Origin of the sequence: Sphingomonas sp. PvP055, assembly GCF_040546365.1 — a bacterium.
Taxonomy (GTDB): domain Bacteria; phylum Pseudomonadota; class Alphaproteobacteria; order Sphingomonadales; family Sphingomonadaceae; genus Sphingomonas; species Sphingomonas echinoides_A.
This window is the reverse complement of sequence record NZ_JBEPNS010000001.1, coordinates 346,068-570,818: the sequence shown is the minus strand read 5'-3', so window position 1 is coordinate 570,818 and position 224,751 is coordinate 346,068. Positions and strand designations below refer to the sequence as shown.

At 66.7% G+C, this 224,751-nt stretch carries 223 protein-coding genes, 1 tRNA gene, 8 pseudogenes and 1 riboswitch (2 of these 233 running past the window's edge); of the genes and pseudogenes, 114 read left to right on the top strand and 118 right to left on the bottom strand.

All coding sequences use genetic code 11. The features are described 5' to 3' along the window. The 16 genes from ABIC16_RS02885 to ABIC16_RS02810 form a co-directional block, all read right to left on the bottom strand. Positions 1-1,431: the 5' portion of a DUF2460 domain-containing protein gene (locus tag ABIC16_RS02885; RefSeq protein WP_354289977.1), read on the bottom strand. 876 nt of this gene lie to the left of the window's left edge; 1,431 of the gene's 2,307 nt are visible here — the first part of the coding sequence; the start codon lies at positions 1,429-1,431; its stop codon lies beyond the left edge, outside the window. A 273-nt stretch (positions 1,432-1,704) separates the two neighbouring features. Beyond that, complete coding sequence (locus ABIC16_RS02880; protein ID WP_354289976.1) at positions 1,705-2,355, bottom strand: tail tape measure protein; 651 nt, start codon at positions 2,353-2,355, stop codon at positions 1,705-1,707. After that, a complete protein-coding gene (locus ABIC16_RS02875; RefSeq protein WP_277971521.1) occupies positions 2,345-2,548 on the bottom strand; it encodes a phage tail assembly chaperone in 204 nt (67 codons plus the stop codon). Before ABIC16_RS02875 ends, ABIC16_RS02880 begins: the two co-directional genes overlap by 11 nt. Beyond that, positions 2,548-2,856, bottom strand: a complete 309-nt coding sequence (locus ABIC16_RS02870; protein ID WP_277971522.1) for a gene transfer agent family protein — start codon at positions 2,854-2,856, stop codon at positions 2,548-2,550. Before ABIC16_RS02870 ends, ABIC16_RS02875 begins: the two co-directional genes overlap by 1 nt. Next, on the bottom strand, positions 2,853-3,260 hold the full coding sequence (locus ABIC16_RS02865) for a phage tail tube protein (RefSeq protein ID WP_354289975.1): 408 nt from the start codon (positions 3,258-3,260) through the stop codon (positions 2,853-2,855). Before ABIC16_RS02865 ends, ABIC16_RS02870 begins: the two co-directional genes overlap by 4 nt. Next, a complete protein-coding gene (gene gp17, locus ABIC16_RS02860; protein ID WP_354289974.1) occupies positions 3,257-3,643 on the bottom strand; it encodes a tail completion protein gp17 in 387 nt (128 codons plus the stop codon). Before gp17 ends, ABIC16_RS02865 begins: the two co-directional genes overlap by 4 nt. Further along, positions 3,640-3,837, bottom strand: a complete 198-nt coding sequence (locus ABIC16_RS02855; RefSeq protein WP_354289973.1) for a hypothetical protein — start codon at positions 3,835-3,837, stop codon at positions 3,640-3,642. Before ABIC16_RS02855 ends, gp17 begins: the two co-directional genes overlap by 4 nt. Continuing rightward, positions 3,834-4,388: a head-tail connector protein gene (locus ABIC16_RS02850; protein ID WP_354289972.1), complete on the bottom strand. Its 555-nt coding sequence runs from the start codon at positions 4,386-4,388 to the stop codon at positions 3,834-3,836. Before ABIC16_RS02850 ends, ABIC16_RS02855 begins: the two co-directional genes overlap by 4 nt. Positions 4,389-4,477: 89 nt before the next feature. Further along, the gene (locus ABIC16_RS02845) at positions 4,478-5,530 is read right to left on the bottom strand and encodes a phage major capsid protein (protein ID WP_354289971.1); all 1,053 of its coding nucleotides are present in this window, start codon (positions 5,528-5,530) and stop codon (positions 4,478-4,480) included. 226 nt (positions 5,531-5,756) lie between these two features. Beyond that, a complete protein-coding gene (locus ABIC16_RS02840) occupies positions 5,757-6,134 on the bottom strand; it encodes an HK97 family phage prohead protease (protein WP_354289970.1) in 378 nt (125 codons plus the stop codon). Continuing rightward, positions 6,131-6,436 (bottom strand): DUF6127 family protein, encoded by a 306-nt coding sequence (locus ABIC16_RS02835; protein ID WP_354289969.1) that lies wholly within the window; start codon positions 6,434-6,436, stop codon positions 6,131-6,133. The genes ABIC16_RS02840 and ABIC16_RS02835 overlap by 4 nt, the downstream gene beginning before the upstream one ends. Then, positions 6,436-7,575, bottom strand: coding sequence for a phage portal protein (locus ABIC16_RS02830; RefSeq protein WP_354289968.1), 1,140 nt, complete (start codon positions 7,573-7,575; stop codon positions 6,436-6,438). Before ABIC16_RS02830 ends, ABIC16_RS02835 begins: the two co-directional genes overlap by 1 nt. Positions 7,576-7,807: 232 nt before the next feature. Beyond that, entirely contained in the window at positions 7,808-8,479 is a 672-nt protein-coding gene (locus tag ABIC16_RS02825; RefSeq protein WP_354289967.1) for a polyamine aminopropyltransferase, read from the bottom strand. A 103-nt stretch (positions 8,480-8,582) separates the two neighbouring features. After that, positions 8,583-8,897, bottom strand: coding sequence for a BTAD domain-containing putative transcriptional regulator (locus ABIC16_RS02820; protein WP_354289966.1), 315 nt, complete (start codon positions 8,895-8,897; stop codon positions 8,583-8,585). 124 nt (positions 8,898-9,021) lie between these two features. Then, positions 9,022-10,389, bottom strand: coding sequence for a DNA-packaging protein (locus tag ABIC16_RS02815; RefSeq protein ID WP_502958277.1), 1,368 nt, complete (start codon positions 10,387-10,389; stop codon positions 9,022-9,024). Next, positions 10,386-10,871: a hypothetical protein gene (locus ABIC16_RS02810; protein WP_354289965.1), complete on the bottom strand. Its 486-nt coding sequence runs from the start codon at positions 10,869-10,871 to the stop codon at positions 10,386-10,388. The genes ABIC16_RS02815 and ABIC16_RS02810 overlap by 4 nt, the downstream gene beginning before the upstream one ends. 270 nt (positions 10,872-11,141) lie before the next feature. Between ABIC16_RS02810 and ABIC16_RS02805 the strand changes: the two genes are divergently transcribed. The 3 genes and pseudogenes from ABIC16_RS02805 to ABIC16_RS21160 all read left to right on the top strand — a co-directional run. Next, positions 11,142-11,348 (top strand): hypothetical protein, encoded by a 207-nt coding sequence (locus tag ABIC16_RS02805; RefSeq protein WP_354289964.1) that lies wholly within the window; start codon positions 11,142-11,144, stop codon positions 11,346-11,348. A gap of 106 nt (positions 11,349-11,454) precedes the next feature. Continuing rightward, positions 11,455-12,831, top strand: a pseudogene (locus ABIC16_RS02800) (PQQ-dependent sugar dehydrogenase); the annotation flags it as partial. A 135-nt stretch (positions 12,832-12,966) separates the two neighbouring features. Then, a pseudogene (locus tag ABIC16_RS21160) lies at positions 12,967-13,074 on the top strand (PEPxxWA-CTERM sorting domain-containing protein); the annotation flags it as partial. 54 nt (positions 13,075-13,128) lie between these two features. Here the strand turns inward: ABIC16_RS21160 and ABIC16_RS02795 are convergent. The 3 genes from ABIC16_RS02795 to ABIC16_RS02785 all read right to left on the bottom strand — a co-directional run bounded on the left by ABIC16_RS02795 (position 13,129) and on the right by ABIC16_RS02785 (position 15,213). Continuing rightward, positions 13,129-13,644 (bottom strand): glycine zipper 2TM domain-containing protein, encoded by a 516-nt coding sequence (locus ABIC16_RS02795; protein ID WP_354292242.1) that lies wholly within the window; start codon positions 13,642-13,644, stop codon positions 13,129-13,131. A gap of 101 nt (positions 13,645-13,745) precedes the next feature. After that, complete coding sequence (dapF, locus tag ABIC16_RS02790; RefSeq protein WP_354289962.1) at positions 13,746-14,690, bottom strand: diaminopimelate epimerase; 945 nt, start codon at positions 14,688-14,690, stop codon at positions 13,746-13,748. A 49-nt stretch (positions 14,691-14,739) separates the two neighbouring features. Further along, the gene (locus tag ABIC16_RS02785; protein WP_354289961.1) at positions 14,740-15,213 is read right to left on the bottom strand and encodes a DUF6456 domain-containing protein; all 474 of its coding nucleotides are present in this window, start codon (positions 15,211-15,213) and stop codon (positions 14,740-14,742) included. Between the two features lie 100 nt (positions 15,214-15,313). Here ABIC16_RS02785 and ABIC16_RS02780 point away from each other — a divergent pair, with 100 nt between their 5' ends. Next, complete coding sequence (locus tag ABIC16_RS02780) at positions 15,314-15,877, top strand: helix-turn-helix domain-containing protein (RefSeq protein WP_354289960.1); 564 nt, start codon at positions 15,314-15,316, stop codon at positions 15,875-15,877. Beyond that, the gene (locus ABIC16_RS02775; RefSeq protein WP_277970510.1) at positions 15,874-16,638 is read left to right on the top strand and encodes a glutaminyl-peptide cyclotransferase; all 765 of its coding nucleotides are present in this window, start codon (positions 15,874-15,876) and stop codon (positions 16,636-16,638) included. The genes ABIC16_RS02780 and ABIC16_RS02775 overlap by 4 nt, the downstream gene beginning before the upstream one ends. A 166-nt stretch (positions 16,639-16,804) precedes the next feature. Here ABIC16_RS02775 and ABIC16_RS02770 read toward each other — a convergent pair whose 3' ends face one another. After that, complete coding sequence (locus ABIC16_RS02770; RefSeq protein WP_354289959.1) at positions 16,805-17,836, bottom strand: flagellin N-terminal helical domain-containing protein; 1,032 nt, start codon at positions 17,834-17,836, stop codon at positions 16,805-16,807. A gap of 236 nt (positions 17,837-18,072) precedes the next feature. Between ABIC16_RS02770 and ABIC16_RS02765 the strand changes: the two genes are divergently transcribed. The 19 genes and pseudogenes from ABIC16_RS02765 to ABIC16_RS02680 all read left to right on the top strand — a co-directional run bounded on the left by ABIC16_RS02765 (position 18,073) and on the right by ABIC16_RS02680 (position 34,250). After that, complete coding sequence (locus tag ABIC16_RS02765) at positions 18,073-19,350, top strand: sigma-54 interaction domain-containing protein (protein WP_354289958.1); 1,278 nt, start codon at positions 18,073-18,075, stop codon at positions 19,348-19,350. Further along, positions 19,347-19,703: a flagellar hook-basal body complex protein FliE gene (gene fliE / locus ABIC16_RS02760; RefSeq protein ID WP_277970513.1), complete on the top strand. Its 357-nt coding sequence runs from the start codon at positions 19,347-19,349 to the stop codon at positions 19,701-19,703. Before ABIC16_RS02765 ends, fliE begins: the two co-directional genes overlap by 4 nt. Position 19,704: 1 nt before the next feature. Beyond that, positions 19,705-21,447, top strand: a complete 1,743-nt coding sequence (fliF, locus tag ABIC16_RS02755) for a flagellar basal-body MS-ring/collar protein FliF (RefSeq protein ID WP_277970514.1) — start codon at positions 19,705-19,707, stop codon at positions 21,445-21,447. Then, entirely contained in the window at positions 21,444-22,451 is a 1,008-nt protein-coding gene (gene fliG / locus ABIC16_RS02750; protein ID WP_277970515.1) for a flagellar motor switch protein FliG, read from the top strand. Before fliF ends, fliG begins: the two co-directional genes overlap by 4 nt. After that, positions 22,444-23,178, top strand: a complete 735-nt coding sequence (locus ABIC16_RS02745; RefSeq protein ID WP_354289957.1) for a FliH/SctL family protein — start codon at positions 22,444-22,446, stop codon at positions 23,176-23,178. The genes fliG and ABIC16_RS02745 overlap by 8 nt, the downstream gene beginning before the upstream one ends. Positions 23,179-23,248: 70 nt before the next feature. Further along, positions 23,249-24,577, top strand: a complete 1,329-nt coding sequence (locus tag ABIC16_RS02740) for a FliI/YscN family ATPase (protein WP_354289956.1) — start codon at positions 23,249-23,251, stop codon at positions 24,575-24,577. Beyond that, positions 24,570-24,986 (top strand): hypothetical protein, encoded by a 417-nt coding sequence (locus ABIC16_RS02735; RefSeq protein WP_354289955.1) that lies wholly within the window; start codon positions 24,570-24,572, stop codon positions 24,984-24,986. Before ABIC16_RS02740 ends, ABIC16_RS02735 begins: the two co-directional genes overlap by 8 nt. 41 nt (positions 24,987-25,027) lie before the next feature. After that, positions 25,028-26,941, top strand: a complete 1,914-nt coding sequence (locus ABIC16_RS02730) for a flagellar hook-length control protein FliK (protein ID WP_354289954.1) — start codon at positions 25,028-25,030, stop codon at positions 26,939-26,941. Between the two features lie 18 nt (positions 26,942-26,959). Beyond that, positions 26,960-27,562 (top strand): flagellar basal body-associated FliL family protein, encoded by a 603-nt coding sequence (locus tag ABIC16_RS02725; protein WP_354289953.1) that lies wholly within the window; start codon positions 26,960-26,962, stop codon positions 27,560-27,562. A gap of 3 nt (positions 27,563-27,565) precedes the next feature. Further along, positions 27,566-28,546, top strand: a complete 981-nt coding sequence (locus ABIC16_RS02720) for a flagellar motor switch protein FliM (RefSeq protein ID WP_354289952.1) — start codon at positions 27,566-27,568, stop codon at positions 28,544-28,546. Beyond that, on the top strand, positions 28,543-28,845 hold the full coding sequence (gene fliN / locus ABIC16_RS02715; RefSeq protein ID WP_010161280.1) for a flagellar motor switch protein FliN: 303 nt from the start codon (positions 28,543-28,545) through the stop codon (positions 28,843-28,845). Before ABIC16_RS02720 ends, fliN begins: the two co-directional genes overlap by 4 nt. Positions 28,846-28,851: 6 nt before the next feature. Continuing rightward, positions 28,852-29,112 carry a FliO/MopB family protein gene (locus tag ABIC16_RS02710; RefSeq protein ID WP_277970522.1) on the top strand — a complete coding sequence of 87 codons (261 nt, stop codon included), beginning with the start codon at positions 28,852-28,854 and terminating at the stop codon, positions 29,110-29,112. Further along, positions 29,109-29,927 (top strand): flagellar type III secretion system pore protein FliP, encoded by an 819-nt coding sequence (fliP, locus tag ABIC16_RS02705; RefSeq protein ID WP_354289951.1) that lies wholly within the window; start codon positions 29,109-29,111, stop codon positions 29,925-29,927. Before ABIC16_RS02710 ends, fliP begins: the two co-directional genes overlap by 4 nt. A 4-nt stretch (positions 29,928-29,931) precedes the next feature. Then, positions 29,932-30,201: a flagellar biosynthetic protein FliQ gene (locus ABIC16_RS02700; protein ID WP_277970524.1), complete on the top strand. Its 270-nt coding sequence runs from the start codon at positions 29,932-29,934 to the stop codon at positions 30,199-30,201. Between the two features lie 171 nt (positions 30,202-30,372). Then, a complete protein-coding gene (gene fliR, locus ABIC16_RS02695) occupies positions 30,373-31,152 on the top strand; it encodes a flagellar biosynthetic protein FliR (protein WP_354289950.1) in 780 nt (259 codons plus the stop codon). Next, positions 31,152-32,279, top strand: coding sequence for an EscU/YscU/HrcU family type III secretion system export apparatus switch protein (locus ABIC16_RS02690; protein WP_354289949.1), 1,128 nt, complete (start codon positions 31,152-31,154; stop codon positions 32,277-32,279). The genes fliR and ABIC16_RS02690 overlap by 1 nt, the downstream gene beginning before the upstream one ends. 84 nt (positions 32,280-32,363) lie before the next feature. Continuing rightward, positions 32,364-33,254: pseudogene (gene fliD, locus ABIC16_RS21155) on the top strand (flagellar filament capping protein FliD); the annotation flags it as partial. A gap of 103 nt (positions 33,255-33,357) precedes the next feature. Further along, the gene (gene fliD / locus ABIC16_RS21150) at positions 33,358-33,849 is read left to right on the top strand and encodes a flagellar filament capping protein FliD (protein ID WP_502958337.1); all 492 of its coding nucleotides are present in this window, start codon (positions 33,358-33,360) and stop codon (positions 33,847-33,849) included. Beyond that, a complete protein-coding gene (locus tag ABIC16_RS02680) occupies positions 33,846-34,250 on the top strand; it encodes a flagellar export chaperone FliS (protein WP_354289948.1) in 405 nt (134 codons plus the stop codon). The genes fliD (ABIC16_RS21150) and ABIC16_RS02680 overlap by 4 nt, the downstream gene beginning before the upstream one ends. Positions 34,251-34,275: 25 nt before the next feature. Here ABIC16_RS02680 and ABIC16_RS02675 read toward each other — a convergent pair whose 3' ends face one another. From ABIC16_RS02675 to argH, 5 genes are read right to left on the bottom strand one after another with little or no spacing between them, the layout of a single operon-like run. Then, positions 34,276-35,226: a zinc transporter ZntB gene (locus ABIC16_RS02675; protein ID WP_277970529.1), complete on the bottom strand. Its 951-nt coding sequence runs from the start codon at positions 35,224-35,226 to the stop codon at positions 34,276-34,278. Next, the gene (locus tag ABIC16_RS02670) at positions 35,223-35,990 is read right to left on the bottom strand and encodes a precorrin-2 dehydrogenase/sirohydrochlorin ferrochelatase family protein (RefSeq protein ID WP_354289947.1); all 768 of its coding nucleotides are present in this window, start codon (positions 35,988-35,990) and stop codon (positions 35,223-35,225) included. The genes ABIC16_RS02675 and ABIC16_RS02670 overlap by 4 nt, the downstream gene beginning before the upstream one ends. Beyond that, a complete protein-coding gene (lysA, locus tag ABIC16_RS02665) occupies positions 35,987-37,255 on the bottom strand; it encodes a diaminopimelate decarboxylase (protein WP_354289946.1) in 1,269 nt (422 codons plus the stop codon). The genes ABIC16_RS02670 and lysA overlap by 4 nt, the downstream gene beginning before the upstream one ends. Before the next feature lie 12 nt (positions 37,256-37,267). After that, the gene (locus ABIC16_RS02660; protein ID WP_277970532.1) at positions 37,268-37,510 is read right to left on the bottom strand and encodes a hypothetical protein; all 243 of its coding nucleotides are present in this window, start codon (positions 37,508-37,510) and stop codon (positions 37,268-37,270) included. Continuing rightward, positions 37,507-38,877: an argininosuccinate lyase gene (gene argH, locus ABIC16_RS02655; protein ID WP_354292241.1), complete on the bottom strand. Its 1,371-nt coding sequence runs from the start codon at positions 38,875-38,877 to the stop codon at positions 37,507-37,509. Before argH ends, ABIC16_RS02660 begins: the two co-directional genes overlap by 4 nt. Before the next feature lie 19 nt (positions 38,878-38,896). Between argH and ABIC16_RS02650 the strand changes: the two genes are divergently transcribed. Next, a complete protein-coding gene (locus ABIC16_RS02650) occupies positions 38,897-39,472 on the top strand; it encodes a TlpA family protein disulfide reductase (RefSeq protein WP_277970533.1) in 576 nt (191 codons plus the stop codon). 139 nt (positions 39,473-39,611) lie between these two features. Here the strand turns inward: ABIC16_RS02650 and ABIC16_RS02645 are convergent, their stop codons facing one another. From ABIC16_RS02645 to ABIC16_RS02630, 4 genes are all read right to left on the bottom strand, one after another. Next, complete coding sequence (locus ABIC16_RS02645; RefSeq protein ID WP_354289945.1) at positions 39,612-39,986, bottom strand: YdbL family probable chaperone protein; 375 nt, start codon at positions 39,984-39,986, stop codon at positions 39,612-39,614. Further along, complete coding sequence (locus tag ABIC16_RS02640; protein ID WP_431358417.1) at positions 39,986-40,213, bottom strand: YnbE family lipoprotein; 228 nt, start codon at positions 40,211-40,213, stop codon at positions 39,986-39,988. The genes ABIC16_RS02645 and ABIC16_RS02640 overlap by 1 nt, the downstream gene beginning before the upstream one ends. Continuing rightward, positions 40,210-43,374, bottom strand: a complete 3,165-nt coding sequence (locus ABIC16_RS02635; RefSeq protein ID WP_354289944.1) for an intermembrane phospholipid transport YdbH family protein — start codon at positions 43,372-43,374, stop codon at positions 40,210-40,212. Before ABIC16_RS02635 ends, ABIC16_RS02640 begins: the two co-directional genes overlap by 4 nt. A gap of 211 nt (positions 43,375-43,585) precedes the next feature. Next, the gene (locus ABIC16_RS02630; RefSeq protein ID WP_354289943.1) at positions 43,586-43,792 is read right to left on the bottom strand and encodes a hypothetical protein; all 207 of its coding nucleotides are present in this window, start codon (positions 43,790-43,792) and stop codon (positions 43,586-43,588) included. Between the two features lie 368 nt (positions 43,793-44,160). On the opposite strand from ABIC16_RS02630, the gene ABIC16_RS02625 reads away from it, so the two are divergent. Further along, a complete protein-coding gene (locus tag ABIC16_RS02625; RefSeq protein ID WP_354289942.1) occupies positions 44,161-44,706 on the top strand; it encodes a hypothetical protein in 546 nt (181 codons plus the stop codon). A 305-nt stretch (positions 44,707-45,011) separates the two neighbouring features. After that, positions 45,012-45,491, top strand: a complete 480-nt coding sequence (locus tag ABIC16_RS02620) for a DUF1203 domain-containing protein (RefSeq protein ID WP_354289941.1) — start codon at positions 45,012-45,014, stop codon at positions 45,489-45,491. Between the two features lie 329 nt (positions 45,492-45,820). On the opposite strand, the gene ABIC16_RS02615 is transcribed toward ABIC16_RS02620, so the two are convergent. From ABIC16_RS02615 to coxB, 10 genes are all read right to left on the bottom strand, one after another. Further along, on the bottom strand, positions 45,821-46,684 hold the full coding sequence (locus tag ABIC16_RS02615; protein WP_354289940.1) for an RsmD family RNA methyltransferase: 864 nt from the start codon (positions 46,682-46,684) through the stop codon (positions 45,821-45,823). A 136-nt stretch (positions 46,685-46,820) separates the two neighbouring features. Further along, a complete protein-coding gene (gene thrC / locus ABIC16_RS02610; protein WP_354289939.1) occupies positions 46,821-48,221 on the bottom strand; it encodes a threonine synthase in 1,401 nt (466 codons plus the stop codon). An 11-nt stretch (positions 48,222-48,232) separates the two neighbouring features. Then, a complete protein-coding gene (locus tag ABIC16_RS02605; protein WP_354289938.1) occupies positions 48,233-48,868 on the bottom strand; it encodes an SURF1 family cytochrome oxidase biogenesis protein in 636 nt (211 codons plus the stop codon). Continuing rightward, complete coding sequence (locus ABIC16_RS02600) at positions 48,865-49,251, bottom strand: DUF983 domain-containing protein (RefSeq protein WP_354289937.1); 387 nt, start codon at positions 49,249-49,251, stop codon at positions 48,865-48,867. The genes ABIC16_RS02605 and ABIC16_RS02600 overlap by 4 nt, the downstream gene beginning before the upstream one ends. After that, positions 49,251-50,111 (bottom strand): cytochrome c oxidase subunit 3, encoded by an 861-nt coding sequence (locus tag ABIC16_RS02595; protein ID WP_354289936.1) that lies wholly within the window; start codon positions 50,109-50,111, stop codon positions 49,251-49,253. Before ABIC16_RS02595 ends, ABIC16_RS02600 begins: the two co-directional genes overlap by 1 nt. Positions 50,112-50,159: 48 nt before the next feature. Further along, positions 50,160-50,717, bottom strand: a complete 558-nt coding sequence (locus tag ABIC16_RS02590; protein WP_354289935.1) for a cytochrome c oxidase assembly protein — start codon at positions 50,715-50,717, stop codon at positions 50,160-50,162. Continuing rightward, on the bottom strand, positions 50,714-50,878 hold the full coding sequence (locus ABIC16_RS02585) for a cytochrome c oxidase system small membrane protein (protein ID WP_354289934.1): 165 nt from the start codon (positions 50,876-50,878) through the stop codon (positions 50,714-50,716). The genes ABIC16_RS02590 and ABIC16_RS02585 overlap by 4 nt, the downstream gene beginning before the upstream one ends. After that, on the bottom strand, positions 50,875-51,780 hold the full coding sequence (locus tag ABIC16_RS02580; RefSeq protein WP_354289933.1) for a heme o synthase: 906 nt from the start codon (positions 51,778-51,780) through the stop codon (positions 50,875-50,877). The genes ABIC16_RS02585 and ABIC16_RS02580 overlap by 4 nt, the downstream gene beginning before the upstream one ends. Before the next feature lie 131 nt (positions 51,781-51,911). Next, on the bottom strand, positions 51,912-53,573 hold the full coding sequence (gene ctaD, locus ABIC16_RS02575; protein WP_354289932.1) for a cytochrome c oxidase subunit I: 1,662 nt from the start codon (positions 53,571-53,573) through the stop codon (positions 51,912-51,914). Positions 53,574-53,576: 3 nt separating this feature from the next. Continuing rightward, a complete protein-coding gene (coxB, locus tag ABIC16_RS02570) occupies positions 53,577-54,692 on the bottom strand; it encodes a cytochrome c oxidase subunit II (protein WP_354289931.1) in 1,116 nt (371 codons plus the stop codon). A 220-nt stretch (positions 54,693-54,912) separates the two neighbouring features. On the opposite strand from coxB, the gene pyrE reads away from it, so the two are divergent. The 6 genes from pyrE to maiA are packed head-to-tail and all read left to right on the top strand — an operon-like array spanning position 54,913 to position 59,265. Further along, complete coding sequence (pyrE, locus tag ABIC16_RS02565; RefSeq protein ID WP_277970549.1) at positions 54,913-55,494, top strand: orotate phosphoribosyltransferase; 582 nt, start codon at positions 54,913-54,915, stop codon at positions 55,492-55,494. Next, positions 55,491-56,219, top strand: coding sequence for a pyridoxine 5'-phosphate synthase (locus tag ABIC16_RS02560; protein WP_354289930.1), 729 nt, complete (start codon positions 55,491-55,493; stop codon positions 56,217-56,219). Before pyrE ends, ABIC16_RS02560 begins: the two co-directional genes overlap by 4 nt. Positions 56,220-56,235: 16 nt before the next feature. Beyond that, complete coding sequence (gene acpS / locus ABIC16_RS02555) at positions 56,236-56,646, top strand: holo-ACP synthase (protein ID WP_354289929.1); 411 nt, start codon at positions 56,236-56,238, stop codon at positions 56,644-56,646. Next, the gene (lepB, locus tag ABIC16_RS02550) at positions 56,643-57,572 is read left to right on the top strand and encodes a signal peptidase I (RefSeq protein ID WP_354289928.1); all 930 of its coding nucleotides are present in this window, start codon (positions 56,643-56,645) and stop codon (positions 57,570-57,572) included. Before acpS ends, lepB begins: the two co-directional genes overlap by 4 nt. After that, entirely contained in the window at positions 57,569-58,630 is a 1,062-nt protein-coding gene (locus ABIC16_RS02545; RefSeq protein WP_277970553.1) for an AI-2E family transporter, read from the top strand. Before lepB ends, ABIC16_RS02545 begins: the two co-directional genes overlap by 4 nt. Continuing rightward, positions 58,627-59,265 (top strand): maleylacetoacetate isomerase, encoded by a 639-nt coding sequence (maiA, locus tag ABIC16_RS02540; RefSeq protein WP_354289927.1) that lies wholly within the window; start codon positions 58,627-58,629, stop codon positions 59,263-59,265. The genes ABIC16_RS02545 and maiA overlap by 4 nt, the downstream gene beginning before the upstream one ends. Here the strand turns inward: maiA and ABIC16_RS02535 are convergent. Next, positions 59,249-60,385 carry a glycosyltransferase gene (locus ABIC16_RS02535; protein WP_354289926.1) on the bottom strand — a complete coding sequence of 379 codons (1,137 nt, stop codon included), beginning with the start codon at positions 60,383-60,385 and terminating at the stop codon, positions 59,249-59,251. The genes maiA and ABIC16_RS02535 overlap by 17 nt on opposite strands. Before the next feature lie 170 nt (positions 60,386-60,555). On the opposite strand from ABIC16_RS02535, the gene ABIC16_RS02530 reads away from it, so the two are divergent. The 3 genes from ABIC16_RS02530 to ABIC16_RS02520 are packed head-to-tail and all read left to right on the top strand — an operon-like array spanning position 60,556 to position 63,258. After that, entirely contained in the window at positions 60,556-61,530 is a 975-nt protein-coding gene (locus tag ABIC16_RS02530) for a hypothetical protein (RefSeq protein ID WP_277970556.1), read from the top strand. Then, on the top strand, positions 61,527-62,063 hold the full coding sequence (locus ABIC16_RS02525) for a DUF2141 domain-containing protein (RefSeq protein WP_277970563.1): 537 nt from the start codon (positions 61,527-61,529) through the stop codon (positions 62,061-62,063). Before ABIC16_RS02530 ends, ABIC16_RS02525 begins: the two co-directional genes overlap by 4 nt. Before the next feature lie 4 nt (positions 62,064-62,067). Continuing rightward, positions 62,068-63,258, top strand: a complete 1,191-nt coding sequence (locus ABIC16_RS02520) for a glycosyltransferase (RefSeq protein WP_354289925.1) — start codon at positions 62,068-62,070, stop codon at positions 63,256-63,258. Here the strand turns inward: ABIC16_RS02520 and ABIC16_RS02515 are convergent. Then, a complete protein-coding gene (locus tag ABIC16_RS02515; RefSeq protein WP_354289924.1) occupies positions 63,245-64,723 on the bottom strand; it encodes a DUF2029 domain-containing protein in 1,479 nt (492 codons plus the stop codon). The genes ABIC16_RS02520 and ABIC16_RS02515 overlap by 14 nt on opposite strands. Before the next feature lie 108 nt (positions 64,724-64,831). Between ABIC16_RS02515 and ABIC16_RS02510 the strand changes: the two genes are divergently transcribed. Together ABIC16_RS02510 and ABIC16_RS02505 are read left to right on the top strand one after the other, a co-directional pair. Beyond that, a complete protein-coding gene (locus ABIC16_RS02510) occupies positions 64,832-66,457 on the top strand; it encodes an alkaline phosphatase D family protein (protein ID WP_354289923.1) in 1,626 nt (541 codons plus the stop codon). 68 nt (positions 66,458-66,525) lie between these two features. Next, positions 66,526-67,542 (top strand): LacI family DNA-binding transcriptional regulator, encoded by a 1,017-nt coding sequence (locus ABIC16_RS02505; protein WP_354289922.1) that lies wholly within the window; start codon positions 66,526-66,528, stop codon positions 67,540-67,542. Between the two features lie 133 nt (positions 67,543-67,675). Here the strand turns inward: ABIC16_RS02505 and ABIC16_RS02500 are convergent, their stop codons facing one another. Continuing rightward, positions 67,676-68,719 (bottom strand): YeiH family protein, encoded by a 1,044-nt coding sequence (locus tag ABIC16_RS02500; RefSeq protein WP_354292240.1) that lies wholly within the window; start codon positions 68,717-68,719, stop codon positions 67,676-67,678. A 222-nt stretch (positions 68,720-68,941) separates the two neighbouring features. On the opposite strand from ABIC16_RS02500, the gene ABIC16_RS02495 reads away from it, so the two are divergent. Next, a complete protein-coding gene (locus ABIC16_RS02495) occupies positions 68,942-70,183 on the top strand; it encodes an MFS transporter (protein WP_354289921.1) in 1,242 nt (413 codons plus the stop codon). A 241-nt stretch (positions 70,184-70,424) separates the two neighbouring features. On the opposite strand, the gene ABIC16_RS02490 is transcribed toward ABIC16_RS02495, so the two are convergent. Further along, positions 70,425-72,809, bottom strand: coding sequence for a TonB-dependent receptor (locus ABIC16_RS02490; protein WP_354289920.1), 2,385 nt, complete (start codon positions 72,807-72,809; stop codon positions 70,425-70,427). Positions 72,810-72,966: 157 nt separating this feature from the next. After that, a complete protein-coding gene (locus ABIC16_RS02485) occupies positions 72,967-74,043 on the bottom strand; it encodes a Gfo/Idh/MocA family protein (RefSeq protein ID WP_354292239.1) in 1,077 nt (358 codons plus the stop codon). Between the two features lie 36 nt (positions 74,044-74,079). On the opposite strand from ABIC16_RS02485, the gene ABIC16_RS02480 reads away from it, so the two are divergent. Together ABIC16_RS02480 and ABIC16_RS02475 are read left to right on the top strand one after the other, a co-directional pair. Next, positions 74,080-74,988, top strand: coding sequence for an aldo/keto reductase (locus ABIC16_RS02480; protein WP_354289919.1), 909 nt, complete (start codon positions 74,080-74,082; stop codon positions 74,986-74,988). Further along, positions 74,985-76,058, top strand: a complete 1,074-nt coding sequence (locus ABIC16_RS02475; RefSeq protein WP_354289918.1) for an LLM class flavin-dependent oxidoreductase — start codon at positions 74,985-74,987, stop codon at positions 76,056-76,058. Before ABIC16_RS02480 ends, ABIC16_RS02475 begins: the two co-directional genes overlap by 4 nt. Positions 76,059-76,079: 21 nt before the next feature. Here the strand turns inward: ABIC16_RS02475 and ABIC16_RS02470 are convergent, their stop codons facing one another. From ABIC16_RS02470 to uxaC, 4 genes are all read right to left on the bottom strand, one after another. Next, positions 76,080-76,262 carry a hypothetical protein gene (locus ABIC16_RS02470; protein WP_354289917.1) on the bottom strand — a complete coding sequence of 61 codons (183 nt, stop codon included), beginning with the start codon at positions 76,260-76,262 and terminating at the stop codon, positions 76,080-76,082. Positions 76,263-76,321: 59 nt separating this feature from the next. Then, positions 76,322-77,428 (bottom strand): oxidoreductase, encoded by a 1,107-nt coding sequence (locus ABIC16_RS02465; protein ID WP_354289916.1) that lies wholly within the window; start codon positions 77,426-77,428, stop codon positions 76,322-76,324. Further along, complete coding sequence (locus ABIC16_RS02460; protein ID WP_354289915.1) at positions 77,425-78,429, bottom strand: sugar kinase; 1,005 nt, start codon at positions 78,427-78,429, stop codon at positions 77,425-77,427. The genes ABIC16_RS02465 and ABIC16_RS02460 overlap by 4 nt, the downstream gene beginning before the upstream one ends. A 165-nt stretch (positions 78,430-78,594) precedes the next feature. Continuing rightward, the gene (gene uxaC, locus ABIC16_RS02455; RefSeq protein ID WP_354289914.1) at positions 78,595-80,013 is read right to left on the bottom strand and encodes a glucuronate isomerase; all 1,419 of its coding nucleotides are present in this window, start codon (positions 80,011-80,013) and stop codon (positions 78,595-78,597) included. Between the two features lie 148 nt (positions 80,014-80,161). Here uxaC and ABIC16_RS02450 point away from each other — a divergent pair, with 148 nt between their 5' ends. After that, positions 80,162-81,613: a mannitol dehydrogenase family protein gene (locus ABIC16_RS02450; protein WP_354289913.1), complete on the top strand. Its 1,452-nt coding sequence runs from the start codon at positions 80,162-80,164 to the stop codon at positions 81,611-81,613. Positions 81,614-81,626: 13 nt separating this feature from the next. On the opposite strand, the gene ABIC16_RS02445 is transcribed toward ABIC16_RS02450, so the two are convergent. From ABIC16_RS02445 to ABIC16_RS02420, 6 genes are all read right to left on the bottom strand, one after another. Next, positions 81,627-82,052: a cytochrome c-type biogenesis protein gene (locus ABIC16_RS02445; RefSeq protein ID WP_354289912.1), complete on the bottom strand. Its 426-nt coding sequence runs from the start codon at positions 82,050-82,052 to the stop codon at positions 81,627-81,629. Further along, entirely contained in the window at positions 82,049-82,576 is a 528-nt protein-coding gene (locus ABIC16_RS02440; protein WP_354289911.1) for a redoxin family protein, read from the bottom strand. Before ABIC16_RS02440 ends, ABIC16_RS02445 begins: the two co-directional genes overlap by 4 nt. After that, positions 82,573-84,531 (bottom strand): heme lyase CcmF/NrfE family subunit, encoded by a 1,959-nt coding sequence (locus ABIC16_RS02435; protein WP_354289910.1) that lies wholly within the window; start codon positions 84,529-84,531, stop codon positions 82,573-82,575. Before ABIC16_RS02435 ends, ABIC16_RS02440 begins: the two co-directional genes overlap by 4 nt. A 133-nt stretch (positions 84,532-84,664) precedes the next feature. Then, positions 84,665-85,099 carry a cytochrome c maturation protein CcmE gene (ccmE, locus tag ABIC16_RS02430; protein ID WP_277969996.1) on the bottom strand — a complete coding sequence of 145 codons (435 nt, stop codon included), beginning with the start codon at positions 85,097-85,099 and terminating at the stop codon, positions 84,665-84,667. A gap of 97 nt (positions 85,100-85,196) precedes the next feature. Then, entirely contained in the window at positions 85,197-85,982 is a 786-nt protein-coding gene (gene ccmC, locus ABIC16_RS02425; protein WP_354289909.1) for a heme ABC transporter permease CcmC, read from the bottom strand. Positions 85,983-86,019: 37 nt separating this feature from the next. Next, positions 86,020-86,559, bottom strand: a complete 540-nt coding sequence (locus ABIC16_RS02420; RefSeq protein ID WP_354289908.1) for a winged helix-turn-helix transcriptional regulator — start codon at positions 86,557-86,559, stop codon at positions 86,020-86,022. 127 nt (positions 86,560-86,686) lie between these two features. On the opposite strand from ABIC16_RS02420, the gene ABIC16_RS02415 reads away from it, so the two are divergent. From ABIC16_RS02415 to ABIC16_RS02405, 3 genes are all read left to right on the top strand, one after another. Beyond that, positions 86,687-87,004, top strand: coding sequence for a CC_3452 family protein (locus ABIC16_RS02415; protein ID WP_277969999.1), 318 nt, complete (start codon positions 86,687-86,689; stop codon positions 87,002-87,004). Between the two features lie 132 nt (positions 87,005-87,136). Beyond that, entirely contained in the window at positions 87,137-89,227 is a 2,091-nt protein-coding gene (locus ABIC16_RS02410) for a RelA/SpoT family protein (RefSeq protein WP_277970047.1), read from the top strand. Between the two features lie 112 nt (positions 89,228-89,339). Next, positions 89,340-90,338: an SDR family oxidoreductase gene (locus ABIC16_RS02405; protein WP_354289907.1), complete on the top strand. Its 999-nt coding sequence runs from the start codon at positions 89,340-89,342 to the stop codon at positions 90,336-90,338. A 25-nt stretch (positions 90,339-90,363) separates the two neighbouring features. On the opposite strand, the gene ABIC16_RS02400 is transcribed toward ABIC16_RS02405, so the two are convergent. Beyond that, positions 90,364-91,647, bottom strand: a complete 1,284-nt coding sequence (locus ABIC16_RS02400; RefSeq protein WP_354292238.1) for a DEAD/DEAH box helicase — start codon at positions 91,645-91,647, stop codon at positions 90,364-90,366. A gap of 261 nt (positions 91,648-91,908) precedes the next feature. Here ABIC16_RS02400 and ABIC16_RS02395 point away from each other — a divergent pair, with 261 nt between their 5' ends. Both ABIC16_RS02395 and ABIC16_RS02390 read left to right on the top strand, forming a co-directional pair. Further along, complete coding sequence (locus ABIC16_RS02395; RefSeq protein ID WP_354289906.1) at positions 91,909-93,729, top strand: DUF885 domain-containing protein; 1,821 nt, start codon at positions 91,909-91,911, stop codon at positions 93,727-93,729. Between the two features lie 146 nt (positions 93,730-93,875). Beyond that, complete coding sequence (locus tag ABIC16_RS02390) at positions 93,876-94,925, top strand: glycosyltransferase family 2 protein (RefSeq protein ID WP_277970002.1); 1,050 nt, start codon at positions 93,876-93,878, stop codon at positions 94,923-94,925. On the opposite strand, the gene ABIC16_RS02385 is transcribed toward ABIC16_RS02390, so the two are convergent. Beyond that, positions 94,844-95,587 (bottom strand): class I SAM-dependent methyltransferase, encoded by a 744-nt coding sequence (locus tag ABIC16_RS02385; protein ID WP_354289905.1) that lies wholly within the window; start codon positions 95,585-95,587, stop codon positions 94,844-94,846. The genes ABIC16_RS02390 and ABIC16_RS02385 overlap by 82 nt on opposite strands. Before the next feature lie 33 nt (positions 95,588-95,620). Continuing rightward, complete coding sequence (locus tag ABIC16_RS02380; protein WP_354289904.1) at positions 95,621-96,070, bottom strand: GtrA family protein; 450 nt, start codon at positions 96,068-96,070, stop codon at positions 95,621-95,623. Between the two features lie 41 nt (positions 96,071-96,111). Here ABIC16_RS02380 and ABIC16_RS02375 point away from each other — a divergent pair, with 41 nt between their 5' ends. Then, positions 96,112-97,929, top strand: coding sequence for an AcrB/AcrD/AcrF family protein (locus tag ABIC16_RS02375; RefSeq protein ID WP_354289903.1), 1,818 nt, complete (start codon positions 96,112-96,114; stop codon positions 97,927-97,929). Between the two features lie 65 nt (positions 97,930-97,994). Here ABIC16_RS02375 and ABIC16_RS02370 read toward each other — a convergent pair whose 3' ends face one another. From ABIC16_RS02370 to ABIC16_RS02330, 9 genes are all read right to left on the bottom strand, one after another. Further along, on the bottom strand, positions 97,995-98,426 hold the full coding sequence (locus tag ABIC16_RS02370; protein ID WP_354289902.1) for an ACT domain-containing protein: 432 nt from the start codon (positions 98,424-98,426) through the stop codon (positions 97,995-97,997). Between the two features lie 58 nt (positions 98,427-98,484). Beyond that, positions 98,485-99,105 carry a MarC family protein gene (locus ABIC16_RS02365; RefSeq protein WP_277970007.1) on the bottom strand — a complete coding sequence of 207 codons (621 nt, stop codon included), beginning with the start codon at positions 99,103-99,105 and terminating at the stop codon, positions 98,485-98,487. 25 nt (positions 99,106-99,130) lie between these two features. After that, positions 99,131-100,006: a bifunctional methylenetetrahydrofolate dehydrogenase/methenyltetrahydrofolate cyclohydrolase FolD gene (gene folD / locus ABIC16_RS02360; RefSeq protein WP_354289901.1), complete on the bottom strand. Its 876-nt coding sequence runs from the start codon at positions 100,004-100,006 to the stop codon at positions 99,131-99,133. 16 nt (positions 100,007-100,022) lie between these two features. Then, positions 100,023-100,325: a YggT family protein gene (locus ABIC16_RS02355; RefSeq protein ID WP_277970009.1), complete on the bottom strand. Its 303-nt coding sequence runs from the start codon at positions 100,323-100,325 to the stop codon at positions 100,023-100,025. 239 nt (positions 100,326-100,564) lie between these two features. Beyond that, complete coding sequence (gene argB / locus ABIC16_RS02350; RefSeq protein WP_354289900.1) at positions 100,565-101,464, bottom strand: acetylglutamate kinase; 900 nt, start codon at positions 101,462-101,464, stop codon at positions 100,565-100,567. A 21-nt stretch (positions 101,465-101,485) separates the two neighbouring features. Continuing rightward, the gene (locus ABIC16_RS02345) at positions 101,486-102,160 is read right to left on the bottom strand and encodes a queuosine precursor transporter (RefSeq protein ID WP_277970011.1); all 675 of its coding nucleotides are present in this window, start codon (positions 102,158-102,160) and stop codon (positions 101,486-101,488) included. Between the two features lie 132 nt (positions 102,161-102,292). Next, positions 102,293-102,532, bottom strand: a complete 240-nt coding sequence (locus ABIC16_RS02340; protein WP_354289899.1) for a hypothetical protein — start codon at positions 102,530-102,532, stop codon at positions 102,293-102,295. A gap of 14 nt (positions 102,533-102,546) precedes the next feature. Further along, positions 102,547-102,912 carry a DUF4440 domain-containing protein gene (locus ABIC16_RS02335; RefSeq protein ID WP_277970013.1) on the bottom strand — a complete coding sequence of 122 codons (366 nt, stop codon included), beginning with the start codon at positions 102,910-102,912 and terminating at the stop codon, positions 102,547-102,549. Positions 102,913-103,002: 90 nt separating this feature from the next. Beyond that, positions 103,003-104,127 (bottom strand): calcium:cation antiporter, encoded by a 1,125-nt coding sequence (locus tag ABIC16_RS02330; protein WP_354289898.1) that lies wholly within the window; start codon positions 104,125-104,127, stop codon positions 103,003-103,005. A 130-nt stretch (positions 104,128-104,257) separates the two neighbouring features. On the opposite strand from ABIC16_RS02330, the gene ABIC16_RS02325 reads away from it, so the two are divergent. Then, positions 104,258-105,268 (top strand): bile acid:sodium symporter family protein, encoded by a 1,011-nt coding sequence (locus ABIC16_RS02325; RefSeq protein WP_354289897.1) that lies wholly within the window; start codon positions 104,258-104,260, stop codon positions 105,266-105,268. Positions 105,269-105,467: 199 nt separating this feature from the next. After that, entirely contained in the window at positions 105,468-106,499 is a 1,032-nt protein-coding gene (locus ABIC16_RS02320) for a class I SAM-dependent methyltransferase (RefSeq protein ID WP_354289896.1), read from the top strand. Positions 106,500-106,522: 23 nt separating this feature from the next. On the opposite strand, the gene ABIC16_RS02315 is transcribed toward ABIC16_RS02320, so the two are convergent. The 9 genes from ABIC16_RS02315 to ABIC16_RS02275 form a co-directional block, all read right to left on the bottom strand. Further along, positions 106,523-107,788 carry a NupC/NupG family nucleoside CNT transporter gene (locus tag ABIC16_RS02315; RefSeq protein WP_354289895.1) on the bottom strand — a complete coding sequence of 422 codons (1,266 nt, stop codon included), beginning with the start codon at positions 107,786-107,788 and terminating at the stop codon, positions 106,523-106,525. A 188-nt stretch (positions 107,789-107,976) separates the two neighbouring features. After that, positions 107,977-108,717, bottom strand: a complete 741-nt coding sequence (locus ABIC16_RS02310) for a sigma-70 family RNA polymerase sigma factor (protein WP_354289894.1) — start codon at positions 108,715-108,717, stop codon at positions 107,977-107,979. Further along, positions 108,714-110,765: a flagellar biosynthesis protein FlhA gene (gene flhA, locus ABIC16_RS02305; RefSeq protein WP_354292237.1), complete on the bottom strand. Its 2,052-nt coding sequence runs from the start codon at positions 110,763-110,765 to the stop codon at positions 108,714-108,716. The genes ABIC16_RS02310 and flhA overlap by 4 nt, the downstream gene beginning before the upstream one ends. A gap of 34 nt (positions 110,766-110,799) precedes the next feature. Further along, positions 110,800-111,693 carry a lytic transglycosylase domain-containing protein gene (locus ABIC16_RS02300; RefSeq protein WP_354289893.1) on the bottom strand — a complete coding sequence of 298 codons (894 nt, stop codon included), beginning with the start codon at positions 111,691-111,693 and terminating at the stop codon, positions 110,800-110,802. 122 nt (positions 111,694-111,815) lie between these two features. Continuing rightward, positions 111,816-112,169, bottom strand: a complete 354-nt coding sequence (locus ABIC16_RS02295; protein WP_354289892.1) for a flagellar protein FlgN — start codon at positions 112,167-112,169, stop codon at positions 111,816-111,818. Beyond that, positions 112,166-112,462 carry a flagellar biosynthesis anti-sigma factor FlgM gene (locus ABIC16_RS02290; RefSeq protein WP_354289891.1) on the bottom strand — a complete coding sequence of 99 codons (297 nt, stop codon included), beginning with the start codon at positions 112,460-112,462 and terminating at the stop codon, positions 112,166-112,168. The genes ABIC16_RS02295 and ABIC16_RS02290 overlap by 4 nt, the downstream gene beginning before the upstream one ends. 62 nt (positions 112,463-112,524) lie before the next feature. After that, positions 112,525-113,064: a flagella basal body P-ring formation protein FlgA gene (locus tag ABIC16_RS02285; RefSeq protein ID WP_354289890.1), complete on the bottom strand. Its 540-nt coding sequence runs from the start codon at positions 113,062-113,064 to the stop codon at positions 112,525-112,527. A gap of 6 nt (positions 113,065-113,070) precedes the next feature. Beyond that, the gene (locus tag ABIC16_RS02280) at positions 113,071-113,652 is read right to left on the bottom strand and encodes an OmpA family protein (protein WP_354289889.1); all 582 of its coding nucleotides are present in this window, start codon (positions 113,650-113,652) and stop codon (positions 113,071-113,073) included. Beyond that, positions 113,649-114,308, bottom strand: coding sequence for a motility protein A (locus ABIC16_RS02275; protein ID WP_277970023.1), 660 nt, complete (start codon positions 114,306-114,308; stop codon positions 113,649-113,651). Before ABIC16_RS02275 ends, ABIC16_RS02280 begins: the two co-directional genes overlap by 4 nt. A gap of 234 nt (positions 114,309-114,542) precedes the next feature. Here ABIC16_RS02275 and flgB point away from each other — a divergent pair, with 234 nt between their 5' ends. From flgB to ABIC16_RS02195, 16 genes and pseudogenes are all read left to right on the top strand, one after another. Next, a complete protein-coding gene (gene flgB, locus ABIC16_RS02270; RefSeq protein ID WP_354289888.1) occupies positions 114,543-114,899 on the top strand; it encodes a flagellar basal body rod protein FlgB in 357 nt (118 codons plus the stop codon). 3 nt (positions 114,900-114,902) lie between these two features. Beyond that, positions 114,903-115,313, top strand: coding sequence for a flagellar basal body rod protein FlgC (flgC, locus tag ABIC16_RS02265; RefSeq protein ID WP_354289887.1), 411 nt, complete (start codon positions 114,903-114,905; stop codon positions 115,311-115,313). A gap of 2 nt (positions 115,314-115,315) precedes the next feature. Continuing rightward, positions 115,316-116,002 carry a flagellar hook assembly protein FlgD gene (locus tag ABIC16_RS02260; RefSeq protein WP_354289886.1) on the top strand — a complete coding sequence of 229 codons (687 nt, stop codon included), beginning with the start codon at positions 115,316-115,318 and terminating at the stop codon, positions 116,000-116,002. A 41-nt stretch (positions 116,003-116,043) separates the two neighbouring features. After that, complete coding sequence (locus ABIC16_RS02255) at positions 116,044-117,291, top strand: flagellar hook protein FlgE (protein WP_354289885.1); 1,248 nt, start codon at positions 116,044-116,046, stop codon at positions 117,289-117,291. A 23-nt stretch (positions 117,292-117,314) separates the two neighbouring features. Further along, positions 117,315-118,058: a flagellar basal-body rod protein FlgF gene (flgF, locus tag ABIC16_RS02250; protein WP_277970028.1), complete on the top strand. Its 744-nt coding sequence runs from the start codon at positions 117,315-117,317 to the stop codon at positions 118,056-118,058. Positions 118,059-118,069: 11 nt separating this feature from the next. Continuing rightward, a complete protein-coding gene (gene flgG, locus ABIC16_RS02245) occupies positions 118,070-118,858 on the top strand; it encodes a flagellar basal-body rod protein FlgG (protein ID WP_354289884.1) in 789 nt (262 codons plus the stop codon). An 11-nt stretch (positions 118,859-118,869) separates the two neighbouring features. Then, on the top strand, positions 118,870-119,547 hold the full coding sequence (locus ABIC16_RS02240; protein WP_277970030.1) for a flagellar basal body L-ring protein FlgH: 678 nt from the start codon (positions 118,870-118,872) through the stop codon (positions 119,545-119,547). An 11-nt stretch (positions 119,548-119,558) separates the two neighbouring features. Beyond that, positions 119,559-120,653, top strand: a complete 1,095-nt coding sequence (locus ABIC16_RS02235) for a flagellar basal body P-ring protein FlgI (RefSeq protein ID WP_354289883.1) — start codon at positions 119,559-119,561, stop codon at positions 120,651-120,653. Next, positions 120,650-121,024, top strand: a complete 375-nt coding sequence (locus ABIC16_RS02230) for a rod-binding protein (protein ID WP_277970032.1) — start codon at positions 120,650-120,652, stop codon at positions 121,022-121,024. Before ABIC16_RS02235 ends, ABIC16_RS02230 begins: the two co-directional genes overlap by 4 nt. After that, positions 121,021-122,361, top strand: coding sequence for a flagellar hook-associated protein FlgK (gene flgK, locus ABIC16_RS02225; RefSeq protein ID WP_354289882.1), 1,341 nt, complete (start codon positions 121,021-121,023; stop codon positions 122,359-122,361). Before ABIC16_RS02230 ends, flgK begins: the two co-directional genes overlap by 4 nt. 20 nt (positions 122,362-122,381) lie before the next feature. Continuing rightward, positions 122,382-123,296: a flagellar hook-associated protein FlgL gene (gene flgL / locus ABIC16_RS02220; RefSeq protein WP_277970034.1), complete on the top strand. Its 915-nt coding sequence runs from the start codon at positions 122,382-122,384 to the stop codon at positions 123,294-123,296. Between the two features lie 172 nt (positions 123,297-123,468). Further along, positions 123,469-124,332, top strand: coding sequence for a flagellar motor stator protein MotA (motA, locus tag ABIC16_RS02215; protein WP_242138179.1), 864 nt, complete (start codon positions 123,469-123,471; stop codon positions 124,330-124,332). Between the two features lies 1 nt (position 124,333). Further along, positions 124,334-124,690 (top strand): hypothetical protein, encoded by a 357-nt coding sequence (locus ABIC16_RS02210; protein ID WP_354289881.1) that lies wholly within the window; start codon positions 124,334-124,336, stop codon positions 124,688-124,690. Next, on the top strand, positions 124,690-125,595 hold the full coding sequence (locus tag ABIC16_RS02205; protein WP_354289880.1) for a flagellar motor protein MotB: 906 nt from the start codon (positions 124,690-124,692) through the stop codon (positions 125,593-125,595). Before ABIC16_RS02210 ends, ABIC16_RS02205 begins: the two co-directional genes overlap by 1 nt. After that, complete coding sequence (locus tag ABIC16_RS02200) at positions 125,595-126,974, top strand: glycosyltransferase (protein ID WP_354289879.1); 1,380 nt, start codon at positions 125,595-125,597, stop codon at positions 126,972-126,974. The genes ABIC16_RS02205 and ABIC16_RS02200 overlap by 1 nt, the downstream gene beginning before the upstream one ends. Positions 126,975-126,983: 9 nt before the next feature. Then, a pseudogene (locus tag ABIC16_RS02195) lies at positions 126,984-128,121 on the top strand (GNAT family N-acetyltransferase). Positions 128,122-128,136: 15 nt separating this feature from the next. Here the strand turns inward: ABIC16_RS02195 and ABIC16_RS02190 are convergent. The 5 genes from ABIC16_RS02190 to ABIC16_RS02170 all read right to left on the bottom strand — a co-directional run bounded on the left by ABIC16_RS02190 (position 128,137) and on the right by ABIC16_RS02170 (position 135,667). Further along, the gene (locus ABIC16_RS02190; RefSeq protein ID WP_354289878.1) at positions 128,137-129,753 is read right to left on the bottom strand and encodes a hypothetical protein; all 1,617 of its coding nucleotides are present in this window, start codon (positions 129,751-129,753) and stop codon (positions 128,137-128,139) included. An 89-nt stretch (positions 129,754-129,842) separates the two neighbouring features. Next, positions 129,843-130,565, bottom strand: a complete 723-nt coding sequence (gene phbB, locus ABIC16_RS02185) for an acetoacetyl-CoA reductase (protein WP_277970040.1) — start codon at positions 130,563-130,565, stop codon at positions 129,843-129,845. A 38-nt stretch (positions 130,566-130,603) separates the two neighbouring features. Next, positions 130,604-131,617, bottom strand: a complete 1,014-nt coding sequence (gene hemH / locus ABIC16_RS02180) for a ferrochelatase (protein ID WP_277970041.1) — start codon at positions 131,615-131,617, stop codon at positions 130,604-130,606. Beyond that, positions 131,617-133,869: a xanthine dehydrogenase family protein molybdopterin-binding subunit gene (locus tag ABIC16_RS02175; RefSeq protein ID WP_354289877.1), complete on the bottom strand. Its 2,253-nt coding sequence runs from the start codon at positions 133,867-133,869 to the stop codon at positions 131,617-131,619. Before ABIC16_RS02175 ends, hemH begins: the two co-directional genes overlap by 1 nt. Positions 133,870-133,960: 91 nt before the next feature. Then, a complete protein-coding gene (locus ABIC16_RS02170; RefSeq protein ID WP_354289876.1) occupies positions 133,961-135,667 on the bottom strand; it encodes a class I adenylate-forming enzyme family protein in 1,707 nt (568 codons plus the stop codon). A 78-nt stretch (positions 135,668-135,745) separates the two neighbouring features. Here ABIC16_RS02170 and lgt point away from each other — a divergent pair, with 78 nt between their 5' ends. From lgt to ABIC16_RS02140, 6 genes are all read left to right on the top strand, one after another. Next, a complete protein-coding gene (gene lgt, locus ABIC16_RS02165) occupies positions 135,746-136,642 on the top strand; it encodes a prolipoprotein diacylglyceryl transferase (protein ID WP_354289875.1) in 897 nt (298 codons plus the stop codon). A gap of 62 nt (positions 136,643-136,704) precedes the next feature. Continuing rightward, positions 136,705-137,769, top strand: coding sequence for a class I SAM-dependent methyltransferase (locus ABIC16_RS02160; protein WP_354289874.1), 1,065 nt, complete (start codon positions 136,705-136,707; stop codon positions 137,767-137,769). Next, positions 137,766-138,275 (top strand): GNAT family N-acetyltransferase, encoded by a 510-nt coding sequence (locus ABIC16_RS02155; RefSeq protein ID WP_354289873.1) that lies wholly within the window; start codon positions 137,766-137,768, stop codon positions 138,273-138,275. Before ABIC16_RS02160 ends, ABIC16_RS02155 begins: the two co-directional genes overlap by 4 nt. Further along, on the top strand, positions 138,272-139,051 hold the full coding sequence (gene pgeF, locus ABIC16_RS02150; protein ID WP_354289872.1) for a peptidoglycan editing factor PgeF: 780 nt from the start codon (positions 138,272-138,274) through the stop codon (positions 139,049-139,051). Before ABIC16_RS02155 ends, pgeF begins: the two co-directional genes overlap by 4 nt. Positions 139,052-139,128: 77 nt before the next feature. Then, on the top strand, positions 139,129-140,478 hold the full coding sequence (locus tag ABIC16_RS02145) for a cystathionine gamma-synthase family protein (protein WP_354289871.1): 1,350 nt from the start codon (positions 139,129-139,131) through the stop codon (positions 140,476-140,478). Positions 140,479-140,547: 69 nt separating this feature from the next. After that, positions 140,548-140,946, top strand: a complete 399-nt coding sequence (locus ABIC16_RS02140; RefSeq protein ID WP_354289870.1) for a DUF2147 domain-containing protein — start codon at positions 140,548-140,550, stop codon at positions 140,944-140,946. 19 nt (positions 140,947-140,965) lie between these two features. On the opposite strand, the gene nadB is transcribed toward ABIC16_RS02140, so the two are convergent. Further along, entirely contained in the window at positions 140,966-142,552 is a 1,587-nt protein-coding gene (gene nadB / locus ABIC16_RS02135) for an L-aspartate oxidase (protein ID WP_354289869.1), read from the bottom strand. 175 nt (positions 142,553-142,727) lie between these two features. Between nadB and ABIC16_RS02130 the strand changes: the two genes are divergently transcribed. Further along, positions 142,728-143,357, top strand: a complete 630-nt coding sequence (locus tag ABIC16_RS02130) for a LysE family translocator (protein ID WP_354289868.1) — start codon at positions 142,728-142,730, stop codon at positions 143,355-143,357. Between the two features lie 34 nt (positions 143,358-143,391). On the opposite strand, the gene ABIC16_RS02125 is transcribed toward ABIC16_RS02130, so the two are convergent. Beyond that, on the bottom strand, positions 143,392-144,315 hold the full coding sequence (locus tag ABIC16_RS02125; protein WP_354289867.1) for an ABC transporter ATP-binding protein: 924 nt from the start codon (positions 144,313-144,315) through the stop codon (positions 143,392-143,394). A gap of 289 nt (positions 144,316-144,604) precedes the next feature. Between ABIC16_RS02125 and ABIC16_RS02120 the strand changes: the two genes are divergently transcribed. The 7 genes from ABIC16_RS02120 (at position 144,605) to ABIC16_RS02090 (ending at position 150,904) form a co-directional block, all read left to right on the top strand. Further along, complete coding sequence (locus ABIC16_RS02120; RefSeq protein WP_277971431.1) at positions 144,605-144,838, top strand: zinc-finger domain-containing protein; 234 nt, start codon at positions 144,605-144,607, stop codon at positions 144,836-144,838. A gap of 18 nt (positions 144,839-144,856) precedes the next feature. After that, positions 144,857-146,287, top strand: a complete 1,431-nt coding sequence (tldD, locus tag ABIC16_RS02115; protein ID WP_277971430.1) for a metalloprotease TldD — start codon at positions 144,857-144,859, stop codon at positions 146,285-146,287. 67 nt (positions 146,288-146,354) lie between these two features. Further along, on the top strand, positions 146,355-147,296 hold the full coding sequence (locus tag ABIC16_RS02110) for a DUF5996 family protein (protein WP_354289866.1): 942 nt from the start codon (positions 146,355-146,357) through the stop codon (positions 147,294-147,296). Between the two features lie 58 nt (positions 147,297-147,354). After that, the gene (locus ABIC16_RS02105; protein WP_354289865.1) at positions 147,355-148,506 is read left to right on the top strand and encodes a M42 family metallopeptidase; all 1,152 of its coding nucleotides are present in this window, start codon (positions 147,355-147,357) and stop codon (positions 148,504-148,506) included. A 4-nt stretch (positions 148,507-148,510) separates the two neighbouring features. Then, positions 148,511-148,714 carry a putative signal transducing protein gene (locus tag ABIC16_RS02100; RefSeq protein ID WP_354289864.1) on the top strand — a complete coding sequence of 68 codons (204 nt, stop codon included), beginning with the start codon at positions 148,511-148,513 and terminating at the stop codon, positions 148,712-148,714. A gap of 403 nt (positions 148,715-149,117) precedes the next feature. Next, the gene (locus ABIC16_RS02095) at positions 149,118-149,456 is read left to right on the top strand and encodes a P-II family nitrogen regulator (RefSeq protein ID WP_277970564.1); all 339 of its coding nucleotides are present in this window, start codon (positions 149,118-149,120) and stop codon (positions 149,454-149,456) included. An 11-nt stretch (positions 149,457-149,467) separates the two neighbouring features. Continuing rightward, the gene (locus ABIC16_RS02090; RefSeq protein ID WP_354289863.1) at positions 149,468-150,904 is read left to right on the top strand and encodes an ammonium transporter; all 1,437 of its coding nucleotides are present in this window, start codon (positions 149,468-149,470) and stop codon (positions 150,902-150,904) included. A gap of 142 nt (positions 150,905-151,046) precedes the next feature. Here ABIC16_RS02090 and ABIC16_RS02085 read toward each other — a convergent pair whose 3' ends face one another. Continuing rightward, on the bottom strand, positions 151,047-152,696 hold the full coding sequence (locus ABIC16_RS02085; RefSeq protein ID WP_354289862.1) for a Y-family DNA polymerase: 1,650 nt from the start codon (positions 152,694-152,696) through the stop codon (positions 151,047-151,049). Between the two features lie 204 nt (positions 152,697-152,900). On the opposite strand from ABIC16_RS02085, the gene ABIC16_RS02080 reads away from it, so the two are divergent. Continuing rightward, positions 152,901-153,521, top strand: coding sequence for an outer membrane protein (locus ABIC16_RS02080; protein ID WP_277970567.1), 621 nt, complete (start codon positions 152,901-152,903; stop codon positions 153,519-153,521). A 63-nt stretch (positions 153,522-153,584) separates the two neighbouring features. Here ABIC16_RS02080 and manD read toward each other — a convergent pair whose 3' ends face one another. Next, positions 153,585-154,793: a D-mannonate dehydratase ManD gene (manD, locus tag ABIC16_RS02075; RefSeq protein ID WP_354289861.1), complete on the bottom strand. Its 1,209-nt coding sequence runs from the start codon at positions 154,791-154,793 to the stop codon at positions 153,585-153,587. Between the two features lie 86 nt (positions 154,794-154,879). Then, positions 154,880-155,365, bottom strand: coding sequence for a GFA family protein (locus ABIC16_RS02070; RefSeq protein ID WP_354289860.1), 486 nt, complete (start codon positions 155,363-155,365; stop codon positions 154,880-154,882). A gap of 94 nt (positions 155,366-155,459) precedes the next feature. Here ABIC16_RS02070 and ABIC16_RS02065 point away from each other — a divergent pair, with 94 nt between their 5' ends. From ABIC16_RS02065 to ABIC16_RS02055, 3 genes are all read left to right on the top strand, one after another. Continuing rightward, entirely contained in the window at positions 155,460-155,897 is a 438-nt protein-coding gene (locus ABIC16_RS02065; protein WP_354289859.1) for a DUF2946 family protein, read from the top strand. A 164-nt stretch (positions 155,898-156,061) separates the two neighbouring features. Further along, a complete protein-coding gene (locus ABIC16_RS02060) occupies positions 156,062-157,420 on the top strand; it encodes a PepSY-associated TM helix domain-containing protein (RefSeq protein WP_354289858.1) in 1,359 nt (452 codons plus the stop codon). 154 nt (positions 157,421-157,574) lie between these two features. Next, positions 157,575-158,369, top strand: coding sequence for a helix-turn-helix transcriptional regulator (locus ABIC16_RS02055; RefSeq protein WP_277970571.1), 795 nt, complete (start codon positions 157,575-157,577; stop codon positions 158,367-158,369). An 83-nt stretch (positions 158,370-158,452) separates the two neighbouring features. Here the strand turns inward: ABIC16_RS02055 and thiC are convergent, their stop codons facing one another. The 6 genes and pseudogenes from thiC to ABIC16_RS02025 form a co-directional block, all read right to left on the bottom strand. Then, positions 158,453-160,372: a phosphomethylpyrimidine synthase ThiC gene (gene thiC / locus ABIC16_RS02050; RefSeq protein ID WP_354289857.1), complete on the bottom strand. Its 1,920-nt coding sequence runs from the start codon at positions 160,370-160,372 to the stop codon at positions 158,453-158,455. A gap of 42 nt (positions 160,373-160,414) precedes the next feature. Further along, positions 160,415-160,523: riboswitch (TPP riboswitch) on the bottom strand. A gap of 37 nt (positions 160,524-160,560) precedes the next feature. Next, positions 160,561-161,574: a ferritin-like domain-containing protein gene (locus ABIC16_RS02045; RefSeq protein ID WP_277970573.1), complete on the bottom strand. Its 1,014-nt coding sequence runs from the start codon at positions 161,572-161,574 to the stop codon at positions 160,561-160,563. 51 nt (positions 161,575-161,625) lie between these two features. Continuing rightward, the gene (locus tag ABIC16_RS02040; protein ID WP_354289856.1) at positions 161,626-162,630 is read right to left on the bottom strand and encodes a ferritin-like domain-containing protein; all 1,005 of its coding nucleotides are present in this window, start codon (positions 162,628-162,630) and stop codon (positions 161,626-161,628) included. 138 nt (positions 162,631-162,768) lie between these two features. Beyond that, positions 162,769-163,645: pseudogene (locus ABIC16_RS02035) on the bottom strand (MipA/OmpV family protein). Between the two features lie 108 nt (positions 163,646-163,753). Beyond that, complete coding sequence (locus ABIC16_RS02030) at positions 163,754-164,158, bottom strand: DUF2141 domain-containing protein (RefSeq protein ID WP_277970576.1); 405 nt, start codon at positions 164,156-164,158, stop codon at positions 163,754-163,756. After that, a complete protein-coding gene (locus ABIC16_RS02025; protein WP_277970577.1) occupies positions 164,115-164,918 on the bottom strand; it encodes a sterol desaturase family protein in 804 nt (267 codons plus the stop codon). Before ABIC16_RS02025 ends, ABIC16_RS02030 begins: the two co-directional genes overlap by 44 nt. A gap of 164 nt (positions 164,919-165,082) precedes the next feature. Between ABIC16_RS02025 and crtY the strand changes: the two genes are divergently transcribed. The 4 genes from crtY to ABIC16_RS02005 all read left to right on the top strand — a co-directional run bounded on the left by crtY (position 165,083) and on the right by ABIC16_RS02005 (position 169,461). After that, positions 165,083-166,267, top strand: coding sequence for a lycopene beta-cyclase CrtY (gene crtY / locus ABIC16_RS02020; RefSeq protein WP_354289855.1), 1,185 nt, complete (start codon positions 165,083-165,085; stop codon positions 166,265-166,267). Next, positions 166,264-167,760 (top strand): phytoene desaturase, encoded by a 1,497-nt coding sequence (locus ABIC16_RS02015; RefSeq protein WP_354289854.1) that lies wholly within the window; start codon positions 166,264-166,266, stop codon positions 167,758-167,760. Before crtY ends, ABIC16_RS02015 begins: the two co-directional genes overlap by 4 nt. Before the next feature lie 178 nt (positions 167,761-167,938). Then, the gene (locus tag ABIC16_RS02010) at positions 167,939-168,520 is read left to right on the top strand and encodes an LOG family protein (RefSeq protein WP_354289853.1); all 582 of its coding nucleotides are present in this window, start codon (positions 167,939-167,941) and stop codon (positions 168,518-168,520) included. Then, entirely contained in the window at positions 168,517-169,461 is a 945-nt protein-coding gene (locus tag ABIC16_RS02005) for a phytoene/squalene synthase family protein (RefSeq protein ID WP_354289852.1), read from the top strand. Before ABIC16_RS02010 ends, ABIC16_RS02005 begins: the two co-directional genes overlap by 4 nt. Before the next feature lie 135 nt (positions 169,462-169,596). Here ABIC16_RS02005 and ABIC16_RS02000 read toward each other — a convergent pair whose 3' ends face one another. Together ABIC16_RS02000 and ABIC16_RS01995 are read right to left on the bottom strand one after the other, a co-directional pair. Next, positions 169,597-171,255, bottom strand: a complete 1,659-nt coding sequence (locus ABIC16_RS02000) for an ATP-binding protein (protein WP_354289851.1) — start codon at positions 171,253-171,255, stop codon at positions 169,597-169,599. Positions 171,256-171,355: 100 nt separating this feature from the next. After that, positions 171,356-171,649: a 4a-hydroxytetrahydrobiopterin dehydratase gene (locus tag ABIC16_RS01995; RefSeq protein ID WP_277970583.1), complete on the bottom strand. Its 294-nt coding sequence runs from the start codon at positions 171,647-171,649 to the stop codon at positions 171,356-171,358. A 50-nt stretch (positions 171,650-171,699) separates the two neighbouring features. Between ABIC16_RS01995 and ABIC16_RS01990 the strand changes: the two genes are divergently transcribed. From ABIC16_RS01990 to ABIC16_RS01980, 3 genes are read left to right on the top strand one after another with little or no spacing between them, the layout of a single operon-like run. Further along, positions 171,700-172,107 carry a metallopeptidase family protein gene (locus tag ABIC16_RS01990; RefSeq protein ID WP_354289850.1) on the top strand — a complete coding sequence of 136 codons (408 nt, stop codon included), beginning with the start codon at positions 171,700-171,702 and terminating at the stop codon, positions 172,105-172,107. Further along, positions 172,104-172,703: a heme ABC exporter ATP-binding protein CcmA gene (gene ccmA, locus ABIC16_RS01985; protein WP_354289849.1), complete on the top strand. Its 600-nt coding sequence runs from the start codon at positions 172,104-172,106 to the stop codon at positions 172,701-172,703. Before ABIC16_RS01990 ends, ccmA begins: the two co-directional genes overlap by 4 nt. Continuing rightward, positions 172,697-173,332: a heme exporter protein CcmB gene (locus ABIC16_RS01980; RefSeq protein WP_354289848.1), complete on the top strand. Its 636-nt coding sequence runs from the start codon at positions 172,697-172,699 to the stop codon at positions 173,330-173,332. The genes ccmA and ABIC16_RS01980 overlap by 7 nt, the downstream gene beginning before the upstream one ends. A gap of 15 nt (positions 173,333-173,347) precedes the next feature. On the opposite strand, the gene ABIC16_RS01975 is transcribed toward ABIC16_RS01980, so the two are convergent. Further along, positions 173,348-176,059, bottom strand: coding sequence for a glycoside hydrolase family 2 TIM barrel-domain containing protein (locus ABIC16_RS01975; RefSeq protein WP_354289847.1), 2,712 nt, complete (start codon positions 176,057-176,059; stop codon positions 173,348-173,350). Positions 176,060-176,417: 358 nt separating this feature from the next. Here ABIC16_RS01975 and ABIC16_RS01970 point away from each other — a divergent pair, with 358 nt between their 5' ends. Then, positions 176,418-178,076: a radical SAM/SPASM domain-containing protein gene (locus ABIC16_RS01970; RefSeq protein WP_354289846.1), complete on the top strand. Its 1,659-nt coding sequence runs from the start codon at positions 176,418-176,420 to the stop codon at positions 178,074-178,076. Between the two features lie 48 nt (positions 178,077-178,124). Here the strand turns inward: ABIC16_RS01970 and ABIC16_RS01965 are convergent, their stop codons facing one another. The 3 genes from ABIC16_RS01965 to ABIC16_RS01955 all read right to left on the bottom strand — a co-directional run bounded on the left by ABIC16_RS01965 (position 178,125) and on the right by ABIC16_RS01955 (position 179,876). Continuing rightward, the gene (locus ABIC16_RS01965; RefSeq protein ID WP_354289845.1) at positions 178,125-178,886 is read right to left on the bottom strand and encodes a UTRA domain-containing protein; all 762 of its coding nucleotides are present in this window, start codon (positions 178,884-178,886) and stop codon (positions 178,125-178,127) included. Between the two features lie 85 nt (positions 178,887-178,971). Continuing rightward, positions 178,972-179,526, bottom strand: coding sequence for an HD domain-containing protein (locus ABIC16_RS01960; protein WP_354289844.1), 555 nt, complete (start codon positions 179,524-179,526; stop codon positions 178,972-178,974). Positions 179,527-179,660: 134 nt separating this feature from the next. Next, positions 179,661-179,876, bottom strand: coding sequence for a hypothetical protein (locus tag ABIC16_RS01955; protein ID WP_354289843.1), 216 nt, complete (start codon positions 179,874-179,876; stop codon positions 179,661-179,663). Between ABIC16_RS01955 and ABIC16_RS01950 the strand changes: the two are divergent. From ABIC16_RS01950 to phnX, 6 genes and pseudogenes are all read left to right on the top strand, one after another. Beyond that, positions 179,850-180,770: pseudogene (locus ABIC16_RS01950) on the top strand (alkaline phosphatase family protein); the annotation flags it as partial. The gene ABIC16_RS01955 and the pseudogene ABIC16_RS01950 sit on opposite strands and share 27 nt — an antisense overlap. A gap of 22 nt (positions 180,771-180,792) precedes the next feature. Further along, a complete protein-coding gene (locus ABIC16_RS01945; protein WP_354289842.1) occupies positions 180,793-181,842 on the top strand; it encodes a phospholipase domain-containing protein in 1,050 nt (349 codons plus the stop codon). Further along, a complete protein-coding gene (locus tag ABIC16_RS01940) occupies positions 181,839-182,600 on the top strand; it encodes an acid phosphatase (RefSeq protein ID WP_354289841.1) in 762 nt (253 codons plus the stop codon). The genes ABIC16_RS01945 and ABIC16_RS01940 overlap by 4 nt, the downstream gene beginning before the upstream one ends. Beyond that, on the top strand, positions 182,597-183,874 hold the full coding sequence (locus tag ABIC16_RS01935) for a DUF5690 family protein (protein ID WP_354289840.1): 1,278 nt from the start codon (positions 182,597-182,599) through the stop codon (positions 183,872-183,874). Before ABIC16_RS01940 ends, ABIC16_RS01935 begins: the two co-directional genes overlap by 4 nt. Continuing rightward, the gene (locus tag ABIC16_RS01930; protein WP_354289839.1) at positions 183,861-184,973 is read left to right on the top strand and encodes a TIGR03364 family FAD-dependent oxidoreductase; all 1,113 of its coding nucleotides are present in this window, start codon (positions 183,861-183,863) and stop codon (positions 184,971-184,973) included. Before ABIC16_RS01935 ends, ABIC16_RS01930 begins: the two co-directional genes overlap by 14 nt. Further along, positions 184,973-185,758: a phosphonoacetaldehyde hydrolase gene (phnX, locus tag ABIC16_RS01925; protein WP_354289838.1), complete on the top strand. Its 786-nt coding sequence runs from the start codon at positions 184,973-184,975 to the stop codon at positions 185,756-185,758. Before ABIC16_RS01930 ends, phnX begins: the two co-directional genes overlap by 1 nt. A gap of 171 nt (positions 185,759-185,929) precedes the next feature. Here the strand turns inward: phnX and ABIC16_RS01920 are convergent, their stop codons facing one another. From ABIC16_RS01920 to ABIC16_RS01890, 7 genes are all read right to left on the bottom strand, one after another. Further along, positions 185,930-186,847 (bottom strand): aspartyl/asparaginyl beta-hydroxylase domain-containing protein, encoded by a 918-nt coding sequence (locus tag ABIC16_RS01920; RefSeq protein ID WP_354289837.1) that lies wholly within the window; start codon positions 186,845-186,847, stop codon positions 185,930-185,932. A 3-nt stretch (positions 186,848-186,850) separates the two neighbouring features. Further along, entirely contained in the window at positions 186,851-188,251 is a 1,401-nt protein-coding gene (locus ABIC16_RS01915; protein WP_354289836.1) for a sulfotransferase, read from the bottom strand. A 23-nt stretch (positions 188,252-188,274) separates the two neighbouring features. Continuing rightward, positions 188,275-188,844: an aspartyl/asparaginyl beta-hydroxylase domain-containing protein gene (locus ABIC16_RS01910; RefSeq protein ID WP_354289835.1), complete on the bottom strand. Its 570-nt coding sequence runs from the start codon at positions 188,842-188,844 to the stop codon at positions 188,275-188,277. Then, positions 188,841-189,479 carry a sulfotransferase family 2 domain-containing protein gene (locus tag ABIC16_RS01905; protein ID WP_354289834.1) on the bottom strand — a complete coding sequence of 213 codons (639 nt, stop codon included), beginning with the start codon at positions 189,477-189,479 and terminating at the stop codon, positions 188,841-188,843. The genes ABIC16_RS01910 and ABIC16_RS01905 overlap by 4 nt, the downstream gene beginning before the upstream one ends. A 60-nt stretch (positions 189,480-189,539) precedes the next feature. After that, on the bottom strand, positions 189,540-192,305 hold the full coding sequence (locus tag ABIC16_RS01900) for a TonB-dependent receptor (protein WP_354289833.1): 2,766 nt from the start codon (positions 192,303-192,305) through the stop codon (positions 189,540-189,542). 576 nt (positions 192,306-192,881) lie between these two features. Further along, complete coding sequence (locus tag ABIC16_RS01895) at positions 192,882-193,064, bottom strand: hypothetical protein (RefSeq protein WP_277970601.1); 183 nt, start codon at positions 193,062-193,064, stop codon at positions 192,882-192,884. Positions 193,065-193,260: 196 nt separating this feature from the next. Further along, positions 193,261-193,334 (bottom strand) — tRNA-Gln (locus ABIC16_RS01890). A 207-nt stretch (positions 193,335-193,541) separates the two neighbouring features. Here ABIC16_RS01890 and ABIC16_RS01885 point away from each other — a divergent pair. Next, on the top strand, positions 193,542-194,633 hold the full coding sequence (locus tag ABIC16_RS01885) for a Ppx/GppA phosphatase family protein (RefSeq protein ID WP_502958336.1): 1,092 nt from the start codon (positions 193,542-193,544) through the stop codon (positions 194,631-194,633). Beyond that, positions 194,630-195,304, top strand: coding sequence for an RlmE family RNA methyltransferase (locus tag ABIC16_RS01880; RefSeq protein ID WP_277970603.1), 675 nt, complete (start codon positions 194,630-194,632; stop codon positions 195,302-195,304). The genes ABIC16_RS01885 and ABIC16_RS01880 overlap by 4 nt, the downstream gene beginning before the upstream one ends. Before the next feature lie 175 nt (positions 195,305-195,479). Here ABIC16_RS01880 and rpoZ read toward each other — a convergent pair whose 3' ends face one another. Further along, positions 195,480-195,824 (bottom strand): DNA-directed RNA polymerase subunit omega, encoded by a 345-nt coding sequence (gene rpoZ, locus ABIC16_RS01875; RefSeq protein ID WP_010161409.1) that lies wholly within the window; start codon positions 195,822-195,824, stop codon positions 195,480-195,482. A gap of 138 nt (positions 195,825-195,962) precedes the next feature. On the opposite strand from rpoZ, the gene ABIC16_RS01870 reads away from it, so the two are divergent. Both ABIC16_RS01870 and ABIC16_RS01865 read left to right on the top strand, forming a co-directional pair. After that, positions 195,963-197,135, top strand: a complete 1,173-nt coding sequence (locus ABIC16_RS01870) for a phospholipase D-like domain-containing protein (protein WP_354289831.1) — start codon at positions 195,963-195,965, stop codon at positions 197,133-197,135. Then, a complete protein-coding gene (locus ABIC16_RS01865; RefSeq protein WP_354289830.1) occupies positions 197,132-198,442 on the top strand; it encodes an MFS transporter in 1,311 nt (436 codons plus the stop codon). The genes ABIC16_RS01870 and ABIC16_RS01865 overlap by 4 nt, the downstream gene beginning before the upstream one ends. Before the next feature lie 180 nt (positions 198,443-198,622). Here the strand turns inward: ABIC16_RS01865 and ABIC16_RS01860 are convergent, their stop codons facing one another. After that, entirely contained in the window at positions 198,623-200,905 is a 2,283-nt protein-coding gene (locus tag ABIC16_RS01860) for a CDC48 family AAA ATPase (protein WP_354289829.1), read from the bottom strand. 326 nt (positions 200,906-201,231) lie between these two features. On the opposite strand from ABIC16_RS01860, the gene ABIC16_RS01855 reads away from it, so the two are divergent. Next, positions 201,232-202,122 carry a LysR substrate-binding domain-containing protein gene (locus tag ABIC16_RS01855; RefSeq protein WP_277970607.1) on the top strand — a complete coding sequence of 297 codons (891 nt, stop codon included), beginning with the start codon at positions 201,232-201,234 and terminating at the stop codon, positions 202,120-202,122. Positions 202,123-202,244: 122 nt separating this feature from the next. Here the strand turns inward: ABIC16_RS01855 and ABIC16_RS01850 are convergent, their stop codons facing one another. Further along, entirely contained in the window at positions 202,245-202,700 is a 456-nt protein-coding gene (locus tag ABIC16_RS01850; protein WP_242138131.1) for a peptidylprolyl isomerase, read from the bottom strand. Positions 202,701-202,827: 127 nt separating this feature from the next. Here ABIC16_RS01850 and mgtE point away from each other — a divergent pair, with 127 nt between their 5' ends. Together mgtE and ABIC16_RS01840 are read left to right on the top strand one after the other, a co-directional pair. After that, positions 202,828-204,225: a magnesium transporter gene (gene mgtE, locus ABIC16_RS01845; RefSeq protein ID WP_354289828.1), complete on the top strand. Its 1,398-nt coding sequence runs from the start codon at positions 202,828-202,830 to the stop codon at positions 204,223-204,225. A 25-nt stretch (positions 204,226-204,250) separates the two neighbouring features. Further along, positions 204,251-204,664 carry a DUF1489 family protein gene (locus tag ABIC16_RS01840; protein ID WP_354289827.1) on the top strand — a complete coding sequence of 138 codons (414 nt, stop codon included), beginning with the start codon at positions 204,251-204,253 and terminating at the stop codon, positions 204,662-204,664. Between the two features lie 24 nt (positions 204,665-204,688). Here the strand turns inward: ABIC16_RS01840 and ABIC16_RS01835 are convergent, their stop codons facing one another. The 6 genes and pseudogenes from ABIC16_RS01835 to ABIC16_RS01810 form a co-directional block, all read right to left on the bottom strand. Continuing rightward, positions 204,689-205,405 (bottom strand): head GIN domain-containing protein, encoded by a 717-nt coding sequence (locus ABIC16_RS01835; protein ID WP_354289826.1) that lies wholly within the window; start codon positions 205,403-205,405, stop codon positions 204,689-204,691. 56 nt (positions 205,406-205,461) lie between these two features. Next, positions 205,462-206,175 carry a head GIN domain-containing protein gene (locus ABIC16_RS01830; RefSeq protein WP_354289825.1) on the bottom strand — a complete coding sequence of 238 codons (714 nt, stop codon included), beginning with the start codon at positions 206,173-206,175 and terminating at the stop codon, positions 205,462-205,464. A gap of 332 nt (positions 206,176-206,507) precedes the next feature. Beyond that, positions 206,508-207,041, bottom strand: a complete 534-nt coding sequence (locus ABIC16_RS01825; RefSeq protein ID WP_010161421.1) for a CarD family transcriptional regulator — start codon at positions 207,039-207,041, stop codon at positions 206,508-206,510. Between the two features lie 240 nt (positions 207,042-207,281). Continuing rightward, positions 207,282-207,624: pseudogene (fdxA, locus tag ABIC16_RS01820) on the bottom strand (ferredoxin FdxA). A 33-nt stretch (positions 207,625-207,657) separates the two neighbouring features. Next, entirely contained in the window at positions 207,658-207,990 is a 333-nt protein-coding gene (locus tag ABIC16_RS01815) for a S4 domain-containing protein (protein WP_354289824.1), read from the bottom strand. After that, positions 207,983-210,500 (bottom strand): annotated as a pseudogene (locus ABIC16_RS01810) (helicase-related protein). The gene ABIC16_RS01815 and the pseudogene ABIC16_RS01810 overlap by 8 nt, the downstream one beginning before the upstream one ends. 256 nt (positions 210,501-210,756) lie before the next feature. Between ABIC16_RS01810 and ABIC16_RS01805 the strand changes: the two are divergent. Beyond that, positions 210,757-212,223 carry a M23 family metallopeptidase gene (locus ABIC16_RS01805; protein ID WP_502958276.1) on the top strand — a complete coding sequence of 489 codons (1,467 nt, stop codon included), beginning with the start codon at positions 210,757-210,759 and terminating at the stop codon, positions 212,221-212,223. A 25-nt stretch (positions 212,224-212,248) separates the two neighbouring features. Here the strand turns inward: ABIC16_RS01805 and ABIC16_RS01800 are convergent, their stop codons facing one another. Further along, a complete protein-coding gene (locus ABIC16_RS01800) occupies positions 212,249-212,815 on the bottom strand; it encodes a Uma2 family endonuclease (protein ID WP_277969768.1) in 567 nt (188 codons plus the stop codon). 61 nt (positions 212,816-212,876) lie between these two features. Here ABIC16_RS01800 and ABIC16_RS01795 point away from each other — a divergent pair, with 61 nt between their 5' ends. Genes ABIC16_RS01795 through ABIC16_RS01780 form a run of 4 tightly spaced genes read left to right on the top strand, consistent with a single transcriptional unit; the run spans position 212,877 to position 217,542 of the window. Continuing rightward, positions 212,877-214,445 carry a lysine--tRNA ligase gene (locus ABIC16_RS01795; protein ID WP_354289822.1) on the top strand — a complete coding sequence of 523 codons (1,569 nt, stop codon included), beginning with the start codon at positions 212,877-212,879 and terminating at the stop codon, positions 214,443-214,445. 13 nt (positions 214,446-214,458) lie between these two features. Continuing rightward, on the top strand, positions 214,459-215,280 hold the full coding sequence (locus tag ABIC16_RS01790; RefSeq protein ID WP_277969770.1) for a shikimate 5-dehydrogenase: 822 nt from the start codon (positions 214,459-214,461) through the stop codon (positions 215,278-215,280). A gap of 46 nt (positions 215,281-215,326) precedes the next feature. Beyond that, on the top strand, positions 215,327-216,331 hold the full coding sequence (locus tag ABIC16_RS01785) for a histone deacetylase family protein (protein ID WP_354292236.1): 1,005 nt from the start codon (positions 215,327-215,329) through the stop codon (positions 216,329-216,331). Next, positions 216,331-217,542: an MFS transporter gene (locus ABIC16_RS01780; protein WP_354289821.1), complete on the top strand. Its 1,212-nt coding sequence runs from the start codon at positions 216,331-216,333 to the stop codon at positions 217,540-217,542. Before ABIC16_RS01785 ends, ABIC16_RS01780 begins: the two co-directional genes overlap by 1 nt. 262 nt (positions 217,543-217,804) lie before the next feature. Here the strand turns inward: ABIC16_RS01780 and ABIC16_RS01775 are convergent, their stop codons facing one another. From ABIC16_RS01775 to ABIC16_RS01760, 4 genes are all read right to left on the bottom strand, one after another. Next, complete coding sequence (locus ABIC16_RS01775; RefSeq protein ID WP_354289820.1) at positions 217,805-218,734, bottom strand: electron transfer flavoprotein subunit alpha/FixB family protein; 930 nt, start codon at positions 218,732-218,734, stop codon at positions 217,805-217,807. Then, positions 218,731-219,477, bottom strand: a complete 747-nt coding sequence (locus ABIC16_RS01770; RefSeq protein ID WP_354278790.1) for an electron transfer flavoprotein subunit beta/FixA family protein — start codon at positions 219,475-219,477, stop codon at positions 218,731-218,733. Before ABIC16_RS01770 ends, ABIC16_RS01775 begins: the two co-directional genes overlap by 4 nt. Before the next feature lie 221 nt (positions 219,478-219,698). Then, a complete protein-coding gene (gene sucC / locus ABIC16_RS01765) occupies positions 219,699-220,898 on the bottom strand; it encodes an ADP-forming succinate--CoA ligase subunit beta (protein WP_131531954.1) in 1,200 nt (399 codons plus the stop codon). A gap of 100 nt (positions 220,899-220,998) precedes the next feature. Beyond that, the gene (locus tag ABIC16_RS01760; protein ID WP_277969776.1) at positions 220,999-221,934 is read right to left on the bottom strand and encodes a ribose-phosphate pyrophosphokinase; all 936 of its coding nucleotides are present in this window, start codon (positions 221,932-221,934) and stop codon (positions 220,999-221,001) included. 141 nt (positions 221,935-222,075) lie between these two features. Between ABIC16_RS01760 and ABIC16_RS01755 the strand changes: the two genes are divergently transcribed. From ABIC16_RS01755 to ribD, 4 genes are all read left to right on the top strand, one after another. After that, on the top strand, positions 222,076-223,401 hold the full coding sequence (locus ABIC16_RS01755) for a glutamate--tRNA ligase (RefSeq protein WP_354289819.1): 1,326 nt from the start codon (positions 222,076-222,078) through the stop codon (positions 223,399-223,401). Between the two features lie 141 nt (positions 223,402-223,542). Next, positions 223,543-223,962 carry a host attachment family protein gene (locus ABIC16_RS01750; protein ID WP_354289818.1) on the top strand — a complete coding sequence of 140 codons (420 nt, stop codon included), beginning with the start codon at positions 223,543-223,545 and terminating at the stop codon, positions 223,960-223,962. A 226-nt stretch (positions 223,963-224,188) separates the two neighbouring features. Further along, on the top strand, positions 224,189-224,539 hold the full coding sequence (locus ABIC16_RS01745; RefSeq protein WP_354289817.1) for a hypothetical protein: 351 nt from the start codon (positions 224,189-224,191) through the stop codon (positions 224,537-224,539). A gap of 21 nt (positions 224,540-224,560) precedes the next feature. After that, on the top strand, positions 224,561-224,751 hold the beginning of the coding sequence (ribD, locus tag ABIC16_RS01740; protein ID WP_502958335.1) for a bifunctional diaminohydroxyphosphoribosylaminopyrimidine deaminase/5-amino-6-(5-phosphoribosylamino)uracil reductase RibD. It continues 811 nt past the right edge of the window; only the first 191 of its 1,002 coding nucleotides appear in the window; its start codon is at positions 224,561-224,563; the stop codon falls past the right edge of the window.

Here is a 224,751-nt window from a genome sequence, read left to right as displayed (position 1 = left end):
CTCGAGCTGCAGGACATCGAACGCGGGCCGCGCCCAGCCGAGCGGCACGTTGGCGCGCTTGGCCTCGGGCATTGCGGTCGCCAGCACCGTCGGCAGATAGACCAGCAGATGCGTCTGCACGCTGGGCGCGACCGCACGCACCGCCGCGACCAGCGCCGCGGTCGACGCGGCCAGCACGACGCCCGCGCTATCGAGCAGCGCGCGCTCGCCTGCGGTGGTCACGCTCGCGAGCGTGGCGATCTGCACCGGACTCCCGCCGAACGCCGCCCTCGCCGCGCCATCGTACAGGCAGGGGCGCCCGTCGGGCAGGACCCACCACCACGGCTCCCCGATCTGGAATTTCGGCGCCAGCCCCGCCGCCACCCCGATCCCGAGGAATGCCGCCGCCACCGCCCGCAGATATCCCATCGCCCCGCCATGCGCGGGGGACAGCAGCGTCGAAGGCGGCGACCAGCCGGTCTGCGCGGGCGTCCCATCCCACGCGCGCTGTTTCCAGTCGCCCCAGCAATAGGCGTCGAACAGTTCGTAGCTCAGCGACCAGATCACGTCGTAGCCGAGCCTGCGCGCGCCCTCCGCGAAATCGCGGTGCCATGCCGCCGCCGCCACGTTGAGCGCCCCGCCCGCGAGTCCGACGTAAAACCCACCCGAGTTCGCCTCGAGCCGCATATAGTGGCTCATCCCGACATAATGCGTGATGCTCCCGCGATACCCAAGCAACAGCGCGTTGCGGAGCAACCGCGCGGGCGTGAGATTGTAGCTGTCGTCATAGCCGCTCGCGATCGACAGGCCATGTTCGGGAACGATCGCATCCCCGATCGCGAGCACCGCGCCCGATCCGTCGCAGGTGATCCCGCTCAGTTCGACCCACGCCTCGACCGGGGCCGCCAGGGGCGTTGCCCCGCCCGCGACATATCCCGGCGGGACCAGCGAGACGAACATCCGGTCGACGTCCCCCGCCCACACCGGATCCGCCTCGCCCGGCAGCACGAATCCGCCCGCGAGATCCGCAAAATCCAGCGTCACGCGCGCGTCCTCCGGCGTGCCCGTGGCGTAATTCCACAGCCGGACATACCACGCCCGCGGCGCCCCGCCCGCATCGCGTCCCTCGATCGTCAGCACCGGGCCGTTGACCGCGTCGAGCGCCACAACCCCCGCGGACCGCCAGCGAAACGCGAGCCGACAGCTGCGGAAATCCCGCGACGTCGCATAGCGCAGCAACGGATGATCGTGCGTATCCTCCGCGTCCCAGATCACCCCGGCGAGATCGCCCGGCGTATAGAACACCGCATCGACCCGCAGCGCATCGGGCGCGGTGGTGGTCACGGCGGCCATCATCGGCCGCGGGAAGTCGACCGTCCAGAACCGCGGATCGAACCGCGAGATCACGCCTTCCGCCTGCACCGTCCGTTTGGTCGCGAGCCAATAGGCCATCGTGCTTTCTCCCACGCGCCGCCCTGTCGCCCCACCCGTTCGGGTCGGGGGCCGGGATTCTCTGTCATTCGCAAACGCGTCCGCCGTTCAGCATGACGGCAGGGCGGCGGCCGGGGGACGTGTGCCCACCCCACAGGCTGCGTCACCCTGAACTCGTTTCAGGGTCCACCGCGCCATGAGTCCGGTCCGCGCCCGTCGCGCGGTGGATGCTGAAACAAGTTCAGCATGACGCCCGCGCGGGGCGGGTGTCGGACTACCAACGAACGACCCCGCTCACTCCGCGCTCAGCGCCGCCTTCACCGCGCGCGCGACTTGCCGGCTGGACGCCGCCAGTGCCTGCGCCGCATCGCTCCCGCCCTGCACGGTGATCGAGACTCGAACGTCGCGCGCGCCCCCGCCCCCGCCACCGCCACCGCCTGCGGGAACGACACTCCCGCTCGCGGTCGGCACGAACAGTTCGGGCCCACGCTCGCCGACCCAATAGGGCCGTGCAGGCGACACCGGCCCGCCGGTCGCGCGCCCCGGCGCGCCGCCGAACACACCCTCGAGCAGCGAGAGCACCCCGCCACCGCCGGGCCAGCCCCCGCCCCCGCAACAGCACCCGCCCTGACCGGGTCGCGGCATCAGTTCCGCGCCGCCCCCACCACCGCCGCTCCCCCCGCCGAACAGCGCCTGAATCCCACCCCGCAACGCCGAAGACGCGATGTCGTCGAGCACCCCGAGCGCAACCTTGCGCAAATCCTCGAACCCCAGCGACCCGGTCCGCACCGCCTTGCCCAGCGCACCCTCGATCGTCCGCGCCGCGCGGTCCACTCCGTTCGCCAGCGGCCCCTCGAGCGATGCGCGCATCGCGTCCACGTCGCTCGCGAAGCCCACGGTATCCGCGCGCACACCGACCACCAGCCGTTCGATTTCATCCGCCATCGGGAAACGCCTCCTGCATCCGCGCGATCGTCGCGGCATCGGGCGGCGCGACCGCATCGCCCGCGCCCGTCAGCACCGCCACCACCGCGCCCAACTCCGCCGGGGTCGCGCGCCAGAACACCTCCGGCGCCCACCCCAGCACCGCCCCCGCCAGCCCGGCGAGCCGCACGCTCGCCTCGGCGAACCGCTCCATCACCGCCCCGCCAGGATCTGCCCGAGCAGCACGCGCAACACCGGCGTCGCCTCGGCAAGCCCCGCACGCACGACGCTCTCGCCCATCGCCTCGCGCGTCATCGCCTCGGGCGCATCGACACGGCAGTGCCAGAACAACGCGACCATCTCGCCGAGCGCGAGCGACCCCGCCGCCGCGCGCTCGACCAGCGCGAACAGCGGCCCCAGCTCGCGCTCCGCCGCGCACAACGCGGTGAAGCTCGGGCGCAACACCAGCCGCTCGCCCCCGACGCGCAATTCCGCCTCGCCGCGCTCCGGGTTCGCGCTCATGCCGCGACCGCCGGCCCGGAGCTTTCCAGGCTCAGCGTGTAACTGCGCTCGCCGTTATAATCCCCGGCATAGTCGAGCCGCGAAACGAGGAACTTCCCCGTCAGCGTCTCGCCGCTTTCGAAGCTCAGCCGATAATCGTCGAGCACCCCCGACAGCGCATTCGCCTTGATCCGCAGCTCCGCCGCCGACCCGACGAACACCCCCGCCGCCGACACGCTGACGCTGCGCACCCCCGCCCCCGACAACAGATCGCGCCACCCGCCCGAATCCTTCGACGTCACCGCCACCATCGCGCCGTTGATGCTGAGCTGCGTCGTCCGCAGCCCCGCGACCGTCTGATAGACGACCGGCGTCGCCCCGTTCCCGACCTTCAGCAAGAAGGCACTGCCCCGTTCCACGCTCATAAACCCTCCATCATGCGAATCCGGTAATCCATGCTCGCGCTCCACTGGCCGGGGCTCGTCCCCCAGCTGCGGCTGCGCACGAGCCCCACGCTCGCGACTCGCCACCCGGGCAGGTCGCGCGGCAAAGCTTCGATCGCCGCGCCGACGCTGGCGATCAGCGCCGCCAGCCGCACCGCCGTCTCGCCCGCGTCGCGCAGCGTCACCAGCAGCCGCAGCTCACGCCCGGCGCGATCCTTCGCCCCCCAGTCGAGCGCGATCAGCTCGCCCAGCTCGGCAAACGGCGGCGTCGCGCGGACCGGGGGACCGGCATAAACGCCGTTCAACCCCGCGACCGCGCGCAGCTTCGCCAGCACCGCCGCCTGGAGCACGCTCTCCGCGCTCATCGCAGCAAACTCCCGATCCAGCGCAGCCGAGGATCGTCAGCGGTCACCCGTCCGGTCAGGACTAGGTCGTCACCGACCTCCTCCACCGCCGCCTCGGGAAACGTTTCGCGTAGAGTCGTCGCAACCCGCCCCCGCACGCGCGCCGCCGCGGCTTCGCCGATCGCGCGACCGCGCTCTTTCAGCCCGTCCATCATGGATGCTCTCCCGCCAGCAACGCGATCCGCCGGAACGGTCGCCACAGCGCGGTCACCGCGAGCGGCGGCGGCGTGGCATGTTCGCGCGCATCGAACAGATGCGCCGCGAGCAATACGACCCCCTGCCGGATCGGCCCCGGCACCCCCGACCAGTCGTTCGCCATCCCGGCGTCGAACACCACCACGCGGGTGCCGCTCGCGCCATCGCTCACGCGAACCCAGCCCTCGCCCTGCGGATCAATGTCGATCGCATAGGTCATCGCCGCGAGCGCCACCCCCGCCACCGTTTCGACCTGCGTGATCGCGCGGACCGGCGCCGCGCCGATCCGCTTCCACGCGCCCGTCACGCCGAAGCTTTCGCGCATCGTCCGCCGGATCGTCACCTGCCCCAGGAAGCGTTCCGCGAGCCCCAGCGCGGTCTCGGCGAACGCGACGATCAGGTCGTCCTCGTCCGCACTCGCGACGCGCAGCACCGCCTTGACCGCCGCCACCGCGAGCGCACGATCCCCCGCCCCGAGCGTCACCACGCCCGGGCCATTATCCTCGATCATGTCGATTCCTTTGCACCACGATCGCGGCGGCCAGCGCGCGATCCATCCCCAAACCGCGCGCCGCCCGCCCTTTCTGGCCGCCGATCCGCTCAGGAAACCGCGAACTTCATCAGCTTGATCGCCTCGCTGTTCGACACGCACCCGCCGATCCGCTTGGTCGCGTAGAAATTGACGAACGGCTTGTTGGTATAGGGATCGCGCAGGATCACCGTCTCCCGCCGCTCCGCGATCAGATACCCCGCCTTGAAGTTGCCGAACGCGATCGACAGGCTGTTCGCGGCGATGTCGGGCATGTCCTCGCTCTCGATCACCGGATAGCCGAGCAACGTCCCCGGCGTCGCGCCGCTCAGGCTCGGGCTCCACAAGAACTGCCCGTCGCTGGTCTTGAACTTGCGGATCCGCGCGAGCGTCGTCGCGTTCATCAGGAACACCGCGCCCTGCCGATATGGTGCGCGCAAAGCCTGAACGAGGTCGATCAGCCGGTCCTGCGGCGTCGTCGGGAAATCCCCCGCCACCCCGCTCGCGAGATATTGCAGCGTCCCGAACGCGCGCGTCGCGTCGGTCGTGGCGGCGGTGGTCGCCTGGAGGAACCCCTTGGGGCGGCTGACCCCGCTCCCGGTGATGAACGCGCTCCCCTCCGCCTTGGCGAATTCGAGCGCAATTTCATTGGCGAGCCACGCCTCGACGTCGAACGCGGCGTCGTCGAGCATCGCCTGGCTCGCGCTCGGGTTGGCGTAGAGTTCGCCCATCGGCGGGGCGATTTCGGTGAACACCGGGGTCGCGGTGCCCGGCCGCGCATCGGTCTCCGCCGCCCAGCCCGACGGCGTGCCCCCGGTCGTCACCAGCTTGCGATACCCCGCCGACCCGACCTGCACGACATTGGCGATCGCCCGCATCGGCGACGCCGCCTTGAGCGTCGCGTCGATCACGCTGTCGATCTCCTTGGGGATCGCATAGCCACCCGCGTCGCCGGACACCCCGGTAAACGCCTTCATCTCCACGCTCGCCCCGCTGCGCAGGAACCCCTCGAACCCGCCGCCCGCCGAAGCGCCGCCCCCCGCGAGCATTGGCCGGCTTACCGGCCCGCCCAGCGCCTGCGTCTCGAAACTCGCTTCCAGTGCATCCATCGTGTGATCGGTCATGTCATTCTCCCACGCCAAAGCACCCGGACGACACCGCCGCCGGGCAAAGAAACCTGTGATTCTGGAATTTTGGAGAGCCGCCCCCGCCCCCCGGCGTCATCCTGAACTCGTTTCAGGATCCAGCCCTCAGCGAGTCCGGACCAAGCCCGCTGCACGGTGGATGCTGAAACAAGTTCAGCATGACGGCAGCTTTTGGGGCCAGGCGTCACGGCACGTCGGTCAACCCTCAGTCCGAAATCGCGTGCACCCGCGCCAGCGGCTGCATCGGCTGCGCGACCAGGCTCACCTCGATCAGATCGAGCGCGGTCAACTCCCGCACCGCCGCGCCCGTGCGCACGCCAGCCCGCACGCGATACCCGATCGAAAGCCCCGAAACGCCCCCGCCGCGCACCATCCCGGCGAGCGCCGGATCGTCGATCCGCCCGATCACGCGCAGCCCGCGCGCATCCGGCACGACCCGCTCGACCACCCCCACCGGCGCCCCCCGGTGATGCCACAGCAACGGCACGGAACCGGCAACATCGAACGCCCCCGCCCGGATCACGTCACCGCCGCGATCGACCCGGTCGAACACCGCGGCGTACCCCGCAAAGCGCAAGCTCACTTCACCCAGTCCCAGAAGCCGGTCTTCACCGCGATCCCGGTCAACAACAGCGCGCCCGCGATCCGCACGACCCACCCCAAAGCGGCCTTCCACACCCGCTTCTTAGCGTCGCGCCAGGCGCCCAGCAGCTCGCGCAGCTCCGCCATGTCCTTGGGCGCCGCGCCATCGTCGAGCCCCAGCCGCGCCAGCGCGCGCGTCGCCGCGACTTCGCCCGCTTCCTCCGCGATCGCGCGGAGCGTCGTCAGGTCCGCGCCCTCGCTCGACCCCTGCGCCATCAACTGCGCCAGCAATGCACCACTCATTACGCATCTCCCACACCAACTGGCGCGATGCCGAGCATCGCGCGTTTCTCCTCGGAACTCAGGAAATCGGCGGCGCTCACTTGCCCCCACAGCCGCTCGCGATCCTCCGCCAGCGCGGTGATCCGGTCGAGGTCGACGCCCAGCATCGGCGTATCGAACCACCCGCCGAGCGCCTGCCCCAGCGCCGCCAGGATCGACCCCGCCAACGGCAGGATCGCGAGCCGCCACAACGCGCGGTTCGCCTCGCGGTAATTGGCGTAGGTCGCGTCGCCCGGCAGCCCGAGCAGCATCGGCGGCACCCCGAAGGCGGTCGCGATCTCGCGCGCGGCGGTCGCCTTCATGCCGGCAAAGTCCATGTCGGCGGGGGTGAGACTCAGCGGTTGCCACTTGAGCCCGCCCTCGAGCAGCATCGGCCGACCCGCATTGCGCGCGCCCGCGAACCCCGCGTCCAGCTCGCCGCGCAACCGCTCGAACTGTTCGCGCGACAGGCTCGACCCGTCGCCGGGATCGTACACCAGCGCGCCCGAGGGCCGCGCGGCATTGTCGAGCAGCGCGGTGTTCCACGCCGCCGCGGCATTGTGCAGCGCCATCGCCCCCGCCGCGCTCGCCAGGCAGCCGAGCCCGTAATGGTCGTCGAGCGGATGGAACGCCTTGATATGCACCACCTGCGGCCGCCCCGCCGGATCCTCCGCAACCAACCGGACCGACCGCTCGCCGACGCCGTAGCGATAGGCGACCGGCCACCCCGCCGCGTCGGGCTCGACCGTCACCCGCTCGGGCCGCAGCGCGAACAGCTCGACCACGTCGCCGCGCGCGTCGGTCAGCAATTGCACATAGGCGTTGCCATGCAACAGCAGCTGCGCCGCCACGCTCGCGCACAACGCCTGCCCGCCCAATCGTGCCTGGACCAGCGCGACGATCTCGGGCGCGCCCAGCAACGGCGCATCCCCGATCCCCTCCGCGATCAGCCGCACCGCGCGCTGCGCGATCGCATTGCCGAGATACAGCGAGCGCACCTGCGCCTCATAAGAGCGCGGCACCTCCCCCACCCCGAACCCGCTCGCAAACCGCGAGCGCGCACGATCGAGCGCCGGTCGCGATTCCTCGCGACCGGCGGCTTTCCAGCCGAACCATTTCATGATGTTCTCCTGTGCGGGCGCGAGCCTATGCCCGTGCGCCATGATCGGCACGCGGCGATCCCCCCCGCCGATGCCTGTTCAATCCGTCATTCGGTACGCGCCCTGGTGAAACCAGGCCCGACATCCCCATCCGTTCGGGCTGAGCGCAGTCGAAGCCCCACGCGCAGCGCAGGCCCTTCGACTGCGCTCAGGGCGAACGGAGGGGGAAACGCACGCCGGAGGCGATGCCCCCTTACCCCCGCGTCGCGAACCAGATCACGTGGCGCGGCCCCTTGCCGTTCTGCCGCGCCTTGACCGCGACCTCGTCGACCAGGAACCCCGCCGCCTTCAGCCGCGTGACGAAGCGCGCATCGGGCGCCGCCGACCAGATCGCCAGCACGCCCCCCGGCCGCAACGCCGCCCGCGCCGCCGACAGCCCGCGCGGCGCGTACAAGCGGTTGTTCTCCGCGCGCACCAGCCCGTCCGGGCCGTTATCCACATCGAGCAGGATCGCATCATAGCCACCCTCAGGCGCCAGAATCGCCTCCGCGACGTCCCCCTCGAACACGCGAACGCGGGGATCGTCGAGGCACCCGTCCGCCACGTCCGCCATCGGCCCACGCGCCCACGCCAGGATCTGCGGCACCAGCTCGGCCACGACGACCTCCGCGCGCACCCCCACGACCCCCAGCACCGCGCGCAGCGTAAACCCCATGCCGTAGCCGCCGATCAGCACCCGCGGCGCCGCGACACCCGACACACGCGCGCACGCCATCGTGCCCAGCGCCTCTTCGGAGCCGTTCATCCGCGTGCTCATCAATTCGTTGCGATCGACCACGATCATGAAATCGGCCCCGCGCCGGTACAGCGTCATGGCGTCCCCACCGGGGATCTGCGCCGTGTCGATCAATTCGCGCGGTACCATCGGACGCTATTTCCCTGCCGTCATCCGCATACCGGGACGGCGGCGGAGGCTCGCGTCCCTACCGACCGGCGCGGCAAAAAGCCACGCCGGTCGGCGGTGGGGATCAGCGTGCGGCGAGCACCGTTGCGCTCGCCAGCATGTGCCGCGCGACCTGATGCGACCAGATCGAATCGCCGGTCCGCGTTTCGAGCATCACATTGTCGAGCGTCAGCGCGCGGCGATAGACCGTCGCCGCCTCGCCGCTCCGCCCGGCGCGCGCATAAGCGTTGGCGAGTTCGATCTGCGCGCCGCCATCGCGCGGATCGACCTGCGCGCTCGCCTCGACCGACCGAATCGCGTCGGCGGATCGGGGCGCGGCAACCGCCACGGTCGACAGGCTCGCCGCTGCAACCAAACCCAAAGCCAAGGTCCTGATCATCGCTCCGTCTCCCATATTGGTCTGTTGCAGTTTGATGACACATATGCTGCACTTTTGTGAAATGGTTTCTGCAGGGGGGTGCCCTCGGCAATTCGGGCTGCTTTGGTCTGGGGCGCACCGCCCCTCACGGCGCCCGGACGCTGGCCGTCCGGCGCTTCGCGATCATCAGTTCCCCCAGCGCCCACACCAAGGCATCCGCGCGGTCGGGCGAGCGCCCCGCCCCCTGATAGCCGCCGCCCACCACCATCCCGCACAGCTCGGTCTCGAGCTCGGCAAACACCCCGACGTGCGACACCCGCCCCCGCTCGTACAAAATCGACACCGGCTCCGCCCGCGCGACCTTCCCCGCGGCAGCATGGACCAGCCGGAGCGGCAGCCCCGCGTCCGCCGCGAGCAGCACGCTCTCGACCATCTTGCCGCCCTGGTTCTTCTCCGCGATCACCCGGTCCGCAGCGTGCCGCGCCGCACACGCCGCCACCGCCTGCGCCCACCCTTCCGGCGACAGCCCGGAAACGCTCGCATCCTCCAGCACATAGCCACGCCCGTCGCGCCCCAGCGCGACCGCGACGATCCCGCACGCATCCCCCCGCCCCGAATCGGTCCCGGCGGGCGGATCGACCGCGACGATCGTCCGCACCAGCGCCGGCGCCACCGCAACCCGGCACGCATCGAACTGCGCGCGCCGCCACAACGCGCCCTCGGCTTCCTCGATCAACTCCCCCGCAATCTCCTGCCGCGCGAGCCGCGTTCCCCCATACGCGTCCTCCAGCGCCGCGATGAACGCCTCGGGCAGATGCGGATTGTCCTGCGTCCGCCCGACCGTCTGGACGAGGTCGCGCAGCGCCATCACCCGGCGCATCAGCGGGATCGGCCGGGGCGTCGTCGTCACCAGCACGCGCGGATTGTCCCCCAGCCGCATCCCCAGCATCAGATTGTCCCACGCCGCGTCGCCGTAGCGCCACTTGGCGAGCTCGTCGCACCACGCCGCATGATGTTCCGGCCCGCGCAACGCCTCCGGGCTCGCCGCCGAGAAGATCGCCGCGCGCGCACCCGAGGCGAACACGATCTCGCCCGCACCGCGCCGGTAATCGACCGGCGCGTCGCCGCGCGCGACCGAGACCAGCCCGCTCTCGCCCTCGATCATCACGCGCCGCACGTCGTCGATCGTCGCGCCGACCAGCGCGATCCGCGCGCCCGGCATCGTCCGCGCGATCTCGCTGACCCATTCCGCCCCCGCGCGGGTCTTGCCGAACCCGCGCCCCGCGCGGATCAGCCACACGCGCCAGTCGCCAGGCGGGGCGAGTTGCCCCGGATGCGCCCACAGGAACCACGCGTCGTTGAGCGCACGCCGGTGCGGCGCGCTCAGCCCGCGGAGCAGCTCGACGCGCTCCTCCGCCGACAGCGCGAGCATCCGCTCGACCAGCGCCGCGGTCGCGCGCGTGCCGGTCTTCCGTGGCACCGCCTTGCGCGGGCGGCGGGTGCCGCCGCTCATGCCGCACCCCGGCGTTTCTCGATCGCGCTCAGCTTCCGCAGGATCGCCGTATCGGCATCGGCGATCGTGCTCCGTGCCTCGGTTGGCCCCGCCTTGTCGGCGCGTTTCGCGGCGCCACCGCGATACGCGGTGAGCAGGCGCAACGCGGCGTCCATGTCGAGGATCGTGCCGTGCGGAGTCTCGATCCCCGTCGCGCGCGCCGCGCCGGACAGGACGTGGCCTAGCACCAGCGTTTCGAGCAACTGATACCCGTGCTCGATCGCGATCTGCCAATCGCGGGCAAACGCCGCATCGTGCCGCCGCAAGGTATAGACTGCGCTGACCCGGACGCCTGCCACCGCGGCGGACGCGGTGACGTTGCCGCTGATCGCGAGGTGATCGAGGAACTTGCCCTTGCGCAGCGGTGTCCAGCGGACCCACCGCCGGCTTTGCGACGCGGTCGCTTCGGGCGCCGCCTGTAGAATGTCGGGTTGAAGGGCCATCGCTGTCTCCACCGGTTCGCGCCAACGCAAACGGGCCGGAAAGCGTCCCCGCCCCGGCCCGTCCTCACCGCCCTCTCACCCCACCCGTCTACTCGGCGGCGGCGGTGCGCAATTCTTCATCGTTCCTGTTATGTACCAAAGCAGCGTCGCGATGTCAAGCACAATGTACCAGATCGGTTAGATACGGTTTGCCTTTCGGTCGCGGCCTGAATCTCTGGACCGTTCTGCAGATCCGGGCGTTCGGCGGCTATCCTTTCAGGGAGACGGATCATGGCGAAGACATTGGCAGGGTTTACGGTCGGCAAGTCTGGCGAAGACTATACGATCACGATCGAGGAAGAGGGCGGCGCGACCGAGGAATATACCGCGACCTACGACCAGCTCGACCTGATCGTCGAGACGGTCGGCGAGACGCTCGACGAAGACGAGGAAGAAGCGCTCGCCGTCGACGGCGAGGGCGACGAAGACAAGGACTAAGCGACGCTCGCCCGGTTCGGGCGATGTCGGTGATAGAGCGCCGCGCGGCCCATGCCGTGCGGCGCTTTTTATTGCGGTTAACGGTCGCGCGGTGGCAAGCGTACCCATGCGTTACCTTCAACCCGATCCGTATAATTATGGCACACCGTCCCAAATCGGGAAATTGACTCGCTCACACCTGAACCTGATCGTCGCGGTCAGTATCCGGGGGGTCGAGTTCATGACACGTATTTCGAAAGTTTCGCTGTGGATCCTCGCGCTTGGCCTCGCCACGCAAGCCAGCGCGACCGCGATCGTCAATCCGCTTCCCCCGATCCCGCCGGGCCGTACCGTCGGCGTTCAGCGGTTCCTCACGGTCCCCCCGCTCGCACAAGCCGGGTCGAGCGTCCGGATCCAGCAGATCCAGCCCGTTCGCGACGGATCGAACCGGTTGATGATCAACGATACGCGCGGCCTGCTCTACGTCACCGACACGCGCGGCAGCGCGGCGCAGCCGTGGTTCGACATCCGGAGCCAGGGGGTCGGTTTCTCCAACAGCGCGAACACCACGCAGACCGGGCTGATGAGCTTCGCCTTCCATCCCAATTTCGGGCGGGACGCGACCAAACCGGGCTACGACACCTTTTATACGATGGACACCAGCGCCCCGACGGGTCGTGCGAGCTGGGCGGTCAGCGGCGCGCCCAACAATCACGAGAATATCGTCCACGAATGGACCGTCGCGGACCCGCACGCAGCCAGCGCGACGATCGTCTCGAACCGCGAAGTGCTGCGCGTGGCACAGCCCTATTCGGATCACGGCGCCGGGACGATCGCGTTCAACCCCGCTGCTGCCAGCGGCAGCACCGATTACGGCAAGCTCTACATCGGGTTCGGCGACGGTGGGGCGGCGAACGACCCGTTCGACAGCGCGCAGAGCCTGACCAGCCCGTTCGGCAAGATCCTGCGGATCGACCCGGTCGATCCCGACGGCGCGGGGCCGCGGACCTATGCGATCCCGGCGGGCAACCCGTTCGCCGACCAGCCCGATGCGCGCCCCGAAGTCTGGGCCTATGGCCTGCGCAACCCGCAGAATTTCTCGTTCGATCCGTCGACCGGATCGATGCTCATTTCGGACATCGGCCAGAATCAGATCGAGGAGGTCAACGTCGGGCTGGCCGGCGCCAATTACGGCTGGCCGCTGCGCGAGGGCACCTTCGCGCGCGGGACCAGCGGATCGGACTTCAACATCTACGCCACCCCCGCCAACGACGGGCGCTTCGCCGATCCGATCGCGCAATATGACCATGAGGAGATCTTCCGCGACGGTCACACGCTGGCCGGGGTCGGCGGCGCATTCCTTTACGCCGGCACTGCGATCCCGGAACTGATCGGCAAGGTCGTGCTGGGCGATCTGGTCACGGGACGGCTGTTCTATTTCTCGCCCGACGGCGCGGTGAACGGCGCGCCTGCGCCCCTGTCCGAACTGTTCCTGACGCTCGACGCCCTGCCGACCACGATGCTGGCGCTCGCCGGAACGAGCAATAGCGCGGGCGGCCGCGTCGATCTGCGCCTCGGGCGCGATGCCGATGGCGAACTCTATCTGCTCACCAAGACGAAGGGCGAAATCTTCCGGCTGGTCGGCAGCGTCCCCGAGCCCGCGACCTGGGCAATGCTGCTGCTCGGCTTCGCGATGATCGGCGGGATGGTCCGCCGCCGCGGCGCCGCGGCGACCGCGACGGCGTAACGCCGTTCCGCGGGGGCCGGGCGATCCGTCACCCGGCCCCCGCGGACGTCAGGCTCAGCGGCAGCGCACCTGCGCATTGTTCTGGTCGACCGACTTGCCGACCAGTCCGCCCGCGAGCGCCCCGAGGATCGTCCCCACGCCGCGCGAATGCCCGCCGTCGATCACGTTGCCAAGCACACCCCCGCCGACCGCGCCCGCGATCAGCCCGGTCGTCCCGTCGTTGCGCTTGCAATAATAGCGCCCGTCGTTCCCGGCATAGACCCGGTCGTCCGGACCAAGCACGCGCTCCTGATAGCGCGAGGGATCGTTGCGGTAATAGCGCGACGGATCGTAATTGCCTTCGTCGCGATTATCGAACTCCGGATCGGCGTACCGCGAGTCGTCATAGGCGGCCGGACGCGGGTTGCGATAGCCGCGCGCGCGCGCCTGCTGATACCGGTCGTATTCGGCGCGGAACGTGCGCCATTCGTTGTCGAACCGCTGCTGCGCCTGCTGGAAACGCGCCTCGTCCGCCTGGTTCTGCGCCAAAACGGGGGTCGCGACGGCGAGGCTCGAGCCGACCAGCAGCATCGCGACGCGAACGAAAGGATTCATCGGGGTCTTCTCCATTCCACCTGTGGAACCATCTATAGGCGCGCCGCCCGATGAACCGGACATTTCCGCCTTTCGCCTCACCGCAAGCCCGCGCGCACCGCATCCCATGCCGCGATTTCATCGTCATAGCGGCGCGTGATCGTCACCGGCCCGGCGGTCGCGCTGGCCAAGTCGACGTCGACCGTGCCGCGCCATTCGAACGTCGCATTGCCCGACAGCCGCACCATGCCCGCGGCACTCGCCTCGGCCCGCACCATGCCACCCCGATTTAACACCGTGATCTCCGTGTCATAGCCGCACCGCGCGGTCAGGCACGCGGCGAAGGTGGATGCCGCCATCGCGCTCCCGCAACTGTCGGTCAGCCCGATCCCGCGCTCGAAGGTCCGGACGAACAGCGTCGTCGTATCGCGCACCTCGACGAACGAGACGTTGGCGCGGTTGGGCAGCCAGTCGGGCGCCGCTTCGCACATCGTCCCCAAATCAACGAGTTCGGCCTCGTCGATCGTCCCGACGAAGGTCACCAGATGCGGATTGGGCATCGCCACCGCAGTGAACCGCCGGGCGCTGCCAAGCGGCGGCACCGGCGTATCGACGATTCGCGCCATCCCCGCCTGCAGCGGCCAACGCGTCACGTCGAGATCCGCCGGCCCCGCCACTTCGCGCACGGTAAAGACGCCAGGCGCAAGCGCCGGATCGCGCGAAACGTCCGCCGCGGATTGCTTGAGCCCGACCCGCGCCGCCGTGATCCCGAGCGCCTCGAACCCCGCGCGCGCCACGCACCGCAACCCGTTGAGGCACGTCTCGGACTCACTACCATCCGAATTGAACATCCGCATTTCAAATGGATAGCCATCCTGCCGGTTCGCCAGCAGCAGGATCCCGTCCCCGCCGACGCTTCCTGCCCGGTCCGCCAGCGCGATCGCGACCTGCGCCCAAGCGGTGTCGTCCAGGTCGATCGCGCGCGCGTCGATCAGCGGAAAATCATTGCCCGAACCGTGGCATTTGAGAATGTCGAACTGCATGCCCGCCGCCATAGCCGCTTCCGTGGCCCCATGCGAGCGGCACGCGCCGTCACGCCAGGCCATAATGATCCGCCAGCCGATCCAGCGCGAGCGTCAGCACCACGCGTCCGCTCCGCTGCGGCCAGCCGAGCGCCCGTTCAGCGTCCGGCACCCCCTCGCCCGCGCAGATCACGCGCCACAGCACGTCGCAAAGGCCCCGCCCGGCCCCATCGAGCGCCGCATCGAACCGGCGCTTCGCCGCGATTTGCGCGGTCGTCGGGTCGAGCGCACCGCCGCCGCCGCCATCGACTCGCGCCGCCCAGCGCATCGTCACCGACGGCGCGAGCGCGGCGCGTTCGTAATCCGCTCGCAACCGCTCCCCAGCCTCGAATTGCCGCGCATCGACCAGTCCGCGCGAGCGCAGCCAACCGAGCGGCGATTCCGCGAGGTTGACCGTAACGGTCCGCCCACGCCCCCCGCCCCGGCCCCGCTCACCGGAAACGATTCCCCGCGCATCGAAGCCGCGTTCCACCAAGTCTCGCATCGCCCTGGTCCCCTTCGAGTCGGCAACGGGATTGCCATGAGGGCGGGTCTGTAGGACAGAGACAAACCCATCTGGTTTTCTCGGGCAGGAAGAATCGCGTATGATCACCGCCATCCGCGAAGTCCGCCGTGCCAAGGGCATGACGCTCGACGACGTCGCGCGCGCCTGTGTGCCGCCAACCACCGCGCAGACGATCGGGCGGCTCGAAACCGGAACGCGGACGGTGTCGGTCGGCTGGCTCAACCGCATCGCCGATGCGCTGGGGGTGCGCGCCGCCGATCTCGTGCGCTTGCCCGACCAGCCCAACATTCCGGTTGCCGCGGTGCTCGACCCCGAGGGCGCCTATGCCCCGCGCCGCACCGCGACCGTCGCGCCGCCGGTCGCGACCCCGGAGCATATCGCGGTCACCGTCATCGCGAGCATCGGCGATTACCGCGCCGGGGACGAAATCTGGTGCGCGCGGCTGGCCCCCGACCAGTTCACCCGCGCGCTCAATCGCGACGTGCTGGTACCGCGCCCGGCCGGACGGTTCCTGTTCGGCCGGATGATCGGCCACGACGGCGCCCGGCTGCATCTGCTACCGATCGGTCCCGGCACCCGCCAGCAAGTCGTCACCGATCCACCGTGGATCGCAACCGCCGTCCGATTGGTTCGTAGCTTATGATCGCCTCCCTGCTCCTTGCCGCCGCCTGGTCGTGGCAAGCCGTCCCCGCGCCCGCACAACCTGCACCGCTCCCCGTCGCGCAAGCCGAGATCGTCGCGACTTACCCGCACGATCCGCGCGCCTTCACCGAAGGGCTGCTGATCGATCGCGGCACGCTGTACGAAAGCACGGGGCGCGAGGGCCAGTCCGACATCCGCCGCGTCGACCTCAAGACCGGGCGCGTGCTTGCAAGCGTGAAACTCGCGCCGCAGCTGTTCGGCGAGGGCATCGTCGCGTGGCGCAACCAGTTGCTCAGCGTGACCTGGCATGGCGGCCAGGGCTTCAAATGGAGCCTCCCGGGCCTCAAGCGCACCGGCGGCTTCCGCTACACCGGCGAAGGCTGGGCGATGACCGACGACGGTCGCAACATCATCCTGTCGGACGGGACGCCGGTGCTGCGCTTCCTCGACCCGTCGACGCAGAAGGTCGTGCGGCGCCTCACCGTCACCGCCAACGGCCGCCCGGTGCAGCAGCTCAACGAGCTCGAATATGTCGACGGACAGATCTACGCCAATATCTGGATGACGCCGTATATCGCGCGGATCGACCCCGCCAACGGGCGTGTGGTCGGGGTGATCGACGTATCCCCCCTGATCGCCAAGGTCGCGCTGGCCGACCGCGATTCGGTCCCCAACGGCATCGCCTACGACCGCGTCGCGCACCGACTGTACGTAACGGGCAAGAACTGGCCGAGCCTGTTCGAGATCAAGCGCCCGCGCTGATCTACGCGAAGTCGGCACACGCAAAAAACCCCGGCGGTCGCGCACGCGACCACCGGGGTACTTCGAGACCGCCCCCCGCACGGTGCTGCCCAATAAGGAAAGGCGGGGGGTGGCCCGGTCGGCCCCGTCACCCAGGATAGGGGGACGGGCGACGGGACCGGTCGGTTTAGCCGAGCAGCTTCAGCACGCCCTGCTGCGACTGGTTCGCCTGAGCGAGCAGCGCGGTCGACGCCTGGCTGAGGATCTGCGCCTTGGCGAGGCTGGTCGTCTCGGTCGAGAAATCGACGTCTTCGATCCGGCTCTTCGCGTCGGTCAGGTTGGCGACGCTCGAGGTCAGCGTGTTGACGACCGAAGCGAGACGGCTCTGGCCTGCACCGAGCGAGGCGCGAGTCGTATTGACCGCACTCAAGGCACTGTCGAGCGCCGTGAGGGCAGACGTTGCTGCCGAGACGGAGGAAACCGAAACACCACCGCTTACGGAGTCACCAGGTTGCGCCGGAACATAGAATTTATCGCCGGTTGCGAGGACTTTGGTAGTACCGATCTGCGCAGTTGTAACGACGGCTGCGCCACCGAAATTGGCTCCGTAAGCAACGTCTTCAGCCGTCACGACGTGATTCTGGCCCAACCGCGAGTCGTTGGTTGCTGCAACGATGGGGCCGAGACCCGCGGGTACGGCGCCACCCGGCGTACCACTGACTCCCGTCAGGTTGAGACCACCGATATTCAGGCTTACCTGATCGCCCGAACTGGAACCGGTCTGGATGCTGATGCTCGTGCCGCTGTTGCTGAAGAGTGGTACGTTATTGTAGTTGGTCGCAACAATTTTGGTAAGTTGCTTCTGTAATTCGGTGACTTCAGCCTGCAGATTGGTTCGGTCGCTGTCCTGATAGGTTCCGGAGGCAGACTGAACCGCCAGTTCGCGAACACGTTGCAAAATATTGGTTACTTCGCCAAGCGCGCTATCGGCGGTCTGCGCCAGCGCGATACCGTCGTTGGCGTTGCGGATCGCCTGGTTCTGGCCCTTGATCTGCGACGTGAACGACGAAGCGATCGCCAGACCGGCGGCATCGTCCTTGGCCGAGTTGATGCGCTTGCCGGTCGACAGACGCTCGATGCTGGTCTGCAGCGCGCTGTTTGCGGCGTTCGACGAGTTGCTCGCCTTGAGCGCCGCGACGTTGGTTCCGATAACGGTCATTGATGGTCTCCAGGAAGGTCCGGCAATCCCGCCGCCCCCTATCGGAGAGCCGAGCCGCCATCCCAGGTAACGACCGTTCCGTCCCGGCTTTAAGCGCCAACCGATATTTTTTCGACGCTGCGTTCCTGCCGCCAACTATCGGGCGGCAAAGCGGAAAAAAATTGCCGGGTTGATGCCCGATTTAACGCGGAATTTACTACGGAGGCCGCATTCCCCGAATCGACAAGGGGATTTCCATGCGATCCATCGTTCCATCGGCTGCCATTCTTCGCCAGCATTACGCGCTGGTCTCGTGCCTGCGCGCGCAGGGCTTCACGATCGGCTCGTATCAAGACGGCAAGCGCGCGCCGGGCGAGTTCTACCTCGTCGCGGCCGGGGAAACCCCGCCGGTCTCGGCGCGCACCGTCGTCCTCGGCAACGAAGGGCGGATGATCATGCCGTCGCGCGACGGCAGCCCGGCCTATGTCTCCTATGACGAAACCGACGCAGCGGTCGGCGCAGGCTTCGTCCGCGCATTGCTCGCCGATTCGGACATGCCGACCGCCGCCGACCCCGAGAGCCTCGCGCTCCACACGCTCGCCGACCGCGTCGCCGCCGCCGACATCACGGTGCTGATCAACGGCCCGACCGGCACCGGCAAGGAAGTGCTCGCGCGCTCGATCCACCTGAAGTCCAACCGCGCCGCCAAGCCGTTCATCGCGATCAACTGCGCCGCCCTCCCCGAGACAATGCTCGAGGCGTTGCTGTTCGGCCACCAGAAGGGCTCCTTCACCGGCGCCTCGTCGGGGGGCGACGGCTTCTTCCGTGCGGCCGACGGCGGCACGCTGCTGCTCGACGAAATCGCCGAGATGCCGCTGCTGCTCCAGTCCAAGCTGCTCCGCGCACTGCAAGAGCGCGAGATCGTTCCGATCGGCGCGACCACGCCGCAGCCGATCGACGTCCGCATCATCGCAAGCGCCAACCGCGACTTGCAGGACGAAGTCGCCGCGGGCCGCTTCCGCGCCGATCTCTATTATCGCCTGTCGGTCTTCCCGCTCACCACCAAGCCGCTCGCCGACCGCGTGCAGGACATTCCCGCGCTCGTCGCGACGCTGATCCTCCGCCATGCCGGCAACCGCACGACGATCCCCTGGCCATGCGCCGAGGCGATCGAGTTGCTGTCGCAGCACGACTGGCCCGGCAACGTCCGCGAGCTCGAGAACGTCCTCCAGCGTGCGCTGCTGTTCGCGGGCGGCGACACGATCCTGCCCGAGCACATCGTGTTCGATCGCCCCAGCGCACGCGCGACGATCGCGGTCAACGCGTCGGAAGCGCCAGCGACACTCGGCAACATCGTCCAGATGCACGAATTCCAGGCGATCCGCGAAACGCTCGCCGCGTGCAACGGCAGCCGGATCGAGACCGCCAAGCGGCTCGGCATTTCGGAGCGCACCTTGCGTTACCGATTGGCCAAGGCGCGAGAACAAGGCGACGACATCATCCGCGCGCATGACCGCACCGCGGTGTCGGCATGAGCGTCGGTGGCATCGGCGGCGCGGGCGGGATCGACCGCGTCATGGCGCTCCGCGCGCAGATTCTCGAACGCAACCAAGCGCTTGCCCGCGCCAGCGCGACGCCGGCCGCGGCACCGGTCACCGAAACAAAGCCCGCCAGCTTTGCCCAGTCGATGCAAACCGCGCTGGAGAACGTCAACCAAGGCCAGTCGCAGGCCGCCAAGCTCAGCGAAAGTTATGAGCGCGGCGAGACCGTCGACATCGCCAAGGTGATGCTCGCGCGCCAGCAGGCGTCCGTCGGGTTCGAGGCGACGCTGCAGGTCCGCAACAAACTCCTGTCCGCCTACAAGGACATCATGAGCATGCCGGTCTGACATGAGCAACGCCCTCACCCCTTCGCCGCAGCCGCAACTGCCCGCCACCGTCGCCTCGCTCGTGCCCGAGCGCTTTGCCAATCCGCTCGCACAGATGCAGGGCCTGCTAGCGCAGCCTGCGGTCCGCCGCAGCCTGCCGATGGTGCTGCTCGTCGGCCTGCTCGCCACCGCGGCTGCCGCGTGGATGATGCTCGCGACGCCGACGCAAAAGACCCTGTTCTCGGGGCTGTCCGACGCCGACAAGGGCTCGGTCACGACCGCACTGACCACCGCCAACATCAAGTCGCACATCGACGATTCGACCGGCGCAGTGACCGTCAACGAGGAAGACTTCTCCCGCGCGCGTATCCTCCTCGCGGGCCAGGGCCTCCCCAAGGCGGCCCCCGGTGGATACCAGATCCTCGACAACCTCCCGATGGGCGTGTCGCGCGCGGTCGAGGGCGAACGCCTACGGCAGGCCCGCGAAACCGAACTCGCGCGCTCGATCCAGGAAATCGACGCGATCGCCGAGGCGCGCGTCCATCTCGCGACGCCCGAAGCCTCGGTATTCGTGCGCGACAATGCCGCGCCGTCCGCCTCGGTGATCGTCAAGCTCCAGCCCGGACGCAGTCTGGGCGATGCGCAGGTCTCCTCGATCGTCAACCTCGTCGCCTCCTCGGTCCCGGGGATGAAGCCCGAGAACGTCACGATCGTCGACCAGATGGGCGGCTTGCTCACCAAGGGCGCGAACGAAAGCGCGATCAGCGCCGCGACCGACGAACGCATCGCGTTCCAGCGCCGCGTCGAGGAAAAGTACCGTGCGCAGATCGTCCAGTTGCTGACCCCGTTGGTCGGCGCGGGCAATTTCACCGCCGAAGTCCAGGCCGACGTCGACCTCAACGAGACGCAGGCGACCAAGGAAAGCTACGACAAAGCTGGCGCGCTGCGTGTCGAGCAGGGCCAGTGGACCAGCAACGGCAAGGACGGCGGGCAGGCCCCCGGCGGCATCCCCGGCGCGCTGTCGAACACCCCGCCGCCAGCTTCGACGCTGACGACACCACAACCCGCGCCGACGCCCGGTGCCCCGGGTGCGCCAGGCGCAACCGCGCCAGCTGCCGCTACGGGGCCCGCAGCCGCCGCAGCGGGTGCAGTCAGCGATGCCCTCAAGGCCAGCGACCAATATTCGCGCGCTTACGATCTCGGCAAGGAAGTGTCGGTCAGCCGCACCGCCCCCGGCGCGATCACGCATCTCTCGGTCGCGGTCCTGCTGCGCGACCCCGAAACCGGCAAGCCGCGCGGCACGGTGGAAATCCAGCAGATCACGCAGTTGGTGCAAAGCGCGGTCGGCTACAACCAGCCGCGTGGCGACGTCGTCACCGTCATCAGCCGCAAGTTTGCTGGTGCCTCGGCACTCGACGACAAGCAGCCGTGGTACGAAGCGGGCTGGCTCCCTGTGGTGGCGCGCAACCTCACCGCAATCGTCGTCGCGCTGCTGGTGCTGTTCCTCGGCGTCCGCCCGCTGGTCAAGGCGATCGGCAAGAAGAAGGGCGAGGATACCGCCGCAAGCCAGAACGGCCTCCCGCGCGACCTGCTCGGCGAAGCGCAGGGCGGTGGCCTCGCCGCACCGCAGACCGGCGCGCCCGTCACGATCGACGCGCTCGAAGGCGCGCGCAGCTATGACGAGCGGATCGGGATGGTCCGTGGCTTTACCCGCGACAACCCCGCGCGCGCTGCGCTCGCCGTGCGCGACATGATCAAGTCATGACCCCTGCTGTCCGCAGCTATACCGGGGTCGAGCGCGCCGCGGTGCTGATGATGCTCGTGGGCGAGGAAGAGGCTGCCGCAATCCTGCAGAAGCTCGATCCAGAGGAAGTCCGCCAGCTCGGCAAGGCGATGTTCGCGGTCGCGGACGTGAGCGAGGCCGAAGTCGCCGACGTGCTCGACGATTTCGTCGGCCATGCGCGCGAGCGCACCGCGATCGGCTTCGACCCGCGCCCGCGGATCGAGGCGGTGATGACCCGCGCGCTGGGCCAGGAAAAGGCCGACAGCGTGCTTGCGCGGATCGTCCCCGCCGAGGACGCCTGCCAGCTCGACCTGCTCGACTGGCTCGACGCTGGCGAGATCGCGTCGATGATCGAGAAGGAACATCCCCAGATCGCCGCAGTCCTGATCGCCAATCTCGACCCCGCGATCGGCGCGCAGGTGCTCGAACTGATGCCCGATGCGGTCCAGCCCGACATCCTCCACCGGCTCGCACGGCTTGGGCCGATCACGCCCGAGGCGGTCGAGACGCTCAAGACCATGCTCGCCAACCGCACCAGCACCGGCAAGGCGCAGGCGGGCGTCACGCTCGGCGGCACCAAGGACGCCGCGAAGATCCTGTCGAGCGGGCGCAAGGCGACCGAACTCCGCGTCATGCCCAAATTGTTCAAGATCGACCGCGACGTCGCCAAGGCGATCGAGGAAGCGATGTTCGTGTTCGACAATCTGCTCGAGCTCGACGACAAGAATCTGGGCACGCTGATCCGCAACATCGACAGCGACGTGCTGACGCGCGCCTTGAAGGGCGTCGACGAAAGCATTCGCGCGCGCTTCCTCGGCTGCATGTCGAGCCGCGCCGCCGACGGCATCCGCGACGAGATGGAATCGCGCGGGCCGATGAAGCTTTCCGAAGTGCTCGATGCACAGAAGATCATCATCCAGATCGCGCGCAATCTCGCCAAGGACGGCACGATCCAGATGGGTGGCGGGGAGGACGATTATGTCTGAGTTCGTCGCGGGCTTCTCGCCGCGCAGCCAAGGGATTGCGGATGCGCTCAAGGCCGCCTTCGCCCCACGCGTCGGGGGCTTCGCCGCCGCTGACCTGCGCGAACGCGCCGGCGGTCACGGCCCGGTCGCCTTCGCGGTCCGGCCCGAGGGACCACGCCACTTTTCCCCCGCCGACCGCGATGTGAACCCGACCGAGGGCTGGGATCCGTTCGACGCGGATGCAACGCCTACGACGCCGTTCGTCGACCCGGTCGTCGCCGCGCATGCTGCGGGTTATGCCGAGGGCATGGACGCGGCGCTCGCAGAGGTGGCCGCGAACGTCGAACGCGACCATCGGCTGCTGACGGAGCTCGCCGCCGCGCTCCAGGCGGGCGAACGCTTCGACCGCGAGGCAACCGCACGCCGGTTGCGCCAGACCGTGATGTTCCTCGTCACGCAAATCGTCGGCGACGTCGGGATTTCGCCCGAACTGCTGGCACGACGGATCGATTCGGCGGCAGAGCTGCTCAGTGACGGCGCGGAATCGGCGATGCTGCGCGTGAATCCGGCGGACGTCACGCTGCTGGAGGGCAAGTTGCCCAAGCAAGTCTTTGCGGTGGGCGATGCGGCGGTTGCGCGCGGGTCGTTCGTTCTGGAAAGCGCCTCGACGATCGTCGAGGACGGGCCGGAACTGTGGATCGAACAGCTCGGTGCGGCGATCGACCGCGTTGCGGTGCCGACGCACTGATGGTGCACGCCCCCCTCCATCCGTGCGAGCTGAGCGGAGGCGAAGCCTCGCCTGCCCAAGAGGCCACGCCATGCTGAACCGCTTCACCGGCGATTATCTCGAAGCCCTCGGCCTCCCGGATTTCGCGCCCCGCCCCAAGGTCTCGGGCCGTCTGGCTTCGTTCGACGGCCTGTTGATGGAGGCCGTCGGCCTCACTGTCCCGGTCGGGACCGTCTGCCAGGTCGGCGATTCCCGTGCCGCGGTCGAGGCCGAGGTGATCGGCTTCCGCAATGGCCGCACCCTCTTGATGAACTTAGGCGGCCCCGCCGCCTTGCTCCCGCAAGCCCCGGTCCGTCCGCGTGGCGCGCCGGGCGAGGCGGAGGTCGGCGCGGCGATGCTCGGGCGCGTGGTCGATGGCACCGGCAACCCGATCGACGGGCTTGGCCCGATCCGGGGTGCCGGGCGCTGGCCGCTCGCGGGGAAGATGCAGTCGCCGCTCGATCGCGGGCGCGTGCTCGAACCGCTCGATGTCGGCGTCCGCGCGATCAATGGGTTGCTTACCGTCGGCCAGGGCCAGCGGATCGGGATCATGGCGGGTTCGGGCGTCGGCAAGTCGGTGCTGCTCGGGATGATCGTCCGCGCAGCACAGGCAGACGTGATCGTCATCGGGCTGATCGGCGAGCGTAGCCGCGAAGTCGCCGACTTCCTCGAAACCAAAGTCGCGGGCGCGGCGCGCGCGCGCTCGGTCGTCGTCGCGGTACCGGCCAACCATTCGCCCGTTCTCCGCATCCGCGGCGCGTTGCGCACCCACGCGATCGCCGAGGCGTTTCGCGCCGAGGGCAAGAAGGTCCTGCTCATCATGGACTCGCTCACCCGCGTCGCGCACGCCGGGCGCGAGATCGGCTTGGCGCTGGGCGAGCCAGCCTCGGCGCGCGGCTATCCGCCGTCCGCGATCGCGATGCTCCCCAACCTCATCGAACGCGCGGGCGTCGACGTGCATAGCGGCGGGTCGATCACCGCGATCTATACCGTGCTCGCGGATGGCGACGACGGCAACGATCCGGTCGTCGACAGCGCGCGCTCGATCCTCGACGGGCACATCGTGCTGTCGCGGCAATTGGCCGAACGCGGGGTCTATCCCGCGATCGACATCGGTCCCTCGGTCAGCCGCGTGATGACCGACATCGTCGACAAGCCGCACCAGCGCGCCGCGCGCGTGCTGCGACGTCACCTCGCGACCTATGAGGAGAATCGCGATCTCGTGCTGATGGGCGCGTATCGCTCGGGCGCGGACCCAGCGATCGACGCCGCAATCGCGTGCCACCCGGCGGTGCTCGAATACATCAAGCAGGACCCCGACGAGACCGTCTCGCTCCCCGATGCTGCGCTCGAACTGATCGGCGTGTTCGGCGATGCCTAAGTCCAAGCTCGACCGGCTGCTCCGCGTCCGTACGCTGCAACTGGGGCTCGTCCAGGCCGACGAAGCCCGCGCGCGCGACAAGGCACACGCCGAGACGACGCTCCACGGCCGCATCGTCCAGCTGTCCGAGAATGTCGCACCCACGGTCGCCCCGATCGGCGCGTCCGCGCTTGGGGCCGCCGCGCATTTCCGCGAACGCCTTCACCGCTCTGCCGAAGCCGCCGAGGGGCGTTTGCGCGCGGCGAACGCCGTCGCCGCGCGTGCCGTCGAGGCGACCCGCGAGGCGCGCCGCGACCAAAGCGCGATCGAGAAACTGATTGCGCGCGCGGATGCCGAGGCCGCGCTCAAGGAATTGCGCGAGATGGAAGCAATGCCGCCGACCCGCGTGATCCGGCACGATCCTTGCTGAACCGCTGACGGGTGCCGCTTCCGGCCCCGCTGGATGCCTGCATGACCGACCTGACCACCCTGCTGTTCCCGACTGCCACGGCAGCATCATCGCTTGCACCCGCTGCACCGGTGTCGGTGACGGGCGCGCCCGGCATGGCGGGACAGTTCGCGCAGACGCTGGGGGACATGCTGGCAGGGACGACACCGGTCACCATGCCCGCCGCCGCACCCGCCACCGTCACCGTGCCGCCCGATCCCGCGCTGCCGCTCCCTGTTCTGGGCTTGGTAGGACCCTTGCCAACTGGCAAGCTGCTGGCAACCGGCATGATCGACCGGCAAGCGCTTGCCGACGACGGCAACGCGGTGCCTGCCGAACCCGCGCTCCAGCTTCTCGCCAACCCGGCATGGCGCGCGACCGTCGTCGCGCCGGCGTCCCCGCCCCGCCCCCCAATATCGTTGCGCACCGCGCTCGAGCGTGCCGCCGCACAGCTTGCGACGCCCGTCGCCGCCAAGGCCGCGCGCGACGCGAGCGCGATCCCGACCACGGATGCCCCCGCCGAGGAGACTGACTCGGGATCGGTGCTGTCCGACCCGGCGACTCCCGATCCCTTGCCCGCGCCGTCGGCGCTCGACCTGCTCGCCAGCGCACCTACGACACTGCCGATCGCTATGTCCCACCACGACCGCACCAGCGATGCGGACGGGAAGAAGGACTCGCCCGGTCCGGTCGTAGAAACGGCGATCGAGCATGTGGCTGGCGCCCCAGCTGCCATCGCCACGCGCGCCGTCGCGACGTCAGCGATGCCGACGCGCGCGCCCCTGCCAACGCACACCAGCGTCGACCCCGCCCCGGCGACGCCGCTGATCGACAGCCCGGTCCGTGATCTGGCGCCTTTCGCACCGGCCAGTGCACCGCCGCCAGTCCCGCAAGAACGGGCGACCGCCCTGCCAGGCCCGCAAGACACGGCGAGCCCGACGCTACCCGCTACGATGCGTGCATCACGCCCGCTGCCGCCGGACCGTGCCATCCTCACCGCGCTCGGGGCGCTCCCCAATCCAGTGCGCGACGCCAGCGCGGAGACGGCGTTGGCCCCTACCGTCGTAGGAGCGGTGCCCGAAGCCGCACCACAGGTGGCACCGACCGCGAACGCGCACGGCGCGTCCAACGCACCGCAACCGCCCGCCGCCAACGCAGCGTCGGCGCAATTCCCGGCGACATCCGCGCGCGCCACCGCGACGATCCTCACGCCGGTGGCCGGGCATGCCGCCCCCACGACGTCCGACGCTCCTGCACGCAATGACATCGCGCCGGTCCGGCTCGAGCGAAGCGTCGCGCCGCCGATCGCCGTCATGAACACGCCGCAACCCGCCGGGCAGGTCTTCGCCGCCGCGCTCGCAACCGCCGCGACGTGGCGAGACCGCCCCGCCGCCGAGCGGACCGATCCCGCAGCCCCCACGCCGCCGATCGGCCTCGCCACCGCGATCGGTCTTGGCGGCACGACGCCAGTCCAACCCACCGGCGACGCGCAGCGTGCCCCGCTCGACCTCACGCAGGACAGCGGCATGCAGCGGATGATCGACCATATCGAAGTGCTCCGCGACGACGTCGATTCGCGCGACACGCGGATCCGGCTGGTCCCCGATGCGCTCGGCAGCGTCGACGTCGCGGTGCGGCAGGTCGGCGAGCGAATCCATGTCAGCTTCACCGCCGAACATGAGGCGACACGCGCGCTGATCGCCGATGCGCAGCCGCGCCTGACCGAACTCGCCGCCGAACGCGGCGTGCGGATCGCAGGGTCCAGCGTCGCGACCGACGCCAACCCAAGCGCGTCGCAATCTGCGGCGCAGGGACAGGGCCAGCCCCAATCCCAGAACCAGTCCCAGTCGCGCCCCAACGCCCCGCACCAGCCGCCCCGCGCGGCTGCGCGGGCGCAGCGCGACGCCGAAACCCCCGAGGACCAGCGCCTCGCCTAACCCCCAAGGAAGCAGACCATGAGTGAGATCGTCGAAGAGAAGGCCAAGAAAAAGAAGAAGGGCGGAATGATGAAGATCATCCTGATCGTCGTCGGGCTGCTGGCGCTGGTCGGCGGCGGTGTCGGCGGCACGCTGTTCGCGGTTAACGCCGGGCTGATCGGCGGCGGCGGCAAGCATTCCGAACCCGAAGGCCCACGTCTCGTCCCCAAGAGCGAGCAGAAGCGCGTCGGTGAAGGTGGCGAGGGCGGTGAGGGCCATGCCACCGCGGGCAACAAGCCGCCGATCGGCACCGGCGGAGACAAATACGCGTCCAACTACTACGCGATGGAAAAGGAGTTCACCTCCAACCTGCAGGACAGCGTCCATTTCGTCCAGGTCGGGGTCGCGGTGTCGACGCCGTATGACGATTCGGTGATCGAGAACATCAAGACCAACGAGATCGCGGTGCGCTCGTCGATCCTGATGGCGCTTGGCGACACCACCGAGGAACAGGTCTTCACCAGCGAGGGCAAGCGCCAGCTGGAGCGTCGGGTCGCCAAGGCAATCAACGATACACTCAAAGAAAAAGAAGGATTTGGGGGAGTCGGTAACGTTTACTTTACCAGTTTTGTTGTTCAGTGACGCATGGTTAACGAGGCATCAGCAACGGCGGACGAACGCCGCGGACGGGCACGGGGTGCGGGTGCTGGCGGGAGCGCGCAGCACGTCGCGCTCGGGGCCACCAACCTCAATCCGTTCGGCGATCTGCACACCGTCCAGCATCTGTCGGCGCGGCTCGCGCGCGGGGTGCGCGGGGTGTTCGAGCCGTTGCTGCGCCGCGAATGCCGCACCTGGGCCGAGCCGCTCGTCGTCCAGCGGCTCGCCGATTACCGCGCGGAACGCCCCGACGGGCTGACCGCGTGGCTGCCGATGGCAATGGCGCTCGGCGGCGCACCCGCGGGCCAGGCGCTCGCGGTGCTCGACGGACGGTTCGTGCTCGAACTGCTCGACCTGTTCTTCGGCGGCACGGGGCACGCCCCGGCGCAACTCCCCGCCGAATTCACCCCCGCCGCCGAAGTGATGGTGACGCAACTCGGCAAGCTGCTCGCCGAGCCGATGCGCGCCGCGTGGGAACCGCTCGCCCGCCTGACGTTCACTGCGGGGCATCTCGAGCTCAACCCCGCGATGCTCGCGGATCTCGATGCGGACGATGCGCTGGTCATCACGCGCTTCGGCATCGCGGTCGATACCGCCAAGCCGGTGTTCCTCGACCTGCTCTACCCGGTCTCCGCGTTGAAGCCGCACGGCCCGTCGCTGACCGGAAAGGTCCACGGCAAGACCGCCGAGCCCGACCCGAGCTGGCGCAACGGCCTCACTCGCGCGGTGATGGACGTGCGCTTCCCGATCCGCTCGGTCCTTGCCGAACCGATGGTCTCGCTCAGCCTGCTGATGGGGCTGAAGGAAGGCGACGTCATCCCGATCAACGTCGGGTCGGACGTGCCCGTGATGGTCGGTGGCGACCGGCTCGCGCTTGGCACCGTTGGCACGTCGAACGGCAAGGCCGCGATCAAGCTCAACATGATTTGTTACGACATCGACAGCGACTTCAGGGGCAATCTGCAATGAGCGACATGAGTTCAACCCCGTCGAGCGGCTTCCCGCTCGATGCCAGCCTCGCGGCGAACTTCCGCCTGTTGCAGGATGTCGATGTCAAACTCACGGTCGAGATCGGCTCGACCTCGCTGACGCTGCGCGAACTGCTCGCGCTTGGCGAAACCAGCGTGATCGAGCTCGACCGTCAGGCAAACGAACTGCTCGACGTGCTCGTCAACGGCACGCTGATCGGTCGCGGCGAAGTCGTGATGGTCGGCGATCGCTTCGGCGTGCGCATGACCGAACTGGTTTCCCCTGAGAAGCGGGCCTGACGCGCGATGATGTGGTCCTATGTCCTGAAGCTCGTCATCCTGCTCCCGCTGGTCTGCGGGTTGATGATCGGTTGCCTGTATCTGTGGCGTCGGTTCGAGGCGCGGATGCCCGGGCAGCCTGCCAACCGTCTGCTCAAGGTCACCGAGACGATGATGATCTCGCCGACCGTGCGGCTCGCGGTGCTCGATTTCGAAGGGCGTCGGCTACTGGTCTCGGTCAGCCGCACCGGGATCACGCTGGTCGATCGCGGAGGGCCGTCGGCGTGATCACGAGCGTTCGTTTCGACTGGCGCAAGCTGCTGCTCGTGGCGCTCGCGATCCTGTTCGCGGTCGTCCTGGCGCATCCCGCGCTCGCCCAGACCGCCGCCGCAGCGGCCACACCCGTTGCCCCCGCGCCCGGCGTCGGTGACGCGGCGGATCGTGCGCTGAAGGATCTCGGCGGCGGCAATGCGCCGCTGTCGCTCAGCCTTCAGTTGCTCATCGTCATGGGGCTGCTGACGATCCTCCCCGGCATCCTGCTGATGATGACGAGCTTCACGCGGATCATCATCGTACTGTCGATCCTGCGCCAGGCATTGGGGCTTCAGCAGACCCCGCCCAACCAGGTGCTGGTCGGCCTGTCGCTGTTCCTGTCGTTCTTTATCATGGCGCCCGTCATCAGCCAGATCAACGCGGTCGCGATTCAGCCCTATTCCGAGAGCCGGATCGGCGCGACCGACATGATCAAGGCGGGCGGCGTTCCCTTGCACGCCTTCATGGCGAAGCAGACGCGCAAGAAGGACATCACGCTGTTCGCCGGGATCGCCAAGAGCGGACCGTACCAGAATGCCGCGGACATCCCCTTCTCGGTGCTGCTCCCCGCGTATGTGACCAGCGAGCTCAAGACCGCATTCCAGATCGGTTTCCTGGTCTTCCTCCCCTTCATCGTGATCGATCTCGTCGTCGCGACGGTGCTGATGTCGCTCGGCATGATGATGCTGTCGCCGACGATCATCTCGCTCCCGTTCAAGCTGCTGCTGTTCGTCCTCGTCGACGGCTGGGCGCTGACGATGGGGTCGCTCGCCAATTCGTTCGTGAGCTGATTCGATGGATGCGGAATATTTCCTCACGGTCGCGCATCAGACGATGTGGGTGCTCGCACTCGCCTCCGCGCCGATCCTGATCCCCGCGTTGCTCGCGGGGCTGCTGACCGGCATGATTCAGGCGGCGACGTCGATCAACGAGCAGACCTTGTCGTTTGTGCCGAAGCTGATCGTCGTCGGCATTTCGCTGCTGGTGTTCGGATCGCTGATCATTGGGCTGCTGAGCGATTTCACGATCGGCATCTTCGAGCGGATCCCGGATCTGGTGCGCTAAAATGCACGCATGCCCCTCGCCGTGTTCCTGCGAAGGCAGGAACCCAGAGCTGCGCGGACCAACCGCCGTTGGTTCGCGGGACTCTTGGACTCCTGCTTTCGCAGGAGAACGGCAAGGGTTGCGCAAGAGCCTGGCCACGTTCGGGATACCCGCTTTGGAAGGGCATCGCGCATGGGCCCGCTAGGCCTCGGCCTCTCGATCGAGCCCCAGATGTGGGCGTTGATCTTCGTGATGGTCCGGATCAGCGCGGCGTTCATCGCGGCCCCCGTATTCAGCGCGGTGTCGATCCCGCTGGTCGTGCGCGTCTCGCTGTCAGGGGCGATCGGCGTGCTCGTGCTCGGGTCGCGGACCATCACCCCGCCCGAGCACATCTTCGCGCTCGCAACGATCCTCGCGGTCGCAGCCGAGGCGCTCGTTGGCCTCGCGATCGGTTTCATCCTGCAAATCGCCTTCGCTGCGCCCGCACTCGCGAGCGAATTGATCGGTACGTCGATGGGGATCGGCTTCGCGTCCGCGATCGACCCGCAGAACGGCAAGTCCACCCCCGCGCTCGGCCAGTTCTTCACGATGATGCTGACGCTGCTGTTCCTGAGCGTCAACGGCCACCTCGTCCTCGTCGAGATGATCGTCAGATCCTATGACGCGCTGCCCCCCGGCGCAGCGTGGCTCAAGCCCGCGCAGCTCGAGAACATCGCCTTGTTCGGCGGCTATACCTTCCTCGCAGGACTCCTGCTCGCGCTGCCGGTCGGGTTCCTGCTGTTGTGCCTCAATCTGATCGTGGGGATGATCTCGCGCTCGGCCCCGTCGCTCAACCTGTTCGCGGTCGGCATGCCCGCCAGCCTCGCGGTCGGCGTCATCGCGCTCGCCATGGCGTTCCCGACGATGGGGGATTACATGCTGGTGATCGTCCAGGAAGGCCTCGCCGCCGCGCAGAAGCTGGTGCTCGGCTGATGTCGGAGGAAGGCGGCGAACGGACAGAAGCCCCAACCGCGAAGCGCAAGCGCGACGCAGTCGAAAAGGGCGACATCCTCAAATCCCGGGAGTTCGCCACCGCGCTCGTCATGCTCGCCGGCATGGCCTGGCTCGCGCTGATGGGGCCGTCGCTGGTCGGTGCGTGCAAGGAGATCATGGCGGCGAGCTTCTCGTTCGACCACCGCGACATCGAGGATTTCGACCCGTTCCGCCCGCTTGCGCAAAGCGGTTGGAAGATCGCGCCAGCGCTGATTTCCTTACTCGCGATCAGCTTCGTAGCGGCGATCCTCAGCCAGGCGGGGCTCGGCTATCTCGGCTTCAACGCCTCGCTGCTCGCGCCCAAGGCATCGCGGATCAACCCCGCATCCGGATTGAAGCGCATTTTCGGGCCGCAGGGGTGGATCGAACTCGGCAAGGCGCTGCTCAAGGTCGCGTTGCTCGGCAGCATCGGCTGGTATCTCCTGGGGCAGGTCGCGCACATGTCGATGGGCCTGTCGTCGAGCAGCTTCAGCACCGCGGTCGCCACGTTGACGGGGACGTTCCTCACCGTGTTGTTCACCATGGCGTTCGGCATGGTCGCGATCGCCGGGATCGACGTCCCGCTCCAGCTGTTCCAGCGCCTCAGCAAGCTGCGCATGTCAAAACAGGCGATCCGCGACGAAAACAAGGAAACCGAAGGCTCGCCCGAAGCCAAGGGCGCTCTCCGCCAGCGCCAGCGCGAGATGTCGATGCGCAGCATGCGCAGCAGCGTAGCGGAGGCGCACGTGATCCTCACCAACCCGACGCACTTCGCGGTCGCGCTGCGTTACGATCGCGAGAACGATCAGGTGCCGGTCGTCGTTGCCAAGGGCCGCGGCGTGGTGGCGCTCGCGATCCGCGAACTGGGTGCGGAAACGCGGATCCCAGTGCTCGAATATCCCGCACTCGCCCGCGCGGTCTATTACACCAGCCGCGAGGGGCAGGAAGTGCGCGACGACCTGTATGTCGCGCTGGCGACGGTGCTGGCGTTCGTGTTCGGCCTCAACGCCGAGGCGGGTGGCCTGCCGCCGCCGATCTTCGTCCCTGAAACCGCGCGCTTCGACGAGAATGGCGTGAAGACGGCGTAAGCCCACCTTCGGCTGCGAAAAACCCCTAAAGTTTCCCCCGCCCCAGCCGTTCTACCATTCAGACCAAGCGACGGGACCGACCGCATGACGACGACGACCGCCACGACCGGATCGACCACGATCGGCCAGTCGCTGCTCAACTCGCTCAACGCGGGGTCGGGCGTCGATACCGCCAGCCTCGTCGCCTCGCTCGTCCAGGCGCAGTTCGCGTCCAAGAACCTCCAGCTCACCAAGCAGGATACCACGCTCACCGCGCAGATCTCGTCGGTGGCTAAGGTGCAGAGCGCGATCACCAGTTTCTCCTCAGGGCTCAACACGCTGGTCAAGGGCGGCAGCCTCCAGACCCAGCCGACCAGCAGCGATACCAGCATCCTGACAGCCAGCGCGCTGTCGGGCGCCAAACTCTCGGGGCTGTCGGCGTTCGTCGAGGTGACGCAGCTCGCCACCGCGCAGACGACGACGAGCACGACCAAGTTCGACAGCCGCAGCGCGACCGTCGGCTCCGGCACGCTGACGCTGACGCTCGGCACCGCCAAGGACGCGGCGGTCTCCGGCTTCACCACCAGCGCCACGCCCATCAAAGTCACGATCGATTCGACCAACAACACGCTCGACGGCATCGCCAAGGCGATCAACGCGGCGAACAGCGGCGTTTCCGCGACGATCATCACCGATACCGACGGCAAGGCCCGTCTGTCGTTGAAAGGCCCCACCGGCACCGACAAGGCGTTCACGCTCAGCGGGGATTCGACCGGGCTTGCGCAGCTCAACGTCGGCGGCAGTGCCCCCGCAAGCACCATCACCGCCGCCGCGGGCAATGCCAAGCTCTCGCTCAACGGCACCCCGGTCGAACGCTCGAGCAACACGATCAGCGATCTGGTCGACGGCGTGAAGCTGACGCTTTCCAGCGTCACGACGGCGGGCAAACCGGTCGTGCTCGGCAGTTCGACCCCGACCGCGGGCCTCACCCAGGCGGTCACCGATTTCGTCGACACCTACAACCAAATGCTCGCGGAGTTGAAGACCGAGACCGACGTCGCCTTCCGGTCCGCTCAAGAACGATTACAACGCGACCAACCTGCTCCGTTCGCTGCGCGGGCTGACGCTCACCCCGCTCACCACCGGCGGCGCGGCGGGCGCGCCCGGCACGCTCGCGGCAATCGGAGTCAAGACCAACAAGGACGGCACGTTGAGCGTCGACCAGACCCAGCTCACCACCGCCCTCACCAAGACCCCCGACGCGGTCGAGGCGCTGTTTGCCGATGGCACCGGCGCATCCGGCGGCGGGATCGCGGCGGCGCTCAGCGCGATCTCGACCGCGGCGGTCAGCAACAAGGTCGTCATCAACGGCCGGACCGAAACGACCGGCCTCGTCGCCAGTACCGCGCTCTACACCGCCGCCAAGACCAAGGTCAGCGCCGCCGAGGAAAAGGTCACGTCCGACACCGCCGCCTATCAAGAGCGACTGACCAAGCAATATGCCGCCTCGGACGCGAAGGTCGCCGCGTACAAGGCGACCCAGACGCAGCTCCAGAACCAGATCGACCAGTGGAACAAGTCGGGCCAATGACCGTCGCCTACGCCTCCCCCTTCGGCCGCAACCCGGAAGCGACCTATCGCCAAATCGAAGTCGCCGGCCAGACCGCCGAGGCCGACGGTCCCGCGCTGGTCCAGTTGCTCTACGACCAGGCGATCCGCGCGTTGCGCGGCGCCGCCTGGGCCGCGGAGAACAACAATTACAAGATGAAGAGCGACAAGGTGACGCGCGCCACCGCGATCCTGTTCGCGCTGGAAGCCGGGCTCGATTTCGACAATGGCGGCACGGTCGCCCCTGCGCTCGCCCGGCTGTATGCGGGCACGCGGATGACGGTCGTCAACGCCGCGGTCGGCAACGATCCCGCCCCGTTCCGCGACGTCGCGGACACGCTCGACGAGATCGGCCAGGCCTGGCGCACCGTGCGCGCGGCGTAGGGCCGGCGCAGGAAGGGCAGCCCCGCTACCCGAACCACCGTTTCGCGCTGAAATAGCCGATGATCCCTACCGTGATCGCGATGCACACGCCGCCGATCACGTCGAACGCCCACGGCTCCTTGGCGAACGGCAACCCCTCGACGTTCATCCCGTACAGCCCGGTCAGGAACGTCAGCGGCAGAAAAATGAGCGCCACGATCGAAATCAGCAGCGAGCGCGAATCGATCTGTTCCGCGCGCAGATCGGTCAGCGCCTCGTGCATCAGCGCGGAGCGTTCGCGGATCGCCTCCAATTCTTCCGCCATCCGCGCGGCACGATCGGCGGCCGACGTCAGGTGCAGCCGGTCGTCGTCGTGCAACCAGTCGCACGGCAACGCCGCCAGCTTCTCGAGCGCGGCGCGCTGCGGCTGGACGAAGCGGCGATAGCCGATCGCGGTGCTCCGCACCTTGGTCACCTTGCGGCGCAGTTCGAACACCTTGTCCGCGTCGAGATCCGCCTCGCAATCGTCGAGCTGATCGCCCAGTTCGCCCACTTCGGGGTCGAGCTCCTCGGTGATCGCGCTGGCGAACTCCGCGATCAGGTCGCCTGGGTCGGCGATCGTCCCGCCCTCGACCGCCTTCACCACGTCGTCCACCGCGGTCAGCGTGCGTCGCGTCACCGAAAACACCCGCCCCGCCAGCGCGTAGATCCGCACCGACGCGAGCGGGTCCGACGTCGTCATCTCCTCGTTCGATCGTCCGCGCAGATTGAGGAACGCGCCCTCGCCCAACGCATCGCAGCGCGGGCGCGATTCGGTCGTGGTCAGGACGTCGACGACATAGTCGGGCAAGCCGGCGGTCTCGCTGAGCCAGCTTTGCGCCTGCTCGTTATTGCTCATCAGGTGGACCCAGATCAGCTCGCCGGTCGCGTCCATAGCCGCCTTGATGTCGAGCCGCTCGGCCTTCGCATTCGCGACCCGGTAGGCAAACCCGCTCACGGCAGCTGCATCCAAATCGTCAGCCCCGCGTCTTGCGCGATCGGCGGCACTTCGGACACGATCCGCACCGCATCCGCACGCGACCGGTCGAGGATCGCAGACGGCGTCGCGGCGGGCGCATAGATCCGGTCGGCGAGCGCCAGCGCGCGCGCCTGCCCCAGCGTCAGGTCATCCGGATCGGCCGACGTCAGCCGGATCGTCACCAGCCGGTCGGGCGAGGCGGTCGCATCGACCAGCCACCCCGGCACCGCCTCGGGCGCCGCCGTCAGCGGATCGAGCGGACCACCTTGCGCAAACGCGCGCCCCAGCGCGCGCCGACGATCATCCAGCGCGGGCAGCACCAGCCGGATCGCGCCGCGCATCGCGTTCAACCGGTCAGCGAGCGGCCCCAGCGTCGCGGGGAGCATCGCCTCGAGCCGTTGCCGAAGCGCCGCCGCCAGTCCGGCGGACGCGCCGCCCGTCCCGATCGCGATCAGCACCGGGCTGCGATCGATGATCGCGGGGAGCGTGAAGTCGCAATCGTAGGGCCGGTCGACCGCATTGACCAGCACGCCGCGCGCCTTCAGCCGGTCGATCGCGCCGCGCGCCTCGGCATCGTCCTCGATCGCGACGATCGCGAGCGACGCGGTCGCCGCCTCGCCGACGATCACCGCGCCCGCGCGCTCGAGCAACCGCCGCTTGGCATCCGCGGGTTCGCCCTCGCCGAGCAACATCACCGGCCGCCCCGCCAGCCGGACGAACAACGGGAGGCTGTGGAGCGTCATGCCTCGGGCTTGAGCCATTCGGGCAGGCGTTCGGCGGCAAGGATCGTCTCGGGGTTGATCCGGTCCGCGACCACCGCGAAGCGATCGCCATCCACGAGAACCTCGGGCACCAGCGCGCGACTGTTGTACGTGCTCGCCATCGTCGCGCCATAAGCGCCCGCGGTGCGGAACACCGCGAGGTCGCCGCTCACCACTTCGTCGATGTCACGCCCCATCGCGAAGGTGTCGCCGCTCTCGCACACCGGACCCGCGATATTGGCCATCATCCGCCGCCCGTTCGGGCGCACCGCCGCGAAATCATGCCACGCATCGTACAAGGCGGGCCGCGCGAGATCGTTCATTGCGGCGTCAACGATGACATAGGGGTTGGTGACGCCGGGCTTGACCCAGATGACCTTGGTCAGCAGCACGCCCGCATTGCCCGCGATCACGCGCCCGGGCTCGAACATCAGCGTGACGCCCCAGTCGCGCGTCACCCGTGCGACCATCGCACCGAAGTCGGCGGGGCTCGGGAACACATCCCCCTCGCGATACGGCACGCCGAGCCCGCCACCGAGATCGATCCGGTCGATCGTATGCCCAGCACCGCGCAATTCGGCCATCAACGCGCCGACCCGCCGATACGCCGCTTCCATCGGCGCAAGATCGCCCAGCTGGCTGCCGATATGCACCGCGATCCCGCGCAAATTGAGCCCCGGCAACCCCGCCAGCCGCCCGAAGATCGCGGGTGCCTGGTCGATCGGCACGCCGAACTTGTTCTCGCGCTTGCCGGTCGAGATCTTGGCGTGCGTACCCGCATCCACGTCCGGATTGACGCGGATCGTCGCATTCGCCGTCACGCCACGCTCGGTCGCGAACTGTGCGAGGACGACACCCTCTTCCTCCAGCTCGAGATTGAACTGGCCGAGCCCGCAATCGAGCGCGCGGACCAGCTCCTCGCTCGTCTTGCCAACGCCTGAGAACACCACGTCCGCCGCCGGAATCCCCGCCGCCAGCGCGCGCGCGAGTTCGCCGCCCGAGACGACGTCCGCGCCGTACCCCGCATTGGCGAGCAGGCGGAGCACCGCGAGATTGGGGTTGGCCTTGATCGCATAGGCGAGGTGGACGTCGCCCGCCGCCGCCAGCCCCTCGCGGAACACGCGCGCATGCCGCTGGAAGGTCGCGGACGAATAGACATAGACGGGCGAGCCCACGGCCTCGGCGATCGCCGGCAGCGGCACGCCCTCGCAGTGCATCACGCCGTTGACGAGAGCAAAATGATCCATGAAATCAGCCGATCAATTGGGCGGGGGCAAGTCGAATTCGTCGCCGCGCCGTTCCTGGGAATTCTTCAGCAGCTCATCGCTGCGTTCGGGTCGGGCCTGGTTGCTGGGGGTCAGCAACTGCGTGGGTGTCGGTGTCGCCTTGGCCCCATAAGGCGCGACCGGGAGCGGCTGCCCCTCCGCCGGTTTGAGCGCGGAGGACGCGCCACAGCCCGACAGCAGGAGCGCAGCCCCCAACCCAGTTACCAAGCGTTTCATCGATGCGATCCTTCCCGCGCCGCCGCCACCGCGGCGCGCACGTTGCTGGGGGCGGTGCCACCGAAGCTCGTCCGGCTCGCGACCGAGGCATCGACGCTCAGCACGTCGAACACGCGCGCGTCGATGCGCGAATCGATCGCCTGCAGATCCTCAAGCGACAGTGCATCGAGCATCACGCCCAGCGTTTCCGCGCGGCGCACCGCTTGGCCCGTGATGTGATGCGCCTCGCGGAACGGCACGCCCGCTTCGCGCACCAGCCAGTCGGCCAGATCGGTCGCGGTCGCGAAACCCGATTCCGCGACCTGCCGCATCCGCTCGGTCTTGAAGGTCGCGCTCGCCACCATCCCGGTCATCGCCGCGATCGATAGTTCGAGCAGGTCGTGCGCCTCGAACACCGGTGGCTTGTCGTCCTGCATGTCCTTGGAATAGGCGAGCGGCAGGCCCTTCATCGTCACCATCAGCGCGGTCATGCACCCGAGGATCCGCCCTGCGTGCCCGCGCACCAGTTCGGCGGCGTCCGGGTTGCGCTTCTGCGGCATGATCGAGCTGCCGGTCGACCATTGGTCCGACAGCGAGACGAAGCCGAACGGCTGCGACGCCCACAGCACGAATTCCTCGGCCAGCCGGCTGAGATGCAGCGAGCATTGCGTCGCGGCGGTGAGGTAATCGAGCGCGAAATCGCGGTCCGACACCCCATCGAGCGAATTGCGCGTCGGCCCGTCGAACCCGAGCGCCTGCGCGGTCATTTCGCGATCGATCGGGAAGCCCGTTCCGGCAAGCGCCGCCGAGCCGAGCGGGCACAGGTTCCCGCGCGCGCGCGCATCGGCGAAGCGGCTGCGGTCGCGCGCGATCATCTCGTGATACGCCATCAGGTGATGGCCGAGCGTCACCGGCTGCGCGCTTTGCAGATGCGTGAAGCCGGGCATCACGCTCGCGGCATGCTCCTCCGCGCGCGTCAGCAGCGCGTCCTGGAACTTCCCGAGCGCCGCGTCGACCTGGTCGATCGCATCCCGCACCCACAGTTTGAAATCGGTCGCAACCTGATCGTTGCGCGAGCGTGCGGTGTGGAGCCGTCCCGCCACCGGCCCGATCGCCTCGGCGAGCCGCGCCTCGGTCTGCATGTGGATGTCCTCGAGGACCATGTCCTCGGTCACGCCGTGTTGGGCATAATGCGCGGCGACCGTGTCGAGCCCCACCGAAATCGTCGCGGCATCCTCGCTCGAGACGATGCCCTGCTGCCCGAGCATCGCGACATGTGCCTTGGATCCTGCGACATCCTGCTGCCACAGGCGCTTGTCGAACGGGATCGAGGCATTTATCGATCGCATGACCGCAGCCGGACCCTCGGCAAAGCGCCCGCCCCACATCGCATTGGATGTTTCGTTCATGTCTGCATCGACCATCTCTTCGTTCCGCTTGGCGATCGTCCCGGTCCTGCTGCTAGGGCTCGTTGCGGGTTGCGATAAGCAAGTCTCGGGCAACCGGCAAGCGGAGGCGACGCCGACGGCATCCGCGCCGGTCGCGGCAGCCCCAAAAGCCGACAAGATCGACCGCACCCACAAGGGCGATCCCGCGCCGTCGGTCAGCTTCGAAGGCCCCGACGGCAAGCCGATGACGCTCGCGCGCTTCAAGGGCAAGCCGGTGCTGGTCAATCTGTGGGCGACGTGGTGCGGTCCGTGCGTCAAGGAAATGCCGACGCTGGACGCCGCCGCCGCCGACATCACCGTCGCCGCGATCAGCCAGGACAAGGACCGCCCGACGATCGACGCCTATTTCGCCAAGAACGGGTTCAAGCGGCTGAAACCCTATCTCGACAAGAACGTCGCGCTGAGTGTCACCTATGAGGCGAGCCTGCCGATGAGCATCCTGTTCGATTCGACCGGCCACGAAGTCTGGCGCTCGACCGGCGGGATGGACTGGACGAGTGCCGAAGCCAAGGCGCTGCTGGCGGAGGCGAAGTAACCTCCCCGCCCCCTCCCGGAAGCAATAGCGCGCTCCGCCCCCCCCGGTTCGCCCTGAGCGAAGTCGAAGGGCCTTGCACGACGCAGGGGGCTTCGACTTCGCTCAGCCCGAACGGGAGGAAGTGCGTGGTGCGGTTGCCTTACAGGCAGCGCGAATCCCGCTCCGGCGCACCCGCCCCACGCGTCTTCCACGCGCCACCCGGCGCGCGATACTTGTCCCCCGGCGCCGTCTTCGCGATCAGATTGCACCCCGACGTGAACGCAAAGTCCTCGACCGTCGCATTGTTCGCCGCCGCTTCGCGCGTATAGACCGACTTGCGCTGGATGTTGACGTGCGCGACCAGCGCCGCCAGCGCGGGCGTCGACGCGCCGACCACGCCCAGATACCCATCGGGCTGCTCGCCGATCTGCCCGGCGGCGCGCGCCGCCTTCCAGTCGTCCTGCGCCAGCGCGACGCCGGCGGTTCCAAGCAACACTGCCGCGGCGAGCATCGCCGCCATCTTCCACGTACGCATCAGAAAATCCCTGGGTTTGACTGGATCACCGTCTTGGCCTGATTGTCGAGCCGGTAGACGACCTCCTGCTTCACGTTGATGTTGAGGTTGATCTCGATCGGCTTGTCCGGCGCATTGATGCTGACACAACCCGTCAACGCCATCGTCAGGCCCGTGATCGCTATCGTCCATTTCATGCGTGTCGTGGTCGGTCGTCCCATGTCCGTCGTCAATCCTGTTTCGCTCATGGCACGATCCTGCTTTCCGGAGGCTGAATAACAGGCGCCCCCGCCGTGGGGGCTTTCGCCTGCTTGTCCTGTTCCAGCAGCAAGCTCGGGAGGTTGCGCTCGATCAGGCGTTTGGGGTCGTAGAAACTCTGTGCCGAATCAATCAGCTGGCGGAACGGCGCGCTGATCCGGATATTGAACACCAGCGGCAGCTTCTGGAGCCGGTCGAACAGGAAGTTGCGCTTCGCCCCCTTGCCCTGGCTGATCCCCGAGAATTTGACCTGAGTCAGCATCTCGCCCGCCAGCGGCCCGTTCATCACCAGCGACAGATTGCGATAGCGCAGCGCCTTGAGCGACTGGAACGCATAATTGCCCCAGAATCCAAGATCCTTCTGCGATAGCTCGCCGACATAGGCGATCGACCCGCCGCCGGGGCGCACCACCAGCCGCCCGTCGGTGATTCGCCCGCCGGTCGCATCGAACACCATCGGCAACACCCCGTCGAACACGCCGGTCGCATCAAGGTTCTTGAAGTCGAACTGCTGGAGGAATTGCGCCGCTTCCATCCCGCTCACGTGGAAGGTCATCCGCCGCTCCTGCGCCGATCCGAAATCGAGCACGGTCGGGTCGAGTCGCAACGATCCCCCCGCGAACGGCCAGCGCCCGTCCTCGATCGCGATTCGCGTCCCCGGCAACAACTGATAGCGGATCGTCCCGTCGGTCACCGCGACCCCCGGGTTGATGCTCTTGATCGTCACCACCTGCCCCGGCGCGGTCGCCAGCGCGAGCAGGTCGGTGAAGCGCAGCTCGCCCGCAACCCCCGTCACCGGACCGAAGGCGGCGGCGAGATCGGTGTTGGCGGTGCGGAACACGCCGTCGCTGGTCAAGTCCTTCGGGCTCCAGCGGATATGCCCTTCGCCCGTCACCGTCCCTACGACATCGGCCACCACGCCCAGCGTCAGCGGGGTGAGCAGCTCGGGCTGGAACTTCGGCCCGAATGTGAGTCCGGGCACGGTCAGATCGGCATGGCCGGTGCCGGGGGTGAGGTCGTGGACGATCGCGACATCGGCGACCCGCACATTCTGCGTCGGCTCGTACAGCGCGCCACCCGCGGTGATCCGGCCCGCCTTCAACGCCAGTGTCACGTCGCGCGCCGCCATCGGCCGGAACCGCGCGACCGCCGCCGCATCCGCCACCGCCATCGTGCCATCGAGCGACAGCACGCCGCCCCCGAACCGCCAGCCGCCCGCAGCCCCCGACAGCACCAGCGGCACCGCCCCGATCTGCCCGCCCGCCCCGGTAAAGCGCCCGCCAAGCCCGCCAGCCGCAAAGCTCCCGCTGAGGTCGGCGATATCGAGCCGTGTCACGCGCTCGGGCGTGCCCAACCGCAGCGCGACGCCGGTCACGCCGAACCGCCCGTCCGCAAGCATCCACCCGGCATGATCGAGCGCAAGCGACACCGGCGACGTGCCGAGCTTCCCGGCCAGCCGCGCGTTCCCGATCCGCCCTCCGCCGCCGAGTTTCCCACCGGCGAGGCGCACCAGCGCCCCGTCCTGCGGGCACACCGTCACCGCTGAGCGCGGCAGATCGAGCCCGTTCGTCCGCAGCCGCGCAAATCCTACGGCCGCACAGGCCGGATTGACCGTCACCGTGCCCCGACCGTCCCAGCGCGCATCGATCGGCAGCGCGAGCGCATCGACTCGCCCATCGCCGATCGGTCCGCTCAAAGCCACGCGCGTTTCGATATGGCTCGCACCATTGCCCCCAGCGGAAAACACCACCGGCGCCAGTTCCAGCAGCGCATTCCCCGCCGCATACGGCGCGACCACCGCGCGCCCGACGATCGGCGCGCCCGGTCCGGCTTGCGCGATCGTCGCGCGCACCGACGGAAGCCCGCCCCCGGAAACGACCGCATCGCCCTGAATCCGCAAGCCGCCCGGCCAGCGATAGACGACCCCGCTATCGCCCGACACCGTCGCCTGCACGCCGGACGCACTCGCCACATCGAGCCGCGACACGACGATCTGCCCGTGCTTGCCGTCGATGATCGCGGAGATCGCCGCGGTCGCGTCGATCGATCGTCCGGCGGCTTGCAGCGCATCCCCCAACCGCGCGGCCAGCGGCGCGATCGGCGTTCCCGCCCCCACAGCGCGCAACGGTGCAACGCGCGCGAGCAGCGCGGCGGGGACCGCGACCCGGTCCGCGCGCACCCGCCCGTCGAGCGCAAACCCGTCATCGGCATAGCGATACCGCCCCGTGACGCCCGCCCCGCCAGCACGGACGTCCGGCGTGACGATCGCGGCCGACGCCAGGTCGACCGATCCGGACACATCATCCATCGATCCGACGAATGCGACGGGTCCGGTCACGTGGCGTACCTGCACGCCGCTACCGCTCGCCGCGTCCACCGCCAGCCGCGCCTTGCCCTTGAAGTGATCGAGCGTCAGCCCGAGCGCGAGCGTCAGGTCGGCGCGCGCCTTGGCAATTTGCACGTCGCCGCACGTCCCACGCGCAATCGCGACGGGCCCCGCCACGCTCGGCCGCGCCGCATCGATCCGCAGCGCGAGCGCCGCATCGAGCCCGGCGATCGTGCACGGTCCAAAATCGAGCGCCGCCGCCCGCGCCCCGAGCGTGCCGCGGAACCCGTCGTTCAACTGCCCCTGCCCGGCAACCTGCAGCGCCACCGGACCGTAAGGCGTCGTCAGCGCAATCCGACCGTCGGCGATTGCCGCACGGACAGCGGGCAGCGCGAACGGCTTGCCCGATGGCGCTGGCAGTAGCCGATCGATTGCCCCGAACGACACTTTAGCGTCTTTCAACGTCGCGCGCAGTGCAACATGCCCGGCGCGAACCGCCCCGACCCCGACGCCCGTAAGCCCGAGCGTGGTATCGACCTCGACCCAGTCCGCGACCAGATCGGGTCGTGCGGGGTCGCCGATCCGCACGTTGGTCAGCCGCTGCGTATGCAGGCCGATCTGCGCGACCTCATACCGCGCGGGCACGTTGGCAGCGCGCAGCGCGTCATCGATGAAATGCTCGGCCACGCGCTTGCGCTCGACCCACAGCACCGCCAGCAGCACGATGACCAGCAGCAGCACGCCAAGCAGGACCCAGCGCCCCACAGGGCGACGCCGCTCCGTCACCACGGGCGAGACCGATTCCTCGGGGATATCGTCCGTCACGCCGTCATCATCACCCGCAATGCTTGCGCGGCGACCTTAGCCGCCCGCGCCGGTTGTTCAACCGCCGTTGCGCTCTGCTTCCCATTCGCAACCACAGCACCGGTAACGGTGTGCGCCGCAAAAGCGCCTCGCAGCAAGAACCAAGGCGCGACCCGATACCCGACCGTTTCGAAAGAACCGCCGAACGGCCGAGATTGATGGAAGGCGGGCCTTAACTCTTTAAGACCGACACAAGACTAGTGAAAGCATCGACATTCGCTTTCTGATGCGAAAGCACCCCGGCAGTAATATCCTGCGTAGTTCCATCCGGCATGACAAGCTGCGCCTTCACTCCACCATTACTGAAGAGATCGACCTGTCGCAGTGCTTCTTCACGCTGCTCGTTCGCCCATTCGATTACGTCCTCTGGTGATTTCATCGTCCGTAATCCCGCTCCGTCGTCGATATCGTAGCACGGCATTAAGTCATGCTTCCAGGGTCCGCTTGGGGGCGATTGCAGACTCCCCGATTTAGGTGAGTTGACGGTGGCGAACGTGAAATCCCTGGTTGCCGAATGTCTCGCACGGCACGTACCGCGGTTCGCGTAGGTCGGCCGTCAACGCCGGCCCGACGCTTCGATCACCCCCCTGTCATCGCCGTCGGCGCGGGACCGGTGCGCAACGCCCTCGTCATGGCAAAGCCGACAGGGGACTGCGTCAATCGTTCGGCATCCCCGAACCCTTACCCGGACACGATTTGCGATACAAAACATGGACAAATCGGGTACGAACCGGTTAGCGCGCACCGATGTCGGCGCTGATGTTTCTCCTGATTGCGGTCCTTCTGGCGTTTGAAACCGGGGGCGGTGACGGGGGCGGGCCGTGGTTCCTGATTGCGACAGTGGTCAGCGCTACGGCGGCGGGCATCAGACTCCCGGACCTGGATTCGCGCCTTCGGCTGGGGCATCGCAGCGCTTTGCTGCATGGGGTTTTGCCACCCTTCGTGGCGCTCCTCGATCATCGAACATGGGCGATCGCCGCAGGCCTGGGCTTCGGGATCGGATTCCATCTCGTGGCAGATCTGTTTCCCGGTCAAATGCGCGGCTTCGCGACGATCAAGCTGCCGCTGTGGGGCGCGATCGGCGCTGGCGCGTCGTATCTCTGGATCATCGCCAATGCCGCAGGAACGCTGCTGGGCGGCCTCGTGGTGCTGACGTCCATCGCCGACGGAAGCGTTCTGGCGATCGCGCTGGTGGCCGTCAGCCTTCTCGGCGTCGCTTATCTGCTGCGCGCGGAGGGTGGTTTGTGGGCGTTGATGCTGTTCGCCATTCTGGGGTGGCTTGCGACCCGGTAGCCAGAGGGACCAAAGGCGACGTGCCGTAATCGGGCGTTTCCGGTCCGTCCGCTCCGCCGCCCGAAAATCTGCCAGTCCGCTTTCAGGAACCGGGGTCGCATTCAGCGTGCCTGAAGGTCGCGACGTGGTGGAGAGCGGACGTTCGCTTTCGGGAAGGCGGTGGAGGCAACCGACGTTGCCGGTGGGGTGCCGCCCTTTCTCAAAATCGATGCTGAAACGGGAGAGGCGAGGTTTGATGGCAAGAAGCAGGACGCCCGCGAGCATGAGGCAGGCCATAGGATCATAAGACCTGCAGGAGTTCGTTCATGTCCTTTCGCGTTCTGGGGATCGACCCCGGCCAGTTCAGTCATCTTTACGGTCTTTCCGATGCCGATCTAGCCGCTGTAGGAGCAAAACGGTACGTCGTGGATACCGAACCAGGCTTTCCCGATCGCGTTGAAGTCCGCGATATGAACATCGGGGAGCACGCGATCTTGTTGAATTACGAGCATCAGCCGGCCGACACGCCGTACCGTTCGCGGCACGCTATCTTTGTACGCGAAGGTGCCCATCGCGCGCTCGATGCGATCGACGTCATTCCAGATGTGCTTCGCGTCCGTCCTATCTCGCTCCGCGGATTCAGCGAGAACGGTGAGATGGTGGATGCCGACCTTGTGGACGGGAATGCCCTTGCGCCGCTCATTGAGCGGTTCTTCGAGAATCCTGTTATCGCCTACTTACAGGCGCATTACGCGAAACGCGGCTGCTACGCCGCCCGGATCGTCCGCGCTGATTTTCCCCTTTAGGAACCCATTGCGGGACCGTCCCTTTGGCAGGGGTGCCGGTAGTCGTCCCGGCATCCCCTTTCCCAAAATCTGTTTCCGCTTGCTCATTCCCGAAATTGCCAGTCGGAGATGGGAAACCGGGAACGATCGCACTTTACGAATGACTGCTCTCAGATCATCAGGTTGGGAGTCCAAGATTGGGCGTTAGCAGCCAGGCTGCCCCATAAGTCTATGGCCGAAAGCGAGCCCCCTCCTCACCCCGTTCGCTTCGAGCGAAGTCGAGAAGCCCGGGCACACCGCCCGTTTCTCGACGACGCGCGAAACGACCGGTCGATGCGACGAAGCCGTCGCTATTTCGACCAGCGCACGAAGATCGCGGTCGGCAACAGCAACCCGCGCGCTTCCTCGCGCACCGCCATCTCGCCGACCTCGACCGTCCCGCCGAGATCGCCAAGCGCCTGCCGCACCAGCTCGCCGATCGCGAGCGCCGACATCCGCACCGCATAGGCCGTCAGCACCAGGAACTTGCTCTCCGCATCGAGCAAAGCGCGGCAATCCGCGATCAGCGCCGGGAGATTTTCCTCCAGCCGCCACACCTCGCCCTCCGGCCCGCGCCCGAACTTGGGCGGATCGAGGAAGATCCCGTCGTAGCGCCGCCCGCGCCGCACTTCGCGCGCGGCGAATTTGGCGGCATCGTCGACCATCCAGCGGATCGGGCGATCCGCCATGTCGGACAGGAACGCGTTGGACTTGCCCGCCTCGACCGATTTCTTCGACGCATCGACATGCGTCATCCGCGCGCCCTTCGCCGCGAGCGCGAGCGTCCCGACCCCGGTATAGCCGAACAGGTTGAGCACTTCGTCGCCCTCGGCCACGCGCCCGCGCATCCACGCCCATTGCGCGGCCATGTCGGGGAAGAAGGCGAGATGCCGGAACGGCGTGTTCTGCGCGAGGAACAGCAGTTCCTCCCAGCGCACATGCCAGCCCCCGCGCGGCACGTCCTTCGACAGATGCCACTTGCCGCCGCCATCCTCGTCGGACGCGCCGATGAAGTCGCCATCGGCTTCCCAGCGATCGGACGCAGGGGCCCACATCGCCTGCGGCTCGGGCCGGATGAAGCGGAAGCGGCCATAGCGTTCGAGCTTGCGGCCATGGCCCGAGTCGACCAGCCCGTAATCCGCCCAGGGTTCGGTGATGAGCGTAAGGAGCGTCATTCTTGGTTCCTCCCCGCCCTGGAAGGGAGGGGTTGGGGGTGGGTAGGTGTGAAGAGGGGGCGATCGCCGCCACGGGCCAACCCGCCCCCGGCCCCTCCCTTCCAGGGAGGGGAGGCGTAGGCGTTACGACCCGCCATCACCGCGCGACGGCCCGCTCGGCGATATAGGCGGTCACCGCCTCAAACGTACCCGGCATGCTGTCATACCGCTCCTCACGGTCGAACAGGTCGCCGATCCGCGCGGGCAAGCTCGGGCGCTGCCCGGTCGCGCGTTCCACCGCATCGCGGAACTTCGCGGGATGCGCGGTCGCGAGCGTCACCACCGGCACGTCCGCCGGAAGCCCCGACCGGTGCGCCGCGGCCAGCCCGATCGCAGTGTGCGGGTCGATCACCTGCCCGCTCCGCTCGCACGTCCGCCGCATCGCCAGCGCCATGTCGTCGAGATCGATACTGTCGCTGGCGAACAATGACGCCGCGCCGTTGCGCTGCGCATTGGTCAGCTGCATCGCGCGCGACGCCTCGAACCCCTGCATCTGCGCGGCGAGTGCATGCCCGTCGCGTCCGCCGAGATCGAACAGCAATCGCTCGAAATTGCTCGACACCTGAATGTCCATCGACGGGCTTGGGGTCGGGATGACGCTCCGGCTCGAATAATCCCCGGTCGACAGCGCCCGCGCGAGGATGTCGTTCACGTTGGTGGCGACGATCAGCTTGGCGACCGGCAGTCCCATCTTGGCGGCGACATAGCCAGCGAACACATCGCCGAAATTGCCCGTCGGGACCGAGAAAGCGACCGGCCGCTCGGGCGCACCCAGCCGGACCGCCGAGTAGAAATAATAGACCACCTGCGCCATCAGCCGCGCCCAGTTGATCGAATTGACCGCCGACAGCGCGAACTTGCCCGAAAAGGTGTCGTCGTTGAACATCGCCTTCACCAGCGCCTGCGCGTCGTCGAAACTGGCGTCTTCCAGCGCGATATTGTAGATGTTCGGCGCGATAACGGTGGTCATCTGACGTCTTTGGACGTCCGATACGCGTCCTTTGGGGTGGAGCATGAACACGTCGACCCCGGCGCGCCCGGCGAGCGCATCGATCGCCGCCGATCCGGTATCGCCCGAAGTTGCGCCAATCACGGTCAATTGCTGGCTCGTTCCGGTCAGGAAACGTTCGAAAAGCAACCCGAGCAGCTGCAAAGCGACGTCTTTGAACGCAAGCGTCGGCCCGTGGAACAGCTCGAGCAGCCAGTGCTGCGCATCCAGCTGCACCAGCGGCACGACCGCAGCGTGCGCAAACCGCCCATAGGCCTGCGTACAGAGCGCCCGCAGATCATCCTCGCTGATCGCGTCGCCGACGAACGGCAGCATCACCTGCACCGCCGTCTCGACGTAGGACAGCCCGCGCATGCCGGCAATCTGCTCGGGCGTGAAAGCGGGCCATGTCTCAGGGACATACAATCCGCCGTCGCTTGCCAGTCCGGCAAGCGTCACGTCACGGAAATCGAGGGTCGGCGCGGAGCCGCGCGTGCTGATATAGCGCATGGGAATTGCGGTTAGCGGGATGGATCCGAATCGGCAACCACACGTCGCCTCAACGCCAACGCATAGATTATTGCGGCGAGTGCGGCGAAGACGAACCATTGTACCGCATACGCGAGGTGATTGTTGGGAACCGCCGACAGATCGGGCTGGGGATTGGGATCGAGTCCGTCGACCGGGGGGGCCGCCACGAGCATCAACGTCTTGGGCGCCGCACGCCCGAACATCCCCGCGATCAGCGGCTGATGGTCCGGCGCATGGCTGATATAACCCGTGACCGGCCCGCCCTTCCAATCGGGCTTCGCGTGCGGATCCTTACCGAAGCCGAGCTGAACGGTGAACCCCGGTCCCTCCGCGCCGGTGCGGCACTTCGCGATCTGCCGCCACCCGGTGCCGCCGCGCGCGTTCCGCCCGCCCTCGACCGAGAAGCTGCCAGGCGTCAGGCATAACGCCTTAGAACGTCTGAACAAAAGGCTGTCATCGACCGGGATCGCCGGGAAAGCGACCGGTGGCAGGGTCACGTTGCGGGCATAGTGCACCAGCATCGCAGCCTTTTCCGACCGGCGCTGCAGCTGCCAGACGCCAAGGGCTATCATCGCCACGATAGCGAGCGCCACGAGAAGGGTCGCGACCACCGGCACGCGCTTCATGGCGGGGTGATCCGCCCTTCATGCGCCGCGTTGCGGTATTCCGCGCCGAGCAACGCCGCCTTGGCGACTCGTAGCGACCCGACCACGCCGAACACCGTGATCGGTAACCAGATAATCAATTGCAGCCAGATCGGCGGCCCCCAGGCGAGCTGGATCGCAATCGCGGCCCCGACGATCATTCCGCCAAGAACGAGCGTCAGGATCGCAGCAGGGCCGTCCCCGACATTGAAGGCGCGATAGTCGAGGCTGCACCGCGGACATTTCGCAGCGAAATCGAGCGGACCGGAAAACAGTCCCGGGGCGCCGCAGCGCGGGCAAAGACCCCTCATCGCAGCGCGCACGGGGTCCGGCGCGACGAAAGTCTCTGCCCGCTCCAGCGGCATCACCCGCTATGGACCGGCGCGCCCCAGCCGCCCCAGACATAGACGGTGACGAACAGGAACAACCATACGACGTCGACGAAGTGCCAGTACCAGGCGGCCGCTTCAAATCCGAAATGCTGCTTGGGGGTGAAGTCGCCGCGATACACGCGGACGAGGCAGACGATCAGGAAGATCGTCCCGATCATCACGTGGAAACCGTGGAACCCGGTCGACATGAAGAACGCCGCGCCATAGTTCAGCCCCTTGAACGGGAACGGCGCTTCCGAATATTCGAACGCCTGGATCGAGCTAAAGATCAGCCCCAGGATGATCGTTGCCCACAAGCCCTTCTTGAGCCCGTCACGATCGCCGTGGATCAGCGCATGGTGCGCCCAGGTGACGGTCGTGCCGCTGGTGAGCAGGATCAGCGTGTTGAGCAGCGGGAACTTGAACGCGTCGATCACCTCGAGGCCCTTGGGCGGCCATTGGCCGACGCCGTTGGCAACGTCCGCGATAAGACTGACCTTGCCGTCGAGCACCTGGATCCCTGCCGGGAACAACGAGAAATCGAAGAACGCCCAGAACCAGCCGACGAAGAACATCACTTCGGAGGCGATAAACAGGATCATCCCATAGCGGAGGTGAAGCTGCACCACCGGCGTATGGTCACCCGAGTTCGCCTCGATCACCACTTGCCGCCACCAGCCGTACATTACGGCCAGCACGCCCGCGAGTCCGGCATAGAAGATCAGTCCGCCAGCGGCCGCGGAATGCATCCACATGATTCCACCCGCTGCCATCACCAGCGCCGCCATCGATCCGGCCAGCGGCCAGATGCTCGGGGGCAGGATATGATAATCGTGGTTCTTGGCACCGGCCATGTTGCATCCCCGTCGTGTGATCGTTGGATCGATCGGATTTTTCGTACCCTAGCTTTTGGCTTTCGCCGAATCCACCGGGTAAAACGTGTAGCTTAGCGTAATCGTCTCGACGTCGCTTGCGTCCGGATCCTGCAGGATCTTGGGATCGACGAAGAAGATCACCGGCATCCGGGCGGTCTCGCCCGGATGCAGCGTCTGCTGCGTGAAGCAGAAGCATTGTATCTTGGTGAAGTACTTTCCGGCCTGCGCGGGTGTCACGTTGAACGTCGCGGTGCCCGTGATCGGCTTGTTCGACGTGTTGGTCGCGGTAAAGAACGCCATGTCGCGCGCGCCGACATCGACCGTGTCATACGGGTTTTCGGGCAGGAACTTCCACGGCATGTGCGGCGCGACGTTGGTGTCGAAGTCGACCCGGATCTGGTGGTTCGCGATCGCCCCCGGCGCGACCGTCCCGCGCTGCGTCGTGCCGTTCAGACCCGTTGCTTGGCAGAACATACGGTACAGGGGGATGCTAGCCCACCCGAGTCCGCTCATGAAACAGATCCCCAGCACCGCGAGCAGCGCTGTGCGCAGCTTACGATCCATCCGGGCGATCCGACTGATCATTGGTGCGGCATTCCCGGCATCCCCGCCTTGATCTTGGCGATGCTGATAGCGAACACGAGGATCACGAATGCAAACAGGATAATCGCCAGCGCCGTCGCGCGCGCACGCTGGCGCTTGCGAACAAGGGCCGCCTGGCTGGTAGGATCCGGAAGCTCGTTCATGCCAGGCACCGATCGGTTGCGAGGGTCGCGAAGATCGCGAGGATATAGCCGATCGAATAAACGAACAGCCAGCGTTCGGCCTTCATCGTCGCAGGCGTTTCGGCGCGCTGGACGACGACCCAGGTAGTCAGTCCAAGGAACACCGCCGACAACACCGCCGCGACGATGCCGTAAAGCGACCCCGCCAGCCCGAGCGGCCAGGGCGAGATTGCGGCGGCAGTCATCAGCACCGCGTAGAACAGCATCTGCGCGCGCGTCGTCTTTGCGCTCGCCACGACCGGGAGCATCGGCACGCCACCCTTCGCGTAGTCGTCGCGAATCAGCAGCGCGAGCGCCCAGCTGTGCGGCGGGGTCCACAGGAAGATGATCGCGAACATCAGCAGCGGCAGCGCGGACACCGATCCGGTCGCCGCAACCCAGCCGATCAGCGGTGGGAAGGCGCCAGCCGCGCCGCCGATCACGATGTTCTGGGGGGTCAGCCGTTTGAGACCGACGGTATAGACGAGCACGTAGAACAGGATCGACACCGCCAGCAGCACGGCAGCGGGGATGTTGATAGCGAGCCCCATCAGCAACACCGAGAACACTCCAAGCGCCACGCCGAACTGAAGTGCGGTTTCGCGCTCCATCTTGCCAGCGGGCAGCGGGCGCTTGGCAGTGCGCTTCATCAGTGCATCGATGTCGGATTCATACCACTGGTTGAGCGCGCCAGCCGCGCCTGCCGCGAGCGCGATCGCAAGGATCGCGGTGAACGCAAGAACGGGGGGCAGCGATACCGGCGCAGCGAGCATCCCGCAAAGCGCAGTGAACACGACCGAACGCATCACACGCGGCTTGGTCAGCGCGAAGAAGTCGCGCCAGTCGGCAGGAAGGCTTGGGTTCGAAACGGTCACAACAGTCATTTACAAAGATCCTCCCCTCCCGCTCGCGGGAGGGGCTGGGGGTGGGCTCGCGCTATCCCCTGGCGGAGTCGTTCGGAGTAGAGCGCGAGCCCACCCCTACCCCTCCCGAACACGGGAGGGGAGTTAAAACCTCAGTCGATCCGCGGCAGCGTTTCGAACTGGTGATATGGCGGCGGGCTCGACAGCGTCCATTCAAGCGTGGTGGCACCCTCGCCCCACGGGCTGTCGCCGGCCTTCTTGCCACCGATCAGCGACATGATGACGTTGACGAAGAACACCAGCATTGATGCCGCCATGATCATGTAGCCGATGCTCGCGACCCAGTTCCACTGCGCGAGCGCATCGGCATAGTCCGGTACGCGACGCTGCATGTTCTGCAGGCCCAGGAAGTGCATCGGGAAGAACATCACGTTCACGCCCAGGAAGAACACCCAATAGTGCACCTGGCCGAGGAACTCGTTGTACATCTTCCCCGACATCTTCGGGAACCAGTAATAGAAGCCGCAGAACAGCGAGAACACCGCACCCAGCGACAGCACGTAGTGAAAATGCGCCACCACATAGTAGCTGTCCTGCATGTAATCATCGATGCCGCCGTTGGCGAGCACCACGCCGGTCACGCCGCCAACAGTAAACATGAAGATGAACCCGATCGCCCACAGCATTGGCGTCTTGAAGGTGAGCGAGCCACCCCACATCGTCGCGATCCACGAGAAGATCTTGATGCCGGTCGGCACCGCGATCACCATCGTCGCCGCGGTGAAGTACATCTTGGTGTTGACGCTGAGACCGGTCGTGAACATGTGATGCGCCCACACGACGAAGCCGACCACGCCGATCGCGACCATGGCGTATGCCATGCCGAGATAGCCGAAGACGGGCTTCTTCGAGAAGGTCGAGATCACCTGGCTGACGATGCCGAAGCCCGGCAGAATCATGATGTAGACCTCGGGGTGGCCGAAGAACCAGAACAGATGCTGGTACAGCACCGGATCGCCGCCACCGGCCGGATCGAAGAAGGTCGTGCCAAAGTTGCGATCGGTCAGCAACATCGTGATCGCGGCGGCGAGCACCGGAAGCGCCAGCAGCAGCAGGAAGGCGGTGACCAGCACCGACCACACGAACAGCGGCATCTTGTGGAGCGTCATGCCCGGAGCGCGCATGTTGAAGATCGTCGTGATGAAGTTGATTGCACCGAGGATTGACGAGGCACCCGCCAGATGGAGCGCAAGGATCGCCATGTCGGTCGACGGCCCCGGCTCGCCATAGGTCGAGAGCGGCGCGTAGAGCGTCCAGCCATTGCCCGCGCCACCGAAGAACGGCGATGCCAGCAGCAGCGTGAAGGCGGGGATGAGCAGCCAGAACGACACGTTGTTCATCCGCGGGAACGCCATGTCGGGCGCGCCGATCATGATCGGCACGAACCAGTTGCCGAACCCACCGATCATCGCGGGCATCACCATGAAGAACACCATGATCAGCCCGTGTGCGGTAATCAGGACGTTCCACAGATGGAGCGAGTGATCGAGCCCCTGCTCGCCACCTGGCAGGAAGCTTGCCCAGTAACCGAGATACTGGATCCCGGGATGCGCCAACTCGGCGCGCATCAGGCCAGAGATACCACCACCGATGATCCCCGCGACGATCGCGAAAATCAGGTACAGCGTCCCGATGTCCTTGTGGTTGGTCGACATGAACCAGCGCGCGAAGAACGACATCTCGTGCGTATCATGCGCGTGGGCGTCGTCGTGATGCGCCTCGAAGGCGCTTGGGGTCAGGGCAGTATCGGTCATGATTCAGTTCCCTGCGGAAGCGTTGGCGGGGCTGGCACCGGCGACGGGGGCCTCGGCGGGCAAGGCCTCCGCCGCGGCGTTCCCGACCGCGGTTGGCTCGCCAGTAGCAACGGCTGCGGGTGTCGCGGCGACGGGGGCTGCGGCGGCGCCGTTACCCGGCATCGTACCACCCTTGGCCTTGACCCACTGCGCGAACACCGCTGGCGACACCGCCTGCACCGTGATCGGCATATAACCATGCCGCGCGCCGCACAGTTCGGAGCAGACGCCGAAATAGACGCCTTCCTTTTCGATCGTGAAGCTGGTCTCGTTCAGGCGACCCGGGATTGCATCGAGCTTGATCCAGAACGCCGGAATTTCCCAGCTATGGATCACGTCGTTCGATGTGGTGATCAGCCGGATCGGCACGCCGACCGGCAGCACGACGCGAGCATCGGTCGCGAGCAGACGGGGTCCGTCGATCGCGGTGCGGGCGCGCTCGCCCTTGCCGACTTCATTGGCTTCCTTGAGCATGTTCGACGTGATCGAGAAGCCGCCGTTGCCGGGATATTCGTACGACCAGTACCATTGGTTGCCGATCGCCTTGAGCACGACCGCATTCTTGGGCGCGGGCTTGTACTGCGCCTGGAGCAGACCGATCGACGGCAAAGCCAGCCCGAGCAGGATCAACACCGGAATGCCGGTCCATGCCACTTCGAGAATGGTGTTGTGCGACGTCCTGGAGGCGACCGGGTTCTTCGCCCGGCGGAACCGGACGATGACCAGACCCAGCAGCGCCAGCACGAACAGCGAGATCACCGTGATGACCGGCATCAGCAACGCGTTGTGGAACCACGCCGCCTGCCGTCCGGTCTTGGTGACCTGCGGCTGAAGCGAAATGTGTCCAGGCACCGGCTGGCCGATCGTCGGATCGATCGCCATCGCAGGGGCGCCGTCGACTGCGAGCATCGGGTCGGTCGCGGCAGTCACGGCGGGCGCAGCAGGCGCCGCGACGGGTGCAGCGGCAACCTCGGGTTTGGTCACGGTCACGACCGGAGCGGCTTGCGGTGCCGCCTGCACTGCGCCTGTACCAATCATCGCGAGGCCCGCCGCCATCACGATCGATTTCATCCCGATCATACGCATCCTCTGCATCTACCCTTTGCGACTCTGTCGGCTTTTCCGGACGACGACCAGGCGGGGATACGCCCTTTTCTTTTAGGGCTATAAGCGGAAGGGACGAAGGCCTCAACCCGCGTGTGTCCTTTTTATGGCGCGATCGTTGCGTCCGTCTGTCCGCGCCCGTAATCAGGCCCCAAATCCCGAGTATATCACGGGCGCAATCACTGGACCGCATCTCATGACCGAAGACGATGTTCTCGCCGAATTCCGTGCTGCCGAGGCGTTGCTGGAGGGACATTTCATCCTGTCGTCCGGGCTGCGGTCGTCGCGCTACCTGCAATGCGCGCGCGTTCTGATGGACCCGGCACGCGGCGCGCGGCTCGCGGAAGCGCTCGTCGCGCGACTGCCGGCGGACATCCGTGCCGACATCGCCGCCGTAGTTTCGCCTGCGATGGGCGGAGTGATCGCCGGGCACGAGATGGGTCGCGCGCTCGGCGTCCCCGCGATGTTCCTCGAACGCCCGGACGGCACGTTCGAACTGCGCCGCGGCTTCCGGCTGGAGCCGGGCACGAAGGTCTTCATGATGGAAGACGTCGTCACCACCGGCCTATCCTCGCGTGAAGCGATCGCCGCGATAACGCGCGCGGGCGGCGAGACGGTGGCGGCGGGCGCGCTGGTCGACCGCTCGAACGGCACCGCCGATCTCGGCGTTCCTTTCTATCCGCTGATCCGGCTCGACGTGCCGACCTACAGCGCCGACGCGCTCCCGCCCGAGCTTGCGGCGATCCCCGCAATCAAGCCCGGCAGCCGCGCGGCATGACCCCGCCGCTCCGCCTGGGAGTCAATATCGATCACGTCGCGACCGTGCGCAACGCGCGCGGGTCGGGCTATCCCGATCCGGTGCGCGCGGCGCTGCTCGCTGCCGAATCGGGGGCTGACGGCATCACTGCGCACTTGCGAGAAGACCGTCGGCACATCACCGACGACGACATCGCGCGCCTCTCATCCGAATTGACGATCCCGCTCAATCTCGAGATGGCGGCGACCGACGAGATGCTCGCGATTGCGCTGCGCCACCGGCCACATGCCGCGTGCATCGTCCCCGAAAAGCGCGAGGAACGCACCACCGAGGGCGGGCTCGACGCGGCAGGGCAGTTCGCCACGCTGGCGCCGTTGGTCGCGCAACTGACTGCGGCCGGGATCCGCGTCTCGCTGTTCGTCGAACCCAGCGCCGCCCAGATTGACGCGGCACTCCGGCTCGGCGCGCCGGTCGTCGAACTCCATACCGGGCGCTATTGCGAGCTGGAGGGCGAGGCGCAGGCCGAAGAACTCCGCCGTATCGCCGATGCCGCTGCGCTGGCGGTCAAGAACGAGATCGAAGTCCATGCCGGCCACGGCCTGACGCTCGCCAATGTCGCCCCGATCGCTGCGATTCCGCAAATCCGCGAGCTCAACATCGGCCACAGCCTGATCGCCGACGCGATCTTCGTCGGGTTGGACGATGCGGTCCGCGCGATGCGCGCGGCAATGGACGCGGCCCGATGATGCGCGCGGCTATGCGATGATCATCGGTCTAGGCTCGGACCTGTGCAACATCGAGCGGATCCAGGCATCGCTCGACCGCTTCGGCGACCGCTTCGAACACCGCGTCTTTACTGACGTCGAACGGGCCAAGGGCGCTGCCCGCCCGTTCACCAAGGCAGGCACGCTCGCCAAGCGTTTCGCCGCCAAGGAAGCCTTTTCAAAGGCGGTCGGAACCGGGTTCAAGCGCGGGGTGTTCATGAAGGATATTGGCGTCGTCAACGCACCTTCCGGCGCGCCCACCTTGCACTTGCAGGGCGGCGCAAAGGCGAGGCTTGACGCGTTGACGCCCGACGGCCACGTCGCGCGACTACATTTGACGATGACCGACGATCATCCCTGGGCGCAAGCGTTCGTGATCATCGAAGCGGTTCCGAGGGACGAGACATGAGCGAGGAGCTGGCCCTGAGCGCAGACGAGACCAAGGCGCGCGTCGACGCCGGGAATGCCCCCGCCACCCCCGGCGGCAAGCAAACCAAGAAACCCGGCACCGACTGGGCGTCGGAGATTCGCGGCATCTTCTGGTTGATCCTCGCGGTTCTCGGCTTCCACAGCTTCATCGCCAAGCCCTTTTACATTCCGTCGGAATCGATGCTCCCAGGGCTCCTGGTCGGCGACCAGCTGGTGGTGAGCAAATTCCCGTACGGTTTCTCGTTCGTCTCGCCGACGTTTCACCTCCTGCCATTCATTCCCGGCCGGTTGTTCGGCCATCTGCCCGAGCGTGGCGACGTCGTGATCGTCACGCCGCCGGGGACGAAGACCGACTATATCAAGCGACTGATCGGGCTTCCTGGCGACCGGCTCGAAGTCCGTGACGGCACCGTCATCCTGAACGGCGTGCCGGTAAAGCGTGGCCCGCTCCATTACGTCGACATTCGCAACTACGGCAACGCCCCTCTGCCCGCGCCCGAAACCGGCGTGACCTGCGATCCAAGCCAGTATGACGATGCGCTCGGCACCGCGCCCGACGGCAAGAGCGTGTGCCGTCTGCCGATCGTCACCGAAACGCTCCCCAACGGTCGGCATTACGACACGGTCGATCTCGGCACCTACCCGGGTGACAATTATCCCGCCATCACGATCCCAGCGAAGCACGTTTTCCTGATGGGTGACAATCGCGATCGCAGCGCGGACAGCCGGTTCCCCTTGTCTGAACAGGGCCTCGGCGGACCGGTGCCGTGGGAATATTTGGGTGGCCGCGCGGAATTCATCACTTTCTCGAAAACTGGGCTTGGTTCCTGGAATCCCCTGACTTGGGGTCAGTCGTTCCGTGGCGGACGCGCTGGCACCTCCTTGCATGCGAGCCGTAGTACATGAGTAAATCCGATATGGCGCAGGTCTCGGAGCCTGCGCCAAACGAACTGCGCGACCCGTTCGTTCGCAAGGAATTGACGCGCGCCACGGTGTGGCTCGGCCTTGCCTGCGCGATCGCACTGCTGGTCCTTTTGGTTCATCCGTTACTGATCATCTTCGGCGGGCTGGTCTTCGCCTCGATGCTGGACGGCGGCGTCCGGCTGCTCGGGCGCGTGTTGCCAATCGGTCGGTCATGGCGGCTGCTGATCGTCGTGTTGCTGACGGTCCTGTTCCTCATCGGCCTCGTCTGGCTGACCGGCGTCCAGGTCACCGCGCAGTTCGCGCAGCTCCAGCAGACGCTCATCACCCAGGCGACACGGCTGTCCAATTGGGCGACCGAGAAGGGGATCATGCCGCAACAGGCCGATATCAACGGCATGGTGCAACAGGCGCTCGGCTCGTTCGGAAAGCTCACCGGCTATCTTGGAATCGTCTTTGGCGCGCTGGCCAGCCTAGTGATGGTGCTGGTGATCGGGTTGTTCGTGGCGATCGAGCCACGTCTCTATGGTCGCGGGCTCGAATGGATGGTCCCGCGCGACATGCGCCCGCGCTTCGCCGGTACGATCGAGCAGATGGCGACGACGATGCGCCGGCTGCTCGCTGGCCGCCTGTTCGGCATGGCGCTGGAAGGCGCGATGACCGGCATCGCATTGGCGTTCGCCGGGGTCCCGATGGCGCTGGTGCTCGGGATCCTGACCGGCCTACTTGCCTTCATCCCCAACCTCGGCGCGATCGTCAGCGGCATCCTGATGGTCGCGGTCGGGTTCAGCGCGGGATCGGACACCGGCCTGTGGGCGATCTGTATCTACGTCTTCATCCAGACGCTCGACGGATATGTCATCATCCCGATGGTTGCCAAGAAGACGGTCGACTTGCCGCCCGCGCTCACGCTGTCTTCGCAGATCCTCGCTGGTACGTTGTTCGGGCTGCTCGGGCTGACGCTCGCCGACCCGCTGACCGCGATGATCAAGGTTGCGCTCGAGCGTAGCTCCGAAGCGGAAGAGGAAACCGACGCGGCATGATCCCGGTCCTGTACGATTACTGGCGCTCGTCGGCGGCGTATCGTGTCAGGATCGTACTGAATCTCAAACGTGTCGCCTATGATTCCGTCCCGATCGACCTCACGAGGGAAGCGCAGCGAACGCCGGACTATCTCTCGCGCAATCCGCAAGGGCTGGTTCCGGCGCTCGATCTCGGTGCGACGGTGTTGACGCAAAGCCTTGCGATCATCGAGTATCTCGACACTGCTTACCCGAACCCGGCCATGATACCGGTCGATCCGCTAGCGGGGGCGAATGTCCGCGCGCAGGCGCTGACGATCGTCGCGGATATCCACCCGATCGACAATTTGCGCGTGCTGAACCGGTTGACCGAACAGTTCGGGGCAGACCAGGCCGCGCGCGAAGATTGGTATCGGCATTGGGTGGTGACAGGCCTCGACGCCTTGGAGGTAATGACAACGAGTAGCCCGGGACCGTTCCTTGGTGGCATGGCACCCAACCTTGCCGACGCCTGCCTCGTCCCACAAATGTACAATGCGCGGCGTTTCGGCGTTCCGCTGGACCGTTTTCCCCGCCTGACCGCTGCAGACGCAGCTGCATCGGCCGTCCCGGAGATCGCCGCCGCCCACCCCGACCGGGTCAGACCGCCCGCCTGAGCCCCCGTTTGAAACGACGTTCCAGCACGGCCTGATCGAACAGATCGAGATAGGCGGCAGCGGCATTGCGCCCAGGCTGTGGGATCGGTTGTGGCCGCGACCGCCCCGGTTCCAGCCAATGATCCAGCGCCGCCACCAGACCGGCGGCATCGCCCGGCACCACGACGCTGCCCACCGCCGGGCTGGTCACGATCTCGCGGACCGCTACGCTCGAATCAGTAGCGATCACCGGCGTACCGACCGCGAGCGATTCGCGTAGAACCCCGGGTACGCCTTCGAAATCCGAAACCAATGCCAGCGCAGTCGCCTGGGTGATCGCGGGAAGGGGATCTTCGACATGGCCGGGCAAGACGACCCGACGGTCGAGTCCCTGCGCCGCGATCCTTGCCTCGATCGTCGCCCGCTCGCTGCCCTCGCCGAGGATCATCAGCGAGACGTCACGATGGTCGATATCGGCAAAGGCATCGATCAACCGGTCCCACCGCTTCTGCGGCGCCAGCCGTCCAACGCCAAGTACGAACCGTCCCGCCGGTAGGGTGTGGGGCGCACAGGGGGATCCGGCACGCGGCGGGGGATTGGGGATGACGCTGATCTGGTCGCGCGCGATGCCCATCATCACGCTCGCCTCGTCCGCCATGGCGGGGCTCATCGCAACGAGATGGTCCACGAAGCGCGGGTGCCATTTCAGCCATGCGCGATATCCCGCGGCAAGCGGCACGTTGTGATCGCGCCGGACGAGCGCGTTCGAGACCTTGGCGACGATCGGCGGGCAGTGCGCGCCCAAACGCAATCGTGTCCAGGCGGCCAGCGCGGTATAATGATTGCCGGGACAAAACAGCACGTCCGGGTCGATCTCCGCAGTCAGCCGCGCGATCGCGGACATGCCGACCATCGTCTTCGTACCAACTTTCAGAAGGTCGACGCCCTCGGGCACGTCCCGCATCAGCGGCCCTGCAACGTCCCCAACGATCACTGTCACGCGACGCCCAGTCGCGACCCATTCCCCTGCAAGACGCAGCAACGTCTTCTCGACGCCACCTCCATCGAGAGTCTGCGCAAAGGTCAGGATATGGGAGGCAGGTAAGGGGGGAAACAGCATGTCGCGACGTTTTAAACACATCGTTGTCGCAAATGTGTCCCGCCCGATCCGCATTAATTCAGGACAGGCATGCGTCGTACAAAGGAATGGGACCGTCGCACGTGATTTGCCGCGCCGCACGGTTAGGAGTATGGCGCGCCCTTAGATCGCCCTGATCCCCCGATCGGCGTACAAGCGGACAATTTCGCCACGTGAACAAATTTACGACCGGGCCGGGCTCAGGGACAACGACGGGAAACACCCCCGCCCCCCTCTCCATACCGACACTCCCGGGGATCGCGGGAGCGCCCGACCTCGCCGGTCTCGAACCGATGGTCCGGAAACAACGCCGCTGGCCGGCCTATCTCGGGGCTGCCGCGACCGTCTTCATGATCGTCTGGCTCGGCCTCAAGCTGCGTGCGATGGGGGTCGACGACCTCTGGTCGGCCATGCCGCGCAACCCGTTGTTCTACCTCTTCTTCGCGCTGGTGTACGTCGCCCCGGTTACGGGCGATTTCGTCATTTTCCGCCGTCTGTGGGGTATCCCCGCCGCCGGATACATCGCGCTCGCCAAGAAGCGGATCGCGAACGACGTGCTCAATTATTCGGGGGAGGCGTATTTCTATGCCTGGGCGCGACAGCGCTCCTCGATGGTTGCGGCCCCGTTCGGGGCAGTGAAGGACGTCAGCATTCTGTCTGCCATCGCGGGCAATATGGTGACCCTTGCGATCATCGCGCTCGCGATGCCGCTTGGCGTCGGACTGATGACCGAATCGCAGCTCCACACCGCGATCTGGTCGGTCGTCGGGGTGTTTGCGATGTCGCTCCCCTTCCTCATCTTCTCGAAACGCGTGTTTTCGTTGCCGCGGCGGACCTTGTGGTGGATCTTCGGGGTGCATTGCCTGCGACTTATCGCGGGATCGGTGCTGACCGCGTTCGCCTGGCATTATGGCTTGCCGACCGTGTCCGTGGGCATGTGGTTGTTGCTGTCGGCTGCGCGCATGATCGTGGGCCGCTTGCCGCTTGTGCCGAACAAGGACCTTCTTTTCGCCACCTTCGCCACCCTATTGATCGGGCAGGACGCGCAACTGTCCGTGTTGATTGCGGTGACGGCGGCACTGCCCCTGCTGGTTCACGTCGCGTTGGTCGCGCTGTTCGGGCTGGTCGATCTGATTAGGAAGTCCTGACGATGGTGCTGAGGCTGGTGTTGACGACGGTTCTCGCGGGCGGATTGTTCGCGGCAGCCCCGGCGTTTGCGGTGCAGGCGGCGATCGGCAGCGATGCAGCGGCGTGCGCCACCGGTGGCCCCGCGATCCGCGTGACGGTCGACGGGCTGAAGGATCGCACGGGCGAGCTCAAGCTCGAACTCTATCCTGCGACCGAGGCCGATTTCCTCAAGGACGATCGCGACCTGATCAAGGAAGGCAAGTTCTTCCGGCGCGTTCGCTTGCCGACGCCTGCAGCGGGACCGGTCGTGCTGTGCATCCGCGTGCCCACCCCCGGTCCCTATGCGCTGCTGTTCACGCACAATCGCGACGGCCGCAACAAGTTCAACTTCTGGTCGGACGGTGCGGGATTCCCCAGCAATGCCAAGCTCGGGCGGTCGCGACCGAAGGTGGAGCAAGGACGGATCGTCGTCCCCGAAGGTGTTGTATCGGTCGACATTCACGCTCAGTATCTGCGCGGCCTAGGTGGTTTTGGCCCTATTCAAGGCGATTGATCGCATGCGGATCGTCGACGTCAACGAATTCTACTCCCCAACCGGGGGAGGCGTGCGGACCTATATCGACCGCAAGATGGGGATCATGTCCGATCTCGGGCATGAGTTGATCGTCATCGCGCCGGGTCGAGTTCCCAGCATCGAGGAACGCCCCGGCGGCGGGCGCGTGATCACCGTGCAGACCGGGCATCTGCCGCTCGACGCCAATTACGGCATTTTCTGGGACGGTGCGCCGGTGCTCCGGCTGCTCGACCAGCTGCAGCCCGATGTGGTCGAGACGTCGTCGCCGTGGCGGCTGCCGTGGGTGGTCGGCCAGTGGCAGGGGAATGCGGTCAAGGCGTTCTTCATGCACAACGACAATATGGCGGCCTATGCGCTGCGCTGGTTCGAGGGGCTCGCGCCGCAGGACCGGATCGAACGCGCGTTCGACTGGTACAGCCGGTACATGGACAGCTTCCTCACGCATTTCGACGCGGTCGTCACCAACGGCCCCGCGCTCGAGAAGCGGCTCAAGAATCGCGGCGTACGGATCGACGTGTCGATGCCGCTGGGGATCGAGCGCGGGCATTTCTCTCCCGACCTGCGCGACGAGCGCCTGCGCGCGGCGTTGCTGGCGCAATGCGGCCTGCCGCCGACCGGGCATCTGCTGCTTGGGCTCGGGCGGCATCATCCCGAAAAACGCTGGCGGCTGGTGATCGACGCGGTCGAACGCGCCGGGTCGGACCTTCCGGTCGGGCTGATGCTGCTCGGCACCGGAGTCGAAAGCGCCAAGATCGAGGCGCGGATCGCCGGATCGCCGCACATCCGCATGTTCCGGCCGGTCTATGACCGCGAACGGCTCGCGCGGATCGTCGCGAGTTGCGACGCGCTGATCCACGGGTCGGAAGCGGAGCCGTTCGGGCTGGTCGCATCCGAGGCGATGGCGGGCGGGTTGCCGCTGATCGTCCCCGACACCGGCGGGTGCATGGAAGTCGCGGATTCGCGGTCGTCCGAATTCTACACCGCGCGCGACGCGCAAAGCGCGGCGAGCGCGATCCACCGGCTGTTCGCGAGAGACCAGCGCGTGCTGCGGCGCGCGGCGCTGGTCGCGGCGACCAAGGTGCGCAGCGACCGCGAGCATACGATCGAGCTGATGGACTATTACCAGGGGCTGGTCGACGCCAAGCGCGCGGGGAAGCTGCTCAGGGCAGCCTGACGTAGAGCCGAAAGCGCGGGGAGGCGACCGGGACCGCGCGATACTCATGCGCGATCGCCCAGTGTTCGAGACGGGCGTCGAGCGCGGGGTTGCCGCTGCTCCACTTGGCCTCGCCGCCGACGAGGATGGCGGCGGGCATCGGCATACTGCCCCCTTCTCCCTTTCCCGACGAAGGCGTCGCCAACGCATCCAACCGATCCCCCGAAACGAGGTGCAACCCCGCCTCCGCCCCCGGCGCGACCAGCGCATGGCTGCGAAAATAGAACGGCCCGGTGGCAAAGCGCGCGTCCGGCAACCGCCCGGTCGCGGCGAGGAACTGCGGCGACAGCGTCGCAACCGGTCCCGTAACCCCCGCCCGGTCGAGCGCGTCCCGCACCGCACGCCCGTCGCGCAGGGCGGCCAACATCGGCACCCGCCCCGTTCCACCGCCCCCGCCCGCGATCAGTCCGGCAAGCGTCGGCGCAATCCCGGCGCAGACGAACACCACCGCCGCAATCCGAACCCACCGCTCGGGCGGCCGCTGCTGCGATGCCAGCGCAAGCAGCACGAATAGCGGCGGCAGCATCGGGAGCAGATATTGCCGCCAGGTCGGAAACGGCAGCAGCGCCGCGACGAACCCCGCCACGGCGACCACGGCTACGACCGGCGACCGCCGCCATCCCCCACGCCCCGCAACCACCAGCGCGATCAACGCCGGCCCGAGTGCGAGGAACTTGAGCACATCGACGACCTTGGCCAACCACGACAGCTTCCACGGAGCAGCGCGGTAATATTCCGCAGGCGCACGCGCGGGAAAGGTGAGCGTGCCGAACACGAAACCAGCGGGCGCCTGCACCCAGGTCCAGCCGACCAATGCGACGATCGGCAGCGCCCCCGCCAAAACCGCAAGAGGCCGATGCCGCCGATCGACCAGCGCATACATCCCATAACCAACCGCCGGCAGGGCATAGGAAATCTTCGCCGCCGCCGCCCCCGCGAGCAGCGCCCCCACGATTGCAGCGCCAGTCGTGCTGCCCCGCCCGGCGCCCGCGCGGACGATCAGCACCAACGCGCCGCCGAGCAGCGCGGCGGGCAAGGCATCGTTGCGCGCGGTCGCGATGCTGAACAGGAAGGCGTCACACGTCGCGAACAACGCTGCGACCGATAGCGAGGCACGCGCCCCCGCCCCCGCCTCGCGGCTCGCGCGCCAGACGCACCCGACCAGCGCCACCCCCAGCATCACATTGGCCAGCCGCAACACTGGCCACGTCAGCGCCCCCGCGATCCACGCCACGGGTGCGAACAGCAACGGCTGGAGCGGTGTCTGGAGATAGGCGTAATCGCGGTACGGCAGATCGCCGTGCGCGCTCAGCAGCGCCGCCGCGACATATTGGCTCTCGTCATGGTCGATTCCGCGCAGCAGCGCGAGCACCGCGAACAGCACGATCGTAGAAGCCAGCAGCCGGACGGGCAGACCGATACGCACGGGAACGATGGGCTCCATCGCGCGAGCGCCTAGCATGCAGTTTCGGGACTGTCACGAACACGCCATATCCGCGCGGCAAGGGAGCGCGGTATCCGCAGGAGCCTCCCAATGACCGTTCAGATCGACCGCCGCTCGCTCCTTCTCACCGGCTCGCTCGGCCTTGGCGCGTTCGCGGTGCCGGGCTTCGCGCAGAGCCCCAATGTCACGCAGGCGCGCGGCTTCACCCATTCGGTCGCGAGCGGCGAGCCCGGCAGCGACACGATGCTGCTGTGGACACGCTACGTTCCCGCAACCGGCGACACCGCCGAACTCCGCGCCGAAATCGCCGAAACGCCGGACTTTGCACGCGTCATCTCGGGCGGTTCGCAGATCACGGGCGTGTGGCGCGATTTCACGGCGAAGATCACGGTCGACAACCTCAAGCCCAACACCCGCTATCACTACCGCTTCGTCGCGCCCGACGGCAGCTTCTCGCCCGTCGGCACGACCAAGACGCTCCCGGTCGGCCCGGTCGATCGCTTCCGCACCGTCACCTTCTCCTGCTCGAACATGCCGTACGGCTATTTCAACGCCTATGCCCACGCCGCCGCACGCGACGATGTCGATCTGGCGATCCACTTGGGCGACTATTTCTACGAATATGAGACCGGCGATTATCCCGCGGTGAAGGACCAGGTCGCGGGGCGTGTTCCGCTCCCCGCGGGCGAGCTGCTGCATCTCGCGGATTATCGGCTGCGGTACGGTAGCTATCGCAGCGATCCCGACCTGATGGCGCTCCACGCCAAGCATCCGATGATCGTCCAGTGGGACGATCATGAATCGGCCAACGACAGCTGGGAAGGCGGCGCGCAGAACCACCAGGCGGGCGAGGGCGACTGGAATGCCCGCCGCGCCGCGTCGATCCAGGCGTATCGCGAATGGATGCCGGTCTCGGACGAGCCGTGGAAATCCTATGAGATCGGCACGCTCGCCACGCTGTTCCGCACCGAGACGCGGCTGCTCGCGCGCACCAAGCAACCCGATGTCGCGCCGCTGTTCGCGTCGAGCGACGCGTCCACCGCGCTGAAAGCGTTCCGCGACGGCGTTTGGATGGACCCCGCCGTCACGATGATGGGGTCGCAGCAGGAAAGCTGGCTTAATCATGCGATGGCGCAATCGGTGCGGCAGGGGCAGCAATGGCAGATCGTCGGCTTCGGCACGATCATGGGCCAGACCGTGATGCCCGCCGAAGCGATGAGCTGGCTCTCCCCCGATTCCCCCGAGCGCGCGCGCGGCTATCTGCTCTCCGGCGTCGCGGCGGCCAAGGTCGGGCTGCCGTTCAATTACGACAATTGGGGCGGCTATCCCGCTGCGCGCGCACGCTTCCTGCGCAAGGCGCAGGGGCTCGGCGCGAACCTCGTCGTGCTGTCGGGCGACAGCCACAATGCCTGGGCGTATGATCTCAGGCAGGACGGCAAGCCTGCCGGGGTCGAGTTCGCGGGCCATGCGGTCACCTCGCCCGGCTATGAATCCGCAAGCAAGACCGACCCCAAGGTGATCGCGGCGGCGCTGGTCAAGGCCAACCCCGAGCTCAAATGGTGCGACACCAGCCGCCGCGGCTATATGGCGATGACCATGACGCCAGCCAGCGTCAGCAACGACTGGATCATGGTCGACACGATCAAGGCGAAGTCCCCCGCCGGCCGGGTTGGCCACACCGCGACCATCGCGCGCGGACGCAATATCATGGCGTGACGGTTGCCGTCACCGGCTCCCTGCGGCAAACCGATGGCGGCGCGAGGCAGCCGCAGGGGGCATGAAGGTTGCGCGTAACGATCAAGGATGTGTCGCGACTGTCGGGCGTGTCGATCAAGACCGTCTCGCGCGTGCTCAACAACGAACGCTATGTCGGCGCGGAAACCCGCGCGCGCGTCCAGGCGGCGGTGGCGGAGCTCAAGTTCCGCCCGAGCACCGCCGCACGCTCGCTCGCCGGGCGGCGCAGCTTCCAGATCGCGCTGATCTGCGACAACCCCAGCCCTTATTACGTCTATGAGATGCAATCAGGCATCCGCGACCGCTGCGTGCTCGACGGGGTGCGGATGATCGCGCAGCCGTATGACCGCAACGCGACCACCTTGCTCGACGAGCTCGAAAGCCTGGTCGATGCGACGCACGTCGACGGGCTGATCCTCACTCCCCCGGTGTCGGACAACCCTGCCGTGCTCGACTTGCTCGCCAGGCGCGGAGTGCGGTTCGTGCGGGTCTCCCCGGGGAGCGACCCCGCGCTCGGCCCTGCGACCTTCATCGATAATGCGGCCGCGGCGGCGGTGATGACCACGCATCTACTGTCGCTCGGGCATCGCCGGATCGGCTTCATCGCGGGGCACCCTAGCTATGCGACCAGCGCGCAGCGGCTGCGCGGCTACACCCGCGCGCTGGAAGCGGCGGGCGTGGCGTTCGATCCCGAAATAGTGCGCGAGGGCAGCTACGACTTCGCCTCAGGCGCGGCGGCGGCGGCGATGTTGCTCGACCTGCCCGATCCGCCGACCGCGATCTTCGCGTCGAGCGACGACATGGCGGCGGGCGCGCTGACCACCGCGCACCGTCGCGGGCTGAAGGTGCCAGAACAGCTGTCGGTCGCGGGGTTCGACGATACCGAGATGGCCGGGTTCGTCTGGCCCCCGCTCACCACGATCCGCCAGCCGACGCGGCAGATGGCGTATCAGGCGGCGGACTTGCTGCTCGCACCGGTCGATGCGGAGGCTCCGGCGGAACAGCGCGAGCTGCCGTTCGAGCTGGTGGCGCGGGAGTCGACCGGGGTGGTGGCGGGGAGGCGCTGAACCGTTGCCAATTTCACCGCCGTCACCCTGAACGCGTTTCAGGGTCCACCGCGCTACGCGGGCTGACTGGCCAGTCGGAGGGGTGGATGCTAAAACGAGTTCAGCATGACGGAGGTATGGGGCACCAGCCCCCTCACCCGATCAGAAGAACCGCCGCCCCCAGCGCGAGCGCAAACGCCGCGACCGTAGCGATCAAAATCACCAGCAACGGCTTCGGCCCCGCCTCGAGCAATTGCGCGAGCGGCGAGCGGATCGCGGTCGCGGTCACCGCCGCCGCCAGCATCGCCGCCGCCGCCTTTTCCGCGCCCGTTGCGACGATCGGCGGGATCACCCCGAACGAATTGATCCCCGCCAGCACGAAGAACCCGACCACGAACCACGGCACCCCCGGCCCCTTGGCCTTGCCCGTCCCGCCGTTCGGATCGAAGCGCGAAAGCCCCACCGCGACCACCGCCAGCACCGGCGCGAGCAACGCGACGCGAGTCAGCTTGACGATCGCGGCGATCCCGCCCGCACCGTCGCTGTACGAATAGCCCGCGCCCAACGCCTGCGCGACATCGTGGATCGCAGCACCAAGCAGGAACCCCGCCTTGAGGTCGCTCATCTGGAGCGCGTGCGCGACCAGCGGGTACAGCATCATCGCCGACGCGCTCATCGCCGAGATGCCGACCAGCACCAGCGTCAATTGCGCCTGCGTCGTGCGCTTCTCGCCGAGCGTCGTCGCCAGCGCCATCGCCGCGCTCGCGCCGCAGATCGCGACCGACCCGCCAGCAAGCAAACCGAACGCAGTATCGAACCCGAACCGCCGCGCCGCGAACACCCCCGCCGCCATCGTCAGCACGACGATCCCGACGACACACAGCAACGCGACCGGCCCCAGCGCGACGATCTGCCCGAAGGTGATCCGTACCCCGACCAGCACGATCCCCCAGCGCAGCAACGAGCGCGACGCGAACGCCAGCCCCGGCGTCAGCCGCGAATCCGCGCTGAGGAAATTGAGCGCGAGCCCGATCAGCAACGCCATCAGCGTCAGCGGCACGCCGTAGTGATCCGACAGGAACCCCGCGGCGAGCGTCCCCATTACCACCACCACCAGCCCGGGCAGATAGCCGCGCCAGTCGCGCTTGGGGCTCGACGAGGCATCGCCATACAGGTCGCCGTAGAGATCGGCCGCCATCGGAAGCGGACGGGATTGGCGGGAGATCTCCATCGTGCGTTCCAACCCTCTACGTCACCCGGGCTTGTCCCGGGGTTCCCCGTGCCGCACACAGCACCCCGCGCCGTCATGCGGCGCAGCGGACCCCGGGACAAGGGCGGGGTGACGGACAGCGAACGAGTCTAGCCGAACGTCGCGATATCTGACACCGCTGTCTCAACAAAAAGACAGGAGGGAGCGCTCATGGCAATGCGAGGCGGGTCGGCCCGGTGGATCATCGTCGCGATGGTGTTCGTCGCGGTCATGCTCAATTACGTCGACCGGCAGATCCTCGCGCTGCTCAAGCCCACGCTGGAGGCGCAGTTCCGCTGGTCCGATCAGGATTACGCCAATATGGGCACCGCCTTCCAGGTCGCGACCGCGTTCGCGTTCCTCGGCACCGGCTGGTTCCTCGACCGGGTGGGCTTGCGGATCGGGTTCGCGCTCGGCGTCTTGGTGTGGAGCCTAGCCGGGATGGCGCATGCCTTTGCGACGACCGTTCCCGCCTTCTTCGCCGCGCGCATCCTGCTCGGGATCGCGGAGTCGGTCGGCACCCCCGCCGCGGTCAAATCGGCGGCGACCTATTTCAACCACAAGGACCGCCAGATCGCTTTGGGGATCGGCAACACCGCGCCCAATATCGGCGCGATCGTCACACCCCTGTTCATTCCGGCACTTGCGCTCGCTTATGGCTGGCAGTCGGCGTTTCTCGTCGCGGGCGGCCTCGGTGTGCTGTGGGTCGTCGTATGGTTTGCGATCCGCGTCCAGCCGGTCGCGCTCGACGCGGTCGCGCCTGCCCCCGTGCCGTGGCTCAAGGTGCTGTGGACGCGCGGGACTCTGGCGATCGCGATCGCCAAGGTGCTGTCGGATCAGGTGTGGTTCTTCATGCTGCTGTGGCTGCCCGACCTGTTCCACCGGCTGTTCGGGATGGAGCAGGGCAAGCTCGGACTGCCGGTAGCGTTGGTCTATGTGCTGGCGGCATGCGGCGCGCTGACCGGCGGGTTCCTCCCCTCGCGTCTGATGGCGGCGGGGTGGAGCGTCAACCGCGCGCGCAAGGTCACGATGCTGGGCTACGCCTTGCTCGTGCTGCCGGTGGTGTTCGTCCAGAGCGTATCGAGCCCGTGGTCCGCGGCATTGCTACTGGGCTTGGTGCTGTTCGCGCATCAGGGGTTTTCGACCAACGTCTTCGGCGTGGTGACCGACATCACGCCCGCGCGCTCGGTCGGCAGCCGGATCGGGATCGCTGCGTTCTGCGGTAACCTGTGTTCGATCGGGATGATCCAGTTCCAGGCCTATGCCCTCGCGCAGGGCTGGGGCTATGCGCCCGCGCTGGTGATCTGCGCGGGCTCGTATCTGGCGGCGTTGCTGGCGATCCACCTGCTGATCCCGCGGATCGTGCCGATCGACGAGAGCGAGCGTGGCGATGCGCTGGTGGTGGCGCATTGAGGGGGACCGGCTGCACTTTGGGCGCGCCACCGCGTCCCAACCTCACCCGCACCGTTCGTCCTGAGTAGCGACCGAGTAGCCCCTCTTCGGGGCGTATCGAGGGCGCGTATCGAAGGACAGGTTACCGCGCGTGACGGTCCTTCGATACGCGTCCTCGATACGGCTTCGCCTACTCGGTTGCTACTCAGGACGAACGGTAGGGTGGCAAGCCTCCGCTAGAGGGAGCAGGCCCGCCCAACCCTCAGAACGTCACCCGCCCGGTCACCCCGAAATACCGGTCCGCATCGCGCGGGATCTGGTAGCGATACGCCTGCCCCGGCCCGCCGTTGATGATCGACGCGGCAAAGCTCTGGTCGAGCAGGTTGCGCACCTGGAAGGTCAGCTTGTACCGATCGTCCGGCGTCGCCAGCCCAACGCTCAGATTGACCAGCCCGTACGCGTCGATCGTCCCCAGCCGCCGCTGCACCGCATCCGCCGAGAACAGCGACAATTGGCTACTCTGATACGACCCCTGCGCACCCAGGAAGATATCCGCGAACCCGCCAGTCCGCACGCGGTAATCCGCGCTGAGATTGCCCTTCCACTTGGGCGCAAACCCCAGCGGCGTTCCCGACGGCACCACCGCCGCCCCCGGGGGCGCGTTGAACTGGTCGACATGTGCGTCGGTGTACGCGACGCCGCCGGTGAAGCTCAGATCGCGGATCGGGCGGAAGGTCGCATCAAGCTCGCCGCCGCGGGTCGACACGTCGCCCGCATTGGTGAAGCGCGTGACCACCACGCCCGCGACCAGATCCGGATTGTTCGCCTGGAAATTGCGATATTTCGCATAATAAGCCGCGAGGTTGAGCGTCAGCTTGCCGTCAAAGAAGGTGTTCTTGAGGCCCAGTTCATAGGCATCCGACGTTTCGGGCGCGATCGTGTTGGTGCCGGTCGCGGTCAGATTGTAGAAGACGTTGAACGCCGGCCCCTTATAGCCGCGCGCAAAGGTCGCATAAGCGGTCGACCCGCGGTTGATGTCGAACTGGACGCCCGCCTTGCCCGACAGATTCTCGTTGGTCGCCTTGGCGCGGAACGGGATGCCATTGGAGATACCCCCGCCCCGACCGCCGTTGAACACGCCCTGATCGAAGTTCGGGTTGATCCCCGGTCCGGCGAGCGCGGTCACGCGCGAATGGAACACGTCGAGCTGGTCGATCGTGTAGCGTAAGCCGCCGATAAGCCGGAACCGCTCCGCCAGATTGATCGTGCCCTGCCCGAACAGTGCCATGTTCTTGAACACCGACCCGAAATCGGCGGTGCCGCTCGGCGAGGTGGTGCGCGGCGCACCCGCGCTGCCGCACGGCACCAGCGGGTTGGGGGTCGTCCCCGGCGTGGTGTTGCAGACCACGTCGTTGCGCGTGAAGATCCGCTCGCTCGCCGCGCGCGAATAATAGGCACCCAGCACATAGGTCAGGAACTGATCACCCGGCGAGGTCAGCCGCAGTTCCTGGCTGAACGTGTCACCGGTCTGCGGCCCGAAATCGTGGAGCTGGTTGAACCCGACATAGGCGCCCGGCAGGAAGTCACCGTCGCGAATCTCGGTGTTCTTGTAGTTGCGATAGGCGGTGATCGAGGTGACCGTCTGCGTCCCCGCGGTCAGATCCGCCTGGAGCGAGAAGCCGTAGCCGGTCTCCCAGGTCCGCGTGATCAGATCCTGCGCGATCGAGCGCGTGTCGGTGCCGCGCGGGGTCGGCAGCACGCCCGACGACGGGTTGGTGACGACCGCGCCGGTCGCGGTGTTGATCGGTCCGGTGGCGATCACTTCGCCGCAGCAATCGTCGTTGTTGCGATGATAATCCGCGATGAACGCGAGCTTGACGTTCGGCCCGGCATCCGCATCGACTTGCAACCGGCCGCCATAATGTTCGAACCCGTTGACGATCTTGTTCACCGCGGTGTTGCGGATGTTGCCGTCGTAATTGGTGTAATAGCCGGTCAGCCGAGACCGCACGCTCTCGCCCAGCGGTACGTTGATCGCCGCGCGACCGCGATATTCGCTGTCGGTGAAGAACCCCGCCTCGAGATAGCCGCCGAAGGTCTGCGTCGGTTTCTTGGAAATGATGTTGATGACGCCGGCGCTCGCGTTCTTGCCGAACAGTGTGCCCTGCGGCCCGCGCAGCACTTCGATCTGGTCGACGTCGACGAGGTCGCCGAACGCCTCGCCCGCGCGCGCGAACACGACGCCGTCGACCACGGTCGAGATCGACGGCTCGCCCGCGATCGAGAAGGTCGACGTGCCGACCCCGCGCAGGAACAGCGACTGGTTGAGCGTCGTCCCCGATTTGAGGAAGTTGAGCGTGGGAACGAGGTATTGCGCGCCCTCGAGGCTGACCTTGCCCTGGCTCGCGAGCGCATCGCCCGAGATGACGCTGACCGCTACGGGGACGTCCTGCAACCGTTCGGAGCGTTTCTGCGCGGTGACGATGATGTCGCCGGGGGGTGCCTCGTCGGGGGCATTCGGCACCGGCGCGGTCGGCTCAGCAACCGGCGCGGGCGCGGGTGCTGCGGTCTGGGCCCAGAGCGGAGTCGCGGCGAACAGCGCGAAGCTTGCAGCCCCCGCCAGATAGCGTCCCTTGGTCATCATCATTCCCTCCCTGTACAGTAATCCCACTTCTTTGGTGGGTATTGCTCTTTTGCGGTCCCGGACACCGCTGTCAGTCTTGCCCGGCGTAAAGCTGTGCTTGTCGCGTCCTGACCGTTCGACTTCGCTCGAAACGAACGGGAGGGGGAGTGGGCTTAAAGTATCAGAACCCCAGTTCCTTCATCTCCACCACGCGCTTCTCGCGCGCGCTGATCTCCGCCGCGGTGCCGATCGCGACCGCGAGCATCCCGTCGCGTGCGGTCACCTCGACCGGCCCGGTACCACGCACCGCGGCATTGAACCGCTGATGCTCGTAGAAGGTCGATCCGTGATGGCTCCCCGCATCGAGCGCGGCCTGATCGACCTCGACGACACGCCGCGTCGCCTGCTTAGGATTACGGAATCCTACGCGCGGCGAATGGACCAGCGCGCCCTCGGGGATCAGCACGTCGAGCCGCGCCTGGTCGCCGACCGCGGTGATCTCCTCCTGGTTTTCCGCGCCATCCGCGAACATCGACAGGTCGAGCATCGCACGGACACCGTTCGCGAAATCCACCGTGGTGTAGCTGTTGTCGATGATGTCGGGCCGCTCGCCGCCATAGCTTTCGTCGAGATGGTTCACGTCCATCGCGCCCGAGCAATAGACCCGCACCGCCTCGCTTTGCGTGATCAGCCGCATCAGGTCGAAGAAATGGCAGCATTTCTCGACCATCGTGCCGCCGGTGTTGCGGTTGAAGCGGTTCCAGTCCGCGACCTTGACGAGGAACGGGAAGCGATGCTCGCGGATCGACAGCATCTGCAACCGGCCGATCGCCCCCTTGCGGATCTCCTCGATGAATGCCGCAGCCGGCGGCATGTAGCGATATTCCATCGCGGTCCAGAACACGCGGTCGCTGCGTTCCGCGCGGTCCACGATCCACCGGCAATCGTCGAGCGTCGTCGCAAGCGGCTTCTCGCACAGGATGTGCAGGCCCGCGTCGAACAGTGGTTCGAGCACGCTGCGATGCGTGAAATTGGGACTCGAGACGATCACCGCATCGCACAGCCCGCTCGCCGCCAGTGCCTCGACCGTATCGAACGCGGTCGCCGCAGCCGCCCGCTCGCCCAGCGCGTCGCGCGCCCAGCCGAGCGACCCTTCCGCCGGATCGGCGAGCGCGGTCACCACCGCACCCGGCGTGATCGCGAGGTTGGTGATATGCTCCACCCCCATCATCCCGGTGCCGACCAGTCCGTATCGCACTTGCTCGACCAACGCGTTCACCTCTATATGACAACGATGTCTGAGATCATCCTTACACCCGAATTGCGTCCCCTCGGCAAGAGCGGATTGCTGGTCAGCCCGATAGCCTGGGGGATGTGGCGGTTCGGCCAATCCAGCGTGGCGGAAGGGCGCGCGCTGATCGACGCGGCGTTCGCGGCGGGCGTGACGCTGTTCGACACCGCGGACATCTATGGATTCAACGGGGTGGACGGATTCGGCGACGCCGAGACGCTGCTCGGCAAGGTGTTCGCCGAGGACTCCGCCTTGCGCGACCGCATGATCCTCGCGACCAAGGGCGGCATCCGCCCGCCGCTCCCCTACGACCAGAGCACCGCCTATCTGACCGAGGCGCTCGACGCATCGCTGACGCGACTCGGGGTCGAGAGCGTCGATCTCTACCAGATCCACCGGCCCGACATTCTGACTCACCCGCAGGAAGTCGCGCGCGCGCTCGAGGACATGGTGTCGTCGGGCAAGGTCCGCGCGATCGGCGTTTCCAACTTCACGATCCCGCAGATCCGCGCGCTCGAAGCGTTCCTGACGATCCCGCTCGCGAGTCTCCAGCCCGAACTGTCGCCGCTCGAACTGGGCCCGATCGAGAACGGTCTGCTCGATCTCGCGATGGAACGCGATCATGCGGTCCTCGCCTGGTCGCCGCTCGGCGGCGGACGGATCGGGTCGCCCGAGGATGACCGCTCCAAAGCCGTCGCTGCCGCGCTCGACGTCGTTGCGGAACAGGCTGGCGTATCGCGCGCCGCCGCTGCCTACGCCTGGATCATGGCGCATCCGGCCCGCGCGATCCCGATCGTCGGGACGCAGAACGCTGCCCGCATCGCGGAGATCGCCGACGTCTACAAGGTCCGCTTCACGCGGCAGAGCTGGTACGACGTGCTGATCGCCTCGCGCGGGGAACGCCTGCCATGAGCGCCCGGCCTCCCTGCGAAGTCAGCTGGTTCTCCGCGCTGTGCGACGACGATTACGAGTTCCTCGGCGTCCCCGATGCCAAGCTCAAATCGAGCTGGGAGCATTGCCGCGACATCGTGCTCCAGGCAGAGAGCGGCGGGTTCGACAACATCCTGCTCCCCTCGGGCTATGCGCTCGGGATCGACACCACCGCCTTCGCCGCCGCGATCGCGCCGATGCTCAAGCGGATGGCGCTGCTGATGGCGGTCCGCGTCGGCGAAAGCTGGCCGCCGCAACTCGCACGCCAGATCGCGACGATCGACCGGCTGCTCGGCGGGCGGCTGACGGTCAACATCATCTCGTCCGACATGCCCGGCGAAACGCTCGGTTCGGCCCCGCGCTATGCGCGCACGGTTGAGCTGATGCGGATCCTCAAGACGATGCTCAACGGCGAGCCGCTCGACCATGACGGCGAATTCTGGAAACTGAAGCTAGACCCGCCCCGGATCGGCACCGTCTCGGGCAAGGCCCCGTTGCTCTATTTCGGCGGCCTCTCGCCCGACGCCCGCGATGCCGCCGCGCGCGAGGCCGACGTCTTCCTGATGTGGCCCGACCGGCAGGAAACCGTCGCGGCGATCATCGCCGACATGACCACGCGCGCCGCCGTTTACGGCCGCACGCTTAAATTCGGCTACCGCGCACACGTCATCGTCCGCGACACCGAGTCCGAGGCACGCACTGCTGCCGACCGGCTATTGTCCAAGCTCGACGCCGCCGAGGGGGCCGCGATCCGCGCCAAGTCGCTCGACTCGACTTCCGCCGGTGTCGCGGCGCAGGCGGCCCTGCGCGAGAATGCCGCCGACGATGGCTATGCCGAAGCGAACCTGTGGACCGGTGTAGGCCGCGCGCGCTCTGGCTGTGGCGCAGCGATCGTCGGCGATCCCGATCAGGTCCTCGCCAAGATCGACGCCTATCGCGACATGGGGATCGAGGCGTTCATCCTCTCGGGCTATCCGCACGCAGCGGAAGCGGATCTGTTCGCGCGGCACGTCCTGCCGCACATCGATCATCAGCGCCTGACGGCGGCGTGAAGCATCGCCGCCGAGGGAATGTTACCGCGCGAAGGGCGTCCGGTCGGTGAAACCCGGCGTCGCGTCCGACGGTGCCACCGGGCGCGGAGGCACGACGCGGACGCAGTCCTGGAAATCGGACCGTTCCATGCGCCGCCGCAATTTCTCGGCAAGCACTCGGCCAATCAGTTCATGGTCCGCTCGAAAGAAGATGGTTCCGTTCATCGCGACGCTCCTCCAGCGGGGCGCCCTCCGATGTTTCGACGAGCCGCCCTACAGCAGAGTTAACCCGAAAAGCGCGGGGAGAGTTCCAAGCTCCGCCGAAAGGCCGAGGTCCGCCCGGCGTGAAACGTTTCCCCCGCCGAAAGCGTCCGTCGCTCGACCGCGCTTTGGCGGATGCGTGCGATCAGGTCGATCACGTCGAGCGCATCGCGCGCGCTGACCGGCAGCGCGGCACCCGTGCGGATCGCAGCGGCAATGTGCTCGTAATAACAGCGCCAGTCTCCTCGCGCGCTCGGCATGGTGCGCGTGCTGCCGTCGGCGAGCGTCAGCATCCCATGATCCGCCACCGCATCCACGCCATATCCCGGATCGCTGGGCGCCCCCCCGCCGCGCAGCACCGCCTCCTGCGGATCGATCCCATATTTGACGAAACTCCCGTTCGTCCCATGGAGCGCGAACCGCGGGCGCGGTGCCGCCACGAGCGACGCGGTCGAAACGATCACGCGGCGCGCGGCATAGTGGAGCGTCGCTTCGAAATAATCCTCGACCGCAGCGCCGTCACGCTGGGTCGCCAGATCGCCCGTCACCGCCTCCGGCGATCCGAACAACTGGACCGCCTGGTCGATCAGATGCGGACCGAGATCGTTAAGCAACCCCGCCCCCGGCGTCTCGCGCCAGCCGGGCTTGATCGCCGGACGAAACCGATCCCACCGCAACTCCGCGAGCGCGATCTCACCAAGGACGCCGTCGTCGAGCAAGCGGCGCACCGTCCGGAAGTCGCCGTCCCAGCGCCGGTTGTGGAACACCGACAGCATCAACCCGCGCGCCTCCGCCAGCGCGATGAGGGCCGCGCCGTCGGCTCGATCGATGACGAACGGCTTGTCGACCACGACTTGCTTGCCCGCTTCAAGCGCCGCGCGCGCGAGCGGCGCATGCTGCGCATCGGGTGCGGCGATCACGATCAGGTCGATCGCTGGGTCGTCCAGCACCAAAGCCACGTCGTCCACGACTCGCGCGTCTGGGAGCGCTCGCGCAACTGCATCGCCCCGCGACGTCATCACGGTGGTCAGCGCGAACGAATCGAGCGCGGTGATCAGCGGCGCGTGGAACGACGCGCCCGCCAATCCGTAGCCGATCAGCCCGACCCGGATCGGCGCGTCACCGGTCACCGCCGCACGTCCAGCCCGCCCGCGAGATAGGCGTCGATATCGGCCTGACGGAACAGGCACGCATCCCCCGGCAGCGAATGCTTGAGCGCCGCCAGCGCCAGCCCGGTCCGCGCCGCCGCCGCAGGATCGCCGCCGCTGCGCAATACATGAAGCACGCCCGCCGCGAACGCATCGCCCCCGCCGATCCGGTCGACGATCCCGGCGAGCACCACCTCCTCGGTCTGCGCGGTCGTCGCGCGGGTATCGACCCGTGCGGACAGACGATGCAGGTCGACATGTTCAACATGCCGCGCGGTCGACGCGATCGTCTGCAACCGCGGGAACGCCGCGAACGCTGCCTCGACCGCTTCGCGCCGCCGGGCTTCGCCGTCGCTGGTGAAGTCGCGCTCGAGCAGCAACGCGATGTCGCGGTGGTTGCCGAACAACAGGTCTGCCTTCTCAACCAGTTGCATCAGCGTGCCACGCGGATCGCTGTCCCACCGCTCCCACAATTTGCCGCGCCAATTGCCGTCGAAGGCGATCTTCACGCCGCGTGCGACCGCCGCTTCCGCCGCCGCAATCGCGCTTGCCGCCGGGACGGGGCCGAGGGCCGGCGTGATGCCCGACAGCAGCAGCAAATCGACATCCTCGAACAGCCGGTCCCAATCCCACGCATCGCCCGGTGTCTCGGCGAAGGAAGAATACGCACGGTCGTAGATCACCTCGGTTGCGCGCAACCCCGCGCCCGATGTCGCGAAATACAGCCCCATCCGCTCCCCGCGCAGCTGGATCCCCCGCGTATCAACCCCTGCGCCGCGCAGTGTCGCGATCGCCGCGCGCCCCAGATCATTGTCGGGCAGCGCGCTCGCAAAGGCGACCTCATGCCCGAGCCGCGCAAGCGCCCCCGCAACGTTCGCCTCGGCGCCGGCGACCCATACGTCGAGCTTGGGGGTCTGCATCAGCAGTTCGCGCCCGGGCGGCGACAGCCGCAGCATGATCTCGCCGAATGCCAGGATCTTCATCGTGTCGTCCTTCAAATTCGGTTCTTGGTGCGCCGTCCGCTACGCCGCTCGGTCATCCCCGCGTCGGCGGGGATCCATCGTCACGCCGCTATGCGATCCGGGTATCATCCGCACAATGGATTCCCGCCTTCGCAGGAATGACGAGCGCGCGCGCGGCCACGTCCCTTACCCGTCGATCCGATACGCTCTTCGCACCAGTCCGCTGGTCAGTTCGTGCGCGAGATCGGCCGCTTCCCAATCCGCAATCCGGTGTTCCGCCACCAACCGCGCCAGGAAGCCGCAATCCACGCGCCGCGCGACGTCATGCCGTGCCGGAATCGACAGGAACGCGCGCGTATCGTCGTTGAACCCGACGGTGTTGTAGAAGCCCGCGGTCTCGGTCGTCATCTCGCGGAAGCGCCGCATCCCTTCCGGGCTGTCGTGGAACCACCACGCCGGGCCGAGCTTGAGGCACGGATAATGCCCGGCCAGTGGGGCCAGTTCGCGCGCATAGACGCTCTCGTCGAGCGTGAAGAGGATGATCGACAGTTCGGTCGAGGTGCCGAACCGGTCGAGCAGCGGCTTGAGCGCGTGGACATAGTCGGTCCGCATCGGGATGTCGGCGCCCTTGTCGCGCCCGTGGCTCGCGAACAGGCCCGCATTGTGGTTGCGGAAGCTGCCGGGGTGGATCTGCATCACCATCCCGTCCTCGACCGACATCGCCGCCATTTCGGTCAGCATCTGCGCGCGGAACAGCTCGGCGTCGGCGGGGGTCCAGCTGCCGCCGACGATCTTGCCGAACAGCGCCTCGGCCTCTACCGCCGACAGGTTGGCGGTGGCGGCGGTCGCATGGCCGTGATCGGTCGCGGTCGCCCCCGCTGCACGGAAGTCGGCGCGACGTTTGCGGTGCGCCGCGAGATAGCCTTGCCAGCTATGGACATCCTCCCCGGTCAGCTCGGCGAAGCGCTTCATCGCGGGCGCAAACTGCTCGTGCTCGACATCGATCACGCCGTCGGGTCGATAAGTGGTGACGACCCGGCCGTTCCAGCCCGAGTCCTTGATCTGATGGTGCGCGCCGAGATCGTCCTGCGGTCCCTCGGTGGTCGCGAGAAACGCGATGTCGAAGCGATCAAACAACGCGCGCGGGCGAAATGCGGGGGTCGCGAGTTTCTCGGCGATCGTATCGAAATACAGATCTGCGGTGGCGCCCTCCAACGCAACGTCGAACCCGAACACTTCGGCAAAGACGTGATCGAGCCACAATTGCGACGGCGTGCCGCGGAACAGCGCATAGTTCTCCGCGAACACGCGCCACGCCGCGCGCGGATCGGTCGCGGGAACGCCGGCGCGGCTCGGGATCGCGAGCGTGTCGAGCGCGATTCCCTGGCTGTAGAGCATCCGGAAGATATAGTGGTCGGGCGCGAGCAGCAGGCCGGTCGCATCGGTCCACGGCGCGTCGTCCGCGAACCAGCGCGCGTCGGTATGGCCATGCGGGCTGACGATCGGCAGGTCGGCGATTTCGGCGTAGAGCGTCCGCGCGATCGTGCGCGTCGTCGGATCGGCGGGAAACAATCGGTCGGGGTGCAGATCCAGGCGCCGCGTCATCGTTATCCCTTCGAACCATCGTCGTCCGCTTCTGGTAAGCGCTGCCGCGCGCACGAACAAGTTGCGAGCGACGATTGCCGCTGGCCTTGCACCGTCTGCCAAGGCTAACGCTTTCGGCTCCCGCGTTGAACCCTACGGAAGCGACCTGATGATGCAGCATGACCGCCCGCGCCTGAGCTATGCCGTGCTGGATCGCCTGCCGTCGTCGGTTTCCCGGCCCGACTGGCGCGTGCCGCCGCCGGTCGGGATCGTCCATTTCGGGCCGGGCGCCTTTCATCGCGCGCATCAGGCGGCCTATGTCGACACGCTGCTGGCGACCGATCCGACCTGGGGCATTGCTGCGGTTTCGCTGCGCAGCAAAGGAACGGTCACCGATCTTGCTGCGCAACAGGGGCTGTACACGCTGGCGGTCCGCGATGTGGAGTCCGCACACCGGATCATCGGCGCGCACAGCGCGTTCCTCGGACCCGACGACTCGGCGCAGATCCGCGCCTTGCTCGCCGCGCCGACGACCCGTCTCGTCACCACGACGGTGACCGAAAAGGGCTATTGCCTCGCGCCGGACGGCAGTCTCGATTTCAACCATCCCGACATCGCGCACGATCTCGCGGGGGCCGAGGTTCCGCGCAGCGTGATCGGCTGGATCGTCGCTGGGCTGGAAGCGCGCCATGCGGCGGGCGAAGCGGCGTTCGTGGTCATGCCGTGCGACAATCTCGCCAACAACGGCGCGAAGCTCCATGCCGCGCTGATCGCCTATGCCGGGGCAAACGACCCGTATCTTGCGGAGTGGATCGCGGGGGAAGTCCGCGTGCCCGGGACGATGGTCGACTCGATCACCCCCGCGACCGACGAAGCGCTCTACGGCGACGTTGCGGACGTGCTGGGCGTGGTCGATCGCGCGACGGTCCAGCGCGAAGCCTTCACGCAATGGGTGATCGAGGACCTCGGCACTGCCGCGGGCGCGGCACTGGCGAGCGCCGGGGCAACGCTGACCGACAATGTCGCGGGGTACGAACAGGCGAAGCTGCGCGTGCTCAACGGATCGCATTCGACGCTCGCTTATGCCGGATTGCTGCGCGGCGCGACCAGCGTGGCGGAAGCGATGCAGGATGCGCCGCTCGCCGCGTTCGTCGATGCGATGATCCGCGACGAGATCCTGCCGACGCTGCCGACCGTCGCCGGGTTCGACCACGACGCCTATCGCTGCCAGATCCTCGCGCGCTTCCGCAACCCCGCGATCGTCCACCGGCTCGACCAGATCGCCGGGGATGGCAGCCAGAAGCTCCCGTATCGCCTGGGGGACACGCTCGCCTGGCACCGGGCGCGCGGGGAACTGCCGCGCCGCGTGATCGTCGCGCTCGGCTGCTGGGTCGCCTTCCTGATGCGACGGTCGCGCGGTGGCGTGACGATCCTCGATCCGGCGGGCGCGGCGCTGGCGGCGGCGGCGGCGGACGGCGATGCCGCGGCGGTGCTCGCGCGGCTGGTCGCGGACGGACTCGGGTTCGATTCCGCGCTGGCTGGCGATGGTGCGACGATGGCCGCGATCGCCACCGCGGCGGATGCGGCGTTCGCGGGCGCGTGGGACTCGCTGCTCGCGTAAGCGCGCGGCGCGGCTAGCGCTTGCCCCGCCGCTTGAAGCTCGCGCGCGCCAGCCAGGCGCCGAGCGCGAGCAGCACCAGCGGGGTGATCCACAAGGGCGCGGTCAGCGCGCTGAGCGGCGGATCGTAGCTGATGTAATCGCCATAGCGCGCGATCAGCCAGTCGCGGATCTGCCCCGGACTTTGCCCCGCGGCGATCCGCGTGCGGACGAGCGAGCGCATGTCGCCCGCCATCTCGGCGTCACTGTCCGCGATCGACTGGCCCTGGCACACCACGCAGCGCAGCGTCGCCATCAACGCCTGCGCCTGCGCCTCCTTAGTAGCGTCCTTGAGCTGGACGTTGGCGAGCGGCGCGGGCGGCAGGGTGCTGTCGGCGAAGACGGGCGACGCAAGCAGTAGCGCGAGCCCTGCCCAGCCAGGAAGCAAGCTGGCTGCCCTCACTTCAACCCCCGCACCAATGCGATCAGCCCGGGCACCTCGTCCTCGCGGATATCGCCGACATGCTGCTGGACGATCCGCCCGCGCCCGTCGATCACGAACGTCTCGGGCACCCCCGACGACCCGAGCGCGAGTTGCAACGAACTCGTCTTGTCGTCGCCGATCGCGGCATAGGGATCGCCATTGCGCGCGAGGAAGTCGCGGATCGCGGCGGGCGTATCACGGATCGCGACCGCGTCGATCACCACGCCCGCCTGTTTCAGCCGGAGCAATTGTGGCGCCTCGGCAACGCACGGGATGCACCAGCTCGCGAAGATGTTGAGCAACCTTGGCTTGCCGGTCGCGAACTGTGCGGTCGCGAGACCCGGCTTGCTCGGGACGATCGGCGGCAGGTCAAACGCAGGCAGCGTCTGCCCGACCAGCGCCGAGCGCACGGTGCGGTCCGCGGGTTGGTACAGCCCCCACGCGGCCAGCGCGAGCAACCCGAGCGCAACCGCGAACGGGATCCAGATCAACCGCGCACTCATGCGTACGCCTCGCCCCGCACGCGCTCGCGCCGCCCGCGCGTCAACCGCCCGATCAGCGACAGCGCCCCGCCGAGCGCAACCAGCGCACCGCCGAACCAGATCAGCGTCACGAACGGCTTCCACCACAGCCGCAACTGCCAGCGCCCCTGCGCGTCGGGTTCGCCAAGCACGGTATAGAGCTGCCCGTCCCAGCGCGTCGCGATCGCGGATTCACTCGTCACGGTGACGGGGTTGGAGAAGAAGCGCGATTGCGGGCGAAGGTAGAAGACGCCGCCGTCGTTCCCGCGCCGCGCGCTGAGCCGCGCCTCGATCGCGGACCAGTTGGGGCCGATCACCGGCTTCACCCCGTCGAGCGTGACGAGATACGGCCCGACCCGCTGCGGCTCGCCGACGCGCGCCGCAACCAGCGTCGCCTGCGTAAACGCGGTATCGGACGCCATGCCTGCAAGGCTCACCGCGATGCCGAGATGCGCGATCACCATGCCGTAGGTGAACAGCGGCGTGCGGCGCAGGTTGCGCTTCCACAAGGGCGCGACGCTCGCCGCCGCCAGCCCCGCCGAGAGCGCCAAGCCCAACAACGGGAGCAACGCGATTCCGCCGGTCGTCGCCGCGACCACGATCAGCACGACGCCCGTCACCGCGATCGGGATCGTCACCCGCGCGATCGCCGCCTGCGCGCTGTCACGCCGCCAGCGCAGCAACGGCCCGACCGCCATCACCGCGATCAGCACCAGCGCGACCGGCCCCGCCGCCTTGTCAAAGAACGGCGGCCCGACCGACAATTGCGTCCCGAACCCCGCCGCGACGATCGGATAGAGCGTCCCGATCAGCACGACGCCTAGGATCACCGTCAGCAACAGGTTATTGGCGACCAGCGCGCCCTCGCGGCTGACGAAATCGAATGTCGTCCCCGCGCGCACCGTCCCCACGCGCAGCGCGAACAACAGCAATGCGCCACCGATATAGATCGCGAGCAACGCAAGGATGAAACTCCCACGCGTCGGATCGACCGCAAAGGCATGGACGCTCGTCAGGATGCCCGAGCGCACCAGGAACGTCCCGATCATCGACATCGAGAACGCCACGACCGCGAGCATCAGCGTCCACGCGCGGAGACCATCGCGCGTCGCCAGCACCGTCACCGAATGGAGCAACGCGGTCGCCGCGAGCCACGGCATCAGCGAGGCATTCTCGACCGGATCCCAGAACCACCAGCCGCCCCAGCCGAGCTCGTAATAGGCCCAGTAAGAGCCCGCGGTGATCCCGAGCGTGAGGAAGATCCACGCCGCCAGCACCCACGGCCGCATCGCGCGCGCAAAGGCGGGGCCGACGTCGCGCGTGATCATCGCGCCGACCGCGAAGGAGAAGGCGATCGAGATGCCGACATAGCCGATGTACAAAGTCGGCGGATGGAACGCCAAGCCGGGGTCCTGCAGCAACGGGTTGAGCCCGTTGCCGTCCGCGGGCGCCGGATCGATCCGGGCGAACGGGTTGGAGGAGAACAGCAGGAACGCATAGAACCCCAGCGCGATCGCCGCCTGCGCGCCGAGCGTCGCAATCAGCGTCGGGCGTGCAAGCCCGCGCTCGAGCAGCGCCACCGCCGCGCCCGCGACGCCGAGGATCGTAACCCACAGCAGCATCGAGCCTTCGTGATTCCCCCACGCGCCCGCGATCTTGTACATCAGCGGCTTGGCCGAATGGCTGTTTTCGGCGACGAGCAGCACCGACATGTCGCTGCGCACGAACAGCACGATCAGCAGCAGCATCGCGACCAGCGCGAGCACCCCCTGCACCACCGAGACCGGGCGCACCGCGCGCATCAGGTCCTCGGTCATGCTCGCCTCGGCCAGCGCTGGCTTCGCCGACCGCCACACACCCATCGCCGCGAGCAGCAATTGCAACGCGGCGAGCGCTGCCGCGAACCACAAGGCCGCGAGTCCTGCTTCGGCGATCATGCCGCCTGTGCTCCTGCGAAGGCGGGAGTCCAGAGCCGAGCCGAGAGGCGGCCGTTAGCGCGCGGAACTCCCGTACTCCTGCCTTCGCAGGAACACGGCGGAAGATCCAAAGGTGCAACCGTCAAACCAACCTTCATTGCACAAGCGTCTTCGTCTCGTGCATCTTGCCCTTCATTTCGGGGGGCATGTATTTCTCGTCATGCTTCGCCAGCAGGTTGCTCGCGGTGAAGCTGCCGTCGGGGTTGAACTTGCCCTCGGCGACGACGCCCGAATTCTCCTTGAACAGATCGGGTGCGATCCCGCGGAACGCGACCGGCACGCGCGCGATGCCATCGGTCACGACGAACTGCATCGTCACGCCGTCCGCCAGCCGGTGGAGCGACCCGCCCGCGACCATCCCGCCAAGCCGCACCGCGCGCCCGAGCGGCAAGGCGTCCTTCTTCACGTCGCCGGGGGCATAGAAGAACGCCGCCTGATCCTTGAGCGCGGAGAGCGCAAGCGCGCTCGACCCGCCGACCGCGGCCACCGCGAGCGCGGCGAGCGTCAGGCGCTGATGCTTGGCCTTCACTTCTCCACCCTCCGCATCGCCAGATAGCTCGATACCGCCAGCGCGATCGATCCCGCCGCGGTCAGACCATAAGCCGCGATGATGAAAGGCCAATGGTTCATGCGGTCACCTCGACATGATGCGCGCGCCGCCGCAGCCGTGCCTCGGCCTTGCTCCGCGCCAGGATCGTCCGCATCCGCATCAACACGATCGCGGCAAAGAACAGCGTGAACCCACTGAGCGTGAACCACAAGGGCCACAGGATCGCGGGGTCGATCGTCGATTTGGTCAGCCCGATGCTCTGCCCCTGGTGGAGCGTGTTCCACCACACCACCGAATAGCGGATGATCGGCAGCAGGATCGACCCCGCCACGCCGTACAGCGCGGCGATCCGCCCGCCGCCACCAAAGCCCGCGCGCTCGTCCTCGGCGCGAACCAAAGCGATGAAACCGAGATAGACGAAGAACAGCAGCAGCATCGAGGTCAGCCGCCCGTCCCATTGCCACCACGTCCCCCAGGTCGGACGCCCCCAGATCGACCCGGTGGCGAGGCACAATGCCGCGAACGTCGCCCCGGGTAGCGCGATCGCGCGCGCGGCGATCATCGCGAGCGGATGCCGCCAGACCAGGAACATCAGCGACGATATCGCGATCCCGCTCCACCCGCCCATCCCCAGCCAGGCGGTGGGGACGTGGATGTAGAGGATGCGGACGCTGTCCTTCTGCAGATAATCGGGTGGGGTCTGGGTCAGCCCGGCCCAGCCGCCGAACAGGATCAGCGCGACGCCCGCCCAGAACAGCACCGGCGTCAACGGCCGCGCGATCACCAGGAAGCGCGCCGGGTTGGCGAGGGCGTGAAGGCTAGGCACGCGACAGGGATACGCAAGATCGCGGGATGAATCCATCGGTCATTGCGCCATCCCCCATTGCGCAATCATCGCGTCATTCCGCGGCACGCACCGCCGCGGGTGTGGCTGTATCGTCGTCAGCGTCGTCGCCGCAACCGTGTTCCCCGCTGTCATCGACATCCTCCGGCAACGCCCATAGCAAATCGCGCTTGGTCAGCACGCGCCCGTCCCACGATCGCACTTCGATCGGACCGATCGGGCGTCGGTCGCGCGCATCGACCAGCACCGGGGACGCGCGGAAGCCGGTTTCCCACCGCTCGCCCCATTGCCGCAGCGCGAGCATCGTCGGCAACAGCGCCACGCCCTTCTCGGTCAGCTGATAATGGATCTTGCGCCGGTCCTTGACCATCGCATCGCGCGTCAGGATGCCGTGTTCGACCAGCCGCCCCAGCCGATTGGCGAGAATGTTGCGTGCGATTCCCAGCTCGGACTGGAATTCCTCGAAATGGTGCAATCCGTTGAACGCGGCGCGCAGGATCATGAAGCTCCACCGTTCGCCCATCGCCTCGAGCGCGGCCGGCAAGCTGCAATTGACCAGTTGTTCGCGCAAGGGTGCGCGGAGTTTTTCGTCCATGGTTCCGTATCGTATCCCATTTTGGCGGCACAAGGAAACCGATCCGCGGTTGTCCGTCCGTTTTCAGTTGCAACTAGCAACCTAGTTTGATAATTGCTGCATCGCAACGTTTCTTCGGGAGTCGTCCATGTCGTCTTTTTTCCGCGCTGCGGCGCCATTTCTGCTGCCCGCCCTCCTTGCAGTGCCGACGATCGGCCATAGCGCCGACACCGGCCCCTATTATGTCGCGACCCCCAGTGCTGCACCTGCACAAGAGACGCTGATTACCAGCGGCACGCTCTGGAAGTGGCATGAGCCCGCCTTCACCGCCGCCAAGGGACCGCAGCGCGAAGCGATCATGTGCGAGATGGTCGCGCAGCGCGCGGGCAAGCTCACCGCGTTCAGCGCGGGCGGAAAAGCGTTCGAGCCCGAGGCCCTCGCCAAGTGCAACACCCGCGCAAAGTGATCGCTGCCTGACCGCTAAGTCCTCCGAGTTGGTAGAGTTTTCTCTCCCGCGCGTGCATCGCGGGAGGGGTTTTTTCGGTTTGTTGCGCAAACAGGTTGCAAATCAAACCCTCACGACGCCATCTTGATCCGGATGTTGCGTCAGTATGAACTTGTCGATCGGGTCCTGGACTACGATCCTACGGCAAACGAAGCCCTGCTCAATCGCGCCTATGTCTTTTCGATGCAGGCGCATGGCAGCCAGAAACGGGCAAATGGCGACCCGTATTTCAGCCACCCGATCGAGGTGGCGGGGATCCTAACCGACCTGCATCTCGACGACGAGACGATCGCCACCGCGATCCTCCACGACACGATCGAGGATACCGTCGCCACGCCCGAGGAGATCACCCGGCTGTTCGGCGCCAACGTCGCGCGGCTGGTCGACGGCGTCACCAAATTGTCGAAGATCGAGGCGCAAACGGAGAACGAGCGCGCTGCCGAGAATTTGCGCAAGTTCCTGCTGGCGATGTCGGACGACATCCGCGTGTTGCTGGTCAAGCTCGCCGACCGGCTGCACAACATGCGCACGCTGCATTTCATCAAGAACCCCGACAAGCGCAAACGCATCGCGCGCGAGACGATGGATATCTACGCACCGCTCGCCGAGCGGATCGGCATGTACGAATTCATGAAGGAGATGCAGACGCTCGCCTTCGCGCAGCTCGAGCCCGAGGCGTATGAATCGATCACGATCCGGCTCGCGCAGCTCAAGGAGGGCGGCGGGGACCGGATCGCGAAGATTGGGTCGGGGCTCAAGCTGTTGCTGTCGCGTCACGGGTTGGAAGCGGAGATTTCGGGACGCGAAAAGCATCCCTATTCGATCTGGAAGAAGATGGCCGAGCGGCACATCAGCTTCGAGCAGCTGAGCGACATCATGGCGTTCCGCGCGATCGTGTCGAGCGAGGAAGCGTGTTACGAGGCGCTCGGCGTGATCCACCGCCGCTGGCCGATGGTGCCCGGACGGTTCAAGGATTACATCTCGACCCCCAAGCGCAACGGCTATCGCTCGCTCCACACGACGATCATCCACGCCGACAATACCCGCGTCGAAATCCAGATCCGCACGACCGCGATGCACGAGGAAGCCGAACTGGGCCTCGCCGCGCACTGGGCGTACAAGCAGGACAAGGTCCGCCCCGACACGCAGCACAGCTGGATCACCGACCTGGTCGAGATCCTCGACAATGCCGAGAGCCCGGAAGAGCTGCTCGAACACACCCGCATGGCGATGTACCAGGATCGGATCTTCGCCTTCACCCCCAAGGGCGAGCTCCACCAGCTTCCCAAGGGCGCGACCCCGATCGACTTCGCTTATGCGGTCCATACCGATCTCGGCGACCAGGCGGTCGGCGCGAAGATCAACGGACGCGTCGTTCCGCTCCGCACCACGATCGAGAATGGCGACCAGGTGCAAATTCTGCGCTCAAAGGCACAGGAACCGCAGCCAAACTGGCTCAACTTCGCCATAACCGGCAAGGCACGTGCGGCGATTCGACGTCATTTGCGGCAAAAAGAGCGTATCGAGACGCAGGCGCTCGGCCGCAAGATGTACGACGAGCTCGTCTCGCGCCTGCCCGCCCCGCTCTCGAGCGAAGCCCAGGCGGTCGCGCTCCAGCGGCTCAAGGTCCCCGACGAAGCCGCGCTGCTCGAGGCGATCGCACGCCGTCGCATCCCGGATGCGTCTGTAATGGAAGCTTTAATGCCGGGGTCGGCCGGCACCGAGGCGATGCGCGACCTCCCCCCGCAATCGAGCGCGATCTCGATCCTCGGGCTGACGCCGGGGGTGGCCTTCGATCTCGCCGAATGCTGCCACCCGGTCCCGGGCGACCGGATCGTCGGCCTGCGCCGCCCCGACGCGGGGATCGAAGTCCATGCCATTGATTGTGTTGTCTTAAGCGGCGCGGACGATGCCGATTGGGTCGATCTGTCGTGGGGCGACAAGTCCGAAGGCGCGACCGGGCGGATCTCGGTCGAGGTCAAGAACGAACCCGGCGCGCTCGGCACGATCGCGACGATCATCGGCGCGCAGAAGGCGAATATCGTCAACCTCCGGCTCGACAACCGCGACACCGGTTTCCACACCAACACGATCGACGTGGAAGTGCACGACGTGCACCATCTGATGCGTGTGATCGGCGCGTTGCGCGCGGCGGACGCGGTCAACGGGGTCGCGCGGGTATAACCAAGCCTCCGTTGAATTCTCTAGCGTTTTCAAATCTTCACGACGCGTACCGCGCTGAACCAAAGCCACCGCACCTCGTTTGTACCGCGACGAAGACGACGGGACAGCGGCAATGGACAACGGAACTTCACGACGCGGCGTGCTAGGCGCGGCGGCAATCGGCATCGGCGGGCTGGCGGCGGCGGCGCAAGGGGTAAGCGCCCAAGGCAGCGCCACCCCCCAGGGTGCCGCGCCCTTGCGGGATCCCCGCACCAAATACACCAACACGCCCTTCCCCGAACAGCGCCAGCCGTGGCCCGCGCTCCAGTCCAAGATGAATCCCAAACCCGATTGTGGCGAGCGAAGCTATCGCGGGTCGGGCAAGCTTGCCGGTCGCAAGGCGTTGCTGACGGGGGCGGATTCCGGGATCGGACGCGCCGCGGCGATCGCCTTTGCGCGCGAAGGCGCGGACGTCGCGATCAACTACCACCCCGACGAGGAGCCCGATGCGCGCGAGGTGGTCGACCTGATCCGTCAGGCCGGTCGCAAGGCCGTCGCGATCCCGCGCGACCTGCGCACGCTCGAAGGGTGCGAGGCGATCGTCGCGGCGGCGCGGAAAGGACTCGGCGGGATCGATCTGCTGGTCAACAACGCGGCCTATCAGCAATCCAAGGAGGATATCTTCGCGATCAGCGACGAGCAGATGGTCCGCACCTTCGAAACCAATATCTTCGCCTATTTCCGCATCGCCAAGGCGGTGGCGAAGGACATGCCGCCGGGGTCGGTGATCCTCAACACCGGATCGGTCAATTCGTACGATCCGGGGCCGGAACTGCTTGATTATGCGTCGACCAAGGGCGCGATCCTGATCTTTACCAAGGGGCTGGCGAAGCAACTCGCCAAGCGCGGAATCCGCGTCAACATGATCGCGCCCGGGCCGATCTGGACCCCGCTCCAGGTCGCGGGTGGGCAGTTGCCGGGAAAGATGGGCGAATTCGGGCAGGACACCCCGCTCGGCCGCGCTGGCCAGCCCGCCGAACTGGCGTCGCTGTTCGTGATGCTGGCGGCGGACGATGCCAGCTTCTCGACTGGCACCGCGGTCGGCGCGCATGGCGGCAAGGGGAGTCCGTAACCCCTTCCGCCCGGGTCGCTTTTGCTCAGGCGGCCTGTGCGGCCAGGCGCGCGGCGAGCTTTTCTTCTTCGGTCCAGATCTTGCGCTCCCGCGGTGGCTTGGGCGCCTTGACCTGCTTGACCGGACCGCCGCCCAGCACGGGCGCGCGCTTGGTCGAGTGCCGCGCGACTTCGCAATGCCATGCGTGATCGTCGTGTACGGCGAGCGTCCGCCCGATTTCGCGCTCGACGTCGTGGAGCCACGCGCGCTGTTCGGCATCGCACAGCGTGATCGCATGACCGCTGCGCCCGGCGCGACCGGTACGGCCGATCCGGTGGACATAGCTTTCGGGCAGGCTCGGCAGATCGTGATTGAACACGTGCGTCACCGTATCGACGTCGATCCCGCGCGCTGCGATGTCGGTTGCGACCAGAACCTGGACGGTTCCAGCACGGAATGCGTCGAGTGCGCGCTCGCGCTGACCTTGTGACTTGTTGCCGTGCAGCGCCTCGGCGGTGATTCCCGCCTCGGTGATGAACGCGCAGACCTCGTTGGCGATATTCTTCTGGAGCGTGAAGACGACCGCCTGGCCGATCTCCGGCGTCCGCAGCAATTCCAGCAAGGCGGCCTTCTTGTTCGCCGCATCGAGGAACATCACCGACTGCGCGATCCGGTCGACCGTGGTCGATGGCGGGGCGATCTCGACGCTTGCGGGATCGGTGAGGAGGCTCTCGGCGAGCGCCGCGATCGCCTTGGGCATCGTTGCCGAGAACAGCACGGTGTGCCGGTCCTTCGGCAGCGTCGCGACGAGCCGCTCGATCGGCTTAGCGAAGCCCATGTCGAGCATCTGGTCCGCCTCGTCGAGCACCAGCGCCTCGAGCGCGGACAGATCGCACAGCCCCTGGTCGACCAGATCGAGCAAACGCCCGGGCGCGGCGACAAGGATGTCGACCCCCGCCTTGAGTGCCGCGACCTGATGGAACTGGCTGACGCCGCCAAAGATGGTGGTCACGTTGAACGACAGGTGCCGCCCGAAGCTCTCGAACCCTGCGGCGATCTGCGACACGAGCTCGCGCGTCGGCGCGAGCACGAGGATGCGCGCGCCGCCCGTGGGGGCCGGGCGCGGATCGGCGGCAAGCCGGTGGAGCAGCGGCAATGCGAAAGCAGCGGTCTTGCCCGTGCCGGTCTGCGCCATGCCGAGCATGTCGCGCCCCTGCAGCAGCAGCGGGATCGACTGCGCCTGGATCGGCGTCGGGGTGGCATAACCTTCCTCGGCCAAAGCCTCGAGAATGCGCGGCGACAAAGCGAGATCGGCGAAGGTCAGGGTCATGATCACGAGGCGCCTCCAGCGCCGAGCAAGGCTGCGCCGGATAGGGCTTAGCGTAGGAGCGCGGGCAGGTAGGTTTTATGTTGCACTGCGTCAATCTCGAAAACCGTCCCTTGGAGGTTCTCTCTCGACGGCATCCCGAACGTCGGATGCACGTCGGTCGCTTCCGCTACCGTTTGCAGATTTTGCTCGTGCCCGTGCCTTGTCGATCCGGTCGACGCTGGTACGATCCCCCGAAAGATCGTCACTGGAAGGACAGCCCCCTTGGAACGCCGTACATTTTTGAGCGCGAGCAGCGCCGCTGCCGCGCTCGCGCTTGCGCCCCGTATCGCTGGTGCCGCAGCCCCCGCGGGTGACGCTGCGCTCAACGCGACCTTCCAGACGATCTTCGAGCAGAATGTTCAGGAATCGCCCGAACAGGCGAGCAGCCTCGGGCTCGACAAGGGTGCCAACGCCGCGCTGAAAACCCGCCTCGATGACCGCACCGCCGCGGATCGCGCTGAGGCGCTTGCGCGGACCCGCAAGGCGATCGCCGCAGTGCAGGCCGTTCCTGCAACCGGCCTGTCGCGCGCGGGCAAGCTCAACCGCGAGGTCGTTCTCTATTCGCTGACGCAGCGCACCGTCGGGCCGGAGAAGTTCGGCCTCGGCTCGCCCAATCGTCCCTATGTTCTGTCGCAACAATCCGGCGCCTATTACGAGATCCCCGATTTTCTCAACAGCACGCATACGATCGTCACCGCCGCGGATGCTGACGCCTATTGCGCGCGCGTCGACGCATTCGCGACCGCGCTCGACCAGGACAGCGCGATGCAGCAGAGCGAAGCCGCACGCGGGATCGTCGCGCCCGACTTCCTGCTCGACCTGACGCTTGGACAACTCGCGAAGCTGCGTGCGCCCGCCGCCACAGAAAGTTCGATCGTGTCCTCCGTCGCAACCCGCGCCAAGGCGCGCGGCCTGATCGGGGACTGGGACAAACGCACCGCCGCGAGCCTCACCGACAAGGTCTATCCCGCGCTCGACCGCCAGATCGCGCTGGTGAAGAAGCTCCGCGCGACCGCGCGCAGCACGGCAGGGATCGCCCCGCTCCCGCGCGGAAGCGAAATCTACGCCGCCGCGCTCGCCGCCGCGACGACGACGAGCTTCACCCCCGACGAAGTCCACAAGATCGGGCTCGAGCAAGTCGCGGACCTGAGCGCGCAACTGGATGCGCTGCTCAAGACGCAGGGGCTGACGCAAGGCTCGACCGGTGCACGACTGACCGCGCTCAACCAGCGGCCCGAACAGCTCTATCCCGACAGCGCCGCGGGCCGTGCCGAGCTGATAGCTGGGCTCAACACCGGTGTCGCCGCGATGCAGGCAAAGCTCGGGCAAGCGTTCCTCAACCCACCGTCCGCACCGCTCGACATCCGCGCGGTCCCGGTCGAAATTCAGGACGGCGCGCCCAACGGCTATTACAAGCGCGCCGCCCTCGATGGCTCGCGTCCCGCAATCTACTTCATCAACCTCAAGAACATCGAGAACTGGCCAAAATACACGCTGCCATCGCTCAGCTATCACGAGGGCGTACCGGGGCATCACCTCCAGCTCAGCCTCGTAGCGGCACTTGACATGCCGGTGCTACGCAAGCTCGGTTTCTTCAGCGCATATGGCGAAGGCTGGGCGCATTATGCCGAGCAGCTCGCCGAACCGCTCGGCGGCTATGCCACCCCGATCGAGCGTGCGGGCTATATCCAGTCGTTCCTGTTCCGCGCAGCGCGGCTGGTGGTCGATACCGGGATCCACGCCAAGGGCTGGAGCCGCGACAAGGCGACCGACTATTTCGTCGAAGTCGTCGGCTTCACCCGCGGACGCTCGCAAAGCGAGATCGAGCGCTATTGCGCGATGCCCGGGCAGGCGTGCAGCTACAAGCTCGGGCATCTCAGCTGGATGCGCGCGCGCGACAAGGCGCAGAAGATCCTGGGGGCGAAGTTCGACCAGAAGCAGTTCCACGAGGTGCTGCGCGACGGCCCGGTCCCGCTGACGATCCTCGAACGGCTGAGCGAAGAGCGCGCGCGGGCGCAGCTTGCAAGGACGCCGATCGTGTAACTTTGCGTCGGTCGTGCTTCGGGGCGGGCCGGAGCCCAAGTTTATGGGCAAGGTGCGCGTTGCTCTCCGGTCCTGCCTGCGCCGGAGCACGGCACGCCCAAACCGCCCGCTTCCCCTCAAACCGAAACACTTCTAGACCGGCGCGCATGACCCGTCCCGTTTCGGCCCCCGCTCTTTCCATCGTGATTCCCTGCTATAACGAAGCGGCGTGCCTCGACGTGCTGCACGCGCGGGTGGCCGCCGCGGCGCGTGCGGCGGTCGGGGACGATTACGAAATTCTACTGATCAACGACGGGTCGCGCGACGACAGCTGGGGCGTGATGCAACGCCTCGCCGCCGCCGACCCGCGACTGGTGGTGATCAACCTGTCGCGCAACCACGGGCACCAGCTCGCGCTGACCGCCGGGCTCGACCTGTGCAGCGGCGCGCAGATCCTGATCATCGATGCCGATCTGCAGGATCCCCCCGAGCTGCTGACCGACATGCGCGCGGCAATGGCGTCGCAAGGCGCGGACGTGGTCTATGCCGTGCGCCGCAAGCGCGACGGCGAGACGCTGTTCAAGAAAGCCACCGCCGCCGCTTTCTATCGCCTGCTCGACCGAGTCACCGACACCGCGATCCCGCTCGATACTGGCGACTTCCGCCTGATGAGCCGGCGGGCGCTCGATGCGTTCCTGTCGATGCCGGAGCAGGCGCGGTTCATTCGCGGGATGGTCGCATGGGTCGGGTTCAAGCAGATCCCCTTCCCGTATGACCGCGCCGAGCGGCATGCGGGCGAGACCAATTACCCCTTGAGCAAAATGATCCGGCTCGCGTTCGACGCGGTCACCGGCTTCTCGACCGCGCCCTTGCGGTTCGCGAGCCACCTCGGGCTTGCGCTGACCGCGGCGTCGCTGCTGCTGTTCCTCTATATCGCGGTCGGCTTCTTCAGCGGCAGCGCGGTCGCAGGCTGGACCTCGACGATGCTCGTCGTCGTGCTGCTCGGCGCGTTCCAGATGTTCGTGCTCGGGATGATCGGCGAATATCTCGGGCGGCTCTACGTCGAATCGAAGCGCCGCCCCCTGTATATCGTCGGCGATGTCGTCGGCCCGATCCAGGGCCGCGCGACGCTCGGTTATCGTGCCGAGGACGTCGCCGGCGAGAGCAATGTCACGATCGAAACGCCCGGCGACAGCGGGACCCTGCCGACCAAGTGACGCTCGAACCGGAAGATCGTCTCGAACAGGCGGTTGAGCACGGGCGGCGGGGGTGAATCGTCGCTGTCGTCGCGCCCGGTCATCCGCCCCGCCACGCGCGCGGCGGCGGCGAGCGGGAACAGCAGCGAATTGAAATAGCGCAACCCGTTCGAGCGCAATCCAGCATCGCCGATCGCCTTGGCGAGCGTCGCCTTGGAATAGCGCCGATGGTGGTGGTTGACGACGTCATGCGCGCTCCACATCCAACGATGCGCGGGCACGGTGACGAGGATCTTGCCGCCCGGTTTCAAACACGCCGCCATCGCACGCAACGCGGCGACGTCGTCCTCGATATGCTCGACCACGTCGAGCACTGCGATCAAATCATACGCACCGCGCTCGATTCCCGGCAGCGCGGGAAGCGGCGCGTTGCTGACCGGCTGGCCCAGCCGTTCCGACGCGATCGCGCGCGCAGCGGGGTCGATCTCGATCGCTTCGACCGTTCCGAACGCCGCGAGCATCGGAAGATTGTGCCCGGTCCCGCAGCCGATCTCAAGAATCCGCGCGTCCTTGGGCAACCCGCCCTCACGAGTCAGATAGTCAGCAAGAATGTCGCGCCGCGCGCGATACCACCAATGCGTCGAATCATGCGCCGCCATGCGGTCGTAGACGATTCTATCCACGGTCGGCTCTATTCCCGGTTGAAGCAATCCCGCTCATTTGAACACCAGCTGTCGATTGAGGAAGAAGGTCAGCGCGGTCGCCATGACGATCGCGGGCAATAGCGGCACCCACGCCGGATAGCCCAGCACTGCGGTCCCGAACCACGTGATCGCCGCGTTGAGCGCCATGCCCGATGCCTGCACCATGACGAACTGAACTTGCTGCTTGGCACCCGGATCGCGCGTGCCATGGCCCTTGAAGCTCCACCGGCTGTGGAGGAAATACCCCGCCGCCACCGCCACCAGAAATGCGAACGGCACCGCATAGACCGCGTGCTGCCGATCGAACACATACAGCGTCAGCGGAAGATACACCGCCGTATAGAGGACGGTGGACAGCCCACCGGCAACACCGAAGCGGATGATTTGTCCGAGCAAACCGCTCTCGCGCAAGCTCTGGATCTGTCTGTTGAGTGCCGTCACGGTCGCTTGCCCTTTACGCATGCCGCACTAGAGGGCGTTCTCGGCTTAGGAAAGCGTTTTGGATGAATGACGGTTCGCTGGCGCGCACGATAGAGCGCGATTGGGTTCGGCTGAGCCTGCTCGCCTGGGGGCTGATCGCACTCTATTACGTCATCAACCGCTGGACTGGGATCCATTTCCTCCAGCTCGGCGACACCGACGACAACATGCGGCTGATGCAGGTCCGCGCGTGGCTCGGCGGGCAGGGCTGGTACGACCTGCGGCAATATCGCCTCAATCCGCCGACCGGCTTCGACATCCACTGGAGCCGCATCGTCGATCTTCCGATCGCCGCGCTGATCGTGCTGCTGCGCCCGTTCGTGGGGGGGCGCGAGGCGGAGATGCTCGCGTGCGGGATCGCGCCGTTGCTGCCGCTGAGCATCACAATCCTCGGGCTCGGCGCGACCGTGCGGCGGCTGGTCAGTCCGGTTGCCTGGCCGCTCGCGATCGGGCTGCTGGTCTTCGGGTGCATCGCTACGATGCTCATGTACATGCCCGAACGGATCGACCACCACGGCTGGCAGCTCGCGATGCTCAGCCTGACGGTTGCCGGTTTGTGCGATCCACGGGGGCCACGCGGCGGCGCGATCGTCGGGCTGGCGAGCGCGGTGTCGCTGACGATTGGGCTCGAGATGCTCCCTTATGCCGCGATGGCGGGCGCGATTCTGGCGCTCCGCTGGATCTGGGACCGGAACGGTGCGCAGCGCCTCAGTGTCTATGCGCTGACGCTGGGCGGCGGATGCGCGATCGGCTACGCAGCGTTCGCCTCCTACGCCAATGCCGCTTTGCGCTGCGATGCGCTGACGCCGGTTTGGCTCAGCGTGATGGTGGTGGCGGGCGCGTTGCTGTTCGCGATGGCGTGGGCGAATCCCGCCAACCGCTGGGTCCGGCTCGCGCTCGCCGTGCTCGCGGGCGGGGTGATCGTCGCCGGGTTCGCCGCCGTCTTCCCGCAATGCCTCGGCCGCCCCGAACAGGTCTCGCCCGAACTCGCCGCGAACTGGCTCAACAACGTTCGCGAAGCCAAGCCAATCTACAGCCACCCGTTCCGCACCGCCTTCCCGATCGTCGTGCTGCCGATCATCGGCGTGATCGGCGCGGCGCTCGCGACGTGGCGCGCGCGCGGCACCGTGCGGGGCGGGTTGTGGGCGCCCGTGTTGCTGTTCGTCACCTTCGCTGCGCTGATGCTGTTGTGGCAGGCGCGCGCCGGGCCGGCCGCGCAGTTGCTGGCGGTGCCGGGGTCAGTCGCGCTGATCTGGTGGCTGGTGCCGGTGATGCTCGCGAGCGGTAACGTGTTCGTGCGCGTGTTCGGGACGGCGGCGGTCGTGATCGCCGCTTCGGGCAGTTTCGCGGGGGCGGTGATGACCCCGATCGACTTGCGCTGGACCGGGCTCAACCTGCGCTACAGCCCGCCCGACCGGCCGACCAAGCGCGTCCAGACGATCAACCGCGCGAGCGCCTTCTGCCCGACGATGACCGCAATGACCCCGCTCAACCGCATCCCGGCGGCAACCGTCTTCACCTTCACCGATCTCGGGCCACGGCTGATCACGCTGACGCATCACAATGCGATCGCCGGGCCCTATCATCGCAACGGCGATGCGATCCTCGACGTGCAGCACGCGTTCAAGGGAACGCCCGAAAACTTCCGCGCGATCGCGAAGCGGCATGGCGCGACGCTACTGCTGGTGTGTCCGAACATGTCGGAGTCGACAAATTACCGAGTGCGCGCGCCGAACGGCTTCTACGCGCAGCTCGCCCATCGCAAGACGTTCGACTGGCTTGAGCCGATCGACCTGCCGCGCGGGTCGCCACTGCGGTTGTTCCGGATCAAGCCGGAGTAAGCGATACACTGATTTTGATTCAGCCAGACTCACGCTGCCACTGGCCCTGCTACAGTCGAGCCAGATCAGTCCGTCAGCAGTAAGGCGCCAGCCTTTTGCTGCAGAGCAAGCAGGATTTCGATCGCTTGCCGTGCCATGGCTTCGGGAACGAACACGTTGTCATGGTGATAAGCGGCGACCATATTGCAGGGAATACCCGATTCCGCCAGCGCGGTTGCAACGCCAGCGGTCAACCCCACGCCGTCCAGCGCGGAAAACACTTCGAGTACGATCCTCGACATCGGCATTGAGAGATCGAAGCCGTGCTCGGCGGCATCATGCCTGGAGAGAACCAAGGCTGTGCCCTCGTCTTCGCGAAACAGCGCCAAACTCCGATTCCCCAGCGTGGCAAGCACCGCCGGGTCCTTGGTCATGCAGAAGATATAACTACCCGCTTTCAGGGTAGGTTGCATTCCAGCAAGCATGGCCTGTCGGTCGCGCACGAGATCATTGGTCATTCGCCACCCAAACGTTAGGATGAAGCAACATAGATTCAACCTATTTTTATCGCCTTAGTCACGCCAGACTCACCCGCACCCCGTCAATCACGAACTGCACCGCCAGCGCCGCGAGCAGCACGCCCAGCAACCGCGTGATCACCGCCTCGATCTTTGCGCCGAGCACCCGCATGATCGGCCCCGCCGCCAGCAACGCGACCAGCGTCAGCAGCAGGATCGTGATCAGCGCGGCCAGCACCACCGCCGAGCGTTCGATCCCCTCGTTGCGGCCCATCAGCAGCATGACCGAGGCGATCGACCCCGGCCCCGCGATCATCGGCATCGCCATCGGGAAGATCGACACGTCCTCGACCTCGGGGTCGCTCGCCACCTTCGCGGCGCGGTCCTCGCGGCGTTCGGTGCGTTTTTCGAACACCATTTCCAGCGCGATCAGGAACAGCATGATCCCGCCCGCGATCCGGAACGACGCCAGGCTGATCCCCAGGCCGTGCAGCAGCGCCTCGCCGAACAGCGCGAACACCAGCAGGATGCCCGACGCCACCAGCACCGCGCGAAACGCCATCGCGCGGGTGTGGGGCGGGGAAGCGCCTGCGGTCAGCCCGGCGTAGATCGGCGCGCAGCCGGGCGGATCGATCACCACGAAGAAAGTGATGAGCGACGAGATGTAGAGTTCGATCATGCGCGCGCCGCCGCCCGGGCGGGCATCACAGCGCGCCCTCGTCCAGCACCACGCCTTCGCGCCGCGCGGCCGACACCAGCGTGTTGCGGAGCAGGCACGCGATCGTCATCGGGCCGACTCCGCCCGGCACCGGCGTCACCGCACCCGCGACGCTCATCGCGCCCGCGAAGTCCACGTCGCCGACGAGCCCCGCTTCGGTCCGGTTGATCCCGACGTCGATCACGGTCGCACCGGGCTTGAGCCATTCGCCCTTGACCATCTCGGGGCGTCCGACCGCCGCGACGACGATGTCGGCGCGCTTGACCACGCTCGACAGGTCGCGCGTGCGCGAGTGCGCGACGGTGACGGTGCAGCTTTCGGCGATCAGCAACTGCGCCATCGGCTTGCCGACGATGTTCGACCGGCCGATCACCACCGCGTCGAGCCCGGTCAGGTCACCGAGCGCATCCTTGAGCAGCATCACGCAGCCGAGCGGCGTGCACGGCACGAACCCTTCGATCCCGGTCGCGAGCCGTCCGGCGTTGACCGGGTGGAAGCCATCGACGTCCTTGTCGGGGTCGATCCGCGTCGTCACCGCGCGCTCGTCGATATGGCCCGGCAGCGGAAGCTGGACGAGAATTCCGTCGATCGCAGGGTCGGCGTTGAGCGTATCGACCAGGTCGAGCAGATCGCCCTGCGTCACGTCGGCCGGCAGGCGATGCTCGACACTGACCATCCCGGCGCCGCGCGTCGCCTTGCCCTTGTTGCGAACGTAGACCGCGGAGGCGGCGTCTTCCCCCACCAGCACGACTGCGAGCCCCGGCGCACGACCGGTGGCTTGGGTGAACGTCGCGACTTGGGTCGCGATGCGCGTGCGGAGGCCGGCGGCGAAGGCCTTGCCGTCGATGATCGTAGCGGTCATGCCGTGAGGCTCCAGCTTAAAGCGGCGCGCCGACGAGCAGATGCGCGTCGTAATTGTTGAGAATGATGCTGATGATCTTGAGCGTCAGCAGCAGCGCGAACGGCGCGAGATCGATCTGCCCGAAATCGGGGAGGATCCGGCGGAACGGGCGATACAGCGGCTCGGTCCCGCGCTCGAGCCCGTTGTAGATCGAACGGACGAGCTCGTTATGCGTGTTGATGATGTTGAACGAGACCAGGAGCGACAGGACGACCTGGATCAACACGATCGTCGTGACCGCGCTGATCAGGACCTGCAATATCTGAATGATCGTGTGCAAAGCGGCGTCTCCGGGTTGAAGGGTGCGATCCTAGCGGTATCCCGCAGATGCGAACACCCCCTTAGCGTCTGGCCGGAGGCGTTCGTTTCGTGGTGCGCGCGGACCCCATACCCCCTCCGCCCCCGCCGTCATGCTGAACTCGTTTCAGCATCCACCGCGCAGCAGGCGCTGACCGGAGGTGCGGCACGGTGGGCCCTGAAACACGTTCAGGGTGACGGCCGAAGGGTAGGACGGATCGCTCAGCGGCGGACCAGCGTCCCCGCCCCGCGGTCGGTGAAGATTTCCAGCAGCATCGCATGCGGCACGCGCCCGTCGAGGATGACCGCCGCCCCCACGCCGCTCTCGACCGCATGGACGCACGTTTCGAGCTTGGGGATCATCCCGCCCGAGATCGTCCCGTCGGCGCGCAACCGCGCGACGCCCGCTGGATCGAGATCGGTGACCAGCTCCTTTTGTTTGTCGAGCACGCCGACCACATCGGTCAGCATGAACAACCGCTCGGCGCCCAAGGCGGCGGCGATCGCGCCCGCCATCGTGTCGGCGTTGATGTTATAGGTGTGCCCGTCGGTGCCGATCGCGATCGGGGCGATCACCGGGATGATTCCCGCCGCGGACAGCGTGTCGATGATCCGCCGGTCGACGCCGACGGGCGTGCCGACGAAACCCAGATCGACGTGCCGCTCGATCCCCTGCAGCGTATCGGGCGTTTCGCGCCCGACCTTCACCGCGGTGACCAAGTTCGCGTCCTTGCCCGAGATCCCGACCGCCCGCCCGCCCGCCTGGCCGATCCAGCCGACGATTTCCTTGTTGATCGAGCCCGCCAGCACCATTTCGGCAATCCGCGCGGTTTCCGCATCGGTCACGCGCAGGCCGTCGACGAAGCGCGATTCGACGCCCAATCGCTTGAGCATCGCGCCGATCTGCGGCCCGCCGCCATGGACGACGACCGGGTTGATCCCGACCGCTTTCATCAGCACGACATCCTCGGCGAAGTCGCGCGCGGCTTCGGGATCGCCCATCGCATGCCCGCCATATTTCACGACGAAGGTCTTGCCGGCATAACGCTGCATGTACGGCAGCGCCTCGACCAGCGTTTCGGCCTTGGCGAGGAGCGCGGGAGCGGGGGAATGATCGGTCATGCGCGCGCCTTATCGCGGAAGTCAGTCGCGATCCAGTCGCCGCCCGATCCCGACCACCAGATAGATCAACGGCGGCACCAACACCGCGGACAGCGTCACCTTCGCGAGCATCTGCCCGGCGAGCAGCGATCCGATCGGAAACACCCCGTAAAAGGCGATCGTCACGAACAGCAATGTATCGACGATCTGGCTGAGGATGCTTGAAATCCCCGCGCGCAGCCACAACAGCCCGCCCTTTTCGTTGCGCTTGAGCCAGCTGAAGATCGTGACGTTGAGCGTCTGCGAAATCCCATAGGCGACGATCCCGCCGAGCCAGATCCGCGGCGTGCCCCCCATCATCAGCGCGAACGCATCGCGCCGCGCGGGCTCCATCGCGGGTGCGGCGGGGGCGGCGAGCACCGCAATCGACAGCAGGATCGATGCGATCAGCGGCACGAACCCGATCTGCACCAGCCGGTTGGCAACGCTGCGCCCGTGAAGCTCCGCCACCGCGCTCGACACCACGACGAGGAGCAGGAACGCAAAGATCCCGGATTCGACCGCAAGCGGCCCGATCCCGACCAGCGGCCCGAGCAGCGAGATCGGCCCGAGCGAGACCTGCTTGTTGCCGAGCACGCCCGCGATGCAGACCATGCCGCCGTAAAAGATCGAAAAAGCGAAAAGCGAACGCGAGATCGCAGGAGCAGGTGTCGTCATCGTCGAAGACGCTAGCGGATCGCCGCCGAAAAGGGAATCGCTTCCCCTCCCCCCTGTTCCGACACGTTCGGTGGGGAACAAAGGGGCCGGTACCGAAGCGCAGTGCGCACCAGACTGGCCCCTCGCGCTCGTTCAATCGGCGGTGGCCATCCCTTGCTTGCGGGCGCCCACGATCATTTTCCTGGCGATCCCACGCACACCTTCGTCGTCGCGCGTCGCGTCGGTTGCGGGGTCGCCCAGATGGTCCAGGCTCCCCTCGAGATAGTCGAGCAGCCCCGGGTGGTTGTCCTCGACATATTCCATCAGCTTGAACAGCAGATGCTCGGTCGCGATCTCGCGCTGGCGGACCTGGACGGCGGTGTCGTCGCGCATCACTGCCTCCTGGTTCATTGCTCGACCGACTTGGTCAGGACCGGGGTTTGCTGATGCTGGACGACGCGCCAGACTTCATGCTCCAGACGGCGGATGACCGAGCTGCAATGCGCTTCATACGCCTCGTCACCGCGCTGCGCATGGACGTGATAGCCGATCACGATCAGCCCTTCCTGCGGACGCGACACCTGTCGCTCGGTCAGCTCCGCGCTGTCCCAGACGGGTGTATCCGCGACCGCGTCGATCGCCTCGGTGCCGCGCAGGACGAACGGCGGGCGCGGCAATACCATGACGACTTCGGCATCGACCTTCTCGCGATAGTTGTCGGGCCCTTCGGTCCAGAGGCTTTCCTCGAAGCTCCACAAGCGGGTGTCGTCCATGTCCGTCTCTCCATTGGTTGATGGAGGAAGGCCGGACGAGCCAAAACGTTCCGCAGGATCGTGCGATACGCGACTGGAAAGCAATGATTTTTACGGAACGATCGTGGTGAACAGATAGGCTGCGAAGATCACCAGATGGACGACACCCTGCAACACCGTCGTCCGCCCTGTGCCAAGCGACAAGGTCGCGACGAACAGCGAAAGCGCCAGCAGCGTCATCCCCTTGGGGTCGACCCCCAGCGACAGCGGCAGGCCCAATACCAGCGACACGATCGCCACGCTCGGGATCGTCAGCCCGATCGTGGCGAGCGCGGAGCCGAGCGCGAGGTTGAGGCTGGTCTGCAGCCGGTTGCGCTTGGCGGCCTTGTACGCGGCGAGACTCTCGGGGGCGAGCACCAGCGCTGCGATCACGACGCCGACCACCGCGAGCGGCAGTCCCGCGCCGACCACTGCGGCCTCGATCGTCGGGGAGAGGGTCTTGGCAAGCAGCACGACCGATACCAGCGCGACGAGCAGGACGGCGAATGCGATTCCCGTCGCGCGCGTCGATGGCGGGGCGGCGTGATCGTCCTGATCGTCGCTGGCGGGCAGGAAGTAATCGCGGTGCCGGACGGTCTGAACGAGGATGAACGTGCCGTACAGAAGCAGCGACACCACCGCGACGAACACGAGCTGCGACGGCGCATAGGTCGGCCCGTTCGTCGAAGACGTGTAATTGGGCAGGACCAGCGACAGCACCGCCATCGCGGTCAGCACGCCGAGCGCGGCGTTCATGCCGCTGAGCGTGAAACGCTGTTCGACATGCCGCGCGGCACCCGCGACGAGACACAGTCCGATGATGAAATTGAGGATGATCATGATCGCGGCGAACACCGTGTCGCGCGCAAGCTCGGTCGCGCCGCCGGTGTCCGAGAGCATCAGCGACACGATCAGCGACACTTCGATCACGGTCACCGCGATCGCCAGCACCAGCGTCCCGAACGGCTCGCCGACCTTGTGCGCGATGACCTCGGCATGATGCACCGCCGCGAGCACGCTCGCGATCAGCACGACGACCGCGACGGCGGTGCCCGCCAGCCCCATCTTGGCGACGCCCAGCAGCGCCGCGAGCAGCCCAAGCGCGGGCGCGACGAGGGTCCATAACGGCAGCGCCTGCCGGTCGGACATGGCGCTGTATTGCGGCACGACCCCGTCGTGCGCGACTTCGATTTGCATAAGCAGTCCCTTGTTCACTGACAGACGAATGGTTTGGGTCGCGGAAAGGTCCGAAATCGTTCGAGGCGTCCCGGCGTTCGTCCGGGGCACGATCATTGAGCATCGCGCCCTTGCCGCGTAGGGGCGCGGCATGACCAGAATCCGTTCGCTGCTCGGTCGCTTGCCGATCGATCCCTATATGTTGCTGCTGATCGGAACGGTGGTGCTCGCCTTCGTCCTCCCCGCCCACGGCGTGGGGCAGACGATTGCCGAGGATAGCGTGCTGGTCGCGGTCGGATTGCTGTTCTTCCTCTACGGCGCGCGATTATCGCCCGCGGCGGTCTGGGCCGGGATCACGCACTGGCGGCTCCAGTCGCTCGTGCTCGCCAGTACGTTCGTGATGTTTCCGATCATCGGCCTTGCGGCCTATTGGGGTACGCGCGGGTGGTTGCCCGAGGGGATCGCGATCGGGTTGCTGTATCTGTGCCTGCTGCCCTCGACGGTGCAGTCGTCGATCGCGTTCACGTCGATCGCGCGGGGCAACGTGCCCGCCGCCTTGTGCAGCGCATCGGTCTCCAACCTTTTGGGCGTAGTGGTGACGCCGTTGCTCGTCGCGGCACTGCTTCAATCGGCGGGGAGCGGGTTTTCGCTCCACGCGATCGAGGGAATCGCGCTCCAGATCCTGCTGCCGTTCATTGCGGGACAAGCGGCGCGTCCGATGATCGGCAGCTGGCTGGCGGCGCACCAGACCCTGACCTCGGTGATCGATCGCGGGTCGATCCTGCTGGTCGTCTATACCGCGTTCAGCGCCGGGGTGGTGGCGGGGGTGTGGACCAGCCTGTCGTCGATCGACCTGGCGATCGTGGCGGCAATCGCCCTCGTGATCCTCGCGCTGATCCTTGGCATCACGACGGGGATCAGCCGCTGGCTGGGCTTCTCGACCGAGGACGAGATCGCGCTCGTCTTCTGCGGGTCGAAGAAGAGCATGGCGAGCGGATTGCCGATGGCGACGATCCTGTTCGCGGGGCATTCGGTCAGCCTGATCGTGCTGCCGCTGATGCTGTTCCACCAGATCCAGCTGTTCGTCTGCGCCATCCTTGCGCGGCGCTATGCGCGGCGGGAAGAGGGTGTGGCGGACATGGGTGCCCCTGCGCGGTCCTGACTGGCGCGCGCAGATCTCGTCAAGTTGCGCAGTTCAAGTCGCAACCTTCACCAATGCTTTGGTACGACCGCAATCGATTTCTTGTAACAAACCAGAAACACGCATGTATCGGTGGCCATAACGCGTGGTACCTTGTGTGCAGGGTAGTATTGCGGCGTCCTGAAATATAAAGCCCATCGTAACTTTTGAGGGGTGGGGCATGAAGTTTTGGGAATTTTGGGAAAAGCATAGACTTCGCGTACTTACACGGCTGGTCGACGATAAGAACCGCCCGACGCGCAACGCGCTGGCCGACATTGCCAAGAATGTCCGGTTGATCGAACTCAACGTCAAGGCGTTCGGCTATGATCTCGCAATGCGGCTTGCGCAGGAACTTCCAGTCCGCACCGATACCGTTGCAACGTACGTCGGGCTTGCTTCCAAGGCGTCGACTCAGGCCGATATTGAAAGCGCGTGGTGCGCGCATTGGGCGGCGCAGTTGAAGACCCCGGTAATTTACCACCGCAAGTTGTGGGAACTGACCTATGTGTTGCAGGCGCTCCACGAGCACGGTCTGCTTACGGCGGGGATGCGGGGCCTGGGGTTCGGCTGCGGTCGTGAACCGATTGCGAGCTATCTGGCGTCGCGGAGCGTTGCGGTGACGGTAACCGATCTTGCCGAAGAAGAAGCGCGCGCGCGGGGCTGGGTGGCGACCGATCAACATCTTGACACGCGCGAGACCGTGTTCTTCGCGCATTTGGTCGATCGCGCCACGTTCGACACGCTGGTCGATCACGCGGTGGCCGACATGAACCTCATCCCGGCGCACCTCACCGACTATGATTTCTGCTGGTCAACATGCGCGATGGAGCATCTGGGCAGCCTGCAGCACGGTCTCGACTTTGTTGAGAATGCGCTGGCAACGCTCCGTCCCGGCGGTGTCAGCGTTCATACGATGGAGTATAACGTCGAATCCGACGGCCCGACGATCGACAATTGGGTGACCGTTCTGTTCCAACGCAAGCACCTTGAGGCACTCGCCGAACGGCTGTCCGCCAGGGGGCATCAGGTCGCCACGCTCGATTTTGACGTCGGCAACCAACCAATGGACCGGTTCATCGACGTCCCGCCGTGGCTTCACGATCTGCCGCAGGAGTATCGCGACCGGCTCGGCGATCCGTATCACCTCAAGATCGGGATCGACGGGTTCGTGTCGACCTGCTTTGGGATCATCGTCACCAAGGCAGGATAGCGCACCACCCTGTCGCGGGAGTGTTACCCCAGCAACAATCCCGCGAGCGCCGCCGACATCAAATTCGCGAGGCTTCCCGCCGCCAGTGCGCGCAACCCGAGCTTGGCGATCATCGGGCGCTGATTGGGCGCGAGGCTCCCGGCCGACGCCATCTGGATCGCGATCGACGAGAAATTGGCGAAGCCGCACAAAGCAAACGTCACCACCGCGGTGGTGTGGGGCGACAGATTTCTCATCTTGCCGAGATCGATGAACGCGACGAATTCATTGAGCACGATCTTCTGCCCGAACAATTCGCCCGCCGCGCGCGCCTCGGTCCACGGAATATCGAGCAGGAACATGACGGGCGCGAAGACGAAGCCAAGCATCCCCTGGAAACTCAGATCGGGATAGCCGAACCACCCGCCGATCCCGCCGAGAATCCCGTTCGCCAGCGCGACCAGCCCGACGAACGCGAGCACCATCGCGCCGACCGCGACCGCGATCCGCACGCCCGTCTGCGCGCCATTGGCGGCGGCCATGATGATGTTGGCGGCGCGTTCTTCCTCGAGCGCCTTCTCGGCGACGTGGAGCACCGCTTCTTCCGGGTCGTCACCGAGCGGAAGCTCGCCCGCGGGCGCAGTGGTCTCGTCGGGCATGATGATCTTGGCCATCAGCAACCCACCCGGCGCCGACATGAACGATGCGGCGAGCAGATACGGCAACGCGCCCTGCCCCAGGAAGGTCGCGTAAGCGAGCAGGATCGTCCCCGCGACGCCCGACATCCCGACCGTCATCACCGCGAACAGCTGCGGCGGGGTCAGCCCGGCGAGATAGGGGCGGATCACCAGCGGCGATTCGCTTTGCCCGACGAAGATGTTGGCGGCGGCGCACAGCGCTTCCACCTTGGATACGCCGATCACCTTCTCGATCGCGCCGCCGACCCAGCGGATCACGAACTGCATGATCCCGAGATGGTAGAGGATCGACACGAGCGCTGCGAAGAAGATGATGACGGGAAGCGCCGAGAAGGCGAACGCCGTCCCGAAGGTCGGGTCGCTCGCGAGCCCGCCGAAGATCGTCGTGGTGCCCGCCTTGGCATAGCCGAGCAGGTTCCACACCCCGCGCGACATGCCCTCGATCGCTTGCCGACCGATCGTGCTGTGGAGGACCAGGATCGCGATCGTCACTTGCAACGCGAACGCCGCGCCGACGACGCGCAGCCGGATCGCGCGGCGGTTGGTCGACAACAGGACGGCAAGCCCCAGGATCACGACGATACCCAGAATGCCGATCGGAAATTTGTCCACGTATTCCCCGCAGTTTCGCGCGCACTCCCCAAAAATTCGGCGTGCAACGGGGGCGGACCATACACGTGAGGGCGGATAGGGCTAGAGGGCGGGCCGGGAAATGCGGCTGTTCTCGCTGCGACAGTTTACCGCGGCCCGAGGATGGCCGGAACGATTCTGTGTCAATGCGGCGCAGCGGAGCGCACGCTCTACCCCAGCATCGCCTTCTTGAGCTTGGCATGCGCCGCCGCCTTGATCTGGCAGACGCGCGCCGACCCGACGCCGATCACCAGCCCGATTTCCTCGAGGTTCATTTCTTCCACATAATATAGCTGGATCACCAGCGCCTCGCGCTCGGGCAGCGCGGTGATCGCAGCGATCAGCGTATTGCGTTCCTCGCTCTGCGAAAGCTGCGCGAACGCATCAGGCTCGTCGCTCGCGAACCACGGGCCTTCGTCCGAATAGAGATCCTCGATCGGCTCGAGCCGGACCGGCTGCGCGTTCGCATAATCGATCCGCAGTTTCTCGCGCGACACGCCGAGCCGCGTGGCGACCGCCGCCTCCTCCGGCGCGTGGCCCAGCTCGGTCGTCATTGCGGCAACGGTTTGCGTATACATCCGCTTGCGCTGCATCGCGCCGCGCGTGAGCGTGGCGGAGCGCCGGAGCGCATCGATCATCGCGCCGCGCACGCGCGTCATCAGATATTGCTCGAACGTCACTTGCCCGCGTTCCTCGAACGCGCTCGCCGCCTCGACCAGCGCGACCAGCCCGATCTGGACGAGATCCTCGACCTCGACCGAGGAGGACATGCTGCCATGGACGTGCCAGGCGATCCGCCGGACCAGCGGCAGATGCTTCTTCGCGAGCAGCTTGAGATCGGGCGCGGCGGCGGTGCGGCCATAGACCAGCGGCTGGGCATCGCTGAAGGCGGTGGGCGAAAGCTGCATCATGCTGGCAGGGCTCCGGGAGCGCCGATCACGGCGACGACTTCGACGGCTTTTTCTTCCGGCACTTCAAAGAAGCTCATCACCGGAATGTCGGGCAGGCAGGTCTTGACCAGCTTGCGGATCGCGACGCGGATCGCGGGCTGGACGACGAGCGCGAACGGCTTCGCCTCGTCGACCAGCGGCTGTGCCGCGCGTTGCAGCGCATCGACGATGCGACGGCCGAGATCGGGCTCGATCGTGTGGCGGCGCGACGGATCGGCGCGCATCGCCTGGCCGAGCAGCCCCTCGAGCCCGCCCTCGAGCGTCATCACGCGCAGCGGCTCGCGCACGCCGCAGATCTTGCCGATGATCAGCCCGCCGAGATCGGGGCGGATCGCCTCGATGATGTCCTCGGCGTCGGCGGTGCGCTGTGCGGCGACTGCGATGGCGGCGGCGATCCGGCGGAATTCCTTGAGCGGGATGTTCTCCGCGAGCAGTCCCTTCAGCACCTGCGTCAGCGTGGTCAGCGGCAGCGGGTTGGGCGACAGCGAAGCGACGAGGCTGGCGGCGCGGTCCTTCAACCCGTCGAGCAGCGAATGGACTTCGTCGGGGCCAAGCAGCTCGGCGGAATGTTGCGTCAGCTGGTGGTTGAGGTGCGTCGCCATGACGGTGCCCGGATCGACCACGAGATAGCCCGCGCCGGTCGCGGCATCGGCGTCGCCCGCCGCGATCCACACCGCATCGAGCCCGAAGGTCGGGTCCTTCGCAGGCTTGCCCATCAGCCCGCCGATCGCCTGGCCGGTATCGAGCGCGAGCATCTCGTCGGGCGAGACGCTGTCCTCGCCGACCACGACGCCACCAACGATGATCCGGTAGGTGTAGGGCGGCAGGTTGATGTCGTCGCGGACGCGGACCTGCGGGATGACGAAGCCCATGTCCTTCGATAATTGCCGGCGGACTCCGGTGATCCGGCCCATCAGCGGCGCACCGCGGCGTTCGTCGACGAGCGGCACGAGGCCATAACCGATGTCGAGATTGACCTGCATGAGGTCGGACACTTCGTCCCAGCCGATCTTCGAATGATCGACCGGCTCGGGCGCGACGATTTCGACGGGTGCAGGGCGAAGCGACGCCTGACGCATCTTCCACGCGGCGAACCCGGCGAGCCCGGCGGCGGGGAGGATGATCAGATGCGGCATCCCCGGCATCACCCCGAGCAGCCCGAGGATGATCGCGACCGGCGTCCAGGTGCGCGCCGAGCCGAACTGGCTGCCGATCTGGCCCGCCAGATCCATGCTGGAAGTGACGCGCGTCACGATCGCGGCGGCGGCGATCGACAGCATCAGCGAGGGGATCTGCGCGACGAGCGCATCGCCGATCGCGAGCAGCACGTAATTATGCGCCGCGTCCGCGATCGTCATGCCGTGGCTGACGGGGCCGAGGATCAGCCCGCCGACGATGTTCGCCGCGAGGATCAGCAGGCCGGCGACCGCATCGCCTTTCACGAACTTGGACGAACCATCCATCGAGCCGTAGAAATCGGCCTCGGTCGAGACCTCGATCCGGCGCGCCTTGGCTTCGTCTGGGGTGATCAGCCCGGCGTTGAGATCTGCATCGATCGCCATCTGCTTGCCCGGCAGCGCGTCGAGCGTGAAGCGTGCGGACACTTCAGACACGCGGCCCGCGCCCTTGGTCACGACGATCATGTTGATGATCACGAGGATCGCGAAGACGAACAGGCCGACGACATAATCGCCGCCGATCAGGAAGGTCCCGAACGCCTCGATCACATGGCCCGCCGCGCTCTCGCCCTCATGCCCGTGGACCAGCACGACGCGGGTCGAGGCGACGTTGAGGCTCAGGCGGAACAGCGTGGCGAACAGCAGCACGGTCGGGAAGGCGGAGAAATCGAGCGGCTTCTGCGCGTTGAGGCTGACCATCAGCACCGCGAGGCTGATCGTGATGTTCATGATGAAGAACACGTCGAGCATCGCCGCCGGGATCGGCACGACCATCAGCACGACGAGCAACAGGATCGCGACCGGCAAGGCGGCGGAGCGCAACAGCGGCATCACGCCACCGGTCTTGGGGGACAAGGCCACTGGATCAGGCTCCCATCGTCGCGAGCATCATGTACGCGAGCCGCGCGGTATTCGGGGTCGGGCGGAGCAGGCTCGCGGTCTCGGTGCGCGTGCCCGCCAAACTGCTTGTGCCGCTCAGCTGCGCGAGCGTGTTCTGCGCCCAGACCGCGGCGTTGGAGGTCGATTGCTCGCCATTGCCGGGAATGACGTCCGCGCCCCATTCGCCGAGCCGCGTCGCGGACAGGCCCGAGGTCGCATCGATCGTCTGCGGCGCGCCCGCGGCATCGAGCTTGGCGGCGAAGCGGTTGTAGATTTGCGAGAGCGAACGCGGCGCGCCGGTCGAATCGTAGAAGACGTTGCGATTGGCGTTGGCGGCGGCGGGGAACATCGCCGCGCCGCTACGATCGGGGTTGGCCTGCATCGCGGTGAGGAACTGGCGTGCGCCGCCGAGTCCGAGGAAATGCGCCATATAAAGATCGGTGCTGGTGGCGCTGCGCCCGAGCGTTCCCTCGATCGCGCCCTTATTGTCGCTGGCGTGCTCGGCGGCCATCAGCGACGCGGCGGTGGGGTCGTTGCGCAGCGACAGGATCGCCTGGCGCGTCGCGGGATCGCTCACGACCGCCTTGCCGCTCGCGCTGGTCGAGATCGCGTTCGCCGCCCAGCCGAGGCCGTGCTCCGCGCCATGCGCCTTGACCACGCGAAGCCAGCTCTGGTCGACGAACTGATACAGCCCGCTCGCGCTCGAGGACCCCGAATGCGCGTTGGCGCGCATTCCGCTCTCGAGCTTGGCCTGGCCCATCAGATAGCTGAAATCGATGCCGGTCTTCTGGCTGGCATTGGCGATCGCGTTGCGAATCGACCCGCCCGCGCCGCTCGCGTCGGCAGCTCCGTTCAGGATGGAAAGCGGATTGAAAGGCATTGGTCCCCGGCTTCAGGTCCGCGTCAGACGGACAGCCGGTGATCAGCAAGAGACGTGCCAGTTTTTAGAGTGCTGTTTCCCCGACAAAGCCCGGGAAGCAGAGAGGGCTGTGAGAATGCCGCTCAGGCGAACGCCGCCAGCCCCATTCCCGCGCGATACACGCTCCCCGGTGCCGCCCCCATCGCCATTCCCGCCGAACCGGTCAGATTTTGCAGGCGGCGGCGAACATTTGCCGCCATCAGGTTGACGTAGATCCGGCACGTGTCGTTCAGCCGCTGCGCTTCCTCGGCGAGCGCACGGGTTTCCGTCTCCGGAGGCGCATCCCCGAACGCGGCAACCGCTTCGATCCGGATCAGCTTGTCGGTCGTCGCTTGTTCCAAGGCGCGGACGTCGTTGGTTTTCAGCGCCGCGATCTCGGCATGGAGCGCTTCGATCACCGCGATCAAGGCATCACGGCGCGTGGCGGGAGACGTCATTTCGAGGGGCTCCAGTTGAGCTTGAGCGCGAGCATCCGGTCCGCAATCGTGTCCGGCGTGATGGGATAGGTGCCGTTGCGCACCGCGCGGCGGACATCCTCGACATGCTGGCTGTCGACCGGCACGCCCTTGCCGGTTTCGGACGCAATTGCCGACAATTCCAGTTGCTGGGTTGCCGTCGTTGCCGGCTTGGTCGCGGCACTGGCCGTCGACGCGACCGATCCGGTCGCCGCGACGGCTGGCACGGCCAGCCGCTCGGGCATTGAGACAGTCTTGGATCCGATCGCGTCCACCACATCAGCACCTTTGGAAGAGATGACGGAAGGTATAACGACCGGCTTCGGCAAAGCTTAAATCATTCTGACCAACCCGGCAGCGTGGCGCTCCCCGCAGCGATCGCGACCGCCTGGACGGGGTTCTTCTGATCGTCGACCTTGACCATGAACCGGCCGCCGACGACCGCATCCCCGACCGCAATGCCTTCGCGCGTGATCGAGAATCCTGACGATCCCGCACTGATCGTCACCGGATCGCCGCGCTTGATCACATAGACGGGTCGGATCGCGGCGGCCGATATGCCGGGGGTGATCACCAGCGGGGCAGCCCCCTTGGGCGCAACCGCCGCCTGCTTGACCGGCACGAACAAGCGCCATTCCGGGCCGGTACAGGTGACGACCACCGCATCGTGGCTTTCGGTGCGCCACGCCATCGACACCATCGGGCAGGTGGCGAGCTTGAGCCGCCCGTCGACCGGCGTCCGTGCGCCGCCTTCATTGCCGACACCGTGGCCGGTGAAGGCGGCGACGGCGCGGTCGATCGCGCCCGTATCCTGGAACGGGGCGGCGGACAGTGGACTGGCGACGAGCCCGAGGAGGAGCAGCGGCAAGCGGCGCATGGGCAATCAGATCCTTGTCGGTTGGGCAGGAGGAACGGCAACCGGTGCGGCAGGCCTTTGCCGGTTGCCGGCAAATCCCGTCGTCACACTGACGCCGCGGCGGCCAGCGCGGCCGGCAGCGGTGATGGTGATGCGATCGGGGGCGACGCCGTGGGCGATCAACATCCCGACGACCGCGCGCGCGCGGTCTGCAGCCAGGACGGCGCCGCTCTGCGTCACGCCGTCGACATCGTCAGGCGAGCCGTCCACCGTCCCCGTCACGGCAACCATCGCGCGGGGATCGCGGAGCGCGTCGGTCGCCCACGCGACCAGCGGCGCGACCGGCCCCGACACCGCGGCAGATCCGATCGCAAACCCGCCGAGCGCGCTTGCGGAAACCGGCATCGGTGCGGGCGGCACGCTGGCAGGCGTGTCCATCGCACCGAACCCGGCACGAATGCCCCGCGCGAGCGTGCCGCCGTCCAATTGCTGGTTGGCCTGAATGAAAACGAAGAACGCGACCAGCAGCAACGCGAGATCAGCGAGCGTCATCAGCCAGGCTGGGCGCGCAGGGGCGGCGTCGGGCATATCGTCGTCGTACGGAATCATGCCGACTGCGCCACGGCGAGCGGACGGCGGGGCTGCTCGCGCGTCGCGAGCGCGATCAACGGCGGTTCGAGTCGCAGCCGCTCGACCGCTTCGTCGCGCGCGATCCGCCGCAGCCGTGCCGCGATCGGCGCGAGCACGAGATTGGCGAGGAGCGCGCCGTACAAGGTCGCCAGCAACGCCACCGCCATCGACGCGCCGATCGCGCGCGGGTCCTGCATCTTCACGAACATGCCGACCAGGCCGATCAGCGTTCCCACCATGCCCATCGCGGGGGCGGTGTCCGCCGCGCCCGACCACAGGTCTGCGATTGCCGAAGCGCGTTCGGCCCGCGCGCGGCGGCGCTGGCGGAGCAGTTCGGCGATCTCTTCCGGAGCGTCGCCATCGACGATCGCCGAGACGGCGGCGGCGATATCCGGGTCCGCGATCACCGACCGGTCGAGCGTCAGCACGCCGTGCCGCTTGGCGATCCGCCCCAGCGCCCCGATCTGATCGAGCAACGGATCCGCGGCAAAGCGCGGCGCGCCCAGCATCCGCAATCCGGCAACCCCCCGCCCGAGGTCGCGCGCCGGGGTCCGCAGCACCGCAGCGGCCAGAGTTCCGCCGACGACGATGGCGAAGGCGATCGGATCGAGGAAGGGGGCAAGGGTAAAGGACATCGGAGCGGGCACTGCAAGCGGCGGGCCAATCTGGTAAACGGATGTGTATCGACGGTCCCGTGCACCTCCCCCGGCGCCAATTCCGGCGCCCCGTGCAGGACCGGCAGCCGCTTTGCCGCCGCCCGGCAAGGGTTTGCCGCTTTGCCTGCGTTGCACGGGTCAACCGACGCAACATCGCATTTGGCACGACCTTTGCTGATCGACCGGCGCGCAATCATGCGCTGGAGACGGGCAATGCCCAGCGAAGGACTGTTCGGGGTACATGGCGCGGCACTCGAAGTGCGATCGCAGCGCATGGGTGTGCTTGCGTCGAACATCGCGAACGCCTCGACCCCCGGGTTCAAGGCCCGGGACATCGATTTCAACAGCGCGTTGTCGACTGCGGAGTCCGCAATGGACACGGGCGGGAACGCCAGCATCACCGGATCGATGCGCTATCGCACCGCGCAGCAGCCCTCGCTCGACGGCAATACGGTCGAGCTGTCGACCGAGCAGACCGCCTTCGCCGAGAATGCCGTCGCCTATCAGACGACGCTCTCCTTCCTCAACGGGCGGATCGGCCAGATCACCCGCGCACTGAAGGGCGAATAAGCCATGGCCGATCAGCCGCTTTCCATTTTCCAGGTCGCCGGGCGTGCGATGTCCGCGCAGCTCGTGCGGATGAACACGACCGCATCGAACCTCGCCAACGCGGGCGCGGTGACGGGCAGCGAAGACACCGCGTACAAGACGATCAAGCCCGTCTTCCGCACGCAATATGACAAGGCCTCGGGGCTCGCCACTGTCAATGTCGAGAGCATCGTCACCGCGGGCGAAGGCGCGACTAAGGTCTACGATCCGTCGCACCCGCTTGCCGACAAGGACGGCAACATCTGGCAGTCGGGCGTCGATGAAACGCGCGAGCTGGTCGACATGATGGAGACCTCGCGCAGCTACCAGAACAACGTCGAGGTCATGCAGACCGCCAAGTCGCTCATCCTCGATACCCTCAAACTGGGACGCTGATCATGGCCTCCACTTTCGATTCCACGCTGACCAGCCTCGGCATCAACGCGACGACCACCGCCAAGGCAAATGCCGCGAAGACCACCTCGTCGCAGTCGCTCGGTGCGTCGGACTTCCTCAAGCTGATGACCGCGCAGCTCAACAACCAGGATCCCTTCGCCCCGACCGACAATACGCAGATGGTCGCGCAGCTCGCGCAGATCTCGAGCACCTCGGGGATCGCGGAAATGGGAACGACCCTGAAAGCGATCCAGGACAAGCTCGGGGCAACGACTGCGGGCGATGCGCTCGGCTATGTCGGGCGCACCGTGCTGACCGAAGGCTCGACCGCCTATGCGCGCGCAGCGGGTGGTCTCGCGGGCGCGGTCGAGCTCGACAAGGATGCGACCGGCGTGACCGTTTCGATCCGCGATGCCAACGGCCAGACGCTCAACACGCTGTCACTCGGCGCGCAGAAGGCCGGGACCGCGACCTACGACTGGGACGGCAAGGATGCCAGCGGCGCCTCCGCCGGGAGCGGCCCGTTCACCGTCTCGGTGGGAGCGGCCGACGGCGGCGAAGCCGTTACCGCGCGCAACCTCGTCTGGGCCCCGGTCGCCGCGGTTTCGATGCCCGCAACGGGCAGCCCCATGCTCACTTTGCCCGGTATCGGGCAAGTCGCCACCAGCGCCGTCCGTCAGGTCGGCTGATCCCCCTCCCCGCTTGAACTCGAAACGCACAGGAGCCCCCCATGTCCTTCTACACCTCGCTCAGCGGCCTGCAGGCAGCCCAGACCGAACTGTCCACCGTGTCGCACAACCTTGCCAACGTCGGCACCAACGGCTTCAAGAAGAGCCGGACCGACTTTGCCGACGTCATCGCCTCGAGCATCACGACCGATCCGACCAAGCTCGTCGGGTCGGGCGCGGTGGTGAAATCGAACCGGCAGCAGTTCAGCGTCGGCAACCTCAAGACGACCGGCTCGTCGCTCGATCTCGCGATCACGGGAGACGGCTTCTTCTCGGTCAAGACAAGCGGCGTCAATTCCGCCACCGCCTATACCCGCAACGGCGCGTTCCAGATCGATCCCGCGACGCATAACATCGTCGATGCGCAGGGGTCCGCACTGCTCGGCTATCCGGTCGACGCCAAGGGCAACACCACCGCCACCGGCGCGGACGGTCTGATCCCGCTCAACTTGCCGGAAACCAACGGCACGCCAGCGGCGACCGGCAACGTGGCGCTCAAGGTCAACCTCTATGCCGCGGCATCGGTGCCGACCGCGACGTTTACGCCGACCAATGCGTCGAGCTACAACAACTCGACCGCTACGACGATCTACGACTCGGCGGGCAAGGCGAGCACACTCACCAACTATTACGTCCACTCCGGCAACAACGCCTGGACCGTCCACAGCTTCGTCGGCGAACAGGAACTCAAGGTCAGCGGTTCCACCTCGGGCACCCCCGTCACCTTCGACGCTTCGGGCAACATCTCCGCCCCGTCCAGCCCGATCACCTATGACGCGTTCAACCCGATCAGCGGCGGCGTCGCGCAGACGCTCAAGCTCGATCTTGCGGGGACGACGCAACAGTCCAGCCCGTTCTCGGTCAACGCCCGCGTCACCGACGGTGCTTCGGTCGGCGAACTCGCGGGCGTGTCGGTCGACAAGCAGGGGATCGTCTCGGCCAACTATTCGAACGGCGACACGGTCGCCCTCGGCAAGGTCGCGCTCGCCAATTTCGCCAACCCCACGGGCCTGCGCCAGACCGGCAACAGCTATTGGTCGGCAACCGGCATCTCGGGCGGCGCGGCGCTTGGCGCGGCGAACGAGAACGGCTTCGGCTCGCTCAGCGCGGGGACGCTCGAAGGCTCGAACGTCGATATCACCGAGGAACTGGTCGATCTGATCGCCGCGCAGCGCAACTTCCAGGCGAATGCCAAGGCGCTCGATATCAACGGCCAGATTTCGCAGACCATCTTCAACATCCGCAACTGACCTGAACCGAGCGGGAGCAGGATATGGACAAGCTGGTCTACACGGCGGCGACGGGGCTCAAGGCGCATCTCGCGTCGCAGGCCGCGATCGCCAACAACATGGCGAACGCCTCGACGATCGGCTTTCGCGCCGACCGCGTCGTGTTCGACCGGCTGTCGCTCAAGGGCTCACCGCTCGAAACACGCGAGCCGACCTCGGCGGACGTGCTCGACGCGGATCGCGCGACCGGCGCGATCCAGCAGACCGGCCGCTCGCTCGACGTCGCGATGACCGGCGACAGCTGGCTCGCGGTCCAGTCGCCCGACGGGAAGGAAGCCTATACGCGGCGCGGCGACTTGCAGGTCGCGGCCTCAGGTGTGCTCCAGACCGGCGACGGTTTCCCGGTGATCGGGTCGGGTGGCCCGATCACCGTGCCGCCCGCGCAAAGCATCTCGATCTCGGCGGACGGCACCGTGTCGATCGTCCCGATGGGCGGCGACGCACGCAACCCGGAGGTGCTCGACCAGCTCAAGCTGGCGACGCCGAAGGGCACGACCACGGTCAAGGGGCTCGACAATCTGCTCTACGTCAAGGGCGGCGGAACGCTGCCGCAGGACATGGACGCGAAGGTCGAGAGCGGCGCGCTCGAGGGATCGAACGTCAACATGACTCAGGCGCTGGTCGACATGATCGAGAACCAGCGCAGCTACGAGGTCCAGGCCAATCTGATGAAGTCGGCCAAGGACATGGACGAAAGCGCCGCATCCGTGATGCGGCTTCCAGGCTGAAGGAATAGACGATGGGCAGTGCAGCCATGCATATCGCGCGGACCGGGCTTGATGCCCAGGACATGCGCATGCGAGTCATCTCGAACAACCTCGCGAACGTCAACACGACCGCGTACAAGAAGGATCGCGCCGCGTTCGAGACGCTCGCGTACCAGACAGTGACGGCACCCGGAGCGCCGAGCACGTCCGAGACGAAATATGCGACCGGGCTCAACCTCGGCACCGGCGTCAAGATCCAGGGTACTGCGCGGATCGACACGCAGGGGTCGTTCCAGTCGACCAACAACAGCCTCGACCTCGCGCTCGACGGTGACGGCTATTTCCAGGTCCAGATGCCGGGCGGCGCGCTCGGCTATACCCGCGCGGGCAATTTCTCGCGCTCGCCCGAGGGCCTGATGATCACCAGCGAGGGCTATCAGGTCCAGCCCGGCATCACCGTCCCGCAAGGCGCGACCGCGATCACGATCGGCACCGACGGGACCGTCTCGGCGACCGTCCCCGGCCAGACCACGCCAAGCGAACTCGGCCAGATTCAGGTCGCGAGCTTCCCCAATGCGGCGGGACTGCTCAGCAAGGGGGACAATTACCTGATGGAGACCGCCGCGAGCGGTGCCGCCAACCTCGGCGTCGCCGGGCAGGACGGGCGCGGCAACGTCCGCCAGGGGCAGCTCGAAGGGTCGAACGTCAACGTCGTCGAGGAGCTGGTCGACATGATCGAAACCCAACGCGCGTATGAGGTTAATTCAAAAATGATCTCCGCGACCGACGAAATGCTCAAATATGTTAATCAAAATATCTGATGGCTAGAGTCATGAAGCCGTTCGCCATCCAGCTGATCGTCGGAATTGCGTTGTTTTTGCCCAGCGCGGCCGAGTCGCGCGTGTTCGGCAAGAAGGCGCCGCCGGTCGATTTCTCGTCGGCGATGCCCGAACCGGCGCTGACGCCGGTGGTGGCGACCGGGTCGATCTTCCAGGTCGAGGACGGGTATGGCGCGCTGTACGAAGGCACGCGCGCGCGGCGCGTCGGCGATCCGGTCACGATCGTTCTGGTCGAACGCACCGCCGCCTCCAAATCCGCCAGTTCGAAGCTCGATTCGTCGGGCAATCTCGCCTTCACCCCACCGACCACCGGACGGCTCGCGCTGTTCCAGGGCACCGATATCGCGACCAGCGGGAACCGTGGGTTCAAGGGAACCGGCGGCGCGGATCAGTCGAACACGCTGTCGGGCGAAATCACCGTCACGGTCAGCCGCGTGCTGCCCAACGGCACGATGCTGGTCCAGGGGCAGAAGCGCGTCACGCTCAACCGCGGCGACGAGTTCGTCCAGATCAAGGGCCTGATCCGCACCGCCGACATCGACGCGAACAACCGCGTCCCCTCGACCCGCGTCGCCGACGCGCAGATCGCCTACACCGGCAAGGGCGATGTCGCGCGCGCCAGTCGGCAGGGCTGGCTCGGCCGGTTCTTCTCCGTCGTGAGCCCGTTCTGAGGATGCGCCCGATGTTCCGCCTCCTGCTCGCAGCCCTGGTCTCGCTGCTCGTCGCTGCCCCCGCGTCCGCTGACCGAATCAAGGATCTCGGCGGGTTCCAAGGGATTCGCACCAACCAGCTGACCGGCTACGGCGTCGTCGTCGGCTTGCCGGGCACGGGCGACGACAATCTGGAATACACTATCCAGTCGATGAAGGCGGTGACGTCGCGCTTCGGGCTGCAACTCCCCGCGAACGTCAACCCTGGCCTCAAGAACGCCGCGGTGGTGATGATCACCGCCGAACTCCCCCCCTTCGCCAAGCCCGGCCAGAAGCTCGACATCACCGTCGCCTCGATGGGCAAGGCCAAGAGCCTACGCGGCGGCGCGCTGATCCTAACGCCGCTGCAGGGTGCCGATGGACAGATCTATGCGATGGCGCAGGGCAACCTCGCGGTCGGTGGCCTTGGCGCCGAGGGCAAGGACGGGTCGCAGATCGTCATCAATATCCCCTCGACCGGCCGAATCCCCGAGGGCGCCACGGTCGAGCGCGCGGTCAAGACCGGGTTCGAGAACACGCCCGCGCTGACCTTCAACCTCGCGCGTGCCGACTTCACCACCGCGCAGAACGTCGCCGGTTCGATCAACGCGCGCTTCGGCAGCGGCGTGGCACAGGCGGTCGATGCCGTCTCCGTCTCGGTCCGCGCCCCGATCGGCGGCGACGTCCGCGCGACCTTGATGAGCGAAATCGAGAACCTCAGCGTCGTTTCGGCCGAGCCGCCCGCCAAGGTGATCGTCAACGCGCGCACCGGCACCGTCGTCATCAATTCCGCGGTCCGCGTCAGCACCGCCGCGATCACCCACGGCAAGCTCACCGTCCGCATCGACGAGAACGAACGGATCAGCCAGCCCGCACCGTTCAGCCAGGGCCAGACCGCCAAGGCACAGAAATCCGGCGTCGTGGTCGATGAAGAGAAGCGCCCGATGTTCCTGATCTCGCCCGGTCCTAAACTGTCGGACGTGGTCAAGGCGATCAACGCGATCGGCGCGTCGCCGGCCGACCTGGTCGCCATCCTCGAAGCGCTCAAGGAAGCGGGCGCGTTGAAAGCGGAGTTGATCGTCTTGTGAGCGACGTTCCTGCCCTTCCCCCGGTCAACGCCCCCTCGGCGGTCGGCGGTATCGCAACCGATACCAGCCGGCTGTCGAACCGTGCCAATCTGGAGGCGGCGGGGAAGAAGTTCGAGGCGGTGTTCACCGGCATGATGGTCAAGGCGATGCGCTCGACGCATCTCGCCGAGGATGGACTGTTCGCATCCAAGGGCATGGATACGTTCAAGGAAATGCAGGACACGCAAGTCGCGCAGAACATGGCCGCACATGCCCCGCTCGGGATCGGCAAGGCAATGACCGAATTCCTGGCGAAATCGCAGGCAGGCGTCGAAGCCGGGTTGCAGGCGGCCCGGACACCTGAAGGCAGCAACGCGGCGAAGACGCCATGAGCGACATGCTGAGCATCGGCGCAAGCGGCGTCCGCGCGTATCAGACCGCGCTGAGCACCGTTTCCGACAATATCGCGAACGCTGCGACGCCGGGCTATGCCAAGCGCACGTCGACCCTGTCCGAGATCGAGCCCGCCACCGGAATCCATTCCGGCGGCGTCGCGGCGACGGGACAGGGCGTCGTCGTTTCGGGGCTCACGCGCTCGGCGGACGTGTTGCGCGACGCCGATGTCCGCACCGCCGGCTCGGACGTCGCGCGCAGCGACACCAGCGTGGCCTGGCTCGACCGGATCGAGACCGCGCTGACCAGCAATCAGCTTGGCGCGCGACTGACCGGCTTTTTCAACGCGACGAAGGCGGTCGCCGCGGATCCCACCGCGACCACCCCGCGCAGCGCGATGCTCGAGCAGGCAAATGCGGTCGCAGGATCGTTCCGCGCAACCGGCAAGGCGCTCGACCTGCTGGACACCAACCTCGATTCGACCGCGTCGGCGGCGGTCTCGACGCTCAACACGCTCGGCAGCGCGCTGGCGAAGGTCAACGAAGGCATCGCGCGCATCAAGGGCGGGTCGGCCGCGGCTGCGGCCCTCACCGACCAGCGCGACTCGATCCTCGAACAGATGAGCGCGGTCAGCAACATTTCGGTGTCGCTCGATGACTATGGCCGCGCGACCGTGAAGCTCGGCGATGCGGGTGGCGCGACGTTCGTCTCGGGGCCACAATCCGATTCGCTCCAGGTCGCGCGCGGCACCGATGGCGTGATTGCATTCACGCTTCAGCGGTCGCAGGCCACGGTCAATCCGTCCGGCGGTGCGCTCGCAGGCATCGTCGAGGCTGGCCAGCGGATTTCGGACACGCGCCTCAACCTGAACACGATCGCGGTCGCCTTCGTGCGCGACGTCAACGCGATCCAGCAAGGCGGCGACACGCTCGATTCGCAAAAAGGCGCCGCATTGTTCGCCGCCTCCCCCAAACCGACCGACATCACCGTGATGCTGACCAATCCGGGCGATATCGCCGCGGCCACCACCGGTAAGGGTCCGCGCGACAACGGTAATCTCGGCAAGCTCGATGCGCTGCGCACCAGCGGCGCGTTCGAGGGTCAGACCACCGCGCTCGTCTCGAGCAACGCCTCGGCGCTTGCCGCGCGCAAGCAGGTCGCGCTCGCGCAAGGTGCGATGCGGGACAATGCGGTCGCCGCGCGCGACGCCGTGTCCGGCGTAAACCTCGACAGCGAGGCGGTCGATCTGCTGCGCTTCCAGCAAGCATACCAAGCGTCGAGCCGCGTGATCCAGGTCGCCAAGGACACGCTCCAGTCGATCCTCGACATCCGCTAGCCCCGAGACGGACCCAGCCCATGCAAATCGGCACCAGCCTGTTCTACGATCGTACCTCGGCGCAGATGACCAATCTGTCGACGCAGACGAGCACGCTCAACACGCAGATCGCGACGGGCAAGAAACTCAGCGCGCCGTCGCAGGATGTCGTTGCGTACAATCGGCTGGCGTCGATCAAACAGGCGACGGCGGATCAAGCTGCCTATTCCGGCAACATCAGTCTCGCCAAATCCCTGTTGCAACAATCCGATTCGACGCTGACGCAAGTGTCGACGCAATTGCAGCGCGCCTCCGAACTGACGCTGCGCGCCAACACCGGCACGCTCAACGACGGCGATCGCAAGACGATCGCGATCGAACTCAAGAGCATCCTCGACGATCTCGTCAACCTTGCGAATACCAGCGATGCGCGCGGGCAACCGCTGTTCGGCGCCGCGACCGGGACCAAGGCGGTGGTGCAGGCCGCGGACGGGAGCGTCACGCTCGGCGGCACGGGCGAACTTCCCGCGATTCCGGTTGGCGACGACACCGCGGTCACCGCGACCGACAGCGCCGAGCGCGTCTTCGGCAACATCCCGACCAAGGCCGGCGGCAAGACCGACGTCTTTGCGGTGCTGTCCGATTACATCGCCGCGCTCGATGCGGGCGGGGACGTATCGGCATCCTCGGCAACCGCGATCGACGGATTGAACGCCGCCCAATCGCAAGTCAGCAACGTCCAGGGATCGGTCGGTGCGCGCGCCGCGCGACTCGACATCGTCTCATCGCAAGCCACCGATGCCGCCGCCGCGCGCGAGAGCGATCGTACCGAGCTGGAAGACACCGACCTTTCGGCGGCAATCACCGAATTGCAGAAGCAGATGACGATCCTGTCGGCCACCCAGGCGAGTTTCAGCAAGCTGAGCAGCCTGTCGTTGTTCACCTATTTGCGCTGATCTTTTCCCGGAGGCGGCAATTGCTTCGGCCGAGCGTAATTAACGTCAGCGCTGCGCTGGTTAACCGTTTTGCTACTGAATCACCCTAGACCGAAAGTGTAGCGGCCGATGCGGGTCGCAAGCGTCGTGCAGCAACGTCAATTGCAGCGTTTACAGGGGCATAGCGCCACTCATGTTTCCCGCAATCGGTCTTGTCGTCCTCCTCGTGATGATCTTCGGCGGCTTTGCCATTACAGGCGGCGCGCTCGGCCCGGTCATGGAGGCGATTCCGCACGAAATGCTGATCATCGGCGGCGCTGCGGTCGGCGCGCTGATCATCGGCAACTCGATGAAGGAACTGAAGGCGCTTGGTGGCGGCTTCATGAAGGTCTTCAAGGGCCCGAAATACAAGAAGCAGGACTATCTCGACGTCATCTTCCTCGTGTCGAAGCTGATGAAGATGCTCCGCACCGAAGGCCCGATCGCGCTCGAGCCGCATGTCGAGGATCCGAAATCCTCTGCGGTCTTTGCGGAGTATCCCCGACTGCTGTCCGACCATACGCTGATCAACCTGATCGCGGACACGTTGCGGCTGGTCGTCGTCTCGTCGGGCACGCTTGATGTCCATGCGGTCGAGGACGTGATGGATAACATGATCAAGACGCACCACCACGAGGTCGAAGGCCCACACGGGACGATCTCGAGCCTCGCCGATGCGCTTCCCGCGCTCGGCATCGTCGCGGCGGTGCTCGGCGTGGTGAAGACAATGGGCTCGATCGACAAACCGCCCGCGATTCTCGGTGCGATGATCGGCTCTGCGCTGGTCGGGACCTTCATGGGCGTGTTGCTGGCCTATGGCATCGTCGCGCCGCTCGCTAATCGGCTGAAGCAGGTGATCGAGGCAGACGGCGCGATCTATCACGTCGTCAAGCAGATCATCATCGCCTCGCTCCACGGCCACCCGCAGCCGCTCGTGATCGAAGCGGCACGCTCCGGCATCGCGCATTCGAACCAGCCGGGCTTCGCCGAAGTGTTCGACGGCCTGCGGGCGCGGTGAGGTGATGGCCACGCTGCAAATCCACGACATCAGTCGCCCAGGGGCTCCGGCGTTCCTGCCTTTTGCGACGGCAAAAGAAGAAGATCTCACGCAAAGCCGCAAAGCCGCGAAGCGGCCCGCACTCACTGCCCGTCCGGCACTCTGCCGAAGCGCCATTCCCGAGGCCAAGTCTTCTCTTTGCGCCTTTGCGCCTTTGCGTGATGAAACCCTTCGTGCGAAGGCCGATCGCGAACAGGGCCATCTAGGCACGAAAACCGAACGGGCGTTGTCGACCGACGGCGTCTATGCCGATGCGGTCTCTGCGCTCCGCGCGGTGGCGATGCTGTGTGATCCGGTCCTGCTCGGGAATCGCCGCTAATGGCCGCGCGCGCTCCGCATGGCACCAACCAGCCGCCCAAGATCATCTACAAGAAGATTTATATCGAGGGACATGGCGGACATCACGGCGGTGCGTGGAAAGTCGCTTATGCCGATTTCGTGACCGCGATGATGGCATTCTTCCTGCTGATGTGGCTGCTCGGCGCGACCAACGAGAAACAGCGCAAGGCGCTCGCCGACTATTTCTCGCCTACGCTCGTCCAGCTCAAGCAGAACAGCGCGGGATCGATGGGGCTGTTCGGCGGATCGTCGATCACCGACAAGGACAGTTACCAGCACAAGGCGTCGCAGACCGGCACGCGCGCGATGACCGTACCGATCGACGCGACCGGGGGCACGCAGGTCGGTTCGGGGCAAAAGGGGACGCTCAAGGATCGCGCGGCAATGTCTGCGGAGGATCGCAAGAACTTCGAGAAGATGCGTCGCCAGGTCGTGTCGTCGATGGCCTCGAGTCCGCAGCTCAAGAAACTGTCATCGCACGTTCGCTTCGTCCGCACGCAAAGTGGGCTGCGGATCGATTTGCTCGACGACGCGGATTATTCGATGTTCGATCTCGGCACCACGCAGCTCGAGCCGCGCGCCTCGGCGCTGCTCGGGCTGATCGCCGAATCGATCAAGGGGACCGCCAATCCGATCATGATCCGCGGGCATACCGACAGCCTCGGTTACGGTGATCCGCTTGCGATGAACAACTGGATGCTGTCGAGCGCGCGCGCCGAGGCGACTCGCCGTCGTCTGGCGGCGGGCGGCACGCCAGAGAACCGCTTCAACCGGATCGAGGGGGTCGCCGACCGCGAACCGATCATCCGCGACAACCCGTCCGACCCGCGCAATCGCCGAGTCGCGATCACGCTGCTGTACCGCGCCTCCGCGTTCGGCGAGTGATGTCCGCCACGCGCGCCCTGCGGTTGACGACCGCGGCCCTGTTCGCGGTGCTGGCGCTGTACGGTCTGACCTCGCTGCCCGATCTCGCGGCGCGTTGGGGACTCGGCTGGACCGGTTTGGCGGCCGTCGCTGTGTGGATCACCATCGCCACGGTTGGGGTCGCGATGCTGCGGCAAGCCCCGACGGTCGGACGCCTTGCGGTGCTGTTCGCGGTGATGCTGATCCTGCGGGCAGCCGTCGCCATGATCAGCGCGGACCGTGTTTCCCCCGGAGATCCGCACGCCTATCTGATGCTGGCGAAGGGCCTGCTCGCAGGGCGCGGCCTTTCCCTCTACGAACCGTATTTCGGCTCCGACTGGCGCGCGCTGTTTCCACCGGCCTATCCGGTGCTGCTTGCCGGATGGGGCGTGATCGCGGGCTTCTCGACGGGTTCGCTGCTCGCGCTGGGTACGCTGACCGATCTGCTGACCGCACGGATGATCGAGCGCCTCGGCGACCGGCTCGGCGATGCGACTGCAGGGCGGCGTGCGGCATGGCTATATTTGATCTGGCCCTCGGTGCTGTTCTCAGCGCCGCTCGCGCAGAAGGAATCGCTTTGCGTGCTGCTCGTGACGGTTCTGGCGCTGGTCTGGTTGACCCCGCGTTCCGGCTGGCGCGGGGCGATCACGCTGGGTGTTCCCGCCGGGGTGTTGGCCCTTACCCAACCCGGGGAAGCACCGATCGCCGCGCTGTTCGCGATCGTCCTGCTCGGGCAGATGCCGCGGTGGCGGATCCTGCTGTTCGGGCTTCGGGGTGCGATCGTCGCAGCCGCGGTCATGATGCCCTGGTGGGTGCGCAACTGGACGCTGTTCCACGCCTTCGTCCCGCTCACCAGCGCGAGCGGGGCGAGCCTGTGGATCGGGAACAACCCCAATGCGACGGGCAATTGGGAACCGCCCCCGCCCGCGCTCAAGGGCCTCCCCGAATTGGTCTATAATGCGCGTATAAAAGCGCTCGCAATGGCGTGGATCGACGGGCATCCTGCAGCTTTCCTGCGTTTGACTGCGGCAAAACTGGCGCGGGCTGGCGGAATCGGTGTGTTCGGAGTCACGCGACTGACGGCGATGCAGCCCACGCTCCCGCTCACGCTTGCCGCGTTGCTCTGGCCGGTTGCACAGCTTTCGCACCTTGTCCTGCTTGCCGGTAACGTGCTGCGCCACAGCCGTATTCCCATCCCGCTGCTGTTGTTGATCGCCGCCTGTGCGCTGCAATGGATGCTGTTCGGCGTCTGGTTCGAATTCGGCGAACGGCACCGCGAGTTCGCCACGCCAGTCCTGCTGCTCGTGTTATGCTGGGGGATCAGCGGGCAACCGGTTGAGAAGCGTGCCGCGAACCCCTAACTTGGCAACGTGAGCACCAACGCCGTCACCGCCCGCATCGCCGACGGCATCGCCGCAATTCCCGCGGCCGATTGGGATGCCTGTGCTGGCACAGCCAACCCCTTCGTAAGCCATACCTTCCTCTCGATCCTCGAAGCCTCCGACAGCGCCATCGCGCGCACCGGGTGGCAGCCGATCCCAATCCTCGTCGACGGTCCGGACGGCCGTCCCGCCGCCATCGCCCCAGCCTATGCCAAGAGTCACAGCCAGGGCGAATATGTCTTTGACCATGCCTGGGCGGATGCTTGGGAGCGTGCCGGAGGGAGCTATTACCCCAAGCTGCAGGTCGCGGTGCCCTTCTCGCCCGTCCCCGGGCCGAGGCTGCTGCTCCGCGACCCGGCTCAAGCCCCCGCGCTGATCGCGGCGATCGAGGCGGTCACCGATCAGCACCAGTTGTCGTCCGCCCACGCCACCTTCGTCTCGCCCGATCAGCTCCCTGCGTTCGAAGCAGCGGGCTGGCTGCTGCGCGAAGGCACGCAATTCCATTGGCAGAACGACGGCTACACCCGGTTCGACGATTTCCTCGACGCGCTCGCGAGCCGCAAACGCAAGGCCATTCGCAAGGAACGCAGCGCGGCGGTCGACGGGCTGACGATCCGCCACGTCAGTGGAGCGGATATCTCGGAAGCGGATTGGGACGCGTTCTGGCGCTTCTATCAGGATACCGGCGCGCGCAAATGGGGCCAGCCGTATCTGACGCGCAGCTTCTTCACGCTGCTCGGGCAGACGATGGCGGACAAGGTGCTGCTGATCTTCGCAGAGCGCGACGGTCGCACGATCGCGGGGGCGCTCAACCTGATCGGGGAAAGAGACGCTCTACGGCCGCTATTGGGGTTGCACCGAGGAAGTGCCGTTCCTCCACTTCGAGCTGTGCTATTACCAGGCGATCGACGCAGCGATCGCGCGGGGGCTCAAGACGGTTGAGGCCGGTGCGCAAGGCGAGCACAAGCTTGCGCGCGGCTATGTTCCCGTGCCGACCTGGTCCGCGCATTACATCCCGGATCGCAACTTCCGCCGCGCGATCGCGGACTTCCTCGCGCGGGAACGCGAGTCGGTCGAGGCGGACCAGGACTATCTCGGCGAACTGACGCCGTTCCGCCGCGGCTGAATTAGAACGTGGGGCTCAGAACGGGGCGGGCATCGGGCGCGAGCGCAGGCGGAGCGATTCGTCGCTGACCTTGATCCCCGGCGCGCCGTGATCGACGCGAAACAGCACGCTCGTCCCATCACGCCAGATCGGCACCAGCCCTTCGTTGAAGCGCGGATCGTAGGGCGGCGGGCGGATCAGCCACACATAATCGAACGCATCGCGCGGGAAGCGCGCCATCGCCATGTTGATCGGCCGCCACCATTCGCGCGGGCATTGCACGCTCGTCACGATCTGCGACGGATCGTGCGCGAAGCGGCGCGCGGGCAGATAGCGCGTGGTCAACAGCTGCGCGCCCGCCATCGACCATTGGTCGTTGGTATAGGCCAGCCGCCGCTCCAGCGCGATCGCGGGGAGATGTTCGAGCCGGCTCATCACCCACGGGTTGCCGCATTGCTCGCCGACGAACGATACCAGTCGCGCGCCGATCGGGACGCGCTCGAGCGCCTTCAACTCGCGGTCGTAATCGTTCGCGAACATCCAGAAGCTGACCGTCGTCGCCCCCGTCCGCGCGAGCACGAAGGCGAGCCCCAGGGCAGCCAAGGTCGCACTGCCGCGCATCGACAGGCCAGGCTTGGGGCGGAGCGCGATCACCGCGACGCCGAGCATGAACGGCGCGAGGCGCATGTCGGCATAGGCCGAACCGAACACGATACGGGGCAACAGGATGTAGACGAGCAGCAAAAACAGCGCGGATAGCAGCAGGTTGCGCGAATATTGAATGCTCGGGTCGCGGATCCCCTTGAACAGAATGAGCAGGACGACCGCGATCGACGCGATGTCGAAGGTCATCCAGCGGTCCTTGAAGGTCATCGTCAGCCAGCGCAGCTTGGCGCGCCAGTCGAACCAGTCCGCGGTCTGCCCGCCGACGTGTTCGCCGCTGCGCCACGCCACCATCAGCAGCAACGGCAACGCCAGCGGGAGACACCCCAGCCCGGCGTGGAACCCCGCCGTGATCCAGCTTTTGACACCATGCTGCCCGCGCGCGTCGTGCTGGCGGATCAGCTCTCCCGAAAACGCCAGGACGCCGAGCACGCCCCAGCCGAACGTGTGGCACAGCCACAAGGCGCAGGAAAACGGGACAAAAATCGCGGTGCGCAGCCGCAACCGCCCAAGCCGCCCCAACCGCAGCCACAACGCATAAGCGTTGAGCGCGATCGCCATCGACAGCGCGAAGTTCACGAAGCCGAACTGGATCGGGTAGCTATAGGCAATCGGCAGCGCGAACAGCGCGGTCGGCGGGATCCGCCCATGCACTTCGCGCGCGATCCACAGATAGCCGGTCACGACCATCAACGGGATCGTCATGATGATCAGCTTGACCGCGAGTTCCAGCCCGAACAGCTTGGACAAGGGGATGACGAGCAGGTCGATCCCGAGGTTGCCGATCAGCTGCCAGCTGAAATCATACCAGTCGCGGAGCCACGGGTGCTCGCCGATCTCGAGCTGGACACGATAGCGGCCCATGTGCCCGGGCAGATCGACCAGCGGGGCGATTTCCGGACGCAGCAGCGGGATCAGCGCGACGAGCGCCATCACCGCCACGAACGTGCGCGTCTGCCACCAATGAAGCGGTGCGGTGTCCCCCTGCATCCCGGGCCCTTACCGTGCCGGTCCGGGTCGAGACAAGCCGCGTTCGTCACGGTTGCCCCGGCCCGCGGCCGTGATCCAGCGCGATCGCATCAATACATGTGCTGCCCGCCGTTGATGCTCAGCGTCGATCCGGTGACGAAACCACCCTCTTCCGAGCACAAAAACGCAACGCCGCGCGCAATCTCGCTCGCCTGACCGAGGCGACCGACCGGAATCTTCGCGACGATCTTCTCAAGCACGTCGGCGGGGACCGCAGCGACCATGTCGGTATCGATATAGCCGGGCGCGATCGCGTTGACCGTCACCCCGGCGCGCGCGCCTTCCTGCGCCAGCGCCTTGGTGAAGCCGTGGATGCCCGATTTGGCGGCGGCGTAATTGACCTGGCCGTATTGCCCGGCCTGCCCGTTGATCGACCCGATGTTGACGATGCGGCCCCATTTGCGGTCGCGCATCCCCGGGAACACGCCCTTCGCCATGTTGAAGCAACCACCCAGATTGGTGTCGATGACTTCTTTCCAGGCTTCATAGCTGAGCTTCATGATCGTGCCGTCGCGGGTGATGCCGGCATTGTTGACCAGTACGTCGATCGGCCCGAGCTGTTCGGCGACCTGCGCGCAACCCGCCTGGCATGCTTCGTAATCCGACACGTCCCACTTGAACGCCGCGATCCCGGTCCGCTCGGTAAAGGCACGCGCGCGCTCGTCATTCCCTGCATAATTGGCCGCAACGGTCATCCCGGCATCCTTGAGGGCAAGGCTGATAGCCTCACCGATACCGCGGGTGCCGCCGGTTACGATCGCGACGCGTGCCATGCATTCTCTCCTGTGGATCTTCTAGTCCCACGCCCTTGCTATGCCGGGTTGGCCCAGCCTTCAAGTTCGCGTGCAAGTAAAGTGCGCAACATTTTGATACCGATATCACTCGCGTTAAGGCACGGAATATACGCGAAATGCGTACCGCCCTTCTCCTCGAAGCTCTCGCGCCCGCGGATCGCGAGCTCCTCGAGCGTCTCGAGACAGTCGGCAGAAAAGCCCGGCGCGAAGATCGCGACCTTCTTCACGCCCGTCGCCGGGAGCTCCTCCAGCGTCATGTCGGTCGCGGGCTCGAGCCATTTGGCCGGGCCAAAGCGCGACTGGAACGACACGATCAGCGGCTTGCCCAGCCGCTCGCCGAGCAACCGCCCGGTCTTCTGGCAATGGCAATGGTACGGATCGCCGAGTTCGAGCGTCCGCTTGGGCATGCCGTGGAAGCTCGCGATCAGCGCGTCGGGCTCAAAGTCGAGCGCGGCGACGCCTGCCTCGATCGATTCCGCCAGCGCATCGATATAGGCGGGATCGTCATGATACGGCGGGAGGGTGCGCAGCGCGGGCTGCCAGCGCATCTTGGCCAGCTCAGCGAACGCCTTGTCGTTGGCGGTCGCGGTCGTCGCGGCGCAATATTGCGGATACAGCGGCGCGATCAGGATGCGGTCGCACCCGGCGTCCTTCATCGCCTGCAACCGCTCGCCGATCGCGGGCTTGCCGTAGCGCATCGCCCAGTCGACCATCACGTCCGGCCCGAACGCGCCTTGCAGCGCGGTGCTCTGCGCCTTGGTGATCGCGGCCAGCGGCGAGCCGTCCGCGGTCCACACCTGCGAATAGGCGTGCGCGGATTTCTTGGGGCGGGTGTTGAGGATGATCCCGCGCAGGATCGGCTGCCACACCAGCGGTGAAATCTCGACGACACGACGATCCGACAGGAATTCGCCGAGATAGCGTTTGACCGAGCGGACGTCCGATCCGTCGGGCGTGCCGAGATTGGTCAGCAACACCCCGATCCGGCGTGGCTTTACCGGCGGATGACCGGCGGGAAGAACAGCTTGCATCACTTGGATCCCGGAACGAGCGGAAGACCGCGCAGACGATAGCCCGTAGCGGCTTGCAGCGCATTGGCAATCGCAGGTGCAACCGGCGGCACCGCGAGTTCGCTCACGCCCCCCGGATCGGCCTGGCTGGAAATCAGCTCGACTGTGATGTCGGGGGTGTCCGCAAGCCGTGGCAAGCCGAGATCGCCAAACCTGCGCACGTCGGGCATGCCGCGCGTGATGTCGGTCGATCCGCCGGTCGCGGCGGCCATGCCGAACAGCAATCCGCCCTCGATCTGCTGGCGGACGAGGTCCGGGTTGATCTGCCGCCCGCAATCGACTGCGGCGACGATCCGGTCGACGCTGACCGCTCCGCCTTCCCCGACATGCGCCTCAACCAGCACCGCGATATGACTGCCGCGAAAGCTGTGGCAGGCGATCCCCTGCCCGCTCCCCGAAATCCCGCCTTCCCATCCCCCCAGCGACGCGGCGGTCGACAGGCAGCGCGCAAGCCGCGCGTTGCCGCCGAGCAACCCGATCCGGAACGACAGCGCTTCGATCCCGCTCAGATGCGCGAGTTCATCGAGAAAACATTCGGTGAAGAAGGCGGTGTAGCTGTGCGCGCCCGAGCGCCAATGCCCGGTCGGCACGCCGATCTCGGCGGGGTGATGATCGATCGCATAGGCCGGGATCCGATATGGCGGCGCGGCGCCGGCGACCGCATAGGGGTCGCCCGGCGGCGTCAGCGCGAGCGCAGTACGAAAGCCCGGATCGTGCGCAAACAGGCGTCGGGCAATATCCTGTCCCGTCGCAGGCGCGGCGATCCGCGTGCGCCACCCGAGGATCTGTCCGTTCGCACCGAGCCGCGCCGCCATGCGCGCCATGGCGGGCGGGCGGAAACGATCGTGGAGCAAATCCTCGACGCGCGACCAGGTCAACTGGACCGGGCGCCTGAGCTTTACCGCGAGGACCGCCGCCTGCTCGGCGCAGCGGGAGTCGAGGTTCGCGCCGAACGATCCGCCGATCAGCATGGGATGGACGACGACCTTGTCGGCAGAGATACCCGCCGCCGCGGCTGCGGCAGCGCGCGCCATCGCAGGCGCCAGCGTCGGCAACCACAGTTCGAGCCGCCCGTCCGCAAAGCGCGCGGTCGCGCTCATCGTCTCGATCGCGGCATGGACCGCGAGACCGGCGCGATACTCAGCGGTGACGGGTCGCGCCGCCGTAAGCACCGCCTCCACGTCACCCACCGCTTCGATCCGCTTGCCCGGCGCATCGAGCGCTGCGCGCAAGGCGTCGTCGATCGTCGCGCTGGTGACGATGGGACCGCGCGTCTCGAACCGTGGCGCGAGCGCGTCGAGCGCGCGGTTGGCCGCCCACCAGCTGTTGCCGATCGCGGCGACCCAGCGATCGTTCGTGACGACCTGCAGCACGCCCCGGATCCGGTCCGCCGCCGCGCGATCGACTCGCAGCAGTCTGGAGTCACCGATCGGTCCCTGGCGGATGCTGGCAAAGACCATGTCGGGCAACCGCACGTCGCCCGCAAAATTGGCCGACCCGTCGACCTTGGACGGCGCATCGAGGCGCGGCAGCGACTGACCCGACAGGCGGCTGTCGTCGTCGTTGATCCGCATCGGCAACGCCTCGGGCAGCGTTCCGCCGGCGGCTTCGGCGGCGAGATCGGCGAAACGGAGCCGATCCTTGTCGTGGACCACGAAGCCCGCCTTGGTGTCGCACGCCTGCCAGTCGACGCCCCAGCGCGTCGCGGCGACCTTGCACAACAGCACGCGCGCGGCGGCGCCCGCCTGCCGCAGATCGTCCTCGAACGCGCGGATCGAGCTCGACCCGGCGGTGAGCATCGTCGTCGTGGCAATCGCGTGCGCATCACGCCAACGCCCGACGAGCGTCGCGTTGCTCGTCTCGAACAGGTCGTTCGCGCCGAGCGGGTTGGCGTAGAGCGGGTTGAGCGGTGCTGGCTCGACCGCGACGGTGCGCCAGTCCGCGCCGAGTTCGTCCGCAACGATCTGCGGCAGCGCGGTGTAGACGCCCTGGCCGTGCTCCGCCTGCGGCACGGCGACGGTGACATGGCCGTCGTCGCCGATCTTGATCCACGCGCCGAAGATCGTCTCGCCCTTGTCGGCGGCCAGATTGGGGAGATAGCGCCGCGGCCACACCGCCCACGCCAGCACCAGCCCGACCCCCGCGCCGCCCCCGATCAACAGTCCGCGACGAGTGACCGCGGACGAACGCGATGGGGGAAGACGGTTGCGCATTGCGGTTGCTGTATCGTGCCGATCCCGCGGGGGAAAGCGCGGGGCGCGGGGGAGGCGGTCACGCCTCCGTACCGTTCCGCCGTCGACGGCCTCAGGCGGCCACCCCCGCCTGTTCCGCCGCGGCGATCGCACGATAGGTCGCGCGCAGGCTGACCTTGTCGATCTTCTCGGTGCCCAGGCGTGGCAAGGCGGTCTCCACGATCCAGATCCGCTGCGGGACTTTGAATGCGGCGACATGCGCGAACAGGAACGCGCACAGTTCGTCGGTGCTGACGCGCGCATCCGCGCGGACCTGGACGACCGCGCCCGGTACTTCGCCGTACCGTTCGTCGGGCAAGCCGAATACCGCCGCCTCCGCCACCGCGGGATGCTGGTAGATTGCTGCCTCGACTTCCTGGCAGGAGATATTCTCGCCGCCGCGGATGATGATGTCCTTCTTGCGGTCGACGATGAACAGATAGCCATCCGCATCGAGATACCCGATGTCGCCAGTCAGAAAGTAGCGGTCGGGGGTGAAGGCGGCGGCGGTCGCGTCGGGACGGCCGTAATATGCGCGAAAATTGCAGATCGAGCGGATCGCGACTTCGCCGCGTTCGCCCTGCGCCACCGGGCGTCCGTGATCGTCGAGGATCGCCAGATCGACCAGCGGCGCGGAGGGACGTCCGGTCGAATTGGGTTTGGCGAGGTAATTGTCGCGGAAATTGCCGCAGCCGATGCCGTTGGTCTCGGTCAGGCCATAGCCGAGCAGCGGCTTCGGCCCGCCCATTTCGTCCGCGATCCGCCGGACATGCTCGACCGGACGCGGCGCGCCGCCCGCTGCGAAATCGGTGACGCTCGACAAATCGTAGGCGGCGCGATTGGGATGGGTCAGGATCTCGAAGCTCATCAGCGGCACGCCAACGAAGTAGCTGACGTGCTCCGCCTGGATCAGCCGCATCGCTTCCTCGGCATCCCATTTGGGCATCAGCACCAGCTTGCGGCCCATCGCAAAGCTCTGGAGGAACACCGGGACTTCCGCGGTGACGTGGAACAAGGGCACGTTGAGCAGCGTCGCGGGCTGGCCGTCTGGCGGGCTGCCGTCCTGCGTCGTGATGCTCAGCATCACCAGCGCCTGCGCGAGGTAATTGTACACGCCCTGCGTCACCGCGCGATGATCGCTGATCGCGCCCTTCGACTGGCCGGTCGAGCCCGAGGTGAACAGGATCGTCGCGGGGTCCGTGGGAGCGACCACCGGGAGCACGACGTCGGCCGGATCGAGCCCGGCGAGTGCCTGATCGAGCGGCAAGTCGTCGTCCACCGTCACGACCGGGACGCCGAGCCCGTCGATCGCGCCGATCCGGCGGGCGCGCGGGGGGTCGGCGAAGACGAGGCTGCATTCGACATCGGTCATCGCCGCGCCGAGTTCCTCCGCCTGCCACCAGCCGTTGAGCAGCGTGGCGACGCCGCCCGCCATCTGGATCCCCATGTACAGCACGATCCACGACGGCGAATTGCGCATCGCGATCCCGACGCGGTCGCCCGGCCGGATGCGATACGACGCGACCAGCGCCTGCGCGACGCACACCGCGGCGTGATGGACCTGCGCGAAGGTGAGGCGCTCCGCCCCCGCGACGAGGAAGGTCTTGTCGGCATGCTCGCTGCAATAATGCGCGAAATAGGGCGGCAGCGTCTGCGGCACGCCGGTGATGACCGGGAGCTCCAGACCATCGACCGCGACCGTCGCGACCGCGAGCGGGCCACCCGGCCCAGTCAAGGCGGCGAGGGTCGCATCCATGCGGCCGTCCAATATGCTCGGCATCCGTCTCTCCATTCTGTCTTGTCGCTTGGTCTTGTCGCCAGTCGCCATTATGGAGGCGCAAATCCCAGGGGAAAAGCCTTGATCCTGACTGCCGCTCTACCCCTGCTCGCCGAGGCGACGACCGCTGCCGCCGGAACGCATTTGCGGTTCGAGGACCTGCACCTCAATCCGGTCGCGCTCGACCTCGGCTTCTTCCAGATCAAATGGTACTCGCTCGCCTATATCACCGGGATCCTGGTCGGCTGGTGGTATCTGCTCAAGCTGATCGCGCAGCCCGGCAGCCCGATGGCGCGCCGGCATGTCGACGATCTGGTGTTCTACGCCACGCTCGGGATCATCCTGGGCGGGCGGATCGGCTATGCGATCTTCTACGCGCCCGACATGCTGCTCAGCCCGTGGCGGCTGATCCGGCTGTGGGATGGCGGCATGTCGTTCCACGGGGGCATGATCGGCACGTCGATCGGGATCATCCTGTTCGCGCGGAAAGAGAAGCTCGACTGGCTGCGGATCCACGATTATCTCGCCTGCGCGGTGCCGTTCGGGCTGTTCTTCGGGCGGATCGCGAATTTCATCAACGGCGAATTGTGGGGCAAGCCCTCCAACGTCGCCTGGGCGATCATCTTCCCGCGCACCGGCAACGACGTCCCGCGCCACCCAAGCCAGTTGTACGAAGCGGGGCTCGAGGGGATCGCGCTGTTCGCGATCCTGTGGTTCGCTTTCTGGCGGACCAAGGCGCGCTACGAGCCGGGTCGGTTGGTCGGGCTGTTCCTGGTCGGCTACGGGCTCGCGCGGTTCACGGTCGAGTTCTTCCGCGAACCCGATTCGCAATTCAGCGGCACCTTCTTCGCGACGACGATCCACATGGGCCAGGTGCTGACGCTGCCGATGATCATCGGCGGGCTGTATCTGGTCGCGACCGCCAAGGGCCGGCGCCAGCGCGTGGTGCCGATCGCGGGGGATACGAGCGTCGCCTGACGTTCGGTCCCCCCTCCACCACGCTTGCGGACCACGACGCGGGCGGGCATTGCGCCCCAACGATGACCGACGACGCTTCCACGCCCCCCCCAACCGCCCCCCTCGCCGACCGACTCGCCCGCGCGATCACGCTCGCCGGGCCGATCTCGATCGCGCAGTTCATGGCAGCGGCGAACCAGCATTATTATGCGACGCGCGATCCGCTCGGCGCGGGCGGGGATTTCACCACGTCGCCTGAAATCAGCCAGATGTTCGGCGAGCTGATCGGACTGTGGGCCGCCGACCTGTGGGACCGCGCCGGACGCCCCGACGCTGCCTGGGTCGAGCTGGGCCCAGGACGCGGCACCTTGTCCGCCGATGCGCTCCGCGCCGGGCGCAAGGCGGGGTTCGTGCCGCCAGTGCATTTCGTCGAGACCAGCCCGGTCCTGCGCACTGCGCAGAAGGAGCGCGTCGCGGATGCGACGTGGCATGATTCGATCGACACGCTGCCGACCGATCGCCCGCTGATCGTTGTCGCCAACGAATTCTTCGACGCGCTCCCGATCCGTCAGCTCGTCAAGGGCGCGGGCGGCTGGTTCGAGCGGCTGGTCGCATGCCAGGACGTTTTGTTCCTGCCGATCGCGGGCAAGCAAGTCCCAGACGGCGTCATCCCCGAGGCGCTGCGCGACACCGCCAACGGCGCGGTGATCGAGACCTCGCCCGCAAGCGTCGCGATCCTGCGCGGCCTTGCGCAGCGGATCGTGACACAAGCCGGCGCGCTGCTGATCGTCGATTACGGCTATAACGGCCCGGCGATCGGCGACACGTTGCAGGCGGTGCGCGGCCACGCCTTCGCCAACCCGTTTGACGCCCCCGGCGAGCAGGACCTTACCGCGCACGTCGACTTCGGCACGCTTGGTGCAGCCGCGCTGGTCGAGGGTGCGCGGGTCGAAGGTCCGGTCGACCAAGGCGCGTTCCTCACCGCGCTCGGCATCGACGCGCGCGCCGCCGCGCTCAGTAAGGCAGCACCCGACCGCGCGGACGGGATCTCCGCCGACAAGGCCCGGCTGACCGAAGCGATGGGCACACTTTTCCAGGTCCTTGCGGTGTCGGCGCCCGGTTGGCCGCAACCCGCGGGGTTCCAATGATTCAGTATCGCGACGCTCGAACGATCGACGGCCCCGCGCTCGCCGCGATGGCACGCGAATCGTTCACCGAGACGTTCGGCACGCTGTACGATCCAAAGGATCTCGGCGCTTTCCTCGACGAGGCGTTCGGCCCGAACGGCTTGCCGTCGCAACTCTCCGATCCCGATTTCGCGATCCGCCTCGCGCTCGACGACGGCAAGATCATCGGCTTCGTCAAGATGGGGCCGGTCACCTTCCCGGGCGAATGGCGCCCCGATGCGATCGAACTCTACCAATTCTACGTGCTCCGCCCGTGGCATGGCCGCGGCGTCGCGCAGGAAATGATGGCCTGGGCGCTCGACCATGCGCGCAGCCACGGCGCGCGTGAGGTGATCCTCAGCGTCTATGTCGACAACCACCGTGCGCACCGTTTCTACGAACGCTACGGTTTCCGCGACATCGGGCGGATCGCGTTCCGCGTCGGCACGACGGTCGATGACGACAATCTGATGCGGCTGGTGCTGTGATCGCGCCGCCGGTGATCCGCACCGCGGCGCTGGACGGCGTCGCGCATGGCTTCCTCGGCCGCGAAGGCGGTGTCTCGACCGGGCCTCATGGGGGGCTCAACGTCGGGCTCGGATCGGACGACGATCCCGCGGCGGTTGCGGAGAACCGCGCACGCGCGACCGCCGCGGTGCTGCCGGGATCACGGCTCGTCACGCTGTACCAGGTCCACTCGGGCGATTGTATCACCGTCACCGCGCCGTTCGATGGAGACCGACCACGCGCGGATGCGCTGGTAACCGATCGTCCCGGGCTCGCGCTCGGCATTCTCACTGCGGATTGCGCGCCGGTGCTGTTCGCCGATGTCGCGGCGGGCGTGATCGGCGCCGCGCATGCGGGATGGAAAGGCGCGATCGGGGGCGTCACCGATTCGACGATCCTCGCGATGGAATCGCTCGGCGCCCGGCGCGACCGCATTACCGCAGCGATCGGTCCGTGCATCGCGCGGGCGAGCTACGAGGTGGACGACGCGTTCGCACGCCGGTTCGAAACGGACGATCCTGAGAACGAACGGTTCTTCGCCCCCGCCCGCGCGGGGCATCACCAGTTCGATCTGGAAGCCTATGTCGTGCACCGGCTTGCCAGCGCGGGGATCCGACGGATCGCGGCGCTCGGGCTCGATACCTATGCCGACGAGGAGCGCTTCTTCAGCTTCCGTCGCGCGACGCATCGCGGCGAGCCGGACTATGGCCGGCAGATTGCGCTGATCGGCCTTCCCACGGAGACGGACCGCGCCTGAGCGCGCCGAGATGGTATCAAATGACACTATCCCGCGTTACGAAGGCGCATATTCCTCAGTAAGGCAGGACCAATTCCATGGCGCAGACCCCCACTCCCCCGATCGACGCGACCGGCGCGGACGAAGCCGACCTGACCGGCGTCGCGCCGCGCACCAAGGCCAAGCCCTCGGTCGAGAAGATCGGTGATCGCAAGCTCAAGCCGTCCACGCTGATGATGGGCCATGGCTATGATCCGATGCTGTCGGAAGGCTCGCTGAAACCCCCGATCTTCGCCACCTCGACCTACGTCTTCCCCAATGCCGCCGCAGGCAAGCGTCACTTCGAGGGCGTCACCGGCAAGCGGCCGGGCGGGTCGCAGGGCCTCGTCTATTCGCGTTTCAACGGTCCCAATCAGGAGATCCTCGAGGATCGTCTCGGCGTGTGGGAAGAAGCCGAGGACGCACTCGTCTTCTCCAGCGGCATGTCCGCGATCGCCACGCTGATGCTGTCGATGGTCAAGCCCGGCGACACGATCGTCCATTCAGGTCCGCTCTACGCCGCGACCGAAACGCTGATCGCGCGCATCCTCGGACGCTTCGGGGTCCAGTGGCTCGATTTCCCGGCAGGCGCGACCCGCGAGGAGATCGACGCGGTGATGACCAAGGCGGCGACCGGCAATGTCGCGCTGATCTATCTCGAAAGCCCCGCCAACCCGACCAACGCTTTGGTCGACATCCAGGCGGTGCGCGCGAGCCGCGACGCGATCTTCACCGGCGAGAACAAGCCGCCGATCGCGATCGACAACACCTTCCTCGGGCCGCTCTGGCTCAAGCCGCTCGAACATGGCGCGGAGATCGTCGTCTATTCGCTCACCAAATATGCCGGCGGGCATAGCGATCTGGTCGCGGGCGGGGTGCTGGGTTCCAAGGAGCACATCAACACGATCCGGTTGATGCGCAACACGATCGGCACGATTTGCGACCCCAACACTGCGTGGATGCTGATGCGCAGCCTCGAGACGCTCGAACTGCGCATGAGCCGCGCGGGCGAGAATGCGGTCAAGGTCTGCGCCTTCCTGCGCAGCCACCCCAAGGTCGAGCGCGTCGGCTATCTCGGCTTCCTCGCCGACACCCCCGGCATGGAGCGTCAGGCCGACATCTACGCACGCCATTGCACCGGCGCGGGCTCGACCTTCTCGCTGATCGTCAAGGGCGGCGAGACCGAAGCGTTCGCCTTCCTCGACGCGCTCAAGATCGCCAAACTCGCGGTCAGCCTCGGCGGGACCGAGACGCTCGCGTCGCACCCGGCGGCGATGACGCATCTGTCGGTGTCGGACGAACGCAAGCAGGCGCTCGGGATCACCGACAATCTCGTGCGCATCTCGATCGGCGTCGAGGATCCGGACGATCTGATCGCCGACTTCGCACAGGCACTCGATTCGATCTGACGCGTTCATCCCCGACTCAGGCGGGTGTGCTTAGGCGCATCCGCCGGATCTTCGTGGAAGGCGATCAACATGCGAGCTTATGTGATGGCGGCGGCGGCTCTGGCCGCGTTGCTCCCGGTGGCGGCGAGTGCCGCTGCGCCCAAGGGCGTGTGGACCAACCCGCGCAAGAGCGTGCGCGTGGCGTTCCAGCCGTGCGGCGACGCGATCTGCGGCAAGGTGATCGCCGCGACCCCGCAAGCCGAGGCGGATGCCAAGCGCGGCGGTGGCGCGCCGCTGGTCGGCGCGATGCTGTTCCAGGATTTCCGCCAAGGCGAATCGGGGATGTGGTTCGGCTCGGTGCTGGTGCCCGATCTGGGGCAGACGATCTCGGGAACGATCCGGCAGGTCGATGCCAATACGCTGGTCGGCGAGGGCTGCGTGATCGCCAACATCGGGTGCCGCACGCAGACGTGGACGCGCGTGAAATAATCCCGCGCGCCGGACCGCGTTACGGCACCAGGATCGTATCGCGTGCCTCCGGCAGCAGGTCGGGATAGTCGAGCGTGTAATGCAGCCCGCGCGACTCCTTTCGGGCGAGCGCCGAGCGCACGATCAGGTCTGCGGTCTGGAGCAGGTTGCGCAGTTCGATCAGATCTGGCGTGACGCGGAAGTGGCCGTAATAATCGTTCACTTCCTCGGTCAGCATCCGAATCCGGTGCTGTGCGCGCTCGAGCCGCTTGGTCGTCCGCACGATCCCGACGTAATTCCACATGAACCGGCGGATCTCGGTCCAGTTCTGCTTGATGACGACTTCCTCGTCCGAATCCTCGACCCGGCTTTCGTCCCACGCGCGGATCGGCGGGGGTTCGGGGAGGTCGTCCCAATGCTCGGCGATATGCTGCGCGCACGCCTCGCCGAACACGAAACATTCGAGCAGCGAATTGGAGGCGAGCCGGTTCGCGCCGTGCAACCCGCTCTCGCTGCATTCGCCCGCGGCATAGAGGCCGGGCAAGTCGGTCCGCCCGTCGAGATCGACGACGATTCCGCCGCAGGTGTAATGCTGTGCCGGCACGACCGGGATCGGATCGGTCGTCATGTCGATCCCCAGCCCCATCAGCTTCTCGTAGATGTTGGGGAAATGTTCGCGGATGAAGTCCGGGCCCTTATGGCTGATGTCGAGGTGGACGTAATCGAGCCCGAGCCGCTTGATCTCGTGATCGATCGCGCGCGCGACGATATCGCGCGGTGCAAGCTCGGCGCGCGGGTCGACGTCGGGCATGAAGCGATAGCCGTTTTCCGGCAGCAGCAAGTGCCCGCCCTCACCGCGCACGGCCTCGGTGATCAGGAAATTCTTGACGTCGAGATTGTAGAGGCAGGTCGGGTGGAACTGCATCATCTCCATGTTGGAGACACGGCACCCAGCGCGCCACGCCATCGCGATGCCGTCGCCGGTCGCGCCGCGCGGCGCGGTCGAGAACAGATACGTCCGCCCCGCGCCCCCGGTCGCGAGGATCGTCGCGCGCGCAGTGTACAGTTCGACGCGGCCGGTGGCGCGGTTGACCGCATAGACCCCCCAGACATGCCCCGCGCCCGAATAGCGCTCCTCATGCCGCCCGGTCGCAAGGTCGATCGCGACCATATCGGGGACGAGTGTGATGTTGGGATGCTCGGTCGCGGCGCGCTGCAACGCTTCCTGCACCGCCCAGCCGGTCGCATCGGCGACATGGACGATCCGGCGGTGCGAATGCCCGCCCTCCCGCGTCAGATGGAGCCCGCCGCCCTTGTCGGCATGTTCGGTCGCGAACGGGACGCCGAGTTCGACCAGCCGCGCGATCGCCGCGGGCGCGCGTTCGACCACCATCTCGACCGTCGCGCGGTCGTTGAGGCCCGCGCCCGCGATCATCGTGTCCTCGACATGGCTTTCGAAGGTGTCGCCTTCCTCCAGAACCGCGGCGATCCCGCCCTGCGCCCACGCGGTCGAGCCTTCGTTGAGCTGCCCCTTGGCGAGCACGGTGACCTTGAAGCGATCCGCCAAATTGAGCGCGGCGGTGAGCCCGGCCGCGCCAGACCCGATGATGAGAACGTCGGACTGCATCGCTACTCCACTTCCCGCCCTGGCGGCGTGCCGCGGCGGACCGACGTCATACGCCTGTCACAGCGGCTGGTATCGGGATTTACGGGCCTTGCCTAGCGGAAGGCGGGATGGTGTTGCGTAGGGCTGCGCTGCGGTCTAGCGACGCGGCTCATCCCAGCCGCGGCGGACCTCGACGATGACCCTGCACACTTGGTGGCTGTTTACCGGCGCGGTGTTCCTGCTGTGCGGGACGCCCGGGCCCAACATGCTCCATATCCTGTCGCGCAGCGTCGAGCTGGGGCTGAAGCGCAGCGTCGCGGCGATGGCGGGGTGCCTGCTTGCGCTGGTGCTGGTGCTCACCGCCTCGGCGGCGGGGGTGACGACGCTGCTGCTCGCGGTGCCGGGCGCGTTCGACGTGCTGCGCTATGCGGGGGTGGCGTATTTGATCTACCTCGGGATCAAGGCGTGGCGCAGCAACGTGACGCCGATCGACGTCAGCGAAGGCGAATTGCCGCGTACGCTGTCGCTCCGCGCGCTGTTTCGCGGCGGGTTCGCGATCGGGATCAGCAACCCCAAGCTGATCCTGTTCGCCGCCGCCTTCTTTCCGCAATTCGTCGATCCGGCGTTCCCCAAGCCGCCGCAATTCGCGCTGCTGGTGGTGACCTTCGCGGTGCTGGAGAGCTTCTGGTACGGCGTCTATGCGCTCGGCGGGCGGTCGCTGGCGGGGTATCTCGAGCGGCCTGCGGTCAAGCGGCTGTTCAACCGGGTGACGGGGGTGATCTTCATCGGGTTCGGGCTGGCGCTGCTGCGGACGCGCCATTCGTGAGGGTATTGGCTGTAGCGGCAGGCGGCAGCCGCAACTAGGCGTTCGCCGCGCGCGTCAGGTTGAGGAACACGTCCTCCAGATCCGCCTCGCGCGTCGACACGTCGACGATGCCGTAGCCGTCCGCCTGCACCGCGGCGAGCACTTCGCCCGCGTTGACCTTGTCCTTGGCGTAGGTGATCGCGAGCGTCCGTGTCCCCTTCAGTTCGATCTTCTGGAAGCACGCGTTGGCGGGCGTGACAGCAACGTCGCGGTCGACCGTCACCTCGACCATCTTTTCGGTCGCCTTCGCGAGCAGGTCGCGGGTCGGTTCGTTGGCGATCACCTTGCCGTGGTTGATGATCGCGATCCGGTCGCACAATTCCTCGGCTTCCTCGAGGTAATGCGTCGTCAGCACCACCGTCACCCCCGCCTCGTTGAGCGAGCGGACATAGGCCCAGAGTTGCTGGCGCAGCTCGATGTCGACACCCGCGGTCGGCTCATCGAGCACCAGCACGGGGGGCGAGTGGACCATCGCCTTCGCCACCATCAGGCGGCGCTTCATGCCGCCCGAGAGCGTGCGCGCATAGGCGTTGGCCTTGTCCTCGAGATGCACCGCGCGGAGCAATTCCATCGAGCGGCGCTTCGCCTTCGGGACGCCGTACAGCCCGCCCTGGATTTCGAGCGTCTCGAACGGTGAGAAGAACGGGTCGAACAGGATCTCCTGGTTGACGATCCCGATCGACGCCTTGGCGTTGCGCGGGTGCTGATCGATGTCGAAGCCCCAGATCGACGCGGTCCCGCCGGTCTTGTTGACCAGCCCTGCGAGGATGTTGATCAGCGTGGATTTTCCCGCGCCATTGGGGCCGAGCAACCCGAAGATGGTCCCGCGCGGCACATCGAACGACACGTCGTCGAGGGCCTGCTTGCCGCCTTTGTAGGTCTTGCTCAGGTTGGCGATGGAGATGGCCGCTTCCGTCATGCCGGCTGCTGTACGGGGGCGGGCGGCTGGCGGAAAGGGTAAAACCGTATGTCGGGCACGCGTTTCCCCTTCTCCGTTCGTGCTGAGGTGCGACCGGGTAGCCCCCGCTCGGGGACGTATCGAGGGCGCGTATCGAAGCACGGTTGCGCTCGATGTCCTTCGATACGCGCCCTCGATACGGCTTCGCCTACTCGGTCGCACCTCAGGACGAACGGGAGGTGGGTAGGAAGATCATCCCCCCACCCAAACACACGTTGAAGCTTCCCCCCCGGCTTGCTATCGCGACCGCATGATCGCCCCGCCAGAAATCCTCCGCGTCACCCATGCCCGCAACGTCTGCGACGGCGCGACCGACATTCCCGGCGGCGCGAGCCTCGGCCATCCGCGCGTGTTTCTCGAGATCGACGAGACCGGCTATGTCGATTGCGGCTATTGCGATCGCCGCTTCATCCTGATCGGCGGACCCGCCGACGGTGTCGATCAGGCAACGCTGCATGATCATGGGGATGGCGCAGGCCGCTGAGCCTCCTATATTCGGGGTATGACGAGTCCCGCAGACCCCCGCGCTTTCCTCTATCATGACGGACAGCTGTCCCCCGACGAGGCCCAAGCCCTCACCGCAGCCGCGCTCGGCAAGGCCGATGACGGCGAGCTTTACCTGCAATATCGCAAGTCCGAGGCGTTCGGCTTCGACGATGGCCGGCTGAAGACCGCGAGCTACGACACGCATTCGGGGTTTGGCTTGCGCGCGGTGTCGGGCGAGATGACCGCGTTCGCGCACGCCAACGAACTGAGCGCCGCGGCGATCAAGCGCGCGTCCGAGACGATGGCGCTGATCGATCCGTCCGCCAGCCCCAGGGCAGCACCACCGCGCGCCACCAACCGGCATCTTTACACCGACGCCGATCCGCTCGACCTGATCCCCTTCGCCGACAAGGTGAACCTGTGCCAGACGATCGACGCCGCCGCGCGTGCGCGCGATCCGCGCGTGGCGCAGGTATCGGTCTCGCTGATGGGTAATTGGAACGTGGTCGAGATCGTCCGCGCCGACGGCTTCATGGCGACCGACATCCGCCCGCTGGTGCGGCTCAACGTGTCGATCGTGGTCGAACAGAATGGCCGTCGCGAGACCGGCAGCTTCGGGATCGGCGGGCGCTATCTCTACACCGACCTGATGGAGCCCGCGACGTGGAACCGCGCGATCGACGAGGCGCTGGCGCAAGCCGTCGTCAATCTCGACTCAGTCGCCGCCCCCGCGGGTGAGATGACCGTGCTGCTCGGGCCGGGCTGGCCGGGGATTTTGCTGCACGAGGCGATCGGCCACGGGCTCGAGGGCGATTTCAACCGCAAGGGTACCAGCGCCTTCTCAGGCCGGATCGGCGAGCGCGTTGCGGCCCCTGGCGTGACGGTGGTCGACGACGGGTCGATCGCGGATCGCCGCGGGTCGCTGTCGATCGACGACGAGGGCACGCCGACACAGGAGAACGTGCTGATTGAGGACGGAATTCTCAAGGGTTACATCCAGGACCGGCTCAACGCGCGGTTGATGGGGGTTGCGCCGACGGGCAACGGGCGTCGCGAGAGCTTCGCGCATGCCCCGATGCCCCGGATGACCAACACCTTCATGCGCGGCGGGAACGACGATCCGGCCGAGCTGCTCAGCCGAGTCAAGTCGGGCATCTTCGCCAAGGCGTTCGGCGGCGGGCAGGTCGACATCGTGTCGGGAAAGTTCGTCTTCTCGTGCACCGAGGCGTATCGCATTGAAAACGGCCGCATCGGTGCGCCGATCAAGGGTGCGACGCTGATCGGCGACGGGCCGTCGTGCCTGACCAAGGTCGAGGGGATCGGCAACGATTTCGCGCTCGACGAAGGGATCGGGATGTGCGGCAAGGGCGGGCAGAGCGTACCGGCCGGCGTCGGGCAGCCGACGTTGCTGGTCGGTGGTCTGACGGTCGGCGGGACGGCGATGTAACAGGAAACGGGCGGTTTTTCCGTCACCCTGGCGCTGGCCGGGGTGACGCCGGGGTAGGATGATGACGATGCCGACAGTGTCCCCCTGGCCCGACCTCGACTGGCCCAACTGGCGCGAGACCGCGATCGGGCTCCAGCTGCGGACGCAGATCATCGGCAAGGTCCGGCTCGCGCTGACGCCGTGGCTCAACCATAGCTGGCATGTGCCGTTTTATGTGTCCGCGCGGGGACTTACGACCTCAGCGATCGCTGTCGGCGAGCGGATTCTCGAGATCGAGTTTGACCTGCTCCACGACCGTCTGGTGTTCATGACCAGCGACGGGCGCAGCCGCGGGATCGAGCTGCGCGCCGGCAGCATCGCCGATTTCCACAAGACGGTGATCGCCTGTTTGACCGAGCTGGATATCCCGGCCGCGTTCGACGGCACCCCGAGCGAGATGGCGGACGTGCCCCGTTTCGCGCAGGATACCGCAGAACGTCCCTATAATGGCGACGCTTCGCGCGCGTTCTGGCGCACATTGATCCAGGTTTCGCGCGTTTTCGGGCAGTTCCGCACGGGGTTCCTCGGCAAGGCGAGCCCCGTGCACTTTTTCTGGGGCAGCTTCGATCTTGCGGTCACGCGCTTCTCGGGTCGCGACGCGCCGACTCACCCCGGCGGCTTCCCCGGCCTCCCCGATTCGGTGACGCGCGATGCGTATAGCCATGAGGAGGCGAGCGTCGGATTCTGGCCGGGGAGCGACTCCTATCCGAACGCCTCTTTCTACGCCTACGCCTATCCGGCACCGGAGCGGTATGCCGAGGCAGAGGTCAGCCCGGCGGCAGCGGAATGGAACGCAGGGCTAGGCGAGTTCCTGCTGCCGTATGACGCAGTCCGCACCGCGGCCGATCCGGATGCGGCGCTGCTCGCCTTCTGCCAGTCGACCTATGATGCCGCCGCCGATCTTGCGGGCTGGGATCGGGCTGCGCTCGAATGCCCGACCGGGCGGCAGCGCATCCCCCGCACCGTCTGACCGCTTGCGTCGGAGTCAGCCGCCTGTAACCATGCGGCTCGATCAGGGGGTGCGTGCGATGAAGAAAGTCCTGTCCGTTCTCATGAGCATGGCGATCGTCGCCAGCCCGGCCGGGGCGCAATCGGGCGACCGTACCCAGCGGTTGCTCGGCGAACTCGCCGATGCGCCCGGCCCGCCCGGGTTCGAGGAAGCGGTGCGCGCGGTGATGGTGCGCGAGCTCAAGCCGCTGGCGGACAAGATCAGCTATGACGGGGTCGGCTCGGTGATCGCGCAGCACGGGTCGAGCGGGCCCAAGGTGATGCTCGATGCGCATATGGACGAGCTCGGCGGGGTGGTACGGCGCGTGACGCCGACGGGGTATCTGTCGATGCAGATGCTCGGCGGCTGGCTCGACCAGGCGCTGCCCGACCAGCGCTGGATCATCATCGGCAAGAAGGGCCCGGTCCATGCCGTCACCGGGATCCGCGACATCCATGTCGTGCCGGCGGACGAACGGACCAAGGTCTATCCGCGCGACACGCTCTTTCTCGACGTCGGCGCGAAGACCCCCGCGGAGGTGGCGGCGCTCGGGCTGTCGCCGGGGGATCCGGTCGTGCCGGATTCGCCGTTCACGGTGATGGGCAAGGGCGACCGCTATCTCGGCAAGGCGTGGGACGACCGGGTCGGGCTCGCGGTGCTCATCGAGGCGCTGCGGCGGTTGCGCATCTCCGGCCACCCGAACCAGTTGTTCGTCGTCGCGACGGTGCAAGAGGAAGTGGGCTTACGCGGCGCGCGGACCTCGGCGGACCTGATCAAGCCCGACGTGGGCATCGCGATCGAAGGCGGGATCACGGGCGACAGCCCGGGGCGCAACCCGGAGGAGACGCAGGCTGTACTCGGCGGTGGGCCCGGGATCTTCCTCTACGATTCGAGCACCCTGCCCAACCGCAAGTTCGTCCGGCTGGTCGACGAGACCGCGCAGGGCGCGCGCATTCCGCTCCAGCATGATCTGGTGCAGGGTTACGGCGACGACAGCGCGGCGATCCAGGCGACCAATGGCGGGGTGCCGACGGTCAACCTCGTCGTCCCCGCGCGCTATACGCATGCGCATAACGGCATCATCGATCGCGCGGATTTCGACCGGATGGTCGACCTCGTCGTCGCGCTGATCGGGAAGCTGGATGCGAAGACGGTCGCGGATCTGCGCGACTTCACGCCGGGGAAGGAATGACGGCATGAGCCTGGTCGAAGTCGGGCGCTTCGGGCGCAACGAGGCGTATATCGTGATCGGGCGGCTGGAGTCCGAAGGGATCATGGCGATTGCGTTGGATGGGAATGCCTCCATCGCGGATGGGAGCCAGTTCTTTATTCCCGTGCGGGTGATGGTGGACGACGAGGATGTCGACGTGGCGCGGGGGATATTGGGGGCGGCGGGCTGAGGGGGGTTCGTCGGTGCGTTGGGATGGGGTGCTCTGCGAGGCCTCCCCCACCCCCTACCCCTCCCCTGAAGGGGAGGGGCAAGAAAAAGAAGAAGAAGAAGAAGAAGATTAGCCCCTCCCCTTCAGGGGAGGGGTTGGGGTGGGGCCGTGCAACGCGCTCGGCATCGGAGAGTCTCGGCACCATCCCACGCGCACTTCTCCCGATTGCGATCGAAACGACCAGACAAAGAGATACCGCTACCGCAAACCTGCCTCATTTTCAGGCATGCGTTCGCACCTGCACATAAAATTTACGCAATCTTAAACCTGTCGCCGCGCCGCGACCGCGGAATCGCGTTCCGGGACGTTTGGCACGCTGATTGCAGAACAGAACCCCAGGACCAATGAACAGGGGGGTTCGCGCGTGAAGCTCGTCATAGGCATTATCAAGCCATTCAAGCTCGACGACGTGCGCGAGGCGCTGACTGAGATCGGCGTCGCGGGCATGACGGTCACCGAAGTGAAGGGTTTCGGCCGCCAGAAAGGCCAGACCGAAATCTACCGCGGGGCCGAATACAGCACCAACATGGTCCCCAAGATCAAGATCGAGGTCGTCTGCGGCAGCGATATCGCGTCGCGCGTGGTCGAAGCGATCCAGGCATCCGCCAACACCGGCGCGATCGGTGACGGCAAGATTTTCGTGCTCGATGTCGGTCAAGCGGTTCGGATCCGCACCGGCGAAACCGACGAGACCGCGCTGTGAGGGGGGTAGAGATGAAGCCAGGAATCAAGACGGGTTTGGCGGTTCTGGCGGGGGCGACCGCCTTCGCGGCGCTGCCCGCCTGGGCACAGGCTGCGGCCGGCCCGATCAAAGCCCCCGATGCCGCCCAGATGGCGACGATGGTCAACAAGGGCGATACCAGCTGGATGCTGATCTCGGCAGCGCTCGTGCTGATGATGTCGGTACCCGGCCTCGCGCTATTCTACGGCGGCCTCGTCCGCACCAAGAACATGCTGTCGGTGCTGATGCAGGCGATGATGATCGTCTGCGTCGCGGCGTTGCTGTGGGTGACCTACGGTTATTCGATGGCGTTCACTTCGGGCGGCGAGAACCACTTCTTCGGGGGCCTGTCCAAGGCGTTCCTCAAGGGCGTTGACGGCACCACGCTTGCCGCGACCTTCTCGAACAACGTCTACATTCCCGAACTCGCCTATGTCTGCTTCCAGATGACCTTCGCGTGCATCACGCCCGCGCTGATCGTTGGCGCGTTCGCCGAGCGGGTGAAGTTCACCCCGCTGATCATCTTCGTCGTGGCGTGGCTGACCCTGGTCTATTTCCCGATCGCCCACATGGTGTGGTACTGGGCTGGCCCGGATTTCCTCCCCGATGCGCCGACCGATGGTGGCTGGCTGTTCAACCTCGGCGCGCTCGACTTTGCGGGCGGAACCGTGGTCCACATCAACGCTGGCATCGCCGGCCTGGTCGGCTGCCTCGTGATCGGTCCGCGGCTTGGCTTCGGCCGCGAGCCGATGCCGCCGCACTCGCTGACGATGACGATGATCGGCGCAAGCCTGCTGTGGGTCGGCTGGTTCGGCTTCAACGCAGGGTCCAACCTCGAGGCGAACGGCGTCACCGCGGTCGCGTTCATCAACACCTTCGTCGCCACCGCCGCCGCTGCGGTCTCCTGGGCCGTGATCGACCAGATCGTCCACAAGAAGCCGTCGCTGCTCGGCGCGGTGACGGGGGCGGTCGCCGGGTTGGTCGCAATCACGCCGGCATCGGGCTACGCCGCGCCGATGACGTCGATCGTGCTCGGGCTGATCGTGTCGCCGATCTGCTTCATCTTCGTCACCTATGTGAAGGCGTGGCTGAAGTATGACGACTCGCTCGACGTGTTCGGGGTCCATTGCGTCGGCGGGATCGTCGGGGCGCTGGCCACCGCGATCGTCGCGGCGCCGTCGCTCGGCGGCCAGGGCTATTTCGATTACACCAAGTTCCCCGCGGTCGCGGTTGCGGCGGCCGACTACAGCATGTCGGCGCAGCTGGTGAAGCAGATCACCGCGGTCGGCATCACTTTGGTGTGGTCGGGCGGCGTCTCCGCCGTGCTGTTCCTCGCGCTCAAGTACACGATCGGCCTGCGCCCGACCGAAGAGGTCGAGCACAACGGGCTCGACATCACCGAGCATGGCGAGCGCGCCTACAATTATTGACGAGTTCGGCCGCCGGGTCGGTGACCCGGTGGCTCCACGATGTTCCTCCTGCGGACGACCTAAGGCCGGTGCGGCAACGCACCGGCCCTTTTTTATGCAGGCGACCGCAGTGCCAGGAACCGCGACCGTTGCGCGGTGCCGCTCAGGCGAACAGGCCGTGGAGGTACCAATGCCCGTCGCGCGCTTCGCCCTCTGCCGCAGCGTGGCGGAAAATCCAGAAGCGCCGCCCGCGCCGGTCCTGGACGCGGAAATACTCGCGCACCGAAGGAGCCGCTTCCTGCGGAGGGCCTTCGGTTTCGATCCGTTCGGGTCCGTCGAAGTGGATTACGTCGTGCAGCTTCCGCTGCCAGCGAAAGCGCTGCGGCGGGCCCTCCCCGCCCGGCGCGGTCACGTCGATCCGTTGCGGCGGATCGCACAAATGGATCGGGCGCAGCGCAGCGTCGTGGAGATCGCTCGCCAGAGCCGCGGGCGGAAGGTCCGTCGGTTCGGGGATGCCGAGGAGGCCTTGCTGCGGTTCCGCACGATCGTGCGCTCCGGACCGGACCGTCCTCCGGCGCGCGACGGGACTTGGATCGGCGGGCGGCGCGGTGCTGCGATCGGCGATTGCCCCGCCGTCCAGATCCAGTTCGGTCGGCGCGAGCGGCTCGATCCGCGGAACCGACAAGCGGACCAGATCGACCCCGGCGCCGGGGTCGTGCGGATCGACCAAGGGATCGGCGCGCGCACCGATCCGCTCGCGGAACAGCCGGAGCAGCGTCGGCGGGTCGCGGGCCGGCAGATTGAGCGCGACCGAAAGATCGCACACGCGCCCATCGCTGCGGAACAGGCGCACGGCAAAGCGACGTCCACCTTCGTGGCAGGCGGTCAGCGCCGTGGATGCTTCAGTCACGAGCTGCTCGATCATCGCCAGGATCTCGCGCGGTCGCCCGATCGGTGCGTTGAGGCGGCGTTCGAAGACGAGTGCGGGTAACCGACGGCGGGGGCGAAGCGGCGTGTCGTCCTCCCCCAACAGCCGTTCGAGGCTTTCGCCGACGTCGGAACCGAACCGTGCCGTGATCGCCGCCGGGCGCTGCCCCGCCAGATCGCCGATCGTCTTTACCCCCGCGTCGCGCAGCGCGGCGAGCGTCTCGTCATCGGTGCGCAGCGCCGCGATGTCGAGCCGGCGTAACGCGGCGGCCTCGCTGGCGGCGGGCATCGTCTGGAACCGGGCGAGCGCCTGCGCAGCGTCCGGACCGTGCGCGACCGCGTGGCGCAGATGCGCGCTCCATGGCGCGAGGCGCGATTCGAGATCCGCGATCAGCGCGTCCTCGCCCCCGAACGGAACCGCACAGTCGGTAATGTCGAGCGTCACGCCGTCCGCCTCGTCGAGCGCGACCATCGGGGTGTAGCGTTCGCACAAATCCGCGATCCGCTCGATCCAGTCCTGATCGGCGGACGATGCGCTGTCATGGACCGCGAGATCGGCGTGGATCGACCGCGCTTTCGCGAGCGTCATTCCGGGCGCTACGCCGATCGCCTGTGCGCGGGGATCGACCGCGGTGATCCGAGTCTCGCCGCGATGGTTCTCGACGAAAACGCACGGTGCGTCCGAAGAAAGGTCCGCGCCTGGCGCGCGCGCTAACCGGTCGCTCGACAGGAACGGGAACCACACGGCGAGATACCGCGACGGACGTTTTGTGGGTTGGGGCGATGGCGCTGCGCGCCCAGTCGGCACGACCGCAGCGCCGCGACGATGCGGCGCCGGAGCAAGCTTTTCAGCGGCGCTGCGGCGCATGGCAAGGGGCGCGGTCACGCTTGTTCATCGTCTGTTCTCTATGGTGTGGATTGGGTCCGCGAGTCAACACGATCGTCGGCGGATCGAGCGGTGCCCCCCGGCAGTGTCACAGCCGCCCGTTGACCTTGTGTTGCTGCAATGCAACAGGGCGCGGGAAACGCTTCATCCGAAAGGATCACTTAGACCTTTCATGTGTTTGGGCGTCGTCAATGGAGAACACACATGCGTAAAATTTTGATGGTTGCAGCAGCAGTCGCCGCGTTTTCGGCAACGGCCGTGTCGGCTCAGGAAGTCACCACGACGTCCGCCAGCGAAGGCAACAACACCTCGTTCCGCGGGTTCCGCCTCGAAGGCAACCTCGGTGGTGATCGTTTCCAGTCGCAGGGCCGCCACGAAGACAAGTTCGGCTACGGTGCCACGATCGGCTTCGACGGCGTGATCGCTGACCGTATCGTCGTCGGTCCGGAAGCGACCTACTGGCGCGCGAACAACTGGACCGAGAATTGCGGCGCAGCGACCGGTGGGTCGGTTTGCCACAAGTCGTTCGAGGAATTCGGCGTTGGCGTCCGCGCCGGCTACCTGCTGACCCCGCGCGCGATGGTCTTCGCCAAGGGCGGTTACGTCACCAACGAGCAGCGCAAGGCGTATAACTCGGCAACCCCGGGTGCGTCGTATTACGACCACTTCAACACCACCGGCTACCAGGTCGGCGGCGGTGCCGAATACACGGTCACCGAGGGTCGTCTGCCGGTCTACGTCAACGCGCAGTATGTGTTCTCGCAGTATAACGACCACACCTCGCGTCACCGCATCATGGGCGGCGTCGGCGTTCGCTTCAAGTAAGCGTAACTCAACCCGTTCGAGAAGGGCGCTCCCAGCGATGGGCGCGCCCTTTTTCGTGGGAAATCACCAGTTCCACATGCTGCCATCACGCAGCCGCGCGATCGGCAACTGGCGCGGCGTGTAGGGGTATGTCGCGGCCAGCGCTTCATCGATGTCAACGCCGTGCCCGGGCGCATCGCCCGGATGGAGCATTCCGTCTGCGAAGCTGTAGTGATGCGGGAAGACCGCGTCGGTTTCCGCGCTGTGCGGCATATATTCCTGGATCCCGAAATTGGGGACCCAGCTCTGGAAATGGAGCGCCGCGCCCATCGTCACGGGCGAAAGATCGGTCGCGCCGTGGCACCCGGTGCGGACCTGCCAGACCGCCGCGAAATCCGCGATGCGGCGCAGATGCGTGATCCCGCCGGCCCCGACGATCGTCGCGCGGATGTAGTCGATCAGCTGGTTCTGGATCAGGTCCTTGCAATCCCACAGCGTGTTGAACACCTCGCCCACCGCGAGCGGGGTGGTGCTGTGCTGGCGGATCAGCTGGAACGACTCCTGGTTCTCGGCCGGCGTCGGGTCCTCGAGCCAGAACAGATCATACGGTTCGAGCGACTTGGCGAGTTTCGCGGCCTCCTGCGGGGTCAACCGGTGGTGCGCATCGTGGAGCAACAGCGGCGCCTCGCCGAAGCTGGTGCGCAGCGCGTCGAACAGGCGGGGCGTGTGCCGCAGATATTCGGGGGTCGACCAGATCGTCTCGCTCGCGAGCGCGGCGTCGGCGGGTTCGTAGACGTGTTTGTCCTTCGACACGCCATACGGTTTGTCGAGCCCCGGCACCCCGCTCTGCGCGCGGATCGCATGATAGCCGAGGTCGATGTAGCGCGCGACCGCATCGGTCGTCTCGGCGATGTCGCGGCCATTGGCGTGGCCGTAGACCGTCACGCCGTCGCGACTCTTGCCGCCGAGCAGATCGTAGAGCGGCGCGCCCATCGCCTTGCCCTTGATGTCCCACAGCGCGACGTCCACCGCGGCGATCGCGCGCATCGTGACCGGACCGCGCCGCCAATAGGCGCCCCGGTACAGCAATTGCCAGATATCCTCGATCCGCCGCGCATCCCGCCCGATGAGCAGGGGACAGACATGGTCCTCGAGATAGCTGGCGACCGCCTTCTCGCGCCCGTTGAGCGTGGCGTCGCCGATCCCGTAGACGCCCTCGTCGGTAACGATCTTGAGCGTGACGAAATTGCGCCCCGGGCTCGTCACGATGACACGGGCTTCGCGAATGCGCATCTGGGCTTGTCCTCTCGACCGGCGGTTACGCTAGCCCGCCAGAGCGGGCGCGTCCAATCGCGAGGCCGAGGGTCAGGCCGGGTGCGTCACTTGCTCGGGGCCGTGGGTCGGATGTTGCTGTGCGCGAACGCTTCCACGATCGGCGCCGGGTCTTCGAATTCAGCGTCATAGCGAAACGGCGTTGCCAGACGCGCCCAGGAATGGGCCGACCGCGTGAAGATCTCCGCGATCGGGCGGACCCAGTCCATGTCGTCGAGCGAACTCGGGCGAACGATCACGGTGTCGGGCGAGCCGGTCGTCGTCGTATGCGTCCAGGTCGCGCACGCTGGGCACAGATACCGCGTCGAGGTCGCCCCGGACTCCGCCTGTTTGTCGAGCACGCGCGGCGCGACGTCGGACAGCAGCGCAAACCCGGCCGCGGGGACGGCCATGCCGAGCGAGAACGCCGAGGCGCTCATTTGCTGGCAGTCGGTGCAATGGCACGCCATCGTGAAGAGCGGCGCCTGGTCGACGCGGTAGCGGATCTGGCCGCAGAAGCAGCCGCCATCGAGCGGGAGGGGGAAATCGGTCATGCGCCGGACAACGTGCAACCGTACGATCGGTCGCACCGCGGCGCACATAGTTTGTCGAATCGACAGTGCCCCGGCCTGAAGCTACTGCTTGCCGGTGATCGCCTTTGCAGCCCTTCTGCGCAGCCATGCCGCGACCGCCTGGACGGTGATCGTCTGCGCGGTCCTGCTGCGCGCGATCGTCCCGGCGGGGTTCATGCCGATGGTAAGCGCGAACGGCGTGGCGATCGTGGCGTGTCCGGGAATGGCGTCTGCCCAGCACGGCAACGATGCGTCGGTGGATCCGATGCCCGGGATGGTGCACCACGCAAGCCCCGATCATCCCCAAGACAAACAGCCGGCGCCCGCAAAGTCCGACGGGCCGTGCGCCTTCACCGGCTTGACCGCACCAAGCATCGGCGGCGCGGATAGCGTGCTGCTGGCGATCGCGCTGGCAATCGTGTCCGCCGCCGCGTTGCTCCAACGGCCTGCTCGCGGGATCACGCCGCGAGGCTTTTTGCGCCCACCCTTGCGGGGTCCGCCCGCCCCCCGGTGACGGTGTCGCCAGCGCGGCACCCTGATGGACCGATCGCGTGCCCGACGGCGCGCGCCTTTGCGAACGGCCATGGCCGGGATCGAACGGGAAATTTTCATGACCAACCGCCTCTGCCCGCGCGGTGCCGCGCTCGCGCAGCCGCCCGCCAGCCGCCCGGCCCGACCGTGAGCGTCCAGACCGCCGGAACCCGCTGGTACAACAGCGTGTGGCGCTGGCATTTCTATGCCGGGCTGATGTGCATCCCGTTCGTGCTGTGGCTCGCGCTGACGGGGGCGGCCTATCTGTGGCGTCCGCAAGTCGAGGCGTGGCTCGACCAGCGGTTCGATCACCTCGCGACCGCTGCGCCCGCGCAGTCGCCCGATGCGCAGGCCACGGCGGCGGAGCGCGCGGTGCCGGGATCGACGCTCCGCAGCTACGGACTGCCCGCGGCGCCGGGGCAGGCGGTGCGGATCATCGTCGAGCGCGACGGCGTGGCCAGCCGGGTCTATCTCGATCCGGCGAGCCTGCGCGTGCTCCATGTCGTGCCCGAGGCGGCGCGCCCGTTCGCGGTGCTGTCGCGGTTGCACGGCGAACTGCTCGCCGGAGCGATCGGGAGCTATCTCGTCGAGATCGCGGCGTGCTGGGCGGTGACGATGCTGCTGACCGGGGTGTATCTGTGGTGGCCGCGCGGGCGACGCGGGCTTGGCGGCGTGCTGTATCCCCGCCTCGGGCGAGGCAAGCGCGTGTTCTGGCGCGATCTGCACGCCACCGCCGGGATCTGGGTCTCGGTCTTCGCGCTCGGGCTGATCCTGACCGGGCTGCCATGGACGAAGGGCTGGGGCAGCTATCTGGTCGAGATCCGCACGCTGACGGGAACCAATGCGGGGCCGGTCGACTGGACGATCGGTGGCAAGGCTCCGGTCGCGGCGGACGCCCCCGATTCGCACGCCGGGCACGCTGGAATGACGATGGGAATGGCGCCGGCACGCTTGCCCACCGCGATCGCTGCGGGTGACCTGACGCGCGTCGTGGCGACGGCGCGCCCGCTCGGGATCGCGGCGCCGGTGATGATCGCGCCGCCCAAGACGCCCGGAGCGCCGTGGTCGGTGCGGTCCGATGCGGCGGACCGTCCGCTCCGGTCGGAAGCGGAGATCGACGGGGCGACCGGCCGCCTGATCGGCCGCAGCGGGTTCGCCGAGCGGCACTGGATCGACCGGCTGATCGGCTATGGCATTGCGGTCCACGAGGGCGCGCTGTTCGGGCTCGCCAACCAGATCGCGGGGACGATCGTCGCGCTGCTGCTCGCGCTGCTGGCGGGATCGGGCGCGGTGCTGTGGTGGCGCCGGCGTCCGGTCGGGCTGCTCGGCGCGCCGCTTCCGCTGACGCGACCACGGTTCGGGCCGGTGCTGGTCGCCGCGATCGTGGTGCTGGGGGTCTATATGCCGATGTTCGGGGCGACCTTGCTGCTGGTGCTGGCGGTGGAACGGCTGGTGCTGCGAAACCTGCGCGGGCCGCGGCGGTGGTTGGGGTTGGCGCGGGGGTGAGGATTGGGGGAACGAGCGCCGTTCGAGCACGATCGGACCGCGACTGGCCCTGTGCCGGCGCATCTGGATGGGATCGCAGCCTGGGGTACCAGAGGAGTACCAGACAGACAGCGTTGGTCCTTGTCGAGAAGACGCTACGGTGCGCGCCATGAGCATGGCTGTGATAGACGACAATATGCGGGCGGCGATCCTGCGCCTGACGATCGCCGAGCGGGAATGCCTCAAGCGCTGTCTGGACCACCAGACCGCCAAGCAAATGGCGCTCGATCTCGGCATTTCTCCACACGCCGTGGAAAAGCGGTTGAAAATGGCCCGCGCCAAGCTGGGTCTGTCCTCATCGCTCGAAGCGGCCAAGCTGGTCGAGGCGGTGGAGCGGTCCGGTCGGCTGGGACCCGACGCGTCGGACCTTCCGCAGGGCGACTTCGGGCGCGATCAGGACGGCGCTACTGCCGCCCCGCGCAACGAGACCGCGCGGATTACCCTGCGGCACCGTATCTATCTGGTCTCCGGAGCAATCCTCATGAGCATTTTTGCCGCAGCCGCCATCCTGATCTGGGTTCAATCTTCCGGCGCGATCGCGGGGCAGGCCGGCGCGCCCGCAACCGTTCCGGCGGCATCGTCGGTCGCACCCAGCTCCGTGCCGACCGCCGGGACTGAGGCTGCGTTGCGGCGCCTGGTCGCCGGGCTGGCAAGCGGCTCGCCCGACTATGACAAGCTCTCTCCGCGGTTCGCCGAGGTCGTCCGCGGGGATTTGCCGATGACGCATCCGATGTTCGAGAAACTGGGCGCGCTCAAGTCGGTCACGTACCGTGGGCACAGCATGATGGGCGACGATGCCTACAATCTGGTATTCGCCAATGGCGAGGTCTTCATGTCGGTCGCGCTCGACCCTGAAGGCCGGATGGCGGGTGGCATTCTGCGACCGGGGGGTGCGGTTCCCTATCGCTAAGAGCGGGGTATGTTGCTGCATCCAGCAGAACCATCAGCGGTATGCTGACCCCAGCCAGAGGCCGGGGTCGGGGCCGGTGCCGCTTACTCCGCCGGCAGGTAAATCTCCCCGCCCTTCTCCCGGAACGTCTCGCTCATCGCAGCCATCCCGGCCTCCGCATCGGCGTGCGTCGTGCCCTTGGCAAAGGCCGCGCGCTCCGCATCGACGCCAGCCGCACCGCCCGCCGCGAGGAACCCGTCCGCCGGGCCGTTCTGCTTCGCCGCGAAATCCCGCACTTCCTGCGTGATCTTCATCGAGCAGAACTTCGGTCCGCACATCGAGCAGAAATGCGCGGTCTTGGCGCCTTCCGCGGGGAGCGTCTGGTCGTGATACTGCTCCGCCGTGTCCGGATCGAGCGACAGGTTGAACTGGTCGCGCCAGCGGAAGTCGAAGCGCGCGCGCGACAGGGCGTCGTCGCGCATCTTGGCGGCGGGATGCCCCTTCGCCAGATCGGCGGCGTGCGCGGCGAGCTTGTAGGTCACCACGCCGACCTTGACGTCGTCGCGGTCGGGCAAGCCGAGATGCTCCTTGGGGGTGACGTAGCAAAGCATCGCGGTGCCATACCAGCCGATCATCGCCGCACCGATTCCGCTGGTGATATGGTCATAGCCCGGCGCGATATCGGTGGTGAGCGGCCCGAGCGTGTAGAACGGCGCCTCGCCGCACACTTCGAGCTGCTTTTCCATATTCTCCTTGATCTTGTGCATCGGCACGTGGCCGGGGCCTTCGATCATCACCTGGACGTCGCTCTTCCACGCGCGGTGGGTGAGTTCGCCCAAGGTGTAGAGCTCGCTGAACTGTGCTTCGTCGTTCGCGTCGGCGATCGAGCCGGGGCGGAGGCCGTCGCCGAGTGAGTAGGCGATGTCATACGCCTGCATGATCTCGGTGATCTCGTCGAAGCGTTCGTAGAGGAAGCTCTCCTTGTGGTGCGCGAGGCACCATTTCGCCATGATCGAGCCGCCGCGCGAGACGATCCCGGTGACGCGCTTGGCGGTCATCGGGATATAGGCGAGCCGCACGCCCGCGTGGATCGTGAAGTAATCGACGCCCTGCTCGGCCTGTTCGATCAACGTGTCGCGGAAGATCTCCCAGGTCAGGTCCTCGGCGACGCCGCCGACCTTTTCGAGCGCCTGGTAGATCGGCACGGTGCCGATCGGGACGGGCGCGTTGCGCAGGATCCATTCGCGCGTGTCGTGGATGTTGCGGCCCGTCGACAGGTCCATCACCGTGTCCGCGCCCCAGCGGATCGACCAGACCATCTTGTCGACCTCGGCCGCGACGTTCGACGCGACCGCCGAATTGCCGATGTTGGCGTTGATCTTGACCAGAAAGTTGCGGCCGATCGCCATCGGCTCGGATTCGGGGTGGTTGACGTTGTTGGGGATGATCGCGCGGCCGCGGGCGATTTCGTCGCGGACGAATTCGGGGGTGACGTAATCGGGGATGCTCGCGCCGAACGATTCGCCGTCGCGGATCAGTTTCTCCTTGGCCGCCGCGCGACCGAGGTTCTCGCGGATCGCGACATATTCCATTTCGGGGGTGATGATGCCGCGGCGCGCGTAATGCATCTGGCTGACGTTTGCGCCCGCCTTGGCGCGCAAGGGGCGCTTGATGACGTTGGGGTATTGCGGGACGCCTGCCGAGCGATCGGGGCCGGTGAGGCCATTGTCCTCGGGGCGGATTTCGCGTGCGTCATAGGATTCGACGTCGCCGCGCGCGAGGATCCAGTCGCGGCGGAGCTGCGGGAGCCCCTGGTTGATGTCGATCTGTGCGCGGGGGTCGGTGTACGGGCCGGAGGTGTCGTAGACCCGGAGGGGTGGTTCCAGCGCGGACGGATCGAGCATGATCTCGCGCATCGCGACGCCCGCGCCGGGGATGTTGGCGCTGGGGACATGGATTTTCCGCGAGCCACGGATCGCTCCGGTGGTGACGCCAATTTCGGTGCGGGCAGGTATGTCGGCCATTGTGTCGCTCCTCAAAATCGGACGAGCGACAACGGAACCCGGGCGTGGACACCGCTCCCTCCCTCCGCCCGTGCTAACGGGATCAGGTTCAAACGGGTCGTGGCTTCAGCCACCTCTCAGCTGCTCTGGCGCAGCCCCCCGGGGAATATCAGTCTTGTACGCGGTTCACACCGCGATGAAAAGCGCCGTCAGCTGGCGGCGCTGGTTTTGATCGTGCCGTTGATGCCCGCCGGGAAGAAGCCCCCGCCGACGACCGCGTTGCGGTTGAGATAAACGACGTTGAGCACCTGCCCCGGCGTGCGGCTGAAGGTGATACCGTTCGCGTCGGTGGGGACGAGATTGGCGGTCGTGCCGTCGCCGATCCCCTGGTCGAGGTCGCTCGTCCCGTCGAGGCTGTCGCGCGCATCGCTGATCGCGTTCGCCTTGATCCGCAGCGACGGCGTTGCGATTCCCTTGGTGTAGAGGACGGTGCGGATCAGCCCGGCGTGATACGCCTCGGTCGCGAGAATGCCCGCCGCCGCGTCGATCAGCAGCGCCTGCGCGATCAGCGGGGCGGCACCCTTATAGGCGGTGACGCCGACGTCTTCGAAGATGAACGCCGCGAGCAGGAAATTCTCGTCGCTGGCGTACGGGTCGAAGGTGTCGGTCATCCCGATGATCCCCGCCGCACGCGCCGCCAGGGTGAACGCGCCGTTCGCGCCGCCGTCGATGTTGATCGCGGGCTGCGCGACGGTCGAGGTGCCGAGCACCGAGCGCAGGAACGCGACGTGCGCGACCTCGTCTGCCGCGATCTCACGCGCATATTCGCGCACGACCGGGTCGGTGAAGGTGACTTGCCGCCCGCCGGTGACCGCCCCTTGCGCGCCCGTGCCGGTCAGCAATGCAGCGGGAAGCCCCGCGCCCGTCACTGCAAAGCTATAGAATTGCGCCTCGAGATATTCGAGGTTGAGCGCGAAGTTGAACGTGTCCTGGTCCTTGAGCACGTCGGTCGACGCGGGACTGGGGGTGGCAGTCGCCGTCGCGGTCGGCGTGGGCGTCGGGGGAATGAGGCTGTTGGTGTCGTTATTACTGCAAGCGGCGAGCAACGCGCCGCCACCGGCCACTACCGAAGCAGCGCCCGCGGTGCGCAGGAACTGGCGGCGGGCATCGCGGCGGCGGTCGCTCGCGTCGATCGCCTGAAGAAGAAGGTCGCTATCGATCACTGGAAACACTCCGGTACGGGCGCGAAAAAGGAAAAGGGCATCGGACAGGCGTCAGTTGGTGGCGCTGGTCGCGATCGAGCCGTTGACACCGTTGGGGAAGAAGCCCCCCTTCGAGACCGGCAAGGTGTTGAGATACAGGATGTTGAGCACGTTCCCGGTAGCGCGGCCGAACGTAAGGCCATCCTGCCCGGTGGGCACGATGTTGGACGCGGTCAGACCGTTCAGCGCGGGTGCCTGGCTGTTCGCGATCGTCACCGGAGAAATGCCCTGGTCGAAATCGCTGATCCCGTCGAGCGCATCGCGCGTGTTCGAGATCGCATCCGCATTGGTGCGCAGGCTCGGCGTGGCGACGCCCTTGGAATAGAGCACGGTGCGGATGATCGACGCGTGATACGCCTCCGCCGCAAGGATTCCGGCGGCAGCTTCGAGATAGACCTTGCTGGTCAGCAGCGCCGATGCGCCGCGATAGGCGGTGACGCCGACGTCCTCGAACAGGAACGCCGCCTGCAGGAAGGCCTCGTCGCTGGCATAAGGGTCGAACGCGGCGCCGGTCGCCACGATCTTCGCCGCCTGCGCCGCGAGGCTGAACGCGCTGGTCGCGGTCGAGCCGATGTCGATCGCAGGCTGTGCGACCGCTGCGGTGCCGAGCTGCGCGCGGAGGAAGGTGACGTGTGCGATCTCGTCCTGCGCGATTTCGCGTGCATATTGCGCGACGACCGGATCGGTGAAGTTCACCTGCCGCCCGCCGCTGACCGCGCCCTGCGTGGTCGTGCTCGCACTGCCGGGCGTCAGCAGCGTGGTGGGAAGCCCGGTGCCGAAAGCGGCGAAGGAATAGAATTGCGCCTCGAGATATTCGAGGTTGAGCGCGAAATTGAGGATCGCGGCGTCGTTGTTGGCGGCCTGCGCGAATGCGTTGCTGCCGACTGCGACCGCGGTCGCGCCGACGGCTGCAATTGCGCCCGCGCCCAGCGCGGTACGGAAGAATTCGCGGCGTTCGCTACGGCGTTCTGCCCGCGAATCAAGCCGTTCGATCAGTTGTTCGTCGGTATCGGTCATCGCAGCGAAGCCTTCATCCTGGAAACACGCCAAGCGTTCGGGTTTGCGTGGCACCGTGCGGCGCGCGACGCAAGCCGGGAATGGCGCTCCGGCGCGACGGTTCGTCGCGCCGGAGGAGTCGCTGCGGGGATCGTTGGCTTAGAAGGTGTAGGCGACGCCGGCCGCGCCGACCCACTGGTTGCGCGAGCCCCGCGATCCGCACGATCGGCGCGTCCGCGAAGCTGCCGAGCATGCGCGAATAGGTGCCGCCCGCGACGAGCTTGAAGCCATGGAGCAAGTCGCCGGTCAGCGAATAGGTCGCGAGACCGCCGACCGAATAGTTCTTCCAGCCCTTGCCGGTGCTGTAGGTCGGAAGCCCGCTGGCGAGGCTCTGCGCTGGGGTGATGCTGAAGTAGGTCGCGCCATAGCCACTCTCGACATATTGCGCGGTGCCGAACAGCGCGACCGCCGCCTTGCGGCTGAGCGGGGTCAGATAGTTGATCGACGGCTGCAGGATGCTCGACTTGTGGACGTTGTTGACGTCGTGGCGCATGCTGATCGACACCGACAGCTTGTCATACGGGCTAGTGATGACGCCGGTCTTGCCGAGGCCGATATAGCCGCCGAGTTCGATCGCGGTATCGATCTTGCCGAGCGCGCGGACGCGCAGATCGTCGATGTTCTTCGGGCTCTGGCGGTCGAAATTGACCACGCCGATCGGGCCGAACTGGATGTCCCAGCGCTGGCCAGGCTGGTTGCGGGCAAGATCGAGGCTGGCGCGGTTGCCGATGACCGAGAAGTTGAAGCCCTTGACCGAACCGATCACGACCGGCGCCGGAACGACGCGATAGTCGTTCGAGCCGTCGTAATCCGGCAGATACGCCGCGCCGACGCCGACGGTGACCGTGTCCTTGTCGAACTCGTCCGCAATCTGGTTGTTGTCGGCGGGCGCCGGCACCGCCTGCTGCGCGAGCGCGGGTGCGGCGGAGGCGAGCAACAGGACGGTTGCGGCGGCGAAGATGGAACGATGGGTCACGGGCGGCTCCGGGAATTCAGGAAGGGGCAAGACGATAATCGGGTACGAAACGCGGATTGTGTCGGGCGCGTAACGCGATGCAGTGGGATTGTTTCCGTGCCGTCGGGGTCAGAGCAGATATCGCATCCGGACCTGTTGCCGATCTGCATCACTCGACAGCGTGAAGCGCGCGGCAGCGAAGCGCGGCGGACCGAAGGTCACCGACGGATTGCGTGAAAAACCGAAGCCTTCGCGGGGAATTCCGGCGAACGTGTCGAGTTTGTGGTTGTCGTTCTCGTCATGGATCACCGCGACGGCATAATTTCCGTACGGGAGCCCGTCGAAGTGGATGCTGGTCATGTTTGCGGGGATCGAACGCGTCGTTGCCCGGGCATCGTCGACGCAGGCGGGGAAATTGTCGGGGTCCGCGGTCAGGCAGACGCGCACCATCCCCTTGGCCGAGCGCAAGTTCGAAACGTCGACGGCGAGCTCACTGGTCCCCACCGCGCCCGGCAAGGCCAGGAGCACCACCATGCCCGCGGCCGCGATCGACGCCAGCCTTGGCATGTTCGCGCGTGAAATTCCCGACGCCGCGGTCGGTGCCGCAGACCCGGTCCCAGAAACGGAAGTAGAGACCATAATTCCCTCGGTACAGTTCATGGTGTCGCTGATGATGGCTCGCGGTAATGAGCCACGCCCCCAATGGACCTCGCCACATGAACGCAGGAAACATTTCCCACCCCATGTGATTGGTGACGCCCATAACCGTCATCACCGTGAGCACCAAGCCGAGTGCGCCGACGTGGATCGGAATCGCGAAGACCAGTAGCGGAATTATCACAGCGCCGCTGATCGCCTCGATCGGATGGAACGCCATCGCCGCCCAGGCGGTCGGCGGGCGGCTGTCGTGGTGGAGCGCATGCGCGAGCTTGAACGCGCGCGGCTGGTGCATCCAGCGATGCGTCCAGTAGAACCAGGTGTCGTGCGCGACGAGGTAGAGCAACACCGAGACGGGGAGATACCACAGCGGATAGGCGTGGACGTCCTGATAGACCAAAGTCCAGCCGTGGTTCTGCCAGCCCCAGGCGATCACGCCCGCGGGAATGCCGTAGATTGCGGCGGAGACGATGCTCCACCAGATCTCGCGCCGGATTTGCGGGTTCATGCCGCGATACAGGCCGGGATAGCGCACCCGCGTCGCCGCCGCGAACGCGCCCGACACGATGAGATAGCGGACCGCGACGATCAACGACATGACCAGCGCGGACGCGAGGATGGCAAGAGCGATCGACATGACGGCCGCTATAGCCGCCACGCCGCGATCGACCTAGCGCAAGATCGTGCGGTCGCGATTTGCCCCCGGACGACCGTGACGCCTCCAAATACCGCAGGACGTGACTGTTCCATCACGGAAGATCGCCGCTTGCGTGCCGTACAGGATCGGTTACCCGCTGATTCATGGCGACCACATTCCACTGCGACGTCGCGATCGTCGGTGCCGGCCTCGCGGGCGGATTGATTGCGCTTGCGCTCAAGCGGCGCCATCCCGCGCTCGACGTCCGGCTGGTCGATGCGGCCGACACGGTCGGCGGGAATCATTTGTGGTCGTTCTTCGCGAGCGACGTCGATGAAGCGGACCGCTGGATCGTCGCGCCGCTGATCAGTTATGGCTGGCGCAGCTACGACGTCATGTTCCCCGCGCACGAGCGCCACATCACCGCGCCGTATTATTCGATCGAGTCGGACCGGCTGGATACGCTGGTCCGCGCGGCGCTGCCCGAGGCGGCGCTGATGCTGGGCCGCCCGGTGCACAGCGTCAGCGCGATCACCGTGGAATTCGCCGACGGCGACCGGATCGAGGCCAAGGGCGTGATCGATGCGCGTGGGGCGGGCGATCTGGGGCAGCTCGATTGCGGTTGGCAGAAGTTCGTCGGGCGCGAGTTCGAGCTGGCCGAGCCGCATGACGATCCGCGCCCGATGGTGATGGACGCGCGCGTGCCGCAACGCGACGGCTATCGCTTCGTCTATTGCCTGCCGTTCGCCGCGACGCGGATGTTCGTCGAGGACACCTATTACAGCGATACCCCCGATCTCGACCGCGCGGTGCTGAGCGACCGGGTCGACGCCTATGTCACCACGCGCGGCTGGCAGGTCGATCGTCTGATCCGCGAGGAAGCGGGCGTGCTGCCGGTGACGATGGGGGGCGATTTTGAGGGGTATTGGCGCTCGACCGGGCAGGATTCGGCCAAGGCCGGGATGCGCGCCGGGCTGTTCCACCCGACGACGGGCTATTCGCTGCCCGACGCGGTGCGCACCGCATCGCTGATCGCGCGGACTCGCGACCTGTCGGGCGCGGGCTTGCGCGACCTGACTTATGGGTTCGCACGCGCGACGTGGCAGCAGCGCGGCTTCTATCGTATGATCGACAAGATGCTGTTCCGCGCGGCCGAGCCCGAGGAACGCTACCGTGTGCTCGAACGCTTCTACCGGCTCGACTCGCAATTGGTGCGGCGCTTCTATGCAGGACAATCGACGATGATGGACAAGGCCCGGATCCTGACCGGCAAGCCGCCGGTGCCGATCGGCCGCGCCTTACAGGCGATCGGCCTGTTGCCCGCCGCGCGGACGGAGCCGTCGGCATGAGCACCACGCCGCCCGCCCGGACTGCTATCGTCATCGGCGCGGGGTTCGGCGGGCTCGCGCTCGCGATCCGGCTGCAGTCGGCGGGGGTCGAGACGACGATCGTCGAGGCGCGCGACAAGCCGGGTGGGCGGGCGTACGTGTGGGAGAAGGACGGCTTCACCTTCGACGCCGGGCCGACCGTGATTACCGATCCGCCGTGCCTGCAGGAACTCTGGGCGCTGACCGGGCGCGACATGGCGGACGACGTGACGCTTGCGCCGGTGACGCCGTTCTACCGGCTCAACTGGCCCGACGGCGTCAATTTCGATTATTCGAACGATGCCCCCGCGCTCAACGCCGAGATCGCCAAGCTCAACCCCGAAGACGTCGCGGGCTATGCCAAGTTCCTGGAATATGCCGCGGGCGTATACGAGGAAGGCTATCGCAAGCTCGGCCATGTCGCGTTCCTCGACTTCGCCTCGATGATCAAGGCGGCGCCTGCGCTGGCGAAGTATCAGGCGTGGCGGTCGGTCTATTCGATCGTGTCGTCTTACGTGAAGGACGAGCATCTCCGGCAGGCGCTGTCGTTCCATACGCTGCTGGTCGGCGGCAATCCGATGAACACCAGCGCGATCTATGCGCTGATCCACAAGCTCGAGAAGGACGGCGGCGTCTGGTTCGCGATGGGTGGGACCAACCAGCTGATCGCGGGCATGGTCCGCCATTTCGAGCGATTGGGCGGGGTGCTGCGGCTGGGCGACCCGGCAGTCGACATCGCGACGATGGGCGACCGCGCGACCGGCGTCACCACCGCGAGCGGCTGGCATGCGGATGCGGATATGGTCGCGTGCAACAGCGACGTGATGCACAGCTACCGCGACCTGCTGAAGTCCTCGCGGAGTGCGCAGCGGACCAAGACCGGGTTGGAACGCAAGAAATACTCGCCGTCGCTGTTCGTCGTGCATTTCGGGATCAAGGGAACGTGGCCGGGCATCCCGCACCACATGATCCTGTTCGGGCCGCGCTATCAGGGGCTGCTCGCCGATATCTACGACCACGGCGTCCTGCCCGAGGATTTCTCGCTGTATCTCCACCACCCGACCGTGACCGATCCGTCGCTCGCGCCCGAGGGGCATTCGACCTTCTATGTGCTCGCGCCGGTGCCGCATCTCGGCAAGTTCCCGGTCGACTGGAAGGAGATCGGCCCGATCCTCGAGAAGCGCATCCTCGACGAGGTCGGGCGGCGGCTGATCCCGGATATCCACGAGCGGATCGTGACCAAGTTCCATTATGCGCCGAACGACTTTGCTGCTGACCTGAATGCGCATCTGGGAAGCGCCTTCTCGCTCGAGCCGTTGCTGACGCAAAGTGCGTGGTTTCGCGTGCACAATCGCGACGACCATATTCCCAATCTGTATTTCGTGGGCGCAGGCACGCATCCGGGCGCGGGGATTCCCGGCGTGGTGGGGAGTGCCAAGGCGACCGCGGCGTTGATGCTGGAGAGTGAACGATGACTTTTGATCTAAAGCCCCTCCCCTTCAGAAGTGTCGGGTCGGCCATGCCCCCGGCATGGCCTGAAGGATGCGGGGCATCCTTCACCCGACACTGGGTCGGGGGTGGGGCTGTGTCTCGTAGAGAGGCCAGCATGCTGTACTGCCCCACCCCAACCCCTCCCCTGAAGGGGAGGGGCTTGTGAAGCGCCTGGCTGTTTACTGCGGGTCCGCCTCCCCTAGCGATCCCGTCTATATCGAATCCGCCCGCCAGGTCGGTCGCACGCTCGCCGAGCGCGGGATCGGCGTCGTGTATGGCGGTGGCAAGCTCGGCCTGATGGGCGCGGTCGCCGACAGCGCGCTGGAAGCGGGCGGCGAAGTGATCGGGATCATTCCCGAAGCGCTCGTCAGCGCCGAGGTCGCGCATCGTGGCCTCAGCGAACTCCACGTCGTCGCGACGATGCACCAGCGCAAACAGGCGTTTACCGACCTGTCCGACGGGTTCGTCAACCTGCCCGGCGGGACCGGCACGATGGACGAATTGTGGGAAGCGCTGAGCTGGGCGCAGATCGGCTATCATGAGAAGCCGGTCGGGTTGCTCAATGTGAGCGGCTATTATGACGGCCTGATCGCCTTTTACCACAAGATGGGCGAGGTCGGCTTCCTGCGGCCACAGCATCAGGGCATTCTGTTGATCGATACCGCGCTCGACGGACTGCTCGCGCAGATGGCAGCGCACGAGCCAATCGAGACGATCACCAAGATGCTTGCCAGCGACCTGTGAACGATCCCGCGTCGCGCGCCGCGACCGTCGCGGCCGCCAAGCAGTCGATCGCGCGCGGCTCCAAGAGCTTTGCCGCGGCGAGCACGCTGTTCGCGCCCAAGGTGCGCGAGCGCGCGTGGCTGCTGTATGCGTGGTGCCGCGCGTGCGACGACATCGCCGATGGGCAGGATCATGGCCACGACATGACGGGCGTGGCGGACGGCCCCGAACGGCTCGCGATGATGACCGCCAAGACCGAGGCGGCTTTGGCGGGCGTCCCGGTCGGCGAGCCGGCGTTCGATGCGTTGCGGCTGTTCGCGGCCGAGACCGCCCTGCCCCCGGCACTTCCGCGCGACCTGATCGCGGGCTTCGCGCTCGACGCCGAAGGGTGGCGGCCGCAGACCGAGCAGGATCTGTATCGCTATTGCTACCATGTCGCGGGCGTCGTCGGCAGCATGATGGCGATCGCGATGGGGGTGTCCCCCGAGGACGACGCGACGCTCGACCGCGCGTGCGACCTTGGCCTCGCGTTCCAGCTCGCCAACATCGCGCGCGACGTCGCGGAGGATGCGCGTGCGGGGCGGTGTTACCTGCCGCAGGACTGGCTCGACGAGTTCGGCATTCCGGCGGAGGCGCTGCTCGCGCCGCAATATCGCGATCGGCTGGGGTCGCTCGGCGAGCGTTTGGGGCTGCTTGCCGCGCGGTATGAGGAAAGCGCGCGCTACGGCACGCCCGCGCTCGCGTTCCGCTCGGCGTGGGCGGTGCTCGCGGCGGCGGGGATTTACGGCGCGATCGGGCGGAGCGTCGCGGCGCTCGGGCCGCGCGCATGGGATGCACGGGTGACGACGTCGCGCCAGGCGAAGCTCGGGTTCATCCGCCGCGCGTTCGACGAGGCGCGACGGCGGCGGGTGCTCTATCCGGCGACGGAGCGGGATGCGACGCTGTGGACCCGGCCACGCTGACGCGCTCCCCTCACCGTTCGCCCTGAGCGCAGTCGAAGGGCACCTCTCGAAGCCGAGCGACGTGCGTGGTGAGAGCAGGGCTTCGACTTCGCTCAGCCCGAACGGAATGGGGGGATGGGGCGCAGGAGAAACGCCCTACCGCGCCTGTGCGCGCCACTTCTTGAGCGTGCGGGTGATCATCTCTTCCTCGCCGCCGGATTCGCACCACAATTTCGAGAAGACCGGATCGTCCGACGCGGGCCGCCGCGAATCTTCGAGCGAATCGAACGCCACGCGCACCGGCACCGGGACGCCCTCCCCGCAGACGATGCATTCACGGTTGCGCAAAGCTGGGATCGAATCGAGGAACCCGCGCGCGCCCTCGGGCATCGCCGCGCGGACGAACGCCTGGTCGCGATCGTTGTTGAGCCGCATCGCGATGATCGTCCCGCACTGCGACAGCACGCCTTCCGCCAGATCCGACGGCCGCTGCGTGACGAGGCCGAGCGACACGCCGTATTTGCGGCCTTCCTTGGCGATCCGGCTGAGGATCCGCCCGACGCTCGAATCGATCTTGTCCCCGTTCGGAATGTAGCGATGCGCTTCCTCGCACACGAGCAGGATCGGGCGCTTCGCCTCGCCGCGTGACCAGATCGCGAAGTCGAACACCATCCGGCTGAGCACCGCCACCACCACGGACGTGATTTCGCTCGGCACGCCCGACACGTCGATGATCGAGATCGGCTTGCCGTCGCCCGGCAGGCGGAACACGCGCTGGAGGAACGCCGCCATCGTATCCGCGACGAGCATGCCTGAGAACATGAAGCCGTAGCGCGGATCGGCCTTGATCTCCTCGATCTTGGTCTTGAGCCGGAGGTACGGCGCAGTGTCGCCCGCGCGGTCCATCTTGCCCATTTCGAGCTGGATGAGGTTGGTCAGGTCGCTCAGCAGATACGGCACCGGCGCATCGACCGTCAGCTTGCTGATTTCCTGCCCCAACCGCCCCTTGGCGCGTGCCATCAACAGGCATTTGGCAAGGATGTCCGCGTCGATCTGCTTCTCGGACCCCGAACTGGTGACGAACACCTCGCAATGTTCGTCGAAGTTCATCAGCCAGTATGGCATCTGCAGGTTGGACACGTCGTAGATCGCACCATTCTCGCGGAAGGCCGAGGCATATTCGCCGTGCGGATCGATCATCACGACATGGCCGTGCGGCGCCATCTCGCAGATCCGGTGGAGGATCAGCGCGGTGGCGGTCGACTTGCCGGTGCCGGTGCTGCCGAGCAGCGCGAAATGCCGTCCGAGCAGCGCATCGACATACAAGGCCGCGCGCACGTCGCGAGTCGGATAGACCGTGCCGATCTCGATCCGCGCGCGGTCGTCGGCGGCGTAGATCTGCGTCATGTCGGCGGACGAGACGGGATAGGCGAGGCAACCGGGCGTGGGATAGCGCGTCACGCCGCGGCGGAAATTGTAGATCTTGCCGGTCAGTTTCTCCTCGTCGGCCTCGCCGAGGAAATCGATCTGCGCGGCGATCCGGTCGGCATGGCCGTCGAGCAGCTTGAGCGCGCGCACGTTGGCGACCAGCCAGGTCGGCCCGACCCGCATCTTGATCTGGCTGCCGACCGAGCCCGCGCTGGCGACGACCGGATCGGCGTGCTGGCCGAGGTCTTCCAGCGCCACCGCGTCGAGCACGACCATCCCGCTCGATCCGGCGATGTCGAACACCATCCCGATTTCCGTGCCGGTTTTTGTAGACGTCGCCAGCGGGGCGGCATCGGCGAAGGCCGTGGTGCGGAGGATTTCGGTCATGAGCGGGAACGTCCTGGGAGTCGCGAGTCCCGCAATCTTGCCGCGCCAGGGGTAAAGATTGCGTGACGGGCGGCGCCGGCCCCGGGGGATGGGGCGCCCCCTATTCCGCGACCGCCTCGATCGCCTCCGCCATCGCGATGTCCTTGTGCGACAGCCCCCCCGCGTCATGCGTGGTGAGCGCGATGTCGACGCGGTTCCACACGTTCGACCATTCGGGATGATGGTCCGCCTTCTCCGCCAGCAAGGCGACCCGCGTCATGAACGCAAACGCCTCGCTGAAATCGGCGAAGGTGAAGCGCCGCGTGATCGCGTCGCGGGATTCGTCATAATCCCATTCGTCGAGCGTATCGAGCGCTGCTGCCCGGTCTTCGTCGTTGAGCGGCTCCACCGTCACACATACTCTCCTGCTGGCGCACCGCGCGCCGCCGCCGTAAGGCTTACCGCATGGAGCAGACCGATCAACTCCCACCGGAGGCCGACGTGATCGAGGCGATCGCCCGCGCGACGATCGCGGGCCTGCCGCCCGCATTCCGCGCGCATCTCGGCGACGTCGTGTTGCTGGTCGAGGAGTTCGCCGACGACGAGACGCTGGACGCGCTCGGGATCGAGGATCCGTACGACCTGACGGGGCTCTATCACGGTCGGCCGATCGGCGAGAAATCGTCGATGGAAAGCGGGGCGCTCCCCGACCGGATCCATCTGTACCGGCGCGCGATCCTCGACGAATGGGTGGCGACGGGGGTCGGACTTACCGAATTGGTGCGGCACGTGACGATCCACGAGATCGGCCACCATTTCGGACTCTCGGACGCCGACATGCACGCGCTGGAAGCGACGGTTCAGGACCAGTGAGCGAACACGCCCCGCCCGTGCTCGCCTTTTCGGACGTGCGCTGCGTCCGCGGTGGACGGATGCTGTTCGATGGCCTGTCGTTCTCGCTCCCCGCGGGCGCGGCGGGGCTGGTCGCGGGGCCGAATGGCGTGGGCAAATCGAGCCTGATCCGGATCGCCGCCGGATTGCTGCGCGCGGACGCGGGTACCGTCCGCCATCCGCTGACGCGCGCGCTGATGGCGGAGGCGCATGCGCTCGACCCGGCGCGACGGCTGGTCGATGCGCTCGCCTTCTGGGCGTCGCTCGATGCCGCGCCTGCGCGTGCGCGGGAACGGGCGGAGCATGCGCTAGCGGCGGTGGCGTTGTCCACGATCGCCGAAGTGCCGGTGCGTCTGCTCTCGACCGGGCAACGCCGCCGCGCCGCGCTGGCACGAGTCGTCGCCAGCGGCGCGACCTTGTGGCTGCTCGACGAGCCCGCGAACGGGCTCGATGTCGCGAGCGTCGGGGTGCTCGAACGGCTGATCGCGCGGCACCGCGCCGACGGCGGGATCGCGCTGGTCGCGACGCACATGCCGCTCGACCTGCCGGACGCGCAGACGATCGTGCTGCCATGCTGACGCTGATCCTGCGCGATCTGCGGATCAGCTGGGCGAGCGGCGGGATCGTCAATGCGCTCGCCTTCTTCCTGCTCGTCACGATCCTGTTTCCATTCGCGGTCGGCCCCGACACCGCTTTGCTCGCGCGGATCGGTGGCGGGGTGATCTGGGCGGCGGCGGTGCTCGCGGCGTTGATGCCGGTCGAACGGCTGATCGGCCCCGACACCGAAAGCGGGGTGCTCGATCAGCTGGCGGTGCGCGGGGTGAGCTTGTCGGCGGTGGCGGCGGCGAAGATCGTCGCGCATTGGCTCGGGTTCGGGCCGCCGCTGATGCTGGCGGCGGTGATCGCGGCGGGGTTGCTCGGCCTGCCCGCGGCGACGCTGGGGACGGTGGAACTCGGGCTGCTGATCGGCACCCCCGGCCTTGCCGCGCTTGCGGTCGCGACGTCGGCGCTGGTGACGGGGTTGCGCGGGGCGGGATCGGTCGCGGGGCTGGTAATGCTGCCGCTCGCCGTGCCGTTGCTGATCTTCGGCGCAGGATCGATCGACGGCGGCGCAGGCGCGCTCAAGCTGCTCGCGGCGGTCGCGCTGTTGCTGGTCGCGGGGGCACCGTTCGTCGCCGGCGCAGCAATGCGCGCCGGGATGGAGTGACCCCCGACCGATCGGTCACCGCGTGATTTCGATCGCGGAGACGATCGCATCCCCGGTGACGGGCACGAACGCCAGATCGAGCATCCCGCCGCGCACGACCACCGTTCCCTGCCGCACCAGCGCCTTGATCGGGCCACCCGCGCTGCGCGCGATGTCGAGCGCCTTGACGATCGGCTTGCCGTTGGCGGTCACGTCGAACACCCGCGCACCCGCCGCGAGCGCCGGTTCGACGAAGGTCAGCGTCACGGTATAGCGGCCATCGGCGAGTGGAATCGCGTAGCCGAAGCGCCCTTCGCGATAGGTTGCGGCAACCGCGGGATCCGCGGCGCCAGCGATCACCGCCGCGACTGCAGGCTTGCCGTAATCGGCTGGCTTGGTCAGGGTGCCCGCCGTGCCACCGGTGAAGAACGCATCCGACCCGAACCGCCGCGAGGCGGGCGCGGCGACGATCGCGCCCGCGTCGATCCGCACGCTGGCGGCGGCATCGGCCCCAAGCGTCCAGGCGACGCTGTCCTCGATCCCCCCGCCGCGCGCGACCAGCGCGTTGCGCCCGACGGTGAGCGCGACGGCCGGCCACACGCAGATCCGGTCCGGGCAATTGCTGCGCACGCCGAGTGACCGGCCGTTGAGCAGCAAGTCGGTGGTGGCGAGGTTGCTGTACACGCGCACGTCGGTGACCGGGTACGCGCGATCGACATAGCGTCGCCCGTTGATGTGGATGGTCGGGGTCTCGCTCCACTGCGCCTTGTAGAAATAATAGGCGTCCTTGCGGATCGCGCGATCGTAAGTGACCAGGCCCTTGGTGTTGATGTCCTGCGCATCGCCTTCGGCCCGGATCGTCGTGGCGAAGTCGAACGAATTCCACAGGAACGTCCCCCACAGATACGGCCGTGCAGCGAGCGTCTTCCACGCGTCCTCGTGGATATGGCTCTCATATTCCTCGGGCTGGCGGACGCCGCGCGAGTCAATCGGGCCGCCGCGCACGTCGTCAGTGTGGATGCTGGTCGCGCCGCCCGCGCCATATTCGGTCACCGCAAGCGGTTGCGCAGGGCGTCTGGCGTGGAGCTGGTCGAGATGCGGACCAAGATCGCCCGGCACGCCAAAATACCAGCCGAAGTAGCGGTTCGCGCCGCCGAGGTCGGCCACCGCCGCGGTCGTCGGGATCGCGACGCCCTGGTCGAACAGCCGCCCTTCGCAACAGGTCGCCAGCGCGGTCGGGCGGCTCGGGTCCTCGGCGCGGGCATCGCCCTGCAAGGTCTTGAGCAAGGGCAGCGGATCGGGCGTTCGGCCATCTGCGAAGCCGGTCAGGAACGCCGGGAAGGAATTGCCGAAGTCGACCTCATTGGCGATTCCCCAGGTGACGACCGAGGGATGGTTGCCGTTCTGGCGGATCAGTTCGCGCAATTGCTGGCGCGCGTTGGCGACCAGCGCCGGACGCGGCTCGAGCTCGCCGCGCCGGGTCCAGGCGGACACCAGCGGGATCTCGTCCCACACCAGCAGACCGGTGCGGTCGGCCAGATCGTGGATCGCCTGGCCATGCTGATAATGTGTCAGGCGGATCGCGTTGACGCCCATCTCGCGCATGATCGCGACGTCCGCGGCGACGTCGGCGGGGGTGGTTGCCCAGCCCTTGCCCTCGTGATCCTGGTGATAGCCGACGCCGTGCAGCGGCACGTGCACGTCGTTGAGGAACAGCCCCTGCGCGGGGTCGATCCGGATCGTGCGAATCCCGAACGGTTGCCGAACCCGATCGAGCAGGCGTCCGCGCGAATCGGTCACGTCGACCGACAGCGTGTACAGATACGGGTCCGCTACCCCCTGCCAGCGGTGCGGGGTGGCGACCGCAAGCGTCAGCGCGGCCTCCTGCGTGGCGGATGCGGCGAGCGCGAGCGACGCCTGCGCCGACGCCGCGGTGCGCCCGTCGGCATCGATCAGGCTGGCGACGACGCGGACCGCGCCCGTGCGCCGCCCGGCATTGGCAATGCGCGTGCGCACGGCGATCTTCGCCTCGGCCGCGCTGGCGCTGGTGGTGGTCGCCAGAACGCCCGATCCGCCGGAATCGGCCAGGTCGAGATGAATCGGATCGACCGCGATCAGCCGCACCGGACGGTACAGGCCACCGTGGACGAAGAAATCGCCGGTCAGCGGCAACACGTCGGCAGTCGTCGAGTCCTTGCCCGCGGGGGCGCTGTTGTCGGTCCGCACGACCAGCAGATTGTCCGCACCCGGTCGCAGTGCCGCGGTCGCATCGAGCCGGAACCGCGAGAAGCCGCCCGCATGGTCGCCCAGCTTCCGGCCGTTCAGCCACACGCTCGCGATCCGGCTCGCCGCATCGAATTCCAGCCAGACCTGCTTGCCGCGCATCGCCGGCGGAACCGCGAAGCGCTGCCGATACCAGCCGAGGCCTTGCGTCTTGTTGACCGTTTCCGCGCGGTGCACGTGGCTTTGCGGGTCCGGACGGTAGAAGCCGACCCGGTTCCACGTGTGCGGAACGCTGACGGTCTCCCATCCGGCGTCGTCGAAGCCGTCGGCGGTTGCGTCCCCGGAAACGTCGCCCTGGTGAAAGCGCCATCCCTCTGCCAGCGTCTGGCTCGCCCGGGCCTCCGCCGTCGTGACTTGCGTGGCAGCGGTGCCCGGCGTGGATGTCTGCGCCAGCGCGGCCGTGCCGAACATGCCCGGTACCAGCGCGCCAGCGACGATCAGCCGCTTGTAACGGTCCGTCATCATCGTGTCCCTCTCCTGTCGGGACAGCGATATCACCGCCGCATCGGCCTGACCAGCTTTCCGTTGCATAGGCAATCTCGTCGGACCAGTCGGACAATTTGGCCTTACCAAACGCGTTCTGAAATGGCGTTTTGAGCGGATGACCGCACGCCTATCGGTCGGCGATCGGCGCCTGTGGGATGGCGCGGGGCTTCGTCACCATGGCGAATTCAAAAACGGACAAGGGCCGGGCGCGGCGACGATGAAGACGCTGCGGGGTGGTGTTCACCACGGATTTTCCACCAAATCCGGCACCCCGGTTCGGCCACCGCCTATAATCTAAAGGTATGTTTGTACGACGAAAGAGATCCTGATGACGTGTATGCCATCGTCCGTCGTCGCTAGCCGACCGGAACCGACCAGTCCGTTCCTGCCGTTGCTGGAGAATGTCGTCGCGCTGCTCGATGATCAGACCGATCATCCGGAGATCTGGGCGGCACTGGCCGAGGCGTCGCGGCATGACGACGTCGCCGATCTGCGGACGCTGATTGGTACGATCCTGCCGCTGCAGGACGGCAATGCCGCCAAGTCGCTGCAGACCGTCGCGGCGGTGCTGACCGCGCTGTGCGCCGATCGCGCCGCCGGTCTGGCCGACCTGGACCGGATCGCGCTGCTCCATCCGCATTGCCCGCAGGTGGCCGGCGCGCAATTCTTCGTCCAGCGGCATGACGACCCCGATCGGTCCGCCGATCTGCGTGGCCGATTCTGCGACGCGCCGTTCATCAAGTTCGAGACGCTGATGGACGGATCGGTCGCGCCGTGTTGCTCGATCTGGACGCAGGCGCGGCTGGGGCATCTGGATGGCCAGACTGCCGAAGAGATCTGGAACTCCGCGTCCGCGCAGGCGATGCGGGGCAGCATTCTCGACGGCAGTTACCGATACTGCCACAAGCAGCGCTGCACGTTCATCATGGACGATACCCTCCCGAAGCGCGAAGACGTCCTTGATCCCGCGCGGCGTGCCGACATCGACGAGAACCGCACCGTCATGGCCGAAGGGCCAAGCTGGCTGTTCCTGGCGCATGACGTGACGTGCAATCTGGCGTGCCCATCCTGTCGCGACGGAATTCAGGCCGCGGACGAAGCGCAGGAACGGCGGTTCGATCGGATCGAGAAGCAGGTCTTCCAGCCGCTGTTGAGCAGCCGCGGCAAAACAACGATTTCGGTTTCCGGCCAGGGCGATCCGTGGTCGAGCCCGCATTACCGGTCGATCCTGCGCTACATGGCCGATCACGATCTCGACGTCGGGCTGGACCTGCACACCAATGCCCTGTTGATGAACGAGAGCCGCTGGTCGCACTATGCCGGGCTCGACCGGTACCGGGCGCTGGTGAACGTGTCGATCGATGCTTGTACACCGTGGGTCTATGAAGTCGTCCGGCGTCCCGGCCGGTGGCACGTCCTGATGCCGAACCTCCGGTTCATCGCGGACAAGCGCACGCGCGGCGAATTCCGCGAGTTCCATCTCAACGCCACGATCCAGCTCGACAACTTCCACGAGATGCCCGCGCTCGTCGACTTCGCGCAGACGCTGGGCGCGGATTCGATGCGGCTCTACATGATCCAGAATACCGGTGGCCATGTCAGCCCCCTGTATCCGCGCCTGAACGTCGCCGCGCAGGATCATCCGCTCCACAGCGCCTTTCTCGAAACGCTGCGACACCCCATTCTGGGATCGGATTTCGCGCATCTCTACGATGTCAGCCACTGGCGCGACCGGGCGCTGGACGCGACGCTGCCGTCCGACGGGTTGGGCAAGGACTGGACTCGCGCCGATCTGACCGACGCGATCACCGGGGCGACTGATCCCGCCATCATCGTGGCGCTTTGCGCCGCCGGACGAATCCGCTTTCCCGATGACCTGTCGCTTCTCCTCCGCGAGGCGCAAGCCCTGTGCGACCTCGGCTTCGCGCCGCAAGCCGCCTACCGCATGAAGGACCGCGAAGCGCTCGGTGGCGAGGCCATCGTTCTGCAGGGATGATCGCGTCGTCCGCCTGGGTCCGGCGATCCGGGGCCAGGCGGCAGGCGGTCACGCCGAAACGTCGAGGTCGATCTGCACGCGAATGGCGTCGTGGCGCCAATATTCCTGGTCATATTCCACCACGCGCCCGTCGTGCGCCAGGCTGGTCCGCACAACCATCAGCCCCGGCGTACCGGGTTTGACGCCCAGCGCGTCGGCGGCGAACTGCACCAGCGCGCACGGTCGCATTTCGACGCGGTTGCGGACCACCTTGAGGCCATACTCCCCGCTGAGGATCTGGGTCAGCGACCCGTCGAGCGAATGCGACAACAGGTCGGGTGCGATCCCCGGATCGACGATGATCCGTTCGACGAGCACCGCGCGCCCGTCGATCGAACGGCGGCGCTGCAGATTGTAGAGCGGGGTGCCCGGCGCGGTGCCGAAGATCTCGGCGACCGCGGGCGAGGCCGGCACCAAGTCCTTGCTCAGCGTCTCGGTCGCGGGAATGCGCCCCTGTTCGGCGACATAGCTCATGAAGCCCGACCAGCGCATCGGATGATAGGTCACCGCCGGCGGGGAAATGTACCAGCCGCTGCGATCGCGGCGATAGATCAGCCCCTCCGCTTCGAGCTGGAACAATGCCTCGCGGACGGTACCGCGCGCGGCGCCGGTATCGCCCTGGAACTGGCGTTCCGACGGCAGCTTCGATCCAGGCGCGAGCTTGCCCATCTCGATCGCCGCGGCGATCTGGTCGCGGAGCGCCAGATACTGCGGGCCGCCCGCGGGATCGCCGCGCGCGATGGGGATGAGTTCGAGGTCGCTGCGCATCATGTCTGCCTGGAACGTGGCAGGACCACCCGACACTGGTCAAGCGGCCCCTGCCGATCCCGCCAATTACCCCCGGCCCGCGCGCAGGTCAGGCGGTGGCGCGCCGTTGGGTGTCGAGGAGCGCGCGGTAGCTCTCCAGATCGGGCGCATGCCACTCGGGCTGTTTGCCCATGTCGTCGAAGCGGCGCAGCGTCACCGCATCGTTGCAAAACGGTTCGCGCTCGAACGCCGCGGCTTCGAGCGCCGACATCGGGCCGCCCTGAAGCTGCAGGCTGAGCGCCGAGGCACGACTGAGCCCGTCCCGGTACGCCGCGTCGATCGCACAGAGGTAGCGCTTGGCGGCGACGTGCAGCCGGATCGGCTCGGTCACTTCGGGCGGGAAACAGGCGCTCAGATAAGCCGCGCCGGAAATTTCGTGCCGCGCGTCGATCCCCCGGGCTTCGGCGGCATTGCCGGCATCGTCCATCAGCTGGCCGACATCGTGGAGCAGCCCCGCCACGATCATCGCATCCGAACAGCGATGGCGCCGCGCCAGTTCGGCGACTTGCAAGGCATGCTGGAGCTGAGTCGCATCCTCTCCGTAACGGAGCGAACCGAAGCGGTCGAACAGGTCGAAGATCTCGTCGATGATATGGGCGGGCATGGATCCTCGCTGGCTGGGCGGGTGGCAGGGGGCAGCATGGGGGCGCGAACCGACCCCGGCAGGGGGGAGGATCGCGGTCAGGATGTCGCGATACTGTCATGTAGCTGGACTAGACCAGTTTCAGACACCGCGCTCTAGCGGTTCCGAACGGCCAGGGAAAGGGCGAACACCCGATGGAGCGCACGACCAGGCGACATTTTCTTCGGGCGGCGGGCGCGGGCGTCGCCGTGGCGCAGCTCCCCGGCCTGATCGAGCGCGCGCTGGCGGTGCCCGCGAACCGGCGGACGGGCACGCTCCGCGATGTTGAGCATGTCGTAATCCACATGCAGGAAAACCGCGCCTTCGATCATTACTTAGGCAAGCTGAACGGTGTGCGCGGCTTTGGCGATCCGCGGCCGTTGCGGCTGGCCGGCGGGCGCAGCGTATGGGCCCAGCCCTCGGTCCAGCATCCCGATGGCCATGTCCTGCCCTTTCACGGCGATTCGAGGACGACGCGCGCGCTGACCGTCGATGGCGCCGAACAGTCGCACCCTGAAAATGTCCATATCTTCAACCGCGGCCGCTATGACCGCTGGGGGCATAGCGGCGCGCTGCACACGCGGATGCTGCACTATACCGCGAGCGACCTGCCCTTTTACTATGCGCTCGCCGACGCCTTTACCGTGTGCGACGCCTATCACTGCTCGACGATGACGCAGACCTATCCCAACCGGCTGCACCTGTTCAGCGGCTGCAATGGCGGCGGCACGGTGGGCGGCGATCCGCAGATGCACAATTATGGCGAGGACGAAACGCCGAGCGCCGACATGGCCGAGGATCGCCCGCTGCGCCCCGACGCCTATCGCTGGACGACCTATGCCGAGCGGCTGCAAGCGGCCGGGATCGACTGGAAAGTCTATCAAGAATACGACAATTTCGGCGACAATCTGCTGTCGATCTTCCCGCCCTTCCGCCCCTGCGCCAGGGACTCCGAACTATATCGCCGCGGCCGATCCTGGGTGAGCGAGCACAAGCCGGGCGCCGATCGCAAACGGTCGGACGGCGAACAGCTGGTCGAAGCATTTCGGCGCGATGTCGCCGGGGGCACGCTGCCGCAGGTGTCGTGGATCGTCACCGCCGCCGACCTGTCCGAACACCCGACCGCCGAGCCCTCGAAGGGCGAGCACGTCACTGCCCAACTGATCGAGGCGCTGGTCGATCATCCCGACGTCTTCGCCAAGACGGTGTTCCTGCTGGTCTATGACGAGGCGGGCGGCTTTTACGATCATGTGCCGCCGCCGGTGCCGCCGGTGGGGCGACTATCGCGGGCACAGCACCGTGCCGATCGAGGGCGAGACCAAGGATTACGGCGCGGGCACTGCCGAGGTTGCGGGCAAGCACCCGATCGGGCTGGGCATCCGCACGCCGGCGATCGTGGTATCGCCGTGGAGCCGGGGCGGCTTCGTCTGTTCCGAACTGTTCGACCACACCTCGGTGCTGCGCTTCCTGGAGGCGCGGTTCGGCGTCATGGAACCCAATATCAGCGCGTGGCGGCGATCGGTATGCGGGGATCTGACCTCGGTGTTCGACTTTGCCGGATCGGATCGCGCGGCGGCGCTCGATCTGCCGAGCACGGCCGATTTCCGCGAACGCGTCGCTCGATCACGGGCCGGGCCGGTCAACGCGATCCCGGCGATGCAGACGCCGACCGCGCAGATGCCGGGCCAGCGCGGGCATCGCCCCCTGCCCTATGCGATCGATATCGTCGCTGCCGTGACCCCCGCGCGGCGGCTGCGGATCGAGATGATCAATCGCGGCCGCACCGGCGCGGCGCTGACCGTGCACGACAATAGCGACGCGCAGGAACCGTGGCATTACACGATCGGCGCGGGCGATCGCTTCGCCAGCGAGCAATGGCATGATGCCGGACCGATCCCCGCCTATGACCTCACCCTGCGCGGGCCGAACGGATTGTGGCGCCGCTATGCCGGATCGCTGGAGGCCGGCGCGGTGGCGGCCGAAGTCCTGCTGCTCCAGCGCGGTTCGGAAGGCGCGGTCGAATTGGTGCTGCGTAACGAGGGTGTCACGCCCCTGGTGTTCGCGGTGGCCATGGACAGCAACTATCCCACGACCGGCAGAGGCACGCGCCGCATCACGGTCGCGCCGGGCAAGCAGGTCAGCGATGTGTGGAAACTGGCGGCGAGCGACCATTGGTATGATCTTGCGGTCACCGTGGCGGGCGACGCCACGTTTCTCCGCCGCTTCGCCGGCAAGGTGGAAAGCGGACGGCCGACGCGCACCGATCCGGCCATCGGCGCGATGCGGGTGACGGCGTGAAGCGCGCGCGCACCGGCCTGTTGATCGCCGCATGGCTGGCGCTGGGAGCGATGGGGCAGGCGCAGGATAGCGGGCCCTATGTGCCGCGCGATCAGGTGCCGGATGGTCTGGCGATCCTGCCGCCACCCCCGGCACCGGGTAGCCCTGCCGCCCAAGCCGATCGCGCGATCTTCCGGGCGACGCGCACGCTGCAGGGCACGCCGCGCTGGCGCATCGCGACCGACGATGTGACCAACGCCACCCTGCCCCGCTTCGCCTGTGCGCTGGGGAGGGAGCTGGACCCCAAACGCGTGCCGGCGCTCGTCCGCCTGCTCGATAGGGCGGGCACGGGGCCGCTCGTGAACCCGGTCAAGGCGCACTATCAGGCGCGGCGCCCCTATCTCGGCACCGATGCGCCGATCTGCGAGGCGAAGACCGCGCATCTGGCCGGCAATGGCGATTATCCCTCGGGTCACGCCGCCAATGGCTGGCTGGAGGGGCTGATCCTCGCCGAGCTGGTGCCCGATCGTGCAGGCCCTATCCTCGCCCGCGCCCGGGCATATGGCGAAAGCCGCGCGGTGTGCGGATCGCATTCGGCGAGCGCGGTGCGCGCCGGCTGGACGGCGGGGTCCGCAATGTTCGCGGTGCTCAACGCCGCGCCTGCGTTCCAGCGCGATCTCGCGGCGGCACGGGCCGAACTCGCCTCAATCCGCGCCACCGCACCCGATGCAGCACAGTGCGCGGCGGAAAACGCCATTCTCGCGAGGCCGATATTGTGACCGCACCTTCCACCAGAACGCCGCCGCAGATGCTGCTCGCCAGCGGGCTGGCGGCGTTCGGCGCCTATTTTGCGATGTATGCATTCCGCAAGCCGTTCGCCGCCGCCACCTTTGGCGATGTCCATGGCTGGCATTTCGCCATCGATTACAAGTCCGCGCTGCTGATCGCGCAGGTGCTGGGCTATGCGCTGTCGAAGATGATCGGCGTGCGGGTGATCGCCGAGTTTGGCCGGCAGGGGCGCGGCGCGCTGATCCTGGCGCTGATCGGGTCCTCGTGGCTCGCGCTCGTGCTGTTCGCGCTACTGCCGGCGCCGTGGAATGTCGCCTGCTTGTTCCTCAACGGCCTACCGCTGGGGATGATCTGGGGCCTGGTGTTCAGCTATGTCGAGGGGCGCCGCGTGTCCGAATTGCTGGGCGCGATGCTGTGCGCCAGCTTCATCCTGTCGTCCGGGGTGGTGAAATCGGTGGCGGTGCTGTTCCTGCATGCTGGCGTGGCCGAGGCATGGATGCCGGCGGTGACCGGCGCGGCGTTCGTGCCGGTGCTGCTGGTGTCGCTGTGGTGGCTGGAGCGGATGCCACCGCCCGATGCGCAGGACGAAGCCGAACGCACCGCCCGCACGCCGATGCGCCGCGCCGATCGCGCCGCCTTCCTGCGCGCGCATGGGCTGTCGCTGGTGCTGCTCGTCTCCGGCTATGTGCTGCTGACCGGCATCCGCGATTTCCGCGACAATTTCGCCGCCGAACTGTGGACCGCGATGGGCTATGGCGGCAGTGCTGCGATGTTCTCCACCAGCGAACTGCCGGTGGCGGTGATCAGCTTGGGCGGCCTCGCCATGCTGATGCTGGTGCGCGACAATATGCGCGCGCTGCTGGCGATGCATGCGATGATCCTGCTGGGGGCAGCGCTGCTGGGCTTGTCGACCGTGGCGTTCCAGGCCGGACTGCTCGCGCCTTTGCCCTGGATGATCCTGACCGGTGCAGGGCTGTATCTTGCCTATACGCCGTTCAACGCGATGCTGTTCGATCGGATGATCGCGGCGATCGGCACCGCGGGCAATGCCGGATTTCTGATCTATATCGCCGATACCTCGGGCTATGCCGGCAGCGTTGTCTTGTTGCTGTTCCGCAGCCTCGCCGCACCGAAAGTCCAGTGGTTGCCCTTCTTCATCGACATCTCGTACCTCACGGCGGTGGCGGTGGGGGTGCTGACGTTGCTGTCTGCCATAGGGTTCGCCGCCCGCGATCGTTCGGAGCGTTCCCATGTCGCAGTATGACCTGATCGTCGTCGGCGCCGGCATCGTCGGGCTGGCCCATGCGCTGGCCGCCGCGCGGCTGGGCAAGCGCGTGCTGGTGCTCGATCGCGATGCCCAGGCCAATGGCGCGTCGATCCGCAACTTCGGGTTTGTCACCGTGACAGGCCAGGAACGCAGCAAGGTTTGGGAGCTGGCAATGCGCAGCGCCGCCCGGTGGCGCGAAGTGGCGCCGCTCGCCGGCATCCCGATCGAGCAGCAAGGGCTGCTGCTGACGGCTCAGCGCCCAGAGGCGGTAGCGGTAATCGACGCGTTCCTCGAAACCGAAATGGGCCGCGATTGCCTCCGGCTGGATTCGACCGCGCTGGCCGAGCATTGGCCGATGGTGCGCGGTGGATTGGCGGCGCTGCGCAGCCCGCACGATCTGCGCGTCGAATCCGCGCAGGCGATCCCCCGGCTTTCGGCGTGGCTGGCGGCCGCGCACGGGGTGGAATTCGCCTATGGCGTGGCGGTGCACGCCGTGGAGAGCGGACGCGTGGAAACCTCCCGCGGCGTGCGTCAGGCCGATGCCGTGATCGTCTGCCCGGGCGACGATTGGGCTAGCCTGTTCCCCGAAGTCTATGCCGAAGCCGGCATCACCCGCTGCAAGCTCCAGATGCTGCGCCTTGCCGCGCCGAACTGGCGGCTGGCATCGCCGGTGATGAGCGACCTGAGCATGGTCCGCTATCTCGGCTATGCCGATCTGCCCGAGGCGGCGGCGCTGCGGCAGCGGCTAGACGCGGAGGAAGCCGCAGCGCTGGCGTACGGCGTCCACCTGATCGCGGTGCAGAGCGCCGACGCATCGCTGGTGGTCGGCGACAGCCACGAATATGCCGCCACCCCCGGCCCCTTTTCCTCCACCGCGATCGATGCGGTGATGCTGGAGGCCTATGCGCAAGTGCTCGGCACGCCGCCGGCGGTGATCGCAAGCTGGACGGGCACCTATGCCTCGGCGGCAGGACACAGCATCGTCCGCACCCCGGCCGAGGGCGTGCGGCTGGTCGTCGTCACCAGCGGCACCGGCGCCTCGACCAGCTTTGCGCTGGCCGAAGACGTGGTCGCCGAACTTTACGGGAAACATTGATGTACGAAAACCTCAAGGCGGTCGTGTTCGACTGGGCCGGCACGATGATCGATTTCGGCAGCCGCGCGCCGGTGGTGGCGCTGTGCCGGGTGTTCGAACAGGCCGGCGTGCCGATCGAGGAAGCCGAAGCGCGCGCCGATATGGGGCTGGCCAAGCGCGACCATATCCGCGCGCTGCTCGGGCAGCCGCGGGTCGCCCAGGCCTGGGCCGCTGCGCACGGCAGCGACTGGACCGAGGCGGATGTGCTGTCCCTGTTCGACGCGATCGGCCCGATGATGCGCGATGCCGCGCGCGACCATGCCGATCTGATCCCCGGCGCGGCCGAGGTCGTCGCCGATCTGCGCGCGCATGGCGTCGCGATCGGATCGTGCACCGGCTATACCCGCGAAATGATGGCAGACATCCTGCCGCGCGCCGCCGAACAGGGCTATCAGCCGGACCTGCTGGTCTGTGCGGGCGAGACGCCGGCGGGCCGCCCTTCTCCGCTTATGCTATGGAAGAATCTGGTTGAACTCGGCGCATGGCCGGCGACCGGCTGCGTCAAGGTCGACGATGCGGATGTCGGCATCGCCGAGGGCCGCGCCGCGGGGGTGTGGACGATCGGCGTGGCGGCAAGCGGCAATGCCATCGGCCTGTCCGAAGCGGCGCTTGCTGCCCTGGTGCCAGAGGATCGCGCCGAGCGCATCGAACGCGCCCGCACCGCATTGCTGGCGGCCGGCGCGCATATCGTCATCGATACCGTCGCCGACCTGCCCAAAGCGCTCCGCGCGCTGCCGATCGGCTAGTTACTCAAAAAATCCTCCCCCGGAGGGGGAGGGGGACCACCCGCAGGGTGGTGGAGGGGTGTCCCGGCCGGCGAGGGAGCCCTCACCTATCAGCGTTTACACCCCTCCAACATGCCTGCGGCATGCCACCTCCCCTTGCAGGGGAGGAATTTCAGGGAATGCCAATCCGCGCTAGGCGACCAAATGCTGGAGGACGCGCTTCTCCAGCACCAGCAGCGCGCCGGCGCCGTTGGTGCGCATCACCAGCCCCTCGGCCAGCGGGCGGGCGGCGTCGTGTATCGCGCGGGCCAGGCCGATGAATTCGGGGCGGCCCCGCCCGCTGATGCCGTGCAGCGCGCAGAGCTGGCGCCAGTCGAACACGAAATTGTCCAGCAGCGCCCCGAACCGCTCTGCGCGGGCGTCGCTGGGCAGGAGTTCGGCGCGCAGGTCGTCGAGCAGCCATTGCACTTCGGCCGCGGGCATGATCGGGGGGCGCTGTTCGCCTTCGCACAGTAGCGGCGCGCGCGCGGCTGGATCCCATTGTACCGTGCGCCAGACCTCGCGTGGCGGCGCCTTGCCGCAGGCGAAGCGCCAGAAGGCGGCGGTGCCGGTGGTATCCGCCACCAGATGGATGCGCTCCGCCGGCGCAGCATTCTCGACATGATGGCGGCGCCAATTGTCGAAGATCCACGCCTCGCCCGCCGCCATGTGCACCGCCTGCCCGTCGCAGTGGAAGCGCACTTCGGGCCGGGTGAAGACGGGAATGTGGATCCGCACGCGGGTGTGCCAGTGATAGTTGATATCGGCATGTTCGGGCACGCCGACGCCGGGCGCGAGCTGCATCAGCCGCGATCGGCTCCACACCACGCCGAACCCCGCCAGCGCCTGACGCGCATAGGGCATCGCCTCCAGCCAGCGGGTCGGCAGCATCTGGCCGTGCATCCCGTCGCCTTCGACACCGTCGACGCTGATCAGCCGCGCGGCGCTGTTGCCGGGGATGCCGTCCGGGTGCGGCACCCAGGCCTCTTTCGGTAGCGCCGCCACTTCGGCCTGCAGCCGCGCCACGTCGAACAGCACGGGCAGCTGGAAAAACGGTTGGGAAAGCCGCATCGATCAATCCTCGCTCAGTGCAGCGCGCAACGGGGCGAGCCAGGGGGCGTAGTTGCGCCATTGGTCCAGCCCGGCGCGATCGATCGGGCGGCGGACCTGTTCGGAACTGGGCGTCCGTACGCTGCGCCGGGTTTCGTGAAAGGCGAGGCAGGCGGGATCGAACGGCAATCCGGCATGGGCGAGCATCTGCCGCACCCCGCCTTCCAGCTCGGCAACCAGATTTTCATAGGAAACTTGCAGCACCCGGCCGGGCAGCACCGCATCCCAATGCCGCATCAGGCCGAGATAAACGCGGGTGTGGCGCGCGACATCGTCGATACTGTAGCTGAATTCCTGATGATTGGTGCCGAACAGCTGCTTCAAGTTGCTGAAGCCGCACGCCATTGGATCGCGCCGGATATCGATGATCGTCGCGCGCGGCAGGATCAGCTGGATCAGGCCGATATGCCAGAAATTGTTCGGCATCTTGTCGATGAAGAACGGGCGGCCCAGTCGGCGATAGGTCCGGGTTTCGGCGAGGAAGCGTTCGCCCAGTGCCCGCGCATCCGCCGCGGTGAGCCGTGCGAGTGCTTGCGGGTGCAGCGGCAGGCCGCAATCCGGGTCGGCGCCGCAAATCTCGCGGGCATAACGGCTGATTTCGGTCAGCTCCTGCGTGCCTTCCACCTGGGGATGCGATGCCAATATCTGCTCGATCAGGGTGGAGCCCGAACGCGGCAGGCCCAGCACGAAGAGCGGCGCGGCATCCGCCACCCCCCAGCCCGTGCGCTCGGCGAAGAAGTCCGCGGTGCAGGTCTCCGCAATACGCATGGCACAGGCCTCCGCCACGTCCGGGCGATAGGTTGCGCTGGCCCGGCGCAGCGCGTTGCCGCGCGCGTAGAACGCCCAGGACTCGGCGAATGTGGCGCGATCCTCAAAGGCCTTGCCCAGCGCGAAGCAGAGATAGGTCCGGTCCATCGGGTGGATGCCGGGCCGCGCTTCGGCTGCGCGCATCGCCGCAATCTCGGCGTCGGTGAAGCGATAGGTCTTCAGGTTCGCGAGGCTGAACCATGCCACCGCCTGATCGGGCCGCGCGGCCAGTGCGGCGCGATAGTCGGCAATCGCCTCATCCGTGCGGCCGGTGATCTTCAGCGCATTGGCCCGCCAGAGCCGCAGATCGGCCAGCTCGGCCGGCGATTGCGGCTGGCGGGCCAGGCGCTCGTACAGGTCGATGACCGGTTCATAATCGCCCATCCCGATACAGGCGACGCCGAACAGCTTCAGCGTATCGCGATCGTCGGGCTGGTGCGCCAGCAACGTCTCCGCCTCGGCCCGCGCAGCGGCATGGTTCTGCTGTTGCAACAACAGCATCGCCAATTCGAAGCGCGCGGCGTGATACTCCGGCACCCCGGCCAGCGCGGCGCGCAACAGCGCCTCCCGATCGCGGCTGCTCACTGCGTCGGCCCCGGCTGGTCCAGATCGAAGACTTCGAAGATCAGGTGCACGCGGTCCGTTGCGCCCAAATTGCGCACCCAATGGGGCCCAAGATTATTGACCTCGACCGCCGTGCCTTCGGGGAAATGATGCGCCGCGCCGCCGAAGAACGACACCACCTGGGGGTTGGTCGCCAGCGGCACATGGATCTTGTGCGGCCATTTCGCCGCGGGATTGGCGTCGATATGCGGGTGGATCACCCCGCCCGGCGCCATCCGCGCGAGCATCACCCGCGGGAATACAGGCCGCGCATAGCCATAGGGCTGTACCGCCTGCGCCAGCACCGGCTCCAGCAGCGCACGCCATGCGGCCCAAGCTGGCCGATCGTGCGAGACGCGCCAGTCGCGCGGATCGTTGATGAAACGGAACACGATGTGGCGGGTGGCGTCCAGCGCGTCGAACTTGTTGGGTTTGGCGGCATTCTCCGCATCCCACACCGCCTCGGGGATCGCGCGCACGGCCGCGGCCAGTGCGGCGATGTCGACACGGCCCAGCGGGCGGACGGTGGTGGTCTTGGCCGGGTTCATCGGCGCCCGTCGAAGTGATAGCCGAACAGATCCAGATCCTGCGCATAGCGCCCGGCGACACCGTCGATCAGCGTCTGGTCGTAATAATCCCGATAGTCGCGGTGGCTGGTGCCGTTGACCCGGTCCAGCGGGCGCGAGGCGATACCGATCCGCGCGCAGATGGCGTCATACGAGCCCTGCATATCCTCGACATGGCCGATCGCATCGGCGGCCAGCGTCGTGCCGTCCGGCCCGGTGAGCAACGATGCCTGTGGGCGGAACAGGATGTGCCCTTCCGGCGGCGCGCGAAACAGGAAATGGTACATCACGTCGCGCGGCCGCTGCTGGAAGACATCGCCGCCGCGCAGCATGAACGCGCAATAGGAGACGAACCGGTCGAACGGATTGCGGACGAAGGCGAATTTGAAATAGCTGTGGAAGCGTTCCTCGCCCAGATGCGGGCGCAATTGCTCCAGCGACACATGGCCGTGCTGCACGGCGGCCAGATCGTCCCACGGAAACTTCTTGTGCACGAACAGGCCGACCTGTTCGACATCCTCGTCCCCCAGATGGTCGCGCAGCGCCTGCCGCACCGAATGGGTGCCCGTCTTGGGCACCGCGGCAAACACGAAACGATGGCGATGGGAGACGATCATGCAGCCAGTCTCTTAAGGAAGTCGCCCCCGCCGGCGATGCGGCGGGGGCGTTTTTGGGGATCAGAACTTGAAGCTGAAGCCGGCCATATAGGTCGCTCCGCTCTGGTTCTGGTTATACAGATAGCGGTTCTGGCCCCAGAACTGCGTATCCTTCTGGTTGGTCAGGTTCACCGCGTTCAGCGTGAGCTGAAGTTCCTTGGTGACGTTGACGAAGGCCGATGCGTCGAAATAGGTCGTCGCTTCGAACCCGCGCGTATTGGCGCTCATCACGCTGGGATCGCGACCGGTGTAATACGCCGAACGGTGGCTCATCGAACCGCGCAGACCCCAGCGCTTGGTCTCGTAATAGAGCGTGGCATTGTAGCTCGTCTTGGAAATGCCGGTAATTTCTTTGGGCGCATCGACATAGGTGTAGTTCGCCAGCGCGCCCAAGTTGTCGAACGGCGCCGGCAGGAAGCTGAATTGCGCCTGCGCCGCCAGTTCCACGCCGGTCAGGCTCTTGGTGCCCGCGACGTTGATCGGCATCGAGAACTCCTTGACGATCGTGGCCGCGGTCGCCCCCGGGATCGTGCCGAACGGCACGCCGGTCTGGCTGAAGGGCACGTTCTCCAGCGTCTGCGATCCGATGAAGTTCTTGATCTGCTTGTTGAATACGCTGGCTGAAATCAAACCGACCTTGCCGAAATAATATTCGGCGGAGACGTCGAGCGTGGTGTCCTTATACGGCTTGAGCCCCGGATTGCCGCGCGAGGCGGTGATCGCGCCGCCATCGTCCTGCAACGCGCTGCCGCGCGCCGCGATCGAGCCCAGGCCCGGCCGGTTCAGGTTCTGCGAGGCCGCGAAGCGCAACTGCAGCTCGGACGTCACTTCCAGCACCGCGTTCAGCGCAGGCAACACGCCCGAATAGCTGCCGTTCACGTCGGTCGTGCCGAGATAGGCATAGCTGTCGCCCTGGATCCAGCCCGAGCTGTGCGTATCGGTATGGTATCCGCGTGCACCGACGTTGCCGCGCAGGCGCTTGCCGAACAGCTCGGTGTCCCAGTCCATCTGGAGATAGCCGGATTCGCTTTCCTCGGTCGTCGTATAGACGTTCTCGATATCGCGCAGCGCGCCGCCGCTGCCGTCCTTGTTCGGGGCAAGGCGGTGATATTCGTTATATTTCGCAAAGCCCTTGGCATAATCGCCGACCAGCCACGATCCGAATGCGTTGCTGAACACCGACGAGACATCGCCCACCGCGGTGCCGCGCGTCTTGGCGCGGGTGCCGTTGACGTTGTCGTCGTAGAACAGGTCGATGCCGTCCTGCTTGAACCGGTGATAGGCCGCGCCCGCGCGCAGCGTCAGCGCGTCGTTGATCTTGTACCGCAGGTTGCCGACGCCTTCGCGCAGTTCCGACGCATTGTTGAACGAGCGATAATAAAAGGAATCCATCGCATAAGTAGACGCGTTGGTCGGATCCCAACCGGTATAGGCGAATGACGCCGAGCGCCCGTCGATGCCGTAATCGGCGACCAGATTGCCCTTTGCCCGCATGTAGAACTTGTCGTCATACGGCGTCTTGTAGGTCGATTTCTGATAGCCGACATGGCCATCGATCGTCAGCCGGTCCGAAGCCTCCCAGGTACCCGTCAGCTCCAGCGAGCGGAACCGCGTCTTGTTGAGCGAGCGACGGTTTTCGCTGCCGAAGGTCGCGCCGGTGACGTCGGTCTTGGTCACATAGTTGCTGTCGTCCCAGCGCAGGTCCTTGATGACCGAAGGCTGCTGGAACGCGGCAGGCCACGGCGATCCCGCGGCAGTGTCGAACGCGACCGATCCGGTCGAGTTGAGCGGCCGCGTGGCAAGGTGCAGCTCTTCGCGCTTGGTTGTGAGCTGGCCGTACAGGCCATCCAGCGTCAGCAGCAGATTGTGGGCCGGACGCCACTGCAGTGCGGCGGTGATGCCGAGCCGCTCCTGATCCGCGTTCCACGAGGAAAGGCGGTTGCCGTCGGCAAAATACAGGTCGCCCGACAGGAATTTGGTCTGCTGCGCAGCGCTCAGGCGCGAGATGTCGAGGCCCTTGCCGACCAGGCTCTGCAGCGTCGAGGCGCTCGGATGGTTGTAGTTATAGGTGTTGTGGCCCTGTTCGGTGGTCTTGCGCTTCGAATAGGCGACCGAGACCAGCGCACCGAAGGTGTTGCTCCAATTGTGGCTGAACAGCCCGGCGACGCGCGGCTGCGCGTCCTTGGTATATTGGTTGGTGCCCAATCGGCCGACGATGACGGCTTTGCTACCGGGCGCGTAATCGAACGGTCGACCGGTGAACAGGCCGACCGTACCGGCCATGCCGCCTTCGTTCTGCGCCGCCTGGAACGTCTTCTCGACTTCGACCCGCGTGAACAGCTCGGACGCGAAGATGTTGAAGTCGAAAGCACGGTCGCGCGTGCGCTGACCGCGGCTATCCTGCGCGGAATCGACGTTACCCAGCACTTCCATGCCGTTCAGCTGCACCCGCGAGAAATCCGGCCCGAGGCCACGCAGCGAGATCCGACGCCCCTCGCCGGCTTCGCGCGTGATCTGCACGCCGGGCACGCGCTGAAGCGATTCCGCCAGGTTCAGCTCGGGAAACTTGGCCATGTCCTCGGCGACGATCACGTCGACCTGAATCGCGGACTTCCGCTTGATCGCGCGGGCGTCGCTCAACGACTTGGTATAACCGGTGACGACGATGTCCTCGCCGCCGCTGACAGGCGCATCCGCCGTCGTCTGCGCGAACGCGGCGCGCGGTGCGCCCCCCACGCTCACCATCGCGACGGTAGCGAGCAATATTGTCCTGAGATTCGGGCGCATCGCCCGAACTCGTGTGTGCGTGATCATGAAAGGATGCCCCCTGCAACTGGTATGAACCAGTCCGGCCTAGAGCATGCGTTAACGACTTCTCCGTGACAGTCGCAGCCGAAACGACTTTTCGTCGTCATCATTTCGACCTTGTCGCGCGGCCCGCCATTCACGCCAGGATGGACGCAACCGTGGTTGGTGGCGGAAAGAGTGCCGAAGCGATCCTGCGAAAGTGTTGCGAATGAACGTCTTCCAGCTCTGCGATCGGGATCGGCCATCCGAATACAGGGCGAGGGCAGTGTAATGAGGTGGCGGTGCGGACCTTCGCGCAACGGTCGCGCAATGTTTCCTTTATGCCGCCCTGAATGGTACCGGACACAGCGCGGTCACCCTGCCCAACACGCGTTGGGCAACCGGAACGTCGGCTAAGATTCTGGAATTGGGCAACCGCTGACTCGCGAATACGGCGCTATTGCCGCCGGGTGCCACGCGGGACAAGCTTCAGAGCGCACCAGCGTCGCACCGCCAAATGGCGGCTGCGGCCGAGCGAGCACACCAGATCGCAGCGGGCTTGTAACCGAACGCGCCTTACCAGGCGCGCGGCGAACTTCCGACTCGTTGCGCGACGGATTGCTCTACCGCATTGAGCTGATCCTTGGTCATGACTCCGGATGCGAGCATCTGTCGCATCAGTTCATCGACCAGCGCAGCAAGAAAGTGAACTTCACCACGCTCCGAACCGGTGTCTTCGCCCTCGGTGTTCACTTCCATCAAAAGTCTCCCGGACAAGCGTTGCTTCGTAAACGCGCGGCTTGAACCACGGTCGAACGCTTATGCCTGAAAAGTACTAAATTATCGTGCTGCGGCAAGGCAAAAAAACCTGCCCTTCCGAACGACCGGCACTCGCCATATGGGGAATGCCAAACGCGGTCCGGATTGTGTCCGGAGCGGTGCGAGACGAAGTGGCTGGATGCCCCGTGAGGATTCGAACCTCAATAGGCGGTATCAGAAACCGCAGTCTTACCATTAGACGACGGGGCAACGCCGGGCCGCGATCTAGGCGGGCCGCGCGCGGGTGTCAACCGGTCTGCGCATCACCGTTCAAACACGGGTGTTTGCATCGCTTGCTGCAACGTCGTGGCTGCGCTAGCGTTATCCCAAGCACCGAACGGCGCGCGCATCCGCGCGCACCGCGACGGCAGAACAAAATAAGCGAGTTTTAACGGCATGGGGGACGTTCCGCCCGATATGCCGGTCCGGCAGGCCCATCCTGCCCGTTCGGCGCCGATCCACGGCCGCGAGGTCCGTGGCAAGCCAGCCAACGGCCGGAAGCCCGGCGTCGGTCGTCCTGAAAAGCAGGCATCCCGCGGTCGGGACAGCCGCCATTTCGCGGCGCTGGACCTTGGCACCAACAATTGCCGATTGTTGATCGCACGGCCGCAAGGCGAAGGCTTCGCCGTGGTCGATGCGTTCTCGCGAATCGTCCGGCTGGGCGAAGGGCTGGCGAAATCGGGACGGCTGAGCGATGCGGCGATCGACCGCACGATCGTCGCGCTCAAGATCTGTGCCGAGAAGCTCAAGCGGCGCAACGTCACCTTGTCGCGCGCCGTGGCGACCGAAGCCTGCCGTCGCGCGGAGAACGGCGCGGAGTTCATCGCGCGGGCCTATGCGGAAACGGGCATCCTGCTCGATATCATCACCGCCGAAGAAGAGGCCCGGCTCGCGGTACTCGGCTGTCACACGCTGATCGAGCCGGGCGAGGATCCCGCCTTGGTGTTCGATATCGGCGGCGGTTCGACCGAGCTGGTGCTGGTCGACACGCGTGGCGAGGTTCCGCACGTGCTCGATTGGCATAGCGCGCCGTGGGGCGTGGTCTCGCTGACCGAAAGCGCCGGACACGGCCCGCCCGGTGCGGACGGTGGCGCAGACGGTCGCGCCGCGGCCTATGCGCAAATGCGATCCTTGGTGGCGAACAGCATGGCGAGCTTCGCGGCCCGCCTGCCGCGCGGGATCGCGGTGCCGCGCTTGCTTGGAACGTCCGGTACCGTGACGACGCTCGCAAGCGTTCACCTCGGGCTGACCCATTACGATCGCTCGCAAGTCGACGGGCTGATCGTCCCGGCCGCGGCGATGCGGCGGATCAGCCTCGACCTTTCGAGCAAGGATCTGAACGAACGCGCGCAGTTGCCATGCATCGGCACCGAACGCGCCGACCTAGTGGTTGCGGGCTGCGCGATCCTCGAGACGATTCTCGATTTATGGCCCGCCGAACGGTTGGGCATCGCCGACCGGGGTATTCGCGAGGGCATCTTGCGCCGATTGATGGAGAGTTCTTCGTGAGCAGAGACGGCGGCGGACTTCGCGTCCGCGTGAAGACCGCGCGCAAGCGCACCGCGCAATCGACGCGCTGGCTCGAACGCCAGCTCAACGACCCCTATGTAAAGCGTGCCAAGGCGGACGGCTTCCGCAGCCGGGCTGCGTACAAACTATCCGAGCTCGACGAGCGGTTCGATTTTCTGAAGGGCAAGCGCCACGTGGTCGATCTCGGCCTCGCGCCAGGCGGCTGGGCGCAGGTCGTCCGCCGTCAGGTGCCCAAGGCCGCGATCGTCGGGATCGATTTGCTCCCGGTCGATCCGATCGAGGGGGTGGAGATCCTCCAGCTCGACTTCATGGACGACGTCGCGCCCGAGCGGCTGATGGCGGCGCTGGGTGGCGCACCCGATCTCGTGCTGTCGGACATGGCGGCGAACACCGTCGGCCATCCACAGACCGATGCGCTGCGGACGATGGGGCTGGTCGAGGCGGCGCTGGAGTTCGCGATCGACGTGTTGCAGCCGGGTGGCGCGTTCGTCGGCAAGGTGTTCGCCGGCGGCGCGGATACCGCGCTGGTCGCGGAAATGAAGCGCAACTTCACCACCGTGAAGCACGCGAAGCCACCGGCGAGCCGCAAGGCGTCGTCCGAATGGTATGTCGTGGCGCAGGGGTTCAAGGGGCGGAAGGTCGCGGAGTAGCCGCGGCCGTTTGGTTGCGGCGTCGATGATCACCCGGAATGCAGCATCCGGGGCAAAGGCCCTTCGACTGCGCTCAGGGCGAACGGGTGGCGGAAGCCACCACATCCGTTCGGGCTGAGCGAAGTTGAAGCCCCCGGCGCAACGCCGGGGCCGACCTCAGCCCGAAACGAAAGCCTCAGCCCTCGTAGTCAGCACCCAGATTCTGGTTGCGCGGCGGTGCAGCGGCGGTGAGGCGAAGCGCCTCGGCCGATGCCGACAGGCTGCCGACGGCATCCGCTTCGTCCTCGTCGTCGACCTGGACGCGCTGGAGACCGTTGATGACCGACTCCTTCAGATGCGCCGGGCGCACGCGCTCTTCCGCGATTTCGCGCAGCGCGACGACCGGGTTCTTGTCGCGGTCGCGATCGACGGTGAGGTCGGCACCACCCGAAATGGCCCGCGCACGCTGCGCGGCGAACAGGACGAGATCGAACCGGTTGGGGATCTTGTCGACGCAATCTTCGACAGTGACGCGCGCCATGAATGGCTTCCTTCGCAAACGACGGTATTCGGAAAGATGATCCCCTAGGCGGCAACCCTGCTTGAGTCAAGAAAATCGCCCGCGGGCGGGGCTTGCGTCCCTTGCGGCGCGCAGCGCGAGGCGGCATCACCCGCTGCGATGACCGAACCCGCCCCCCAGCCGAGCTTCACCGTGGCGGGCAACCAGTTGACGATGCTCGATACCGGGCCACGCCGGCTGGAGGCACTGATCGGGCTGATCGATGGCGCGCGGCGCTCGCTGCGGGTGATCTTCTACATCTATGTCGACGACGACGCGGGCGAAGCGGTCCGCGCCGCGCTGCTGCGCGCGGCGGCGCGGGGCGTGGCGGTGTCGCTGATCGTCGACGGGCTCGGCAGCGAGGCGGCGGCGGCGCACGACTTCTTCACCCCGATGCGCGACGGCGGGGTCGAGGTGTGTCGCTTCGTTCCGCGCTGGGGCCGGCGCTATCTACTGCGCAATCACCAGAAGCTCGCGCTCGCGGACGGCGAGACCGCTAGCCCGCGCGCGATCATCGGCGGGTTCAACGTCCAGGACAGTTATTTCGGCACCCCCGCCGAACAGGCGTGGCGTGATCTCGGGCTGATCGTCGAAGGACCGGCAGCGCAGCGGATCACCGGCTATTTCGACGTGCTCGCGCGCTGGGCGGGACAACCCAAGCCACCGCTGCGGACGCTGCGCCGCGCATTGTCGCGGTGGAGTGAGCCGCAGGGCACCGTGCGCTGGCTGTTCGGCGGGCCGACGCGGCGGCTGTCGCCGTGGGCGCGCGCGGTGAAGCGCGACTTGCGCATTGCGACCCAGGTCGACCTGATCACGGCCTATTTCGCGCCCAATCCGGGAATGTTGCGGCGGCTCGACAAGGTGGGGATGCGCGGGCGCGTGCGGATCGTGCTGGCGTCGAAGAATGATCACGGTGCCGCGATCTGGGCGTCGCGCTTCACCTATGCCGGGCTGCTGCGCAAGCGCGTGAAAATTTACGAATATCAGCCGACCAAATTGCACACCAAGCTCTTCTTGATCGGCGACGTCGTCTATATCGGCTCGGCCAATTACGACATCCGCAGCCTGTTCCTCAATCTCGAGATGATGCTGCGGATCGAGGACCATGCCTTCGCCGCGCACGTCCGCCGCTATGTCGATGGCGAGGTCGCCAATTCCGAAGCGATCACGCAGGATCTCTACAAGGCGCGCACCAGCCCGTGGATGCGAGTGAAACAAGCCGCCGCGTTCTTCGTGATGACCGTGCTCGACTATAATATAACCAAGCGCCTCAATTTCGGACCCGAGCAATGAAGACCGCCGCCAGATCGCGAGGACGGATCGACCGCGAGTTCGGCTTGCTGTTCGTCGTCATGCTGACGATCGCGGCGGGGAACACCGCGTTGCAATCGGTGCTCCCCGCGCTCGGGCGGTCGCTGCGCGTGCCCGACAGCGCGGTGGCGGCGGCGTTCTCGGTTTCCGCCTTGTTGTGGGTGATCGCCGCACCGTTCTGGGCACGACGGTCCGACCGGCACGGGCGGCGCGCGATGATCCTGCTAGGGGTCGGCGGGTTCTGCGTGTCGCTGCTGGTGTGCGGGGTGTTCCTTGCCGCGGGGATCAACGGCTGGATCGGCGGGACGACCGCGTTCGTCTGCTTCATCCTCGGGCGGCTGATCTATGGCACCTTCGGTTCGGCTGCGCCGCCCGCGGTCCAGGCGCTGGTCGCGGGCAATACGACCCGTGCCGAGCGAACCAAGGCGCTGACGTTGCTCGGGTCGGCGTTCGGGCTCGGGACGATCCTCGGGCCGACGATCGCGCCGTTCCTCGTGCTTGGGACGATCGCCGGGGTCGAGATCGGGCTGTCCGGCCCCGCCTTCCTGTTCGCGCTGTTCGGGCTGGGCGTGTGGGTCGCGGTGCGACGATTGCTCCCCAACGATCTGCATCCGGATCGGGCGACGCACGGCGCGGCCAACGCCTATCCCTCGATCGGCGGGCAAAGCGGCGGCGCCAGCATCGTCGCTGCGATCGAGCCGACGGTCGAGCAGCATGCCGAACAGGTCGGGTATCGCGACCCGCGGATCCGGGCGTGGCTGATCGCGGGACTGGTTTCGGGCCATGGCCAGGCGATGACTGGGCAAGCGATTGGGTTTCTGGTGATCGACCGGTTGCACCTCGCACCTGCCGAGGCGCTCCAGCCGACCGGGATCGTGCTGATGATCGGCGCGCTTGCGGCGCTGCTGGTGCAATGGGGGATCATCCCCAATCTTGATCTACGCCCGCGCGCGATGATGCTGGTCGGGCTGGCGATCGCGGCGGTCGGCTGCGCGCTGACCGGGGTTGCGACGTCGCTCTATACGATCGCCTGCGCCTATGCGCTCGCGTCGGTCGGGTTCGGATTCACCCGGCCTGCCTTCACCGCGGGCGCATCGCTCGCGGTCGGACACGATGCGCAGGGGTCGGTCGCGGGCAAGGTGACGTCGGTCAACGGCGCGGCGTTCGTGCTCGGGCCGTCGATCGGCGTCGGCCTATACGAGGCGCAGCATGCGCTGCCGTATCTGGTCGCGGGCGCAGCGATGATGGCACTGTTCGGCTATGCCTGGGTGCGATTGCGCGAGCAATGATCCTCCCCTCCCTGGAAGGGAGGGGATCGAGGGGTGGGTCCACCCGTTATCGAACGCTCCGTCCGACCGTGGGCCAACCCACCCCCAACCCAGTGTCGGGTCGATGATGCCCCCGGCATCATCTGGACAGCGCGGGGCGCTGTCCACCCGACACTCTTTTCAGGGAGGGGAGTAGGAGGGTTAGCGCGCTTCTTCCTTTGCACGCGGCGGGAAGGCGAAGCCGATCGGCTGTAGCGCGGTCGCATCCTGTTTCAGCCGCGCCGACATCGCCTCATATTCGCGTTCGAGCTCGGGCGTCACCGATGCCCGCGAATCGCCAAGCGCGGTTTCGAAATGCGCCATGGTGACGTGGTTGACCGTCATCGATTCGCGCAAAGCCGCAAGCCCCGCGCGGCGCACCACGTCCTCGAGATCCGCGCCGGTGAAGCGATCGGTCCGCCCCGCCACAACGTCGAGATCGACGTCATCGGCCAGCGGCATCTTGCCGGTCTGGATCGTCAGGATGCGCTTGCGCCCTGCCCGGTCCGGCACGCCGACATAGACCAGTTCGTCGAACCGGCCCGGACGAAGCAACGCCGGGTCGATCAGATTGGGCCGGTTGGTCGCGCCGATCACGACGACCGACTGGAGTTCCTCCAGCCCGTCCATCTCCGCGAGGATCGTGTTGACCACCCGCTCGGTCACCTGTGGTTCACCCCCGCCACTGCCGCGCGCAGGGACCAGCGAATCGAGCTCGTCAATGAAGATGACGCACGGCGCCACCTGTCGCGCGCGCGCAAACAGCTTGGCGATCTGCTGTTCGCTCTCGCCATACCATTTGCTCAGCAGGTCGGACGATTTGGTCGCGATGAAGTTCGCCTGCGCCTCGCGTGCGACCGCCTTGGCGAGCAGCGTCTTGCCCGTGCCCGGCGGGCCATACAGCAGGAAGCCCTTCGCCGGTCGAATCCCCAGGCGTCGGAACGCCTCGGGGTTCTTGAGCGGAAGCTCGACGCCTTCCTTGAGCCGCATCTGCGCCGAATCGAGCCCGCCGACATCGTCCCAGCGGACGCGCGGAGCCTCGACCATCACTTCGCGCATCGCGCTCGGCTGGACGCGCTTCAGTGCATCGAGGAAATCCTCGCGCGTCACCGCCAGCGTATCGAGCACCTCGGGCGGAATCGTGCCTTCGGACAGGTTGAGCCGCGGCATCAGCTTGCGCACCGCCTCGATCGCCGCCTCGCGCGCGAGTGCCGCGAGGTCGGCGCCGACGAAGCCATAGGTCGTCCGCGCGAGTTCACCGAGATCGACCTTGTCGCCTAGCGGCATGCCGCGCGTGTGAATGCCGAGGATCTCGCGCCGTCCACGCTCGTCAGGCACGCCCACGACGATCTCGCGATCGAACCGACCCGGACGCCGCAGCGCCTCATCGATCGCCTCGGGGCGGTTGGTCGCGGCGATCACGACGACGTTGGCGCGCGCTTCCAGCCCGTCCATCAGCGTCAGCAACTGCGCGACGAGGCGCTTCTCCGCCTCGCCCGACACCTGCCCGCGCTTGGGCGCGATCGAGTCGATCTCGTCGATGAACACGATCGACGGCGCCGCCTTGGCGGCTTCCTCGAACACCTGCCGCAGCTTGCCTTCGGATTCGCCGTACGCCGAGCCCATGATCTCTGGGCCGTTGATCAGGAAGAATTCGGCCGCGGATTCGTTGGCGACCGCGCGCGCAAGACGAGTCTTGCCGGTTCCGGGTGGCCCGTGCAGCAACACGCCCTTGGGCGGATCGACGCCCAATCGCTGGAACAGCTCGGGATAGCGCAGCGGCAGCTCAACCATCTCGCGGAGCTGGTCGATCGTCGGACCCATCCCGCCGATGTCGTCATAGGTGACGTCGGCGCGGCGCGCTTCCTTCGGCTCCTCATATTCGGGGCGAAGCTCGATCTCGGTCGTCTCGTCGACATGCACCACGCCCTTGGGCACGGTCGAAATCACCGCGAGGCGAATCTCTTGCAGCGCATAAGCGGGCGCGCGCAGCATGTTCTGGACACCCGGCGGCATGTTGTCGACGCGTTGCTGCCCTGCGGTAGCGACGACGTCACCCTGGCACAACGGCCGCCCGAAGAAGGTCCGCTTGAGCGCATTGGAAGACCCCTGCAAACGGAGGTTCTGTTGTGCAGGTGCGAACACGACGCGAGTCGCAGCCTTCGACTCGACCTTGCGCAGTTCGACGAAGTCGCCCGACCCGACTCCAGCATTTGCACGCTGGAGGCCATCAATCCGGATGATCTCGAGTCCCTCGTCCTCGACATAGGGTGCAACCGCGCGCGCCGGCGTGGTCGACTTGCCGACGATTTCGATGACGTCGCCTTCGCCAATGCCAAGGGCCGCGAGCATCGACCGCGGAACATGCGCAAGACCACGCCCGCTATCTTCGGCGCGCGCGTTGGCGACCTGTAATTTCCGAACAGGCGCATCGACTTCCGCCATCATCTTTCCTTTGCGAGACCCGCTGTTGAGCGCGCAAGATAGGAAGTCGGTTCCGCGAATGCGAGACGACGCTCGGGGGGCGGTCGGAGGACAACAGACAAAAAAAGGGCCGACCCCGAGGGATCGGCCTTGAAAGTTTTAGGAGAGGATGCCTGAAAGGCACCGTCTAAATGCACCGCGGCAGATTATGTTGCAAGTGCGAAAGGATTGGTCGCGATTGCGCTTTCTGCAATCAACCTTATCTATTGCATGTGTAACGCGTCGCCCCCCTGCATCGCCCGACGGGATGGTGCGTCGCACCATTTATAGAAGAAGAGGCATCCGATATGCGGCGCCTGCCACCACTGACCGCGATCGAGGCTTTCGTGCAGGTCGCACGGACCGGATCGATCAAGGCCGCCTCGCAGGAACTCGCGCTGTCGCCGCCGGCGCTCAGCCGTCGCATCCAGGCGCTCGAACGCTTCATCGGCCGTCCCTTGTTCGAACGTCGCCATCAGGCGGTCGTGCTCAACGCGGACGGCGACCGGCTGCTCCAGCAAATCGCCCCTGCGCTCGACCAATTGTCGGATGCGGTCGAAGTGATGACGAGCAATACCGATGTTGTGCGGCTGCGGCTCGGTATCCTGCCGCTCTACGCGTCACAACGGTTGTTTCCTCGACTCGGGGAATTGCGGACGCGTCATCCCGAGCTGCATCTCGATATCGATACGAGCACGCACAACATCTCGCGCCTGGGCGAGGGTCTCGACGCGGTGATTGCGCTGGCGCGCGACATTGATCCAGCGCTGTATTCCCGACGGCTCGATCGGAACCAGGTCTATGTCATTGGGGCGAAGGCGTTGATCGAAGGACCCGACCCCGTCGTCCGGCCGGACCAGCTCTCCGGGCTGACTGCGCTCGTCCATCGCGAAATGCCCGATACGTTCAGCGCATGGCGCGCCGCAGCGGGGCTGACCGATCTCGAGCCGCTCGCGGTCGACCATTTCGATTCGGGCGCGTTGATGCTGGAAGCGGCAGCCCAGGGTCTGGGCATCGCGTTCATGCACGAAAGCCATTTCGCCGAGGCAAAGGACCCGCGGATCGTGCGGTTGTTCGATATCTCGGTGGAGAGTCCGTACAGCTATTGGTTCGCGTGCCGCCCGCGGGCGTTGACGCAAAAGCCGGTGAAGCTGTTCCACGACTGGCTGATCGCAACGATCGCCGATCCCAGCGTGTAAGTTAAGCCCCTCCCCTTCAGGGGAGGGGTTGGGGGTGGGGAAGTGCCTCGCAGAGAGTTACGCACTGCTGGACTGCCCCACCCCAACCCCTCCCCCAAGGGGGAGGGGCTAAGACAAGCAGATTAAGCAGCCGTCGCCTTCAGGATCTTACCCGGCTCACGCGGCGGCTCGCCCTTCGGCAGCGCATCGATATGCTCCATGCCCGACGTCACCTGACCCCATACGGTGTACTGACCGTCGAGGAAGCGCGCGTCGTCGAAGCAGATGAAGAACTGGCTGTTCGCCGAGTTCGGGTCGTTAGTGCGCGCCATCGACGCGACGCCACGGACATGCGGCTCCTTCGAGAATTCGGCCGGGAGGTTGGGCTTGTCCGAGCCGTGCATGCCGGTGCCGGTGGGGTCGCCGCCCTGCGCCATGAAGCCGGGGATGACGCGGTGGAACACGACGCCGTCATAGAAGCCGTCGTTCGCCAGCTCGGCGACACGTGCGACATGCTGCGGCGCGAGATCGCCGCGCAGCTTGATCACGACATCGCCGCCATCGAGGGTCAGCGTCAGGGTTTCGGGAAGATCGGCCATGTTGGGCTCCTGAAATGGGAATGACGCTGCCGTAGCGATGCAGCGTCGGAGAGGCAAATCGCCACCGATTGGCTTTGTTCCCATATCGGGCTAGAGCGCACCCCCGGCGGGCAACAGGAGGTCCATGATGAGCGAGACCGAGCTCCTTCCCGAAAACGACGGCGCGCAACTCGACGAGGACGATCGGCTCAAGCCCGAATTCGTCCGCGCGGTGCTCGACGCGGTCGAGGCGGGCGATGCCGAGGGCGCGCGCGCGCTGGTCGAGCCGCTCCATCCCGCCGACATCGCCGATCTGTTCGAGCTGACCCCGGCGGATTGCCGCGCGGCGCTGGCGAGCGCGATCACCGACCTGCTCGACGGCGACGTGTTCGCCGAAATGAACGATTACGTCCGCGAGGATCTGATCGATTCGCTCTCGGCGAGCCAGGTCGCGGATATCGCGTCTGAACTCGACACCGACGACGCGGTCGCGATCATCGAGGACATGGAGCCCGCCGACCAGCGCGAGGTGCTCCGCGCGCTCGACCCCGACGATCGCGCCGCGATCGAGGAGGCGCTGAGCTACCCCGAGGAATCCGCCGGCCGCCTGATGCAGCGCGAGTTGATCGCGGTGCCCGAACATTGGCGCGTCGGCGACGTGCTCGATTATCTGCGCACGCACGATGCGCTGACGACCGATTTCTGGGAAATCTTCGTGGTCGACCCGGCGCACAAGCCGATCGGCACGGTCGCTTTGTCGTGGATCCTGCGGACCCCGCGCGGGATTGCGATTGGCGACGTGATGCAGCGCGAACAGACGCTGATCCCGGTCGACATGGACCAGGAAGAAGTCGCACTGCGCTTCCAGAAATATGCGCTGATCTCGGCGGCGGTGGTCGATACCGGCGGTCGGCTGGTCGGGATGATCACGGTCGATGACATCGTCCACATCATTTCCGAAGAGGCGGGCGAGGATATCCTCCGCCTGTCGGGCGCGGGCGATGGCGACATCAACGAACCGATCCTGCTGACGGTGCGGACGCGAATCACCTGGCTGGTGGTCAACCTCGGCACCGCGATGATCGCCGCGTCGGTGGTCGGCGCGTTCCAGGGCGAGATCGCACGCTTTGCGTTGCTCGCGGTGCTGATGCCGATCGTGTCGGGGATGGGCGGCAATGCGGGAACGCAGACGCTCGCGGTCGTCGTGCGCGCGCTGGCGACCAACCAGCTGACGAGTTCCAACACCGCGCGGATGATCCTCCGCGAATTCCGCATCGCCGCCGCCAACGGCGCGATGCTCGGCGCGCTGGTCGGCAGCGGAACCTATCTGGCGTTCGGCAATGTCGGGCTGGCGATCGTGATCGCGATGGCGATGGTGATCAACAACCTGATCGCTGGGCTCGCGGGCGTGTTGGTGCCGGTGTCGCTGGAGCGCGCCGGAGTCGATCCCGCGGTATCGTCGGCGGTGTTCGTCACGACGATGACCGATGTGATGGGTTTCTTGTCGTTTCTGGGGCTTGCGACGCTGTGGGGGCTTGGCGCCTGACCCTGCCGCGCCCAAATCCACGCTTATGTTGCATTTGACCAAGGTTGCGTTCGGCGCGACGAGCCTCGAACACCTCGCCGAACGCCTGAAGCAACGCGCCGCCGACGGACCGGTGTTCCTCACCACGCGCTATCTGCCCAAACGCCACGAGGAAATCGTCGGTGCGGACGGCAAGGGCGGGTCGCTGTACTGGATCATCAAGCACACACTGGTCGCGCGCTCGCCGATCCTCGGGTTCGGCGAGGCGGAGGGCGGGCGAGTCGCGATCCACATCGACCCCGCGCTGGTGCTGACCGAAGGCCGCCCAAAGCGCGCGCACCAGGGGTGGCGCTATCTCGAAGCCGGCGATGCACCTGCCGATCTTGGCGGGGACGTGGTGGTGGGGGATGCGATGCCGGCGGCGCTGATTGGCAAGCTCGCGGCGCTGGGGCTGATCTGACGAAGGTTTTACGGCGCCTCCCCCTTACGGCGCCGCGTCCACCCCGCATCGAATTGGCCCGCTCGCCGCGCGCGAAACCCGGCACGTCGGCTTGCCGTAGATCGTCACCGCACCCAACCCCGTGCTCGTCGCATCGGCGGTGTAGCGCGCGGTCGCGGTGATCGTCCCTGATCCGTCGAGCCGCACCGTCAGCGCGTCGCTCCGCAGCGCGGCGGCGTCGATCCCCCCCGTCCCGCTGGTCAGCAACCGCACGCGCCCCCCACGCCCGCCAAGCGTCATCGCGCCCGATCCGAGCAGCGTCGCGGTGACTTCGTCCGCATCGAGCGCAGGTGCCGCGATCGATCCACTCCCGGTCACCTGCAGGTCGACCCGCTGCGCGCGGAACGGACCGGCCACCACCAGCCGCCCCCCGCCGACGACGGTCGCGCCGCGCAGCATCGGCACCCCCAGCCGAAGGACGAGCGGTTGCGCGCCGCCGCGCCGCGGGACTTCCGCCCAGCCGCGGCTTCCTGCGCGGACGACCAAAGTGCGCCCCTCGACCCGGATGTCGAGCGCGTCGCTCGCGTCCGCCGAACCGTCCGCGTGCGCCGAGGGCGGTGCGCGGGTCGTCAGCGCGACGTCGAACGGCCCGTCTATGCGAACTCGATCGAAATCGGTGACGACGTAGGACCTGCCGGGTGCCGCCAATCCGGCGACGGGCGAAAAAAGCAGCAGCAGCGCAAGCAGGCGAATGGCGGTCATCCCCCAGGCATCGCCGCGATCACGCGATCACGCAAGGCGTCGGGTCGCAAAGACGATCAGCCGCCGCAGCGGACCTCACCCGATCCGGCCTTGCTGATCGTGCAGCGTGCCGGTCGGCCCAGGTCGATATCACCCGATCCCGTGACCGAGCCGGTTGCCGCGCCGCTCACGTCAAGCCGCAGGCCGCCCGATCCGGCGACCGACACCACGGCGTCGCGCACCTTCAACCCGCGCCCGGCAATCTCGCCCGAACCGCTGACCTTGGCCGCGATGCGGTCGATGCTGCCCTTCGCCGCAATGGTCCCCGAGCCGCGGGTCGCCAGCACTGCCTGGCTGGTCGCGAGCGCCGCGATCTGAAGATTGCCCGACCCGGTCGTCGCGGCGGTAAAGCTGCTGCCTTCGACCCGGTCGATCGTCATGGTGCCCGATCCGCCGATCTCGGCCGCGACGATTTGCGGCATCGTCACGAAGACCTTGACCCCGCGCGTACTGACCCAGCCGATCACGAGCCGCGGCTTGCGGTCGATCCGCAGCGTCTCGCCGTCGCGGACGATCCGTAATTGCGCCAGGTCGCTGGCGGGGCCTTGCGCGCGGACCGAAAAGCCGGTCCCGACGCGAACGTCGACATCGTCCGATCCGCCAAGCGCAATCGCACGGAAGTCGCTAAGGGCAAAAGTACGCGTCGTTGTGGAGCCGGCCGGCTCGGCCGCATCGCTGGTGCCGGAACACCCGGCAAGCGCCAGGACGGCGATCAAAGACAGACTGCGCATACCTATCTCCTGTGTATTGCCGTGTTAGTACACCATATATCGTTTGGCGCAACCCGCGTCGGACGGGTTCCGTTGACCGCCGCTCCCGTCATGCTGACCTTGTTTCGGGCTCCACATCGCAATGGGCGCGGACCGCCAGCGCGACGCGGTGGGACTTCGAAACGCATGCAGGATGACGCTGCAAATACACCGACGAACCACGCAGACGGGCGTTGTTCGCTTCGCCAGTCTAACGGCAGGAGAGGTCTCCCGCAAACGCCGCTCCACCCCAAACAAAAGGGGGCGACCGTCGCCGGCCGCCCCTCTTCAAACCACGGTATTCGCAAAGAACCTTAGGCCGGAGCCTTGTCCTTGTTGTGGATAGCCGCCGCCTTGCGCAAAATCTCGAGGATCTTTTCCTGCGCGGTCGGCTCGTCGACCTGCTCCATCGCGGCGAGTTCGCGCGCGAGGCGGCTGGTCGCGCCTTCGAAGATCTGCCGCTCGGAATAGCTCTGCTCGGGCTGGTCGTCGGCACGGAACAGGTCGCGGACCACTTCGGCGATCGACACTAGGTCGCCCGAATTGATCTTGGCTTCATATTCCTGCGCACGGCGCGACCACATGGTGCGCTTGACGCGCGGCTTGCCGGTCAGCGTTTCGAGGGCCTCGCGCAGCGTCTTGTCGCTGGAAAGCTTGCGCATCCCGACGCTTTCCGCCTTGTTGGTCGGTACGCGCAGCGTCATGCGCTCTTTTTCGAACCGCAGAACATAGAGTTCGAGCTGCATCCCGGCGATTTCCTGCCGCTGGAGCTCGATTACACGGCCAACGCCGTGCTTTGGGTAAACGACATAATCGCCGACGTCGAAGGACAGCGCCTTGGCAGCCATTCCGTTGGACCTTTCTGTGGACCGGGTATCCCGGTGCAACGCACTTCTCGCAGCAAAGCTGCATCAGCGCACGCAAGGGTGATGGGTTGGTACGTCTCCGTGCCGAGTGGCGCCGCAGGCACCGCTCGTCGTCACCCTTTTAACACAGTCGCAATAAAATTACCAGACAAAGGTCGCGCCACGCGTCGCGCGGGCACGCTTACGCGTGCGCCGACCTGGGAATACCGGTTGAGCGACCGATCAATCGCCTGCGCCCGGCTCCGCCGAGAAGAAATTTGTCGTACTTGCCGGTCTCGCCCTTGTGCTCGTCCGCGTCGGCAGGCGTCTGGTTCGCCTTGCGCGTGACGTTGGGCCACTGGCTCGAGAAAGTCGTGTTGAGTTCGAGCCATGGCTCAAGACCGCTTTCCGTATCGGGCAGAATCGCTTCGGCGGGGCATTCTGGCTCGCACACGCCGCAATCGATGCATTCGCTGGGGTTGATCACCAGCATGTTCTCGCCCTCGTAGAAGCAGTCGACCGGGCACACCTCGACGCAGTCCATGTACTTGCACTTGATGCAGGCATCGGTGACGACGTAGGTCATTAGGTAACTCCCGGAGCAACGAACCCGACGCTGCTATGCCCGAGCGCCCGCCCCGTCAATGATTGCAGTGCCTGTTCGGTCATTTTCGATCAGGTCGGTATAGCAGGCGCGGCCCGCGTCGGGCGGACCGCGGCGTTCGGGAAGGCATTCGACGCGGATCGCGCGCACTCTGCCCGATGGCGTGACGAAAGCGAGCACGCTGCCCACCCGCACCGCCGCGGCGGGCCGATCGACCGCGCGTCCATCGATCCGCAACCGCCCGCTGGCGGCCATTCCCTGCGCGATGCTGCGCGTCTTTACGATCCGGGCGAACCAGAGGAAACAATCGAGCCGCATGCTCGGGCCGCGGGGGAAGGCTTCAGCCATGCACCGCCAGATCGGCGAGCGCCGCAAAGGCCGTGCCGCGTGGCGCGGCGACGGGACGAACGGTAGGCAGGCCGCGCCATACCCAGCGCTGCGTCGGGTCATTCGCAGCGGCAGGCGCCGGGCGGAAGCCGAACCCGGCCATCAGTTTCTCGATCGTCGGCGGGGTCAGCCCCATCGACAGCGCAAGTGCTGGATCGAGCGCGAACGGCTGGCGCCCCGCCGCCCCGCGCGCATCGTGCGCCGCGCGCGCGATCCGTTCGATCAGGTCGACTCGCACAGCCTGCGCCGCAATCGGGCGATACCCGTCCGCGAGCGTCGCGCCGACGACACCGCGCAGCAGCACGCTCGCGCCCTCACGTGGTCCCTCCGCCACCATCCCCCCGTTGCGGATCGCGAACAACGCGCGCCGCCACCGTGCGGCGGCGGGCTTGAGCAAGCGCGGGTCGAACAGGTCGAGCGCGCCGATCGTCACCCCCGCGCGGCGGAACGCCTTGCGCGCGACGCCGTCGAGCGTGTCGAGGACTGCGGCGACATCGCTCCGCGCGACCATCCCGCCCCCCGCGACCAGCGCCGCCGCGACCGCGCGCGACGCGGGGCTCGCGGCAGGATCGCGCTGGACCGTGTCGAGCAATATCGGCCCCGGGAGCGCCCGCGCGACCGCCTCGCCGAACCAGGTCCGCAGCCGTTGCTCGATCTTCGCCCGCAGCGCGACGTCGAGGCAGTCGAGCGCGCGATCCAGCACGATGCGTGGGCGCACCAGACTCTGCCCGGGCGCAAAGGTGGCAACGGTAAAGCCGCGCCACAGCAGCACGGGCACCTCCCCCGCCTCGGTGCGGAGCGACAGGTCGGCCTCCGCCGCCTCGGCCAGCGCGAGCCCGCGTTTGCCGCGTTCGTCGCCCAATCGCCGCTCCGCCGCCGCCAGCAGCATCCTTTTGTCGTTCGCCCGCGCATCCGCAGCAACAGTGAAGCGGAAACCGTCGAGCCGCCCGATCGCGTGGTCCTCGACCATCACTTCGCCCTCGGGACCGATCGTGACCGGCAGCATCCGTGGATCCGCGCCGATCTGCCGCATCAGGAGCGTGGTGCGCTTGTCGACGAAGCGCTGCGTCAGGCTCGCATGCAGCGCATCCGACAGGCGTTCCTCGACCGCGCTCGCGCGTTCGGCCCAATGCGCCGGATCGGCCAACCAATCCTTGCGGTTGGCGATATACGCCCAGCTGCGCGCCGCCGCGATCTTGCCCGCAAGCGTCTCGACATCGCCAACCACAGTGTCGAGCCGTGCCAGTTCCGCCGCGAACCAAGCGTGCGGGATATGCCCCTGCCCTTCGCTCAAATGCCCGAACACGCGCGCGACGAAGCGGGTATGCGGATCGACGCCGAGCTTGCGGAAATCGGGAAGCCCGCACGCCGCCCATAGCCGCGCGACCATCGCCGGATGCCGTGTCCGCGCGCGCACCCAGTCTTCCTCCGCCATCCGCTTGAGCACCGCGAGATCGACCGATTGCGGCGCTGCGCGCAGCCTGCGGTTGTCGGGCTTGGCCTCCAGGCTCGCGATCAGCGCGTCGACGCTCGCAAAATCGGGTTCGCCCTGGCGCCAGTAGAGATGCTCGAGCGGCGGGAAACGGTGTTCCTCGATCGCAAGCACTTCCTCGGGCGCGAACGCACCCGGCCCTTCCTCGACCAGCGCGCCGAACGTCCCGTCGCGCTGATGCCGCCCGGCCCGCCCCGCGATCTGCGCCATCTCGGCGACGGTCAGACGGCGCTGGCGATGGCCGTCGAACTTGTTGAGACTGGCGAAGGCGACATGGTTGACGTCCATGTTGAGGCCCCATCCCGATCGCGTCGGTCGCGACCAGATAATCGACCTCGCCCGCCTGGAACATCGCGACCTGTGCGTTGCGGGTGCGCGGGGACAGCGCGCCCATCACCACCGCAGCACCCCCGCGCAGGCGCCGCAGCATCTCGGCAACCGCGTACACTTCCTCCGCGCTGAATGCGACGATCGCGGAGCGCTTCGGAAGGCGGCTGATCTTCTTCGCGCCGGCATAGCTGAGCGTCGAGAAGCGCGGGCGGTTGATGATCTCGACTCCGGGGACCAGCGCCTTCAGCATCGGACGCAGCGCTTCGGACCCGAGCAGCATCGTCTCCTCGCGGCCACGGGCGCGCAGGATGCGGTCGGTGAAGACGTGACCCCGTTCCAAATCGCCGCCAAGTTGCGCTTCATCGACGCCAACGAATGCTAAATCGCGGTCAACTGGCATCGATTCGGCGGTACATAGGAACCATCTTGCGTCTTTTGGGACGATCTTTTCCTCGCCGGTAATCAAGGCGACGCGGTTCTCGCCCTTGATCTTGACGACCCGGTCATAGACTTCGCGCGCCAACAAACGCAGCGGAAAGCCGATCATGCCGCTGGAATGGCCGCACATCCGCTCGACCGCGAGATGCGTCTTGCCGGTGTTGGTCGGCCCGAGCACCGCAGTGACGGCGCTGTCGTGGTGGCGTTGCATGACCCAGCCAACATCGCGTCCCCAAGCACGATGCGCAACCACCCAGCACGCGAAAAATCACCCCACGATCATGGGATAGCGCCATCTGGGGGACCGCGTTCAAACCGCCGTCGTGCGCCTCGAACGGTTGGCCGCATCGACTGCGATCGTCGGCGGCAGTTAATTTGACTTTAGCACTTGCTCGGCACAGTCCTCTGGCCCGACGCTGCGGGGCGGGATCAGGCAGCGCATCACGGATTTCGGGGGCGAACCAGCCTTGTTTGTACCTACTGCGCACGGCATTGAAAACGCAGGCGGCACTAGCGCGCTGTCCTTCGGGCGGGCGATCGCGCCGATGCCACAGTCCGGCCGGGTCGAACGGCTGCGCGCCGCCGCCGCGCAGGTCGACTGGGTACCGGATTTAGGAACGCGGATTGGCTCGCGCGACTGGTGGCGCGGTGCCGCGACCTGCGCCGCGTTGTGCGTCACAGCCTTCGCCATCGCTCCGCCACTCACCACCCCACTACTGAGCCAGACCGCCGCGCCGATGATCGGCACCGACCGCGAGGAAGCGCGCGCGCAGATGATCGCGCCGCTTGCCTGGGGGGCGGATACCGGGCGGCACATGGCGTCGAACGATCTCGTCCGCCCGCTTGCGGAAGCGCCCGAACGCCCGATCGAACAACGCACCGCCACCGTCGGCCACGGCGACAGCCTGGGTGACATGCTGCAGCGTGCCGGCCTGTCCGAACGCGACGCGCAGGATACGGTCGCGCTCGTCGCGACGACGGTGCCGCTCGACACGCTGAAGCCCGGCACGCAGATTCCGATGACACTCGGTCGCCGCCCCAATCGCAGCGTGGCGCGCCCGCTCGAGGCGTTGTCCCTGCGCGCGCGGTTCGATCTCGCGCTCGATGTCAAACGCGTCGGCGACCGGTTGGTGATGGAGCGCCACGCGATCGCGGTCGACGATACGCCGCTGCGGATCACTGGAACCGTCGGGTCGAGTCTTTACCGCTCGGCGCGCGCGGCGGGCGTCCCCATCCGCGCCGTGGAGAGCTACATCAAGGCGATCGCGAGCAAGGTCGCGGTTGGACAGATCGATTCGAACGACACCTACGACTTGATTGTCGAGCGCCAGCGCGCCGCGACTGGCGAGACGCAACTCGGGAAGTTGCTGTTCGCGGGGCTCGGCCACGCCGGACGCAAGACGCAGCTGGTCCAGTGGAACGACGGCACCTGGTATGAAGCATCGGGACAAGCCGAACGGCAGGGCCAGTTCACGATGCCGGTGTCGATGGCGCGCGTGACCTCCAGCTTCGGGATGCGCTTCCATCCGCTGCTGGGCTTCTCGCGCATGCACAAAGGGATCGACATCGGCACCGCCACCGGCACGCCGATCCACGCCCCCGCCGACGGGGTCGTAGCGTTCGCCGGGCGGAGCGGCGGGTATGGCAATTTCCTCAAGATGGCACACGGCGGCGCGATCGTGACGTGCTACGGCCACTTGAGCCGGTTCGCAGTGCGCGCCGGTCAGCGCGTATCGCGGGGGCAGGTGATCGCCTATTCTGGCAACAGCGGGCTGTCGACCGGACCGCATCTTCACTGGGAAGTGTTGCGGAACGGCGTCGCGGTCAACCCACGCGGCTTCTCCTTCTCCAGCGTTGCAACACTGTCGGGCGAGCAGATGCGAGCGTTCCGTGCCAAGGTTTCAGGATTGCTCGCGGTAAAACCCGGCGCATAGCGCACCGAAGCGTCCGCCGGCGGGGTCACACCAGCCGCGTACCGTCGATTTCCAGATCTGGCATCGTGGCGACGGGGAGGGCCCCATCCAGCGGGATGGACCGACGTTCGCAAAACCCCTCGACCGACGCGATCCAGAATTGATGGACGATCTTCTCCGCGAGATCGATCACCCAATATTCCGGGATGCCGTGTCGTGCGTACAGCGCCAGCTTTGCGCCAAGATCGTTGGCGAGCGTGGAATCCGACACCTCGATCACCAGGGCGACATGTTCGATCCGAAAGTAATCCCGTTCCATCGGTGCATTGACGACGGCGACGTCTGGCTCGGGCAGGTTGTACGGCGGCAGCGCCAGCGTCGGCTCGACCACTGCGCAGAAGCGCGATCCCGCCGCCTCCAGCGCAGCTTGCAACCGATACATGAGCTGACTCTTGACGAAGGTATGCAGACGGAATTCTGCGCTCATTCCGACGATCATCCCCTCGATCAACTCGACCTTTTTAAAATCGGCGAACGCGCCCGCGCGATCGAGCACCTCGAAGTCCTCGATCCGGAGCTTGACCGGACGCGGCACGTTCACGGGGATCGTCATGTTCATGGCGCAAACAGCATAGCATTTGCGCTTGCCCCCCTAAAGCGGCAAACGCTGGCGCATGACCGACATCGCTTTCCGCATCGCCGCCCAAGAGTCCAAAGCCTGGCCCTATGAGGAAGCGCGCAAACTCCTCAAGCGGTATCCCGACGGCAAGCCCGGTGGCGCCCCCGTCATCTTCGAAACGGGCTACGGTCCCTCGGGGCTCCCGCATATCGGCACATTCAACGAAGTGCTGCGCACGACCATGGTGCGCCACGCATTCCAGACGCTGTCGGATGCGCCGACCCGGCTGATCGAATTCAGCGACGACATGGACGGGTTGCGCAAGGTCCCCGACAACGTTCCCAACCAGGCGATGCTGACCGAGCATCTCGGCAAGCCGCTCAGCCGCATTCCCGATCCGTTCGAAAAGTTCGAGAGTTTCGCCGCGCACAACAATGCGATGCTGCGCGATTTCCTCGATCGGTTCGGTTTCGAATATGAATTCATCTCCTCCGCCTCGCAATATGAAGCCGGGGTGTTCGACGATGCGCTGAAGGGCGTGCTGCGCAATTATGCCGCGATCATGGGTGTGATGCTCCCGACGCTGCGCAAGGAACGCGCCGCGACCTATTCGCCGATCCTGCCGATCAGCCCCAAGACCGGCGTCGTGCTCCAGGTTCCGGTCGAGGTCGTCAATGTCGAGGAGGGCACGATCCGCTTCACCGACAGCGACGGCGAGGTGCTGGTGCAATCGATCCTCGGCGGTCACGCCAAGCTGCAATGGAAGGTCGACTGGGCGATGCGCTGGGTCGCTTTGGGCGTCGATTACGAGATGTACGGCAAGGATTTGATCGACAGTGGCGTGCAATCGGGCAAGATCGCGCGCGTGCTCGGCGGCCGCCCGCCCGAAGGGTTGATCTACGAGATGTTCCTCGACGAAAAGGGCGAGAAGATCTCGAAGTCGAAGGGCAATGGCCTGACGCTCGAGCAGTGGCTCGATTACGGCACGCAGGAGAGTCTGTCCTTCTTCGCCTACCGCGAACCCAAGAAGGCCAAGCAACTCCACGTCGGGGTCATCCCACGCGCGGTGGACGACTATTTCGACTTCCGCGGGAAATATGCAGCGCTTCCGGTCGAGCAGAAGCTCGGCAATCCGGTGCACCACATCCATGACGGCGCGGTGCCGGGGACGACCCCGCCGGTGACGTTCGGGCTGTTGCTCAACCTCGTCGGCGTGCTCGGCGCAGGGGCGACGGCGGAGCAGGTGCGCGGCTATCTGAGCAACTACGTCGAAGGCGACATTCCGCCGGAGCTCGACGCGCTGATCGGCCATGCGCTCGCGTACAACCGCGATTTCGTCGCGCCGACGCTCCAGCGGCGCAAGCCCGTGGGGATCGAGGTCGCCGCGCTCGAACGGCTCGATCGCGATCTCGCCGCAGCACCCGCGGATGCCTCGGCAGTCGACTTGCAGAACGTCGTCTATGCGATCGGTAACGAGGGCGGGTTCGATCCGCTGCGCAGCTGGTTCGGCGCCTTGTACGAAACGCTGCTCGGGTCTTCGCAAGGGCCGCGGATGGGCAGCTTCATCGCGCTTTACGGGATCGACAACACCCGCACACTGATCGCCGAGGCGCTCGCAGACTGAGGGAGGACGCATCATGCCAACCAAACCGCTGATCGGGCGCGATACGCGGCTGTGCATGTCGCTGGCGGCGCGCCCGGGCAATTTCGGGACACGCTTCCACAACCGGCTGTACGAAACGCTTGGGCTGGATTTCGTCTACAAGGCGTTCTCCACACGCGACCTGGAGGGGGCAGTGCGCGGGATTCGCGCGCTCGACATTCGCGGTTGCGCGGTCTCGATGCCGTTCAAGGAGGCCGTAATTCCGCTGCTGGACGGTCTCGCGCCTTCGGCTGCGGCGATCGATAGCGTCAATACGATCGTCAATGATGATGGTGTGCTGACCGGACACAATACCGATTATGCCGCGGTCGCGCGGCTGATCGCCGACATCGACCCGGCGACTCGCTTCGTACTGCGCGGGTCGGGCGGGATGGCGAAGGCGGTGGCGGCGGCGCTCCGCGACGCAGGGTTTCGCGAAGGTACGATCGTTGCGCGCAATGCCGCGGCGGGCGCACCCTTGGCAGAGCTGTACGGGTTCGACTGGCACGCAGATCTACCCGACGTCCCCGCGGGGCTGCTGATCAACGTTACGCCGATCGGCATGACCGGGGGCGATGCCGATGCGCTTGCCTTTCCCGAAGCCATGATCGCGGCGAGCACCATAGTGGTGGATGTCGTGCAATATCCGCCCGAGACACCGTTGCTGCGCGCAGCCAAGGCAACGGGTAAGCGGGTGATCACAGGCGCCGAGATTGCAACCCTGCAGGCGCTCGACCAGTTCGTACTGTACACCGGGGTCACGCCCGACGACGGACAGATTGCCGATGCGGCAGCATTTGCGCGCGCGCAAACATGAGCTGGATCAGCCCGAGCCGCCAGCGCGCGAGACCAAAAAAGATATGATGCGTAAATTCTTTTCTCCCGGACAACTCGCCCATGCGCCGGCGCAGGAGCTCCACAACGGCGGTTTCACCGCCCATGCCGAGACGCCATCGCGTGCCGAGACGATCCTTCGTGCCATCGGTGGCGCCGAGATTCCGCAGGATCGCGGTGACGCAACGATCCGGGCGATCCATCATGACGACTATCTCGCCTTCCTGCGCGACGGACCCGCCCGCTGGACCGCGGCGGGGCGGCCGGGCGATGCGATGGGCTATGTCTGGCCCGTCGTCGGGCGCCGATCACTCAAGCTCGAGCGGATCGACGGACAAGTCGGTCGATACAGCTTCGATACCTCCACGCCGTTGACCGCGGAGAGCTGGGAAGCGGCCTATTGGAGCGCGCAAAGCGTCCTCGCCGCGACCGAAGCGGTGCTCGACGGTGATCGCGCCGCCTTCGCCTTGTGCCGTCCGCCCGGCCATCATGCGGGCGCGGATTATTACGGCGGCTATTGCTACCTCAACACCGCCGCGATCGCCGCGCAGGCGGCACGCGATGCCGGACGCCAGCGCGTCGCGATCCTCGACATCGACTATCACCACGGCAACGGGACACAGGACATCTTCTGGGATCGCGGTGACGTGTTCTACGCCAGCGTTCATGCCGATCCGGCGCGCGATTACCCGTTCTACTGGGGTCATGCCGACGAGACCGGCGCGGGTGCGGGGCAAGGCACGACGCTAAACCTGCCGCTGCCGCAGGGATCCGGCCTTGCGCCGTTCCGTCGCGCGCAAGCTCAGGCACTGGACGCCATCGCAAAATTTGCGCCCGACCTGCTCGTCGTCAGTTTCGGCGCGGACACGTGGGAAGGCGACCCCATCGCGCATTTCAAGCTGACAACCGACGATTATGCTCTGCTTGCGCGGGACATCGCCGACTGCGGCTGGCCGAGCGTGATTGCGATGGAGGGCGGATACGGAGTCGATGCGCTCGGCGCGAACGTCGCGAGCCTGTTGTCGGGGTTCTGATGCCGGGCTACGCGAAGGGGACAGCCGGGTACCAACGGCTGACACTGGCGATGCTGTTCGCAGGATTTTCCACCTTCTCGCTGCTGTATTCGGTCCAGCCGTTGCTTCCTGTGTTCGCTCGGCAATTCGGGCTGCCTGCTGAGGGCGCGAGCCTTGCGGTCTCGCTTGCCACCGGCCCGCTCGCAGTCGGAATCCTGTTCGCTGGGGCGGTGTCGGATCGGATCGGACGGCGGCAGATGATGGTCGCAGCCATGTTCCTGGCAGGCGTGTCCAGCCTTGCAACCGCGATCGTTCCCGACTGGACGACGTTGCTGGTGTTGCGGTTTGCGACCGGCGTTGCGCTTTCAGGCGTTCCCGCCGTTGCGATGGCCTATGTTGCCGAAGAGGTCGATGCGGCTTCGGTCGGTTCGGCGATGGGACTGTATATCGCGGGCAGCGCGATCGGGGGGATGGCGGGTCGCCTCGGGGTCAGCTTGCTTGCGGACATTGCAGATTGGCGCTGGGCACTCGTGATCGTCGGTTTGGCGGGAGTGGCGATGGCGGAAGCGTTCCGGCGGCTGGCCCCAGAATCGCGTGGTTTCAGCATCCGGGCGCGGCAGCGCGGTGGCGGATGGCAGATCGCGCGTGCGCTGTTTGCGGACCGTGCGCTTCCACTGCTCTACGCCGAGGCATTCCTGCTGATGGGGGTCTTCGTCACGCTCTACAATTACGCAGGATTCCGATTGATGGCGCCGCCCTATCGACTGGGGCATGCCGCAGTCGGGGCAATCTTTCTGCTGTACCTGCTCGGTTCAGTGAGCTCGGCATGGTTCGGCGGGCTGGCCGGACGGCTCGGCCGTCGGCAAGTGTTCTGGATGCCGGTTGCACTGCTGATCCTGGGGATCGTGCTGACCGCCGCCGCGCCGCTTTGGGCAGTTGTCGGCGGGATCGCTGCGGTGACGATCGGGTTCTTCGGCGCGCATTCGGTCGCCAGTGCCTGGGTCGGCCGCCGCGCGGGCGACCATCGTGGGGCGGGCGCGGCGCTGTACCTGTTCTTCTATTACGCCGGTTCGAGCGTGCTCGGATCAGCTGGCGGGATTGCCTGGACTCGCGCGGGTTGGCCTGGCGTCACGGTGTTCTGCCTGGCGTTGGCAGGCGCGGCGCTCACGATCGCACTGATGTTGCGCCGCGTAATGCCGTTGGAGGATTCGTCGCAAACCAGTCGATTCTAGGCGGATGCTGCAGAATCATGCCCAGACGATGGTACGAGAGCCGAGGTTCAGCGGACCGGTGCGCTGCTCTGACGCGAAGCCCCCCACGCGTGGCGCGCGAACGATTCGCTGAACCTGCCGACTCGCACACGCTGCCCCCCCGAGCAACAGATGGTACATGCCGAGTATTTTACAGACCCACAATCGGGAATGTCATCAAAACACCCTAAAACGGGCGACCCATTAGGCCGCCCGTTCCGAATACGACAGAAAGTGTTGTGGGCTAGAGCTTACCGGTCAGTTCCGGCAGGATCTTGAACAGGTCTCCGACCAGGCCGATATCGGCGACCTGGAAGATCGGCGCGTCTTCGTCCTTGTTGATCGCAATGATGACCTTCGAGTCCTTCATCCCCGCAAGATGCTGGATCGCGCCCGAAATGCCGACCGCGACATAGACTTCCGGCGCAACGATCTTGCCGGTCTGGCCGACCTGATAGTCGTTGGGCGCGTAGCCCGCGTCGACTGCGGCGCGGCTCGCGCCCACGCCGGCCCCGAGCTTGTCGGCCAGCGGATCGATCAGTTCATGGAACTTCTCACCCGAGCCTAGCGCGCGGCCGCCCGAGACGATGATCTTCGCGCTGGTCAGTTCCGGCCGCGTATTCGCCGCGATTTCCGAGCCTGCGAAGGTCGAAAGCCCCTTGTCGCCGGTCGACGCAACCGCCTCGATCTCGCCCGAGCCACCCTCGGTAGCTGCCTTGTCGAAGGCGGTACCGCGGACGGTGATGACCTTCTTGGCATCCGACGACTGGACCGTCGCGATCGCATTGCCCGCGTAGATCGGGCGCGTGAACGTGTCCTCGCTCTCGACCGACAGGATGTCGCTGATCTGCATGACGTCGAGCAACGCGGCGACGCGCGGCGCGATGTTCTTGCCGTGGGTGGTGGACGGCGCGACGAACGCGTCGTGCGTGCCCATCAGCTCCACGATCAGCGGCGCAACGTTCTCGGCGAGCGCATGCGCGAATGCCGCGTCGTCCGCGACATGGACCTTGCCGACACCCGCAATCTTCGCCGCCGCCGCAGCGACCGCGTCGAGCCCCTGGCCGACGACGAGCAGATGGACTTCGCCAAGCTTGCTCGCCGCGGTCACCGCGGAAAGCGTGGCATCCTTGACGGCGCTGCCGTCATGTTCGACCCAAACGAGCGTCTTCACTTCGAAATCCCCATCGCTGCGAGTTTCATCACCAGTTCGTCGACATCGGCGACCTTGACCCCGGCCGACCGCTTGGACGGCTCGACGACCTTGAGCGTCGTGATCCGTGGCGTGACGTCAACACCGAAATCGGCGGGCGTCTTGTTCGCCATCGGCTTGGACTTGGCCTTCATGATGTTGGGCAAGGACGCATAGCGCGGCTCGTTAAGGCGAAGATCGGTGGTGATGATCGCGGGCAGCTTGAGCGTGTCGGTCTCCGACCCGCCATCGACTTCGCGCGTCACGTTGACCGAGCCGTCGGCGATCTCGACCTTCGACGCGAACGTGCCCTGGCCCCAGCCGAGCAGGCCTGCCAGCATCTGGCCGGTCTGGTTGTTGTCGTCGTCGATCGCCTGCTTGCCGAGGATGACGAGGTCGGGCTGTTCCTCCTCGACGATCTTGGCGAGAATCTTGGCGACGCCGAGCGGCTCGACGCGGGTATCGCTGACGACGAGGATCGCGCGGTCCGCACCCATCGCGAGCGCGGTGCGCAGCGTTTCCTGCGACTTCTGCTCGCCGATCGAGACGACGACGATCTCGGTCACGCCCTGCGCCTTCAGCCGGATCGCTTCCTCGACCGCGATCTCGTCGAACGGGTTCATGCTCATCTTGACGTTCGCCAGATCGACGCCCGTCCCGTCCGCTTTCACGCGGGGTTTCACGTTGTAATCAAGCACCCGCTTGACCGGTACCAGCACCTTCATCGGCTATCCCTTCCAAGGTCGATTGCGTTCGCCGCCCGGCTTTGGGGCGGTGCATCTGGCGATCAGATGGCTATTTTCCGTGCTTTTCGCAAGTCCGGTATGGAAATCCCGCATTGCCGTAACGGCATTTGCCCGGCTTAACCAAAGCCCACGCCCTCCAAACGAAAAAGGGGGCCGGACGTTTCCGTCCAGCCCCCCTGTTTTCGAGACGTGAAGCCGAATCAGGCGGCCTTCTGGACCTCGGCGACGATCTTCTTGGCGGCATCGCCAAGGTCGTTCGCGGGAACGATCGCGAGACCCGAGGAAGCGAGGATTTCCTTGCCCTTCTCGACGTTGGTGCCCTCGAGGCGGACGACCAGCGGCACCGAGAGGTTCACTTCCTTCGCCGCGGCAACGATGCCCTCGGCGATGATGTCGCAGCGCATGATCCCGCCGAAGATGTTGACGAGAATACCCTTCACCGCCGGATCGCTCAGGATGATCTTGAACGCCGCGGTGACCTTCTCCTTGTTCGCGCCGCCGCCGACGTCGAGGAAGTTGGCCGGGAACATGCCGTTGAGCTTGATGATGTCCATCGTCGCCATCGCGAGACCGGCACCGTTGACCATGCAGCCGATGTCGCCGTCGAGCTTGATGTAGGCGAGGTCGTACTTCGACGCTTCGAGCTCTGCGGGATCTTCCTCCGTCTCGTCGCGCAGCGCGAGCAGGTCCTTGTGGCGGAACAATGCGTTGCCGTCGAACGCGACCTTCGCGTCGAGCACGAGGAGCTTGTTGTCCTCGGTCACCGCGAGCGGGTTGATCTCGATTTGCTCGGCATCGGTGCCCATGAACGCGTCATACAGCTTGGACGCGACGTTCGCAGCCTGCTTGGCGAGATCACCCTTGAGCTCGAGCGCTGCTGCGACGGCACGGCCGTGATGCGGCTGGAAACCGGTCGCCTGGTCGATGTCGATCGCGTGGATCTTCTCGGGCGTGTCGTGCGCGACGGTTTCGATGTCCATCCCGCCCTCGGTCGACGCGACCATCGACACGCGGCCGGTGGCGCGGTTGACGAGCAGCGCGAGGTAGAATTCCTTGGCGATATCAACGCCGTCGGTGACGTACAGGCGGTTGACCTGCTTGCCGGCATCGCCGGTCTGGATCGTCACCAGCGTGTTGCCGAGCATGTCGGTCGCCGCCGCACGAACGTCGTCAGCGGTCTTGGCAAGGCGAACGCCGCCCTTTGCGTCGGGGCCGAGTTCCTTGAACTTGCCCTTGCCGCGGCCACCGGCGTGGATCTGCGCCTTGACGACATAGAGCGGTCCGGGGAGCTTCTCGGATGCTGCAACCGCTTCCTCGACCGACATGGCGGAGAAGCCCGCCGGAACCGGCACGCCGAATTTCGCCAGGAGTTCCTTGGCCTGATATTCGTGGATGTTCATGGGTTCGTGCCTTTCGAGGTCGAGTTTGCCTGTGCCTTAAGCACAGCGGGCGCGGTGAATCCACCCCTTGCGGGGTTGGACTAGCCTCCACCCTAAGCCTTCAGTCGAACAGCGACGACACCGAGCTTTCATCCGCGATCCGCCGGATCGCTTCCGCCAGCAGCGGGGCGATCGTCAGGTTGCGGATCCGTTTTGCCCCGTTGATCACCTCATGCGTCCCGATCGAATCGGTAATCACCAGTTCCTCGAGCGCCGAACCCTCGACTCGCGCGACCGCGCCGCCCGACAGCACGCCGTGGGTGACATAGGCCGCGACGCCCTCCGCGCCCGCTTCCTTGAGCGCAGCGGCGGCGTTGCACAGCGTTCCTGCCGAGTCGACGATGTCGTCGATCAGAATGCAGAAGCGGCCGTCGACCTCGCCGATGATGTTCATCACTTCGGATTCACCCGCGCGTTCGCGGCGTTTGTCGACGATCGCGAGGGGGGCGTTGTTGAGCCGCTTGGCGAGCGAGCGCGCGCGCACCACGCCGCCCACGTCGGGCGACACGACCATCAGGTTGCGATCCCCGTAGCGTGTGAGGATGTCCGCCGACATCACTGGGGCCGCAAACAAATTGTCGGTCGGGATGTCGAAGAACCCCTGGATCTGCCCGGCGTGGAGATCGACCGAGAGCACGCGGTCCGCGCCCGCGACGGTGATCAGATTGGCGACGAGCTTGGCCGAAATGGGCGTGCGCGGGCCGGGTTTGCGATCCTGGCGGGCATAGCCGAAATAGGGCACCACCGCGGTGATCCGCTTCGCCGACGCGCGTTTCAGCGCGTCGATGCAGATCAGCAATTCCATCAGATTGTCGTTCGCCGGGTAACCCGTTGACTGGATGACGAAAACATCCTCGCCGCGGACGTTCTCGTGGATTTCGACGAACACTTCCTCGTCGGCGAAGCGGCGGACGCTCGCCTGGGTCAGCGGGATCTCGAGATAGGCGGCGATGTCGCGGGCCAAGGGCAAATTGGCGTTCCCAGTCAAAAGCTTCATGTGCGGGCGCCCCTGTGTTCGACCAAGCGTTGCGGAAAAAAGTCGCCCCTCCCTTAGAAGCGGCTTTCGCATCGCGAAAGGGGGCGGGGGACAAAGCGTCCCGCGCTTGCCCCGGATCGCGACGGTGCGTAGGCCACGTTTATGACCGTTCGCACCCGTTTCGCGCCGTCCCCTACCGGGCACCTCCACGTCGGCAACATCCGCGCCGCGCTCCACAACTGGTTGTGGGCGCAAGCGCAGGGCGGGGAGTTCTGGCTGCGGATCGACGATACCGATGCGGAGCGGAGCGAGGCGCGATTCGTCGATGCAATTGGCGCAGATCTCGCCTGGTTGGGGCTGATTCCATGCGGAGTTGAGCACCAATCAGCACGATTTGCGCTCTACCAAGCGCGGTTTGACGCACTTTGCGCAGCCGGTCGAATCTACCCCGCGTATGAAACGTCGCAGGAGCTCGACCTCAAGCGCAAGATCGCCGCCGGACGCGGACTCCCGCCGATCTACGATCGCGCCGCCCTCACCCTAACCGATACCGACCGCACCCAACTGGAAGCGGACGGGGTGAAACCGCACTGGCGCTTCAAGCTCGACCACGACGCGCCGATCCTGTGGGACGACCTGATCCGCGGCCCCCAGAAGTTCGACGCCGCGACGATGAGCGACCCGGTGATCCGCCGCGCGGACGGATCGTGGCTCTACATGCTCCCCTCCGCGATCGACGATGCCGACATGGGGATTACCCATGTAGTGCGCGGCGAGGACCATGTCTCCAACACAGCGCTCCAGTTGCAGATGTTCGCGGCGATGGGCGTCGCCCCGCCAGCGTTCGCACACGAGGCGCTGCTGACCGGGGCGGAGGGCAAATTGTCCAAGCGGCTGGGGTCGCTCGGCGTCGCGCATTTCCGCGAGATCGGGATCGAGCCCGAGGCGGTGCGGGCGTTGCTCGCGCGGATCGGGACGAGCTTGCCGGTCGAGCCGTTGGTCGACACGCAGGCGTTGGTCGAGAGCTTCGACTTCGCCAAATTCGGCCGCGCGCCCGCACGGTTCGACGAGGCGGAACTCGGCGGGCTCAACGCCAAGATCGTCCACCAGCTCGATTACCCGCACGTCGCCGACCGGCTTCCGGCGGGGATGGGCGAAGCGGAATGGGTGGCGGTGCGGCCCAATCTGACGACCGTCGCCGAAGCCGCCGACTGGTGGCGCGTGATCGAGGGGCCGATCACGGCGGAGCGCGACCCCGCCGACGCGGACTTCCTCGCGGAGGCCGCCCGGCTGACCGATGCGATCGCGTGGGAGGCCGACCCGTGGCACGCGCTGACCGCGGCGCTCAAGGCCGAGACTGGGCGGAGCGGCAAGGCGCTGTTCCTGCCGCTCCGCCGCGCGCTGACCGGGCTCGACCATGGCCCGGACATGAAGGCGCTGCTCCCGCTGATCGGGCAGGATCGGGCGCGGGCACGGTTGGGGGAATAGGGCGGAACGGTCCTCGGGGGGCGCACCCGCGGGCGTCCTGCGGGTCGGTCGCCCCGGTGTGGCAAGCCCGGTACAGGGTCAAATGAACCGTTCAGCGGGCATGGGAGTTGAGCTCCGGTTACACCCAACCCCTAAACGTCATTGGAAGACATCATGGTCGATTTGAAAAAAGGCGCACTCGTTGCCGTTGTCGACGGGGAGCATCTGAAGCTCTTCAAAAACTCCGGCGATGCGGGTTCGCTGAAGCTGACCGAGCAGCCGACAGGCGACATATCGACCGAAAACATGGGTTCGGGCGGACGCCACGCGAGCAGCTCCGCCAACCCGTCGGACAGCCAGCAGGATGAGGACGCCTTTGCCGCCGGTGTGGCGGAAGTGCTCAACAAGAAGCTGATGGGGGGTTCGATCGACGAACTGGTGATCATCGCCGCCCCGCGCACGCTGGGCGAACTGCGCAAGCATTATCACAAGACGCTGAGCGCCAAGCTCGTCGGTGAAGTCTCGAAGGACCTTACCGGTCACTCGGTCGCCGATATCGAGAAAGCGGTCCACGCGGCCTGATTCTTCGCAGTGCGATCGTCATGATCGAGACGGGCCTGCCGCAGCGATGCGGCAGGCCTTTGTCGTCCGGGGTGGCCCAGGGTGGCGGTCAGGCGGGGCAGTGCTTCGACCTTTAAGCTCGAGTCCCGTAGATCCCCGGCATCGCCTGCCCGGTCCAACGCGAAGCGGGCAGGCGTCGCGATACCCGGGGCTGGCATCACCCTCCGCCAACGCCTATCTCTCCCCCATGAAGTTCCTGCAGTATCTTTCGCCCAAGCAGGCGTTCCGCGACGTGAGGACCTACGTCACGACGCGGCGGCCGCATCAGCTCGGCTTCATGGGGGTCGCGCTCGCGCTGACCTATGTGATGATCATGGGGGTGATCTATGAATCGCGGATCCCACCCAAGCCGTATCACCGCGACATCATCTATGTGCAGAACTGGCGGCTCGACCGCACCGATGCGCAGATCATCGCGCAGCAGAAGATCGACAGCGCGGCCAAGGCCAAGCAGGACGCCGAGCTCAAGCGCCTCCAGGATGAACGCAAGGCGGAGTTCAAGAAGGTCAATGACGGGCTGAAAGCCTGGGGAATCTAACCCGTGGACGATGCACGCTGGATGGGCGCGGCGCTCGCGCTTGCGTCGCGCGGGCGCGGGCGGACGGCGCCCAACCCGAACGTCGGGTGCGTCATCGTCTCGGCGGGTAAGGTCGTCGGGCGCGGCTGGACGCAGGCGGGGGGGCGCCCGCATGCCGAGGCGATGGCGCTGGCACAGGCCGGAGAGAAGTCGCGCGGCGCAACTGTCTATGT

Excerpts from the sequence above, each read along its gene's own strand:
- ABIC16_RS02120 (WP_277971431.1), top strand. The coding sequence starts at position 144,605 with ATGATCGCCCCGCCAGAAATCCTCCGCGTCACCCATGCCCGCAACGTC.
- ABIC16_RS02170 (WP_354289876.1), bottom strand. The coding sequence starts at position 135,667 with ATGCCGAGCATATTGGACGGCCGCATGGATGCGACCCTCGCCGCCTTG.
- tldD (WP_277971430.1), top strand. The coding sequence starts at position 144,857 with ATGACGAGTCCCGCAGACCCCCGCGCTTTCCTCTATCATGACGGACAG.
- ABIC16_RS02100 (WP_354289864.1), top strand. The coding sequence starts at position 148,511 with ATGAGCCTGGTCGAAGTCGGGCGCTTCGGGCGCAACGAGGCGTATATC.
- ABIC16_RS02295 (WP_354289892.1), bottom strand. The coding sequence starts at position 112,169 with ATGACGTCTCCCGCCACGCGCCGTGATGCCTTGATCGCGGTGATCGAA.
- flgF (WP_277970028.1), top strand. The coding sequence starts at position 117,315 with ATGGACAAGCTGGTCTACACGGCGGCGACGGGGCTCAAGGCGCATCTC.
- ABIC16_RS02625 (WP_354289942.1), top strand. The coding sequence starts at position 44,161 with ATGTCGGCGCTGATGTTTCTCCTGATTGCGGTCCTTCTGGCGTTTGAA.
- ABIC16_RS02440 (WP_354289911.1), bottom strand. The coding sequence starts at position 82,576 with ATGAGTGCGCGGTTGATCTGGATCCCGTTCGCGGTTGCGCTCGGGTTG.
- fliR (WP_354289950.1), top strand. The coding sequence starts at position 30,373 with ATGGGCCCGCTAGGCCTCGGCCTCTCGATCGAGCCCCAGATGTGGGCG.
- ctaD (WP_354289932.1), bottom strand. The coding sequence starts at position 53,573 with ATGACCGATACTGCCCTGACCCCAAGCGCCTTCGAGGCGCATCACGAC.
- manD (WP_354289861.1), bottom strand. The coding sequence starts at position 154,793 with ATGCGCATTCGCGAAGCCCGTGTCATCGTGACGAGCCCGGGGCGCAAT.
- ABIC16_RS02830 (WP_354289968.1), bottom strand. The coding sequence starts at position 7,575 with ATGAAATGGTTCGGCTGGAAAGCCGCCGGTCGCGAGGAATCGCGACCG.
- ABIC16_RS02405 (WP_354289907.1), top strand. The coding sequence starts at position 89,340 with ATGGACAACGGAACTTCACGACGCGGCGTGCTAGGCGCGGCGGCAATC.
- ABIC16_RS02640 (WP_431358417.1), bottom strand. The coding sequence starts at position 40,213 with ATGAGCGAAACAGGATTGACGACGGACATGGGACGACCGACCACGACA.
- ABIC16_RS02720 (WP_354289952.1), top strand. The coding sequence starts at position 27,566 with ATGGTTAACGAGGCATCAGCAACGGCGGACGAACGCCGCGGACGGGCA.
- ABIC16_RS02785 (WP_354289961.1), bottom strand. The coding sequence starts at position 15,213 with ATGCGAGACTTGGTGGAACGCGGCTTCGATGCGCGGGGAATCGTTTCC.
- ABIC16_RS02775 (WP_277970510.1), top strand. The coding sequence starts at position 15,874 with ATGATCGCCTCCCTGCTCCTTGCCGCCGCCTGGTCGTGGCAAGCCGTC.
- ABIC16_RS02450 (WP_354289913.1), top strand. The coding sequence starts at position 80,162 with ATGATGCAGCATGACCGCCCGCGCCTGAGCTATGCCGTGCTGGATCGC.
- ABIC16_RS01755 (WP_354289819.1), top strand. The coding sequence starts at position 222,076 with ATGACCGTTCGCACCCGTTTCGCGCCGTCCCCTACCGGGCACCTCCAC.
- ABIC16_RS02280 (WP_354289889.1), bottom strand. The coding sequence starts at position 113,652 with ATGATTCCGTACGACGACGATATGCCCGACGCCGCCCCTGCGCGCCCA.
- ABIC16_RS01825 (WP_010161421.1), bottom strand. The coding sequence starts at position 207,041 with ATGGCTGCCAAGGCGCTGTCCTTCGACGTCGGCGATTATGTCGTTTAC.
- ABIC16_RS02535 (WP_354289926.1), bottom strand. The coding sequence starts at position 60,385 with ATGTGTTTAAAACGTCGCGACATGCTGTTTCCCCCCTTACCTGCCTCC.
- ABIC16_RS02040 (WP_354289856.1), bottom strand. The coding sequence starts at position 162,630 with ATGACCGATACCGACGAACAACTGATCGAACGGCTTGATTCGCGGGCA.
- ABIC16_RS02070 (WP_354289860.1), bottom strand. The coding sequence starts at position 155,365 with ATGACCGATTTCCCCCTCCCGCTCGATGGCGGCTGCTTCTGCGGCCAG.
- flhA (WP_354292237.1), bottom strand. The coding sequence starts at position 110,765 with ATGCCGCTGTTGCGCTCCGCCGCCTTGCCGGTCGCGATCCTGTTGCTC.
- gp17 (WP_354289974.1), bottom strand. The coding sequence starts at position 3,643 with ATGAGCGCGGAGAGCGTGCTCCAGGCGGCGGTGCTGGCGAAGCTGCGC.
- ABIC16_RS02345 (WP_277970011.1), bottom strand. The coding sequence starts at position 102,160 with ATGACGACACCTGCTCCTGCGATCTCGCGTTCGCTTTTCGCTTTTTCG.
- ABIC16_RS02300 (WP_354289893.1), bottom strand. The coding sequence starts at position 111,693 with ATGCCTTTCAATCCGCTTTCCATCCTGAACGGAGCTGCCGACGCGAGC.
- ABIC16_RS02140 (WP_354289870.1), top strand. The coding sequence starts at position 140,548 with ATGCGAGCTTATGTGATGGCGGCGGCGGCTCTGGCCGCGTTGCTCCCG.
- ABIC16_RS02415 (WP_277969999.1), top strand. The coding sequence starts at position 86,687 with ATGTCGTCTTTTTTCCGCGCTGCGGCGCCATTTCTGCTGCCCGCCCTC.
- ABIC16_RS01885 (WP_502958336.1), top strand. The coding sequence starts at position 193,542 with ATGCCGGTCCGGCAGGCCCATCCTGCCCGTTCGGCGCCGATCCACGGC.
- ABIC16_RS02880 (WP_354289976.1), bottom strand. The coding sequence starts at position 2,355 with ATGGCGGATGAAATCGAACGGCTGGTGGTCGGTGTGCGCGCGGATACC.
- ABIC16_RS02205 (WP_354289880.1), top strand. The coding sequence starts at position 124,690 with ATGGCCGCGCGCGCTCCGCATGGCACCAACCAGCCGCCCAAGATCATC.
- ABIC16_RS02175 (WP_354289877.1), bottom strand. The coding sequence starts at position 133,869 with ATGCGCAACCGTCTTCCCCCATCGCGTTCGTCCGCGGTCACTCGTCGC.
- fliG (WP_277970515.1), top strand. The coding sequence starts at position 21,444 with ATGACCCCTGCTGTCCGCAGCTATACCGGGGTCGAGCGCGCCGCGGTG.
- ABIC16_RS01945 (WP_354289842.1), top strand. The coding sequence starts at position 180,793 with ATGTGCCGCCGCCGGTGCCGCCGGTGGGGCGACTATCGCGGGCACAGC.
- ABIC16_RS01955 (WP_354289843.1), bottom strand. The coding sequence starts at position 179,876 with ATGATCGAAGGCGCGGTTTTCCTGCATGTGGATTACGACATGCTCAAC.
- ABIC16_RS02340 (WP_354289899.1), bottom strand. The coding sequence starts at position 102,532 with ATGCGCGACGACACCGCCGTCCAGGTCCGCCAGCGCGAGATCGCGACC.
- ABIC16_RS02490 (WP_354289920.1), bottom strand. The coding sequence starts at position 72,809 with ATGATGATGACCAAGGGACGCTATCTGGCGGGGGCTGCAAGCTTCGCG.
- nadB (WP_354289869.1), bottom strand. The coding sequence starts at position 142,552 with ATGCAGTCCGACGTTCTCATCATCGGGTCTGGCGCGGCCGGGCTCACC.
- ABIC16_RS01960 (WP_354289844.1), bottom strand. The coding sequence starts at position 179,526 with ATGCCCGCCCATATCATCGACGAGATCTTCGACCTGTTCGACCGCTTC.
- ABIC16_RS02320 (WP_354289896.1), top strand. The coding sequence starts at position 105,468 with ATGAAGTTTTGGGAATTTTGGGAAAAGCATAGACTTCGCGTACTTACA.
- ABIC16_RS02510 (WP_354289923.1), top strand. The coding sequence starts at position 64,832 with ATGACCGTTCAGATCGACCGCCGCTCGCTCCTTCTCACCGGCTCGCTC.
- ABIC16_RS01990 (WP_354289850.1), top strand. The coding sequence starts at position 171,700 with ATGGAGCAGACCGATCAACTCCCACCGGAGGCCGACGTGATCGAGGCG.
- ABIC16_RS02690 (WP_354289949.1), top strand. The coding sequence starts at position 31,152 with ATGTCGGAGGAAGGCGGCGAACGGACAGAAGCCCCAACCGCGAAGCGC.
- dapF (WP_354289962.1), bottom strand. The coding sequence starts at position 14,690 with ATGCAGTTCGACATTCTCAAATGCCACGGTTCGGGCAATGATTTTCCG.
- ABIC16_RS02670 (WP_354289947.1), bottom strand. The coding sequence starts at position 35,990 with ATGACGCTCCACAGCCTCCCGTTGTTCGTCCGGCTGGCGGGGCGGCCG.
- ABIC16_RS02330 (WP_354289898.1), bottom strand. The coding sequence starts at position 104,127 with ATGCAAATCGAAGTCGCGCACGACGGGGTCGTGCCGCAATACAGCGCC.
- ABIC16_RS02865 (WP_354289975.1), bottom strand. The coding sequence starts at position 3,260 with ATGAGCGTGGAACGGGGCAGTGCCTTCTTGCTGAAGGTCGGGAACGGG.
- sucC (WP_131531954.1), bottom strand. The coding sequence starts at position 220,898 with ATGAACATCCACGAATATCAGGCCAAGGAACTCCTGGCGAAATTCGGC.
- ABIC16_RS02460 (WP_354289915.1), bottom strand. The coding sequence starts at position 78,429 with ATGAAGATCCTGGCATTCGGCGAGATCATGCTGCGGCTGTCGCCGCCC.
- ABIC16_RS02310 (WP_354289894.1), bottom strand. The coding sequence starts at position 108,717 with ATGATGCAGCTTTCGCCCACCGCCTTCAGCGATGCCCAGCCGCTGGTC.
- ABIC16_RS01910 (WP_354289835.1), bottom strand. The coding sequence starts at position 188,844 with ATGAACCCGGCCAAGACCACCACCGTCCGCCCGCTGGGCCGTGTCGAC.
- ABIC16_RS02875 (WP_277971521.1), bottom strand. The coding sequence starts at position 2,548 with ATGGAGCGGTTCGCCGAGGCGAGCGTGCGGCTCGCCGGGCTGGCGGGG.
- flgG (WP_354289884.1), top strand. The coding sequence starts at position 118,070 with ATGGGCAGTGCAGCCATGCATATCGCGCGGACCGGGCTTGATGCCCAG.
- ABIC16_RS01860 (WP_354289829.1), bottom strand. The coding sequence starts at position 200,905 with ATGGCGGAAGTCGATGCGCCTGTTCGGAAATTACAGGTCGCCAACGCG.
- ABIC16_RS02025 (WP_277970577.1), bottom strand. The coding sequence starts at position 164,918 with ATGTCGATCGCTCTTGCCATCCTCGCGTCCGCGCTGGTCATGTCGTTG.
- ABIC16_RS02850 (WP_354289972.1), bottom strand. The coding sequence starts at position 4,388 with ATGATCGAGGATAATGGCCCGGGCGTGGTGACGCTCGGGGCGGGGGAT.
- ABIC16_RS01840 (WP_354289827.1), top strand. The coding sequence starts at position 204,251 with ATGTTGCATTTGACCAAGGTTGCGTTCGGCGCGACGAGCCTCGAACAC.
- ABIC16_RS02125 (WP_354289867.1), bottom strand. The coding sequence starts at position 144,315 with ATGACGGAAGCGGCCATCTCCATCGCCAACCTGAGCAAGACCTACAAA.
- ABIC16_RS02630 (WP_354289943.1), bottom strand. The coding sequence starts at position 43,792 with ATGAAATCACCAGAGGACGTAATCGAATGGGCGAACGAGCAGCGTGAA.
- ABIC16_RS01905 (WP_354289834.1), bottom strand. The coding sequence starts at position 189,479 with ATGATCGTCTCCCATCGCCATCGTTTCGTGTTTGCCGCGGTGCCCAAG.
- ABIC16_RS02560 (WP_354289930.1), top strand. The coding sequence starts at position 55,491 with ATGACCCCGCCGCTCCGCCTGGGAGTCAATATCGATCACGTCGCGACC.
- ABIC16_RS02615 (WP_354289940.1), bottom strand. The coding sequence starts at position 46,684 with ATGACGCTCCTTACGCTCATCACCGAACCCTGGGCGGATTACGGGCTG.
- ABIC16_RS01760 (WP_277969776.1), bottom strand. The coding sequence starts at position 221,934 with ATGAAGCTTTTGACTGGGAACGCCAATTTGCCCTTGGCCCGCGACATC.
- ABIC16_RS01855 (WP_277970607.1), top strand. The coding sequence starts at position 201,232 with ATGCGGCGCCTGCCACCACTGACCGCGATCGAGGCTTTCGTGCAGGTC.
- ABIC16_RS02480 (WP_354289919.1), top strand. The coding sequence starts at position 74,080 with ATGTCTGAGATCATCCTTACACCCGAATTGCGTCCCCTCGGCAAGAGC.
- pyrE (WP_277970549.1), top strand. The coding sequence starts at position 54,913 with ATGACCGAAGACGATGTTCTCGCCGAATTCCGTGCTGCCGAGGCGTTG.
- ABIC16_RS01900 (WP_354289833.1), bottom strand. The coding sequence starts at position 192,305 with ATGCGCCCGAATCTCAGGACAATATTGCTCGCTACCGTCGCGATGGTG.
- ABIC16_RS02325 (WP_354289897.1), top strand. The coding sequence starts at position 104,258 with ATGACCAGAATCCGTTCGCTGCTCGGTCGCTTGCCGATCGATCCCTAT.
- flgC (WP_354289887.1), top strand. The coding sequence starts at position 114,903 with ATGGCCGATCAGCCGCTTTCCATTTTCCAGGTCGCCGGGCGTGCGATG.
- ABIC16_RS02475 (WP_354289918.1), top strand. The coding sequence starts at position 74,985 with ATGAGCGCCCGGCCTCCCTGCGAAGTCAGCTGGTTCTCCGCGCTGTGC.
- fliF (WP_277970514.1), top strand. The coding sequence starts at position 19,705 with ATGAGCAACGCCCTCACCCCTTCGCCGCAGCCGCAACTGCCCGCCACC.
- ABIC16_RS01850 (WP_242138131.1), bottom strand. The coding sequence starts at position 202,700 with ATGGCCGATCTTCCCGAAACCCTGACGCTGACCCTCGATGGCGGCGAT.
- ABIC16_RS02585 (WP_354289934.1), bottom strand. The coding sequence starts at position 50,878 with ATGAACGAGCTTCCGGATCCTACCAGCCAGGCGGCCCTTGTTCGCAAG.
- ABIC16_RS01980 (WP_354289848.1), top strand. The coding sequence starts at position 172,697 with ATGCTGACGCTGATCCTGCGCGATCTGCGGATCAGCTGGGCGAGCGGC.
- maiA (WP_354289927.1), top strand. The coding sequence starts at position 58,627 with ATGATCCCGGTCCTGTACGATTACTGGCGCTCGTCGGCGGCGTATCGT.
- ABIC16_RS01790 (WP_277969770.1), top strand. The coding sequence starts at position 214,459 with ATGCCAACCAAACCGCTGATCGGGCGCGATACGCGGCTGTGCATGTCG.
- phnX (WP_354289838.1), top strand. The coding sequence starts at position 184,973 with ATGTACGAAAACCTCAAGGCGGTCGTGTTCGACTGGGCCGGCACGATG.
- ABIC16_RS02390 (WP_277970002.1), top strand. The coding sequence starts at position 93,876 with ATGACCCGTCCCGTTTCGGCCCCCGCTCTTTCCATCGTGATTCCCTGC.
- ABIC16_RS02805 (WP_354289964.1), top strand. The coding sequence starts at position 11,142 with ATGGCGAAGACATTGGCAGGGTTTACGGTCGGCAAGTCTGGCGAAGAC.
- ABIC16_RS02110 (WP_354289866.1), top strand. The coding sequence starts at position 146,355 with ATGCCGACAGTGTCCCCCTGGCCCGACCTCGACTGGCCCAACTGGCGC.
- ABIC16_RS02200 (WP_354289879.1), top strand. The coding sequence starts at position 125,595 with ATGTCCGCCACGCGCGCCCTGCGGTTGACGACCGCGGCCCTGTTCGCG.
- ABIC16_RS02620 (WP_354289941.1), top strand. The coding sequence starts at position 45,012 with ATGTCCTTTCGCGTTCTGGGGATCGACCCCGGCCAGTTCAGTCATCTT.
- ABIC16_RS02545 (WP_277970553.1), top strand. The coding sequence starts at position 57,569 with ATGAGTAAATCCGATATGGCGCAGGTCTCGGAGCCTGCGCCAAACGAA.
- ABIC16_RS02375 (WP_354289903.1), top strand. The coding sequence starts at position 96,112 with ATGAATGACGGTTCGCTGGCGCGCACGATAGAGCGCGATTGGGTTCGG.
- crtY (WP_354289855.1), top strand. The coding sequence starts at position 165,083 with ATGGCGACCACATTCCACTGCGACGTCGCGATCGTCGGTGCCGGCCTC.
- ABIC16_RS01835 (WP_354289826.1), bottom strand. The coding sequence starts at position 205,405 with ATGACCGCCATTCGCCTGCTTGCGCTGCTGCTGCTTTTTTCGCCCGTC.
- ABIC16_RS02030 (WP_277970576.1), bottom strand. The coding sequence starts at position 164,158 with ATGGTGGTGCTCCTGGCCTTGCCGGGCGCGGTGGGGACCAGTGAGCTC.
- thiC (WP_354289857.1), bottom strand. The coding sequence starts at position 160,372 with ATGGCCGACATACCTGCCCGCACCGAAATTGGCGTCACCACCGGAGCG.
- ABIC16_RS01780 (WP_354289821.1), top strand. The coding sequence starts at position 216,331 with ATGCCGGGCTACGCGAAGGGGACAGCCGGGTACCAACGGCTGACACTG.
- ABIC16_RS01870 (WP_354289831.1), top strand. The coding sequence starts at position 195,963 with ATGACCGAACCCGCCCCCCAGCCGAGCTTCACCGTGGCGGGCAACCAG.
- hemH (WP_277970041.1), bottom strand. The coding sequence starts at position 131,617 with ATGCAAGCTGTTCTTCCCGCCGGTCATCCGCCGGTAAAGCCACGCCGG.
- ABIC16_RS02435 (WP_354289910.1), bottom strand. The coding sequence starts at position 84,531 with ATGATCGCCGAAGCAGGACTCGCGGCCTTGTGGTTCGCGGCAGCGCTC.
- ABIC16_RS01830 (WP_354289825.1), bottom strand. The coding sequence starts at position 206,175 with ATGCGCAGTCTGTCTTTGATCGCCGTCCTGGCGCTTGCCGGGTGTTCC.
- ABIC16_RS02595 (WP_354289936.1), bottom strand. The coding sequence starts at position 50,111 with ATGGCCGGTGCCAAGAACCACGATTATCATATCCTGCCCCCGAGCATC.
- ABIC16_RS02235 (WP_354289883.1), top strand. The coding sequence starts at position 119,559 with ATGTTCCGCCTCCTGCTCGCAGCCCTGGTCTCGCTGCTCGTCGCTGCC.
- ccmC (WP_354289909.1), bottom strand. The coding sequence starts at position 85,982 with ATGGATTCATCCCGCGATCTTGCGTATCCCTGTCGCGTGCCTAGCCTT.
- folD (WP_354289901.1), bottom strand. The coding sequence starts at position 100,006 with ATGACCGCTACGATCATCGACGGCAAGGCCTTCGCCGCCGGCCTCCGC.
- acpS (WP_354289929.1), top strand. The coding sequence starts at position 56,236 with ATGATCATCGGTCTAGGCTCGGACCTGTGCAACATCGAGCGGATCCAG.
- ABIC16_RS02770 (WP_354289959.1), bottom strand. The coding sequence starts at position 17,836 with ATGACCGTTATCGGAACCAACGTCGCGGCGCTCAAGGCGAGCAACTCG.
- motA (WP_242138179.1), top strand. The coding sequence starts at position 123,469 with ATGTTTCCCGCAATCGGTCTTGTCGTCCTCCTCGTGATGATCTTCGGC.
- phbB (WP_277970040.1), bottom strand. The coding sequence starts at position 130,565 with ATGGCACGCGTCGCGATCGTAACCGGCGGCACCCGCGGTATCGGTGAG.
- fliE (WP_277970513.1), top strand. The coding sequence starts at position 19,347 with ATGAGCGTCGGTGGCATCGGCGGCGCGGGCGGGATCGACCGCGTCATG.
- ABIC16_RS02370 (WP_354289902.1), bottom strand. The coding sequence starts at position 98,426 with ATGACCAATGATCTCGTGCGCGACCGACAGGCCATGCTTGCTGGAATG.
- ABIC16_RS02400 (WP_354292238.1), bottom strand. The coding sequence starts at position 91,647 with ATGACCCTGACCTTCGCCGATCTCGCTTTGTCGCCGCGCATTCTCGAG.
- ABIC16_RS02870 (WP_277971522.1), bottom strand. The coding sequence starts at position 2,856 with ATGAGCGCGAACCCGGAGCGCGGCGAGGCGGAATTGCGCGTCGGGGGC.
- ABIC16_RS02730 (WP_354289954.1), top strand. The coding sequence starts at position 25,028 with ATGACCGACCTGACCACCCTGCTGTTCCCGACTGCCACGGCAGCATCA.
- ABIC16_RS02285 (WP_354289890.1), bottom strand. The coding sequence starts at position 113,064 with ATGCGCCGCTTGCCGCTGCTCCTCCTCGGGCTCGTCGCCAGTCCACTG.
- ABIC16_RS02740 (WP_354289956.1), top strand. The coding sequence starts at position 23,249 with ATGCTGAACCGCTTCACCGGCGATTATCTCGAAGCCCTCGGCCTCCCG.
- ABIC16_RS02765 (WP_354289958.1), top strand. The coding sequence starts at position 18,073 with ATGCGATCCATCGTTCCATCGGCTGCCATTCTTCGCCAGCATTACGCG.
- ABIC16_RS02260 (WP_354289886.1), top strand. The coding sequence starts at position 115,316 with ATGGCCTCCACTTTCGATTCCACGCTGACCAGCCTCGGCATCAACGCG.
- ABIC16_RS02520 (WP_354289925.1), top strand. The coding sequence starts at position 62,068 with ATGCGGATCGTCGACGTCAACGAATTCTACTCCCCAACCGGGGGAGGC.
- ABIC16_RS02015 (WP_354289854.1), top strand. The coding sequence starts at position 166,264 with ATGAGCACCACGCCGCCCGCCCGGACTGCTATCGTCATCGGCGCGGGG.
- ABIC16_RS02090 (WP_354289863.1), top strand. The coding sequence starts at position 149,468 with ATGAAGCCAGGAATCAAGACGGGTTTGGCGGTTCTGGCGGGGGCGACC.
- flgB (WP_354289888.1), top strand. The coding sequence starts at position 114,543 with ATGCCCAGCGAAGGACTGTTCGGGGTACATGGCGCGGCACTCGAAGTG.
- rpoZ (WP_010161409.1), bottom strand. The coding sequence starts at position 195,824 with ATGGCGCGCGTCACTGTCGAAGATTGCGTCGACAAGATCCCCAACCGG.
- lepB (WP_354289928.1), top strand. The coding sequence starts at position 56,643 with ATGAGCGAGGAGCTGGCCCTGAGCGCAGACGAGACCAAGGCGCGCGTC.
- ABIC16_RS02495 (WP_354289921.1), top strand. The coding sequence starts at position 68,942 with ATGGCAATGCGAGGCGGGTCGGCCCGGTGGATCATCGTCGCGATGGTG.
- ABIC16_RS02810 (WP_354289965.1), bottom strand. The coding sequence starts at position 10,871 with ATGGCCCTTCAACCCGACATTCTACAGGCGGCGCCCGAAGCGACCGCG.
- argB (WP_354289900.1), bottom strand. The coding sequence starts at position 101,464 with ATGACCGATCATTCCCCCGCTCCCGCGCTCCTCGCCAAGGCCGAAACG.
- ABIC16_RS01970 (WP_354289846.1), top strand. The coding sequence starts at position 176,418 with ATGCCATCGTCCGTCGTCGCTAGCCGACCGGAACCGACCAGTCCGTTC.
- ABIC16_RS02240 (WP_277970030.1), top strand. The coding sequence starts at position 118,870 with ATGAAGCCGTTCGCCATCCAGCTGATCGTCGGAATTGCGTTGTTTTTG.
- ABIC16_RS02275 (WP_277970023.1), bottom strand. The coding sequence starts at position 114,308 with ATGTCCTTTACCCTTGCCCCCTTCCTCGATCCGATCGCCTTCGCCATC.
- ABIC16_RS02080 (WP_277970567.1), top strand. The coding sequence starts at position 152,901 with ATGCGTAAAATTTTGATGGTTGCAGCAGCAGTCGCCGCGTTTTCGGCA.
- ABIC16_RS01795 (WP_354289822.1), top strand. The coding sequence starts at position 212,877 with ATGACCGACATCGCTTTCCGCATCGCCGCCCAAGAGTCCAAAGCCTGG.
- ABIC16_RS02835 (WP_354289969.1), bottom strand. The coding sequence starts at position 6,436 with ATGAGTGGTGCATTGCTGGCGCAGTTGATGGCGCAGGGGTCGAGCGAG.
- ABIC16_RS02825 (WP_354289967.1), bottom strand. The coding sequence starts at position 8,479 with ATGGTACCGCGCGAATTGATCGACACGGCGCAGATCCCCGGTGGGGAC.
- ABIC16_RS02145 (WP_354289871.1), top strand. The coding sequence starts at position 139,129 with ATGGCGCAGACCCCCACTCCCCCGATCGACGCGACCGGCGCGGACGAA.
- ABIC16_RS02780 (WP_354289960.1), top strand. The coding sequence starts at position 15,314 with ATGATCACCGCCATCCGCGAAGTCCGCCGTGCCAAGGGCATGACGCTC.
- ABIC16_RS01895 (WP_277970601.1), bottom strand. The coding sequence starts at position 193,064 with ATGGAAGTGAACACCGAGGGCGAAGACACCGGTTCGGAGCGTGGTGAA.
- ABIC16_RS01770 (WP_354278790.1), bottom strand. The coding sequence starts at position 219,477 with ATGAAGGTGCTGGTACCGGTCAAGCGGGTGCTTGATTACAACGTGAAA.
- mgtE (WP_354289828.1), top strand. The coding sequence starts at position 202,828 with ATGAGCGAGACCGAGCTCCTTCCCGAAAACGACGGCGCGCAACTCGAC.
- uxaC (WP_354289914.1), bottom strand. The coding sequence starts at position 80,013 with ATGACGCGGCGCCTGGATCTGCACCCCGACCGATTGTTTCCCGCCGAT.
- ABIC16_RS02795 (WP_354292242.1), bottom strand. The coding sequence starts at position 13,644 with ATGCTGCTGGTCGGCTCGAGCCTCGCCGTCGCGACCCCCGTTTTGGCG.
- ABIC16_RS02470 (WP_354289917.1), bottom strand. The coding sequence starts at position 76,262 with ATGAACGGAACCATCTTCTTTCGAGCGGACCATGAACTGATTGGCCGA.
- ABIC16_RS01920 (WP_354289837.1), bottom strand. The coding sequence starts at position 186,847 with ATGCGGCTTTCCCAACCGTTTTTCCAGCTGCCCGTGCTGTTCGACGTG.
- argH (WP_354292241.1), bottom strand. The coding sequence starts at position 38,877 with ATGTGGGGCGGGCGCTTTGCCGAGGGTCCGGCTGCGGTCATGCGATCG.
- lysA (WP_354289946.1), bottom strand. The coding sequence starts at position 37,255 with ATGGATCATTTTGCTCTCGTCAACGGCGTGATGCACTGCGAGGGCGTG.
- ABIC16_RS02255 (WP_354289885.1), top strand. The coding sequence starts at position 116,044 with ATGTCCTTCTACACCTCGCTCAGCGGCCTGCAGGCAGCCCAGACCGAA.
- ABIC16_RS02645 (WP_354289945.1), bottom strand. The coding sequence starts at position 39,986 with ATGCGTACGTGGAAGATGGCGGCGATGCTCGCCGCGGCAGTGTTGCTT.
- ABIC16_RS02155 (WP_354289873.1), top strand. The coding sequence starts at position 137,766 with ATGATTCAGTATCGCGACGCTCGAACGATCGACGGCCCCGCGCTCGCC.
- ABIC16_RS02130 (WP_354289868.1), top strand. The coding sequence starts at position 142,728 with ATGACCCTGCACACTTGGTGGCTGTTTACCGGCGCGGTGTTCCTGCTG.
- ABIC16_RS02160 (WP_354289874.1), top strand. The coding sequence starts at position 136,705 with ATGACCGACGACGCTTCCACGCCCCCCCCAACCGCCCCCCTCGCCGAC.
- ABIC16_RS02055 (WP_277970571.1), top strand. The coding sequence starts at position 157,575 with ATGGCTGTGATAGACGACAATATGCGGGCGGCGATCCTGCGCCTGACG.
- ABIC16_RS01815 (WP_354289824.1), bottom strand. The coding sequence starts at position 207,990 with ATGGCTGAAGCCTTCCCCCGCGGCCCGAGCATGCGGCTCGATTGTTTC.
- ABIC16_RS02420 (WP_354289908.1), bottom strand. The coding sequence starts at position 86,559 with ATGGACGAAAAACTCCGCGCACCCTTGCGCGAACAACTGGTCAATTGC.
- ABIC16_RS02815 (WP_502958277.1), bottom strand. The coding sequence starts at position 10,389 with ATGAGCGGCGGCACCCGCCGCCCGCGCAAGGCGGTGCCACGGAAGACC.
- ABIC16_RS02580 (WP_354289933.1), bottom strand. The coding sequence starts at position 51,780 with ATGACTGTTGTGACCGTTTCGAACCCAAGCCTTCCTGCCGACTGGCGC.
- ABIC16_RS02680 (WP_354289948.1), top strand. The coding sequence starts at position 33,846 with ATGACCGTCGCCTACGCCTCCCCCTTCGGCCGCAACCCGGAAGCGACC.
- ABIC16_RS01745 (WP_354289817.1), top strand. The coding sequence starts at position 224,189 with ATGAAGTTCCTGCAGTATCTTTCGCCCAAGCAGGCGTTCCGCGACGTG.
- flgK (WP_354289882.1), top strand. The coding sequence starts at position 121,021 with ATGAGCGACATGCTGAGCATCGGCGCAAGCGGCGTCCGCGCGTATCAG.
- ABIC16_RS02600 (WP_354289937.1), bottom strand. The coding sequence starts at position 49,251 with ATGCCGCTGGAGCGGGCAGAGACTTTCGTCGCGCCGGACCCCGTGCGC.
- ABIC16_RS02845 (WP_354289971.1), bottom strand. The coding sequence starts at position 5,530 with ATGACCGATCACACGATGGATGCACTGGAAGCGAGTTTCGAGACGCAG.
- ABIC16_RS02660 (WP_277970532.1), bottom strand. The coding sequence starts at position 37,510 with ATGAAACGCTTGGTAACTGGGTTGGGGGCTGCGCTCCTGCTGTCGGGC.
- ABIC16_RS02190 (WP_354289878.1), bottom strand. The coding sequence starts at position 129,753 with ATGCAGGGGGACACCGCACCGCTTCATTGGTGGCAGACGCGCACGTTC.
- ABIC16_RS02725 (WP_354289953.1), top strand. The coding sequence starts at position 26,960 with ATGAGTGAGATCGTCGAAGAGAAGGCCAAGAAAAAGAAGAAGGGCGGA.
- ABIC16_RS01965 (WP_354289845.1), bottom strand. The coding sequence starts at position 178,886 with ATGATGCGCAGCGACCTCGAACTCATCCCCATCGCGCGCGGCGATCCC.
- ABIC16_RS02410 (WP_277970047.1), top strand. The coding sequence starts at position 87,137 with ATGTTGCGTCAGTATGAACTTGTCGATCGGGTCCTGGACTACGATCCT.
- ABIC16_RS01865 (WP_354289830.1), top strand. The coding sequence starts at position 197,132 with ATGAAGACCGCCGCCAGATCGCGAGGACGGATCGACCGCGAGTTCGGC.
- ABIC16_RS02000 (WP_354289851.1), bottom strand. The coding sequence starts at position 171,255 with ATGACCGAAATCCTCCGCACCACGGCCTTCGCCGATGCCGCCCCGCTG.
- ABIC16_RS02700 (WP_277970524.1), top strand. The coding sequence starts at position 29,932 with ATGGATGCGGAATATTTCCTCACGGTCGCGCATCAGACGATGTGGGTG.
- ABIC16_RS02820 (WP_354289966.1), bottom strand. The coding sequence starts at position 8,897 with ATGATCAGGACCTTGGCTTTGGGTTTGGTTGCAGCGGCGAGCCTGTCG.
- ABIC16_RS01975 (WP_354289847.1), bottom strand. The coding sequence starts at position 176,059 with ATGATGACGGACCGTTACAAGCGGCTGATCGTCGCTGGCGCGCTGGTA.
- ABIC16_RS02710 (WP_277970522.1), top strand. The coding sequence starts at position 28,852 with ATGATGTGGTCCTATGTCCTGAAGCTCGTCATCCTGCTCCCGCTGGTC.
- ABIC16_RS02500 (WP_354292240.1), bottom strand. The coding sequence starts at position 68,719 with ATGGCGGCCGATCTCTACGGCGACCTGTATGGCGATGCCTCGTCGAGC.
- ABIC16_RS01800 (WP_277969768.1), bottom strand. The coding sequence starts at position 212,815 with ATGACGATCCCCGTGAACGTGCCGCGTCCGGTCAAGCTCCGGATCGAG.
- ABIC16_RS02605 (WP_354289938.1), bottom strand. The coding sequence starts at position 48,868 with ATGAAGCGCGTGCCGGTGGTCGCGACCCTTCTCGTGGCGCTCGCTATC.
- ABIC16_RS02735 (WP_354289955.1), top strand. The coding sequence starts at position 24,570 with ATGCCTAAGTCCAAGCTCGACCGGCTGCTCCGCGTCCGTACGCTGCAA.
- ABIC16_RS02650 (WP_277970533.1), top strand. The coding sequence starts at position 38,897 with ATGTCTGCATCGACCATCTCTTCGTTCCGCTTGGCGATCGTCCCGGTC.
- fliN (WP_010161280.1), top strand. The coding sequence starts at position 28,543 with ATGAGCGACATGAGTTCAACCCCGTCGAGCGGCTTCCCGCTCGATGCC.
- coxB (WP_354289931.1), bottom strand. The coding sequence starts at position 54,692 with ATGATCGGGATGAAATCGATCGTGATGGCGGCGGGCCTCGCGATGATT.
- ABIC16_RS02590 (WP_354289935.1), bottom strand. The coding sequence starts at position 50,717 with ATGATCAGTCGGATCGCCCGGATGGATCGTAAGCTGCGCACAGCGCTG.
- ABIC16_RS02105 (WP_354289865.1), top strand. The coding sequence starts at position 147,355 with ATGAAGAAAGTCCTGTCCGTTCTCATGAGCATGGCGATCGTCGCCAGC.
- ABIC16_RS02335 (WP_277970013.1), bottom strand. The coding sequence starts at position 102,912 with ATGGACGACACCCGCTTGTGGAGCTTCGAGGAAAGCCTCTGGACCGAA.
- ABIC16_RS01785 (WP_354292236.1), top strand. The coding sequence starts at position 215,327 with ATGCGTAAATTCTTTTCTCCCGGACAACTCGCCCATGCGCCGGCGCAG.
- ABIC16_RS02380 (WP_354289904.1), bottom strand. The coding sequence starts at position 96,070 with ATGCGTAAAGGGCAAGCGACCGTGACGGCACTCAACAGACAGATCCAG.
- ABIC16_RS02365 (WP_277970007.1), bottom strand. The coding sequence starts at position 99,105 with ATGATCGAACTCTACATCTCGTCGCTCATCACTTTCTTCGTGGTGATC.
- thrC (WP_354289939.1), bottom strand. The coding sequence starts at position 48,221 with ATGCGCTATATCAGCACGCGCGGCTCCGCGCCGACCCTCGATTTCCGT.
- flgL (WP_277970034.1), top strand. The coding sequence starts at position 122,382 with ATGCAAATCGGCACCAGCCTGTTCTACGATCGTACCTCGGCGCAGATG.
- ABIC16_RS02855 (WP_354289973.1), bottom strand. The coding sequence starts at position 3,837 with ATGATGGACGGGCTGAAAGAGCGCGGTCGCGCGATCGGCGAAGCCGCG.
- ABIC16_RS01930 (WP_354289839.1), top strand. The coding sequence starts at position 183,861 with ATGTCGCAGTATGACCTGATCGTCGTCGGCGCCGGCATCGTCGGGCTG.
- ABIC16_RS02745 (WP_354289957.1), top strand. The coding sequence starts at position 22,444 with ATGTCTGAGTTCGTCGCGGGCTTCTCGCCGCGCAGCCAAGGGATTGCG.